General features: G+C 59.1%; 172 protein-coding genes, 43 pseudogenes and 1 other annotated feature (1 of these 216 running past the window's edge). Of the genes and pseudogenes, 126 read left to right on the top strand and 89 right to left on the bottom strand.

The genetic code is table 11. The annotated features are described in order from the left end of the window. Nucleotides 1-559, top strand: partial view of an ABC transporter ATP-binding protein gene (locus tag IVB24_RS09405; protein WP_247772727.1) — the 3' portion only. The gene continues 536 nt to the left of window position 1, outside the view; the window shows 559 of its 1,095 coding nt (coding positions 537-1,095); the start codon falls outside the window, past its left edge; it ends in the stop codon at nucleotides 557-559. Nucleotides 560-695: 136 nt separating this feature from the next. Here the strand turns inward: IVB24_RS09405 and IVB24_RS09410 are convergent, their stop codons facing one another. Beyond that, entirely contained in the window at nucleotides 696-881 is a 186-nt protein-coding gene (locus tag IVB24_RS09410; protein ID WP_247772728.1) for a hypothetical protein, read from the bottom strand. Here IVB24_RS09410 and IVB24_RS09415 point away from each other — a divergent pair. From IVB24_RS09415 to IVB24_RS09425, 3 genes and pseudogenes are all read left to right on the top strand, one after another. Further along, nucleotides 871-1,716, top strand: coding sequence for an extracellular solute-binding protein (locus tag IVB24_RS09415; protein WP_247774064.1), 846 nt, complete (start codon nucleotides 871-873; stop codon nucleotides 1,714-1,716). The two genes, IVB24_RS09410 and IVB24_RS09415, sit on opposite strands and share 11 nt — an antisense overlap. Before the next feature lie 78 nt (nucleotides 1,717-1,794). Further along, a complete protein-coding gene (locus IVB24_RS09420; RefSeq protein WP_247772729.1) occupies nucleotides 1,795-2,448 on the top strand; it encodes an amidohydrolase in 654 nt (217 codons plus the stop codon). A 1,032-nt stretch (nucleotides 2,449-3,480) separates the two neighbouring features. Continuing rightward, nucleotides 3,481-4,213, top strand: a pseudogene (locus IVB24_RS09425) (ATP-binding protein). Nucleotides 4,214-4,806: 593 nt separating this feature from the next. Here IVB24_RS09425 and IVB24_RS09430 read toward each other — a convergent pair. Both IVB24_RS09430 and IVB24_RS09435 read right to left on the bottom strand, forming a co-directional pair. Then, entirely contained in the window at nucleotides 4,807-5,595 is a 789-nt protein-coding gene (locus IVB24_RS09430; RefSeq protein ID WP_247772730.1) for an SDR family oxidoreductase, read from the bottom strand. Between the two features lie 291 nt (nucleotides 5,596-5,886). Continuing rightward, entirely contained in the window at nucleotides 5,887-6,192 is a 306-nt protein-coding gene (locus IVB24_RS09435) for a hypothetical protein (protein WP_247772731.1), read from the bottom strand. 304 nt (nucleotides 6,193-6,496) lie between these two features. Between IVB24_RS09435 and IVB24_RS09440 the strand changes: the two genes are divergently transcribed. After that, complete coding sequence (locus IVB24_RS09440) at nucleotides 6,497-7,714, top strand: IS110 family transposase (protein ID WP_247289241.1); 1,218 nt, start codon at nucleotides 6,497-6,499, stop codon at nucleotides 7,712-7,714. Here the strand turns inward: IVB24_RS09440 and IVB24_RS09445 are convergent. Beyond that, nucleotides 7,693-8,016 carry a hypothetical protein gene (locus IVB24_RS09445; RefSeq protein WP_247337951.1) on the bottom strand — a complete coding sequence of 108 codons (324 nt, stop codon included), beginning with the start codon at nucleotides 8,014-8,016 and terminating at the stop codon, nucleotides 7,693-7,695. The two genes, IVB24_RS09440 and IVB24_RS09445, sit on opposite strands and share 22 nt — an antisense overlap. 14 nt (nucleotides 8,017-8,030) lie before the next feature. After that, nucleotides 8,031-9,086, bottom strand: a pseudogene (locus tag IVB24_RS09450) (IS256 family transposase); the annotation flags it as partial. Between the two features lie 292 nt (nucleotides 9,087-9,378). On the opposite strand from IVB24_RS09450, the gene IVB24_RS09455 reads away from it, so the two are divergent. The 14 genes and pseudogenes from IVB24_RS09455 (at nucleotide 9,379) to IVB24_RS09520 (ending at nucleotide 26,632) form a co-directional block, all read left to right on the top strand. Beyond that, the gene (locus IVB24_RS09455; protein WP_247772732.1) at nucleotides 9,379-10,791 is read left to right on the top strand and encodes an IS4 family transposase; all 1,413 of its coding nucleotides are present in this window, start codon (nucleotides 9,379-9,381) and stop codon (nucleotides 10,789-10,791) included. Between the two features lie 303 nt (nucleotides 10,792-11,094). Next, nucleotides 11,095-11,663: pseudogene (locus IVB24_RS09460) on the top strand (IS701 family transposase); the annotation flags it as partial. A 676-nt stretch (nucleotides 11,664-12,339) separates the two neighbouring features. Further along, nucleotides 12,340-13,248 carry a 3-keto-5-aminohexanoate cleavage protein gene (locus IVB24_RS09465; protein ID WP_247772733.1) on the top strand — a complete coding sequence of 303 codons (909 nt, stop codon included), beginning with the start codon at nucleotides 12,340-12,342 and terminating at the stop codon, nucleotides 13,246-13,248. Continuing rightward, on the top strand, nucleotides 13,241-14,716 hold the full coding sequence (locus IVB24_RS09470; RefSeq protein WP_247772734.1) for a 3-hydroxyacyl-CoA dehydrogenase NAD-binding domain-containing protein: 1,476 nt from the start codon (nucleotides 13,241-13,243) through the stop codon (nucleotides 14,714-14,716). Before IVB24_RS09465 ends, IVB24_RS09470 begins: the two co-directional genes overlap by 8 nt. Nucleotides 14,717-15,496: 780 nt before the next feature. Beyond that, the gene (locus IVB24_RS09475) at nucleotides 15,497-16,546 is read left to right on the top strand and encodes an ABC transporter substrate-binding protein (RefSeq protein WP_346771360.1); all 1,050 of its coding nucleotides are present in this window, start codon (nucleotides 15,497-15,499) and stop codon (nucleotides 16,544-16,546) included. A 135-nt stretch (nucleotides 16,547-16,681) separates the two neighbouring features. Beyond that, on the top strand, nucleotides 16,682-17,560 hold the full coding sequence (gene tesB / locus IVB24_RS09480) for an acyl-CoA thioesterase II (protein WP_247772735.1): 879 nt from the start codon (nucleotides 16,682-16,684) through the stop codon (nucleotides 17,558-17,560). Between the two features lie 1,199 nt (nucleotides 17,561-18,759). After that, nucleotides 18,760-19,257 (top strand): annotated as a pseudogene (locus tag IVB24_RS09485) (hypothetical protein). Nucleotides 19,258-19,341: 84 nt separating this feature from the next. Continuing rightward, complete coding sequence (locus tag IVB24_RS09490) at nucleotides 19,342-20,037, top strand: CoA transferase (RefSeq protein WP_247772736.1); 696 nt, start codon at nucleotides 19,342-19,344, stop codon at nucleotides 20,035-20,037. Between the two features lie 345 nt (nucleotides 20,038-20,382). After that, nucleotides 20,383-20,648: pseudogene (locus IVB24_RS09495) on the top strand (methylmalonate-semialdehyde dehydrogenase (CoA acylating)); the annotation flags it as partial. Between the two features lie 727 nt (nucleotides 20,649-21,375). Next, nucleotides 21,376-22,410: a 3-hydroxyacyl-CoA dehydrogenase NAD-binding domain-containing protein gene (locus tag IVB24_RS09500; RefSeq protein WP_247772737.1), complete on the top strand. Its 1,035-nt coding sequence runs from the start codon at nucleotides 21,376-21,378 to the stop codon at nucleotides 22,408-22,410. 378 nt (nucleotides 22,411-22,788) lie between these two features. Continuing rightward, a complete protein-coding gene (locus tag IVB24_RS09505; protein ID WP_247772738.1) occupies nucleotides 22,789-23,943 on the top strand; it encodes a thiolase domain-containing protein in 1,155 nt (384 codons plus the stop codon). A 4-nt stretch (nucleotides 23,944-23,947) separates the two neighbouring features. Continuing rightward, nucleotides 23,948-24,328, top strand: a complete 381-nt coding sequence (locus IVB24_RS09510; protein WP_247772739.1) for a Zn-ribbon domain-containing OB-fold protein — start codon at nucleotides 23,948-23,950, stop codon at nucleotides 24,326-24,328. A 519-nt stretch (nucleotides 24,329-24,847) separates the two neighbouring features. After that, a pseudogene (locus IVB24_RS09515) lies at nucleotides 24,848-25,703 on the top strand (MaoC/PaaZ C-terminal domain-containing protein). A 77-nt stretch (nucleotides 25,704-25,780) separates the two neighbouring features. Next, nucleotides 25,781-26,632 (top strand): SDR family NAD(P)-dependent oxidoreductase, encoded by an 852-nt coding sequence (locus IVB24_RS09520; protein ID WP_247772740.1) that lies wholly within the window; start codon nucleotides 25,781-25,783, stop codon nucleotides 26,630-26,632. A 163-nt stretch (nucleotides 26,633-26,795) separates the two neighbouring features. Here the strand turns inward: IVB24_RS09520 and IVB24_RS09525 are convergent, their stop codons facing one another. Then, complete coding sequence (locus tag IVB24_RS09525; protein WP_247772741.1) at nucleotides 26,796-27,053, bottom strand: MarR family winged helix-turn-helix transcriptional regulator; 258 nt, start codon at nucleotides 27,051-27,053, stop codon at nucleotides 26,796-26,798. A gap of 43 nt (nucleotides 27,054-27,096) precedes the next feature. Here IVB24_RS09525 and IVB24_RS09530 point away from each other — a divergent pair, with 43 nt between their 5' ends. The 4 genes and pseudogenes from IVB24_RS09530 (at nucleotide 27,097) to IVB24_RS09545 (ending at nucleotide 31,453) form a co-directional block, all read left to right on the top strand. Continuing rightward, the gene (locus IVB24_RS09530) at nucleotides 27,097-28,218 is read left to right on the top strand and encodes an IS630 family transposase (RefSeq protein ID WP_247772742.1); all 1,122 of its coding nucleotides are present in this window, start codon (nucleotides 27,097-27,099) and stop codon (nucleotides 28,216-28,218) included. Between the two features lie 255 nt (nucleotides 28,219-28,473). Next, on the top strand, nucleotides 28,474-29,817 hold the full coding sequence (locus IVB24_RS09535) for an IS1182 family transposase (protein ID WP_247772743.1): 1,344 nt from the start codon (nucleotides 28,474-28,476) through the stop codon (nucleotides 29,815-29,817). 47 nt (nucleotides 29,818-29,864) lie between these two features. Continuing rightward, nucleotides 29,865-30,023: pseudogene (locus tag IVB24_RS09540) on the top strand (IS110 family transposase); the annotation flags it as partial. Nucleotides 30,024-30,401: 378 nt separating this feature from the next. Beyond that, nucleotides 30,402-31,453 (top strand): annotated as a pseudogene (locus IVB24_RS09545) (IS110 family transposase). Nucleotides 31,454-31,693: 240 nt separating this feature from the next. Here IVB24_RS09545 and IVB24_RS09550 read toward each other — a convergent pair. Continuing rightward, nucleotides 31,694-31,976, bottom strand: a pseudogene (locus tag IVB24_RS09550) (transposase); the annotation flags it as partial. A 508-nt stretch (nucleotides 31,977-32,484) separates the two neighbouring features. Here IVB24_RS09550 and IVB24_RS09555 point away from each other — a divergent pair. The 8 genes and pseudogenes from IVB24_RS09555 (at nucleotide 32,485) to IVB24_RS09590 (ending at nucleotide 41,278) form a co-directional block, all read left to right on the top strand. Further along, entirely contained in the window at nucleotides 32,485-33,969 is a 1,485-nt protein-coding gene (locus IVB24_RS09555) for an AMP-binding protein (RefSeq protein WP_247772744.1), read from the top strand. A gap of 88 nt (nucleotides 33,970-34,057) precedes the next feature. Beyond that, nucleotides 34,058-34,266 (top strand): annotated as a pseudogene (locus IVB24_RS09560) (enoyl-CoA hydratase/isomerase family protein); the annotation flags it as partial. A gap of 474 nt (nucleotides 34,267-34,740) precedes the next feature. Then, nucleotides 34,741-35,835 (top strand): ABC transporter ATP-binding protein, encoded by a 1,095-nt coding sequence (locus IVB24_RS09565; protein ID WP_247772745.1) that lies wholly within the window; start codon nucleotides 34,741-34,743, stop codon nucleotides 35,833-35,835. 91 nt (nucleotides 35,836-35,926) lie between these two features. Beyond that, a complete protein-coding gene (locus IVB24_RS09570; protein WP_247772746.1) occupies nucleotides 35,927-36,988 on the top strand; it encodes an ABC transporter substrate-binding protein in 1,062 nt (353 codons plus the stop codon). A gap of 73 nt (nucleotides 36,989-37,061) precedes the next feature. Further along, entirely contained in the window at nucleotides 37,062-38,312 is a 1,251-nt protein-coding gene (locus IVB24_RS09575) for an ABC transporter permease (RefSeq protein WP_247772747.1), read from the top strand. Nucleotides 38,313-38,317: 5 nt separating this feature from the next. Continuing rightward, a complete protein-coding gene (locus tag IVB24_RS09580) occupies nucleotides 38,318-39,148 on the top strand; it encodes an ABC transporter permease (protein ID WP_247772748.1) in 831 nt (276 codons plus the stop codon). Nucleotides 39,149-39,464: 316 nt separating this feature from the next. Then, on the top strand, nucleotides 39,465-39,770 hold the full coding sequence (locus IVB24_RS09585; RefSeq protein WP_247772749.1) for a CoA transferase: 306 nt from the start codon (nucleotides 39,465-39,467) through the stop codon (nucleotides 39,768-39,770). 44 nt (nucleotides 39,771-39,814) lie between these two features. Further along, on the top strand, nucleotides 39,815-41,278 hold the full coding sequence (locus IVB24_RS09590) for an amidohydrolase family protein (protein ID WP_247772750.1): 1,464 nt from the start codon (nucleotides 39,815-39,817) through the stop codon (nucleotides 41,276-41,278). A 401-nt stretch (nucleotides 41,279-41,679) separates the two neighbouring features. On the opposite strand, the gene IVB24_RS09595 is transcribed toward IVB24_RS09590, so the two are convergent. Then, nucleotides 41,680-42,423: a class II aldolase/adducin family protein gene (locus tag IVB24_RS09595; protein WP_247772751.1), complete on the bottom strand. Its 744-nt coding sequence runs from the start codon at nucleotides 42,421-42,423 to the stop codon at nucleotides 41,680-41,682. Nucleotides 42,424-43,381: 958 nt separating this feature from the next. On the opposite strand from IVB24_RS09595, the gene IVB24_RS09600 reads away from it, so the two are divergent. The 3 genes from IVB24_RS09600 to IVB24_RS09610 are packed head-to-tail and all read left to right on the top strand — an operon-like array spanning nucleotide 43,382 to nucleotide 45,441. Beyond that, nucleotides 43,382-44,089 carry a CoA transferase subunit A gene (locus tag IVB24_RS09600; protein ID WP_247499977.1) on the top strand — a complete coding sequence of 236 codons (708 nt, stop codon included), beginning with the start codon at nucleotides 43,382-43,384 and terminating at the stop codon, nucleotides 44,087-44,089. A gap of 15 nt (nucleotides 44,090-44,104) precedes the next feature. Then, entirely contained in the window at nucleotides 44,105-44,755 is a 651-nt protein-coding gene (locus IVB24_RS09605; protein ID WP_247772752.1) for a 3-oxoacid CoA-transferase subunit B, read from the top strand. Between the two features lie 23 nt (nucleotides 44,756-44,778). Further along, a complete protein-coding gene (locus tag IVB24_RS09610) occupies nucleotides 44,779-45,441 on the top strand; it encodes an N-acetyltransferase (RefSeq protein ID WP_247772753.1) in 663 nt (220 codons plus the stop codon). 40 nt (nucleotides 45,442-45,481) lie between these two features. Here IVB24_RS09610 and IVB24_RS09615 read toward each other — a convergent pair whose 3' ends face one another. Further along, nucleotides 45,482-45,910 carry a hypothetical protein gene (locus IVB24_RS09615; RefSeq protein WP_247772754.1) on the bottom strand — a complete coding sequence of 143 codons (429 nt, stop codon included), beginning with the start codon at nucleotides 45,908-45,910 and terminating at the stop codon, nucleotides 45,482-45,484. 134 nt (nucleotides 45,911-46,044) lie between these two features. On the opposite strand from IVB24_RS09615, the gene istB (IVB24_RS09620) reads away from it, so the two are divergent. Further along, a complete protein-coding gene (gene istB / locus IVB24_RS09620) occupies nucleotides 46,045-46,848 on the top strand; it encodes an IS21-like element helper ATPase IstB (protein WP_276578226.1) in 804 nt (267 codons plus the stop codon). 98 nt (nucleotides 46,849-46,946) lie between these two features. Here the strand turns inward: istB (IVB24_RS09620) and IVB24_RS09625 are convergent, their stop codons facing one another. From IVB24_RS09625 to IVB24_RS09645, 5 genes are all read right to left on the bottom strand, one after another. Then, nucleotides 46,947-47,090, bottom strand: a complete 144-nt coding sequence (locus IVB24_RS09625) for a hypothetical protein (RefSeq protein WP_247772755.1) — start codon at nucleotides 47,088-47,090, stop codon at nucleotides 46,947-46,949. A 1,021-nt stretch (nucleotides 47,091-48,111) separates the two neighbouring features. Then, nucleotides 48,112-48,726 carry a hypothetical protein gene (locus tag IVB24_RS09630; RefSeq protein WP_346771361.1) on the bottom strand — a complete coding sequence of 205 codons (615 nt, stop codon included), beginning with the start codon at nucleotides 48,724-48,726 and terminating at the stop codon, nucleotides 48,112-48,114. A 282-nt stretch (nucleotides 48,727-49,008) separates the two neighbouring features. Further along, nucleotides 49,009-49,767, bottom strand: coding sequence for a hypothetical protein (locus IVB24_RS09635; RefSeq protein WP_247772757.1), 759 nt, complete (start codon nucleotides 49,765-49,767; stop codon nucleotides 49,009-49,011). 1,107 nt (nucleotides 49,768-50,874) lie between these two features. Continuing rightward, the gene (locus IVB24_RS09640; RefSeq protein WP_247772758.1) at nucleotides 50,875-51,825 is read right to left on the bottom strand and encodes a serine hydrolase; all 951 of its coding nucleotides are present in this window, start codon (nucleotides 51,823-51,825) and stop codon (nucleotides 50,875-50,877) included. Nucleotides 51,826-52,763: 938 nt separating this feature from the next. Beyond that, complete coding sequence (locus IVB24_RS09645) at nucleotides 52,764-53,246, bottom strand: MarR family transcriptional regulator (protein ID WP_247772759.1); 483 nt, start codon at nucleotides 53,244-53,246, stop codon at nucleotides 52,764-52,766. A 498-nt stretch (nucleotides 53,247-53,744) separates the two neighbouring features. Here IVB24_RS09645 and IVB24_RS09650 point away from each other — a divergent pair, with 498 nt between their 5' ends. The 4 genes from IVB24_RS09650 to IVB24_RS09665 all read left to right on the top strand — a co-directional run bounded on the left by IVB24_RS09650 (nucleotide 53,745) and on the right by IVB24_RS09665 (nucleotide 59,218). After that, the gene (locus IVB24_RS09650; protein ID WP_247772760.1) at nucleotides 53,745-55,259 is read left to right on the top strand and encodes a porin; all 1,515 of its coding nucleotides are present in this window, start codon (nucleotides 53,745-53,747) and stop codon (nucleotides 55,257-55,259) included. Nucleotides 55,260-55,956: 697 nt separating this feature from the next. Further along, nucleotides 55,957-57,126 carry a Xaa-Pro peptidase family protein gene (locus IVB24_RS09655; RefSeq protein ID WP_247772761.1) on the top strand — a complete coding sequence of 390 codons (1,170 nt, stop codon included), beginning with the start codon at nucleotides 55,957-55,959 and terminating at the stop codon, nucleotides 57,124-57,126. Between the two features lie 464 nt (nucleotides 57,127-57,590). Beyond that, entirely contained in the window at nucleotides 57,591-58,445 is an 855-nt protein-coding gene (locus IVB24_RS09660) for a CmcJ/NvfI family oxidoreductase (protein WP_247772762.1), read from the top strand. Nucleotides 58,446-58,531: 86 nt separating this feature from the next. Further along, entirely contained in the window at nucleotides 58,532-59,218 is a 687-nt protein-coding gene (locus IVB24_RS09665) for an SDR family oxidoreductase (RefSeq protein ID WP_247772763.1), read from the top strand. A 792-nt stretch (nucleotides 59,219-60,010) separates the two neighbouring features. On the opposite strand, the gene IVB24_RS09670 is transcribed toward IVB24_RS09665, so the two are convergent. After that, nucleotides 60,011-60,769, bottom strand: a complete 759-nt coding sequence (locus IVB24_RS09670) for an SDR family oxidoreductase (RefSeq protein ID WP_247772764.1) — start codon at nucleotides 60,767-60,769, stop codon at nucleotides 60,011-60,013. A 256-nt stretch (nucleotides 60,770-61,025) separates the two neighbouring features. Here IVB24_RS09670 and IVB24_RS09675 point away from each other — a divergent pair, with 256 nt between their 5' ends. The 3 genes from IVB24_RS09675 (at nucleotide 61,026) to IVB24_RS09685 (ending at nucleotide 65,256) form a co-directional block, all read left to right on the top strand. Further along, nucleotides 61,026-62,690 (top strand): thiamine pyrophosphate-binding protein, encoded by a 1,665-nt coding sequence (locus tag IVB24_RS09675; RefSeq protein ID WP_247772765.1) that lies wholly within the window; start codon nucleotides 61,026-61,028, stop codon nucleotides 62,688-62,690. A gap of 431 nt (nucleotides 62,691-63,121) precedes the next feature. Continuing rightward, nucleotides 63,122-63,628 carry an FCD domain-containing protein gene (locus IVB24_RS09680; RefSeq protein WP_247772766.1) on the top strand — a complete coding sequence of 169 codons (507 nt, stop codon included), beginning with the start codon at nucleotides 63,122-63,124 and terminating at the stop codon, nucleotides 63,626-63,628. A gap of 602 nt (nucleotides 63,629-64,230) precedes the next feature. Next, nucleotides 64,231-65,256 carry an NADP-dependent oxidoreductase gene (locus tag IVB24_RS09685; RefSeq protein WP_247772767.1) on the top strand — a complete coding sequence of 342 codons (1,026 nt, stop codon included), beginning with the start codon at nucleotides 64,231-64,233 and terminating at the stop codon, nucleotides 65,254-65,256. A 452-nt stretch (nucleotides 65,257-65,708) separates the two neighbouring features. Here IVB24_RS09685 and IVB24_RS09695 read toward each other — a convergent pair whose 3' ends face one another. After that, complete coding sequence (locus IVB24_RS09695) at nucleotides 65,709-65,861, bottom strand: aldehyde dehydrogenase family protein (RefSeq protein WP_247772768.1); 153 nt, start codon at nucleotides 65,859-65,861, stop codon at nucleotides 65,709-65,711. A 337-nt stretch (nucleotides 65,862-66,198) separates the two neighbouring features. Between IVB24_RS09695 and IVB24_RS09700 the strand changes: the two are divergent. The 3 genes and pseudogenes from IVB24_RS09700 to IVB24_RS09710 form a co-directional block, all read left to right on the top strand. Next, a pseudogene (locus tag IVB24_RS09700) lies at nucleotides 66,199-66,402 on the top strand (transposase); the annotation flags it as partial. A 187-nt stretch (nucleotides 66,403-66,589) separates the two neighbouring features. Beyond that, nucleotides 66,590-66,943 carry an IS66 family insertion sequence element accessory protein TnpB gene (gene tnpB / locus IVB24_RS09705; RefSeq protein ID WP_247772769.1) on the top strand — a complete coding sequence of 118 codons (354 nt, stop codon included), beginning with the start codon at nucleotides 66,590-66,592 and terminating at the stop codon, nucleotides 66,941-66,943. Between the two features lie 51 nt (nucleotides 66,944-66,994). Further along, nucleotides 66,995-68,056 (top strand): annotated as a pseudogene (locus IVB24_RS09710) (IS66 family transposase); the annotation flags it as partial. Between the two features lie 56 nt (nucleotides 68,057-68,112). Here the strand turns inward: IVB24_RS09710 and IVB24_RS09715 are convergent. Next, nucleotides 68,113-69,713 (bottom strand): annotated as a pseudogene (locus IVB24_RS09715) (ISL3 family transposase). A gap of 92 nt (nucleotides 69,714-69,805) precedes the next feature. Between IVB24_RS09715 and IVB24_RS09720 the strand changes: the two are divergent. Continuing rightward, nucleotides 69,806-70,836 (top strand): annotated as a pseudogene (locus IVB24_RS09720) (IS110 family transposase). Between the two features lie 1,246 nt (nucleotides 70,837-72,082). On the opposite strand, the gene IVB24_RS09725 reads toward IVB24_RS09720, so the two are convergent. After that, nucleotides 72,083-72,952 carry a TauD/TfdA family dioxygenase gene (locus IVB24_RS09725; RefSeq protein WP_247772770.1) on the bottom strand — a complete coding sequence of 290 codons (870 nt, stop codon included), beginning with the start codon at nucleotides 72,950-72,952 and terminating at the stop codon, nucleotides 72,083-72,085. Nucleotides 72,953-73,375: 423 nt separating this feature from the next. Here IVB24_RS09725 and IVB24_RS09730 point away from each other — a divergent pair. Next, nucleotides 73,376-73,624 (top strand): annotated as a pseudogene (locus IVB24_RS09730) (aldehyde dehydrogenase family protein); the annotation flags it as partial. Between the two features lie 1,264 nt (nucleotides 73,625-74,888). Here the strand turns inward: IVB24_RS09730 and IVB24_RS09735 are convergent. The 6 genes and pseudogenes from IVB24_RS09735 to IVB24_RS09760 all read right to left on the bottom strand — a co-directional run. Then, nucleotides 74,889-75,095, bottom strand: a pseudogene (locus IVB24_RS09735) (adenosylmethionine--8-amino-7-oxononanoate aminotransferase BioA); the annotation flags it as partial. Nucleotides 75,096-75,360: 265 nt separating this feature from the next. Continuing rightward, nucleotides 75,361-76,104: an IS21-like element helper ATPase IstB gene (gene istB / locus IVB24_RS09740; RefSeq protein ID WP_247772771.1), complete on the bottom strand. Its 744-nt coding sequence runs from the start codon at nucleotides 76,102-76,104 to the stop codon at nucleotides 75,361-75,363. 13 nt (nucleotides 76,105-76,117) lie between these two features. Continuing rightward, a pseudogene (gene istA, locus IVB24_RS09745) lies at nucleotides 76,118-77,653 on the bottom strand (IS21 family transposase). A 190-nt stretch (nucleotides 77,654-77,843) separates the two neighbouring features. Continuing rightward, nucleotides 77,844-78,906: pseudogene (locus tag IVB24_RS09750) on the bottom strand (adenosylmethionine--8-amino-7-oxononanoate transaminase); the annotation flags it as partial. Further along, the gene (bioD, locus tag IVB24_RS09755) at nucleotides 78,903-79,442 is read right to left on the bottom strand and encodes a dethiobiotin synthase (protein WP_247772772.1); all 540 of its coding nucleotides are present in this window, start codon (nucleotides 79,440-79,442) and stop codon (nucleotides 78,903-78,905) included. The gene bioD and the pseudogene IVB24_RS09750, both read right to left, overlap by 4 nt. Beyond that, a pseudogene (locus tag IVB24_RS09760) lies at nucleotides 79,439-79,699 on the bottom strand (8-amino-7-oxononanoate synthase); the annotation flags it as partial. The gene bioD and the pseudogene IVB24_RS09760, both read right to left, overlap by 4 nt. 129 nt (nucleotides 79,700-79,828) lie before the next feature. Here IVB24_RS09760 and IVB24_RS09765 point away from each other — a divergent pair. Together IVB24_RS09765 and IVB24_RS09770 are read left to right on the top strand one after the other, a co-directional pair. Beyond that, nucleotides 79,829-80,059, top strand: a pseudogene (locus tag IVB24_RS09765) (chorismate-binding protein); the annotation flags it as partial. Continuing rightward, nucleotides 80,056-80,611 (top strand): annotated as a pseudogene (locus IVB24_RS09770) (aminodeoxychorismate/anthranilate synthase component II); the annotation flags it as partial. The pseudogenes IVB24_RS09765 and IVB24_RS09770, both read left to right, overlap by 4 nt. On the opposite strand, the gene IVB24_RS09775 reads toward IVB24_RS09770, so the two are convergent. From IVB24_RS09775 to IVB24_RS09790, 4 genes and pseudogenes are all read right to left on the bottom strand, one after another. Continuing rightward, nucleotides 80,514-81,416: an ABC transporter permease gene (locus IVB24_RS09775; RefSeq protein ID WP_346771362.1), complete on the bottom strand. Its 903-nt coding sequence runs from the start codon at nucleotides 81,414-81,416 to the stop codon at nucleotides 80,514-80,516. The pseudogene IVB24_RS09770 and the gene IVB24_RS09775 sit on opposite strands and share 98 nt — an antisense overlap. A gap of 121 nt (nucleotides 81,417-81,537) precedes the next feature. Then, nucleotides 81,538-82,428 carry an ABC transporter permease gene (locus IVB24_RS09780; RefSeq protein WP_247772773.1) on the bottom strand — a complete coding sequence of 297 codons (891 nt, stop codon included), beginning with the start codon at nucleotides 82,426-82,428 and terminating at the stop codon, nucleotides 81,538-81,540. Between the two features lie 16 nt (nucleotides 82,429-82,444). After that, a pseudogene (locus tag IVB24_RS09785) lies at nucleotides 82,445-83,481 on the bottom strand (ABC transporter ATP-binding protein). Between the two features lie 129 nt (nucleotides 83,482-83,610). Then, nucleotides 83,611-84,717 (bottom strand): ABC transporter substrate-binding protein, encoded by a 1,107-nt coding sequence (locus tag IVB24_RS09790; RefSeq protein ID WP_247772774.1) that lies wholly within the window; start codon nucleotides 84,715-84,717, stop codon nucleotides 83,611-83,613. 234 nt (nucleotides 84,718-84,951) lie between these two features. Here IVB24_RS09790 and IVB24_RS09795 point away from each other — a divergent pair. Together IVB24_RS09795 and IVB24_RS40185 are read left to right on the top strand one after the other, a co-directional pair. Beyond that, nucleotides 84,952-86,023: pseudogene (locus IVB24_RS09795) on the top strand (IS630 family transposase). 78 nt (nucleotides 86,024-86,101) lie between these two features. Next, a complete protein-coding gene (locus tag IVB24_RS40185; RefSeq protein ID WP_346771377.1) occupies nucleotides 86,102-86,182 on the top strand; it encodes a hypothetical protein in 81 nt (26 codons plus the stop codon). Here the strand turns inward: IVB24_RS40185 and IVB24_RS09800 are convergent. From IVB24_RS09800 to IVB24_RS09815, 4 genes are all read right to left on the bottom strand, one after another. Next, nucleotides 86,174-86,503, bottom strand: a complete 330-nt coding sequence (locus IVB24_RS09800; protein ID WP_247772775.1) for a plasmid pRiA4b ORF-3 family protein — start codon at nucleotides 86,501-86,503, stop codon at nucleotides 86,174-86,176. The genes IVB24_RS40185 and IVB24_RS09800 overlap by 9 nt on opposite strands. Before the next feature lie 324 nt (nucleotides 86,504-86,827). Then, nucleotides 86,828-87,805 (bottom strand): IS110 family transposase, encoded by a 978-nt coding sequence (locus IVB24_RS09805; protein WP_247772776.1) that lies wholly within the window; start codon nucleotides 87,803-87,805, stop codon nucleotides 86,828-86,830. After that, nucleotides 87,709-87,978, bottom strand: a complete 270-nt coding sequence (locus IVB24_RS09810) for an IS110 family transposase (RefSeq protein ID WP_247774290.1) — start codon at nucleotides 87,976-87,978, stop codon at nucleotides 87,709-87,711. The genes IVB24_RS09805 and IVB24_RS09810 overlap by 97 nt, the downstream gene beginning before the upstream one ends. Nucleotides 87,979-88,350: 372 nt before the next feature. Continuing rightward, on the bottom strand, nucleotides 88,351-89,382 hold the full coding sequence (locus tag IVB24_RS09815; protein WP_247772777.1) for an IS110 family transposase: 1,032 nt from the start codon (nucleotides 89,380-89,382) through the stop codon (nucleotides 88,351-88,353). Between the two features lie 139 nt (nucleotides 89,383-89,521). On the opposite strand from IVB24_RS09815, the gene IVB24_RS09820 reads away from it, so the two are divergent. The 6 genes and pseudogenes from IVB24_RS09820 (at nucleotide 89,522) to IVB24_RS09845 (ending at nucleotide 95,464) form a co-directional block, all read left to right on the top strand. Continuing rightward, complete coding sequence (locus IVB24_RS09820; protein WP_247772778.1) at nucleotides 89,522-89,773, top strand: hypothetical protein; 252 nt, start codon at nucleotides 89,522-89,524, stop codon at nucleotides 89,771-89,773. A gap of 240 nt (nucleotides 89,774-90,013) precedes the next feature. Continuing rightward, nucleotides 90,014-90,204 (top strand): annotated as a pseudogene (locus IVB24_RS09825) (IS630 family transposase); the annotation flags it as partial. A gap of 632 nt (nucleotides 90,205-90,836) precedes the next feature. Continuing rightward, nucleotides 90,837-92,489, top strand: coding sequence for a class I adenylate-forming enzyme family protein (locus IVB24_RS09830; RefSeq protein ID WP_247772779.1), 1,653 nt, complete (start codon nucleotides 90,837-90,839; stop codon nucleotides 92,487-92,489). Between the two features lie 819 nt (nucleotides 92,490-93,308). Continuing rightward, on the top strand, nucleotides 93,309-93,479 hold the full coding sequence (locus IVB24_RS09835; protein WP_247314190.1) for a hypothetical protein: 171 nt from the start codon (nucleotides 93,309-93,311) through the stop codon (nucleotides 93,477-93,479). After that, nucleotides 93,469-95,256: a recombinase family protein gene (locus IVB24_RS09840; protein WP_247772780.1), complete on the top strand. Its 1,788-nt coding sequence runs from the start codon at nucleotides 93,469-93,471 to the stop codon at nucleotides 95,254-95,256. The genes IVB24_RS09835 and IVB24_RS09840 overlap by 11 nt, the downstream gene beginning before the upstream one ends. Beyond that, nucleotides 95,213-95,464, top strand: coding sequence for a hypothetical protein (locus tag IVB24_RS09845; protein ID WP_247774291.1), 252 nt, complete (start codon nucleotides 95,213-95,215; stop codon nucleotides 95,462-95,464). The genes IVB24_RS09840 and IVB24_RS09845 overlap by 44 nt, the downstream gene beginning before the upstream one ends. Before the next feature lie 69 nt (nucleotides 95,465-95,533). On the opposite strand, the pseudogene IVB24_RS09850 reads toward IVB24_RS09845, so the two are convergent. Next, nucleotides 95,534-95,852 (bottom strand): annotated as a pseudogene (locus tag IVB24_RS09850) (IS3 family transposase); the annotation flags it as partial. Nucleotides 95,853-96,089: 237 nt separating this feature from the next. On the opposite strand from IVB24_RS09850, the pseudogene IVB24_RS09855 reads away from it, so the two are divergent. Further along, nucleotides 96,090-97,422, top strand: a pseudogene (locus tag IVB24_RS09855) (IS5 family transposase). A gap of 142 nt (nucleotides 97,423-97,564) precedes the next feature. Here the strand turns inward: IVB24_RS09855 and IVB24_RS09860 are convergent. Continuing rightward, nucleotides 97,565-98,605: a hypothetical protein gene (locus IVB24_RS09860; RefSeq protein ID WP_247772781.1), complete on the bottom strand. Its 1,041-nt coding sequence runs from the start codon at nucleotides 98,603-98,605 to the stop codon at nucleotides 97,565-97,567. A 365-nt stretch (nucleotides 98,606-98,970) separates the two neighbouring features. Here IVB24_RS09860 and IVB24_RS09865 point away from each other — a divergent pair. Then, a pseudogene (locus IVB24_RS09865) lies at nucleotides 98,971-100,020 on the top strand (IS256 family transposase); the annotation flags it as partial. Between the two features lie 14 nt (nucleotides 100,021-100,034). Continuing rightward, nucleotides 100,035-100,358 carry a hypothetical protein gene (locus tag IVB24_RS09870; protein WP_247337951.1) on the top strand — a complete coding sequence of 108 codons (324 nt, stop codon included), beginning with the start codon at nucleotides 100,035-100,037 and terminating at the stop codon, nucleotides 100,356-100,358. Here the strand turns inward: IVB24_RS09870 and IVB24_RS09875 are convergent. Next, the gene (locus IVB24_RS09875; RefSeq protein WP_247289241.1) at nucleotides 100,337-101,554 is read right to left on the bottom strand and encodes an IS110 family transposase; all 1,218 of its coding nucleotides are present in this window, start codon (nucleotides 101,552-101,554) and stop codon (nucleotides 100,337-100,339) included. The two genes, IVB24_RS09870 and IVB24_RS09875, sit on opposite strands and share 22 nt — an antisense overlap. Nucleotides 101,555-101,820: 266 nt before the next feature. Between IVB24_RS09875 and IVB24_RS09880 the strand changes: the two are divergent. Beyond that, nucleotides 101,821-102,060, top strand: a pseudogene (locus tag IVB24_RS09880) (IS256 family transposase); the annotation flags it as partial. 719 nt (nucleotides 102,061-102,779) lie between these two features. Here IVB24_RS09880 and ltrA (IVB24_RS09885) read toward each other — a convergent pair. Both ltrA (IVB24_RS09885) and IVB24_RS09890 read right to left on the bottom strand, forming a co-directional pair. Then, complete coding sequence (gene ltrA, locus IVB24_RS09885; protein ID WP_346771363.1) at nucleotides 102,780-104,189, bottom strand: group II intron reverse transcriptase/maturase; 1,410 nt, start codon at nucleotides 104,187-104,189, stop codon at nucleotides 102,780-102,782. Between the two features lie 458 nt (nucleotides 104,190-104,647). Further along, a pseudogene (locus IVB24_RS09890) lies at nucleotides 104,648-104,863 on the bottom strand (transposase); the annotation flags it as partial. A 266-nt stretch (nucleotides 104,864-105,129) separates the two neighbouring features. Between IVB24_RS09890 and IVB24_RS09895 the strand changes: the two are divergent. Next, the gene (locus IVB24_RS09895; protein WP_247289241.1) at nucleotides 105,130-106,347 is read left to right on the top strand and encodes an IS110 family transposase; all 1,218 of its coding nucleotides are present in this window, start codon (nucleotides 105,130-105,132) and stop codon (nucleotides 106,345-106,347) included. On the opposite strand, the gene IVB24_RS09900 is transcribed toward IVB24_RS09895, so the two are convergent. Both IVB24_RS09900 and IVB24_RS09905 read right to left on the bottom strand, forming a co-directional pair. Then, nucleotides 106,326-106,649 (bottom strand): hypothetical protein, encoded by a 324-nt coding sequence (locus IVB24_RS09900; protein ID WP_247337951.1) that lies wholly within the window; start codon nucleotides 106,647-106,649, stop codon nucleotides 106,326-106,328. The two genes, IVB24_RS09895 and IVB24_RS09900, sit on opposite strands and share 22 nt — an antisense overlap. A gap of 14 nt (nucleotides 106,650-106,663) precedes the next feature. Beyond that, nucleotides 106,664-107,663, bottom strand: a pseudogene (locus IVB24_RS09905) (IS256 family transposase); the annotation flags it as partial. Nucleotides 107,664-108,151: 488 nt separating this feature from the next. Here IVB24_RS09905 and istA (IVB24_RS09910) point away from each other — a divergent pair. From istA (IVB24_RS09910) to IVB24_RS09935, 6 genes and pseudogenes are all read left to right on the top strand, one after another. Continuing rightward, entirely contained in the window at nucleotides 108,152-109,636 is a 1,485-nt protein-coding gene (istA, locus tag IVB24_RS09910; protein WP_247409554.1) for an IS21 family transposase, read from the top strand. Further along, nucleotides 109,633-110,445: an IS21-like element ISBj11 family helper ATPase IstB gene (gene istB / locus IVB24_RS09915; RefSeq protein ID WP_247300139.1), complete on the top strand. Its 813-nt coding sequence runs from the start codon at nucleotides 109,633-109,635 to the stop codon at nucleotides 110,443-110,445. Before istA (IVB24_RS09910) ends, istB (IVB24_RS09915) begins: the two co-directional genes overlap by 4 nt. Nucleotides 110,446-110,863: 418 nt before the next feature. After that, nucleotides 110,864-112,273 (top strand): group II intron reverse transcriptase/maturase, encoded by a 1,410-nt coding sequence (gene ltrA, locus IVB24_RS09920; RefSeq protein ID WP_346771364.1) that lies wholly within the window; start codon nucleotides 110,864-110,866, stop codon nucleotides 112,271-112,273. A 242-nt stretch (nucleotides 112,274-112,515) separates the two neighbouring features. Further along, a pseudogene (locus tag IVB24_RS09925) lies at nucleotides 112,516-113,358 on the top strand (IS5 family transposase); the annotation flags it as partial. Nucleotides 113,359-113,483: 125 nt separating this feature from the next. Further along, nucleotides 113,484-114,595: pseudogene (locus IVB24_RS09930) on the top strand (IS3 family transposase); the annotation flags it as partial. 225 nt (nucleotides 114,596-114,820) lie between these two features. Continuing rightward, the gene (locus tag IVB24_RS09935) at nucleotides 114,821-114,988 is read left to right on the top strand and encodes a transposase (RefSeq protein WP_247772784.1); all 168 of its coding nucleotides are present in this window, start codon (nucleotides 114,821-114,823) and stop codon (nucleotides 114,986-114,988) included. A 283-nt stretch (nucleotides 114,989-115,271) separates the two neighbouring features. Here IVB24_RS09935 and IVB24_RS09940 read toward each other — a convergent pair whose 3' ends face one another. Next, the gene (locus IVB24_RS09940) at nucleotides 115,272-115,565 is read right to left on the bottom strand and encodes a hypothetical protein (RefSeq protein WP_247772785.1); all 294 of its coding nucleotides are present in this window, start codon (nucleotides 115,563-115,565) and stop codon (nucleotides 115,272-115,274) included. An 87-nt stretch (nucleotides 115,566-115,652) separates the two neighbouring features. Between IVB24_RS09940 and IVB24_RS09945 the strand changes: the two genes are divergently transcribed. Next, entirely contained in the window at nucleotides 115,653-116,540 is an 888-nt protein-coding gene (locus IVB24_RS09945; protein WP_247772786.1) for a 3-keto-5-aminohexanoate cleavage protein, read from the top strand. Between the two features lie 13 nt (nucleotides 116,541-116,553). Continuing rightward, nucleotides 116,554-117,579: a 3-hydroxyacyl-CoA dehydrogenase NAD-binding domain-containing protein gene (locus tag IVB24_RS09950; protein WP_247772787.1), complete on the top strand. Its 1,026-nt coding sequence runs from the start codon at nucleotides 116,554-116,556 to the stop codon at nucleotides 117,577-117,579. Between the two features lie 681 nt (nucleotides 117,580-118,260). Here the strand turns inward: IVB24_RS09950 and IVB24_RS09955 are convergent. The 5 genes and pseudogenes from IVB24_RS09955 to IVB24_RS09975 all read right to left on the bottom strand — a co-directional run bounded on the left by IVB24_RS09955 (nucleotide 118,261) and on the right by IVB24_RS09975 (nucleotide 122,476). Further along, a pseudogene (locus IVB24_RS09955) lies at nucleotides 118,261-119,474 on the bottom strand (IS5 family transposase). 600 nt (nucleotides 119,475-120,074) lie between these two features. Continuing rightward, a pseudogene (locus tag IVB24_RS09960) lies at nucleotides 120,075-120,897 on the bottom strand (IS91 family transposase); the annotation flags it as partial. Nucleotides 120,898-121,001: 104 nt separating this feature from the next. Then, nucleotides 121,002-121,160: an integrase gene (locus IVB24_RS09965; RefSeq protein WP_247772788.1), complete on the bottom strand. Its 159-nt coding sequence runs from the start codon at nucleotides 121,158-121,160 to the stop codon at nucleotides 121,002-121,004. A 131-nt stretch (nucleotides 121,161-121,291) separates the two neighbouring features. After that, a complete protein-coding gene (locus IVB24_RS09970) occupies nucleotides 121,292-121,597 on the bottom strand; it encodes a transposase zinc-binding domain-containing protein (protein ID WP_247772789.1) in 306 nt (101 codons plus the stop codon). Between the two features lie 20 nt (nucleotides 121,598-121,617). Beyond that, nucleotides 121,618-122,476 (bottom strand): annotated as a pseudogene (locus IVB24_RS09975) (site-specific integrase). A gap of 259 nt (nucleotides 122,477-122,735) precedes the next feature. Here IVB24_RS09975 and IVB24_RS09980 point away from each other — a divergent pair. Together IVB24_RS09980 and IVB24_RS09985 are read left to right on the top strand one after the other, a co-directional pair. Beyond that, nucleotides 122,736-122,970, top strand: a pseudogene (locus IVB24_RS09980) (ISNCY family transposase); the annotation flags it as partial. A gap of 692 nt (nucleotides 122,971-123,662) precedes the next feature. Next, on the top strand, nucleotides 123,663-125,318 hold the full coding sequence (locus IVB24_RS09985) for a class I adenylate-forming enzyme family protein (protein ID WP_247772790.1): 1,656 nt from the start codon (nucleotides 123,663-123,665) through the stop codon (nucleotides 125,316-125,318). 1,099 nt (nucleotides 125,319-126,417) lie between these two features. Here IVB24_RS09985 and IVB24_RS09990 read toward each other — a convergent pair. The 5 genes from IVB24_RS09990 to IVB24_RS10010 form a co-directional block, all read right to left on the bottom strand. Beyond that, nucleotides 126,418-127,527 (bottom strand): M14 family metallopeptidase, encoded by a 1,110-nt coding sequence (locus tag IVB24_RS09990; RefSeq protein WP_247772791.1) that lies wholly within the window; start codon nucleotides 127,525-127,527, stop codon nucleotides 126,418-126,420. Nucleotides 127,528-127,620: 93 nt separating this feature from the next. Further along, nucleotides 127,621-128,778 carry a Xaa-Pro peptidase family protein gene (locus IVB24_RS09995; RefSeq protein ID WP_247772792.1) on the bottom strand — a complete coding sequence of 386 codons (1,158 nt, stop codon included), beginning with the start codon at nucleotides 128,776-128,778 and terminating at the stop codon, nucleotides 127,621-127,623. A 123-nt stretch (nucleotides 128,779-128,901) separates the two neighbouring features. Beyond that, nucleotides 128,902-129,558, bottom strand: a complete 657-nt coding sequence (locus IVB24_RS10000) for a hypothetical protein (protein ID WP_346771365.1) — start codon at nucleotides 129,556-129,558, stop codon at nucleotides 128,902-128,904. A gap of 340 nt (nucleotides 129,559-129,898) precedes the next feature. Further along, on the bottom strand, nucleotides 129,899-130,246 hold the full coding sequence (locus tag IVB24_RS10005; protein WP_247772794.1) for a hypothetical protein: 348 nt from the start codon (nucleotides 130,244-130,246) through the stop codon (nucleotides 129,899-129,901). A gap of 241 nt (nucleotides 130,247-130,487) precedes the next feature. Continuing rightward, nucleotides 130,488-131,248 (bottom strand): IS5 family transposase gene (locus tag IVB24_RS10010; protein ID WP_247772795.1). Its coding sequence is split into 2 segments (ribosomal slippage): nucleotides 130,488-130,915 and nucleotides 130,915-131,248, totalling 762 coding nucleotides; the frame shifts between segments, so codons are not numbered across the junction. A gap of 1,356 nt (nucleotides 131,249-132,604) precedes the next feature. On the opposite strand from IVB24_RS10010, the gene IVB24_RS10015 reads away from it, so the two are divergent. The 10 genes from IVB24_RS10015 to IVB24_RS10060 all read left to right on the top strand — a co-directional run bounded on the left by IVB24_RS10015 (nucleotide 132,605) and on the right by IVB24_RS10060 (nucleotide 149,528). Then, nucleotides 132,605-135,157 carry a CoA transferase gene (locus IVB24_RS10015; protein ID WP_247772796.1) on the top strand — a complete coding sequence of 851 codons (2,553 nt, stop codon included), beginning with the start codon at nucleotides 132,605-132,607 and terminating at the stop codon, nucleotides 135,155-135,157. 516 nt (nucleotides 135,158-135,673) lie between these two features. Continuing rightward, entirely contained in the window at nucleotides 135,674-136,237 is a 564-nt protein-coding gene (locus IVB24_RS10020) for an aminotransferase class III-fold pyridoxal phosphate-dependent enzyme (protein ID WP_247772797.1), read from the top strand. Nucleotides 136,238-136,477: 240 nt separating this feature from the next. Further along, nucleotides 136,478-137,368 carry a crotonase/enoyl-CoA hydratase family protein gene (locus IVB24_RS10025; RefSeq protein WP_247772798.1) on the top strand — a complete coding sequence of 297 codons (891 nt, stop codon included), beginning with the start codon at nucleotides 136,478-136,480 and terminating at the stop codon, nucleotides 137,366-137,368. Between the two features lie 586 nt (nucleotides 137,369-137,954). Then, nucleotides 137,955-138,665: a hypothetical protein gene (locus IVB24_RS10030; RefSeq protein ID WP_247772799.1), complete on the top strand. Its 711-nt coding sequence runs from the start codon at nucleotides 137,955-137,957 to the stop codon at nucleotides 138,663-138,665. 1,083 nt (nucleotides 138,666-139,748) lie between these two features. Then, entirely contained in the window at nucleotides 139,749-141,095 is a 1,347-nt protein-coding gene (locus IVB24_RS10035) for an LLM class flavin-dependent oxidoreductase (RefSeq protein ID WP_247469697.1), read from the top strand. Between the two features lie 251 nt (nucleotides 141,096-141,346). Continuing rightward, nucleotides 141,347-141,652, top strand: a complete 306-nt coding sequence (locus tag IVB24_RS10040) for a transposase (RefSeq protein WP_247774067.1) — start codon at nucleotides 141,347-141,349, stop codon at nucleotides 141,650-141,652. 764 nt (nucleotides 141,653-142,416) lie between these two features. Beyond that, nucleotides 142,417-143,628, top strand: coding sequence for an aminotransferase class I/II-fold pyridoxal phosphate-dependent enzyme (locus IVB24_RS10045; protein WP_247772800.1), 1,212 nt, complete (start codon nucleotides 142,417-142,419; stop codon nucleotides 143,626-143,628). Between the two features lie 189 nt (nucleotides 143,629-143,817). After that, a complete protein-coding gene (locus tag IVB24_RS10050; protein ID WP_247772801.1) occupies nucleotides 143,818-144,606 on the top strand; it encodes an SDR family NAD(P)-dependent oxidoreductase in 789 nt (262 codons plus the stop codon). A 388-nt stretch (nucleotides 144,607-144,994) separates the two neighbouring features. Beyond that, a complete protein-coding gene (locus tag IVB24_RS10055) occupies nucleotides 144,995-147,415 on the top strand; it encodes a CoA transferase (RefSeq protein ID WP_247772802.1) in 2,421 nt (806 codons plus the stop codon). Nucleotides 147,416-148,151: 736 nt separating this feature from the next. Further along, nucleotides 148,152-149,528, top strand: coding sequence for an aspartate aminotransferase family protein (locus IVB24_RS10060; RefSeq protein WP_247772803.1), 1,377 nt, complete (start codon nucleotides 148,152-148,154; stop codon nucleotides 149,526-149,528). A gap of 551 nt (nucleotides 149,529-150,079) precedes the next feature. On the opposite strand, the gene IVB24_RS10065 is transcribed toward IVB24_RS10060, so the two are convergent. Both IVB24_RS10065 and IVB24_RS10070 read right to left on the bottom strand, forming a co-directional pair. Beyond that, a complete protein-coding gene (locus tag IVB24_RS10065; RefSeq protein WP_247410969.1) occupies nucleotides 150,080-150,337 on the bottom strand; it encodes a hypothetical protein in 258 nt (85 codons plus the stop codon). A 798-nt stretch (nucleotides 150,338-151,135) separates the two neighbouring features. Further along, nucleotides 151,136-151,417 (bottom strand): helix-turn-helix transcriptional regulator, encoded by a 282-nt coding sequence (locus IVB24_RS10070; RefSeq protein ID WP_247453963.1) that lies wholly within the window; start codon nucleotides 151,415-151,417, stop codon nucleotides 151,136-151,138. A gap of 358 nt (nucleotides 151,418-151,775) precedes the next feature. Here IVB24_RS10070 and IVB24_RS10075 point away from each other — a divergent pair, with 358 nt between their 5' ends. From IVB24_RS10075 to IVB24_RS10085, 3 genes are all read left to right on the top strand, one after another. Next, on the top strand, nucleotides 151,776-152,054 hold the full coding sequence (locus IVB24_RS10075; protein WP_247410966.1) for a DUF2285 domain-containing protein: 279 nt from the start codon (nucleotides 151,776-151,778) through the stop codon (nucleotides 152,052-152,054). 174 nt (nucleotides 152,055-152,228) lie between these two features. Further along, nucleotides 152,229-152,423, top strand: coding sequence for a DUF6499 domain-containing protein (locus IVB24_RS10080; RefSeq protein WP_247407479.1), 195 nt, complete (start codon nucleotides 152,229-152,231; stop codon nucleotides 152,421-152,423). Between the two features lie 46 nt (nucleotides 152,424-152,469). After that, nucleotides 152,470-153,015, top strand: coding sequence for a DUF2285 domain-containing protein (locus IVB24_RS10085; RefSeq protein WP_247772804.1), 546 nt, complete (start codon nucleotides 152,470-152,472; stop codon nucleotides 153,013-153,015). Nucleotides 153,016-153,243: 228 nt separating this feature from the next. Here the strand turns inward: IVB24_RS10085 and IVB24_RS10090 are convergent, their stop codons facing one another. From IVB24_RS10090 to IVB24_RS10105, 4 genes are all read right to left on the bottom strand, one after another. Next, nucleotides 153,244-154,152, bottom strand: coding sequence for a LysR family transcriptional regulator (locus IVB24_RS10090; RefSeq protein ID WP_247772805.1), 909 nt, complete (start codon nucleotides 154,150-154,152; stop codon nucleotides 153,244-153,246). Between the two features lie 332 nt (nucleotides 154,153-154,484). Beyond that, a complete protein-coding gene (locus IVB24_RS10095) occupies nucleotides 154,485-154,769 on the bottom strand; it encodes a hypothetical protein (protein ID WP_247772806.1) in 285 nt (94 codons plus the stop codon). A 63-nt stretch (nucleotides 154,770-154,832) separates the two neighbouring features. Next, nucleotides 154,833-155,375 carry an isocitrate lyase/phosphoenolpyruvate mutase family protein gene (locus IVB24_RS10100; protein ID WP_247772807.1) on the bottom strand — a complete coding sequence of 181 codons (543 nt, stop codon included), beginning with the start codon at nucleotides 155,373-155,375 and terminating at the stop codon, nucleotides 154,833-154,835. Then, entirely contained in the window at nucleotides 155,305-156,504 is a 1,200-nt protein-coding gene (locus IVB24_RS10105; RefSeq protein ID WP_247772808.1) for a pyridoxal phosphate-dependent aminotransferase, read from the bottom strand. The genes IVB24_RS10100 and IVB24_RS10105 overlap by 71 nt, the downstream gene beginning before the upstream one ends. Nucleotides 156,505-157,044: 540 nt before the next feature. Between IVB24_RS10105 and IVB24_RS10110 the strand changes: the two genes are divergently transcribed. Together IVB24_RS10110 and IVB24_RS10115 are read left to right on the top strand one after the other, a co-directional pair. Beyond that, nucleotides 157,045-157,293, top strand: coding sequence for a hypothetical protein (locus IVB24_RS10110; protein WP_247774292.1), 249 nt, complete (start codon nucleotides 157,045-157,047; stop codon nucleotides 157,291-157,293). After that, entirely contained in the window at nucleotides 157,199-157,702 is a 504-nt protein-coding gene (locus IVB24_RS10115; RefSeq protein WP_247772809.1) for an ABC transporter substrate-binding protein, read from the top strand. Before IVB24_RS10110 ends, IVB24_RS10115 begins: the two co-directional genes overlap by 95 nt. Before the next feature lie 488 nt (nucleotides 157,703-158,190). Here IVB24_RS10115 and IVB24_RS10120 read toward each other — a convergent pair. Both IVB24_RS10120 and IVB24_RS10125 read right to left on the bottom strand, forming a co-directional pair. Next, nucleotides 158,191-158,396: pseudogene (locus IVB24_RS10120) on the bottom strand (cold-shock protein). A 99-nt stretch (nucleotides 158,397-158,495) separates the two neighbouring features. Next, nucleotides 158,496-158,750 carry a hypothetical protein gene (locus IVB24_RS10125; RefSeq protein ID WP_247772810.1) on the bottom strand — a complete coding sequence of 85 codons (255 nt, stop codon included), beginning with the start codon at nucleotides 158,748-158,750 and terminating at the stop codon, nucleotides 158,496-158,498. A gap of 1,083 nt (nucleotides 158,751-159,833) precedes the next feature. Here IVB24_RS10125 and IVB24_RS10130 point away from each other — a divergent pair. Further along, the gene (locus IVB24_RS10130) at nucleotides 159,834-161,246 is read left to right on the top strand and encodes an MATE family efflux transporter (protein ID WP_247772811.1); all 1,413 of its coding nucleotides are present in this window, start codon (nucleotides 159,834-159,836) and stop codon (nucleotides 161,244-161,246) included. A gap of 1,034 nt (nucleotides 161,247-162,280) precedes the next feature. Then, nucleotides 162,281-162,523, top strand: a complete 243-nt coding sequence (locus IVB24_RS10135; protein ID WP_247772812.1) for an alkaline phosphatase family protein — start codon at nucleotides 162,281-162,283, stop codon at nucleotides 162,521-162,523. 433 nt (nucleotides 162,524-162,956) lie between these two features. Here IVB24_RS10135 and IVB24_RS10140 read toward each other — a convergent pair whose 3' ends face one another. Next, nucleotides 162,957-163,736: an alkaline phosphatase family protein gene (locus IVB24_RS10140; RefSeq protein WP_247772813.1), complete on the bottom strand. Its 780-nt coding sequence runs from the start codon at nucleotides 163,734-163,736 to the stop codon at nucleotides 162,957-162,959. 769 nt (nucleotides 163,737-164,505) lie between these two features. On the opposite strand from IVB24_RS10140, the gene IVB24_RS10145 reads away from it, so the two are divergent. From IVB24_RS10145 to IVB24_RS10155, 3 genes are read left to right on the top strand one after another with little or no spacing between them, the layout of a single operon-like run. Further along, nucleotides 164,506-164,706 carry a hypothetical protein gene (locus IVB24_RS10145; protein ID WP_247293751.1) on the top strand — a complete coding sequence of 67 codons (201 nt, stop codon included), beginning with the start codon at nucleotides 164,506-164,508 and terminating at the stop codon, nucleotides 164,704-164,706. Next, nucleotides 164,693-166,672: an ATP-binding protein gene (locus IVB24_RS10150; RefSeq protein ID WP_247772814.1), complete on the top strand. Its 1,980-nt coding sequence runs from the start codon at nucleotides 164,693-164,695 to the stop codon at nucleotides 166,670-166,672. Before IVB24_RS10145 ends, IVB24_RS10150 begins: the two co-directional genes overlap by 14 nt. 25 nt (nucleotides 166,673-166,697) lie before the next feature. Continuing rightward, nucleotides 166,698-167,159, top strand: a complete 462-nt coding sequence (locus tag IVB24_RS10155; RefSeq protein WP_247772815.1) for a hypothetical protein — start codon at nucleotides 166,698-166,700, stop codon at nucleotides 167,157-167,159. Nucleotides 167,160-167,813: 654 nt separating this feature from the next. Here IVB24_RS10155 and IVB24_RS10160 read toward each other — a convergent pair. Next, entirely contained in the window at nucleotides 167,814-169,055 is a 1,242-nt protein-coding gene (locus IVB24_RS10160; protein ID WP_247772816.1) for a cytochrome P450, read from the bottom strand. A gap of 829 nt (nucleotides 169,056-169,884) precedes the next feature. Between IVB24_RS10160 and IVB24_RS10165 the strand changes: the two genes are divergently transcribed. Continuing rightward, on the top strand, nucleotides 169,885-170,526 hold the full coding sequence (locus tag IVB24_RS10165) for a hypothetical protein (RefSeq protein ID WP_247772817.1): 642 nt from the start codon (nucleotides 169,885-169,887) through the stop codon (nucleotides 170,524-170,526). Nucleotides 170,527-170,737: 211 nt separating this feature from the next. On the opposite strand, the gene IVB24_RS10170 is transcribed toward IVB24_RS10165, so the two are convergent. After that, entirely contained in the window at nucleotides 170,738-171,031 is a 294-nt protein-coding gene (locus IVB24_RS10170) for a hypothetical protein (protein WP_247772818.1), read from the bottom strand. A gap of 613 nt (nucleotides 171,032-171,644) precedes the next feature. Continuing rightward, nucleotides 171,645-171,863 (bottom strand): hypothetical protein, encoded by a 219-nt coding sequence (locus tag IVB24_RS10175; protein ID WP_247772819.1) that lies wholly within the window; start codon nucleotides 171,861-171,863, stop codon nucleotides 171,645-171,647. 383 nt (nucleotides 171,864-172,246) lie between these two features. Between IVB24_RS10175 and IVB24_RS10180 the strand changes: the two genes are divergently transcribed. Then, nucleotides 172,247-173,239, top strand: a complete 993-nt coding sequence (locus IVB24_RS10180; RefSeq protein ID WP_247772820.1) for a hypothetical protein — start codon at nucleotides 172,247-172,249, stop codon at nucleotides 173,237-173,239. 156 nt (nucleotides 173,240-173,395) lie between these two features. Further along, nucleotides 173,396-173,884, top strand: coding sequence for a hypothetical protein (locus tag IVB24_RS10185; protein ID WP_157642934.1), 489 nt, complete (start codon nucleotides 173,396-173,398; stop codon nucleotides 173,882-173,884). A gap of 149 nt (nucleotides 173,885-174,033) precedes the next feature. Here IVB24_RS10185 and IVB24_RS10190 read toward each other — a convergent pair whose 3' ends face one another. Then, nucleotides 174,034-174,369 (bottom strand): hypothetical protein, encoded by a 336-nt coding sequence (locus tag IVB24_RS10190; RefSeq protein WP_247772821.1) that lies wholly within the window; start codon nucleotides 174,367-174,369, stop codon nucleotides 174,034-174,036. A gap of 22 nt (nucleotides 174,370-174,391) precedes the next feature. Between IVB24_RS10190 and IVB24_RS10195 the strand changes: the two genes are divergently transcribed. Both IVB24_RS10195 and IVB24_RS10200 read left to right on the top strand, forming a co-directional pair. After that, on the top strand, nucleotides 174,392-174,562 hold the full coding sequence (locus IVB24_RS10195; protein WP_247403243.1) for a hypothetical protein: 171 nt from the start codon (nucleotides 174,392-174,394) through the stop codon (nucleotides 174,560-174,562). A 401-nt stretch (nucleotides 174,563-174,963) separates the two neighbouring features. After that, nucleotides 174,964-175,391: pseudogene (locus IVB24_RS10200) on the top strand (transposase); the annotation flags it as partial. A 652-nt stretch (nucleotides 175,392-176,043) separates the two neighbouring features. On the opposite strand, the gene IVB24_RS10205 reads toward IVB24_RS10200, so the two are convergent. The 5 genes from IVB24_RS10205 to IVB24_RS10225 form a co-directional block, all read right to left on the bottom strand. Then, entirely contained in the window at nucleotides 176,044-177,153 is a 1,110-nt protein-coding gene (locus IVB24_RS10205; protein WP_247772822.1) for a histidinol-phosphate transaminase, read from the bottom strand. A gap of 233 nt (nucleotides 177,154-177,386) precedes the next feature. Next, nucleotides 177,387-177,992, bottom strand: coding sequence for a CDP-alcohol phosphatidyltransferase family protein (locus IVB24_RS10210; protein ID WP_247772823.1), 606 nt, complete (start codon nucleotides 177,990-177,992; stop codon nucleotides 177,387-177,389). A 7-nt stretch (nucleotides 177,993-177,999) separates the two neighbouring features. Then, nucleotides 178,000-178,800 carry a phosphocholine cytidylyltransferase family protein gene (locus tag IVB24_RS10215; protein ID WP_247772824.1) on the bottom strand — a complete coding sequence of 267 codons (801 nt, stop codon included), beginning with the start codon at nucleotides 178,798-178,800 and terminating at the stop codon, nucleotides 178,000-178,002. A gap of 365 nt (nucleotides 178,801-179,165) precedes the next feature. Further along, on the bottom strand, nucleotides 179,166-180,038 hold the full coding sequence (gene aepX, locus IVB24_RS10220; protein WP_247344930.1) for a phosphoenolpyruvate mutase: 873 nt from the start codon (nucleotides 180,036-180,038) through the stop codon (nucleotides 179,166-179,168). Between the two features lie 639 nt (nucleotides 180,039-180,677). Further along, the gene (locus IVB24_RS10225) at nucleotides 180,678-180,914 is read right to left on the bottom strand and encodes a hypothetical protein (RefSeq protein ID WP_247772825.1); all 237 of its coding nucleotides are present in this window, start codon (nucleotides 180,912-180,914) and stop codon (nucleotides 180,678-180,680) included. Between the two features lie 172 nt (nucleotides 180,915-181,086). On the opposite strand from IVB24_RS10225, the gene IVB24_RS10230 reads away from it, so the two are divergent. Continuing rightward, the gene (locus IVB24_RS10230; RefSeq protein ID WP_247772623.1) at nucleotides 181,087-182,541 is read left to right on the top strand and encodes an IS66 family transposase; all 1,455 of its coding nucleotides are present in this window, start codon (nucleotides 181,087-181,089) and stop codon (nucleotides 182,539-182,541) included. Between the two features lie 613 nt (nucleotides 182,542-183,154). Here IVB24_RS10230 and IVB24_RS10235 read toward each other — a convergent pair. Next, a pseudogene (locus IVB24_RS10235) lies at nucleotides 183,155-184,596 on the bottom strand (IS1182 family transposase). A 358-nt stretch (nucleotides 184,597-184,954) separates the two neighbouring features. Between IVB24_RS10235 and IVB24_RS10240 the strand changes: the two are divergent. From IVB24_RS10240 to IVB24_RS10250, 3 genes and pseudogenes are all read left to right on the top strand, one after another. Continuing rightward, nucleotides 184,955-185,821: a hypothetical protein gene (locus IVB24_RS10240; RefSeq protein ID WP_247772826.1), complete on the top strand. Its 867-nt coding sequence runs from the start codon at nucleotides 184,955-184,957 to the stop codon at nucleotides 185,819-185,821. Nucleotides 185,822-186,727: 906 nt separating this feature from the next. After that, entirely contained in the window at nucleotides 186,728-187,471 is a 744-nt protein-coding gene (locus IVB24_RS10245) for a LuxR family transcriptional regulator (RefSeq protein WP_247772827.1), read from the top strand. 21 nt (nucleotides 187,472-187,492) lie between these two features. Then, nucleotides 187,493-188,113 (top strand): annotated as a pseudogene (locus tag IVB24_RS10250) (nitrogen fixation protein FixA); the annotation flags it as partial. A gap of 386 nt (nucleotides 188,114-188,499) precedes the next feature. Here IVB24_RS10250 and IVB24_RS10255 read toward each other — a convergent pair. Together IVB24_RS10255 and IVB24_RS10260 are read right to left on the bottom strand one after the other, a co-directional pair. After that, the gene (locus IVB24_RS10255; protein WP_247772828.1) at nucleotides 188,500-189,183 is read right to left on the bottom strand and encodes an HAD hydrolase-like protein; all 684 of its coding nucleotides are present in this window, start codon (nucleotides 189,181-189,183) and stop codon (nucleotides 188,500-188,502) included. A 4-nt stretch (nucleotides 189,184-189,187) separates the two neighbouring features. Next, a complete protein-coding gene (locus IVB24_RS10260) occupies nucleotides 189,188-189,712 on the bottom strand; it encodes a hypothetical protein (protein WP_247523365.1) in 525 nt (174 codons plus the stop codon). A gap of 2,520 nt (nucleotides 189,713-192,232) precedes the next feature. Here IVB24_RS10260 and queF point away from each other — a divergent pair. From queF to IVB24_RS10280, 5 genes and pseudogenes are all read left to right on the top strand, one after another. After that, a pseudogene (queF, locus tag IVB24_RS10265) lies at nucleotides 192,233-192,675 on the top strand (preQ(1) synthase); the annotation flags it as partial. A 387-nt stretch (nucleotides 192,676-193,062) separates the two neighbouring features. Further along, the gene (locus tag IVB24_RS10270) at nucleotides 193,063-193,950 is read left to right on the top strand and encodes an arylamine N-acetyltransferase (RefSeq protein WP_247772829.1); all 888 of its coding nucleotides are present in this window, start codon (nucleotides 193,063-193,065) and stop codon (nucleotides 193,948-193,950) included. Between the two features lie 758 nt (nucleotides 193,951-194,708). Then, nucleotides 194,709-195,149 (top strand): ArdC-like ssDNA-binding domain-containing protein, encoded by a 441-nt coding sequence (locus IVB24_RS39970; RefSeq protein WP_253075698.1) that lies wholly within the window; start codon nucleotides 194,709-194,711, stop codon nucleotides 195,147-195,149. A 125-nt stretch (nucleotides 195,150-195,274) separates the two neighbouring features. Beyond that, nucleotides 195,275-195,457 (top strand): zincin-like metallopeptidase domain-containing protein, encoded by a 183-nt coding sequence (locus IVB24_RS39975; RefSeq protein ID WP_018455432.1) that lies wholly within the window; start codon nucleotides 195,275-195,277, stop codon nucleotides 195,455-195,457. A 184-nt stretch (nucleotides 195,458-195,641) separates the two neighbouring features. After that, nucleotides 195,642-196,220, top strand: coding sequence for a DUF2937 family protein (locus tag IVB24_RS10280; protein WP_247412422.1), 579 nt, complete (start codon nucleotides 195,642-195,644; stop codon nucleotides 196,218-196,220). 220 nt (nucleotides 196,221-196,440) lie between these two features. On the opposite strand, the gene IVB24_RS10285 is transcribed toward IVB24_RS10280, so the two are convergent. From IVB24_RS10285 to IVB24_RS10295, 3 genes are all read right to left on the bottom strand, one after another. Further along, nucleotides 196,441-197,112: a hypothetical protein gene (locus IVB24_RS10285; protein WP_247772830.1), complete on the bottom strand. Its 672-nt coding sequence runs from the start codon at nucleotides 197,110-197,112 to the stop codon at nucleotides 196,441-196,443. Nucleotides 197,113-197,301: 189 nt separating this feature from the next. Beyond that, on the bottom strand, nucleotides 197,302-197,946 hold the full coding sequence (locus tag IVB24_RS10290; RefSeq protein ID WP_247363814.1) for a serine protease: 645 nt from the start codon (nucleotides 197,944-197,946) through the stop codon (nucleotides 197,302-197,304). Nucleotides 197,947-198,401: 455 nt separating this feature from the next. Next, nucleotides 198,402-198,968, bottom strand: coding sequence for a hypothetical protein (locus IVB24_RS10295; RefSeq protein WP_157642939.1), 567 nt, complete (start codon nucleotides 198,966-198,968; stop codon nucleotides 198,402-198,404). A gap of 175 nt (nucleotides 198,969-199,143) precedes the next feature. Here IVB24_RS10295 and IVB24_RS10300 point away from each other — a divergent pair, with 175 nt between their 5' ends. The 4 genes from IVB24_RS10300 (at nucleotide 199,144) to IVB24_RS10315 (ending at nucleotide 203,363) form a co-directional block, all read left to right on the top strand. Continuing rightward, a complete protein-coding gene (locus IVB24_RS10300) occupies nucleotides 199,144-200,340 on the top strand; it encodes a Fic/DOC family N-terminal domain-containing protein (RefSeq protein ID WP_247772831.1) in 1,197 nt (398 codons plus the stop codon). 338 nt (nucleotides 200,341-200,678) lie between these two features. Further along, nucleotides 200,679-201,179 (top strand): DUF6035 family protein, encoded by a 501-nt coding sequence (locus IVB24_RS10305; RefSeq protein WP_247772832.1) that lies wholly within the window; start codon nucleotides 200,679-200,681, stop codon nucleotides 201,177-201,179. A gap of 29 nt (nucleotides 201,180-201,208) precedes the next feature. Further along, a complete protein-coding gene (locus IVB24_RS10310; protein ID WP_247772833.1) occupies nucleotides 201,209-201,754 on the top strand; it encodes a hypothetical protein in 546 nt (181 codons plus the stop codon). 127 nt (nucleotides 201,755-201,881) lie between these two features. Beyond that, nucleotides 201,882-203,363 carry an RES family NAD+ phosphorylase gene (locus IVB24_RS10315; RefSeq protein ID WP_247772834.1) on the top strand — a complete coding sequence of 494 codons (1,482 nt, stop codon included), beginning with the start codon at nucleotides 201,882-201,884 and terminating at the stop codon, nucleotides 203,361-203,363. A gap of 180 nt (nucleotides 203,364-203,543) precedes the next feature. On the opposite strand, the gene IVB24_RS10320 is transcribed toward IVB24_RS10315, so the two are convergent. Then, on the bottom strand, nucleotides 203,544-203,888 hold the full coding sequence (locus IVB24_RS10320) for a hypothetical protein (RefSeq protein WP_247772835.1): 345 nt from the start codon (nucleotides 203,886-203,888) through the stop codon (nucleotides 203,544-203,546). A 331-nt stretch (nucleotides 203,889-204,219) separates the two neighbouring features. On the opposite strand from IVB24_RS10320, the gene IVB24_RS10325 reads away from it, so the two are divergent. Continuing rightward, nucleotides 204,220-204,483: a hypothetical protein gene (locus IVB24_RS10325; protein WP_247772836.1), complete on the top strand. Its 264-nt coding sequence runs from the start codon at nucleotides 204,220-204,222 to the stop codon at nucleotides 204,481-204,483. Between the two features lie 502 nt (nucleotides 204,484-204,985). Here the strand turns inward: IVB24_RS10325 and IVB24_RS40035 are convergent. After that, nucleotides 204,986-205,111 (bottom strand): hypothetical protein, encoded by a 126-nt coding sequence (locus tag IVB24_RS40035; RefSeq protein WP_256471583.1) that lies wholly within the window; start codon nucleotides 205,109-205,111, stop codon nucleotides 204,986-204,988. Nucleotides 205,112-205,234: 123 nt separating this feature from the next. Here IVB24_RS40035 and IVB24_RS10330 point away from each other — a divergent pair, with 123 nt between their 5' ends. Together IVB24_RS10330 and IVB24_RS10335 are read left to right on the top strand one after the other, a co-directional pair. Continuing rightward, a complete protein-coding gene (locus tag IVB24_RS10330; protein ID WP_247772837.1) occupies nucleotides 205,235-205,885 on the top strand; it encodes a hypothetical protein in 651 nt (216 codons plus the stop codon). A gap of 89 nt (nucleotides 205,886-205,974) precedes the next feature. Next, nucleotides 205,975-206,487 carry a hypothetical protein gene (locus IVB24_RS10335; protein ID WP_247772838.1) on the top strand — a complete coding sequence of 171 codons (513 nt, stop codon included), beginning with the start codon at nucleotides 205,975-205,977 and terminating at the stop codon, nucleotides 206,485-206,487. 563 nt (nucleotides 206,488-207,050) lie between these two features. On the opposite strand, the gene IVB24_RS10340 is transcribed toward IVB24_RS10335, so the two are convergent. Further along, complete coding sequence (locus tag IVB24_RS10340; protein WP_247772839.1) at nucleotides 207,051-207,359, bottom strand: hypothetical protein; 309 nt, start codon at nucleotides 207,357-207,359, stop codon at nucleotides 207,051-207,053. A 75-nt stretch (nucleotides 207,360-207,434) separates the two neighbouring features. Here IVB24_RS10340 and IVB24_RS10345 point away from each other — a divergent pair, with 75 nt between their 5' ends. The 3 genes from IVB24_RS10345 to IVB24_RS10355 are packed head-to-tail and all read left to right on the top strand — an operon-like array spanning nucleotide 207,435 to nucleotide 208,901. Then, on the top strand, nucleotides 207,435-207,698 hold the full coding sequence (locus tag IVB24_RS10345) for a hypothetical protein (protein WP_247772840.1): 264 nt from the start codon (nucleotides 207,435-207,437) through the stop codon (nucleotides 207,696-207,698). A 40-nt stretch (nucleotides 207,699-207,738) separates the two neighbouring features. After that, complete coding sequence (locus IVB24_RS10350) at nucleotides 207,739-208,056, top strand: transposase (protein ID WP_247772841.1); 318 nt, start codon at nucleotides 207,739-207,741, stop codon at nucleotides 208,054-208,056. Further along, nucleotides 208,053-208,901: an IS3 family transposase gene (locus IVB24_RS10355; RefSeq protein ID WP_247772842.1), complete on the top strand. Its 849-nt coding sequence runs from the start codon at nucleotides 208,053-208,055 to the stop codon at nucleotides 208,899-208,901. The genes IVB24_RS10350 and IVB24_RS10355 overlap by 4 nt, the downstream gene beginning before the upstream one ends. Here IVB24_RS10355 and IVB24_RS10360 read toward each other — a convergent pair. The 3 genes from IVB24_RS10360 to IVB24_RS10370 all read right to left on the bottom strand — a co-directional run bounded on the left by IVB24_RS10360 (nucleotide 208,871) and on the right by IVB24_RS10370 (nucleotide 211,975). Next, nucleotides 208,871-210,940, bottom strand: a complete 2,070-nt coding sequence (locus tag IVB24_RS10360; RefSeq protein WP_247293541.1) for a recombinase family protein — start codon at nucleotides 210,938-210,940, stop codon at nucleotides 208,871-208,873. The genes IVB24_RS10355 and IVB24_RS10360 overlap by 31 nt on opposite strands. Next, nucleotides 210,930-211,100: a hypothetical protein gene (locus IVB24_RS10365; RefSeq protein WP_247293539.1), complete on the bottom strand. Its 171-nt coding sequence runs from the start codon at nucleotides 211,098-211,100 to the stop codon at nucleotides 210,930-210,932. Before IVB24_RS10365 ends, IVB24_RS10360 begins: the two co-directional genes overlap by 11 nt. Before the next feature lie 524 nt (nucleotides 211,101-211,624). After that, the gene (locus tag IVB24_RS10370; RefSeq protein WP_247772843.1) at nucleotides 211,625-211,975 is read right to left on the bottom strand and encodes a hypothetical protein; all 351 of its coding nucleotides are present in this window, start codon (nucleotides 211,973-211,975) and stop codon (nucleotides 211,625-211,627) included. A gap of 573 nt (nucleotides 211,976-212,548) precedes the next feature. On the opposite strand from IVB24_RS10370, the gene IVB24_RS10375 reads away from it, so the two are divergent. Both IVB24_RS10375 and IVB24_RS10380 read left to right on the top strand, forming a co-directional pair. After that, nucleotides 212,549-212,770 (top strand): hypothetical protein, encoded by a 222-nt coding sequence (locus IVB24_RS10375; RefSeq protein WP_247339994.1) that lies wholly within the window; start codon nucleotides 212,549-212,551, stop codon nucleotides 212,768-212,770. Between the two features lie 19 nt (nucleotides 212,771-212,789). Continuing rightward, the gene (locus IVB24_RS10380) at nucleotides 212,790-213,212 is read left to right on the top strand and encodes a hypothetical protein (RefSeq protein WP_247444393.1); all 423 of its coding nucleotides are present in this window, start codon (nucleotides 212,790-212,792) and stop codon (nucleotides 213,210-213,212) included. A gap of 1,377 nt (nucleotides 213,213-214,589) precedes the next feature. Here the strand turns inward: IVB24_RS10380 and IVB24_RS10385 are convergent. Both IVB24_RS10385 and IVB24_RS10390 read right to left on the bottom strand, forming a co-directional pair. Continuing rightward, nucleotides 214,590-214,811: a hypothetical protein gene (locus IVB24_RS10385; RefSeq protein ID WP_247339997.1), complete on the bottom strand. Its 222-nt coding sequence runs from the start codon at nucleotides 214,809-214,811 to the stop codon at nucleotides 214,590-214,592. A 3-nt stretch (nucleotides 214,812-214,814) separates the two neighbouring features. Beyond that, the gene (locus IVB24_RS10390) at nucleotides 214,815-215,036 is read right to left on the bottom strand and encodes a hypothetical protein (protein ID WP_247772844.1); all 222 of its coding nucleotides are present in this window, start codon (nucleotides 215,034-215,036) and stop codon (nucleotides 214,815-214,817) included. Between the two features lie 1,210 nt (nucleotides 215,037-216,246). Between IVB24_RS10390 and IVB24_RS10395 the strand changes: the two are divergent. Further along, a pseudogene (locus tag IVB24_RS10395) lies at nucleotides 216,247-216,465 on the top strand (DUF2285 domain-containing protein); the annotation flags it as partial. Between the two features lie 202 nt (nucleotides 216,466-216,667). Here IVB24_RS10395 and IVB24_RS10400 read toward each other — a convergent pair. Further along, a complete protein-coding gene (locus IVB24_RS10400; RefSeq protein WP_247772845.1) occupies nucleotides 216,668-217,144 on the bottom strand; it encodes a hypothetical protein in 477 nt (158 codons plus the stop codon). 50 nt (nucleotides 217,145-217,194) lie between these two features. Between IVB24_RS10400 and IVB24_RS40120 the strand changes: the two genes are divergently transcribed. The 4 genes from IVB24_RS40120 to IVB24_RS10420 all read left to right on the top strand — a co-directional run bounded on the left by IVB24_RS40120 (nucleotide 217,195) and on the right by IVB24_RS10420 (nucleotide 218,942). Beyond that, nucleotides 217,195-217,572, top strand: coding sequence for a hypothetical protein (locus IVB24_RS40120; protein WP_276578287.1), 378 nt, complete (start codon nucleotides 217,195-217,197; stop codon nucleotides 217,570-217,572). Nucleotides 217,573-217,580: 8 nt separating this feature from the next. Beyond that, nucleotides 217,581-217,859 carry a hypothetical protein gene (locus IVB24_RS10410; RefSeq protein WP_247444395.1) on the top strand — a complete coding sequence of 93 codons (279 nt, stop codon included), beginning with the start codon at nucleotides 217,581-217,583 and terminating at the stop codon, nucleotides 217,857-217,859. A 221-nt stretch (nucleotides 217,860-218,080) separates the two neighbouring features. Next, a complete protein-coding gene (locus tag IVB24_RS10415) occupies nucleotides 218,081-218,233 on the top strand; it encodes a rubredoxin (RefSeq protein WP_247340050.1) in 153 nt (50 codons plus the stop codon). A 64-nt stretch (nucleotides 218,234-218,297) separates the two neighbouring features. Beyond that, the gene (locus IVB24_RS10420) at nucleotides 218,298-218,942 is read left to right on the top strand and encodes an FMN-binding negative transcriptional regulator (protein ID WP_247444396.1); all 645 of its coding nucleotides are present in this window, start codon (nucleotides 218,298-218,300) and stop codon (nucleotides 218,940-218,942) included. A 4-nt stretch (nucleotides 218,943-218,946) separates the two neighbouring features. On the opposite strand, the gene IVB24_RS10425 is transcribed toward IVB24_RS10420, so the two are convergent. Continuing rightward, on the bottom strand, nucleotides 218,947-219,852 hold the full coding sequence (locus IVB24_RS10425) for a transglycosylase domain-containing protein (RefSeq protein WP_247772846.1): 906 nt from the start codon (nucleotides 219,850-219,852) through the stop codon (nucleotides 218,947-218,949). A 713-nt stretch (nucleotides 219,853-220,565) separates the two neighbouring features. On the opposite strand from IVB24_RS10425, the pseudogene IVB24_RS10430 reads away from it, so the two are divergent. From IVB24_RS10430 to IVB24_RS10440, 3 genes and pseudogenes are all read left to right on the top strand, one after another. Further along, a pseudogene (locus tag IVB24_RS10430) lies at nucleotides 220,566-220,998 on the top strand (transposase); the annotation flags it as partial. Continuing rightward, nucleotides 220,848-220,962 (top strand) — a sequence feature (AL1L pseudoknot). Its footprint overlaps the pseudogene before it by 115 nt. A gap of 453 nt (nucleotides 220,999-221,451) precedes the next feature. After that, a complete protein-coding gene (gene metC, locus IVB24_RS10435; protein WP_247772847.1) occupies nucleotides 221,452-222,678 on the top strand; it encodes a cystathionine beta-lyase in 1,227 nt (408 codons plus the stop codon). A gap of 765 nt (nucleotides 222,679-223,443) precedes the next feature. After that, complete coding sequence (locus IVB24_RS10440) at nucleotides 223,444-224,196, top strand: LuxR family transcriptional regulator (RefSeq protein ID WP_247772848.1); 753 nt, start codon at nucleotides 223,444-223,446, stop codon at nucleotides 224,194-224,196. 478 nt (nucleotides 224,197-224,674) lie between these two features. Here IVB24_RS10440 and IVB24_RS10445 read toward each other — a convergent pair whose 3' ends face one another. From IVB24_RS10445 to hisC, 5 genes are all read right to left on the bottom strand, one after another. Beyond that, nucleotides 224,675-225,412, bottom strand: a complete 738-nt coding sequence (locus IVB24_RS10445) for an outer membrane beta-barrel protein (protein WP_247772849.1) — start codon at nucleotides 225,410-225,412, stop codon at nucleotides 224,675-224,677. Between the two features lie 1,279 nt (nucleotides 225,413-226,691). Next, on the bottom strand, nucleotides 226,692-227,036 hold the full coding sequence (locus tag IVB24_RS10450; protein ID WP_247289248.1) for a hypothetical protein: 345 nt from the start codon (nucleotides 227,034-227,036) through the stop codon (nucleotides 226,692-226,694). A 554-nt stretch (nucleotides 227,037-227,590) separates the two neighbouring features. Further along, nucleotides 227,591-227,836, bottom strand: coding sequence for a hypothetical protein (locus IVB24_RS10455; protein ID WP_247340011.1), 246 nt, complete (start codon nucleotides 227,834-227,836; stop codon nucleotides 227,591-227,593). Nucleotides 227,837-228,196: 360 nt separating this feature from the next. Next, nucleotides 228,197-229,225, bottom strand: a complete 1,029-nt coding sequence (locus tag IVB24_RS10460; RefSeq protein WP_039799450.1) for an LLM class flavin-dependent oxidoreductase — start codon at nucleotides 229,223-229,225, stop codon at nucleotides 228,197-228,199. Nucleotides 229,226-229,434: 209 nt separating this feature from the next. Then, a complete protein-coding gene (hisC, locus tag IVB24_RS10465) occupies nucleotides 229,435-230,511 on the bottom strand; it encodes a histidinol-phosphate transaminase (protein ID WP_247340055.1) in 1,077 nt (358 codons plus the stop codon). Nucleotides 230,512-230,686 lie beyond the last annotated feature (175 nt).

A 230,686-nucleotide genomic window follows, 5' to 3' on the forward strand; every position in this document is an offset into this window, starting at 1 on the left:
GCTTGAGATCAAGCATATCCACGAAGATCTCGGTGTCACTGTGGTCTATGTGACCCATGACCAGCGCGAGGCGCTGACTATGTCGGACCGCATAGCGGTGTTCAATGACGGGATGATCCAGCAGCTCGCCGCGCCGGCCGAGTTGTACGAGCGGCCGCGGAACGCCTTCGTTGCCCAGTTTGTCGGGGAGAACAACCGGCTGCATGGCAAGGTCGTCGCGATAAATGGTGCAACCTGTAGGGTGGAGCTGCCAGGCGAGGGCGACGTAGAGGCGCTCGCCGTCAATGTCGAGGTGGTCGGTCGGCCGACCGTGTTGTCGCTGCGGCCAGAACGAGTGAAGCTCAATCCGATGCCGGGGTCATTGCCCAATGTCTTGAGCGCGCGGGTTGCGGAGGTGGTTTATCTGGGCGACCACGTGCGAGCCCGGGTCTCGGTCTGCGGCCACGATGATTTTGTGATCAAGCTGCCAAACTCGGAAGGCGTGGTGCAGGTCGAGCCCGGTGAGGCGATCACCGTTGGCTGGAAAATGGAGGATTGTCGGGCTCTCGACCCGTCCTGACGAGGGCGAAGGCGCCGCCAATAGGGCGGCCCGTGGGTTTGATAACGCTGCTCCTATCCTGGGGGCGGCATAGGACCAAGAGAGTAAAACGATGAGGACACCCGTAGCAATCGCCGGTGCCGCAGCTCTGGCAGGATTAATGGCGAGCGCGCTGGTTCAGGTAAAGCCTGCTTTCGCGGGCGATCAGCTGACGATCGTGTCTTGGGGCGGCGCTTATCAGGAGGCACTGCGCAAGGCCTTTTTTCAGCCCTTCACAAAAGTCGACCGGGATCACGATCACCGAAGACGAGTACAACGGCGAGATTGCCAAGATCCGCGCCATGGTCGAATCCAGAACCGTGAGCTGGGACGTAGTTGACGCTCCCGGGGCGATTGCTTGGAAATTGTGTACCGAGGGCCTCAGCGAGACGATCGACTGGAAAAAGCTGGGTCTCGATCGATCTAAGTACGGCGACGCTGGTAAATTCGACTGCGGCGTGCCGACTCAAACCAATTCCACTATCTTTGCCTATGACAAAGACAAGCTGCCAAATGGCCCGAAGACCATTGTTGATCTGTTCGACACGAAGAATTTTCCCGGTAAGCGTGGGCTGTTCAAGGGTTTCTCCCCTAACCTAGAATGGGCGTTGGTTGCGGACGGCGTGCCAGTCAAGGACGTCTACAAGGTACTCAACACGGAGGTCGGCGTCGATCGCGCCTTCAAAAAGCTCGACACGATCAAGAAAGATGTCATCTGGTGGACGGCCGGCGCCCAAGCACCACAGCTATTGGCTGACGGCCAAGTCGTCATGACCGCGGCCTATCACGGCCGCATTACCAATGCCGCCAAGGAGTCCGGCAAGCATTTCGAGATCGTATGGGATGCCGCGCAGGAGGGCGCGAGCTGGTTCACCATTCCCAAGGGCAGTCCGCATCTGGACGATGCCTACAAGCTCCTTGCCTTTACTGGCTCGCCCGAGCCGCAAGCTAACCTGACGCGCTACATCCCGTACGGTCCTCTCAACAAAGATGCAATGGCCCTTCTCGATCCGGCGGTGCTTCCCAACGTTCCAAATAAGCCCGACCGTTTCGCCATTGCTCTGCATCCGGACTACCCTTTCATGATTGAGAAGACCGACGAGCTGCGCCAGCGTTTTACCGCTTGGCTCGCGAAGTAAGAACAAGGAGGTCGAGGAGAACTTCCGTTCTCCTCGCATCTCAAACAGATGATCTGAGAGAGTGAAAGAGAGAAGTCGATGGCGACGATGGCGGTCCAAATCGCTGGCAGTCCGGACGTGATCCCGTTGCGGATCAGACTCCAGCGGGTCGAGCGCCGCCGCAAGCTGAAAGCTTTTATGCTTGTCCTGCCACTCCTCCTGTTCATCTTGATGGCGTTCGTCTGGCCGATCACCCGCGGCGCGGCTGTTTCTGCACCACGCCATGACCTAGGTTCCGAGGACCTCAAGTCGCTCCAGGATTGTCTTTTCCGTTACTGCGTGGGCAGAGCTACCGAGTGCGATCTGCCCGTTAAAATTGCACCGATTTTTGTGGGCGGTCATGGAATGATGCAACTCGCCCACAACGCAGGCCATCTCTGTCGCCTATTGCTGGATCTTCCTGATACCCGGTTCGTCCTGATGCACATCGGCTATTCTTACGAGCGGGACTTTGTCGGATCGAGCCAGTCTATGGACATGCTTGCGTTGCTCGCCGCGTATTGCGCTGGCACTCTCGGAGTTAGTTGCCGAAGGCTGGATCTCCCTCGGAGAAGCTCCCGGGCTGATCTAGCGCATTATGCGCGGCAACGCATTGCGCTTCTTCCCGAACGGGCGCATATCGAGATGGACAAGAATGCGGTACATTCCCCAGCGCCTCTTATGTCACGGAAATACTTTGCAGCATTTGCTTGAAATTCCAGATTGGTAGTTCAAAATCTGCAGGGCGTTTTCTCGCGTCACAGTTCAATATATCTTGGCATTGAAGCCTACGGGGATCGATGTCAAAGGAATTCCGTGAGATCTTGAGGGGCTGGCTCAGGACTAATGCGCCGCAGCTGATCGGGCGCGGCCCAAGCAGGGCACGATGCCATCGGCAGATGCAGCCCTGGGAGGCGGTCGCACTTTGTCTCGCCGCTCAATTATCTAAAGCGCACTTGTTCTCGCGAAAAAGCTCCGAGTGCGACTCCTCCAATCGGAGCGAGCGAAAGGCTCAGCGATCAGGGGTGTGCAGAGGCTCTTCGGGCGGGCTAGTGGCATTCTCTTTCTGCACCGGTTTCGGTCGGCCAAGTAGGACCGATGCCTGCAGATTTTCCGAATTCCGATCTCTGCAGGAATGCCGCCGACTTTGTTCCTGGTGACGAAGTAAGGCATGGCTCTAAGGTGCGACTGAACCAACGCCATTCGAAAACTGCACGCCCTGACACTTCCGACTAACATGACCGGTACCCGTCTGATTCCGACAAGTCCTTTGCCGAAACCGCAACAAGGCGAGGTCGTCGCCGAGCCCGGCATCAATCCTATGGATTGATGCCGGCGCAAAGGCAGCTATCCCCTATCCATCGGCGTGTCGGATTTATCCGGGTTAGGAGTTGCTGGTGAGATCGTTGTATCGGCCCGGTGCTACCGTGACTTTCCGGGACGGGCACGCTCGCGAACCCCGAGAACTATACGGGCGTGCTGCGCCTGCCTCGCTTCATCATTCGGCGGAATTCGAAGGCATTCGGAGATACCGATTTTCTCAACCAGCGAAGGAGGACCAGCCTGTGGTGAAAGGCTCGGTCGGGCTTTTCGAACTGCTCGAGTTGCTTGCATGACCGGCGCCAGCTCAATCACTCCAAGCGGTGCGATCAGAGGTTTGAGGGGAACTGCACAGGGCGATTACCTCGAGCTCAGATCGTCCACGCCAATATCCGCGGGCCACGCTACTACAACTACAGAACAAACGTGCTGACCCATCCGACACTCGATCAGGTCCACGCGCTTGGCCTGCATGGCATGGCCAAAGCCTTCGTTGATATCCGAGCCTCGGGCGAAGCCGATGGCGTCGGTCATGCCGAATGGCTGGCACTGCTGCTCGATCGCGAAACCTCTCTGCGTCGAGGCAAGCGCCTCTCCGCGCGCTTGCGCCACGCCAAGCTGCGCCAGCAGGCCTGCGTCGAGGATATCGATTATCGCACCCCGCGTGGCCTCGATCGCGCACTGTTCGCCCAGCTTGCCGAAGGTAGCTGGATCGACGCCCACGCCAATCTCCTGATCTGCGGCCCCGCAGGCGTCGGCAAGAGCTGGCTTGCATCCGCGCTCAGCAATAAGGCCTGTCGCGACAATCGCTCGGTGCTATATCAGCGCGTGCCCAGGCTGTTCTCCGAGCTTGGTCTAGCGCGCGGCGATAGCCGTCATCAACCCAGCGCGCGCTCGGCTGCGTCGATCTGCTCATCCTCGATGGATTGGGACCTCGAGCCGCTCGATGCCGCCGCCCGCCACGATCTCCTGGAGATCCTCGAAGAGCCAATTCCCCGTGGACCAGTGGCATGCCCTCATCGGTGACCCGACCTATGCCGATGCCGTACTCGATCGCCTCATCCACAACGCGGATCGGCTCGATCTCGCCGGCGAAAGCCTGCGCCGAACCAGGCGCAGCACGCCCGCAAGGCCCGAGCATGGGCCGCCGTGGACATGACGCTTCGCTTGGACAACCCCCCGGCGTTGACCACATGCCCAGAGCCGCAAGAGCAGATGAAGCTCTTCTTCGGATCATTCGGGGATTGACTAGGCCCCGGTGCAAGGAAAAGAGCGGCAGAACGTCCGCCTCCGGGGCGGGATCAGATCGGAATCCGGGGTGAGTTGAAATCGGAACGCGCGGGCGAAATCATCGGAATCCGCACGCATCAACGCCGTCATAAAGACGGGGCGTGCTCGCGCTCATGCCTCAATCAGGTGGTAGTGCCGCACGCGCATCGTGCCGCTGCGCGTGCTCTCGCGAGTGTTTCGAAAGCTGTTCCTGCAGAACCTGCGGGATGCATTCGACGCCGGCGAGCTGCGCTCCTTGGCGGCCTCGCGGCTCTTACCGAGCCCACGGTCTTCGCCGCCGGGCCCGACCAACGCAAGCAGATCGGATGGATCGTCTATACCAAGCCGCCGTTTGGGGCCCGAACAGGTGCTGGCCTATATCGGCCGCTACACCGGTCGCATCGCCGACCGGTCTCGCTCTCCGACGACAGGGTCGCTTCGCCTGGAAGGACGATCGCCGAGGGGATGGAGAATTTTACGTTCTTACCACATAACCAGATGCATGCCGGCGTCTATGCGTACACATTCGCCGGTCATGTTGCTTGCCGCCGGGCTTGCGAGGAAGCAAACAAGCTGTGCGATGTCCTCGGCAGTCGAGAGGACCTTGAGCGGTACCCGCGCGGCGACAGCATCGCGCACCCGCCGGGCGCCCGCCTCGCCAAGAACTTTGGTAAACCAACGCGTATCGACATAGCCGGGACAAACCGTATTGACGCGAATGGAAGGCGCCAGCGCCCGCGCCAGCGACAGCGTAATGGCATTCAACGCGCCCTTGCTCGCTGAGTACGCGACGGATGAGCCGTCACCGCTGATGCCAGCTGCCGAGGAGACGTTTACAACTGCAGCCGACTGGCCGCTCACGTTTGCACCGGCCTCAAGTAGCGAGCGCGCCGCACGGATCATCTGGTACGGCCCGATGGTATTGACCGCAAAGATGCGCTGAAAGTCCTCTGCGGAGAGCTCATCGAGATGGTGATGCGGCACATGCTTTGTGGTGCCCGCATTGTTGATGAGCACGTCGAGCCGCCCCCAGGGCTCGGCGGCCGCGACGATCTTCTTGCAGTCGTCATCGCGCGAGACGTCGCCCTGCACCAGCACTACCTCGGCAGCACCCACCCGTCGGCAGGCTTCACCGGTGGTCTCGGCTTCCTTCTGGCTGGTGGAATAATTGATCACGATGCGCGCTCCGCCTTTGGCCAGGAGTCGAGCGGCCGCCGCTCCAAGGCCCGACGCCGAACCCGTCACGATCGCACAGAATCCATCCTTAAACATCGTCTCCTCGTATTCAAGCCGCAGGTTTTTAGCCAGGGCGCAAAGAATCGGGACATTCGCAGCGGGTTGATGCGCTTGCCTAGTTATGCAACTTGTCAATGGCAATATGCTGCGTCAGCGCGGCTTAACAATTGATCGTACATCATGAACAAAAGATGCACGGCTACCTATTCTGGTGGGGTCGAAGGTGGCGGAGCATCGTGAAGGGTAGCTGGGTCGACGGTGGGGACACGCTGTTCAGCCCTCCGAACTAGGGAGAGCGTCTGCGAGCTCAATGACCCATGGTCCTTTCTAGCCGATTGGTAGCGAAAGGTCCTTCACTTTGGAAGGAGGAGTGGTTTCAAGGTAGGGCAGACTATCCGCGACAGCAGAGTGCAGTCGATTGCCAAACATCTGCTGTGGGCCGGACCATACACCTGCTCTAATTTCTGCATTGTGATTAATGAACGGGGTGACGCGATGCTGATTGGCTATAGGTTCGCGTTCGCAGGGAATGTTCATGCCGGCGCGGAGTACAATGAGCGCCAGTGAGTGCAGCCTATCCCCGCGCACATTCATGACGATCATATCTGCGGAATACCGTTCCTCCAACGACATTTCGGCTCGCATAGCCTGGTCTCTCGATTACATTCGTAACCGGTATGAGAGTTTCTCGGTGCCGATGTTCCGCTGCGATATTCAAGATCGTAGCGTATGGTGCGACCATCGGGACAGAGGCACCGGGAGCACGATGTGCGGGCAGGCCGATGCATTCGATGAGCCGCGAGCTCGAGTTAGTAGCTGGCCGCCTCTGCGACTCGCCCGGTTGCGCTGAGAGCGCGAATGCGTAGTTGTCGTGTCGCCCGCAGCTCCCGTCATGTGGTCTGATTGGCAGGAGGTGCGAATGCGACGGGTGATTGGCATCGACGTCCACCGAACTTTCGGGGAAGTGGTGATTTGGGAGGATGGCAGGCTCCGACATGCGGGCCGCATTGATATGACGCGGACTGCGTTGGAGGGATTTGGCAAGACCCTGCTGGCCAGTGATGAGGTGGTGGTCGAGGCGACCGGCAACAGCATGGCGGTATCGCGGGTTCTGGCACCGTTCGTGGCACGGGTGATTATCGCCAATCCGCTGCAGGTGAAGGCGATCGCCCAGGCTCACGTCAAGACCGACAAGATCGATGCCGGCACGCTCGCCAGTCTGCAGGCGGCTGGGTACCTGCCGCAGATCTGGACGCCTGACGCGGAGACGGAACGCAAGCGTCGGCTGGTGGCGCGGCGCTACCAGGTCGTGCGCCATCGCACGCGGCTCAAGAACGAGGTGCATTCGATCCTGCACGCGCACCTGATCCCGAAGTGCCCGCATGCCGATCTTTTCAACGGCCGCGGCCGGGCGTGGTTGGCCGCCCAACCGTTGCCGGACGATGAGCGCGCGGCGATCGATCGGCACGTCCGCGAGCTTGACCGGCTGGCGGAAGATCTGGCCCTGCTCGACCGCGAGATCGCGCAGGACGCCATCGACGATTCCGCGGTCAACAGATTGATGACGATCACCGGCGTCAACTTGGCGGTCGCTGCCGGCATCATGGCGGCGATCGGCGACATCAGCCGGTTCAACAGCCCGCAGAAGCTGGTGAGCTATTTTGGGCTGAACCCGCGGGTGCGGCAGTCCGGACTGGGCGCCGCCCATCACGGCCGCATCAGCAAGATCGGCCGCAGTCACGCGCGCGCCATGCTGGTCGAGGCGGCCTGGGCAGCGGCCAAGGCGCCCGGTCCGCTGCATGCGTTTTTCGTGCGCATCCGCGCCCGGCGCGGCCATCAGATCGCCGCGGTGGCCGTGGCCCGGAAGCTCACCGTGCTTTGCTGGCATTTGTTGACGAAGGGCGAGGATTACCTGTGGGCGCGCCCGGCACTGGTCGCCATCAAGACCCGCGCGATGCAGCTTCAAGCCGGACATCCGCAACAGAAAGGCAGCCGGCGTGGGCCAGCGTATGCCTACAACATCAAGGCATTGCGCGACCGCGAGATGTTGATTGCCGCACAGGCGGAGCAAAGCTACGAGCGCCTGGTGACGCAATGGAAACCACGGCGGCCAAAAACCGGCGCGCGGGCGCCTCAGCTCGGCAAGACAAAATAGGGCAGCCTGGTGGCGCTTGCAGCCGATGCGCCACGCTTCGCCACGAGGTCGCCCGCGCCCACCCAGGATAATCCCGCCTGACGGCAAGTGCCAGCCAGGAATGCAGTCCCGTTCCACGCCAGCATGCCGCCGTGCTCGGGCCGGTCAAGGCCAAGCCTTGCGGTGGCCGCAAACGCGGCCAGCCTTGACCGCCCCTGCGCGCGGCGGCTGCGAGATCGATGGCCGGGACGGAAGAATGGCCCGCGGCGCAGCCGAACAAAAGAATGGACGTACGCGATTTCTGCAATCGTCATCTCGGTCATGAAAAAAATCGCTTGTCCATCTCATCCGTCGTCCGCAAGTGTTTCCAGTGCTCGGCCGGGAAGCCGTAGAACGCCAGTAGCGTGTCTCGATCCTTGCTTAGGCAATCGGCGGCCTTCTCGTACTTCAGCGCGTAGCTCTCGATGAAGGTGTCGAACGCCAGCTCGGCGGCGAGCTTCGTTTCAGCCATCCAGATCTCCTGCAACGCGCGTTTGGCCTTCGGCTGCTGGCTCTTCGGCAACTTGGCGAGCACGTTGGCAGTCTTGTGCACCCAGCAGCGCTGCTCGCGCGTTTTCGGCCAGACCTCGCCGGCGGCTTTCCAGAAGCCGAGTGCGCCATCGGCGATGACGAGCCGCGGCGGCACGGCGAGCCCGCGCCGCTTCAGATCAAGCAGCAGATCGCGCCAGTCGTGCGCGCTCTCGCGGGAACCATCGGTGAAGCCGACCAGTTCCTTGCGGCCTTCCGGCGTCGCGCCGATCAGCACCAGGATGCACTGCTTTTCGTCCTCGAGCCGCGCCTCCAGATGGATGCCATCGGCCCAGATGTAGACGTAGCGCTTGGCCGACAGATCGCGCTTCTGCCACGCGGTGTGCTCGTCGAGCCAGCCAGCCTTCAGGCGACCGATCGCGGATGCCGACAACCCGGCCGCATCCTTGCCGAGCAGCGCAGCCAGCGCCTCCGAGAAGTCGCCCGTCGAGATCCCCTTCAGGTAAAGGATCGGCAGCAGCGTCTCGATCGACTTCGAACGCCGCATGTAGGGCGGCAGGATCGCCGGCGAGAACCGGATGCGGTCGGGATCGGAGGCGTCCGCCTCGCGATCGCGCACACGCGGCTGGCGGATCGCGACCGGACCGATACCGGTCATCACCTCCCGCTCCGGCAGGTGACCGTGGCGGACGACGCGCCGGTGGCCGTCCAGGGTCTTCAAATCGGCATGCTGGCCTAGAAAGTCTGCAACCTCGGCCTCGACCGCCTGGGCCAGCAGGGCACGCGCTCCATTGCGCAAGACTTCTGTGAGTTGATCGGCGACGGTTCCTGGCTGAATCAGATGGATGACGTTATCGTTGGACACGGCATATCGCTCCTTCGGTGGAGAAGTGGAGGCGTCAAGCACCCCCACGATATGCCGCCTTTCCGATTCCCGCCGTCACCAACTTTCGGCGATAGCTCCGCCGCGTTTGCTCATTTGCTTGCGAATTAATGAGCAAACCATCTCACGCTCAAGCACGATCCGGGAAGGCGGCCTACACCGGCTTTCAATTATCCACATTTAGTCGAACGGGCTGAGGAAGCGCACAAACCATTGCAACGCAGGAATCGACCGTGAATCTTTGTCTGGCACCGATTCGCAGGGGGCGGTGCCGATGGACGAAGAAGCTGACGCATGGTTTGATCGCGAGCTCGCTGGCTGCAGCCTTGCCGACGAGCGCCTGAACAAGCGGCTCCGCAAACTGGTAGCGCAAATCGGGAGCGCCATGGGCGAAAGTATTCCGTTGGTGTGCCAGGACGGGGCCAACACCAAGGCTGCGTATCGTTTCTTCTCCAACGACCGGGTCAGTGAGGCGGACATTCTGGCCGGCCACTTTCAATCGAAGCGCGAGCGTACGATTGCCACCGACGGTCCTGTGCTAGTGCTCCATGATACGACCGAGTTCAGCTATGAAAGAGAGAACCCAGACGCGATCGGGATCACCAAGAGCATAAACAGCGGCCGGGACAAGGCGGGTCGCCTGAGATCGCACACGGTTTGCGGCCTCCTGATGCACTCGAGCCTGGCGGTGACAAGCGATGGGCTGCCGCTTGGACTGACGGCCGTTAAATTTTGGACCCGGAAGAAACTCAAGGGGACCGCCGCACTTAAGAAGCAGATCAATCCGACCCGCGTTCCGATCGAGAATAAGGAGAGCATTCGGTGGCTGGACAGTGTCCGGCAATCCACGGAGTTTCTGGGCGATCCGGGACGATACGTTCATGTCGGTGATCGCGAGAGCGACATCTATGAGCTCTTCTGCGCGGCTCGAGAAGCTGGAACGCATTTCGTGAATAGGACTTGCGTTGACCGTTTGGCTGGGCATGGAAATCACACGATCGCCGACGAAATGGACGAGGTCGCCGTCAAAGGACTGCATTGCATCGACGTCAGAGACAGCAACGGCGATCCCGATAAAGCCGTCCTGGAGATCAGATATCGCAAGATTCGCGTCTTGCCGCCGATCGGAAAGCCAAAGCGCTATCCCGCGCTGACCTTGACGGTGATTCATGCCGAAGAGCGCGTGACGCCGAAGATCAGAAAGAAAATCGAGTGGAAGCTGATCACAGATCTGCCTGTTAGCCCCCGCACCGACGCCATTGAGAAGCTCGAATGGTATGCTTTGAGATGGAAGATCGAGGTGTTCCACAAGATCCTGAAATCAGGCTGCAAAGCTGAGGAGTCGAAGCTTAGGACCGCCCAGCGTCTGACCAATCTGATCTCGCTCTTTTGCATCCTGAGTTGGCGGATCTTCTGGGTGACGATGCTCAACCGTTCCGCTCCAGACGCGTCGCCAACCCTCGCGTTGACCGCGACCGAAATCGGCGTGCTCGATCACCTTGTCAACGACAAACCCAAAGCGAGACAGAAGACGCTTTCGCACTACCTGATCAAGATCGCCCGGCTCGGCGGTTATCTCGCCCGCGCCAGCGATCCGCCTCCCGGCAATACGGTCATGTGGCGCGGGCTGTCGCGCCTCACCGACATCGCGTTAGGCGCCTTGGTCGGAGGAGAATTTTGTGGGTAATTGAAAGCTTCACCGGAGGCTTACCTTGCGTCCGCAACTGTAGTCGCCGCGCCGAGCGCAACCGATTGCTTACGGGACCTTCGATCGCGACCTGCTCGACGCCAAATTGCGGAGCCGCCGCGGCATCCAGAGGTCAATCGGCTCGCCGGCACCTCCATCTGACTTATGGAATCGACGGGCCGGCCGACAGCCGCCCTTTCAGGAGGTCCGAGGCAGCAGCATAACAACCGTACGCCTTGCCGCCAAAAGCTGCTCTAGCATTACAGTTGCTTTGTTTGCGGGCTTCTGAATCCATGGGCAACCATGGTTCGAATGTCGTGGGCGCGGGCCGCGTCGGTTGAGGAGACGCTTGCGTTGTGGGCGGCGTCGCTTCGAGAGATCAAGCAACGGATACGTCCGTTGTTCACGCAAGAGCGTGTTGCGACGAATGCAGGTCTATTCCTGGAAGGTCTGCTCGGAGATGAGCAGCGCAAGACCGGTTGGATGCGCGCGGAGGCGGCTGGCGATCCCGGCCCATGGCGGCAGCAGGCGATTCTGGTTCGTGGAGATTGGGACGCTGATGCCCTGCGCGATATCGTGCACGACTATGTCATCGAGCATTTGGCGAATGACGATGCGGTGCTGGTGATCGACGCACCGGTTTTCTCAAACAGGGCAAAGCATCATGCGGAGTGGCGCGGCAATACACTGGTTCGGCAGGGAAGATCACGAACTGCCAGATCGGTGTCTTCGCTGCCTACCTTTCGCGTCATGGCCATGCGTTCATCGATCGCGCGTTGTATCTTCCGAAGGAATGGGCCGACGATCCAGATCGTCTGGAAGCCACTTATGTGCCTGCCGACGTCGGCTTTGCGACCAAACCAAAGCTTGCGACGAAACCTCGCCCCCCGGCAAAAGCCAAAACATAACCACCCCACCACTGATCCGTTGGTCAATTCAGGAAATCCGCCGCATTGCTATCAGACTTGCGCGAAAGCGGATTCAACCCGCACACATCATCGCGGACCAGGGAAACGTTGGTAGCGGCGCTGGCTTGTCAGCGATATTTGGTGGATGCGAACCCAACGTTGTCGACTGTACCGAATGCACTGATGATCCGATCGCGCTAGCTTGACGCTTCACCTCAAACGTTCGCGACCATCATGTTGTAGTCCGGTATAATACAGTCGTAGCGCAGTTGGGCGGCATCCAGCGCCGAAATTTCTTAACATTGTCCTCCTCGTGGGAACTGGTTCGGCGATTGAGCAGCCGACTTTCTGTCCTCCCAAAGGGGGCGCCTGAGCCGACGTGACGAGCGCCGCCAGTCTTGCGCTCGTCTCCAGCAGCACCGGCCATGATCGATCCCAGAGTGTTAGAAGACCTCTCTTTGGTCAAAGCTGCAAATAGAAAACCTCACGACACGGCGAGCATGCGCAGCATTACTGCGCTACTGCGCACGATATTGCCCAAACACGGAGCTTGTGGACCGGTACTAATTGCAAGACCTAAACCTATCGCTGATCTGGTCCGCCTGGGGCAGGTCAAGCTTTCAGCCAGAGGAGACGCGGCATGATTTCCGAGGTGTTCATCACCTGTGCGGTGACGGGGGGAGGAGGCGCTCCCAAGCAGAAGAACGTGCCTGTAACCCCGGAGCAAATCGCTGATTCGGCCGTCGAGGCAGCGCGCGCGGGCGCGGCGGCGGTTCACCTTCATGTGCGTGATCTTAAAACCCAGGCCGGCGTCCTGGACCTTGGCCTGTACAGGGACACTGTGCGGCGCATTCGGGAGTCGGACGCTAATCCGGTGATCAATCTCACCACGGGAGAGGGTTGCTATATCGTGCTGGGCTGCTCGAACTCTCCACTGCCCCTTTCGAAGGAAACGGACATGCTCGGGGCGCTCGAGCGGCTTGCGCACATCGAAGAGCTCCGCCCTGAGATCTGCACGCTGGATTGTGGGTCAATGAGCGCCAAGGGAACGAGTGAGGGCGCCATGATCAATACCATCGGGACCCTGCGAGTGATGGCTGCGCGACTGAAAGAGCTTGGGGTGAAACCTGAGCTGGAGGTATTTGATACCGGTCATTTGCGCATGGTCCACGACCTGGTCAAAGAGGGGCTGATTGAAGAGTCGCCGTTGATCCAACTCTGTATGGGCGTCGGCTATGGTGCGCCGGCGGATTTGGCGACGCTAATGGCGTTTGTGCACCAACTTCCATCGCGCGCCGTCTATTCGGCATTCTCGGTCGGTCCGATGCAGCTTCCATATGCCGCATTGGCGCCCATGATAGGCGCAAACGTGCGGGTTGGATTAGAGGACAATCTCTATCTCTCCCGTGGGCGCCTGGCAACGAACGCCGAGCTTGTGCAACGAGCAATCGAGATCCTCGATCGGATCGGAGTGCGCGTAATGAATTCAAAGGAGATGCGCGAGAAGCTCAAGCTCAAAGTTCATGCCCGAGAGGTCCATAATGCTTGAAGAATCAAAGTCGGCCGAGAGGCTTCCCCGGGAGGTCGGGCTTCTTGGGGGGGGAGTCATCGGCGGCGGGTGGGCGGCGCGCTTTCTGCTCAACGGAGTCGATGTGCGGTTGTACGACCCGGCGCCCAATGCAATCGAGCATGTGCATAAGGTGTTGGACAACGCGCGGCGAGCGTATCGACGGTTGACCCTCGTCCCGCTCCCGCCGGAAGGGTCGCTGACTGTCACCGAGTCGGTGGCGGACGCCGTGCGTGGCGTGGATCTGGTGCAGGAGTCTGCGCCGGAGCGGCTGGAACTTAAGCAGCAACTGCTTGCGGCCGCTGGCCGGGCAGCAGCGCCCAAGACCCTTATTTGCTCCTCGACGTCAGGCTTCCGGCCGTCTTTGCTGCAGGCAGAAATGGACCATCCCGAGTATCTACTCGTCGCGCACCCGTTCCAACCCGTGTACCTGCTGCCCTTGGTCGAGCTGTGCGGGGGCGAGCGCACGATGCCCGAGGCTCTGGAGCGTGCGGCGCCGATCTACCGGTCGATCGGGATGCATCCGCTCGTGGTCCGCAAGGAGGTGGACGGATTCATCGCGAACCGGCTGCAGGACGCGATCTCGCGCGAGGCGCTCTGGCTGGTGCACGACGATCTCGCGAGCCTGCAAGAGATCGATGACGCGGTGCGCTACTCTTGGGCGCTGCGTCGGGCATCTATGGGGTCATACCGAATGGCTGGCGGTGGGGCGGGCATACGCCAAAGCATCGCGCAGTGGGCCTTCAAGTGGCCTTGGTCGCGGCTCACCGACAAGCCCGACATGAATGACGCCTTCCTGGACAGGGTGGCGGAGCAGGCCGACGCGCTCGTGAAGGCCGACCCACTCGATGTTTCCGTCGAGGAAAAACGCGATGACCTGCTGGTAGGCCTGCTGCAGGCGCTGCGCTCCCAGGGCTACGGACCGGGTGAGACGCTGGCGCGCTGGGAGCAGGGGCTCCGCGCTCGCACGCCCCTACCAGCTCAGGACTCCGGGCCGTTGCGAACGTTGCGAGTGATCCCGTCCAGTTGGATAGACGGCAACGGACACGCCGCTGAAAGCACTTATCTTCAGCTCTGCAGCGACGCCACTACGACGGTGGGTCGCTATATTCGGGCGAATGGCGAAAACCTGGAGGGGACGGGAACTTACTACACGGTCGAGACGCACCTGTCCCATCTAGGTGAGCTTCGCGCCGGCGACCGCGTCGAGGTGTTTACACAAGTTCTCGGTGCCGACGAGAAGCGGTTGCACCTCTTCCACGTAATTAAGCGTGAGGGTAGCGAAAAGCGGGCTGCTACTGGTGAGCAGATGCTGATTCACGTCGACGCTGAAAGCAGGCGTAGCGCGCCGGTAACCGGGAAAATGCGCGAGCGGCTGCTAGCGCTAGCGCAGCTGCATGCAAAGCTACCACGACCGGACCGCGTGGGCAAAGGCATCGGAATGCAATGACAGGCGGCTTCGCGATGTGCTGATTCTGTTTTCTGTGGTCAAACGGCAGGCTCCCTCATTAGACTTCAGAAGGGCTGAGCGGCCTCCTGCCGTAGAACTTGATTGTTCGGGTATCGCAGCGGTGCCAGCTCTCGCGGAAGCGTGGCCATAGCGTAGCGTGACACCCTGGGAGGCAATTTTTCGCCCGCTTGGACGAGGTTCTCTATCCCGATCTGGTGCTGGTGTGTCGCCGTAATCGGCCCACCGGCAGTTTTGTACTGAAGTGAAACAGTTCAACAACTCGTTGTCCGAGCCATTGGAGCTATCGATGAAGACATCTTTCTTTGAATGACAGTCGGGGACTCATGGGGCACGAGCGCCGTCTTCAGCTTGAGCGAGCATACGAGTGCTACGTTCCTGCCCCTTCTTGACCGAAACACGAAACTTCAGGCTCTGCCCGTTTAGCGCAGGATTTCTGCTGTCGAACCGCAAGATCACTGAAATTCCGCTTGCGCAGACGGTAGAATTCTTCCGACACATCCGCCGAGCAAGTACGAGAAAGGAAGGAATGCGCCAGTTGAGCAGTTGTGGGCGTCTCTTACAGGCCGGCCGCTCCCCTCTCCAGCATTCCCTTAGCGGAATAAGGCGGTGGTGATTTCGCCAGGTGGGAGAGGATTGCGACGCTCCATGTCGCGACGGTTCAAGAACTTCCGCCTCATGGTGGTGGTCGGATTCGGCAACGCCATCTCCATCCTGGGGATCGCGCAACGGGCAGGAAGGTAGACGATGAGGAACAGATGGATGATGGCCAGCGGCTTGGCTGTATTCGGCTTGGCGGCCGGCATGCTTGCCCCAACGGACGTGGCAATTGCCGGCGATCAGTTGACCGTCATCTCTGCCGGTGGGGCTTATCAGGAAGCTCAGCGCAAGTCCATTTTTGAGCCGTACGTCAAGGCGACAGGGTCCAAAGTCACCGAAGGCGAGTGGAGCTTCGAGTTGGCGAAGATTCGAGCCATGGTCGAAACGAACACCGTGAACTGGGACGTAGTCGAATCTTACGGATCGCAGGTCCTCAAGATGTGCGACGACGGCCTCATTGAGAAGATCGATTGGAAGAAGCTGGGCCTCGACCGAACGAAGTTTATGGGTTCCGAAGGGCAGGATTGCGGGGTGCCGAGCCAAATCAATTCCACAATCTTGGCCTATGACAAGGACAAGCTGCCGAATGGCCCGAAGACGATCGTCGACCTGTTCGACACGAAGAAATTCCCCGGCAAGCGCGGATTGTGGAAGAGCCCCACAGGCAATCTCGAATGGGCGTTGATTGCGGACGGCGTGCCTCTCAAAGAGGTTGGACAGATCCTCGCCACGCCTGAAGGCGTCGACCGTGCCTTCAAGAAGCTCGACACCATCAAGAAAGACGTCATTTGGTGGACGGCCGGCGCCCAGGCTCCGCAACTGCTGGCGGACGGCCAAGTCGTCATGACCGCGGCCTTCAACGGGCGCATCTATGATGCCGTTAAGAACGGCGGCAAGCACTTCGAAACCGTGTGGGACGGCGAGGTGGCGGGATGGGCTTACTGGGTCATTCCCAAGGGAAGTCCACGGCGGGACGAAGCCTATAGGTTCCTCGCGTTCGCGGCTTCGCCTCAGCCTCAAGCGAACTTGACACGTTACATCCCGTACGGACCCTCCAACATCGATGCGCTGCAGCTTGTCGATCCTGCGATCCTGCCCCAGCTCGCCAATGCGCCCAATCATCTGGAGCGTGCTCTGCAGCCCACTCTCTCCTTTTGGGCTGAGCACGGCGATGAGCTGAAGCAACGCTTCAATGCCTGGCTTGCCAAGTAACAGCAGGACCGGTGAGGAGTGTTTTCTTCTCCTCGCCGGTCGCCTTGCGCCGCGGCCGATCGACGGTTGCATTTGCAACCCGCTCTCAAGCTCTAGACCTCTCCTGAACGCGACAAACAAGAGCGCAGACTCCACATGATCCTAGAACGTGACGCCTCCGTATCCTTGAAGGATGTCCTGGACATCGTCGAACCTCAGCGCATCGAGTCGGACCGATTTTCCGGACGCGGCCTGGACCTTAATTGGGGCTACGTGTTCGGTGGACATTTCGTAGCTCAAGCACTCGCGGCTGCGCAGCAGACTGTTCCGGAGGAGCTCGGCGCGCACTCTTTGCATGGTTATTTCCTCAAATCAGGCGACGAGCGCACGCCTGTCACTTACGAAGTAGAGCGGATACGCGATGGCAAGAGCTTCGCGACGCGGCGCGTGGACGCGATCCAAGATGGCGGCACCGTCTTCACACTGACGGCCTCGTTCCAGCGTGAAGAGGCCGGGCCCGAGCATCAAGATCTCATGCCGAAGACGGCTGGCCCCGATGGTCTCCTGTCGCAGGCCCAGATTGCACGCAAGTACATGGACAGGATACCGGACGCGGCCCAGGAGGAAATGTCTCTGGAGCGCGTAATCGACATTCGACCCTTGGATCATGTTGATATGCTCGAGCCCGACGCTAGAGCGCCTCTCCGTTGCGTCTGGTATCGCACCTTAGGTAGGATGCCGGATCGTTCTGCCCTGCACCGCGCGATGCTCGCCTATGTGTCGGATTTGAATCTCTTGTCGACGGTCCTGCGGCCGCACGCGCTGACCTGGGTCACGCCCGGGATACAGTCGACCAGCTTAGACCACGCGATCTGGTTTCACCGCCCGTTCCGGATAGACGAGTGGGTCCTGTTCGTGATGGATAGTCCGTCAGCGAGCGGTGCCCGCGGCTTTACGCGGGGCCGGTTCTTCACCAGAGACGGCAGTCTCGTTGCCTCGGTGGCCCAAGAGGGGCTGGTCCGCGTACGGACCTAGTCGCGCATGGGTTTGTCCGCCGTGTGCTTTCTGAACACACCGATCTATGAGAAACAGACCCTAGATGTGATCAGAGCGGCAATGCCGCACAGGAATGTGCGCCCCAAAGGCGCGTTATCGCCGACTACTGCCAGGCTGATGCTGTTCAAGCTGGTCAGCGTGCATCCAAGGCCTCGCACAAATCACTGCCGAAGATCATCGCAGGTGTCAGTTCCCGAGACGCCACCGAAGTCATCCAAGTGCCACCAAACAACGCCGCCTGATCGCCTCGTCACCCAAAATCCCGCACAGCTCGGGCACGCTCCGCATCAGGCACATCGCGGCTCTCCGTCGCTGCCCAGGCTTTGCTGCCAACGTCATCGCGGCTCACAAGCAGTTTTCGCTCGTACCGGGCACGCCGCCAATGATCATTGCATTACACCCAACACGAGCGCCAGCTGGGACGCCCGCCGACTGACCCTACGATCCGTCGAAGACGCGCGCACCATCTCAGGTGCCGCCGCAGCCGGCTGCCCTCTGATTTCCGGAATCCGACTCTTGCGCTGTTTGCGCGCGGCCTGGAGTCAGTTGGTTACCACTCTGACAATGTCCAATATGGTCGACTACTAGCGTGCGCGCGCTCATCATCCCTCTGGTGATAATGAACCTCCCTCGAACCAGATGGTGGGTGCGGCCAAAGCCCATCGATCATACGCGTTACGCTACCACAAACCGACGACTCAGCGGAAAGCGAGCGAGGCGCTCCGCACTCTGCATTGATTTGCTCGGCTTATGTTTTGTGCATCCGGAGACGGCCTTTGTTCGCCGCTGCGGAACTAGAACGAGCATCCCCTTTTTTTCCTGCAGCGTAGCCTCGTTTTATGCCGTCGTTAGATGCGTCCAAGATCTATAATCTGAATTGCGCAGCGAGCTGCAACCCGATGCTAGCGGTGAGGGGCGATGCTTCCCGTACGCAATCTACGCAATCATGAATGTCGCGCAAGTGGGTCTGCCGTTCACCTGTCATTACCGGGGTGCCGGCAGTTGTTCTAGCGCATAGCGCGACCGGCACCTCGCCTGAGCTTAATCGCCGCCAACACATGGCGGGGCCGCATTTACGCGCGCAGCTTCTACGATCGCGGCGGAAGGACGGTTGAAGGCGACTTGGTGCAAATCATCTGGGCGAGGATGTTCGCGCCGGGCGTGTTGAGGATTCAGGGATGCATCTGAGGTTTTCAAAAGTTGAGCGGAGCGGAGCGATCACCATCGGTACGGTGTCGCGGCCCGAAGCCAAGCGGTTCATTACGAAGTTAGCCTCGAGCTGGAGCAGGTATACGACGGCTTTGCCGCAGAGCCTGACCCGTGGGTTGCGGTCGTCACGGGTGCGAGTGACAGGTGGTTCTGCGCCGGAAAGGACTTGAAGTGGCAGGCCGCGGGCGGCAAATGGGGGAACGTCAGGTCGGGCTTCGGTGGCTTGAGCACGCCCTTCGATTGCAACCTTGCGGCTGGCGAGTGACGTGCGAGAGTTCTCCGGTGACTATCCGTGCCTCAAGGCAAGCACTGCAGCGTGGCCTCGGCGTGCGGATCGACCAGGCGATCGCAGAGCAGTGCGACTACCCGGCGGTGAAGGGGTGAAGGCGCTTAGCGACTCGCAGGATTTTATCAAGCCGCCAAAGGCCTTGGCGGAAAAGCGTGCGCCCGGGTGGATGGGGCGATAAGGGGGAATCGTGTCGTCACTTCCGCTTTCGGCCGTCCGGGTCCTGGACCTCCCGCAAGTGCTCGCAGGACCGGTGTGCGCGCAAATGCTCGGAGACCTCGGCGCCGACGTGATTAAAATCGAGCGCTCTGTCACGAGCGACGAGACGCGTAGTTACGGTCCGCCGTCACTGGAGGACACGGAAGGGAAACCGACGGACAACACCTCTTTCTTTCTGTGCGCCAACCGCAACAAGAGGGTCAGTCACCGTCAACCTTGCCGCTCCCGAAGGGCAGGAGATCGTTCGTGCTCTCGCAAAGAGCGATGTGCTGATAGAAATTACAAGGTCGGCGACTTGAGGCGCTACGGTCTTGATTACGACTCCATCCGTAAGGTCAGCCCGGACATCATTTATTGCTCCATCACCGGCTACGGTCAGAGCGGACCTTATGCCGCGCGGGCGAGTTACGACGCTGTCGTTCAGGCGGGGACTGGGATCATGAGCCTCAGCGGCCACGCCGGCGATCCGTCCCACATGTTGCCAGGCGTTGGCTTTCATACCGGCCTCTCCCTGAGGTTCTGGCAGGTTTCGACACCCGCCTCGATGCGCCGCCTATCTCAGGCCGTCATCACCCAGCTTCCCGCATTGCCCTGCGAAGAGACCTGCCGCCGGACCGTCGAGGCACGGAACGGCTGCGCCGCGGTACTGCTGATCTCCGAAGACCTCGACGAACAGCTTGGCCTAGCCGACAGGGGCGCATTGTCCACGAGCTTTCGGCCGAGGACGCAGACAAGCGCGTGATCGGCAGATACATGGCGGGAATGCCGCCGCCACGGCGTCCGCCACATCGCTCGCGTTGGCGGCCGCGACAGATCCCGTTTGCTCACCCGCTGCTTGGTTGAAGACAGGCAACCTGCGGTTCGTACTGCCCGGCACCCGCCTGCCACTCATGAATTGATTTATCTGCTGGATTCACGAGCAGTCTCCTTGTAGGTTTCGATACGCGCGTTCAGTCACGCCGTTTTCTAGCCGGGCAGCACAGGGTTGGGTCGACACGGGGCCTCTGCGGCGTGCGCGTGTCCTCAATCGCTTTCTGCGGATCATTGAAGATTGCGCAGGACAGCTCCCCGACGTGATCGTCTCGGAGCGCGGCTGATCAATGAGCACGAATTCGGCAACGGGAGATCGAACTTCACACCTGACGGCGATGCCCGCCCGTGAATACGCTCACCAGATCAAGGTTCCTGTCCCGCATTTCACTCCTTTGGAGGGTGAAAGCATCGCTTTCCGGCGACCACCACATGCACGGAGCGGAAGGTGTTCGCTTCAATACACGAATGAAGACGGTCATCAGCCGCTGGCCAACCGGAATTCTGGCTGCGGCCGAGTTCGTCATGCGCACCATGTCATGACGGCCCCGGATAGTGCGCGTGTCTGTTCTCCCAAACTGCGAGGGCTCTCGGCTCTCGTCCTTTTTAGGCATTTCCAATGGCCGCAGTCTCAACGCAAGGTTCTGCCGCTGGTTTCCAACTCAGATCGGTGCAAGATCTGCAGGCTGGAGTTTGGCTTCAAGATTCGCGGCCTGCTTGCCGTAAGCAAGCCTGAAGTGCTGAGAGTCCCCACGAGACAAGCACCCGGCGTGGGAACCGACTTCGAATGCGCCCCTAACAAGTAGTCGCAGAATCGATACGCGATGGCCCGTGTTGGACCGCGATCGTTGTCACGACGGCATACGTTCTTCGGGTACACACCGGATCTTCGCCTCTGCGCAGTGCACGGGGTAGGCGGGGTAGTCCGCGCCCGCGATGGAGAGATGCGACCGTTCACCCTCCTGAGCGTCGTGCACGTAGTTGCTAGAGTAGCGGTGACGCTAAGGCTTGCAAAATTTGTCGCATCTGCTCGCCTGGCGCAGGATTCGCGCGAGCGAAAATACCAAAACGGTGAAATTCATCAAAACAAGGGGGTTATGTTTTTAATAACCGTCAGACTTCTCAGAGCGTCAGAAGCCTTCCGATGACGCGTCTGTGCCGCTCTCGCCAACATCCCGAGCAGGTTTAACACAGAAAATAACGGCGTTATCGCCATGCATATAAAGTTGAACCAACACCCGAGAGATCTAACTCCCTTTCCGAAAGGCCGATGTCCATGTTTGAAACTTCAGGGTCTGCATGCGCCACGCTGCCGCAAACGATCGGCCTGCTCGGAGGAGGGGTAATCGGTGGCGGCTGGGCCGCGCGCTTCATCCTTAACGGAGTCGACGTCCGGCTGTATGATCCGGCGCCGAATGCGGTGGAGCATGTGCAGGAATGTCTTCAGAAAGCGCGGCGCGCATTTCGGATGCTGACGCAGGTTCCGTTGCCGGCCGAAGGCTCGCTCACCGTCGTGGGCTCGATTGCCGAAGCTGTCCACGACGTGGAGTTCGTGCAGGAGAACGCGCCCGAGCGTCTGGAGCTCAAGCAGCAACTGCTAGCGAATGCCTGCCGGGCCGCTGCACCCGAGACCATGATCTGCTCTTCGACTTCGATGCTGCAGCCGTCGCTGCTGCAGGTGCAAATGCCGCGGCCTGAGCGCCTGCTTGTCGCTCATCCGTTCCATCCAGTGTACCTGGTGCCTTTGGTTGAACTCTGCGCCGGCGAGCGCACGGCCCCCGAGATGCTGTCTCGCGCAGCTGAGATGTTCCGGGCACTAGGCATGCATCCGCTCGTCGTGCGCAAAGAGGTCCGCGGTTTTATTGCGAACAGGCTCCAGACGGCAGCTTGGCGCGAGGCACTATGGTTGGTGCATGACGGTCTGGCCACCGTGCAGGAGATCGATGACGCGGTTCGCTACTCATTCGGACTGCGCCGGGCAGTGTTGGGGCCGATCCGGACAGACTTCGTCGGCAGCGGCCAGCTAAGCGTCCGCGCGTTCCTAGAGAAATGGGGACCACCCAGCAAGGAGCCTTCCAGGATAGGATCCATGCCGGAGTACAATGATGCGTTCCTGGACATGCTCACGGAGCAGGCAGACGCGCAAGCGTCGGCCGAGAACATGACCGTCTCTGAATATCAGACGAAGCTCGACGACGGCCTAGTGGGGGTGCTGCAGGGCTTGCGCTCACAGGAGTGGGGCGCGGGGGAGACGCTCGCCCGCTGGGAAAATTCGCTCCGTGACCGCGATCGGCAATGTCGCTGAAACGGTGGTAGCAGTCCTGAGCTCACGACGAGCGCCTCGGCGGCCACTATCCGCCGCCGTTCATGGTGCTGAGAACCCTTTGCCGTTCTTGACGATGTGCTCACGTGTGCCCCGACTGGTATCGCAAAGTCGACGACACCGGACATGGATGTCGTTGGACCCTCTGAGCAACGCGGTTCAACATCCACCGCAAGCGAACACGCATACGCATCAAACGGAGGTGAGCGATCATGACCACGCCTCGGTAGCCCAGGAGCGGCTAAGCCGCGTGCCGACCTAACGCGCGACTCGTGCCCAGGAGGGGCTCGTGACTCCACCACACGCCATATCGGACGTAATCCGCCAATAATTGGCCAGTAGCTAACGGATATCGAATTGATGGTTCACGACAAAACTGCCTACATAGTTGGTGCGTATGAGCATCCGACGCGAAAAGCGCCGGACAAGTCAGTCGTGCAGCTTCATGCGGAATGCGCGGCTGGTGCACTCGCCGACGCTGGACTAACTAAAGACGATGTCGACGGGTACTTTTGCGCAGGGGAGGAGCCGGGGCTCGGCCCGCTCACCATGATCGACTGCTTGAACCTCCGTGTTCGGCATTGTGACTTCACCGACATTGGTGGTTCCGCACCTCTGCAGCACATCTCTCACGCGGCCCAAGCTATCGCGGCTGGGAAATGTACGGTCGCTCTGGTCTCATTAGCAGGAAGGCCTCGCAGCGGATGGGTCGATCGGCAACCCGATGTTACTCAGCCGGATTTGATGTGGGAGATGCCGATCCGGAAAAAAATCATGGATATCTACGCCATGTGCGCGCGCCGCCACATGCACGAGTACGGGACGACGAGTGAGCAATTGGCCTGGATCAAAGTCGCCGCTTCGCACCATGCCCAGCACAACCCTTTTGCCATGCTCCCTAAAGTCGTTACCGTCCAAGATGTGCTGGCATCCCCAATTGTCTCGGAGCCCCTGCATCGGCTTGATTGTTGCGTTACGTCAGACGGTGGCGGCGCCATTTTAGTGACGCGACCGGAGATCGCGAAGAGCCTCAAGCGTCCTCGGGTGAAGGTGATCGGCGCGGGCGAAGGCTTTCAGGGACAGTCAGCCGGCGAGGTCGATCTCACCGGTTCGGCGGCTAGGCAGTCCGGCATGGTGGCCTTCGCCGAAGCTGGTGTCACGGCGAGCGATATCAGTTACGCCTCAATCTACGATAGTTTCACGATCACCGTTCTTATCGCGTTGGAAGATCTCGGATTCTGCCAAAAAGGACAAGGAGGTCGTTTTGTTGCCGATGGCAATCTGATCTCAGGTGTGGGCCGCTTACCTTTCAACACCGATGGCGGGGGTTTGTGCAACAACCACCCGGCCACCAGGGGCGGAATCACAAAGGTGATCGAGGCAGTCCGCCAGCTCCGAGGAGAAGCCAATCCAGCCGTACAGGTGAGGGATTGCTCGTTGGCACTTGCCCATGGCACCGGATGGTTGATGGGCACGCGCCATAGCAGCGCAACCCTTATTATGGAGCGGGAGTAATCTAATGAGTGCCGCGGACTTCATCAATAATAGTCCAGAGACCAAGCCGTTCTGGGACGCTGCTGCCATTGGCCGCTTCGTGCTGCCCCGCTGCCGCGAGTGTCGTAGAACTCATTGGTATCCGCGGGGCTTCTGCCCCCATTGCATGTCGACGACCCTCGATTGGCAGGAGTCGCCCGGCAATGGAGAAATTCACTCCTTCTCGGTGAACCGGATGGGGACGGAGCCTTACGTGCTCGCCTATGTAGCCCTTGAGGAGGGGCCGATCATGTTGACCAACGTGATCGATGCTGACCCCGCCACCTTGTCGATTGGCACCAGGGTCAAGCTGGTGTTCAGGCCTGCCATAGGGCAAGCTCCCGTACCTCTTTTTACAATCGCTTAGCATTCAGCTCGGTGGATGTTCTTTGTTCGTGGAGGTGAATTCCGTCCAAATTCCTAGCCTGACCTGCTCGAGCTTTCTGTGATGTGGCTCAAAAGAGTGGTCCCTTGGAGCGGGCGTGCCTGCTGGCCACCGCCCCCAAGAGGCCTCGTTTTAATTTTCCGCTGAACTAGCGGCGTACAATTGTGCGTGGCGACTTGCTACGACCAAACAAACCTTGTGAATAACTGTTCTTACACGAACGACTAACAGTAATCTCGAGGAAACTGTCGATGCCGTCAGTCCGCGGGCGACTTGGCTCTTGAATATTGTCCCTCACCGGTGGAAGAGCCCAAGCCCCAGAATGTCATTATACACGCCGCATGGGGCGCTCATTCGGACGAAATACATCGAGTGTAAGCCGCGCACCGCAGGAATTGGTCGTCGACGCGTGTCGTATCGCATTTTTTGCAACAACATTCTCATTAGAATAGCGGGAGGCGAAAAGCACGCAACGCAAGCACGCAACGAAGGCACGCGACTATGGCGATCAACTACGAGCAGCTGATGGCTCTGCAGACTCTCGGTCAAAAGTTCAGCTACAATGATCGCGATGTGATGCTTTACGCCTATGGCATCGGCATGGGTGGAGACCCCTTAGACGAAAAGGAGCTTGCGTTCGTCAACGAAGCAAGCGCCACGCTACGGCCTCTGAAGGTAGTGCCGACGTTTGTTTCCGTCGCGGCCTACGGTGCTGAAGCCGGTAAGATGAACCTCAACCAAGATATGTTGGTCGACGGAGAGCGTGATATCACCTTTCACAAGGGGGTCGCGTGCGCATATCACGGCCGACTGCTCTATGCTTGGAGTATACGACAAGGGTAAGAACAAAGGTGCCGTCGTCCGCCAGCAATCGGTGTTAAAGAACGTCAAAGGTGAACCGCTGGCCACCCTTGTTACAACCTACTTCGCGCGCGGAGATGGCGGATTCGGCGGACCCTCGGGCGACGGGACCGAGCCGCATCAGATGCCGAAACGCGAGCCTGATAAAATCACTGACATTGCCACACGCCAGGATCAAGCGCTGATTTACCGCCTCTGCGGTGACCGCAATCCATTGCATTCAGACCCGGAATTCGCGAAACGCGCCGGATTTGCGAGGCCCATACTGCATGGCATGTGCACGTACGGAATCACCTGCCGCGCCATTCTCCAAACCTGTGCCGACTACGATCCTAGCGCTTTCAGACGGCATGCGGCGCGTTTTTCATCGCCGGTCTATCCTGGCGACATCGTGACGATGGAGATGTGGAAGGATGGTCACACCATCTCGTTCGAAGCGAAGGTGAAGGCACGCGACGTCACGGTGATTAAGAACGGCCTGACAGAGCTGGTGTGACATTGAATCTGCAATCTCGACCAATCCACACCGCTCGCCGTATGTGGCGGATGCGCAGACGAAAATAGGAGGAACGTATGGGATTACTCGATGGAAAAGTGGCGGTGATTACTGGCGCGGGCGGCGGCCTGGGGGAAGCCTACGCGAAGTTGTTCGCGCGTGAGGGCGCAGCCGTCGTGGTGAACGACCTAGGCGGAGCACGCGATGGTTCCGGGACGGACAAATCGATGGCCGAAAAAGTGGTCAGGTCAATCAAGAACGAAGGGGGGAAGGCGATCGCCAATGGCAGTGACATTTCGACCACCGATGGTGGAGAATCACTGTTACGGGACGCGATCAGGTCCTTCGGTCGTGTTGACATCCTGGTCAACAATGCAGGAATTCTGCGCGACAAGACATTTACGAAATCCAATGTGGAGGACTGGGACAAGGTGATCCAAGTTCATCTTAGGGGTACTTACTGCGCCACGCTCCCGGTATTCCGCTGGATGCGGGACAACGGGGGGGGCGTGATCGTGAATACTTCGTCGGTCTCAGGCCTGAAAGGCAATTTCGGCCAGTCCAATTATGGCGCTGCCAAGGCTGGGGTCTGGGGCTTGTCCAACGTGCTCGCGATCGAAGGTCGCAAGTACAATATCCGCATATGGACGCTCTGTCCGAGCGCGCGGACGCGCATGACGATAGGCGCGGGATTTGATGACGATCTTTTGCCGTCGGACGAGATCGCATCGGCCGTACTATACATGGTCAGCGATTTGTCTGGCACTCAAACGGGGAAGGTGCTGGGCGTGACCGCTCTCCGTGGGGTGCACGAGATGCGCATGATCGAAGCAAAGGGTTGGAAACCCACTCACGCCGGCTGGACCGCGCATGATATCCTAGAGCACGCTCGCGAGATCTTTCTCTCTGATGAGGACAACAGGACGTGACGCCTACCCTCGAGCGGGTTGAGTCAGGGGCTCCGTCCCGGCATTTATGTAGGGTCTCGTTCAGCCGCCGCCCGCTTGGCCGCTGGACCGATGCCCTGCCGCTCGCCTCGAAATCATCTGCTAGTGTCTCTGCACAGTGATTTTGACAGGTTGGGTCCGGCGGTCAGATTAGCTCCGGCAGGAGTTTGGGATCAACGATGACCTCGATGCTGCGAGGCGTTCTTGGCTGCCTCGTGATGAGGCCGGCTCGTTCCAGCGTCGTCACCATCTGGTGAACCGAAGGCGGGCTGACGCGGAAATATTCCTGCATGTCGGTTTCGGCCGGGGGTCTGCGGTGCAGGCGCGTATAGAGGTGGATAAAGGCCAGATACTGCCCCTGCGTGGGCGTGAAGGGTTTTGCCGAGGGACTCACGTCGGCCATCCGATTCAGTTGTTGGTGCGTGCCTCGAACACGGAGGCACGCCATGAATGTACGCTATCGGGTCGATCTCAGCCAAATCGAACGCACGGAACTCAAGGCGCTGCTCAGCAGCGGCAAGCATGCGTCGCGCAAGCTCAAGCGAGCGCAGATCTTGCTGGCCGCCGATGCCGGTGCCGGCGACGAGGAGATCGCAAGGAGCGTCGGCGTAGGCGGCTCGACCGTGTACCGGATCAAGCGCCGCTTCGTGGAAGGCAATCTGGAACGGGCGCTGAGCGACGAGCTGCGTCCCGGAGCGGAGCGCAAGCTCTCGGGCAAGGAGGAAGCGCTGCTGGTGGCAACCGCCTGCGCCAGCCCTCCGGAAGGCCGCGCCCGCTGGACGCTCGAACTGCTGGCGGGCGCGATGGTCAAGCTCACCGAGCACAAGAGCCTATCGCACGAGACGGTTCGGCGGCGCCTGGCCGAAAATGGCCTCAAGCCCTGGCGCAAGGACATGTGGTGCATTCCGCAGGTCGATGGTGAGTACGTCGCCCGCATGGAGGATGTCCTCGACCTCTACGCCGAGACACCCGACCCCAAGCGGCCGGTGGTGTGCGTCGACGAAAGCCCGGTGCAGCTCATTGGCGAGGCGCGTCAGCCCATCCCGGCCAGGTCGGGTCAGTTCGAACGTTACGATTACGAGTATCGTCGCAATGGTACGGTCAATCTCTTCGTGCTCCTCGACGTGCATCGTCCCTGGCGCAAGGTCAAAGTCACCGAGCGGCGCGCGGCAGAAGACTATGCCCGGTGTATGCGCGACCTCGTCGACATCCATTATCCCGACGCCGAGATCATCCGAGTCGTTCAGGATAATTTATCGACCCACTCCGCCGGTGCCCTGTACCAGGCGTTCCCACCCGTCGAAGCCCGACGGATCTTGCGACGGCTCGAGTTCCACTACACCCCCAAGCACGCAAGCTGGCTCAACATGGTCGAGATCGAGATCGGCGTCCTGCGCGGCCAGTGCCTGGATCGCAGGATCGACGATTCCAAGCGACTGCGCCGCGAGATCGCCGTCTGGGAACGGAAGCGAAATGCCGCCCGCTCCCGCATCAAATGGATGTTCACAACAGACAAGGCCCGCGCCAAAATGGGCCGCGCCTATCCCGCCGCTTCCAAAGAGTCATAATCACTGTGCAGAGCCACTAGTGCCGTTCAGCTTATCTTCGACCCCGGAGAGGAGCACTCCCGTCGTGCCTACCCATGAGAAGTCCGCTCAGGCTGACCTTGCCCCCAAGTTTTATCCATTCCTGAGTTCGCCCCGGTCGTTGGATTTGCCCATTTGGGCGGTGGTAGCGACGGGAGCTGGCGCGGAGCCCTCAGCATAGCGCAGCGAGGCTGGGCAAGAATCTAGCCGTTTGCGCAGAGCAGTGTACGATTCGGTATGACGAATCGTACCTTCAAGACCGGGGTGAGTCGGCATCAGGCGAGCTTTCTTCCGCCGCGTGTGGAAGATTATGTGGGTGGCGACAACCCTGTTCGCGCGATCGAGGCATTTGTCGCGGCGCTGGATCTTGGGCGGCTTGGCTTCGGCCATGCCGGGTCGGGCGGCGGGGCAGGACAACCCCCTTACGATCCCGCCGATCTGCTGAAGCTCTATCTTTATGGCTACACCAACCGGATCCGCTCCTCGCGGGCGCTCGAGCGCGAGGCCGGGCGCAACCTCGAACTGATCTGGCTGATGAAGCAATTGGTGCCGGGCTATCGCACCATTGCCAATTTCCGTCGCGACAATTGGAAGGCGCTCAAGGCGACGAACCGGGAGTTTGTGCTGCTGATGCGCGAACTCGACCTTTTGGGCGGAGAGGTCGTGGCGATCGACGGAGCGTTTTTTGATGGCAACGCGAGCAAGGGGAGCGTCAAGACGCAGCGCAAACTTGCCAAGCGGCTGGCGGAGATCGAACGGGAGATTGAAGCCTATGGCGCCACGCTGGATGCCAACGACAGCGCGGAGGCAGAACGTCCGCCGGCGGGACCGGAGGGTAACGGAGGCGACGGCGGCGGGGACGTCGCGCAAAAGGTCGCCGGCTTGATGGCCAAACGCACGACCCTGAAGGCCGATCTGGCGCAACTGGAAGAGAACGGCCAGACGCAGTTGTCGCGAACCGACAAGGACGCCCGCCTGTTGTCGAAGAACGGTCAGGTGGTGGCGGGGTACAACGTCCAGATCGCCGTCGACGACAAGCACAAGCTGATCGCGGCGAGCGAGGTCGTCAACGATGGCAACGACGCCGGCCAGCTTTACGATGTGGCCAAGGCCGCAAGGGACGAGCTTGGCGTCGAGACCCTGATAGCCCTGGCCGACTGCGGCTACTACAACGGCCAGACCCTCAAGGACTGCGAGGAGAACGGGATCGTGGCCTACGTTCCGCAAGCCAGGCGGACCGCGCGGCTCGAAGCCCAGGATCGCATCAGCCACGAAGCGTTCGCCTACGAGGCCGAAGCCAATGTCTATCGCTGTCCCGCCGGCAGCCTGCTGCGCCCGACGCAGGGGCGCAAGACCAACGGCAACCGGATCGAGATACGCTATGTCAGCCGCAAATCCGATTGCGACGCCTGCGCGCTACGCGCGCGCTGTGTCTCCGTCAAGACGCCGACGCGCACCGTCCAGCGCTGGGAGCATGAAGCAGTGCTGGAACGGCATCGCGCGCGGATGCAGGACGCCGACGGCCGGATGCGTCGCCGGGCCGAACTTGCCGAACACCCCTTCGGTATCCGCCGCGCGTGAGCCGAGACAAGCAGCCAAAGGTGGAGGCGGCACCGAGACGCGCGCGCGAGATTGCGTGGAAAGCGCAAACCAGATTGTGCGGACGCTTCCGCTCACTCGAGCGGAAGGGCAAGCGGCGAACCGTAATCGTCACGGCGATTGCCCGAGAGCTATCCGCCTTCATTTGGGCAATCAATCGCGAGCTCATGCCACCTCGACAGGCGTAGCGTCGTTGCGGGCTGTGGACCGCTCGAGTCGTGAGGTGCGCTCGACCGGCCCACAGCCCCCTTTGTTGCAATCAGGATCAGGGGTAGTCGCAGACATCAATCGTGCAGAGGTGAAGGTGGGACCACGGCAGGGGAAATCCTGAAACCCATTATGTGGCCGATCATCCGATCGACGCCCGACGCTAGACCAGGGACAGCCCCAAACGAAAAAACGGAAATGCGGTATCCAACCCGCGCATCAGAGCCTGTTCACCGACGTCTTTGGGTTCCGCCTTCTCCTCTGCACGATGGAAACCGTGCGTTGTGTGCTTGACTGGGGACGGATGACCCGCCCCGTCCTCTCAGTCAGACTGAGTTGGCTTTTGAAAGGAGGAAGCAATGAGGACACGGAACAAGCCCAGGCCGGCAACGGTGTTTGGGATCGACATTGGCAAGAACGTTTTCCACGTCGTTGGGCTCGACGCCACTGGAATGCCGATCCAGAAGGCGACCTTTCGGCGCGATACGCTCTTGCAGTTCTTCGAACGTGCAGGGCCGGCTTTGGTGGGGATGGAAGCCTGCTCCGGCTCGCAATGGTTGGCCCGCAAGATCGCCGCCATGGGGCACACCGTTCGCATCATCCCAGCTCAATTCGTGAAGCCATATGTGAAGTCCAACAAAAATGACATCATCGATGCCGCGGCGATCGCCGAGGCCGTGACGAGACCAACGATGCGCTTCGTCGAGCTAAGGTCGCCTGAGCACATTGACCTGCAAGCGCTGCATCGTGTTCGCGATCGGATGATGTCGCAACGGACGTGCCTCATCAATCAGATGCGCGCTTTTTGCCTGGAATATGGGATCGCTATTCACCAGGGCGCCGGCAAGTTCAAGGCTGATCTGCCGAGGGTTTTGGCCGATCAGTCGAATGATCGAACCTCGGCGATGCGTCGCATTCTTGCATCTACATTTGACGAGCTGCGGCAGCTGGAGCTGCGGATTGCCGAGGTCAACCGCGAGATTGAGGCAATTGCCTCTCAAAGCGATACCGCCGTCGATTGATGACCATCCCGGGCATTGGGCCGCTGGCCGCGACGGCGCTTTTGGCAGCAGCTGGATCTGCCCGCCAGTTCAAAAAGGCCCGCGATATGGCAGCTTGGCTAGGTCTTGTCCCGAGAGAATATTCTACGGGAGGCAGAACGAAGCTGCTGGGGATAAGCAAGCGCGGCAATCGATATCTGCGCCGGATGATCATCCATGGCGCCCGTTCCTGCGTGACTCATCTTGATCGCTCGCGATACCGCCTTGGCGCGTGGCTTGATGGACTTCAGGCACGCATGCACACTAACAAGGTCACCGTCGCCTTGGCGGCCAAGATTGCGCGGATCGCATGGGTGGTGATGACCAAGCCCGGCGCAAGCTATGAACGGCGGGATCCGGCCTTTAGCTGATCCCGTTTGTTCCAGACTGCGAGGTTCGTGAAGGTGACGACGAAACAGTCGATCGGCGCGCCGTAAACCCTGTGCAAAAAAGCGGGCTTCGAGCCCGAACCATTTATCTGGGAACGGCACGCGCGGATCTCATCATGGCCTGGCCGCAACAGCGGCCCACTTGCAAGAGGCCGGATACATTTGTGCAGACTGCATCGTCCTCATTAAACGACCTTGCACGGGCGGGGCGGGTCATACATTCTTTCCCAAGAGGTCCTTCAACGCCGCATTGTCCAGCATGGCGTCGGCCAGGAGCCGCTTCAGCTTCGTGTTCTCGTCCTCCAGCGTTCTCAGCCGCTTGGCCTCGGAGATGTCAATCCCGCCGAACCTGGCCTTCCATTTGTAGATGCTGGCGTCGGTGACGCCGTGCTTGCGGCACAAAATCAGCCACCGAAACCCCGGCCTCATGTTCCTTCAAAATCCCGATGATCTGCTCTTCCGTAAACCGATTGCGCTTCGTGCTCTGGTCCTCGTCTTGGGCCAGAGCGAACTTCAAACTGGATTAAGCCCGTGGGGCAAGGTCACAGAAAGGGTTGCTGTGCCCGATGACGGAATGGAATTGGCTTCGTAACTTGATCAAGGCCAAGCGGCAGAACGAGAGATTCTAGGTGGCGTCGTCATGCAGGAAACGCTTCTCGGTAGGCGCGGCGACGAGGCGCACGCTAGGCAGACGGCTGCCTGATCCTTCGATCCGCCTTCCTGCAGTCAGCGCGCTTAAGGCGTGCACCTCTGGCGCAGGCTTTCAGCGGGGAGCCGCAGCATATTGCGGAAAATCGGCGGCGCGGATGGATATATTGCGGCCGTGTTGAGCTGGCCTTTGCTCAGTTCCGTTTGAGACTACTCGGGTCACGGAAACTGCGGGCAGACCAGCGCGCGCTTCAGGCGTCTGAGGTCTAACTGGCATCACTTGAAGTATTGGGCGCGAGCGGGAAAGGTCCCCGAAGTTGTCGTGTGTGTCGACTGGATGGCGAAACGGGAATTTGTAAGGTTAGATGACTGAAGAGATGATCCCTTTGGGCGAGAAGCTCGCCCGTCTGGCCCGGGCGACACCGGATGCTCCGGCAATCAGTTGCGGCGAGACTACGCTTAGCTGGCAACAGCTGGACGTAAGAACTAACCGTATCGCCCGCGCATTGAGCACGGTCGGCGTCCAACTTGGAGACCTGGTCACGATCGGGCTTCCAAACGGTGTCGACTTCATCGAGGCCTGCTGGGGCGTCTGGAAGCTGGGGGCGACACCGCAACCCGTCTCCTTTCGGCTGCCAAAGGTCGAGCTGCAATCCATTCTTGAGCTTGCAAATCCCTCGATGGTGCTTGGTCGATCTAGTCTCGAAAGCGATCGGAAGCGCATGACGGTCGATGACCTGCTTGCGCTTTGCGGCGACGACCGGCCGTTGGAGCCATGCGTGGCGCCCGTCAAGATGGCCGCGACCTCTGGCGGCTCGACCGGCCGTCCCAAGTTGGTGCTGTCCGGATCCCCCGGACTGACCTCAAGTGAGACGGTCTTTAGCGAGTTCTGGCGCTTCGGCAGGGGCGATACGGTGCTAATCCCTGCGGCGCTATATCACTCAGGCCCTCTAGTTGCCGCCCTGGGTGCGCTATCTTGCGGCGCGCATGTCGTGCTGCTACCGCGGTTCGACGCTGAGGCGGTGCTGGCAGAGATCCACCGGCGTCGAGCGACTTGGCTCTACTTGGTGCCGACGATGATGATGCGGATCTGGCGGCTGCCGCAGGAGGTGCGCACCCAATACGACATCTCCTCCGTAAAGACGCTTTGGCACTTCGCGGCGCCGTGCCCACCTTGGCTCAAAGAGGCGTACATAAACTGGTTTGGGCCCGAGGTGATTCTCGAACTCTATGGTGGATCGGAGAGCCAAGCCATGACCCGCATCACGGGCACGGAATGGCTCGATCACCGCGGCTCCGTCGGCCGTGTCTGCGATGGCGAGATGCAGGCCTTCGACGATGACGGAAAGATGCTGTCGGCCGGCGAGCTAGGCGAAATTTATATGCGCCAGGCCAAAGGGACGCCCCCTACCTATCACTACCGCGGCGCTACAGCGCGCACCCTGCAGGGGGGGTGGGAGACCCTCGGCGACATCGGATACTTCGATGAAGATGGCTATCTCTACCTCGCCGATCGGCGCACCGACATGATCTTGGTTGGCGGCGCAAATGTATATCCGGCCGAGGTCGAGGCGGCCATCGACGAGCACCCGCTGGTGATGTCCAGCTCCGTGGTCGGCCTGCCGCACGAGGATATGGGCTCATCTATCCATGCCATCGTCCAAGCTCGCCCCGGTCTGACGCCTGAAGCTTTGCTAGCGCATCTGGCCGAGAAACTGGTGACCTATAAACTTCCCCTCACGGTCGAGTTTGTCGCCGAGCCGCTTCGCGACGAGGCAGGCAAAGTGCGACGGACCCAGTTACGTGACGAGCGTATCGGGCGAATGAAGCTGACCGGGCGCCAAAGATAGTTTGGCTGTTATCTTCCGATGACTGCATTGCTGGCCTGCCGGAGTTTACGGAAACACCTAACACAGGCAACCAACAGGAGACTAGCTGTTGACGAACTTCGTAAAGATCGAGAAAGGGCTCGGCTCGGAGGGCCGCATTGCAGTGGTAAGGTTTGACCGGGGCGATCGCATGAACGCACTTTCTGCCGACGCAATTCGAGAGCTGACCAGAGCGGCCGAGAGCTTTGACGACTCCCAGAAACCTCGGTTGTGATCTTGACCGGTGGAAAGGCCTTCACCGCCGGGGCCGATCTGAAAGGGGTGCGCGCGGTTCGCCGGCAGCGATGGACGCATCCTCAATACGCGTCGACAGCGGACGACCACGGCTAACTCGTGCCTGGTGGCGCTCATTCGAGCTCCAACGCGCGCGGAGCCCACCGGACAGACGTATATCGAGTACCACGCGCCTGTAGAAGAACGCGAATCCTCGCGCTTCGCGGGTCAGCGCAGGATTTCTGCTACTTTAGATCTGATATCAATTAAATTCCGCTTTCGTCGACCGATAATATTTTGGTGAAACAATAAGATCTTCTTTCGACCCACGGTCGCGGAGTTGAGTGCGAGTAAGGAAGGAATGCGCCATTGATCAATCGCAGACGTCTCATGCAGGCCCGCCCCTCCAATCTCCAAGGTGCACTCAGCAACCTCCACTCTGTCGTGAATGAACATCGAGATCTGGTAGTCACCGACGGCACATTACAGAACCAGCCGCGGCGACCGGGGAGAGGAACGATGCCGGACGCCAACAATGCCTTCGTGAAGTTCTCCAACATACAGAAGACCTATGACGGCGAAGCCCTCGTGGTCAAAAATCTTAACTTGGAGATCGCTCATGGTGAATTCTTGACCATGCTGGGGCCCTCGGGCTCGGGTAAGACGACGACCCTCATGATGCTTGCCGGCTTCGAGGTGCCCACCCAAGGCTCGATACTTGTTGAAGGGCGCACGATCGACAAGACGCCGCCGCATAAGCGTGATATCGGAATGGTGTTCCAGAACTACGCTCTTTTTCCGCACATGACCGTGGAGGAGAACCTCGCCTTCCCGCTTAAGGTGCGAAAGCTAGGCAGGGCTGCCGTTGAGACCAAAATCAAACGGGCGCTCGAGATGGTCCGGCTTGGCGCGCATAGCAAGCGCAGGCCAGGCCAGCTCTCGGGCGGACAGCAGCAGCGCGTCGCGCTTGCCCGCGCTCTGGTTTTCGATCCCAAGCTCGTGCTGATGGATGAGCCGCTCGGCGCGCTGGACAAGCAGCTGCGCGAGCAGATGCAGCTTGAGATCAAGCATATCCAGGAGGATCTCGGCGTCACCCTAGTTTATGTGACGCATGACCAGAGCGAGGCGCTGACCATGTCGGACCGCATAGCGGTGTTCAACGACGGGGTCATCCAGCAGCTAGCCGCGCCCGCCGAGCTGTACGAGCGGCCGCAGAACGCCTTCGTCGCCCAATTTATAGGCGAGAACAACCGGCTAGAGGGTAAGGTCGTCGCGATGAATGGTGCCACCTGCATGGTCGAGATTCCAGGCGCGGGCAATGTGCAGGCGCTGGCCGTCACAGTCGAGGCCGTCGGTCGTTCGACCGTGCTGTCGTTGCGGCCAGAGCGAGTGAAGCTGAACCCCGCACCGGGCTCTCTGCCCAATATCTTCAGCGCGCGGGTTGCGGAGGTGATCTATCTGGGCGATCACGTGCGTGCCCGGATCTCGATCGGGGCCGAGGATAACTTTGTGATCAAGCTGTCGAACTCGGGAGGCGTCGTGCAGCTCGAGCCCGGTGCGGCTATCAACATCGGATGGGAGACAGAGGATTGTCGGGCGCTCGAAGCGTCATGACGATGATCCGAGCTTCGCCCGCGAGCCGATGGTCAGGGTTACTGCAAAGCCGCTCCCCATCCTGGGGACCACCTAACGGGGGAAACGGACGATGAGCAAGACAATGATGATCAGCGGCGCCTTGGCCATGATGAGCTGGGCGGGCGTGTCGATGCTGGTAAAGCCCGCTTTCGCGGGTGATCAACTGACGATCGTTTCCTGGGGCGGTGCCTATCAGATGGCCGAGCGCAAGGCGTTTTTCGAGCCCTTCACAAAAGCAACCGGGATCAAGATTACCGAAGGCGAGTACAACGGCGAGGTTGCCAAGCTCCGCGCCATGGTCGAATCCAAGACGGTGAGCTGGGACGTGCTCGATGCCCCTGGAACGATCGCTCATAGAATGTGCTCCGAGGGCCTCCTCGAGACAGTGGATTGGAACAAGGTGACGCTCGACCAGACCAAGTTCGGCGACGCCGCCAAATATGAATGTGGGGTACCGTTTCAAACGAATTCCACAATCCTTGCCTATGACAAAGACAAACTGCCGAATGGCCCACAGACCATTGCCGATCTGTTCGACACGAAGAAATTCCCGGGGAAGCGCGGGCTGGTCAAGACTTTCAGCCCTAACCTTGAATGGGCGTTAATCGCCGACGGTGTGTCCATCAAGGAGGTCTACAAGGTCCTCAACACGCCCGACGGCGTCGACCGCGCCTTCAAGAAGCTCGAGACAATCAAAAAGGACATCGTCTGGTGGACGGCCGGCGCCCAGGCACCGCAGCTACTGGCCGATGGCCAGGTTGTCATGACCGCAGCCTATCACGGCCGCATTACCAGCGCCGCCAAGGAGTCGGGTAGGCATTTCGAAATCATGTGGGACGCCGCGCAGGCGGGCACCGTTTATTTTACCATTCCCAAAGGCAGTCCACGTATCGATGACGCCTACAGGTTCCTCGCCTTCGCGGGCTCGCCCCAATCGCAAGCTGACCTGACGCGTTACATTCCCTACGGTCCGCTCAACAAGGATGCGATGGCGCTTGTTGATCCGGCGGTGTTGCCTTACTTGCCCAACACGCCCGAGCGTAGAGCCGTTGCTCTCTATCCCGATGTTTCCTTCATTGTTGAGAAGAATGATGAGCTAAGCCAGCGCTTTAACGCTTGGCTCACGAGGTAAGAACGGCGAAAGGCGAGGAGGGCTCCTTCTCTCGCCTTTCGAACGAACGGTTGAGAGAGCTGGAGAGAGGTCGATGGCGACAATGGCGGTCAAACTCGCCGACAATTCCGAGGCCATTCCGCTGCGCACCAAGCTGCAGCGGGTCGAGCGTCGGCGCAAGTTGAGGGCTATTACCCTCGTCCTACCGCTTCTGTTACTGATGTCGGTATCCTTCGTCTTGCCGATAAGCCGCATGATGTTCAATGCGATTCATGATGATACGTTGTTGACCCTCATGCCGCGAACCATGGCGGCGCTGAGCGCTTGGGACGGCAAAGACCTGCCCGACGAGAACGCCTATGCCGCTCTCGCAGACGACCTCAAGCAGGTGTCGACACAAAAGACGACTAGCTTGATAGGCAAGCGGGTGAACTATGAGCTGCCCGGCACCGGTAGCCAAATGATATCGAGCGCCCGAAAGGCGAGCATGCTTTCGAACGGGCCCTACAAAGTGGCCCTGATTGACATCAGCCCGCTCTGGGCCCAGCACGACGTCTGGACTTTGTTGAAGCGCGGCCGCTCGGCCTACACAGCCTATTACTTACTGCGTTCGGTCGGTTTCCAATATGGCCCCGAAAGCCAGATCGTCGCCTCACCGCCGGAGAGCTCGGTGTTTCGGGACGTCTTCCTGCGCACCTTTGGGATTAGCATAGGCGTGACCATCGCTACCCTGCTGCTTGGCTTCCCGGTGGCCTACCTCCTGGCAACCTTGCCGTCCAAGATCAGCAATCTGCTGATCATCATGGTCTTACTGCCGCTCTGGACATCGGCGCTGGTGCGATCCGCCGCTTGGGTGGTGCTCCTGCAGGATCACGGTGTCATCAACGAGACTTTGATGGCTCTGCATATCATCTCGCAGCCCGCGGAGCTGATCTACAATCGGGTAGGCACGCTAGTGGCTATGACTCATATCCAACTGCCTTTCACGCTGTTGCCGATTTATAGCGTGATGAAGACGATTTCGCCTAACCATGTCCGCGCTGCCCGCTCGCTCGGCGCCCGCCCGTTCTACGCTTTCTGGAAGGTCTACTTTCCCCAAACGCTGCCGGGAGTCGCCTCCGGTTGCCTGCTGACGTTCATTCTGTGCCTGGGCTACTACTTGACGCCTGCGCTTGTCGGAGGGCCGGGTGACCAAATGGTCAGCTCCTTTGTCGCCTACTACACGAACGAGGACCTCAACTGGGGCATGGCCTCAGCCTTAGCCGCGATCCTGCTCACCGCGACTATGGTTTTCTACTATGTCTACAACAAGGTGGTCGGCGCCGACCGCCTCAAGATGGGATGAGAAAGATGGCTGCTTTCGCCTATGCCTCTCCGATAGAGAAGGGCTGGCACTACCTGCTTCAGCTGATCTGTGGTGCGGTGCTGCTGTTTTTGATTGTTCCGATCCTTGTGGTCATCCCGCTTTCACTCAATCCTGTCCCTTTCTTTAGCTATCCACTGACCGGCCTGTCGCTGCGTTGGTATGAGGACTTCTTCCTCACGGATCGTTGGCAGGGAGCGCTGCACACATCCACCTTAGTCGCCACGGCGGTTATGCTGCTGTCGACGTTACTAGGAACGTTAGCCGCGCTGGGGCTCAGTCGTCCAAGTTTCCCCTGGCGTGCGGCCGTGATTAGCCTACTGATCTCGCCCATGGTTATCCCGACGATAATAACCGCGGTGGCCCTATATTTCTTCTATGCCAAGATCGGGCTGCTCAATAGCTACCCCGGGCTAATCCTTGCCCACACCACGCTGGCCACGCCTTATGTCGTCATTGCCGTATCCGCGACCCTAATGGGCTTCGACCATTCGCTCACCCGAGCAGCCGCCGGCCTCGGCGCGCCGCCGACCACCGTGTTCTTCAAAGTCATCCTGCCACTTATTCTGCCCGGGGTGGCCTCCGGTGCGCTCTTCGCCTTTCTCACCTCCTTCGACGAGGTGGTGGTCGCGCTTTTCGTTGCCGGTGCCGAGCAGCGCACCTTACCTATGGTGATGTTTTCCGGAATCCGGGAGGAGATTAGTCCCACCATTATCGCTGCCGCGACCGTGCTAATCCTGTTCTCTGTTGCCGTGCTAGCTGCTGTCGAGTTGCTGCGCCAGCGATCGCAGCGCCTACGCGGGATCCGCAACACCTGAAGGCTCCTTTCGCATGTTGAAGCTCTTACTAGCTCGGAATGCGTCTTTCTGTTTCTAGCGATCGAGAGAAACCAGCGGATGCGACGAGCAGAGGCTTTCGAAGATACCCATGCGCATTGATCAAGGAAAGCCCGCGCGTGTCCGGTGTGATCAACAGGTGGCTGCCTTGCGACCACTGAACATACGGTTCAACGGCTATTTGGCCTGCACATCTGATGTCTTCGGAGGAGTTCGCAAGTGGTAGCCATGCATCGCTCGACTGTTCGGCATCAAGGTCGCCGATTTCGGGCAGTACAATGCCGGTCCGGCTGTGGCGATGAGGCTCGCAGATCTGGGCGTCACGATCCTGCATATCGAGCCGCCATCCGGCCCTCTCCGGGACAGCCCGGCCAATGCGACGCCCAATCGAAACAAACTGATCGTGCAGATCGACTTGAAGACAAAGGAGAGCTTGTCGCAAACGCAGGCCCTTGTTGCTCAAGCGGACATCGTGATCGGGAACTTCCGTCCGGGGGTGCTCAGCCGCCTCGGATCGACGTCACGGCGTTCGCAAGGTCCGCCCGGAGCTCATCACGAAAACGATCAGCTCGGTCGCGAGTGGCGCGCCTTGGAGGCGGCATAGCGGCGCCCTCAGGCGTGTGCAACGACATACGGTTTGACCGCGTTATGAAGGGATTGCCTATTTCTCGCCGCTGCCTCTGGCACGCAAGACTGCAGACGGCGACCAGGCGTCTTGTTTTTCTTGGCGCTTCGGAGCAGCGATCTGCCACTTTCACCAGCGACAAAGGGGTATTAGCGATGAAATGTCAAATCACAGAATTGGTCGAGCAGACGCCGTTCATAGACACCCACGAGCATTTTATCGAGGAAAGTCAGCGCCTCTCTGGTGTGCTTGATGAGGGGCTCTCTTGCGACGACTGGACCTATTGGGTCAGAGAGTATGTTGCGCGTGACTTGGCGGTTGTGGGAATGCCGAAAGGAGAGCTGCGAAGCTTCCTCGGGCCAGATCTTTCGAGCGAGGCAAAGTACCGGCTGGTCGCGCCTTACTGGGACCGGATCCGTCACACCGGCTATGCCCAGGCGGTTCGCTATACACTTCGCGGCATCTATGACGAGGACGACCTGACTGCCGAGAGTGTGCCACGCATCGCCGAAAAATACCGCGAGACCATCCAGCCGGGCTTTTATGCTGCCATTTTGAGACGTGCGAACATCGAGAACTGCCAGGTCAATTCGCTGCAGCGCATCTTCATGGAAACTGAGCAGCCAGAGCTCCTTGCGCAGGATCTTAGAATCCTCGAGTTTTCCCGATGCAGCGCTGCAGATATCGCTCGCGTGCATGCCGAAACGGGCAAGGAACCGACAAGGCTTGACGATTGGCTCGACATCATCGACTTCTATTTCGATACCTACGGTCCGAGAGCGGTAGCGGTTAAATGTCAGATTGCATATTCGCGTTCTCTTAATTTTGCGTCCGTCGCCAAGGCACACGCGGCGCGGCTGTTTCTGCACCACATTGGTGAGATGCGCCACGACCCAGGTCCGGATGATCTCAAGTCGCTGCAGGATTTTCTCTTCCGCTACTGTGTGGCCAGAGCTACCGAGCGCGGTCTGCCGGTTAAATTGCACACTGGCATTGTGGGCGGTCATGGAATGCTGCAACTCGCCCGCACTCGCAACAACGCCGCCGATCTTTGTCGCCTATTGCTTGATTTTCCCGACACCCGTTTCGTCCTCATGCATATCGGCTATCCTTACGAGCAGGAGTATATCGCGCTTGCCAAACACTATCCGAATGCCTGGATCGACATGTGCTGGGCATGGATTATCAACCCGGCGGCGAGCGTTCGCTTTCTCAAGGAGTTTCTGCTGGCAGCCGGGTCCAGCAAGATCTTCACCTTCGGTGGCGATTATGTCGCGGTCGAGCCAGTCTATGGGCACGCCTGCATTGCTCGTGGTGGTATTGCACAAGCACTGTCAGAGCTAGTTGCTGAAGGCTGGATCGCGTTCGAAGACACTCCCGTGCTAATCGAGCGCATCATGCGCGGCAACGCACTCTGCTTCTTCTCAAAGGAACCAAAGGATCGTGTTCCGTTGACCGACCGATCCGTCGCGATCCCGAGTGAGTGAAGCGGGATCCGAGGAAGGGTTTTGCTTACCAATGCTCCTTATCCTTCGCGCAAACGAGGTGATCTATCTAGTCCGGCAGCCGTTTGGAACAATGATGTGATCAAACAAGCCAAAATCGGAAGAGATATGATTCAGATTATGTTTGGTGCGGCTATTTTCGATGTCCTCCTACACGATGGACAGACTCTTCGGCACCTTGGCAGCAGCCACTGGCGGGCTGCCCGTCCGACGGTATTAGCGATCACTGATTGCGGGCCGAGCAGGCGATTGGCTCTTTTGGCGGAGACACCACTCCCATAACCTGCGGCCACAATCACCAGCCGGCGCTGCCCTCAGTCGATCGTGCGGTCGCTCTCATCATGCTAACTGACGGTCCGCTGCCCCCTGCTTGCCGCGCCGAATCAGGTTGCGTATTCGGGGCTGAGGCGGTCGAGACGGCGCTTGAGAGCCGCCCAAGGGCGCGGGTTCCTATTGTAACCCTCTTGTTGAAATTGCTCCGCCGTGTGGGAAGCGATCTTGTCAGAGGGCAAAGTGATCTTCTGGCCACCTTGCATAGACGCGATCTGGATCCGGCACGATTGCTCTAAAAGGTACATGTTGAGAAAGGCTTCAGAGACCGTACCGCCAACCGTAAGCAAGCCATGGTGCTTGAGGATCATTACGTCTTTGTCCCCGAGATCGCGCACGAGACGATCGCGCTCGGCGAGGTCGAGCGCAACGCCTTCATAGTCGTGGTAGGCAATGCCGCGGTAGAAGCACATCGACTTTTGGTTTAAGGGCAGCAGGCCCTGTTCTTGAGCAGCAACGGCCATACCCGCCAAAGTGTGCGTATGAATTACACACTGGGCGTCGTGGCGGGCCATGTGGACGGCGGAATGAATTGTGAAGCCCGCGTTGTTTATCTTGGCCTCGTCCTCCCTCTGAATGGCATGCCCCTCTGGATCAACGACAACAAGACTAGAGGCCGTGATCTCGTCGAACGTCATCCCATAGGGATTGAGCAGAAAACGATGCGTCCTGCCGGGCAGGCGCGCTGACAGGTGCGTGGAGATCAAGTCGTCCATGCCGAAATGCGCAATCAGGCGATAGGCTGCTGCCAAATCGCAGCGGATCTCCCATTCCTGGGAAGTGGCGTTGCACATCATCCCGTCTCCTCAATCTGCCAAGGAATATCGAACCAGCATAGCGACGGCTGGAGCTACCTATCCACTGATGAATACGAGTTGGACGTAGATATTCCGCTCCTGATCGAAGAATTCGCAGGTTTCGTGCGCCTTTTGCATTTCTATTACCTCTGCTTGCTGGAAGCTCCTGCAAGACTGCTTGGCTCAGACCGTCGACACTGCGGGGCTTTCGCGCACCCTCGCTCCATATGCCCGGGATTGCGGCCCACGGTCGTCGTAAAGACATCTATGAGGTCTTGAGGAGTGGGCTAATAAGGCAAGATGTGTCGCGGTTGGCTGCATTTCTGAGACTATCCGCCGCCGGGAAGCAGTCGGTCCTTGCTCCGCACCGACTCAGAGCCAGACCTAAGGCTGTCATGGCCGAGCTCGGCGCCCCTTTCCATCATATGATCGCTATCGAAATCAGGGGACGACCTGCCGAAGATGCAAGCAGCCGAGGCACTGTTCGGCCTTGCTCAGGGCAGCATCAATCGCTCCAATTGTTAGCTGCAAAGGGGCGACTATCCACCGTGGCCCGACTATGTGAGACGGGCCGCTTTGTCGCCTACCCGTCCAGCCTCACGCCCGTGAGCCGCATGTTTCCTACAGCCGCTTTGTTAACCGGAAGGCCGCACACATGCCGTGCTTGTCGAAGAACCCGAACTCTCGCGAGTCGATGCAGGATTTCGGCTTTGCCACGCGCCATATCAACGCAATTCAGCGCTCCCCCCCGATACTATTCCAATGACAGACGGGCCTTCTGCAGGCTTAAGCCTGCAGAGAGGAGCGCGCGCGTGGAGAGGAAATGCACCTTGGTCAACCGCGGGCGTCTTACGCACGCTCATTCCGTCAGTGTCAACCGTACGCCTGGTGGGGTATTCGGCAAGCAGTTCGCAGGACAGGCGCTTAGGCCGCCGGGAGAGAGTCGAGGGTTTTTTGCATGAACAAGGTCTATCCCGACGCCAAGTCGGCTCTCGAGGGCGTTCTGAAAGACAACATGATGATCATGTCGGGCGGCTTCGGCCTCTGCGGCATCGCCGAGGCGTTGTCGGATGCGATCCGCGACTCCGGCGTCAAGGGCCTGACGGTGGTCTCCAACAACGCCGGCGTTGACGGCATTGGCCTCAGCCGCCTGCTCGAAACCCGCCAGATCAAGAAGATGATCTCGTCCTATGTCGGGGAGAACAAGCTGTTCGCCCAGCAATTCCTCGCCGGCGAGCTGGAACTCGAATTCAATCCGCAGGGCACGCTGGCCGAGCGCATCCGCGCGGGCGGCGCCGGCATTCCGGCCTTCTACACCAAGACCGGCGTCGGCACGCTGATCGCCGAAGGCAAGGAAGTGAAAGAATTCGACGGACAGAAATACCTGATGGAGCGCGGCCTGTTCGCCGACCTCGCCATCGTCCACGCCTGGAAGGGCGACACCGCAGGTAACCTCATCTATCGCAAGACCGCGCGCAACTTTAACCCAATGATGGCGACCGCCGCCAAGGTCACGGTGGCCGAGGTCGAGCATCTGGTTCCGGCCGGCGAACTCAATCCCGACCACATCCACACGCCCGGTCTTTTCGTCAAGCGCATCGTCGAGGTCGGAACGGCCAAGAAGCGCATCGAATTCCGCAACACCCGCCCGCGCACGGCAGCTTGAGATCAGGAGACTAAGATGGCCTGGACCCGTGAACAGATGGCTGCGCGCGCCGCGAAGGAACTGCGTGACGGCTATTACGTCAATCTCGGCATCGGCATCCCGACGCTGGTCTCGAACTACATCCCGGGCGGCATGGACGTCAGCCTTCAGAGCGAGAACGGCATGCTCGGCATGGGCCCGTTCCCGTACGAGGGCGAAGAGGACGCCGATCTCATCAACGCCGGCAAGCAGACCGTGAGCGAACTGCCGTCGACCTCGTATTTCTCGAGCGCGGATTCCTTCGGCATGATCCGTGGCGGCCACATGGATCTGTCGATCCTCGGTGCGATGCAGGTGGCCCAGAACGGCGATCTCGCCAACTGGATGATCCCCGGCAAGATGGTCAAGGGCATGGGCGGCGCGATGGATCTCGTCGCCGGCGTCAAGCGCGTGGTCGTTGTGATGGAGCATTCGGCCAAGGACGGTCCAAAGCTCCTGAAGCGATGCAATTTGCCGCTGACCGGCGAGCGCGTGGTCGATATGGTCGTGACTGACTTGGCCGTCTTCACCATCGACAAACATGGCAGCGGCGGCATGGCGCTGATCGAGCTCGCCGACGGCGTCTCGCTCGATGAGGTCAAGTCCAAGACCGAGGCCGAATTCCGCGTCGCGCTGAAGAACACCTGAGCTCTTCGCAAAAGGGGGCGCACATGACGATACGGTCTGCGCGTCCCGAAGACGCCGATTTCATCGCACAAACCATCGTGTCATCGCAGCGCGGCTACCGGCCGCGCGGCTGGTTCGACGTTGCGCTCGGTCGGCCTGAAGCACATTGCCGCGGTTTCATCGCAGCGACAGCGACCGCGCAGACGGTGTTGATGTGGCACCATTCAAACTTCCTGATGGATGAATACGAGGGCCAGCCGGCCGCCGCGCTCTGTGCCGTGCCCGCAGCCGGCACCGGCCATGCCGCGTGGGCTGCCATCGAGGAGGTCGGCGCCGCGGCCGGGCTGTCCGCGTCAGAGTTGGAGGCGACCCGCCGACGCGGTGCCTATGTCAGGAATTGCTGGGTTCAGGGCGACGACGGCGACCGGATGATCGAGCACGTTCCCACCGATCCGGCCTATCGCGATCGCGGCCTGGTGCAGGCGTTGATCGAATCCACGCTGGCAAAGGGAAGGGCGGCCGGCTTCCGCCGCGCCACGATCTCGTTCCTGATCGGCAATGAGCCGGCCGAGCGCGCCTATGCAACGGCGCATTTGTCTTCGCTGACGAGAAGCGTCGGATCTTTGAAGTATCCTTCCGGTGAAGCTTCCAAGTCCCAAACATTCTCCTCCGACTATGGAGCCGAGCGCGATTTCGGTGAGGCGTGACAGTCCGCGCCACATGACGGTATTGCCGGGCGGCGGATCGCTAGCCCGGGCGAGATAGCCGCCGAGCCGGGCGATTTTGATCAGATAGTGCGAGAGCGCATTCTATCTTACGCTTAGTTTGTCGTTGACGAGGCGATCGAGCAGCCCGATTCCAGTCGCGGTCGACGCGAGGGTTGGCGGCGTGTCTGGGGCGGAACGGTTGAGCATCGTTATCCAGAAGACCCCGCCAATTCAGGATGCAAAACAGCGAGATCACATTGGTCAGACGTTGGCTGGTTCTGAGCTTCGACTCCTCCGCTTTGCAGCCCGATTTGAGGATCTTCTGGAACACCTCGATCTTCCATCTCAAAGCATACCACTCCAGCTTCTCAATGGCGTCGGCGCGGGAACCAACAGGCAGATCCTTGATCAGCTTCCAATCGATCTTCTTTCTGCTTTTCGGCCTCCCGCGCTCTTCCGCATGGATCACCGTCAGGATCAGAGCGGGATAGCGCTTCCGCTTTCCGATCAGCGGCAGAATGGGCGGCGGCGATCAAGGTGAGACCTTAGCGACAATCAGGATGAGACTGCGCCGATGCGCCCGGCATCCGCGTGATCGGCGTGTTGGACGAGCTGCGCCGACGGCATCCCGACCTTAACCCCAACATCCGACGCACGCTGGAGCGACGCATCAATGCCTGGCGCGCGCTCAACGGCCCCGAACAGGACGTGATCTTCCGCCAAGAGCACGAGCCCGGCCGTTTGGGTCTGTCCGACTTTACCGATACAAGCGCGCTCGGCATTGCCGGCAAGACGCTCGCCACGTTCGACTTCGAGAGCGTGCCGATGCTATCAAAGGCGCAGGCGATGGCGCTCGCCGCCGGCGACGTCTGGTTGAAGACGGGCGCCAATCTGCTGCTGTTCGGTCCACCCGGCGGAGGCAAGACCCATCTCGGCACCGCGATCGGCCTGGCTCTCGTCGAGAACGGCTGGCGCGTTCTCTTCGCGCGCACTACTGATCTGGTGCAGCGGCTGCAGGTGGCTCGGCGCGAACTGGCGTTGGAGTCCGCGATCGCCAAACTCGATCGATACGACCTCCTGATCCTCGACGACATCACGTATGTGAGCAAGGACCAGGCGGAAACCAGCGTTTTGTTCGAGCTGATCGCCGCCCGCTATGAGCGACGCTCGCTGCTGATCACGGCCAATCAGCCGTTCGGCGAGTGGGGGCGTATCTTCCCCGATCAGGCAATGACGCTGGCGGCCATCGATCGCCTCGTCCACCACGCAACGATCCTCGAGATGAATGTCGAGAGCTACCGTCGAAGAGTTGCTCTCGATCGAAGGCGCGGTCCAGGACGGTCACCCGTGCACGCCACTCCAAACGAGCTCGACAAAGCGGTGATTGACGCTGCCAGCGCCTCTTGATTGTCGCGCAGCGTCAATCAACGCTTGCCAAGCCGGCGGCCAGCGTCAATTATCTCCTGACTCGGCCGCTTTGTCTCATCTTGATTGACGCGCCGCTCTCATCCTGATTGTCGCGCCATAGGCAGAACGCGAATCTTGCGATACCTGATCTTAAGAGCGGCCTGGACGGGATCGCCGTTGCCGTCTCTGAGTTCGATGCGATGGAGCCCCTTGACGGTGACCTCGTCCATTTCGTCGGCCATCGTGTGATCCCCGTCTCCAGCCAAGCGGTTGACGCAGGTCCTGATCAGGAAATGAGTTCCGATCTCCTGTGCTCCGCAGAAGGCGCTCGTAGAAGTCACTCTCGCGATCACCAATATGGATGCATCGTCCGGGATGACCCAACAGTTGCGTAGACTGCTTCAGATTTTCCAACCACCAGACCTTTCCTTTTCGTCGATGGGAGTCCGGATCGGATTGATCTTCTTCTAAAGCGCTGCCGTCTCGTTGAATTTCTTCCGGGTCCAGAACTAACGGCTGCCAACCCCAGCGGCACCCCCTCGATTGTAACTGCGAGGCTCGAATGCATCAGGATGCCGCAAACGGTGTGCGATCTGAGGCGGCCCGCTTTATCCCGTCCAATGTTATGCTCTTGGTGATGCCGATCGCTTCTGACTTCTCGCGTTGATAGCTGAACTCGGTTGCATCGTGCAGCACAAGAACCAAACGTTCAGTGGCCGCGACTCGATCACGGATCGATTGACAATGGCCGGCTAGAATGTCCGCTTCGCTGACCTGGTCATTGGAAACGAAGCGGTAGGCAGCCCAATCCTAGCAGACGAGCGGGATGCTTTGCCCCATGGCGCTTCCAGTCTGCGTGAGCAGTTTGCGGAATGTGCCGCCGAGCCACGTATCCCTAAACTCGCATCCACTACTCTCCTGCCTTGGAATTGGCAGGCTAAAGCGTCGCTCACGCCGCTTGAGCGCGATCAGCCTTCCCAAAAAAACCGGCCCAGGTGGGGGCCGTCACCGGATGTGCACGCTTTGTCGGGCCGCTAAGGGGACGTTTACACGGCGGGCGATATTGAAATTCGCGATCAATTGCAGATATTTCGTCAGGCAGCAGTGCCAAATGAATGGCAACTTCCGTCATCCAGTGCCTGCTCCCGTCTGAGCGCTCGCGGCGGCAGAATAACGATATTGCGTTACCTGGGTAGCCGGCCTTTTTCGCAAACGTCGTCTCGGTCGCGAAGCATTGGACAGTGCCGGCAGGCGAAAACGATGTCAGCTGGTCGATGCCATTGCCAGTCGGCAGATGTCCGTGATGCTGTAAACGGGAAGCTTCACAATGCGGCGGATCGCTGGAGCGACAATCGGAAAGGCCGCGCATTCAAACAGGATGGTTGCGATCTCCGGATATTTTGAGCGGAGACGCTCGATGCACTTGGCAACATCTGCTTCGATTGCGGCAACATCCAGGGGCGGCGCCGGACGTTTCAGCTCGTCATGCCAGAACTTACCCCCTTCGATGCCGCCGATTACGATCCTCGCTCGCTCAGACAGATCATCAATTCCAAGAAGATCCTCGCTGCAATAAGTCGAGTCATAGGTCAGGACAGCGATCTTTGCGCGCGTTGGCAATTGACGGAGCAATGTGGGCAAGAGCAACAGGCTTGACATGACAACCGGCACGTCCACCGAAGCCGCCACTGCTGGTTGATGCCGGACCGAGAAGCCGCAGGTCGAGCTTATCGCGACCGCGCCTCGTTCGACTAGTCGTCGAGCCGCCGCTATGAATGCGGGCTCCAGCGCCGGATCGCCGCGAACGACGTTCTCGACCCACGCACCCGCGACGGTTTCCGAGATGGTTGAAAAGTCAAACGTCGCCGGATTCAGCATCGAGCCGGGAGCGGGAGCAGGCGGAGTTGCGCCAACTGGCAACCCGCGTTCAAGGTGCAAGATCCCGAGAGAGCGTGGTGCGAAGTGCGAGGTCATATCTTCAGCCTAACGGTATCTAGAGCAGAATTCTCCCTCGAGATGGGCTCATGTAGCCAAAATTCTGCGATTTCCTGAGACAAGCGGGTGTTCGAGCGTGATGGCTTACAGGCCGCTCAAATCCAGATCTCTAATGGTGGATCATTTGATCGTCCTTGCGATGTCTTCAGAAGAGGCCAGTGCCACCTACAAAGCCGAAGTGTGCGCCAGCTTCTGTTCTAGCCAGGCAAAAATGTCCTCGTCGCAGGCGGCAAAGTTCTCGAAGTCAGTGCCCGGAGTCGGCTCGAACCGCGGCATCAACAGCTTGAGATCGATCCGCGCCGCTGTGCAGTCGGACTCTAGCTTGATGCTTTCCCGAACGCTGACGATGCTGCGTCCACCTGCAACTACCAGAATCGGGCACTTCAAGCGTCGCGCCAATCGCGAGCGATGTGCTGTAGTTAAGGGATCATCCAGCAGGTGAGAGGTTCCCGTCATCCAGGAGATCGATGCCTGGGTACGAGCCCAGTTCCATAAGCCGCCGTCGCAAACCGCTGCAGCAATGCGGCGATCAGCTAGCGCGAAATCGGTTGCTAATGCGGCGGATAGCCCTTCACCGTAGATCCCAATTCGAGACGCATCGACCTCGTGGCGGGCAGACAAACAGTCCAACAAAGAAGACAGATCTTCTGATCGTCCATGCCGAGTCGTCGAAACGTCGTCAAAAGCGACGACGAGTGCCGTCATGCCTCGGCTTGCGATCAGAGGCAGAAGTCGTCCAAGCAGCATCGCTCCCGTTTCGTCTTCCCTGCTTATGCAAATTACTGCTGGCGCGCGTAGGTCGGTCCGGCCGGACGACACGTAGTAGGCGGGCAGTTTGCGTTCATCCCAAGACTCGATTTCGACGCGGCGCACCCTGTCGTCGAGAGATCCGAAATGCCTGATGCCAGCTTCCAGTTTGGCCAAAACATCTCCCGCTTGTGGATCCTCTTCGTCGACCAGCCGCCTGGCAACTTCAAAGGCAGTTAGTGCGCAAAGCCAAGATTCCGCCGCCGCATCGAAGGCGCCCCGTTCAACCTTCAGGTCTCCGAATCGACAGTGAGCATCTCCAATGTTCGTCCATCTCGCGACGAAGTGCCGCCGGCTGGTCGCCTCGCAACGTCCAGAGAAACTAGCTAGGAATAGCGCGGCACTTCGCCTTGTGGACCCAAGGTTGTCCGTCACTTCAGGCCAAGCAGCGCACAGCATTGGTATCATCCCTTGTGCGGATTTGCTCAAGATCGCCCTACAACCTTGAGAAATAGCGAGCCCCGAAGCCGGCCAGTCATGTCGACTGCAGCCTTCAGGTTCCGCTAATGTCGGTTCTAAATTCTAAGGATCATCAAAGCTGACGCTCCCCGATCTATGGGTGCGCGCCGCCGAAATTATGCTTTATTTTCTAAAATGCGCAGTTTTTCTGATTGCGCACGGGCATCGACCTCAAAAGGCGGGCCCAACTTGCGCATTGAGCGATCTGAAGTAGAGCATTCCTGCTGGTCGTACTAAGCGGCGTGGCCTGTTTCGTGCCTCGCCGTCAATGAGTCAACCTTCCACTTCAGGACGTGGCTACGCCGCGGCGCATCTTCGCTGCGCGAAGTACTACGTCTCCACATGTGCTCCAAATGTGATCGCCACCAGTGGCCGGCCCAACGGGCCATACGGGCGCGTGGTAACGGAGAACTCGAGAGCGGTAAGCCATGCTCGACGTTGCCGATCCGGCCACACGCGATGGCATCCGCGATCGCACATGCTGCAGTAGCTATTTGCGCAGGGCTGCGCGTCTCCCAAGCTGACGGGCCTCAAGGTCGATGACATTATCTGCCTTCGATGAGCATCCGCGTACTCGGCAAGAGACGCTGGGAGCGGACACTGCCGTTGTGGAAGCCGGCGGTCGCTGCACTGCGTTCGGGTTGGCCGCGGATAGGTCGCGATTCCCGCGGTGTTGGTTGGAGCCGCAGCCTTTCCAGGTTCATCTGGTTGCTAGAGGATGTGCTCGGCCGGCGGTCGGGAGAACGACCGAAATACCGGCTCACGCTACCGTTGTTGCGCGACTGCCTCCGCGCGCAGTGCTTCGACGAAACCACCTCGCTTCCTTCTGTTATCCTCAATTTCTGCCTCCGGCCAGACGGAATTGATCGCGACAACCACTCTGTCCTGGGGATAGACGAAAATCGCCTGACCGGCATGGCCCAGTGCCGCATAGCCGTTCTTGAGACCCCACCAGGAGTAACCATAGCCCGCGAGCCCACTCTCAGCCTCCTCAGATTCCGGCTCAAAGGTCACGCCGACGTTCGTCGCATCGGCGGCCCAGCCAGGTGGTAGCACCTGAAGATCACCTGCCATGCCGCAGTCGAGCATGAATTGGCCAATACGTGCATAGTCCCGAAGTGACATGCAGAGACCAAGCCCTCCATATTCATGGCCGGCTGAATTGACCCTCCAGAAGGCGTCATTCTCCATTCCGTACGGTTGCCAGAGCTTCTCCGACAAATATTCTGACAGTGACCTGTCGATCGCGTTGGAAAGCAGGACCCCGGCCAAATTGGTTTCGCCGGTCTTGTAGACGAATTTAGCGCCTACCTGATCAGCCCTAGACACGCCGCGCATGTAGGCGACGGTCGGATCGAGCCCATCCGCGATGCCCCCGGACAACTCGAGTTTGGCGTCCGAGTGTGGATCGTTCCAGTCCTCATTCCACTTCACCCCGGAGGTCATCATCAGGAGATGGCGGATCGTCACGCCGTCATAGGCGCTGCCTTTCAGCTCATGAACGTAGTCGGTCACCAGTGAATCCAGGCTCTTGATGTACCCATCCTGGATCGCTGCACCAACAAGAATGGAGGTGACGGACTTCGTAACCGACTGTGAATCCCACTTATCGTTTGCGGTCCGGCAGAGCCCATAACGCTCGAGAACTACACGGCCATCTTTCAGCACAAGAACGCCGGAGACGCGCTGCGCCTGCATATAGCTATCCACATCCATGGCCTGTCCCATGCAGGTCCAATGGGGTGATATCTGATGGATGGAGAAGGGAAGTTGCCGGACAATCTCCCCACGACTAACAATACGCCCTGGAAACAACCTCGGAATCGCCCGATACCCAACGATCTGTTCGTCTGGCGTCCACTTGCTTTTCCTGCGACCACTCGGGAGCCATGCGATCCGACGGCATGTCTTGGCGCCAGGCGACTGTGCTTCCGCAGCGCTTCGTAAAATCAGCGCAGGCTTCTGGTCGCTGCCAGCAGCAGAGCACATTGATGGTTTGGGGTCCGACATTCGCTGCTCCATTATCTTTTCGGCTCATTGCCGAGCAAGGGCAACGACCATTCGTACGCTTCAGAGGCCGAAGTTTTCTTTGTTTTCCAGCGAAGCAACGAAGAATTTATGCTTGAAAAGTGCCAAGAATGTAAACCCAAGGCCGAGTGGTGGCTGGTGAGAGCTGCTAGCATGTTTAGCTACAGACCAGCGGCAGAGGCCAGACGATCGCTTTTAAAATCGTGTGCAGCCACAAAGGAATAAAAATTCGCCGAACAGTTCGCGCCTATATTCGAGCTGTTCGCACCTTTCGGCGTTCAATCAGCGGTGAACGTATCCGAAGTCTGAAAGCATCAGCTGGTGCCATGTCCCGCAGCGGCTCGGTGACAGTGACAGCTCTCTTGGCGAACCGGTGCGGCGGGACGCACGGCTTAATTGGTGAAAATGGGTCCGGCAAGTCAACGACAGGGCGCGTATCCTCCGCCTTTAGAACCCCAGCAGCGGCCCATCGTGTTTGATAGGCGGGATACCACTCACTTGCAGGGGCAACAGGCTGTGCCGGATCCGCCGCGCATGCAGAGAATTTTCCAGGATCCACAGGCGTGTCTCGATGGTCAGCGACTAAGGACGTCAAAATGCGGTCCCGGCATCGATAGAAAACGCCACTACAACAGCCCCAGACTTAGCTTTTGATGCGCAAGCCGGCTGTTCTTGGCAATCGATATCAGTCGCTTATTGAGATAGTCTAACGACTCCTCGTCCAGACCAGCAAGCATCGTGGAATGAAGTGCCTGCCTCTTGTCTGACAGCTTTGCCATTTCCATTCGAGCCTTTTGGGTCAGCGATATCTGCAGGAATCTCGCATCATCCGGGGAGATTACTCGGGCGAGGAATTCCGTCTGTTCGAGCTTCTTCGTTTGATTTGTTACGAAGGCGGGATGGATCCGCAGCTTGTTTGCGACTGCAATTCCAGAGACGCCGCGACCATCGTCAAGTTCGTCAATGGCCATGAGGATTAGCCATTGCGGTTCGGTGATCCCTAGCAGCTCCGCCCAGCTCTTGTGTATTTCCTCGAGTTGAGAGTGGATCTCGACGATGTTCCAGATCAGGTCTCTAGCGGATCGATCGAATTGTTCTTTTTCGGACATGGTTGCTTTCGCACTTGCTCATTGCCGCCAGGCCTCGCCGACGACTCAGGGAGCGGGTAGGCGATCCTAACCATCGCAAATCGCCTGAAATAGCGTGCATAGAACATGGGCCCCCGCACAACTTTGCAATTGACTAGAACAATTAATCGCATATATTATTCGCGCGATCGTTTCAGGCTCCGCCCATGCCGGTCGCCGCTTCAATACCTCCGACTGGAGCCCTCGAGATGCCCCCTCGGGGGTTTCGCGTTGTGGCGCCGGTGCTTTCGGTGCATTTACGCTAGCCGTAAAAGGGGATGTTGCTGAAGCGCAACATCAGACTTCTAATCGGCGGCACCAGAAATTAATTAATTGCACCAATTGATGATCGAAAGTACACACCAACTTGGCAGCGAGGGGGTCCTCGAAGTCGTTCCGTCAAGCACCAGCCTTAGGGCCAAGGTGGCCGAGCGGATCTTTGAAGGACGGAAACGCGGTTTCCAACTTGGAGGGTCATCGATGAAAGTGATGAAGGGTATTATCCTTGGGTCAGCAGCAATGTTCGTGGGGGCTGGAGCGCAAGCTGCCGATCTCCCCGTCAAGGCCAAAGCCATCGAGTACGTAAAGATCTGCTCGCTGTATGGCGCCGGCTTCTACTACATCCCGGGTACCGACACTTGCATCAAGCTGGGGGGGTATCTGCGTGCCGATGCCGTCTTGGGCAGCAGCTCGGATTTTGACGCACCCAGCAGTGGCGCGCCGGGCGCGCAGAATCGCTTGAGCAATTACTACGAGACCTTGGCCCGCCAAGATTTGAAGATCGATACGCGCACCGCAACTGAATACGGCGTCGTCCGGACGTTCTATGAGGGCGTGTTCACTTGGAGAACCGGCACCTATTCCGGTGCTGGCACGACGGGCGTGAATGGGGCGACCAGCTACACCACGTCAACTGCTGCCCAGGTCGCTGGCGGTTCGCTCGGTGTTTACTACGCCTTCATCCAATTCGCTGGGTTCACCTTAGGTAAGGCGGAGTCACAATTCAGAACACCATGGGCGCAGTACCCCGCGAACAATTTCGAGCTGCCGGGTAGCGGCTGGGATCCGGTGAACCAGGTCACCTATACCGCTGACTTCGGTCAAGGGATTACGGCTTCGTTCTCGGCCCAAGATCAGGTCCAAAATTACACGACAAACGTCTGGAACGTGAGCGGGGCGACCGCTGCGGGGCTGGCAACAGGTGCGTACGGCGCTAACGACATCGGTGGCTCGCGAGCCCCAGACCTGGTCGCGATGCTTCGTGTGGATCAGGCTTGGGGACTCTTCCAAGCGTCGGTGGCTGCACATGATAATCATGCTGCTTACTACGGTGCCGATGAAACGACGGGCCATCCGGGCGACAAATGGGGATGGGCAGGTCAGCTGGCTGTGTCAATCAAGAATTTGCCGACCGGCGCGGGTGACTCGATCAACTTGACAGGCGTGTATGCAAACGGTGCGAGCCGTTACGTCTTCCAGGACTACATGTCGACCACTTTCGCCATGTACGGCGGCTCCGGCGCGGCAGGTGCTTACCAGAGCTTGGGCATTGCAGGTGTCGCTGACACCGTGTTCGTCACCGGTAAGGGCCAGGAGCTGACCACGAGCTATGGCTTCAACGGTGGCTACACTCATAACTGGGACCCGTACTGGAACACGTCCATCTTCGGCGCGTGGGCTGCAGTCAGGTACAACGGCACAGCCAAGGGCTATGTCTGCGGAGCCTTCGTCGCAAATCTAGCGCTCTCGAGCGGTGCTGGCGGGTGCAACCCCGACTTCAACTACGCAGTGGTTGGTACGAAGACTGCCTGGACTCCCGTCAAAAATCTGACCTTCACGGGCGAACTAGCGTACCTGATGCTCGACCAGAAGTACGCGGGCGGAAGCACGGTGACCATGCCATTGCAGTCCGGTATCGCAAAGCCGGCTGCTGTCTATGAGCTGAAGGATCAGAACAGCCTTGTGCTGCTGCTCCGCGCTCAGCGCAATTTCTAAGTCGTTAATATAGGGAAAGGAGCAAAGAACAGGCTCTAAACTAACCTCCAAGAAGGCCTCTGGCATGCCCGCCGGAGGCCTTTCACGTTGAAAGACGCCGCCCGCGTTGCTCAATTGATCAATTCGAGAAGTCGTCCACGCCCGGCGCTAGACATGCTCCGGGACGCGAATTGCATGCAACAAGCATATCCATTTTGGGTGCGCGAACGGAGAGTAACTTATGTCATCTTTCGAACTCTAGCGAGAGATGTGCCAATGGAGCGACCGACGCCATACCTGCTAGAGCGTGTGCGTCGGATGGGCAAAGCGGCGCAAAGCCCTACACGAACAGAATACAGATACCTGTGTTTCTGCTCGGATGAGAACACGCACTAAGGACAGATGCACGCCGACTCCAGAAGGCGTTGCCGAAACGAGCTTCCCGCGTGAGGACCGCGCCTACGTGAAACACAAACGCAGGATTTCGGCGGATAATTCTCTTATTGAGAGGAATTCATCTTTGCCAGGTTCTCTATAGTGCTGCGATTAAGATCTTTTAGGTCTAAGAGGGCACGTACGGGGCCGTCACCTCGCGTTCGAGCGGAAGCGAGAACTCTACTTTCCAGATGAAGGTCGCACTGCATCGTTAAAGGCTTGCGGAATGTGCGCGCTCTCCTGAAATGACTTCAGATAGCTAAGAAACCAAGGAGCTAAGACAATGTCCATCAGCAAAGGACCGCAGGTGTTTCCGCGCACGGAGTACTTGCGAAGGCTTACCGCAGTAAAAGCAGAAATGGTCAAGCGCGAGGTCGAAGTCCTTGTCGTCACCTTCGATCGAAGCATCAATTACCTGACCGGCTACACCGCGCGGTCCGCCTATGTCCCGCAAGCCCTTGTGATCTCGGTGCACGAAGAGGAGCCGACGCTTATCCTGCGTCTTATGGATGTGCCAGCGGGCATTCATCTGACGTTTCTGGAGCGGAACAAGATTGTTGGATATCCCGAATCGCTCGTGGGCAACCCCGATAAGGATGGGTACGACGCCGTCATCGATTTTCTCAAGGAAGCGAACCTTGCGAGCCGCGGGGTCGGACTCGAAATGGGGCAGCTTCCAGCGCGCGCGGCGGAAACCTTCAAGAGGAGACTGCCGGATGCTAGATTTGTGGATTGTACGCACGTAGTCACATGGATTCGGGTCATTAAGTCCGATCTTGAAATAGCTCTGATGAAAGAGGCCGCCGCGATTGCCGACGCGGGTATGATGCGGGCGGCCGACGTCATACGTCCAGGAGTGCATGAAGCTGACGCCGTTGCCGAGATCCTTTCGACGTTAGCGCGTGGTGCAAACGGCAACCGCGGAACGGGGATTGCGAACATCTTCATGTGCTCCTCACCGCGCACCGGAACAAGCCACATTATCTGGAGTGACGACATCTTCCGCCAGGGTTCACAAATCAATCTGGAACTCGGTGGCGTGCGCCACACCTATACGGCGGCGGTTATGCGCACGTTCTCCATTGGCAAGCCTTCCGACCGTCTGCGCCGCCTACATGAGGCTGAGGTCGCCGGCTTGGAGGCTGCGCTCGATAAGGTCCGAGCAGGAGCAACCTGCAGCGACGTCGCCGAAGCATTCAATCGCACGATTGGGAAGTCGGGCTTTCAGAAAGAATCCCGCTGTGGCTATGGCATCGGTATCGATTGGAACGAGGCGATCACGAGCCTTAAGGAAGGGGACATGACGGTTCTGAAACCCAACATGACCTTCCACCTGATGCTCGGTAACTGGATCGATGAGGATTTTGGTTATGTCCTTAGCGAGACGTTCCGGGTCACGGAATCCGGCGCTGACGTGTTGACACAGGTGCCACGCCAAATTTTCGAGATTTAGCTCGACTGCGGGTTCTCCCGATCAGGAGCCTGCCGCGCGGAAAGTCGCTTCTGCCTGGGAAGGTTGCCGCGATGTTGCCAACATGCTCGCTGGATGCTTGCATTTTATAGCTTCCAGTTGGCGGCCGCCGCTCTGCCCCGCTGCAGAGTACCCGTGAGTCCCCGTTGATGATTCCTTCTGGCCCGGCCTCATTCTTTGGGGCAGGGGACCTCGCTCGGTGCGGTTTCGCCATTTCGTCATTCCGTCACTCACCTCATCGGGGTGGTCGCGCCTGTATTGCGATGAGGTCGCGCGCTGGGAGGCTGATCACATCAAGCTTGATACCGCTGAGGGCGGGCCGCACCGCGCTCCCTTCGTTCGTGCAGAATTTCGGCATATTCGGTCCGATTTCCGCAGCTTTTCGGCCAAAACCGCCGTTAAGATTCTTGCCAATGAAGCGGAGAGAAACAGTGATGGGAGCGGAGATGACAGGTTCTTCGACGGCGCACATCGACCGTGATCAGTTAACATCGGTGCAAGGTCAGATCGCCTTTGCCCGACGCTCGCCAAGCGAGAAGGCTCCAACAATTGTCGTGCGGGGGTCAGACGGGCCCTTGGTGAGCTATGACGTCACCATACGCGACGCGCGTCCGATCGTGGACGACCTCTCTCTCGACAGGGAAGGGTTTACTCTTGTTCAGCACAAGATTTCCTGTGCGAGCGAACGTGATCCGGAGATCATGCGCGACAGGTATCTCGAAGAAGTGGTCCCGTTCATCAAGGACTATTTCAAAGCGTCCTGGGTTGTACCCAAGCGAGACGCCGTGATCATTCGCTCTATTGGAGGCAGCTCTGTTACGCCAGCAGAGAAGGGGTCCGGCCTAGTCAGACCGTATGTGGCCAGCTTTGCTCACATCGACTATGCGCCGATCGCCGGCCCGGTGATGGCCGCGCGGGAAGACCAACTGCAGGGCATTCCGATCCGGGCCTATTCTCGGTTGATGATCATCCAAGCGTGGCATGCTCTCTCGGAGCCTCCACAGGATTTTCCCCTGGCGTTCTGCGATGGCATTTCAGTCGTGGATACAGACCTGGTCGATACCGTTTACGAGAACTATGACGTCAAGCATAAGACCTGGCTTGTTCATTACAGTCCAGTTCACCGCTGGTATTACTTCCCTGAGATGACCTCGAATGAGTTCGCGCTCTTTAAGGGATTCGATTCCGAAGACGATCACAATCCTCGGTCCGCTCATGCGGCGTTCGACAATCGTCGCGCTCACCCTGATGCGAAACCTCGCAGGAGCGTAGAGGCTCGCTTCTTCGTTTACTACGACTGAAGAAGGCCGTTTCCTGTAGTCGAAATCATGCCGCAAGTTCATGAGGGACTTGTGGGCAGTCCAAGCAGAGGGGAGACATTCCTTCAATGAGCACAATTCTGATCACCGGCGCGAATCGAGGCATCGGCCTCGCGCTTACGCGGCAATACGCGGCCGAGGGCGCTGATGTCTTTGCGTGCTGCCGCAACCCAGCAAAGGCGGACGACCTCAAAGAACTGGCAGCTTCATCCAGTGATCGAGTGCGGATCACCGCGCTCGATGTCGCCGACGAGTCCTCGATCGCCTCGCTTAAACGCACCCTCGGCGAACAGCCAATCGACATTCTCATCAACAATGCCGGAATCAGTGGCCTATCGGCCGATCGGATCGAGGCCGAAGGCTTTATGACCACGATGCGTGTCAACGCCCTGGCACCTATGCTGATCGCGCAGACCCTCTACGATAACTTGAGAGGCAGCACCCAAAAGAAGCTGGTGGCCATCACCAGCATTATGGGCTCGACCAGCAGCGCCGGCGGCGGCAAGTATGCTTATCGGGCCTCGAAGGCCGCACTTAACAATGGCATGCGAGGCTTGTCGCGCGCCTGGGCCCGCGATGGGATCCTGGTGGCCTTACTGAATCCTGGCTATGTGCAAACGGAAATGGTCAAGGGTCAGGTTGCTTTCATATCGGCTGAAGAGTGTGCGCGCGGCCTCATCTCTCGGATCACGGAGCTCACGCCAGCGAACACTGGTGTTTTTCAGGATTACCGCGGTGTAAGGATTCGCTGGTGACCTGTCATTTCAGGCCAGATCATCGACGCGCAACCCAGCTGCCCCGTTACGATGTGTGCATGCTGGCCTAAGTCTGGGCGGTCGGAATCGCCAGCCCGCGCACGCTCTCAGAACGAGATCGTTCGCACGCGTTCTCGTCCGGCACCACAGGACATTGCGATAACCGGTCTCCAGCAGACTCCGGGTCGTCGGCTGACCGGGCGGAGGCTCTGTTGTGCAACTTGAGGCTCGACCCTGAGCCGCCGATAACTGGATACGGCCACGCTGCGCTGCGACTATGATCTGGAGACCCACTTAGAACGCAGATGTGGTCAACACACGGACACTGACAGCGCCAGTTGCAACCCTGGCCAGGGACGAGCCTGCGACAATCTCACTTCCAGCGGAGTGGGTTCCATCCCAGTCAACCGGCGACACCGAGATGTGGAAAGGCTTTCGCCCGCGGGGACTTCAATTTTAGAGATGGTGCGACGACTGCCCGAGGGGGCAGTTTCGGCGGGACGCGACAGTAATTTGCTGAAGATGATTTGGCGCCGGGCGGCATGTTCACAAAGCGCCTGCACCAGGGCGGCGGCCCCTCGGTCTGCGCGCCGTCATTGACGCGGCCCTGGCTGAGCAGGTCCTCGGCGCTTCAGCAGCCGAGCATGGCTAGCTCGTGCAGACGCCTTAGATGAGATCTCCTTTAGAAGGCGGAACGAGACAAAGTCGCGGTTCGCGCGGCTTTGTCGTTATCTCGTGCGGATTATGTGCGTAGCGCCAAGATCCAGGTAACAGGGTCGAGTTGAGGCTTAACTAAAGCGTCAGACCACCATCTATGATGATAATCTGTCCTGTGATCATGGGCGCTGCAAAGCCGAGATAGACGATCGTTTCGGCAATATCCTCGGGAACGCATCTGCGCCGCAGAGGAGTTCGCTCGATCGAGCTTTGCCTTTGCGCCTCCGTCCACTCGATCTGCCAGGTGCTATCAACCGCCCCCGGCGCTACCGCGTTAATCCGGATCTCTGGTGCGAGACCTTGAGCAAGATGGCGCGTGATCGCAATGATACCGGCCTTGCTTGCCGCGTAGGCCAAACTAGATCCTCTCGACGTCAATGCTGACACTGAGGCCAAGCTTACGACCGCGCCTTTCGATTGTCTCAACGACGGTGCAGCGGCGCGCGTGCATCGGAAAAGCCCGATGAGGTTCGTCTCCAACACCGCCGACCACAGCTCGTCAGTGATAAGGTCGAGCTCGGACGAGGAAATGGATTGCCGTGCTCCGGGCGTGCCGGCATTGTTGACGAGAAGGTCGAGGCCACCCATCTTATCAACGGCAGCATTTACGAGCTCTGCCTCTTTTCCATCACCTACGGCGCCAGCGACTCCGAACACGTCGTAACCGTCCGCGCGGAGCTTGCTAACCTCTTCGGGCCCCCTTGGATCCTCGGGAAGATGATTCAGCGCAACCGTGCAGCCTGCTTGAGCCAGCCGCTTCAAAGTCGCCAAACCGATGCCTGACGCTGCACCGGTGACGAGCGCTCTTTTTCCCGACAGTTCGTAGCGGATCATGGTCTCTCCTTGTGCTTTCTCTCACACGAGCCCGTTGGGCGCGCCGCGAGGCTGGCCCGGGATGAACTCGCGTTGACGAGACTTTTTATATCATATAAAAATATCGCGCAACGCGAGATACCTATCGCGACCCATCGTGGACAGATGGGTGCGGCTCGTGAGCCTTTTTTCACGCCTAATTCGACAAACCGACAGGGTAGAAATGGACACTTTAAAGTTGCCTTCGGCTAATCCCGCGCTCGTTCCAGCCCGTCGCATGACCGGCGGGCGCTTCATTGCCGAAACCATCAAGGCCAAGGGTATCTCACACGTCTTCTTCATGGATGCCGTTCTGCGGCGGGCGCTCACGGAGATGGAAGACCTCGGCATCAAGCGGATCCTCGGGCACTCCGAAAAGGGAATCGCGTATATGGCTGACGGCTATGCACGCGCATTGCGTCGCCCGGCCGTCTGCATGGCGCAATCCGTCGGCGCAGCCAACCTAGCCGCGGCTCTCCAGGAGTCCTGGTTTGCCTACTCGCCCGTTGTCGCGTTGACCGGTCGCCACGCAGCCACCTACCAGTACCGAAACGCGTATCAAGAACTTCCACACGAGCCGCTTTACGCCTCCGTCACGAAGTTCAGGGGTCGAGTGGATGAGGTGGCGCAATTGCCCCATCTGCTGCGTCAAGCATTCAGAGAGGCGACAACCGGCGTATCCCGCCCCGTCCATCTCGACATCACCGGTTATACCGGCGACATGGTTGGCGCCGCCGAATTCACAGCTGCCATCTTCCCCGAAGAAACTTTCGCACAAGTGCCGGCTTTCCGTCCCTCTCCTGATGCGGCATCGGTCAGCCGTGCTGCGGCGGCGATCGCGGCTTCGGAGCGACCTGTAATTCTCGCGGGCGCCGGCTTGATGATGTCCGGAGCCGAAGGAGCCCTGAAGGCGTTCGTCGAACATCACGGAATTCCAGTCGTGATGTCCCTCGACGCGAAACACGCTCTTGCGGAGTTTCATCCGCAAAATGGAGGAGTGGCCGGCACCTACTCGCGGAGCTGCGCAAACAAGATCCTGCACGACGCGGATCTTGTGGTCTTCGTCGGCAGCGATACGGGCGACATGATCACGAACCACTGGAAGCTGCCGAGGCCCGAGACGCAGATTGTACAGATCGACATCGATCCGGCGGAGCTTGGTCGCAACTTCCCCGAAGCGATTGGTGTTCACGGCGACCCGAAAGCGGCTCTCGATCGCCTTCACTCGGAACTGCTGTCCCGTTCGCGCGCAGATTGGCAGCGGAAAGTCACCGATTACGTCGCCGAATGGCGGGCGGAAGCAGACATTGCGCGATCGTCCGAGGCGACGCCGATCAGGCCAGAGCGTCTGTGCCGAGAGATCTCGGACTGGCTTCCGAAAAATGCAATGCTGGTGGCCGATACCGGATACGCATCGCACTGGAGCGGGACGCTCGTCTATCTCACCGACCCGGCTCAGGGATACCTGCGAGCCGCCGGCTCCTTGGGGTGGGCGTTTCCTGCTTCGCTCGGCGTCCAGTGCGCTATGCCACATCGCCCCGTTGTCTGCTTAACAGGCGATGGCGGCTTTATGTATCATCTGCCTGAGCTAGAAACGGCCAGGCGGTATGGCCTCAACGTGATCACGATCGTGAACAACAACCATTGCCTCGGACAGGGCAGAAGAAACATCGACACCGCCTATGAGGGAAGGAAAGGCAACAAAGAGGAGATCTTTGCCTATCGAGACACAGATTTTGCGCAGATCGCGCGCGATTTCGACTGCTTCGGTGTGCGTGTTGACAAGCCCGGTGATTTACCCAAAGCATTTGACGCTGCGCGGCGATCCGGTAAGCCCGCAGTTATTGACGTGGTGACAGAGTTTGAGGCCCTGGCTCCGTTGCCCTGGACCGCGCCATCCTGAGGCTCGGCCGGCCCGGCACCGATCAGACATGTTAAGGGGGCCCCTGCGGCCCCTTTACGCTTTTGTAGCTCAGCGCCGCCGTGGTACACGGTCGTGCCCACAGCAGCAGCCCCCGAGTGGTCGCGCGGCGCCGAGACAGGAACGAATAGAACATGAGAAAGGCAGGAGCTCGAGACGCAGAGTCCTCTGCTTCCCCGTCCACCTTCCTCATGCCAGGCGAAAGAGATCGGCTGCACGTGGGGCGTGACAACTTACACGCGAGAGCATATTTCATGATTCGGAAGGCTCTGATGGGCGGTCGTTTCAGACCCGGTCAGCGGCTTCTTCTAAAACCATTGGCCGAGGAACTTGGAGTTAGTGTCACGCCTGTGAGGGAGGCGCTTCTCCGGTTGGCTTCCGAGCGGGGCCTTGTTCCACATCAGTCTCGCACCATGATGGTTCCGGTCTTGAGTGTGGCCCGGTTCAGGGAGATTCGCGACATTCGAATCGAGCTGGAGGGACGTGCCGCGGAAGCTGCGGCGAACAACATCTCATCGCACGATGTCGTCGCGTTGGGGAAGATGCAGGAGCAACTGATGCTCGCTAGACGGCAGCGCGATGTGCAGACCGTGCTCTCAATCAACGAAGAATTTCATTTCAGGATCTACAGATCATCAGATTTGCCTGTGGTTTGTGGTCTCATCGAAAGCCTGTGGGTTCAGATGGGTCCGCTTCTCACGTTAAACGATTTCAGCGAATCCGCAACCGCGAAGGACCATCCTCACCGATCGATATTGGCGAGCCTAGCGGAAAGAGATGGCGCAGGCGCGCGCCGTGCTCTCGCTAACGACATACTCTGGGCCAGCAGATACCTCGAGAAGGCTGTCGTCAGGCTGAATCAGCCCGCTGAAAACAAGTCGAAAAAGCGAAGTTCGACCTCAACCCTCGGGGCAAGCTGACGGCCAGTTGCGCGTGTCATCGGGGCGCTCATGATGTGCAGCAACAATTCGCACGTGCAGTTCAGTCTATTCCTTTGCGCCTTTTGCCTCACGCGCGGTAACCGAGCATCTCGCTGTAGCATTGCGCACCGAGTACCTGCTGATCGTTGCGCGAACCAGTTAACGGATGCGGGGCAGGCCACACGTGCACGTCAAATCCCGGAAAAACATCACAGCTTGCAAGACCTCGCGGGCCGCGCTCGATACCCTCAAGGCGAAGGGATTTGCGCCGGATTAACGCGCGATGGCATCGAATATCGCCTAAACTAATATCAACTCTCGTTATTATGAGTCAGGTGTTTTGTTGGGAATCCTTAATTGCCAACTTCGCTCGATCTGATCCGAGGACCAGTTTAGTCAAGCGTTGGGTTGTGAACCAACTCCTACGCGAGACGGAGAAGCCGGTTGCCCCGGCTGGTTAAATTCGACGGAGCTGGTTCAATGAAGGATGTGAAGCTCAACAAACCAGCGCCGTGTCCGACAAGCAGTGAGGAATTATGAGGAATCAATACTGGACCTTGTCAGAGCAGCCTCTGGCGGGCTGGCCACAGGAGAACACGTTCGTGCTGAAGCAGGGCGCGGTCCCTGTGCCCGCTTCGGGGCAGGCGCTGACCCGGACCATCTACGTGTCTCTCGATCCTTATCAAGTCTACTATCAGCGGGAGCGCACTGGTCCGGCCGGCGCGCCCTGCCATGCACGCACCGTCTCTCAGGTCATCGAGAGCCGCATGAACGGATTTGCCGCCGGCGACTTCGTCTTCAACACCAATGGCTGGTCCGAATATGCGCTCATGGGCGAGGGTGTCTGGCGGCCGGAGTACATGGTCCCGCGTAAGCTCGATCCGTCCCTGGGACGCATCTCGCACTCGGTCGGCGTGCTTGGCATGCTTGGGCTGACCGCTTACGCCGGCATGAACCTGATGGCCTCGCCTGAGCCAAGCGAGACCGTGGTGGTTTCGGCAGCTTCGGGCGGGGTCGGCCAGATCGCCGGGCAGCTCGCCAAGCAACGGGGCGCGCGGGTCATCGGGATCGCTGGCCGTGAGGCCAAAGGCAAGTTCGTGACCGAGGAATTGGGCTTCCACGTCTGCGTCTCCCACCTTTCGCCCACTCTGTCAGCCGATCTTGCCACCGTTTGCCAAGACGGCATTGACGTCTACTTCGAGAATGTCGGGGGCAAGGTGTTCGAGGCGGTACTTCCGCTGTTCAATCAGGACGCGCGAATGACCATCTGCGGCCTCATCGCACACTACGGCGATGAGGACGGAGGCACTGACAGGCGCGCAGCGCTGATGAAATCGGGCGAACCAATCTTCAAGGCGCGGGACGTCAGGGTCAGAAACCTCTCGGTCAGCGAATTCGCCGCACAGCACGATGAGATGTTGGCTTATGTCGCGCCCCTGGTGAATGCGGGTAAGATCAAGTACCGCGAGGATATCCGCCAGGGATTGGAGGCCATCCCAGCCGCTTTCGCCGAAATGCTGCGCGGCGATAGTTTCGGCAAGATGTTGGTGCAGGTGAGCCCCGACGCCACGCTTGGGGCGCGTGCGCCCCAAAAGACCTCCCAAGGCCCATTCCGGACACGACTCTGATTCGGCCAAGTCTTGCCGCCCTCGAGTGCTGTTGCGGCACGCTGTACTCCGGGCGCGCTCACAGGCGCGCGGAGGACATCCTTCGCCGCCCGAAAAAGCCACCCATCGTCGTCAGGACGAATTCGGCGCCGGCCCGAATACCCGTAAGCCCCGTCGTGATTGTCTTCAAGTTTGTAGAAGCGAATGCCTTTCCGCACCATGCATATGGTGGTCGCCGAGCAAACATGCTTTCCGGCCTTTCCCGCCGCCGAACGAATGACATGCTATGGGTACCGAAATCTGGCACATGGACGCCTATCATGCCGCCCTGAATTTGATGTGCGGATCGTCGGACATGAAGATCTATCGAAGACACGAATTTGCAACGGCACAGCGCTATTTACCGTCGACGGCGATGCGGCCCGGGAACGTGAGGCGCTCGAAAAGTGTGTCCCCGATGAAACAGCAATTTGTCAACCTTGACACCTGAAGTCGCGCGGATCGACCGCCAGCTCGGCCCACTGGGCCGCGCCCGCGTCGATATAGTCGCGAACCTCCTGGAGATGCTGTTTGGTGACCAAGGGACCCATCTCGGCTTCGGAATCGGTGCCGGGACCAATGTTCAACGCGCGCACCTCTGGAGCCAAGATTTCGATCAGCGTTCGGCAGTTGTCTCGGCGATCGGCCTGCTACTGAAATCGTCGAGCGGCGTTCGTCGGCCGAATCATAGGCGGCGTGCATGAGGGGCACCCACCGCCTGATCCATGTCGGCGTCCAGCATTTCTGGCCGCCGCCGAGCGCCTGGCAACGCTTGCCGTCGCGGTCTCGTAGATCTAGCGCGGAATTGGGTAGAGCGTAAGCGTAGCGCTGCGGCCCTTTAGATTGTCTGTGCGCGATCTTGGGAGCACCGTTAGAAGAGTCATCTTCTGCAAGGGTGCTCACAACGACGACCATTCGGACGACATAAGACGACCATTGACACAGCGTATCGAAGTGTACGCCGGCGCAGGCCGTAAGCAGTGGCCGGATGATCTGAAGGCCCGGATTGTCGCGGAAAGCCTTGAGCCGGGCGCGGTTGTAACAGATATCGCACGCCGGCATGGCTGCCGGCCACAGCAGGTGCATGACTGGCGGCGCCGGGCGCGTTTAGGTCAACTGGTGCTGCCAGCTGCGGCGGGTGCACTGTCGTTTGTGCCGTTGGTGTCGGAATCGTCGCCATCGGCGGCTGCCGCGCCCTCCGGATCCCCGGAAGCAGCCGATGTGACGGTTGAGCTCCAGGGCGAGTTGAGGTGCGAGGGACGCCTGGACTTGCCGTGCTGAGTGATGTGTTTGTTGCGTTGCGCCGGACACGTTCATGCTGACGCCTCCCGCTGGCCTCATGATTTACGTTGCGATCCGACCTGTAGACTTCAGGAAGTGCGCGGATGGTCTGGCGCTGTTGGCGAAGGAGACGCTGGGCCACGATCCGATGAAGGGCGTGGCGGTGGTCTTCCGTGCGAAGCGCGCTGACCGTGTGAAGATGGTGGTCTGGGATGGCAGCGGCCTTGTGCTGTACTGGAAGCGGCTCGATGGCAGCGGCTTCAAATGGCCGCCGGTTGTTGACGGCGTCATGCAAATGAACGCGGCGCAGCTGTCGGCGCTTCTGGCCGGCATGGATTGGACACGCATGCATGCGCCTCGAATCCCGCAGCCGAAAGCACTTGCGTAGGAAATAAAATCTTCGCTGCATCTGGGCGCGAAGCATGGCAGACTCGGGCCCATGAGTGATTTGCCTGATGAACTGCCGAGCGATCCAGCCGAGTTGCGTGCCTTTGCCGCGGCTCTGCTGGAGCGCTGCGCCAGACTCGAGCGGTTGCTCAAGCTTGCAAAAGACGCGCAGTTCGGTCGATCCTCGGAAAAGCTTGACGCTGATCAGCTCCAGCTTGTTCTGGAGGATATCGATCAGGCTGTCGCGGCTCTCGAAGCAGCCGAGGACCGCGCCAATCCCAAAACACGCGAGAAGAGAGCTGCCGAGCGCAGGGCCAATCGTGGCAAGCTGCCGGAGCATTTGCCGCGCATCGTCGAAACGCTGATGCCGGCTGCAACCTGCTGCCCGTCCTGCAAAGGCGATCTCGTTGAGATTGGCCGCGATGAGAGCCAGAGGCTGGACGTCGTACCGGCGCAGTATCGCGTCATCGTTACCCGCCGGCCCAAACTGGCTTGCCGCGCCTGCCCGGGCGTCGTTCTCCAGCACGCTGCTCCCGAGCGACTGATCAGGGGTGGATTGCCGACCGAGCGGCTCGTCGCGCATGTGATCGACGCCAAGTATCATTGGCATTTGCCGCTTTACCGCCAGGCGCAGATGCTGGCGACCCACGGAATTGCTATCGATCGTTCCACGCTCGCCTTCTGGGTCGGCTATGCTGCCCAGGAGCTGAAGCCCTTGTGGGGTCGTCTGCGCGAGGTTTTGCTCGCCTCCGCGAAGCTTTGTGTCGATGAGACCCCGGCGCCAGTGCTGGATCCGGGGCGCGGCAGGACCAAAACCGGCTACTTCTGGGCGCTCTCGCGCGATGACCGGCCTTGGGCCGGGCCTGATCCGCCTGGGATGGTCTATGCCTATGCGCCGGGCCGTGGGGCCATCCATGGCTTGAGGCTGCTCGAAGGCTATCGCGGCATCATCCACTGCGACGGCTATCAGGTTTACAAGACCATGACCCGAGAGACGCGTGCGGACGCGCTGTCCGGCACGCTCGCCTTCTGCTGGTCGCATCTACGGCGCCAGTTTGTGAAGATCGAGCGCGAGGCTTCGCCGGCGCCGGCTCCGGTTGCACGCGAGGCCCTCGTGTCATTCGGCCTGCAATATTGGCTCTGACGCATATTCGATGGTCGTGATTGTTTTTATGGCGCGCCAATCAGCCTTGCCTGAAGCAGATAGAGCTTAGCGCGCCCGTACATCTGCCGTTTGACCAGCTTGAGCTTAGTGATCTGCGCTTCCACTTGGCCATTGGACCATGGTTGCGTAATAGCGGCGTGCACCGCGCCCTTATCGTTGGCGATTCCATTCGCGAACGAGGCAATGAGGCTCCGCTTGGATTCTTCAATCCAAGGTTCGAGCTCGATCTCGGCCTTCCTTCGGATCATCGCGTGGAAGCGGCCAACGAGACCTTGGGCATCGGCCAGCATAGGAACGTTTTGTTCGATGACCGCAAGCGTGACGGTCTCCGCCCTGGTTAGGTGGTCGCGCTTCGTCGTCATCAGCTGCGCTATCGTCCTGGCGGCGGGGACCTTCTGCAATTGTTGATGGCTGATAGTCTCGGCACGCCGCCGTCGCGTCGTCCATTCCGCCACCACGCGCAGCGATCCCTTGAAGCCTTGTCCCTTCAAGCGGCGCCAGAGCTCGGCACCGTTGCGACAGCCGCCTGACCACTGCGTGTCCAGGAACGGCAGATGCCCGTCCAGGGTGCTTTGACGGGTGCGGAACATATCCGTACCGCCGCCGCGGCTAATTTGGCGAACCAGATTGCGACTATGTCCTGTGCGGCGGACGATCTCCTTGAGCGACACACCGTCGCTGGCCAGAGCCGTAATTACGGCATGGCTGTCCTGGCGCCGCAGATAGCCCTGATAGCGCAGCTTTTCCGCACAGGTCAGCAATTCCGGGGCGATCGTCGTCGCTCCGATTGCGGTTCGGATTCTGTTCATGGAGCGGCGCACCGCATCAAGGAAGGCCGCGCTCCCATTTTCCATCAGATGCCAGCGGTCGGCGACTTGGATGGCGTTCGGCAGCGCCTTGGCTGCTGCCTCGCCGTATCCACCACCGCGATCTCGCGACACAATGTTGATCGCTGGGTGCTTCGATAGCCACGCCCGAACGGTCGCAGTTTGCCGGTCGGGCAGCAGGGTAACGATCCGCCGGCGCTCCAAATCGCACACGATCGTCCCGTATCGATGGTTTCTCCGGAACGCCCAGTCATCGATGCCCACAACAAGCAATGGATCTGTCGGCATCGCCGCCGCCGGCGGACCACCCCTAGCAAGGTATCGTTGCTAACGGGCAGCATGAGCCGCTTGGCGAAGCTTGCCGCCGGCCGGCCGCCCAGCGCCACCCCCAAGTGATGGACGATGTATTCCAGCCGTGCCGTCCGGCGCCGTCGAAGCGGAACGATGTCTTCTCCAAACCGCTCTGAAAAGATCCGCCGGCGGCAATGCGGCACCTCACATGTGAAGCGCCGCGTGAGCAATCGGAGGCGCACCTTTCTGCCCGCTGATGGCAAATCGGCCACGTGCCGGATGTAACGGTTATGGATTCGGCGCGATGCTGTCGTGCACAAAGGGCACTGGGCCTCCGTAGCCTCTGACCGAACAGCCAGAATAACCGAATCCTCTGAATCACTTACGCCATCAAACACCAAACCACTCGGTACGAGCGATGAAATTCGAAAGCCTGTCGCATGGCGCCGATCCTGCGTTGAAGAACCACAGTCGCCGGCGAACTTCATCAGAAATGATGGTGTGGAACGGCCCTTCGAACCGGCATCAAAAGTGCCTAACGTGGTCGCGTAGAGAGGCGCCACAAAGGAAGGACCGTTCCATGGAGAAGATTATCACGGTGGGTTTGGATTTGGCCAAGTCGATCTTTCAAGTTCACGGCATCGCCGAAAACGGGAAAGTCTTGGTTCGTCGCACATTGCGGCGATCGCAGGTTCTGCCCTTCTTTCGGAGCCTTCCAGCTTGCGTGGTAGGTATGGAGGCCTGTGCGAGTGCCCATCACTGGGCACGCGAGATCGCGGCGCTGGGCCACGCTGTCCGCATGATGCCGCCACCCTACGTGAAGCCTTACGTCAAACGAAACAAGACCGACCTGGCGGATGCTGAACCCATTTGTGAGGCGGTCACCCGCCCGACAATGCGGTTCGTACCGGTGAAGACTGCCGAACAACAAGCGGCCAGCATGATTTTGCGACGCGAGAGCTGCTGATGAGGCAGCGCAGCCAGACTGCAAATGCCCTACGTGCTCATATGGCCGAATTGGGCATTATCGCCGGCACAGGCATGGCAAGCATCGCAAAACTCCTGGTGCTTCTCCGGGACGAAAAAGACAATAGGATCCCCGGCGCCGCCCGCTTTGCCCTGATCCTATTCGCTGAACAGATTGAGCTGCTTACAACCCGCATAGAGAAGCTCGACAGAGAGATTTTGGTTGCCGTCAGAAAGGACCCCGATGCAAGGCGTCTGATGAGCATTCCGGGCGTCGGTCCTCTCCTCGCCGCTACCGTTCGGACATCGGTTTTGGACGCTCGCAATTTTGCGACTGCACGAGATTTTGCGGCTTGGACGGGGCTCACACCGAGGGCACAGTCGAGCGGCGGAAAAGAAAGGCTCGGCGCGATATCAAAGCGTGGAAATCGGCAACTACGGACGCTCTTGATCGTTGGTGCGACCTCTATCATCAAGCTTGCTAAACGAGGCTTGAAAGTCCCACTCTGGATTCGGACCATGCTGCAAAGACGGCCGGTCAAGGTCGTATCGGTCGCACTCGCCAATAAGATTGCGCGCACGATCTGGGCCTTGCTGGTCAGAGGCGGCATCTATCAGGCGGCGGCCGCAATGCTGAAATCCTAATCTCAAGAGCTCTCCGGCGGAAGACGAAAGCTGCCGAGGAGGCAAGGTGCAAATCTGGATGAACCCCGAATGACGACATTCCCGGTAGCAATCAGACCGCCTGACTCACTGCGCTTCGAGCGCGAGAAATTGATTGGGCGATTGCTTCCGCGGATATGATCGTGGCCAGCGGCCAGGCGCCGCGTTCACAGGCCGAACATATGACCGCACCGTCATCCCTTGTTCAACCAGAGAAAGATCTTGCAGCCCGGGCCGTTCCACATATGAGTCAGAGCCCTTATTCCATGCCGAAACACATACGGCATCCGAATGTCTCCCCACTTCTCGAATACTTCCGGCAAAATGAGTATGGGCTACCCGATGTGTCCCCTCGTACGGCGTGGGTTCATTGGTGCGCCTTCACCGCTCGAGCCGTCGTGAAAATCCGATTGGACATGCGAGAGGCTACCTCCGGAAACTCAGCCAACTCAAGAGGCGGCGAAGGGCTCGATCAGGGTCCCTAAACCAACACGAATGCGAGCAGGCTCGAGCAAAGCAACGCGATGCCCGCAGCTGTCAGCTCCAGCAGGCACCTGAGACAAGATCACAATCGTACAGTGAAGTGCCCTCGAATGCCTGAAAGCGGCCGGCGCGAGCGTCAGTGAAGTGATCTGGAGATCATTACTCAAACTTGACGCATTGTTTCTGCTATCGTGAAGGAGCCTTTGCATTTTTTCCCCTCGGCTGCGGCCCAGTTCGCCGACTTGCGCCGTAAAGCCGGTATCGAGTGGCACCTGACGGGTGATTTCGCAGCCCTACTCATATCGATTTCAGCCGATGTGAGTCGCTTCACACGTCCATTGGGCTATTTAGGTACCTTTAGAAATGCGCGGTCTTCTGATCCTGCTGATGGTCTTTGCCATCATGTTGGCGGCGCGCGGCAAGCGCCAGAATGGTTTCGAGCCGCTCCCGACCGCCTCAATGCCCGCAGTGAACGTTCCGGAGCCAACGCGCTCGGCCCTCTCTGCCTAGAGAACATCTGGGGCGATCGGAATGAGAGCGCGCGAACGATGCCGGTTCGGCTGCTGCGGGGAACACCCCCGCGTGAAGCAAACACAGCATGCTCACACGTGCTCGTGGCTTGGGCCTCGAGCGGGCGGGAACAAGACCTGACTCCTTTTGAATACGCAGCGAGTGGTCTTAACACGAGAGTACGGCTTGCTCGCGGCATCCGAGAGCTAAGTCTGCGGTCCTAGGCAGGCCACGCTCATGCAGCCCTCGCTGCCTGAGGCTTTGGTGCGTTACCGCGCTGTCCGCTGCGGCGACACTTCGCGCGAGGCGACAGCTCGCGACTGCAGTTGTCGAGAGGTACTCCCCTCTGCTCGTCATCGATGGGATAGTGCTGGGCTGCGCGATTGTCCCATATCGCTAGGTCTCCGACTCTCCAGCTCCATCGAACCGCATTTTCCGGTGCAATGATATAGGACTGCAGCATATCAAAGAGCTTTCGGCCGGTATCTCTTTGCAATCCGACGAAGTGGCCTCCGAAGTTGGCGAGGGCAAGGACGCGCTCACCGGTCCCGGGATGGAGTCTAACCACCGGATGGTCCGAAACCGTCGTGTTTGCCCCGACGGCTTTCGAGTCCCCGGTTTCCGGAGAATCATCGTTATGAACAGCCCACAGCTCATCAGCGAGCTTACGCAGTGGTAGCGGAAGGTCGAGATATGCAGCTTGCATATTCGACCAGGCCGTCTCGCGACGGCCGGGCGCGATCGCCAGGGATCGCAGAACGGAGAGTCCTGGATCGACATGGGAGGTGATATTCGTAAACCAATGGTCATCTGAACCAATTTCGGTGATCGGCGACGGTGCGGGAGGCCGGCCGAGCGGAGACTGCTGGCCTAGCCTGGCGAGTACAGTCACCAGGCGCTCGTGCTGGACTTCATCAAGGTGCGTCTGATCACGGAAGAAGAGAACCTTATGGTCACGCACCAGTTGACGGATCGCGCAGAGAACGTCCTGCGGCGACTCGGCAGAAAGTCTGACGTTCACAATCTCGGCACCCAGCCGAGACGCGCACTTAACGATGTTTGCCCGTGAAATAAAGCTGTCAGCAATTCCAGCATTTCGCGTCATTCTATCCTCGCTGCTTTGATCCGGTGAACAGCACCTCCCACGCGCCGATCGCGTGAGTGAGATCGCTGACTTGGCGCGATCCTGCCCAGTCGAATACTGAGTGTTCTCTGCGAGCGATGCCGCCGCACTCGACTGCAGTACGATGACCTCGCTCTGACCTTGAAAAAGGTAAGACTGGTCTTCGCTCAGTCAATGAAACGAACTCGTCTTTGTTTCTGATAAGGTGCAATGTTTCGTTTGCGCACATCGCCGTTGCTGCAATATCTGTTTGGGACGCGGCGAACTGTGCATCTGTAGGCCTAATCCCAAAGCCCCAACCAGTAGGCGTTCATCTCTTCTGAACGGCAGCCCGCTGCCTTCGGAGACGATCTCCGCTTCAAAAAGACGATCGAGATCCTTTCAGCTCTGCGAATTCCCGCCATGGACGTCATCGCGATGTGCAACGCCTCACCGTTCGGCCTTGCCTCGTACTTCTATTCCCGCGACCTCGGCCGCGTCTGGCGCGTCGCCGAAGCACTTGAATCAGGCATGGTCGGCGTCAACACGGGCCTCATCACCACGGAAGTCGCGCCCTTCGGCGGCGTCAAGGAAAGCGGCCTCGGTCGCGAAGGTTCGCATCACGGCTTGGAAGAGTATGTCGAGATCAAATACGTGATAATGGCGGGGCTCTGAGCCCTGTGATCTAATGGCGGCGAGTCCGTGTCTCGCGATCGCCATATTTGGGTTTTGGCCGTAGTGTTGTCCTCTCGGCCGGCTGTAGTTCGAAAACGTTAGCTGCTGTCCGGGTGAACGGGTCGTATTGCCGGCCATGCCACGTACCAGCGTGCGTGGCGCTTTCCGGGAAGCTGCGTCTCCTCAGATTGCTGACACAAACATCATTTCTAACACTCAACACGTGAAAATGGGTTGAGGTTGTCAGGTCGGCCGTTGAGGACGTTGTGAGTTGCCGCGATTCGACCTACGGTTCAGGCGTACGTTCAAGTGGTCTCTCGATCCGCGCAGGCAGCGCCATCAGGCAAAACGGCAGCCAAGCCAGGAAGACAGGATAGAAGAAGAGGCCAGCAAGCACGCCTTCGGCTGCGGTCGTGGACGGGCGGTCGCGTGTTACGCTATCCGCAACGGGCCTATTCGGCCTAAAAGCATTGAAATCGATGATGGTCGCTGACATCTGTAGAACCTGGTGTTTCCGTGCCAATCTCTCGATAGCGGGACGGCATTAAGGCCGACTCGATCTGCTTGCGGCCACGTGATACCTTCCCGCGCGGCGCACGATTCAGCATCATCGTCTTTTGGACAGTCTCGCCAACGGCGTACCTCAACCAACATTTATGCGATCACTCTCCATCCGTGATCCTGCAGGCGAACGACGCACCACTATGACGCAGCTCGGGGCCAACGTACCATTCGAGCTCAGCTAGCTGCCGCGCCTAGAGGCGATCGACGCATTTTCTGGAGCAAAGAGCCTTTCGCCAATTGTAGTAGCGGACCAGCCCAAACTGTCCCCCGCAAATAGCGCAGCACCGAGCTGAGCCTTGGCGGGAATTATCGAAGCCATTGCGCATTCTCGCCTCCTGTAGACGTTATGCCTTCGGCACTTTCAACCTGTTAAATCGCCCCCGCTCTGCTCGCCGCGCGTGTTACTCGGGTGACGCAGAGCATCTAAGCGCACTGGGCCCGCATCACCTCTTGCCAGTGTGGCTCGAAGGCCATCGACAAGCTCCACCAGTCCGGGCAGGTTTTACCCTTAGTTAAGTCGCGATTGGTGCAATAAACGGCGCGGCCGCGAATAGATCCTGCGACGTTCATCCGATCTTCGATGGATTCATACCGATTGACGCGATGCGCGTATGTAAAGGCGCAGTTTCACCTCGCCGAGCAGAAGCCTCTGATTTTGGATGAGGATTCGCGTTCTTGGGGCTCAAATTGCAGCATTCCATCAGGCCAGCAAGTCGGCGGCTTCCCTGATGCCGGCGTAGATTTGGTCAAGATCTCCCGCTGTCGTACAATAAGGCGGCATCACATAAATCGTATTTGCAAGGGGGCGCAGCAGCAGATTGCGGTCGCTAAACAAGCGCTGAAGACTGGGACCAATGCTCGCGAGATAACCGCTATCAGCGGATTTCAGCTCGAGCGCTGTGACGGTCTGCGCATTCCAGGGATGGTGATCAGGCGTTCCAGACGATGGTGATCACGGATTCCAGATGATGGCGATCACTGGAGACGAACACGACTGACGAGTTTATTTGTGCTAGAAGCGGCCTCCTCGTCAAGGCTGGCGGAGTGGTTCGAAGATCGTTCTGGCGGTCCATGGGAGGGCCCCGTGCGCGGCGCGGAGTGCCCCCACGAGCGACGCAGCGGCGCGCGCGGGAGGGGCCTGTGGTCCGGCGGGACGATCGTGCGCGAGGTGCTCAGGGCTTTTTCTTTTCGCCGGCTTGACGCCGCAGACTGTCGCCCTTGAGCTCGATGCGATGAGCATTGTGAATGATGCGATCCAATATCGCATCGCCGAGGGTGGGGTCGGCAATGACATCATGCCATTGCGACACGGGCACCTGACTAGTGATCAACAACGATCCCTTGTCGTAACGATCATCGACGATCTGGAGCAGATCACGGCGCTGGTCGGCGGTGAGCGGTTCGGGTCCCCAGTCATCAAGGATGAGCAGGTTGACGCGCTCAAGGGCTGCGATCAGGCGCGCCAGACGGCCTTCGCCACGCGCCTGCGCGAGATCTGCGAACAGGCGGGGTGCCCGCTTGTAGAGGACGGAAAAGCCGTCGCGGCAGGCCTTGTTGCCGAGCGCACAGGCAAGCCAGGACTTGCCTGTGCCGGTTGGGCCGACGATGACCAGGTGATTGGCATCGCGGATCCACTGGCAGGTTCCGAGGTTCTGGAAGAGCGAGCGGTCGAGACCACGGGCGGTACGATAGTCGACGTTCTCGATGGTGGCGGCTTGACGGAGCTTGGCGCTGGTCAAGCGACGCGTGATGCGACGATTGTCGCGGGCGGTGACCTCGCGATCGACGAGGAGACCGAGCCAATCGGCGTTCGGCATCCCGGCTGCCTCGGGATTGTTCTGCAGTTCAGTGAGGCCATCGGCCATGGCGGCGAGGCCGAGGGCGCGCAAGCGATCGACGGTGGGGTGAACGAGCATGCTGATCTCCTGATCAATTGTAGTAACTGCGGCCGCGGATGTTGGCGTGGAAGAGAATGGGCGTTTCGTCGGTGGGCGGAGCGGTCCTGTCGGTGCCGTTCTTGAGGATGACGGCGACCGATTTGTACGAACGGGCGTTGAGTAGAAGGGCGCGGGCGCAGGCGGCATCGACGCGCTCCTGGCCATAGCGCTTGACTAGCCCGAGAATGCCGATGGCGGAGCGGAAGCCCTGTTCCGGGTGCGGTCGCGACCGCAGGATGACGTCGACCAGGGTGTCGACGTCGGGGCCTACCTTGGCGGCTTCGGAACGAATACGCTCATGGGTCCAGTCGCGATAACGACGATGCGAGCTCGGCATATGCTCGGCAATCGTCGTCGGGCGATGCTGCAAGGTGCTGCGTAGATGCGACGCCACCCGCTTGCCGCGCAGGAAATCTCGACGGTCTTTTGGGTGACGCGGGTCTCGACCTCTTGACGCACGAGGTTGTGAGGGACGCTGTAATAATGCTTGGCGATCTCGATGTGATAATCGAGGTTGACCCGGCAGCGCTTCCACTCGGCATACTGGTACGGTTCATCCGGCAAGGGAGTGAGCGCCGGACGATCGAGCTCTTCGAACAGGTCGCGCCGACTTCGTCCCCAACTCCGGAGAGGTCGGTCGTTCAGCTCGACCAGGAGCGCGTGGATCGCCTCGTTGAGGGCGGCGAGGGAGAAGAATCGGCGGTTGCGCAGACGCGCGAGAATCCATCGTCCGACGATTTGGACCCCGACTTCGACCTTGGCTTTGTCGCGTGGACGATACGGTCGCGCCGGGACGATGGCGGTGCGGTAATGGCGGGCGAGATCTGCATACGTCCGGTTGACCATCGGTTCGTGAAAGCAAGCCCGGGTGATGCCGGCCTTGAGATTGTCGCTCACCGTCTGCCGCGCCACGCCGCCGAAATAGGCAAAGGCCCGAGCGTGCGAGGCGATCCAGTCCGGCAAGCTCTGGCTGAAGCTGGCTTCGGCATAGGTGTAGTTCGAGGCGCCGAGCACGGCGACGAAGATCTGCGCGCTCCGCACCTCGCCGCTGAGCCCGTCAACCACCTCCATGGTATGGCCGGAATAGTCGACGAACAGCTTCTCGCCGGCGACATGGACCTGGCGCAGGGTCGGCTTGAGGCGGCCGGTCCACTCCTTGTAGCGTTCGCAGAACCACGCATAGCTGAAGCTGTCGGAGTTTGCGTCGCAATACTCCTCCCACAACAGCATCAGCGTGACGTTCGGGCGCCGCAGCTCGCGATGCACGAGCGCCCAGTCTGGATGCGGACGCTCGTCGCTGGGCCGATCAGAAGGCGGCGGAAACAGGCGGTTCGAGCTGGACGTCGTCGTCCAGCTCCGGCGGCAGCGGCCAGGTCAGACCGGCGCGGCGGGCTCGGTTGAGGTACTTGCTGACCGTGCCCTGGGCCAAGCCGAGGCTGCGGGCAACGGCGCGTTGCGACACGCCGACGCTGTAGTGTAGGCGTAGAACTTCATGGATGTGGCGCATGGACAGTCTCTCGGTCGGCATCTCGATCCTCTGCGGTTAGGCAAAAGACCAAGCTACCCGGGTTGCAGACTGTCAGCGGCGCGCGCCTCCTGCCCCGATCGCGATCGCTGGAAATAGCGATCACGATCCGCTGGAAACCGTGATCACGATGCTCTGGAATGGGTGATCACGATGGCCTGGAATCCGTGATCACGATCGGCTGGAACACGCAGACGGTCCCCGTCTGACGGACATTGTCAAATCGAGAGTCGGTACGAAGTGGCGCGATAGCGCGCTCCTGCAAGTTTGCAATCGACCTTACGCGTTCGCGCAGCTCTCCGTCCTTCCAGAGCTCAAGATTGGCCCTTGCAGCTGCGCATGTGATGGGATTGGCCGTATACGAACTCGAATGAAAAAATGTGCGCGCACGATCTCTCGATAGTGCGCTTTGAATATATCGGCCCGGCACAACGTCACCGCGAGTGGCAAAGCCCCGCCAGTCAGGCCTTTTGAATAGCAGGCAATATCAGGCGTAATGTTTGCCTGCTCGCAGGCGAATAGAGTGCCGGTGCGGCCCCACCCCGTCATCACCTCGTCGGCAACGAACAGGACGTCCAAGGACTCGCAGATTCGCTTCATCTCCTTGAGTACCCAGGCCGGGTACATCAGCATTCCGCCCGCTCCCAATATCAGCGGCTCAACTATGAAGCAGGCTGGGCGCTTGGTCCGACATACAGACGCGAGCACGTCGAGCGTCGTCTGCTCACGCCCCACTGCAGGAAATGGGATTACGCTCACATCGAACAGCAGGGGCTCGTACGCCGTGCTGAACACGCCACGGGCGCCGACCGACATCGCTCCTATGGCGTCGCCGTCTAGGAGTGTTGCATCACCGCAACATTCGTGCGACGTCTGCCGATATTGAGCCGATAGCCGAGCGCCATCTTCACCGCAACTTCCACGCTCGTGGAGCCGCTATCGGAGAAGAACACATAATCCAGTCCACTAGGTGTGAATTGTAGAATCTGCGCGGCGACATCCTCGGCCGGATCATGCGTATAGCCAGCGAAGATGACCTGATTGAGCTTGCCGGCCTGCTCCTGGATCGCGCGCACGATATGCGGATGGCAATGACCGTGAGTCACAATCCACCAGGACGAGATTGCATCGATGATACGGCGACCATCATCGGTATAGACATAGGCGCCCTCACCGCCAACAATTCTTGTCATCTCACCCTGAAGTGCGTGTTGGGTGAACGGATGCCAAATTGGCGAGCGCCTCCGTTGCATCATAAGGTCAGGAAATCATCGCGGAGAAAGGATTCCTTGAAAGCGAGCTCGAGGCTCTCGGACGTCAGGGGAGAAAGCTTCTGGCGCCTTCGAAGCGCCTCGAGCGAGAGCAGTGAATGATTGATCGTGCCTGACCGAGTGCTTGCGCACAGAACGACGGGAACCTGCCATTGCTCAAAAGCATCATCAATGTAAAGTCTGCCGTAGTTCAGCGGGACCATCACGCCACCGGCGCCCTCAATCACGAGCGGCCGCTCGTTCTTCTCCGGTAGCTTGAGCAAATCGACATCGATCCGAATGCCTTCCATCTCCGCCGAATGATGAGGGGAGGCGGGCGTTTGAAGTCGATAGAGCTCCGGAAGGATCCGATCCGCGTCCAGACAGCCCAGTCGCTCGACGAGCTGGGCGTCGGTCTCACCTTCCAGGCCGGCCTGAACGGGCTTCCAATAGTTCACCCCAAGAAGATTGGCGAGCCCGGCTGAGAAGACCGTCTTCCCGATGCTGGTATCCGTGCCTACCACAACGATCTGCCGGCTCATCGCGCTTCACCTGTTGTCTCCTCGAACAAAGCATCGAGCATTGCACGCACGTCATCCTCCGCTACGTTGTTTGTCAGTGATATTCGCAGGCGAGCGGTGCCCTCCGGCACGGCAGCGGGCCGAATTCCTCGGATATCGAAACCGCGCGATTGAAGTCTCGATGCCAGCCGCATCGTGCACGCGTTGTCGCCAACGAGGTGGGGTATAATTTGTGACGACGAGCGACTTCGCCACCCCCGCAGACGCATTTCCCTGTGACGACCAAGTCGCTGCGCTGCGGCAGCGTGAATCCCGATGATCTGTTCTTCCGTAAACCGCTTGCGCTTCATGCTCTGGTCCTCGGCTTGGGCCAGAACGAACTTCAAACTGGATTATGCCCGAGGGGCAAGGTCACACGAGAAGTCTATTGCGGCTCGATTGGCTTCATTGGCTTCAGCGGGCACATGGACACGAACATTGCAATCCGCACCGTCACGCTCAGCGATGATCTGGCGGTATTTCACGCAGGCAGCGGCATAACGGCGATGTCAGACCCCGGGGCCGAATACGACGAGACGATCGCCAAGGCGCAACGCATCTTCCATGCATTTGAGGATGACAGTCATGGTGCATCGTGATCCTTATTATCGATAACTACGACTCTTTCGTTTTCAATATTGCCCGCTACTTCCACAAGCTTGGCGAATCAACCGAGGTAATCCGAAGCGACGCCATCGGCATCAGCGATCTTGCTGACCTCAAGCCAAGCGCCGTTGTCATATCGGCGGCCCATGCACTCCAACGGAGGCCGGAATATCGACTGCCGTCGTCCGGGAGCTCTCAGGTTTCGTTCCAATTCTCGGGATTTGCCTCGGACATCAGTGTATCGCGAGTGTTTTCGGCGCAAGTGTGGGACGTGCACGCCGTCCAATGCACGGCCGATCCTCATCCATCGCGCATGGCGGTCGAGGATTGTTCGATGGAGTCCCCTCTCCACTTCGCGTCGGCCGCTACCATTCCCTCATTGTCAAACTCGAGACGGTTCGTGCGCGCCTGATCTTGCGGTGACGGCGCGCTCCGAAGAGGACGAGATCATGGCTCTCGCCCATCGAGAGCAACCGACCTACGGCGTGCAGTTTCATCCCGAATCAATACTGACCCAAGACGGCCATCTATTACTGGCGAACTTCTTTGCGGCTTGGATCCAGGCCAAAACCATCGAGAATGCGTCCCAGCTGCTCCGCTCACGCTTCCGGCTCGGGAACCGCGCCATGAGCGCTCGGCTTTGGCCGCCAACCCGTGACGTAGATGGCGATTAGCCAAAGTACGGGCAACAATATGAGCAGCGATGCCACCGCGGCGATCGTCGGATCGATTTGGTTTCGCATGTTCTCCCACATCTTCAAAGAACCCACTTACCAGGGACGTCTTCACCACCTCGTCGAATGAATGGATGAAGGCGAACAAGGCACCCCCGATCACGCCCGGCCGTATAAGCGGCAACGTTATCCGCCTGAAGGTTTGCAGCGGCCCAGCCCGCATGCTTTGCCCTGCTTGCTCCAGCCGTCGGTCGAAATTTGCCAGCGTCGCCGAGACGATCACCACGACATAGGCGCACGCGCCGATGCTGTGGGTCAGAATGATACCGGTTTGCGTGCCGATCAGCCCCAAATTGAGCAGTCCGAGATAGGCTGCAATGCCAACAACGATGCTTGGAAATGTAATTGGTGCCAGGATCACCGTAGTAAGGAAGCTCCGCAACCGCGAAGAGCTACGGTTGAGGCCATAAGCCGCAAGCGTCCCGACAACCGTCGAGAGGACAGCGACCACAATCGCGATTTGGGTGCTGGTCCAGGCCGCCTCGGTCCAGGATGGATCGCCGAAGAAGGACCGGTACCATTTCAGCGAAATGCGCGAGGGTGGGAATTCCAGGAATGTGCCGTCGCTGAAGGACATAATAACGACCACGACGCTAGGAAACAGCAGGTAGGACATGACCAGTCCAACAAACACACGCCCACGATTGCCCACCAAGGGCTCTCGCCGCGCGCCTGGTAGAGCCTGGCCGTCCAGCGCTTCGCACGATAAGGACACGCCAACTCTTCGAGATAGAATGTCAGGGAGCCGAATGATGGAAGTCTGCGGCTCCAGGCCACTCGACCGAACAACCGGGTTGCGGAGACTCGCGTCGCAGAAAGATCGAGGCCAACAATTGAGAGCACGACCGCGGCGATGCCCAGGAGAATGAAAGCCGAGGTCGCAGTGGATGCCATGTTGAAGGAGCTTGCGACCTGCGCGGCAATGAAATTCGACAGCATGGCGTCACGTAACCCCCCAGGGCCGCTGGTGTGATGTAGAAGCCGAGGCAGAGGACGAAGACGAGCAATGAACCGCTGCGAACACCCGGTAGGCTCATTGGAAAGAAGACACGCCAGAAGGCGGCAAGGGGGGTGGCTCCCATACTGCGAGCGGCTACCATCAGCGACTTGTCTATGCCAATCATCACGCTGACCAGCGGCAAAACCATTACGGGCAGCATGATATGCACTATCCCAACATAGACGGCCATGCGACTGTAGATGAGCTGCAATGGGCTGGAGATCAGGTGCAAATCAAGCAGCAGGTTGTTGATGAGGCCGCGGTCCCCGAGGATCACAATCCACGCATAAGTGCGCACCAACAGACTGGTCAGATACGGAATGACGACGAATATGAGGAGCACGGTGTGCAGGCCCTTCGAGACGGCAGTGATCAGATAAGCCGTGGGATAACCGATGATGATGCAGATGGTGGTGGCCACCATGCTCACTTCAATCGTCTGGAAGAGCACGCGGACATTCGCCGGCTGACGAAGAAATGCCTGGTAATTGACCAGCGAGAAGTCAGGCGCGTTGAGGCTGGTCAAGAAGAGTAGAAAGATGGGTATGCCGAACACAACAAGCAAGATTGCGAAGGCTGGCACCGTCAGGCCGATAGGCATTCGGCCTTGACGTTTAAGCCGTTCCATGGGCTGCTCCCCCCCGTTATTTTGCGACGAAACGCACGTCGGATCGCAACCAGTGGAGCTGGACTTCATCCCCGGGCCTGAAGACATCCTGGCCCGCTGCAACATGCTCGCGGACGACGAGCGCGCTACTGCCGACACGTACCCGGTATTTGCGTAAAGCTCCCGCATAGACCATGTCGGCCACCGTGCCGGTCACGAACTGGCGCAGCGCGGCATCAGCGCAATTCAATTATGCAACAGCGGTGAGACGGACACGTTCAGGCCGGATCATAGGGATCGTGCCCGCTGGCCGTGCTCCAGCGGTTTCAATCTTGAAACAAGCGTCTTCAAGGCAATTGGATTCGCCGAGAAAATTGGCGACAAAGCGGGTCGCCGGACAATCGTAGAGCGCCTCGGGCGTATCAGTCTGCTCGATTTGGCCATCGCGCATAACGACGATGCGATCCGACATCGTGAGCGCCTCCTCCTGATCGTGGGTGACGCAGACGGTGGTAATTCCAAATTCCTTGTGTAGGTTCTTGATTTCGCCCTGCATTTGCTCGCGCAGATTGCGATCGAGCGCACCGAGCGGCTCGTCAAGCAGCAGGATCGGCGGGTCGGCAATGACCGCGCGGGCAAGTGCCACGCGTTGCTGCTGACCGCCACTCAACTGCGACGGCATGCGGTCACCAAAATCGCTGAGGTGGACGCGTTCAAGGATACGGTCAACTCTCGCTCTCCGCTCGGCTGCCTTGATACCGCGCATCTCGAGCGGAAACTCGAGATTCCGGCGAACCGTGAGATGCGGAAACAGGGCGTAGCTCTGGAACACAATGCCCTGATCGCGACGGTAAGAGGGGCTGCCACGACCGATTTCCCGCAGATCGTGATATTTCCCTTGGTGGGCGCTTCGAAGCCGGCGAGAAGCATCAGAGTTGTCGTCTTGCCCGAACCGCTGGGGCCTAGAATGGTCAGGAATTCGCCACGATAAACGATCAGAGACACATCCCTCAGCGCGGCGATGGGACCATAGGTCTTTGTGATACTGCTGAATTCGATCTGCGCCGGGATCAATTGTTGCTCCGCTGATATGGACCGGGATATTGGAGTGTGCGCGAACTCGGAAACTCAACTATCCGATAGATAGATCCTTGAGGTACATGGCTGGAGCACTCTGATCGTTCGCATCATGGGCGGCATGTATCAGAGCAGAACCCATTCGTTCCAGCGTTGACGCAGGCGCTCGGCGTTTGAGAGGCCGCCCGCACCAATCTCGCTGTACCAGCTCGTCTTAAGAGGAACGCTGGTTGCCAAATAATCGGGATAGCTGGAGAGTTTGCGGGCCACATTCTCCGGAATCGTTTTGAACGCGTTTCGGTTGGTCGGGCCGTAGGACATCCGCTGGGCAAAGGCCGCCTGTCGGTCCGCGCGAGTGGCGAATTCGATGAACTTCTGCGCGTTTGCCGCATTAGGGCTCCCCTTCGGGATCGTCCAGTAGTCCCATATCAGTTTGGAATTCTTTCGATTGATCTCAAGTGGCGCCCCCTGGTCCATCAACAGCGTGACGCGACCATCAAAGGCATTGACGAGGTCAGCGGTCTTGTCGTGCATGATCTGCTGGATCTCGGATCCAACCGTCCACCATTTGCGGACGTGCGGCTTTATCTTGTCCAGGCTGGCAAAGACGCGGTCGATGTCCATCGGGTAGAGCGCGTCAGCAGGAACACCGTCGGCCAACAGGGCTTCCTCCCAGGGTCCCTCAGAGCCGCGTTGGCCTGACTGGAGCACGCGGACACCAGGGAACGCCTTGACGTCCCAGAACTCCGCCCAGGAAGCTGGCCGCGGCCGATCTGCCGGAAATTTTTGGGTATTGTAGACCATCACATTCGCGTAGATGAGCGCTCCAACGCCGAATGGGTCATTAGCAAAGTCTACGATCCCTTCGAGTTCTTCTTTCTTGTAGATGGAATAGTCGATCTCTTCGAGATAGCCTTTCCCACTCGCGACACGCGTTGAATTTGCGCTGAGGTCCATGACATCGACGGTAACGTTTTTTGTGGTGACCATCAGCTCAACTTGCGTCAGTGTGGAATCATCGGTGATCGAGGTCACCTTGATTCCTGTTTCGGCCTGGAATGGCTTCACATAGGCCTCGATGTTGGCCTTGCCCCAATCACCCCCGCCGACAGCGACCCGCAGTTCGTCGGTGGGCCGTGCAAAGGCGCGACCAAGGGTGGAATTCAGTGCACCAAGTGCGAGAGCCGACGAACTCGCCTGCATGAGCCGTCTGCGGTTTACCAAAGGGGCCATTCCCTGCGCTCCGCCTCGAGATTGAATCCGTCTGGAATTCTGCATTTTTGGTTTTCGAAGTACAGTAGCGGCCCGCAGAGATGAATTTCTTCGAAGTCTGGCTTTTTAGCGCAGCAATTGTGCGCGTTGCGGCGTAAGTTTAGTTGTTTCGTGCGCTATGCGCTAGTGGACGTTGTCTAACAAAAGAGTCCCTTTTGGGATTCCCTTTAGGTGGCGCGCGTGCGAGTCTTGCGCATGCGCACCGGGATTTCAATCAAGATCACACGACCAGATCGCCGTAGGCTCGAAGCGATCACCAAGGACCGTAACGCGTCGCAGAAGCACGTTTGGCGAGCGGACATTGTGCTTCTGAGCGCCGACCGCGTCGGCACCAACGAGATCATGCGCCGGACCGGCACATCCAAGACCTGCGTTTGGCGCTGGCAGCAACGCTTCATGGAACAAGGCGTCGATGGTCTCCTGCGAGACAAGACGCGCCCCTCGCGTATCCCTGGGCTCGGCCCGGAGGTGGCCGAGCGTGTGGTCGCGCTCACATTAGCCGACCCGCCGACCGAGACGACCCATTGGACAGCCGACCTGATGGCGCGGGCGAGCGGCATCAGTGCCACCGCGGTCCGTCGCATCTGGAAGGCGCACGGGCTCCAGCCTCATCGGTGTCGACAATTCAAGCTCTCGAACGATCCGAACTTCATCGCCAAACTGCGTGACGTCGTCGGGCTCTATGTCGACCCGCCAGCCCACGCGATCGTGCTGTCGGTTGACGAGAAGAGCCAGATTCAGGCCCTCGATCGCACCCAGCCGGGCCTGCCGCTGAAGAAGGGGCGGCTCGGAACCATGACACACGATTACAAACGGCACGGCACCACGACGCTGTTTGCCGCACTCAACGTCCTCGACGGCACGGTCATCGGCCGCAACATGCAGCGCCATCGTCACCAGGAACTCATTCGATTTCTAAACGCCATCGAGGCGGAGGTTCCGGCCGGTAAGATCATCCACGTCATTCTCGACAACTATGCCGCCCACAAGCATCCAAACGTTCGCGCCTGGCTCGATCGCCACCCGCGTTTCGTCTTCCACTTCACACCAACCTCATGCTCCTGGCTCAACGCCGTCGAAGGCTTTTTCGCCAAGCTCAGCCGGCGTCGATTGAAGCGCGGTGTCTTCCACTCCGTCGTCGATCTCCAGGCCGCCATCAACCGCTTCCTGGCTCGCAGACCCAAAGCCCTTCACATGGACGGCCAATCCAGACAAAATCATCGCAGCCGTCAAAAGAGGGCACCAAGTGTTAGATTCGATCCACTAGGTGGCAGACTGCTCTGCTTCTGTTATCCCCGCGAAAAGGCTCAACCAAGCCTGCCTGCCCTGCGGCGTCTTCAACCTCGTGCACGGCGACAAAGGAAGCAGTCGAGACGCGCTTCACACACATGCTGATGTTGCGGCCGTGAGTTTCGCTCTACCGTAAGCGTCGCTCTGAGGCCCATTTGATTGGTGCTTGACGTCTATTTTGTACGCGTGGTGCGCCGGCGCCGCTTCCATATTTCCGACAATGCGTTGACGGCGGCCTCGAGCGCCTTCCGGTCGATAACGTTGGGATCGAACTGTTCGGGCCCCAGAGGCGCTTATTTTCATGTTCTGGATGAGTGGGGTCGCCGATGGCGTCGAGGTATTCGGCATAGCCCGGCGCACCGCCGACGTCCTCTGGAGGACAACGACCGGCGGCCTCGAGCAAGAGGGGAAGTCCCTCTATCGTCGTGTTGTCGAACCATTTTTCGAGTTTGATCACATGGTCCCAGCTGTCGCCGAAGTCGTAGAGATAATGGATCGTCTTGGCCCCTGTCTCTTGAACGATATCGGAGTGTCAATCGGCCCTTTAATTGCGGTTTGTTGTCAAGCTCTTCCTCTCTCCAGTGACACGCCGGTAGCGATTGCTCCGTCGGAGCTGGTCAGGTTGCGGAGACGGAGCGATCGCGGATGGCGAGACGATTGCCTAGCGGGCTTGGCAATCGACGTCGTTGGCGGCTTCGTCGGGTTGGGTTGATGTCGTAGCTGGGGTCATGGTCCTTTCCGAGGTCGCGAGCGCCTCATGATGATGTCCGGATTGGGCGCCTCAACGTTTGCAGCGGAGTGCGGGCGAACCGCCACCAGCCGATTGACCGAGGTCACCACGACCACCGTCCCAGCGGGACATCGCCAGTCCGGCGGACCGGACCAGGAACTTGCGAGCAAATATTAGATGGGCTTCGGCTGGCCCCAGTCGAACGATGTGCCATCGACCCAGATGCAGTGGAGAATCACGGCGATCTTTCGGGGCGATGGCGACCTTTGCCTTCTTCATGCCGATCCGCTTGGCGAGCTTCATGCCCCAGGCCTTTAGGGAAGACCACTTTTTGGTTCGATAAAGAAGGACAGTGGCGGCCTCGAACAAGTAAGTTCGGAGAAGCCGGTCGCCCCATCGAGATATCTTTCCGTTGGTGTCGGTTTCGCCGGATTGGCTGCGCCTCGGCGTAAGGCCTAGGTAGGCGCCGACCGTCGAAGCCGATCGGAAGCGCGAGGGGTCATCGATCGTGTGGCGGAACGTTAGGGCCGTCACGACACCGACCCCCGGGACCGTCATCAGGCGACGCGTCGTGTCGTCCAGCTTTGCCAACCGGCGGACCTCGTTGTCGAACTTACCTTGTTGTTGACAAACGTTCTCATGGATCGAGAGCAGCGGCGATATCACGCTGAGAAGCAAATGATCGACGCCCAAGAGTTCGCTGACCTGGTTGCGGAATTGTTGGCCGATCGCGCGAGGGAACAGCAATCCACATTCCTTGATCAAGCTGCGAACCTGGTTCTCGATGTCTCGGCGCATGGACACTAGCCGAGATCTGGCGACAAGGATCGCTCGGATCTTCTGGCTTTCCTCACTTTTGACTTTTACCTCTCGATACCATCCAACCCGCACCAGTTCGGCAAGCCCTCGCGCATCATTCTGATCGCTCTTGTTCATTCGGACCGACAAAGCTGCGTGCGCATGCCGAGCGTCGATGCAGACCACCGGAAGCTCAACCCTGCGGAGTTCATGCCATAGCCAACTCGCCATCGCACCGGTCTCGAAGCCGATACGCTCGGCTTGAGGCGCATGTTGCGAAGCAGGTCAGTCAAGGCACCAGGATTAGACTTGGCTTTTCCTTCGAAGATTACTTGACCAGTCTCGTTGACAACGCACACGGCGGTTTCTCTCTGCGAGACGTCCAGCCCGACGTACTGCTTCATGGGAGCTCCTTCGAATCATTTGATTGCGAGGGCTCAACGATAACGGAGGTTGTCTGCCACGAGCGCCGACCGCAATTACGTCATCGTGTTCAAATTTGGCTCTGACTCATATGTGGAACGGCCCGGGCTGCAAGATCTTTCTCTGGTTGAACAAGGGATGACGGTGCGGTCATATGTTCGGCCTGTGAAGCGGCGCCTGGCCGCTGGCCACGATGATATCCGCGGAAGCAATCGCCCAATCAATTTCTCGCGCTCGAAGCGCAGTGAGTCAGGCGGTCTGATTGCTACCGGGAATGACGTCATTCGGGGTTCATCCAGATTTGCACCTTGCCTCCTCGGCAGCTTTCTTCTTCCGCCGGAGAGCTCTTAAGATTAGGTTTTCAGCATTGCGGCCGGCGCCTGATAGATGCCGCCTCTGACCAGCAAGGCCCAGATCGTGCGCGCAATCTTATTGGCGAGCGCGACCGATACGACTTTGACCGGCCGTCTTTGCAGCATGGTCCGAATCCAGAGTGGGACTTTCAAGCCTCGTTTAGCAAGCTTAATGATAGAGGTCGCACCAACGATCAAGAGCGTCCGTAGTTGCCGATTTCCACGCTTTGATATCGCGCCGAGCCTTTCTTTTCCGCCGCTCGACTGTGCCCTCGGTGTGAGCCCCGTCCAAGCCGCAAAATCTCGTGCAGTCGCAAAATTGCGAGCGTCCAAAACCGATGTCCGAACGGTAGCGGCGATGAGAGGACCGACACCCGGAATGCTCATCAGACGCCTTGCATCGGGGTCCTTTCTGACGGCAACCAAAATCTCTCTGTCGAGCTTCTCTATGCGGGTTGTAAGCAGCTCAATCTGTTCAGCGAATAGGATCAGGGCAAAGCGGGCGGCGCCGGGGATCCTATTGTCTTTTTCGTCCCGGAGAAGCACCAGGAGTTTTGCGATGCTTGCCATGCCTGTGCCGGCGATAATGCCCAATTCGGCCATATGAGCACGTAGGGCATTTGCAGTCTGGCTGCGCTGCCTCATCAGCAGCTCTCGCGTTCGCAAAATCATGCTGGCCGCTTGTTGTTCGGCTGTCTTCACCGGTACGAACCGCATTGTCGGGCGGGTGACCGCCTCACAAATGGCTTCAGCATCCGCCACGTCGGTCTTGTTTCGTTTGACGTAAGGCTTCACGTAAGCTGGCGGCATCATGCGGACAGCGTGGCCCAGCGCCGCGATCTCGCGTGCCCAGTGATGGGCACTCGCACAGGCCTCCATACCTACCAAGCAAGCTGGAAGGCTCCGAAAGAAGGGCAGAACCTGCGATCGCCGCAATGTGCGACGAACCAAGACTTTCCCGTTTTCGGCGATGCCGTGAACTTGAAAGATCGACTTGGCCAAATCCAAACCCACCGTGATAATCTTCTCCATGGAACGGTCCTTCCTTTGTGGCGCCTTCTCTGCGCGACCACGTTAGGCACTTTTGATGCCGGTTCGAAGGGCCGTTCCACACCATCATTTCTGATGAAGTTCGCCGGCGACTGTGGTTCTTCAACGGAGAATCGGCGCCATGCGGACAGGCTTTCGAATTTCATCGCTCTTACCGAGTGGTTTGGTGTTTGATGGCGTAAGTGATTCAGAGGATTCGGTTATTCTGGCTGTTCGGTCAGAGGCTAAGGGCGCGGTGCACGCCACTATTACGCAACCATGGTCCAATGGCCAAGTGGAAGCGCAGATCACTAAGCTCAAGCTGGTCAAACGGCAGATGTACGGGCGCGCTAAGCTCTATCTGCTTCAGGCAAGGCTGATTGGCGCGCCATAAAAACAATCACGACCATCGAATATGCGTCAGAGCCCCCTTTGAAGGCCGATCGGGGGTCCCAGTCCAACGCCGATTGACAGGCCAATCGCGCCGTTGATGTTGAGTCAGCAGAAGCGGACGTGCTCGGAGAGGCAAGTTCGGCGTCATTGTGTTGCTCGGTCCCTACCTGAGCGGTGCCGCGCGATTCCAGGGTGCGCGGAGCGTTTGCCAAGCATGTTCGCGGCTGCCTCGCGCAGGTCCGCTGAATCCGCGAGAAAGCAGATCCAGTGAGATGTTCACACTCTCAGGTAGCTTGAGGGCGAGATCGGTACCTTCATCGACGTGCACAACAAAAAGCCGAGATCCTTCAAATGGATCAAAACCGCAGACAAATTCTGGCTCCTGTCAAACGCTTCTGCCACAAAGCCCAGGAGGTCTTACTTGGCGAACTTCAGGTTCGCGAGACTAGATGCGAGACGCTGCGCGGCTTTCTGGCGCACTCTTGTTACTTCTGCAATCGCCACTGACGGCCTTGCTGCTCATGACTGCCGGGCAAAAGACGTGCGCTTTAGAAGCATGTTCTGCTGCCTTTTAATGTTGGTACGGACAAGTGTAATCCCACCAAAGCAGATAGTGCCTGCATCCCCCAACAATGATGTACAACTTGCTGCGTGACTTAGCCCATCAAGGTGGACAGGTGTCGAAAATGGCAATTGTGATTAATCGGTTTCACGTCCCGCGCATTCTTCAGTTGCACAGCGAAAACTCTGCCTAACTGAAAGCTGCTAAGCTGTCATCAGGAAGTCTCGATCAGACGGGCACATAGAGCCACAAAGTTGCGAACCGCATGGTCCAACCGTCGATCGTTCACAAAGGTATGTGAGTGGGTAACTGCGCGCTGCCAGACTAGCGTCCGCGAGACGATGCCGCGCCTGATCAACTGTCGTAACCCGTCTCGCGAATGCGGCGGGTCAGTTCTAGGAAACTGGGGGCGCCGGACGCTCGCTCTACTGGTCGGCAAGCTCAACGGAAGGGTTTGCGCCCGTTGAGAGCCTTGTTTAACTCTGCCCAAAGGCTGCCAATTATGAAGTCCACAAAGTTGACACAACACGAGCTGCAAGAGCGCGTTGCAAAAGCATCGCGCAAAATCGAGGCCTTAGAGGCAGCATATGAGACAATCACGATCGGGCAGCTGGTTTCGATGCGGACCAGAACGCACGGCTCAACGGTTGCTATCAACGTCTTTGAGCGCGGCGAGCGCGCTACCTACTCTGAGATGGACGGATTGTCGAACAAATATGCGCTTGCACTGCGTGCGTTCGGCGTACGCAAGCGCGATCGCATTGGGGTGATGATGCCGAATCGCATCGCATTTCCGATTTTGTGGTTCGCGATCGCCAAGCTGGGTGCAGTAATGGTCCCGATTAACATGCGATACACGCCGAGGGAGATTGAATACGTTCTCAGCGATACACAGGCCAAGTTCGCTGTCGTCGACGAATCCGCATGGCTAGCGTTTTCGGCGATGGAGCCTTGGCCGCAAGACCTCGCCAGCGAGCGGGCAATTCTTGTTGGACAGCCTGCCTACGGAACAGCCACTACACTCGACGAATTACTCAAGTGCGTCGATGGCTCTTCGGTAGATGAAGATATCGGCCCAGACGACTTGTTGAACATTCAATATACCTCGGGGACAACGGGCTTTCCAAAAGGTTGCGCGTTGACGCACGACTACTGGGGCGTGATGTCGTACCAAGGAGCGTGCTGGGACGTACAACCGTACCGGACTTATCTATCTGCGCAGCCGTTCTTCTATCTTGATCCACAATGGCATCTCCTGAGGTCGTATCGGCACGGCGGCACGCTCTACTTGGCTTCGCAACTCAGCTCGACGCGCTTCATCGGTTGGCTCAAGCAGCACCGTATCGAGTGGTGCCAGTTTTCTGAGCTCGTAGCGCGCCAGGCCGAGGCCGCCAACGAGGACGGGTCGACATGCCTGAAGCGGATCATGAAAGGGGGATGGAGTCCTGTTACGGTACGCCAATTCTGGAAACGGTTTCGAGTGCCCACCCAGGACGCTTACGGCATGACGGAAATCGGCTTCGCCACATTGATGACGAACGAACTCGACGAACTGGCCGACTCCGGTTCGGCAGGCATGCGCGCGCCGTTTCGAGCTTTGCGACTACTGAACGAGGACGGCAGCCCCACGCCAATAGGCGACGTCGGCGAGCTGTGGGTGAAGGGGCGCGGAGTCTTCAAGGGCTATTGGAATAGGCCGGAAGCGAATGCTGCCTCGTTCGAAGGCGAATGGTTCAGGACTGGTGATCTAATGCATCGGGATGAATTCGGCTTTTATTGGCTGGTAGGACGCACGAAGGACATGATCCGACGCTCAAGTGAGAACATCGCTGCGAGCGAGGTGGAGGCCGTCATCCGTGAGATTCCCGAGGTTGCGGATGTGGCCGCCGTGCCGGTTCGCGATGGCAAGCGCGGCGAGGAGGTCAAAATTTACGTGGAGCTAATGGAAGGCGTTACGCCAGGCGGTCTGCCCGTGCAGGCGATTGTTCAGCATGCTCGTGCGAACCTTGCCGCGTTCAAGGTCCCGCGATACATCAGTTTCATTCCGGCCCTTCCAAGAACGACCTCCAGCAATAAAGTGCTCAAGCGTGAGCTGATGGCCATAAGTGATCCGCTTGCCGGTGCTTATGATACTGAGGAGAAGCGCTGGCGGTGACGTCAACATTTAACGCGCGCTAGTGTAACAGGCCGTTGAAGAACTCAGCCGCGCTTTAAAGGAAGGCCACTGTATATTTGGAAATGGCCACCCGGCTTGCCAGCAGCCCGATCATACCCTCATTGGGACCGCAGAGAGGGTGCTCTCGTCGTACCTTCCCATGAGAATCCGCGCGTGCCGAGCTGCCTCGTCACTTCATTTGGGCAGCAATGGCCTGCCACCGAGTTTTCATCCAGCGGTAATCTCGGGGGCTTGCAGCGAGGCCGAACTTTGGACCACGCAGAACTAGAGTGTTGCGCTTCGGTCACCGTTGGCGGGCTGGTTGCGCCGACGTGGTTTGCAGCAAAATTGGGGGTCGATTGTCGATCGCCCCATGCGGCCGTTCGTCGTTATAAAACGACGTTTGAGAACGCCCACAGGACTGTTTTCGCGAGGTTCTCTAGCGACATCATCCCTGGTTTGGTCGCTAAGTTTACGTTCATAGGGCCGTCGACAAGGCCGGTGATATCGTCTTTCGCTGCACGCTCGACGGGTCGCAAGCAGATCGTTGGCTTGAAGTACCGGCATGGATGTTCGACCGGACGGTATGTCCTGGGGCGGAGCTTTTAGCAGCTCGGCCATTTGTCAGCATAACCGCACTTGCAGCGCTTTCTGCGCTTCTCGATCTGGCGTTGAAGGATCGAACGCCATCAGCTGCCCTGTTTTCTAGCGCATCCAGAGCCTCTCACGACCAGAATCGGGGAGAGACCCATGTCACGGCAGACGGCAATGCCAGGGAGCGGATACCGACACAATCGACAACCGCGGCCGCAGCAGCAGATGGATCTGTTCGGGAGCGGCCTGTCGAACGGCGCCATCGGCGCGCCAGCATGGCCGGAGCTACCGGCGGAAGCCCGGGCGGCCCTCACGAGCCTGATGACGCAGTTGATCCTCGACCATGCTGCGATGACAGCGACGCCGCCCGCGAAGGAGGTCGATCATGATCTCTGACAAACTCAGGCCTCATCATCTGGAGCGCAAGGCGATTTTTTACGTGCGCCAATCCTCGGCACATCAGGTGTTGCACAATCGCGAGAGCAGCGCATTGCAATACGCCATGCGGGACCGGCTGACGGCACTCGGGTGGTCAGAGATCGAAGTGATCGATGATGATCTCGGTCGTTCAGCCGCCGGCGGCGTGCAACGCGCTGGCTTCGAGCGGATGGTGGCGGAGGTTTGCCTCGGCAAGGTTGGTGCGGTTTGCGCCCGCGAGGTCTCGCGCTTCGCCCGCAACAGCCGGGATTGGCAGCAACTCATCGAGATGTGCCGCGTGGTCGACACCGTTCTGGTCGATCAGGAGACCATCTATGCGCCAAGGCACGGCAACGATCGCCTGCTGCTCGGGCTCAAGGGCAGCCTCAACGAGTACGAGCTGGATCTGTTGCGCCAGCGCTCGCTCTCGGCCCGCCACGAGAAGGCCCGCCGGGGCGAGTTGGTTGTGGCGGCGCCCGTCGGCTTCGTGAAGGCTGGCGACCATTATGAGAAAGATCCGGATCGGCGTGTCCAGGAAGCGATTAAACTGGTGTTCGACAACGTCGAGGAACTGGGCAGTGCGCGACAGGCGCTCTGCTGGCTCCACGAGTACAATCTCGATCTGCCGGTGAAGCAGACCAACGGCGACACGGCCTGGCGGCGACCGAGTTACTCCGCCATCCACCGGATCATTGAGAACCCGGTCTACGGCGGCGCTTATGCCTATGGTAAGACGGCTGTGGCGGCGGGATACAGCGCCGAGGGCGTGAGCGTGAGGATCCGCCGCAAGACGCGGAACGAATGGCTGGCGCTGAAGCCAAATACCCACGACGGGTATGTGAGCTGGGAGAGGTTCGAGGCGATCCGCACAATGGTCAGCAGCAACATTCCCACCGGTCGGCATCACGGCGCGCCCAAGCACGGAGACGCGCTGCTGGCCGGTCTGATCCGGTGCAAGCGCTGCGGCCGTAAGCTCACACTCCGGTACTCCGGCCTGAAGCACCATATCCCACGCTACAGCTGCAGCCGCGCCTGGATGGACAATGGCGGTCCTCACTGCATCGCCTTCGGCGGATTGCGCGTCGATGATGCAATCGAGGAAGCACTGCTCGGCGTCGTCGGCGCAGGCGCTATCGCCGCTGCAAGCGCTGCCGCCGAAGGAGCCAGTGAACGGCGGGATCAGGTGCGCTATGCGCGCAGTCGCGATCTGGAAGCGGGGCGCTATGCCGCCCACCGGACCTTCCGGCAATACGATGCCGCTGATCCCGCGAACCGGCTGGTGGCGAGTGAGCGTGAAGCGCGCTGGAACAGAGCGCTCGCTCACGCGGCGGAGGTCGAAGGCAAGACCGCTATGCATGATGCGGCGACACCCGCACCTATTGCTGATCCAGCTTCGCTCGGCGCACTGGCCTCGAACCTCAAAACGGTCTGGGATGCGCCGACGACGGATGCTCGTCTCAAAAAGCGCATTGTGCGCACCCTCATCCATGAGGTCGTGGCCGATATAGACGATGCGGCGTCCGAGATCGTTCTCATCGTCCACTGGGTGGGTGGCGCCTCACGGACAGCGCAACAGCACCTCTGCCGATGTTATCCAAGCCGTGCGTCAACTGGTGCTGATCGCCAGCGACGATCTGATTGCCGGCCTCCTCAACCGAAACGGCCTCAAGACCGGCAACGGCAATCGCTGGACCCGCGAGCGCGTCACATCAATGCGCTCGAACTACCACATCGCGGTGTTCAAGCCCGCCGATGACGGGATCGAACCCTGGCTTAACCTCAGCAACGCCGCAAAGCTCCTGAAGATCGCGCCCAAGACGCTCCGGCTGGCCGCTGAAGCCGGCGAAATCGAAGCCTTCCATCCGTTATCGGACGGCGCGTGTTCTGATGCGCGGTTGTACTATCTGCGCCAAGTCTCCGCGTTTGCCTCGGGTCCGCAAGGGATAGGAACCAGTGGGCGATGAGGCATTCGGCCCGGAAGCGGCCTGAAGGCCTCGATGAACGCGTTGCGAGGGCAGCCTAGCCGGAGCGACGGACTTGTAGTGGTAGTCGAGCGGTCGAATTCGAGAGCGCCATAGGCCCTGCGGATCAAGACCTGCCATTTGTTGCGGACCTCGTCGACCAGCTTGCGCTTCCGACAGACTTCATAGCTTTCGGCGGAATACGTCCTGCATCATCTCCCTGTCGAGCGACAAATCGGCGACCCCTTCAGCTTGCCGTTCTCCTCCTCGAGTTCCCTTCAGTCGCCGCAACTCGGTCGGCATACTGCTTCCTCCAGGTAGGTCGCGTGGCTGATCCCGGCTTTACGGCAGATCTCGCCACCACAACTCTGTCGCTGCCCTGCTTCAGGATGAACGCCGTCTGGGCGTCGGAAACTTCGAGCCCTTCATCGTCCGTCGCTCCTCCAAGCCGAGTGTATTTAGTCGTCCGTGAACAACGTTCTAAGCGATTGAGCAGGAGTCTTTTTTTCGGATTCGAGGCGGTTTGAGATTGCAGGGAATGGGAGGTTGAGGCCGCCAAACCCTGCAATTTCGCTTTTGGATTCCCTTTCCCTGCGGCCCATGATTCTGTGGTGCATCGGAGGGAACGATGCGGCCGAAGAAGCACAAGACGACGGGATCGAACGATCTATTCCGGGCGCGGCTGGACCAGATCATCAATCTGAAGCACGAGCTGGTTCTGCTTGCCGGCAAGATCGATTGGGACTGGATCGACGGCGAGATCGCGCCGCTCTACAGCGAGAGCGGCCGGCCGGGGATCGAGACCCGGTTCATGATCGGGCTGTTGTTGCTCAAGCACACTTACGGGCTGTCCGATGAGGGCGTGTGCGAGCGCTGGGTCCACGACCCGCATTTCCAGTTCTTCACCGGCGAAGAGTTTTTCCGGCACGCTTTCCCGCACGAACGCTCGGACCTGAGCCATTGGCGCAAGCGGCTCGGCGACAAGCTGGAGCTGCTGCTGGCGGAGAGCCTGCGGGTGGCGCACGAAGCCGGCGCCTTACGCAGCCAGGACCTCAAGCGCCTCACGGTCGACACCACGCTGCAGCCGAAGGCCATCACCTTCCCGACCGACGCCAAGCTGCTTCATGCGGCCATCAAGGGCCTCAACCGCCTGGCGAGAAGGCACAGCGTCAGGCTCCGGCAATCCTATTCTCGCGTGGCCAAGGCCGCTGCGATGATGGCGGGCCGCTACGCCCATGCCAAACAGTTCGGGCGGCATCAGCGGCAGTTGCGCATCCTGCGCAGCCGGCTCGGCCGCATCATCCGCCGCAAGATCGAGGGCCAGCCGGCCCTCGAGGAGGCATTCGCCCTCCCGCTTGGCCGGGCCGTGCAAATCCGCTCGCAGCGGCAGCGCCAGCGCGGCTGGAAGCTCTATTCCTTTCATGCCCCGGAGGTGGAGTGCATCGGCAAAGGCAAGGCCTCAGCCCCTTACGAGTTCGGCGTGAAGGCCTCCATCGTCACCAACAATCGCCGAGCTCCCGACGGCCTGTTCGTACTGCATGCCAGCTCGCTGCCCGAAAATCCCTACGACGGTCACACCTTGCGGAACGTCATCGACCGCACCGAGACGCTCACCGGATGTCCGATCGAGCGGGCCTATGTCGACAAGGGATACCGCGGCCACGATGCTCAAAATCCACGTCGCGTCTTCATCTCCGGCCAAGAGCGTCTTCGGCGTCATCAAGCGCGAGCTGCGCCGCCGCTCCGCCATCGAACCCATCATCGGCCACATGAAGACCGAAGGTCACCTCGGTCGCTGCTACCTCAAAGGCCGTGCCGGAGACGCCGCCAACGTCATCCTCTCAGCCGTCGGCCACAACTTCCGCCGCATCCTAGCCTGGCTCAGAGAACTCTTGTGCCTGTTCCTGGTCCGACTATGGCGCGTACTGGCCGGTCCAGCCCCGCTCAATTCGCCTTCTTAACGGACGACTATTTAGCACCGAAAATTTTAGCCAAAAATGGTCCAGTTTCTCGGCCTTTGATCAGCAATGCTGAGGGAACTCCAACCGGCGAAAGGCTGCTTAGAGGTCGCCGCGCGTTCGCGTAGCAGGTTGAAAGCTCAGCTTAGCGTGCGGCCGTAGCTCGGGGAGGCAAGCTCAAATTAGCCCTGGGTTCCGGCACAGGCTGCCCAGCAAAAAACCTTCGCGGGTTGTCCTCCAGGATCGATACAATATCCTCCTGTGCAACACCACGGGCACGCAGCATTGGAAGGAATTCCCTAAAGATATATGTGAAGGGATAGCTGTAGGGCGGTGACTTTGACCTTAGCTCTTCAACTATGGCGAGTTCCTCGGGGCGAAACTGGCGCAGCAACTTGCCCAACAAGCCGCAATAGCGGTCCTGGCTCATTATGATCTGAGCACGAAAACCGTCACGCACCAGCTTCGATATATTGTTGGCGCGAACCTCGTCTCTCTGTAGGCTGGCATATCCGATTTGGTCGAATCCGATGTAAGAGCCGGCAGCGACGATGCGTCGATGGTAGGCCGGATCGGGGTTGTCGCAGCAATGACCTATCAGACACCGATGAGCCGCAACATTGCTAGCCGCGAACAATGTTTGCTGTTCAGGCCCGGCACTTCCGCCTGTGGTGTGCGTAATGATTGGCGCCCCTGTCGCCGTGTGCGCAATGCACGCAGCGGCGAGGAATTTTTTTTCATGTTCAGTGATCACGTCCGCGCCACTTGATACCTTGAGTGCACCGGCCTTCACCCCGGTGCCGCCAATTCCATGGGTGATCTCACGAACGTACAGCTCGGCGATTTCATCGACAGTACGGGCGCGCCAGTAAACCGGCAGCCCTCCTCCCTCATAGTAAAATCCGGTGGTGCACACAATGTATACGCCGGATTTTTCGGACACCTCCTTCATCATAGCGACATCGCGACCGAGTTCAATTGGGCATGGATCCACGAAGCTGCGCACGCCGTGCTCCGTGCGCAGTTCCACGAGCCGTCGGACCGCCTCGTTTATGAATTCTACACGATCGAACTTCGCGAGCGGATCGAAGGTGGCCCCGGGGTAAGCGACGAAAAGATGCTCATGCATCAAGGTGCGACCCAAGGCTTCGGTCGGGATAGCACCCGTCACTGTTTGCACCGCCATGTGTTGCTTCTCCTCGTCTTGGAACTAAGGATCCGGAGTTCTGGTTGTCCACCCCGTGGCCGATTTCCGGCGTGTTTCCCTAACAGGCGCGTACAGTCATACGGTAAAAACGCACAATAATCTAGTTCTGCGCAGTAGAAGAGGACACGACTCATCTCGTCGAAGAGATGCGCCAAGCGGTTCTAGCTAGACACTCTGATGACGAGATCGAAGAGACCTTGACGGGCAAACGCCGAATCCGAACATCACTTGCCCGCGCGCGGCCAGGAGCTATCGCCCAAAGTTGGTGACGGCGGGAATCGGAAAGGCGGCATATCGTGGGGGTGCTTGACGCCTCCACTTCTCCACCGAAGGAGCGATATGCCGTGTCCAACGATAACGTCATCCATCTGATTCAGCCAGGAACCGTCGCCGATCAACTCACAGAAGTCTTGCGCAATGGAGCGCGTGCCCTGCTGGCCCAGGCGGTCGAGGCCGAGGTTGCAGACTTTCTAGGCCAGCATGCCGATTTGAAGACCCGGGACGGCCACCAGCGCGTCGTCCGCCACGGTCACCTGCCGGAGCGCGAGGTGATGACCGGCATCGGTCCGGTCGCCGTCCGCCAGCCGCGTGTACGCGAAGCGGACGCCGCCGATCCTGGCCGCATCCGGTTCTCGCCGTCGATCCTGCCGCCCTACATGCGCCGGTCGAAGTCGATCGAGACGCTGCTGCCGATCCTTTACCTGAAGGGTATCTCGACCGGCGACTTCTCTGAGGCGCTGGCTGCGCTACTCGGCAAGGATGCTGCCGGGTTGTCGGCATCCGCCATCGGTCGCCTGAAGAATGGCTGGCTCGACGAGCACGCCGCGTGGCAGAGGCGCGATCTGTCGGCGAAGCGCTACGTCTACATCTGGGCCGATGGCATCCATCTTCAAGCGCGCCTCGAAGACGAAAAGCAGTGCATCCTGGTGCTGATCGGCGCGACCCCGGAAGGCCGCAAGGAACTGGTCGGCTTCACCGATGGCGCCCGCGAGAGCGCGCAGGACTGGCGCGATCTGCTGCTCGATCTGAAGCGGCGTGGGCTCGACGTGGCGCCGCAGCTTACCATCGCCGATGGCGCACTCGGGTTCTGGAAGGCGGCCGGCGAGGTCTGGCCGAAAACGCGCGAGCAGCGCTGCTGGGTGCACAAGACCGCCAACGTGCTCGCCAAGTTGCCGAAGAGCCAGCAGCCGAAGGCCAAACGCGCGTTGCAGGAGATCTGGATGGCTGAAACGAAGCTCGCCGCCGAGCTGGCGTTCGACACCTTCATCGAGAGCTACGCGCTGAAGTACGAGAAGGCCGCCGATTGCCTAAGCAAGGATCGAGACACGCTACTGGCGTTCTACGGCTTCCCGGCCGAGCACTGGAAACACTTGCGGACGACGGATGAGATGGACAAGCGATTTTTTTCATGACCGAGATGACGATTGCAGAAATCGCGTACGTCCATTCTTTTGTTCGGCTGCGCCGCGGGCCATTCTTCCGTCCCGGCCATCGATCTCGCAGCCGCCGCGCGCAGGGGCGGTCAAGGCTGGCCGCGTTTGCGGCCACCGCAAGGCTTGGCCTTGACCGGCCCGAGCACGGCGGCATGCTGGCGTGGAACGGGACTGCATTCCTGGCTGGCACTTGCCGTCAGGCGGGATTATCCTGGGTGGGCGCGGGCGACCTCGTGGCGAAGCGTGGCGCATCGGCTGCAAGCGCCACCAGGCTGCCCTATTTTGTCTTGCCGAGCTGAGGCGCCCGCGCGCCGGTTTTTGGCCGCCGTGGTTTCCATTGCGTCACCAGGCGCTCGTAGCTTTGCTCCGCCTGTGCGGCAATCAACATCTCGCGGTCGCGCAATGCCTTGATGTTGTAGGCATACGCTGGCCCACGCCGGCTGCCTTTCTGTTGCGGATGTCCGGCTTGAAGCTGCATCGCGCGGGTCTTGATGGCGACCAGTGCCGGGCGCGCCCACAGGTAATCCTCGCCCTTCGTCAACAAATGCCAGCAAAGCACGGTGAGCTTCCGGGCCACGGCCACCGCGGCGATCTGATGGCCGCGCCGGGCGCGGATGCGCACGAAAAACGCATGCAGCGGACCGGGCGCCTTGGCCGCTGCCCAGGCCGCCTCGACCAGCATGGCGCGCGCGTGACTGCGGCCGATCTTGCTGATGCGGCCGTGATGGGCGGCGCCCAGTCCGGACTGCCGCACCCGCGGGTTCAGCCCAAAATAGCTCACCAGCTTCTGCGGGCTGTTGAACCGGCTGATGTCGCCGATCGCCGCCATGATGCCGGCAGCGACCGCCAAGTTGACGCCGGTGATCGTCATCAATCTGTTGACCGCGGAATCGTCGATGGCGTCCTGCGCGATCTCGCGGTCGAGCAGGGCCAGATCTTCCGCCAGCCGGTCAAGCTCGCGGACGTGCCGATCGATCGCCGCGCGCTCATCGTCCGGCAACGGTTGGGCGGCCAACCACGCCCGGCCGCGGCCGTTGAAAAGATCGGCATGCGGGCACTTCGGGATCAGGTGCGCGTGCAGGATCGAATGCACCTCGTTCTTGAGCCGCGTGCGATGGCGCACGACCTGGTAGCGCCGCGCCACCAGCCGACGCTTGCGTTCCGTCTCCGCGTCAGGCGTCCAGATCTGCGGCAGGTACCCAGCCGCCTGCAGACTGGCGAGCGTGCCGGCATCGATCTTGTCGGTCTTGACGTGAGCCTGGGCGATCGCCTTCACCTGCAGCGGATTGGCGATAATCACCCGTGCCACGAACGGTGCCAGAACCCGCGATACCGCCATGCTGTTGCCGGTCGCCTCGACCACCACCTCATCACTGGCCAGCAGGGTCTTGCCAAATCCCTCCAACGCAGTCCGCGTCATATCAATGCGGCCCGCATGTCGGAGCCTGCCATCCTCCCAAATCACCACTTCCCCGAAAGTTCGGTGGACGTCGATGCCAATCACCCGTCGCATTCGCACCTCCTGCCAATCAGACCACATGACGGGAGCTGCGGGCGACACGACAACTACGCATTCGCGCTCTCAGCGCAACCGGGCGAGTCGCAGAGGCGGCCAGCTACTAACTCGAGCTCGCGGCTCATCGAATGCATCGGCCTGCCCGCACATCGTGCTCCCGGTGCCTCTGTCCCGATGGTCGCACCATACGCCACGACGCAGAACACCGCAGCGGAACGTTGGCACCGAGAAATCTCATACCGGTTACCAACCCCAACGAAAGCACCTTCGCCACCGTTCGCCACCGCACCATCCGATCGAAGGGCCGCCTGTCCAACAAGACGCCAGTCGCGATGGTCTTCAAACTGCTCGAGGCCGCGCAGAGAAGCTGGCGTCGTCTCGATGGCCACAACCAGTTGCCAAAACTCGTTGTCGGTGTGACATTCAATGATGGGATCGAGGTCATCGCCAAGCCGACCGACCGTCAGCCCATAACCGCCGCCTGACCGGCTCCGGCCGTCACCAAAATTTGGCGATAGCTCCGCGGCCAGCTGTGCCACGACTGTACGACAAGCGCGCTCACCGTCGCGCGGATATCTAAAACCTGTGTTCCGCGACCTGCTCACAAACTTGCGCGTCGATGAAGCTTCGGGGCGTGTCTGTCAGCCGGCCGATGATTATCGTGCAGCTTGGCTTTAATCGAGCGCTCAGCCTTTTGTTGCGTAAGTGCAGGCGCAATTCGCAATATCACGGCAACACTTCTTTGTAGGCGTGGCGCCACGCGTCACCAATGTAGCAGGACGTGAACGTGTGGGTAACGTAGCGAGGGCGTGCATGATTGATCTCCTGAATCGGTTCGATTGCAGCCTGGCTACAGCGATGCGATTTGGTAGGTCAGTCTGCCGAATTCGAGTGCCCGCAGGCGGGGGGCGTAACAAAACCTCCACTCACCGCAAACCTCTAGCTTTACGCGCATCACGCCCTTGTTCAGCGAGAGGGTGACGGAGGGTCATGAATTACGTGTCGTAAGCCGGTATCCAAAAATGCAGTATGAGCGCACAACTCTCGAACGTTCCAGGCGATCCGGCTCGAACGCGAGGTCGGCGTTCGTGAAGCCGATGGCCCACGGGGATCGTGGTCGAGTAGCTCAGCCATTTGGCTTTCGCCCTCACAGATCCGGGCGGGCGGCTTTCCCGCACCCGGCTCTTCCCGAGGGTAGCCCGCGTCATATCCGCGCCTGCGCCCAAGTGCGAGTGATGCGTGGAACGGGCCGACGGAAGCGTGCCGTCAGGGTCTCGAACTCCGACCAGCCCATGCGCCGACTTTTCTGACTGCGCCGTCTCAGACAGCGTAGCCAAGTCCGACGCACTTCGCGATAGAAGCCGTTGAGCGCTGGATAATTGTGCGGCCTGCCGTAGTAGCCGTAGTGTCCACGCAGCACTGCGGCGAACCACTCGTGCTGGGTGGTCAGTGACTCGTGCATGAGCCGCCAGGCTTCCTGGCGCAACGCCGTCAGCTTGCGCGTCAGGCGCTTCCCTTCCGTCTTGTGCTTCACGATAAACCGGCCGTCCCGGGTCCGCCCGCAGTAGTGGGTGAAGCCGAGGAAGGCGAAGGTCTCGGGTCGCCGCTCGCCGCGCCGCTGACGCGAGAGGGCCGCAAATCGACCGAACTCGATCAGCCGCGTCTTGCCCTCATGGAGCATCAGGCCAAAGCTGGCCAGCCGCGCCTTGAGGGCCAAGAGCATCTCCTGCGCCTCCGCCTTGTTCTCGAAGCCCATGACGAAGTCGTCCGCATAGCGCACGGCCACAACGCGACCGCGTGCGCGGCGACGGCGCCATTGATGGATCCAGAGGTCGAGGATGTAGTGCAGAAAGATGTTGGCGAGGAGCGGGCTGATGCCCGCCCCCTGCGGGGTACCCCTGTCCGTTTCTTGCTTCTCGCCGCTCTCAAGAACGCCGGCCCGCAGCCACAGCTCTATGAGCCGCAAGATGCGAGGATCGGCGATCCTGTGCGCCACCATCCGCAGCAGCCACTCGTGGTCGACCGAGTCGAAGAAGTTGCGTATGTCGGCATCGAGCACCCAGTTGACGCGCTGGCTCATGATCGCCGTGTGCAAGGCGTCAAGCGCCATATGAGGATTCCGCCCCGGCCGAAAGCCGTAGGAGAACCCGAGGAAGTCGACCTCGTAGACGGAGCTCAGCACCTCGGCTACCGCGCTTTGGACAATCTTGTCCTCTAGCGCCGGCACACCGAGAGGCCGCTTACCGCCATCGGCTTTGGGGATGTAGACTCGTCGCACCGGCTGTGGCCGGTAGCGACCCGTGTGGACGCGTCCGCAGAGCTCGCGGAGGTTATCCGTGAGCCTCTGTTCGTACTTCGTCACCGTTACCCCATCGACCCCCGCGCTGGCCTGCCGCTTCTGTCGTCGAAACGCCCGAAGAAGAGCGTCCTCGTCGATGTGGTGCAGCAAGGCTGTGAACCGGGTTTGGGCAGCCTGCTTGGCTGCCGCGTTCACCCGTTCGAGGTTCGGCGGCAAGGCAACCCGGCTCTGTGTCCGGACCCTGGCCTTCTCGCGCGGGCTCCCCTCGGGCTGGCCCCTTCCCTCCATGCGTCTCGTTTCCTTCGACGACTTCACAGGTACTATGGACCAGTCCGACTCCCGACCTCAGCTCGGACCGCGGCTCTGGCAGTGCCTTGCCGCTGCCCCCCATTGGAGACCAATCCAACGGACCCGGTCGGGCCTCTCATGTTCCGATGATTACCTTCCATGCGTGATCCGGCCATCGACCCCGACGGAGCGGCATCGTCTCGCATAACGACGATGCTCATGCTGCCTTCGTGACTAGGGAACACACTCGGCCTCCGCGAACATCCACCTTTCGAGGCTCATTCCCGCACCCCGCATGGCTCCTGTCTACACTTCGAACCCCGCGTTGCCGCGACGCCCGCAAGACTCGGTCCCGGCCTGCCTGCTTCGGCTTTGGCCGGATGGGACTTGCACCCACAAGCATTCATCAGCTTGGCATGACGTACTCCCGTGGCGTGGTGTAGCTGGCGGCGGGTCACCACGTTCGCCGGCGAGAGCCGGGCTGGTCAGCTGGCGATCGCCGTGAGGCTGACGCTCGTATCATCGCTCAACGGCGCGATTGTTTCCAGTGTCATGTAACGGGCGCGCTGGACGGCCCATTCATCATTCTGTTCGAGCAGGATCGCGCCGATGAGGCGAACGATGGCGTCCTCATTGGGGAAGATGCCGACCACCTCGGTGCGCCGCTTGATCTCACCGTTGAGACGCTCGATCGGGTTGGTAACCGGTATGAGATTTCTCGGTGCCAACGTTCCGCTGCGGTGTTCTGCGTCGTGGCGTATGGTGCGACCATCGGGACAGAGGCACCGGGAGCACGATGTGCGGGCAGGCCGATGCATTCGATGAGCCGCGAGCTCGAGTTAGTAGCTGGCCGCCTCTGCGACTCGCCCGGTTGCGCTGAGAGCGCGAATGCGTAGTTGTCGTGTCGCCCGCAGCTCCCGTCATGTGGTCTGATTGGCAGGAGGTGCGAATGCGACGGGTGATTGGCATCGACGTCCACCGAACTTTCGGGGAAGTGGTGATTTGGGAGGATGGCAGGCTCCGACATGCGGGCCGCATTGATATGACGCGGACTGCGTTGGAGGGATTTGGCAAGACCCTGCTGGCCAGTGATGAGGTGGTGGTCGAGGCGACCGGCAACAGCATGGCGGTATCGCGGGTTCTGGCACCGTTCGTGGCACGGGTGATTATCGCCAATCCGCTGCAGGTGAAGGCGATCGCCCAGGCTCACGTCAAGACCGACAAGATCGATGCCGGCACGCTCGCCAGTCTGCAGGCGGCTGGGTACCTGCCGCAGATCTGGACGCCTGACGCGGAGACGGAACGCAAGCGTCGGCTGGTGGCGCGGCGCTACCAGGTCGTGCGCCATCGCACGCGGCTCAAGAACGAGGTGCATTCGATCCTGCACGCGCACCTGATCCCGAAGTGCCCGCATGCCGATCTTTTCAACGGCCGCGGCCGGGCGTGGTTGGCCGCCCAACCGTTGCCGGACGATGAGCGCGCGGCGATCGATCGGCACGTCCGCGAGCTTGACCGGCTGGCGGAAGATCTGGCCCTGCTCGACCGCGAGATCGCGCAGGACGCCATCGACGATTCCGCGGTCAACAGATTGATGACGATCACCGGCGTCAACTTGGCGGTCGCTGCCGGCATCATGGCGGCGATCGGCGACATCAGCCGGTTCAACAGCCCGCAGAAGCTGGTGAGCTATTTTGGGCTGAACCCGCGGGTGCGGCAGTCCGGACTGGGCGCCGCCCATCACGGCCGCATCAGCAAGATCGGCCGCAGTCACGCGCGCGCCATGCTGGTCGAGGCGGCCTGGGCAGCGGCCAAGGCGCCCGGTCCGCTGCATGCGTTTTTCGTGCGCATCCGCGCCCGGCGCGGCCATCAGATCGCCGCGGTGGCCGTGGCCCGGAAGCTCACCGTGCTTTGCTGGCATTTGTTGACGAAGGGCGAGGATTACCTGTGGGCGCGCCCGGCACTGGTCGCCATCAAGACCCGCGCGATGCAGCTTCAAGCCGGACATCCGCAACAGAAAGGCAGCCGGCGTGGGCCAGCGTATGCCTACAACATCAAGGCATTGCGCGACCGCGAGATGTTGATTGCCGCACAGGCGGAGCAAAGCTACGAGCGCCTGGTGACGCAATGGAAACCACGGCGGCCAAAAACCGGCGCGCGGGCGCCTCAGCTCGGCAAGACAAAATAGGGCAGCCTGGTGGCGCTTGCAGCCGATGCGCCACGCTTCGCCACGAGGTCGCCCGCGCCCACCCAGGATAATCCCGCCTGACGGCAAGTGCCAGCCAGGAATGCAGTCCCGTTCCACGCCAGCATGCCGCCGTGCTCGGGCCGGTCAAGGCCAAGCCTTGCGGTGGCCGCAAACGCGGCCAGCCTTGACCGCCCCTGCGCGCGGCGGCTGCGAGATCGATGGCCGGGACGGAAGAATGGCCCGCGGCGCAGCCGAACAAAAGAATGGACGTACGCGATTTCTGCAATCGTCATCTCGGTCATGAAAAAAATCGCTTGTCCATCTCATCCGTCGAGTGCAGCTTGGTCCGATGCTGTGGCGGAAAGGTCATGTAGGCCAGCACATCGGTCTCGGCCTCGTCGAGGAAGCCGGCAAGTTTGGGCAGCTTGGGGCGGAGCTGGTCGGCGACCTTGCGCCACTGGGTTCGCGCGGCCTCGACGTCGTCTTGGGCAAAGGCGGTGGCGATGAAGGCGGAGACGACCCGCCGTCCGCTCTTGCCGGCATGCGCCAGCGCGTTGCGCATGAAGTGGACGCGTGCAACGCTGCCAGCTGGCATTGAGCACCTTGGCCACGGTGGCCTTGATGCCTTCGTGGGCGTCGGACACCACCAGCTTGACGCCGCGCAGGCCGCGGCGGGCGAGCTTGCGCAGGAACGCCGTCCAGAACGTCTCGGCCTCGGAAGGGCCGATGTCCATGCCCAGGACCTCGCGTCGACCGTCGCTATTGACGCCGACCGCGACGATCACCGCGACTGAGACGATGCGGCCATTCTGGCGCACCTTCACGTAGGTGGCGTCGATCCACAGATACGGCCAGTCGCCCTCGATCGGACGGGCGAGGAAGGCCTTCACCTTGTCATCGATCTCGCCGCACAGCCGGCTGACCTGGCTCTTGGAGATGCCCGTCATGCCCATGGCCTGGACGAGGTCGTCCACCGAGCGGGTCGAGACGCCCTGCACATAGGCTTCCTGAACCACGGCGGCGAGCGCCTTCTCGGCCATGCGGCGCGGCTCCAGGAAGCCCGGGAAGTAGGAGCCCTTGCGCAGCTTGGGAATGCGCAGCTCAACCGCGCCGGCGCGGGTCTCCCAGATCCGGTCGCGGTAGCCGTTGCGCTGGGCCAGGCGTTCGGGGCTCTTCTCGCCGTAGGCCGCCCCGGTCTGGCCTCCCACTTCCAGCTCCATCAGACGCTGGGCGGCAAAGCCGATCATCTCGCGCAGCAGATCGGCGTCGGGGGTCTTCTCTACGAGCGTGCGCAGGTTCATCATGTCTTCGGTCATCGGTGGTTCCTCGGTTGCGTTGGCGTGTCGCAACCCGATCCTACCGGAGAACTGCCGGTGACCACCGCAAAGCCGCCCGCCCGCTACGGCGCTATTTGAAGGCGCGCATCCGGGCGGCTTTGCTCTACCGAGCTACACCACCACCGGGGAGTACGTCATGCCAAGCTGATGAATGCTTGTGGGTGCAAGTCCCATCCGGCCAAAGCCGAAGCAGGCAGGCCGGGACCGAGTCTTGCGGGCGTCGCGGCAACGCGGGGTTCGAAGTGCGGCGCGGCAATCAGGATGGAAGTGCAGCGTCAATCAGGATGAGAGAGCTTCGCCGGGCTCGTGACGCAGGGAGGGCGTAGCCCGACCGGAGTTACGAGCCCGGCGACGGCGCGATCCGAGCGGACCGCGCCGTCTGGTGATCGCGGCTGGCCGGTGATGGATGGTTCTTCTCGCCAAAGAGGAATCACCCGTTGCCAGGCTGCCATGTCACCGATCACCAGATGAGGCTCTACATGAAGTTCCGTCAAACCAATTCGCCGCCAGAGGCGGCCGCGAAGGCGTCGTTCAGTTCGTCGACCGCTTATCGGCTCGAGAAGGATCTGCGCCTTCCGTCGCAAAAGAAGACACCGCGGCAAAGGCGGCGGCCGGATCCCTTGGCCAACGTCTTCGGCCTGGAGGTCGTGCCGATGCTGAAGGCGGCTCCCGGCGTGCGGCCCGTGGCCATCTTCGAGGAGATGCTCCGACGCCATCCTGAGCTGGGGGCTGGAATCCGCCGCACGCTCGAGCGCCGGATCCGCGCCTGGCGGGCGATCCACGGCGAGGAGCAGGAGGTCATCTTCCGCCAGACCCACGAAGTGGGCCAGGTCGGCCTGTCCGACTTCACCGATATGGGCGAGCTTGGGGTCGCCATCGCTGGCGTGCCGCTCGATCATCGCCTGTATCACTTCCGGTTGGCCTATTGCGGGTTTGAACACGCCCATGTCGTGCTCGGTGGCGAGAGCTTCGTCGCATTGGCCGAAGGGCTGCAGAATGCCCTGTGGTCGCTCGGTGGGGCACCGCGGGAGCATCGGACCGACAGCCTGTCGGCCGCCTTCTGCAATCTCGATCGCAATGCGAGGGACGATCTGACCAGGCGGTACGAGGACCTCTGCGCCCACTACGGCATGCGGCCTTCCCGCAACAATCGCGGCATCGCCCACGAGAACGGGGCGATCGAAAGCTCGCATGGCCATCTCAAGCGCACGATCGCCGATGCGCTGCTGTTGCGCGGCACTGCCGACTTCGATGATCTCGCCGCCTATCGCGGCTTCATCGACGAGATCGTCAGCCGCCGTAATGCCCGCAACTCCAAGCGGATCGACCACGAGCGCGCCACCCTGCAGGCGTTGCCAGATCGCCGCACCTCGGACTACGAGGAGGTGATTGTCCGCGTGACGTCAAGCGGCGGCTTCACCTTGCGCAAGGTGTTCTACACCGTGCCGTCGCGTTTGATCGGGCACCAACTGCGGGTGCGCCTTTACGACGATCGTCTCGACGTGTTCGTCGGCGGCACCCATCTCGTCACCCTGCCGCGTGGGCGGCCGCATTCCAACGGCAAGCACGACCAGGTCGTCGATTATCGGCACGTGATCCATTCCTTGCGGCGCAAGCCAATGGCGCTGCTCAATCTCGTCTACCGTGATCGGCTGTTCCCGCGCGATGCCTATCGCCGAACCTTCGATTGCTTGCGCGAACGGCTGCCGGACAGGAAAGCCTGCCGGATCATGGTCGATCTGCTCGCACTGGCCCATGAGCGCGGCTGCGAGGCCGAACTCGCCGATCAGCTCGCGACCGAGCTTGATGCCGGCCGACTGCCCGACCTCAACCGGCTGCGCGCTTACTTCTCTCCCGATCCGGCCTGCGTGCCGCACGTCGTGGTGCAGCTCGCACCGCTCGCCACCTATGAGTGCCTCATCGGTGCCGGCGAGATCGGAGGTGCCGCATGAGCACGGCCAACACCATTGACACCGCGCGCCTCAATCTATTGCTCAACGAGTTGCGGCTGCCAGCCATCAAGGTGCTGTGGCCGCAATTTGCCGAGCAGTCCGACAAGGAAGGCTGGCCGGCGGCCCGCTTCCTCGCCACCATTGCCGAGCACGAGATCGCCGAACGCGGCCGCCGCCGCGTCGAGCGCCATCTCGTCGAGGCGCGGCTGCCCGCTGGAAAGACCTTCGACAACTTCGACTTCGAGGCTGTGCCGATGATCTCCAAGGCACAGGTGACCGCGCTCGCCGCCGGCGATGGTTGGCTCGGCAAGGGCGCCAATCTGCTGCTGTTCGGCCCGCCCGGCGGCGGCAAGAGTCACTTGGCGGCAGCCATCGGCCTGGCCCTTATCGAGAACGGATGGCGCGTCCTCTTCACCCGCACCACCGATCTCGTCCAGAAGCTCCAGGTGGCGCGGCGCGAGCTCAATCTCGAGGCCGCCATTAACCGCCTCGACCGCTTCGACCTCCTGATCTGCGATGATCTTGCCTACGTCACCAAGGACCAGGCCGAGACCAGCGTGCTGTTCGAGCTCATCAGCGCTCGCTACGAGCGGCGTTCCATGCTGATCACCGCCAATCAGCCCTTTGGAGAGTGGAACAGGGTCTTCCCGGATCCTGCTATGACGCTCGCCGCCATCGATCGCCTCGTTCACCACGCCACCATCGTCGAGATGAACGTCGAAAGCTATCGCAGGCGCACCGCGCTCGAGCGGAAGCGTGGTCCAGGGCGACCATCCTCGCACGCGACACCAAAAACACTCGCTGATTGACGCTCCGCGACAATCAGAGCGAACAAAACTCTTGCGCGCGACAATCATCGCGGCAATCATCACCTCGCCGCGACACCGACTCGCCATCCTGATTGTCGCGCGCTTCCCATCCAGATTGTCGCGCTATATCGAAGTGTAGACAGGAGCCATGCGGGGTGCGGGAATGAGCCTCGAAAGGTGGATGTTCGCGGAGGCCGAGTGTGTTCCCTAAACACGAAGGCAGCATGAGCATCGTCGTTATGCGAGACGATGCCGCTCCGTCGGGGTCGATGGCCGGATCACGCATGGAAGGTAATCATCGGAACATGAGAGGCCCGACCGGGTCCGTTGGATTGGTCTCCAATGGGGGGCAGCGGCAAGGCACTGCCAGAGCCGCGGTCCGAGCTGAGGTCGGGAGTCGGACTGGTCCATAGTACCTGTGAAGTCGTCGAAGGAAACGAGACGCATGGAGGGAAGGGGCCAGCCCGAGGGGAGCCCGCGCGAGAAGGCCAGGGTCCGGACACAGAGCCGGGTTGCCTTGCCGCCGAACCTCGAACGGATGAACGCGGCAGCCAAGCAGGCTGCCCAAACCCGGTTCACAGCCTTGCTGCACCACATCGACGAGGACGCTCTTCTTCGGGCGTTTCGACGACAGAAGCGGCAGGCCAGCGCGGGGGTCGATGGGGTAACGGTGACGAAGTACGAACAGAGGCTCACGGATAACCTCCGCGAGCTCTGCGGACGCGTCCACACGGGTCGCTACCGGCCACAGCCGGTGCGACGAGTCTACATCCCCAAAGCCGATGGCGGTAAGCGGCCTCTCGGTGTGCCGGCGCTAGAGGACAAGATTGTCCAAAGCGCGGTAGCCGAGGTGCTGAGCTCCGTCTACGAGGTCGACTTCCTCGGGTTCTCCTACGGCTTTCGGCCGGGGCGGAATCCTCATATGGCGCTTGACGCCTTGCACACGGCGATCATGAGCCAGCGCGTCAACTGGGTGCTCGATGCCGACATACGCAACTTCTTCGACTCGGTCGACCACGAGTGGCTGCTGCGGATGGTGGCGCACAGGATCGCCGATCCTCGCATCTTGCGGCTCATAGAGCTGTGGCTGCGGGCCGGCGTTCTTGAGAGCGGCGAGAAGCAAGAAACGGACAGGGGTACCCCGCAGGGGGCGGGCATCAGCCCGCTCCTCGCCAACATCTTTCTGCACTACATCCTCGACCTCTGGATCCATCAATGGCGCCGTCGCCGCGCACGCGGTCGCGTTGTGGCCGTGCGCTATGCGGACGACTTCGTCATGGGCTTCGAGAACAAGGCGGAGGCGCAGGAGATGCTCTTGGCCCTCAAGGCGCGGCTGGCCAGCTTTGGCCTGATGCTCCATGAGGGCAAGACGCGGCTGATCGAGTTCGGTCGATTTGCGGCCCTCTCGCGTCAGCGGCGCGGCGAGCGGCGACCCGAGACCTTCGCCTTCCTCGGCTTCACCCACTACTGCGGGCGGACCCGGGACGGCCGGTTTATCGTGAAGCACAAGACGGAAGGGAAGCGCCTGACGCGCAAGCTGACGGCGTTGCGCCAGGAGGCCTGGCGGCTCATGCACGAGTCACTGGCCACCCAGCACGAGTGGTTCGCCGCAGTGCTGCGTGGACACTACGGCTACTACGGCAGGCCGCACAATTATCCAGCGCTTAACGGCTTCTACCGCGAAGTGCGTCGGATCTGGCTGTACTGTCTGAGACGGCGCAGTCAGAAAAGTCGCCGCATGGGCTGGTCGGAGTTCGAGGCCCTGACGGCACGCTTCCGTCTGCCCGTTCCACGCATCACTCGCACTTGGGCGCAGGCGCGGATATGACGCGGGTTACCCTCGGGAAGAGCCGGGTGCGGGAAAGCCGCCTGCCCGGATCTGTGAGGGCGAAAGCCAAATGGCTGAGCTACTCGACCACGATCCCCACGGGCTTGCAAGACGGCTTTTTTATTCTTTTCTGAATGACTGAACTAGCTCGTCAGGATAGGTTGGCAGTCTGCTGAAGAACCCCCTCGCCACGGAGCGGGCTTGATGATTCACTTTATCATCTCGAATCGGCGGAGGCGGTCATGCGCGGCAGGTTTACGGATCAGGGCGGCCTGTTTTCGTACATCGCGCCGGATAAGCGCGTGCCAGCGAACCATCCGCTGCGGAAGGTTCGGGAACTTGTCCGGGATGTTTTGAGTGATTTGAACCGCAGCCTTGGGAGGCTCTACGCCAGCGAGGGACGTCCGTCGATCCCTCCAGAGCAATTGCTGAGCGCCTTGCTGCTGCAGGTGTTCTACGGCATCCGTTCGGAACGCCAGTTGATGGAGCAGCTGGACTACAATCGTTTGTATCGCTGGTTCGTGGGACTGTCGCCGGACGATCAGGTCTGGGACCCGACCACCTTCACCAAGAACCGGGAGCGGCTGCAGAACAGCGATGTGTTCACGAAGTTCATGACCAGGCTTCTGAACCATTCTCAGGTCAATCGCTATTGTCGGACGAGCATTTTTCGGCGGACGGAACGCTGATCGAAGCCTGGGCTTCGCAGAAGAGGTTTCGCTCCAAGGACGGGCCGCGGCGACGATGATGACGGCGCCAACTTCCACGGCCGGAAGCGCAAGAACGACACCCATGCGAGTACCAGCGATCCGGACAGCAGGCTTTATCGCAAGGCGGCCAGACGTGAGGCCAAGCTTTGCTACATGGGTCACGCCACCATGGAGAACCGGCATGGGCTGGCGGTGGCTGGCAGGGTCACGCATGCCAATGGCACCGCCGAACGCCGGGCTTCGGAGGTCATGCTGAAGGCGAGACGCAAAGCCGCAGCCCGCCGCATCACGGCCGGTGAGGACAAGGCGTACGATACCGCCGACCATGTCGCCAATCTTCGCGCCATCGGCGTGACGCCGCATGTGACACAGAACCAAGCCGTCACTAAACCGGCAAGAACCGCAACAGCGCCATCGACGAACTGAAGTGGACCCCGGAAATAGGACCAAACGTTAAGGTGTGAAGCGTCCTGCTCTGTTTGAACCGACGGAGCACGGATATGACGAAATCACGCAAGAAGTTCGATGCCGCATTCAAGGCCAAGATTGCCCTGGAGGCCCTGCGCGAGGTCGCGACGGTGCCTGAACTGGCGAAGCGGCACGGCGTTCACCCGAACCAGATCTACGGCTGGAAGAAGCAAGTCCTCGACAATTTGGCGAGCCTGTTCGTGCGTGGCGCGACGGCTTTGGGAGATGGCGAGGAGGAGCATGAGCGTGAGACGGCGAAGCTATATACCAAGATTGGCCAGTTGACGGTTGAAAGGGATTTCTTGGCCAAGAGGCCCGGGCGATGACCGTCCCCGAGCGCAGGGCGATGGTCGAGCGCCCTGGCGAGAATTTGTCGGTTCGGCGGCAATGTGAGCTGCTGAATCTGGCGCGTTCGGGCGTCTATCGCTCCGAGCCGGTGACCAGCTCCGACGATCTGGCCATGATGCGACGGATCGACGAATTGCATCTGAAGTGGCCGTTCTAGGGCTCGCGACGAATGGTGTTCGAACTCAACCAGGCAGGCTACGGCATCAACCGCAAGCGCATGCAAAGGCTGATGCGCGTGATGGGAATCGAGGCGCTGGTCCCGCGTCCCGGCACCAGCAAGGCAGCGCCCGGCCACAAGATCTATCCATATCTTTTGCGCGGCGTCAGCATCACCGAGCCCAATCACGTCTGGGCCAGCGACATCACCTACATTCCGATGGCGCAGGGATTCCTGTATCTGGTGGCGATCATCGACTGGGCTACCCGGGCGGTATTGGCGTGGCGTCTGTCGAACACGATGGATACGGGCTTTTGCATCGCCGCGCTCGACGAAGCGCTGGCGCGGCACGGCCGGCCTAAAATATTCAACACGGATCAGGGCGCGCAGTTCACCAGCTCAGCCTTCACCGGCAGGCTTGAGGCTGTAGGCGTTGCGATTTCGATGGACGGACGCGGTCGTTTCATGGACAATATTTTCATCGAACGGCTGTGGCGCTCGATCAAGTACGAGGAAGCGCATCTGAAAGCCTATTCCGACGGACGCGAAGCGCGAGATGGCATCGGATCATGGATGAGCCTTTACAATCATCGCCGCCCGCACCAGGCAATGAATAACCAGTTTCCGATGGCGGCATGGCGTGCCGGCATCGACAGGATCGAGACCGCGAGGACTGTGGATATGCCGCTTCGCTTGGACAACGCAAACGCGTTGCCCACATACCCACAGCAGACGCAACAGCAGCAGAAGAAAGCTCCTTGATTTGAACGACAAGGCAGGCCGGATCACACCTTAACTTTGGCGATCCATGGTCCCCGCTCCGGGGTCCACTTCAAACGAACCACGCGGCATCGGGGATATGGCATGTCGCAATCGCGCCAGGCGATGGTCGAATGCATCTTCGGGTGGAGCAAGCAGCATGGCACCATGCGCAAGACCAAACATCGTGGCGTCGCCCGGGTCGCCGCCGACTTCCTGCTCAATCTGATCGCCTATAACCTGATCCGCATTCCCAAACTGCTTGCCGCTTAGTCACCCCGCGCCGGGGGTAACCCGGCGCCCGGCCGGACACGGCATCCAACCTCCAGCGCTCCGCCCCGTCAGCGACTGAACAAGAAAACTCTCAACTTCATAGTTTTTCAGCAGACTGTTAGAGATATCCGTAGCGAGCTCGTGAGTACCTGCGCTTAAAGATCTCGGCAGCATTCGATCGCCGTTGCTGCGGCGCGATGCCCCTGTCGCACGACCGTCCGGCGCTGAAATGGAACGATGTCCAGATGCTGAGCGCGTGGGCCGTCTCGCGTACATACCACTATCAAGGCCGTTCAAGCTCGGCATGATAGGCAGCCCGCATCAACGGTTTCGTCGTGTAGGCCGCGTCCAATTCACTACGGGATGATTGAAACGCGACAAGCGGCAACGCACGTTCCGGCGTAAGGAGCTTGTTACGCGTTGTTTCTTCTATCAAATTGAAGTGTGCGAACGAGAGTCCGTGAGTGGCACGTCGGTTGCTGATGACGAAGGACTGTTGCAGCCAAAGACGGGCAGCGGCACTGCTGCTGGGAGTTTCCGATGAGATCCGCTCGTTGTTCTGGTCACGCAGTGCCATCGTTCACGCCGATTTAAGATCATGAGATGAAATTTATCGCAGATGCGGCAGGCATGGATAAAGTTTAGGTGAAAGGAGAAGGTTATTATGATCTCAGAGGTGTTCATCACCTGTGCGGTGACTGGCGGAGGCCTTGCGCCTAAGCAAAAGAACGTTCCAGTCACCCCGCAGGAAATCGCCGATTCCGCAATTGAGGCAGCACGGGCCGGCGCGGCGGCAGTTCATCTGCACGTGCGTGATCTCAAGAACCGGCAGGGCGTGCTGGACCTTGGTCTTTATCAGGAACTGGTGAAACGCATTCGCAACTCCGATGTGAAACCGGTGATAAACCTCACCACGGGTGAGGGTTGCTATCTTGTGCTCGGCAGCCCCAACGCTCCTCTCCCCCTTACGCCGGAGACGGACATGCTGGGCGCGCTCGAGCGGCTCGTCCACGTCGAAGATCTGCGCCCTGAGATCTGTACGTTGGATTGCGGATCCTTAATTAGCAAGGCGGGCGAGCTCGTCATGGTCAATACCATCGGAACGTTGAGGATGATGGCCGCGCGACTCCAGGAGCTTGGCGTGAAACCAGAGCTCGAGGCGTTTGATATTGGCCACCTGATGATGGTGAGAGACCTGTTCCAGGAGGGTTTGATTGACCGTCCGCCTCTCATCCAGTTGTGCATGGGTGTAGGCTATGGTGTACCGCCGGACTTGATGACATTGCTGGCAATGGCACACCAGCTGCCCCCAGGCGCCGTGTATTCGGCCATTGCGGTCGGGGCGATGCAGCTTCCGTTTGCGGCCTTGGCGCCGCTGATCGGGGCGAACGTGCGAGTGGGGCTGGAGGACAACCTGTATCTCTCCCGCGGGCGCTTGGCGACGAACGCAGAGCTGGTGCAGCGGGCAACTGAAATCCTCGATCGGATGGGAGTGCGCGTGCTGAGCTCGAACGAGATGCGCGAAAAGCTCAAACTGAAAGTTCATGCCTGAGAGGTCAAAGGTTATGGTCGAGAAATCGAAGCTCACGGGTAAGTGGCCGCGCGCGGTGGGGGTGATCGGAGGCGGTGTTATAGGCGGCGGTTGGGCAGCTCGCTTCATTCTCAACGGCGTCGACGTGCAGCTTTATGGCCCGTCGTCGCGTGCGGTCGAGCGAGTTAAGGGGATGCTGGAGGACGCGCGGCGGGCGTTTCGGCAGCTTACGATGGTCCCGCTGCCCCCAGAAGGGGCGCTGACGGTCGTCGAATCGGTGGCGGACGCGGTGCGTGGTGTGGACCTGGTGCAGGAGTCTGTGCCGGAATGCCTGGAGCTCAAGCAGCAGCTGTTGGCGTCCGCCAGCAGCGCGGCAGCGCCTGGAACCCTGATCTGTTCCTCGACGTCGGGGTTTCGGCCGTCGTTGCTGCAGGCGGAGATGGACAATCCCGAGTGCGTCCTGGTCGCGCACCCGCTCCAGCCTGTTTACCTGTTGCCGCTGGTGGAACTGTGCGCCGGTGAGCGCACCGCACCCGAAGCATTGGAGCGGGCAGCGGTGATCTACCGGGCGATCGGGATGCACCCGCTCGTTGTGCGCAAAGAAGTGGATGGGTTTATCGCGAACCGGCTGCAAGAGGCGATCTCGCGCGAGGCGCTTTGGTTGGCCCACGAGGATGTGGCGACGTTGGAGGAGATCGATGATGCGGTGCGGTACTCCTGGGGGCTCCGCCGAGCGGCCATTGGCTCCTATCGTACGACCGATGGCGGAGCTGGCATGCGCCAGAGCGTCGAGCAATGGGCATTCAAGTGGCCTTGGTCGAGGCTTATCGAGAAGCCCGAATTGGACGCAGTTTTCCTGGACAAAGTGGCCGCGCAGGCAGACGCTCTCGCTAAGGCCGACCCGCTGCCGGTGTCCGTCGGACACAAGCGAGACGACTTGCTTGTGGCCTTGCTGCAAGGGCTACGCTCACAAAGCTACGGACCGGGCGAGACGCTCGCGCGCTGGGAGGAGGGGCTCCGCGCCCGCTCATCTGCCGAGGGTGGCAGAAAGAATGTGTAAGTAGCCGCATTGCGTCACCAGAAACAGTTCTGAATGTTGAGTTGTTGCCTCGCATAAAGTGCTCCTTGATGGCAAGGGAGCGCGGGGGCAACGATGAAGCGATTGATTATGGCGGCGCAACGAATTGACGTCTGCTTTGGCGAGGCGCCATAGGATATCGAGCCGCGTCGAAAAAGGCCGTATTCTCGATGAGTTCGTCGCGATTACTGGCCTCTGCATCGGATGCATGCGACACGGCTGCTGCGCTGCGACTCCGACCGTCAGACGGCGGTGCGTGGCAATCGTGCGCGGATCGACCAAGACCCGAGAGAAATGTTCTGATACTGCTTTGGGACGCCGCAGACCGGGCGTGCGGCAAGCGTCTGAAGCCCCTGCTGCCGAGCTTGATTGAACTGGTGGAGCGCCGCGACCCTATCGACCTGACGCGCGAGGCTTGGGGCGCATTGTTCTTTATGAGTGCAGCGACGATCGACCGCGGGCTTCGAAGCCTTCGTGAACAAAGCGGCGGGTTAGCAAGTGCTCTGCGACGCAGCATCCCTGTTCGTACCGGATTGAGGAAATTCTACGCCCAGCTTCGTCGAGGCCGATCTTGTTGCTCACAGCGGTCCTTCGACGCGGGGTAGCTTCGTCCAGGCGCTCGTTCTCAAGGAGATCGCTAGTCGTCCGTGAAGAACTCTGGTTTCAGGCTGGAACAGCCTGAACCGCGGCATTGAGAGCGGAGAGGATTTGGCGCAGCAGAAGGCTGAGCCAACGGATGAGGCGGCGGAAGTTGTAGCCGGCGGCGTCGAGGACGGCGTTGGTGGCGTCTCCCTGCCGGAACCCGAGATAGTTGCGGCCCATGCGGTGCTCGGCCTTGAGATGGCCGATGACGGGTTCGACGGCGGCCCTGCGGCGCAGTTCGCGCTGATGTTGGGCGTCACCCCCTCGCTTCTGGCCGGAGATGAAGACCCTGAACTTGTGATCGGGCGGCGCATTGTGGCCGCGGTATCCCTTGTCGGCCAGGATGCGTTCGATGGTGCTGCCGACCAGCGCCTCCATGTCCGGGGATCACGGTGGCCAGGGTGTGACCGTCATAGGGGTTGCCGGGCAGCGCCTTCACATGGGTGACGAACTGGCCGCCCTTGGCGCGGCTGATCGTGGTTGCAACGGAGACTTTGACGCCGAATTCGTAAGGCCGATGGGCCTTGCCGTTGCCGATGCATTCGACCTCCGGCGCGTGCAGGGAATAGACCTTCGGCCCGCGTTGACGCTGTTGCTGCTCGCGGACGCGCCGTGCCAGCGGCAGCAGCTTTGCGAACGCGGCTTCGAGCCCGCTGTCACCGTCGATCTTGCGGCCGATGTCACGGATCACGCGGCCGAGATAGGTGCGCAACTTCCTCAGTAACCGATTGGCGCGCTTGAACTGCTTGGCGTGGGCATAGCGCTGATGCTGGACCAGGGCGAGCTTGCCCACGCGCGCATAGGACTGGCGCAAATCCACCGCCTGGCGCTGCGCCAACCCTACCAGCTTCTCGCGCGCCCGGTTCAAAAGCTTCGCATCCGCCCATGCGGTGGCGCCAGCGCGTCAGCGACGAGCGATCGAACACCAGCCGGTGCTGGAAGAACTCCTCGCCGCAGAAGTGTTGGTAATAGGGGTTCTCGACCCAACGCTCGCACAGCACCTCGTTGGATAGGTCGTAGGTGTGCTTGAGGATCGCCAGCCCCGCCATCAAGCGCGTCGGCAGCGGCGGCCGCCCGGGATCATCGGTGTAGACCTCGCCGAACCGCTCCTCCAGGAAGCTCCAATCCACCGTCCGCCCCAGCGCCACCAGCGGATGCTTCATGTCGATGATCTGATCGAGCCGGGACTGGAAAAGATCCTGCTCCCCCGTCTCGTTCCGCTCCCGTGGTCGCATCACGTCCCCTCGCCAAAGCAGTCAAAGGCGAGTGAATCACAAATCAAGTTTGCAAGGAATCTGGAGGGTTCTGTGAGGTCGCGCAGACGCGAACGTACGGCAGACGCTGTGACGCGACCTCATTGAAGCCGGATTGAACGAAGGCGCGGAAGGGTGGGCACGGTGGTGAGGCTATGGGGATTGTTCCCGATCGCAAGTAGCTATCGGCAGACTGTGTATCTAAAGCGGAGACGTGCTGGTTGCGCATCGGCGGCAATTTGAGACCGGGAGCGTTTTGCAAGCGGTCGCGATCGAGGGGCCGCTGCATTGAATGGTTGTTGTCGCGCGGTGTGGCCGCACGACTTCGACAGCGTCGGCGATGATCGAGACGCTGGGAATGATGATCGTCGTGCAGGGCACGAACTGGCTCACGATGTGTCGCATCGGAACGGTGGGGTTCGAGGGTTGGAACGACTGAAGCTGTGTCGAAAGCGCGCGATGATGCGCATGACGCCACCACAATCAGGACAGGCGGGAACCTTGGCCGACGTCAGAGCGTCCGAATCCACAGGCGACGGCTCGCCATCGTTTGGCGCTGTCCGCTCATGATCGAGAAGTTTTGCGACAAAGGGCGAGTTTGGCAGCGCGATGGCCGTTGGCCATGAAGCCGAAGTGGCGGATGCGATGGAAGCCATCGGGCAGCGTGTGAAGAAGGAAGCAGGCGGATGAACTCGTCGGGCTTGAGCTTCATGATCTTTGTCGCGCTGTTCTGGCGGTAGTCCTTCCATGAGAAGGCGACTTGATCTTCGTCCAGGGCGACGAGCCGGCTGTTGGCGATGGCGACGCGATGGGTGTAGCGGCCGAGATAGGCCAACACCTGTGCGGGCCCGCCGAAGGGCCGCTTGGCGTAAACAACCCAGTTGATGCGTCGCATGGCGTCGAGGTGGGCCGCAAAGGCAGCCGGCTCGGCCAGAGCTCCGAGATCGCCGAAGAAACGCAAGGCACCGGAGTTGAAGGCTGCCGACAGACGTTTGAGAAAAACTGTGCGAAATAGTCTGGACAACGGTTTGACGGCCAGGAAGAAGTTCGGTCGGCAAGCGATCCAGCGCGCGCCATCGGGCGAGAGGCCGCCACCCGGAACGACGCAATGGACGTGGGGATGATGCATCAGCGCCTGTCCCCAGGTGTGGAGGACGGCGACGCCGCCGATCGCACCGCCGAGCCGGCGTGGATTGGCGGCGAGCGTCGTCATCGCCTCGGCGGCAGCCTTGAACAGGATGGCATAGACGACGGCCTTGTTCTGGAAAGCGATCGCGGAGATCGGTGCGGGAAGTGTAAAGACAACGTGGAAATAGGGAACCGGAAGCAGGTCGGCTTGACGCGCGGCGAGCCACGCGGCTCGGGCTGTCCCCTGACACTTCGGACAGTGCCGATTACGGCAGGTAATGGGCGTCACCCATTACCTGCCTTATGGGCAAAGCCGGTAATGGGGAGCTGGCGGCATTTGATCGCGCTCCTGCACCAATCACCGCCAAACCCCACTCTCCATTACGAGGTACGCCTGAGGAGTTCGATCAGCTGGTCGGTGGGCCGGAAGACGCCGCGCCGCAGGTGGGGCGGCACGATCGCCTCCATCGCATCGAGCTTCTCGGTCGGATCGCCGCGCGTGCCGCCGCTCGCAAATAGCGTACCGCTGTCTCGGGCCATAGCCTTGCTGCTCCAGTGCCGCTGCAAACCCGTCAAGGTAAGGCCCGCTCGACCCGCTGCGCAAATGCCCCAGCATCTTCGCCGCCGAAAAGTACGTCTCCCACATGTTCGTCCCCGTATGTGACCGGCCATCAGTGTTGGAGAGCTCGAGCGCGGCAATACACAGGAAAATACGGTGATCGCGATTGCCAGCTCCCCATTACCGGCTTTGCCCATAAGGCAGAATTATAGGCGGCGCGTGTCGTGCCGCAGTCGTCGCAAGCCTCCATGTGGCCGCCGAGCGCCTCGGTCCGGCACGCAACGATCCCGCTCATCGCGCGCCGCTCGACCCGCCCCAGATGACCGGCATGTACCCGACGATAGGTGTCGCCATGCCGGCGCAGAATATCGGCAATCTCGATGGCGGGCCTGATGGAGCGGCTGTCGGGGCGGATCATCACCCGCATCCCGCCGCGGATCATCGAGGTGGCGTCACCTCCAGCGACAGGCGATCGAGCGGGCTCTGCGTCGCCCGGATCGTATCGGTGGCGACCTGCGTGTAGCGCGCTGTCGACGACAAATTGTTGTGCCCGGGCAAGACCTGGATGATCCGGATATCGGTTCCGTTCTCGAGAAGATGCGTCGCGAAGCTGTGGCGCAGCGTGTGGAGCGTGACGCGCTTGGTCAGGCCCGCAGCCTTCACCGCCGACCAACAGGCGGCGTGCAACACGGTCTGATCGATCGGATGATCTTCGTCACGACCAGGGAACAGATAAAGCCGCGGCCGGGCGAGCCGCCAGTAGGTGCGCAGGATGCCCAGCAGCTGGGGCGACAGCATCACATTGCGATCCTTCGCCCTTGCCGTGGCGCACCTGGATGACGCCGCGGGCGCTGTCGATGTCTTCGATCCGCAGTCCCGCGACTTCGGAGGCCCTGAGTGCGGCCGCATAGGCCGTGGTGAGCGCGGCGCGGCTCTTCAGGCTGGACACGGCCTCAAGAAACTGAACCACTTCGTCGGCGCTGAGCACGACTGGCAGCTTGCGCGGTTCTCGCGCATAGGGAATGCGCTCCGGGATGAGCGCCTCGCCGAGCGTGACGCCGTAGAAAAACCGTAGCGCACAGACGATCTGGTTCAGCGCCGGCCATGAGATGCCGGTCGAGACCAGATGCACCTGGAAGGCGCGGACGTCTTCCAGTTCCAAACGTTCAGGCGATCGGCCAAAATAGCGGCTGAACTTCGAAACCGCGCTGATGTAGGATCGTTGCGTCGCCGGCGATAGATTGCGGACGGTCATGTCTTCGATCATGCAGCGGCGAACAGGGCTCAAATGGGCCATCTCGATACTCCTGTCTGAGGGGGTGGGCTCCAACACCCACATCCTCTCAGCCAGAAGGCGATCTACGCCACCTTGCCCCTTACGCCGCGGCAGCGGCTTCGTTCAATCCCGATCCAAAAGCCCGGTTTCCAGCAAAACCAGTTACGGCAAAATGCGGTTTCTGGATTCCAAATCAACAGCTTGGGATTTCTTCACGGACGACTCGCTTCCGGTGAACTGAATGCACGCGACTGGTGGGCGAACAGAGGTTGTTGAGCAGAGCACGGCTCTGACCGAACTTTAGCTACCGTTTGCGCCCCTGGGGCTAGACACCGACAACGACTCTGTGTTCTTGAATGATAACTGAAAGGATCGTGAACAAGCTGACATCGTCTTCGCGCTGTCGAGCCTATCGGAAGAACGATTAAGGTCTTTCGGGCAGAAGAACGGCGCTGTAGTCCGCCGAATGGTCGGCTACCGTCGATTCAAGGGCTCTTAGCGGCCGGCTGCTGGCTTAGCTTTACCGTTTCGGCCTGTTGTTCGTGAAGTTTTTCCAGCCATCGTCCGCGCGACCGGGGCGGCGGCCACGAACCCTACTAATCGCCAAGGGCCAGACCCGTTTCGACGGCTTCGACGACAAAGTTCTGAGTCTTTGCGCGCGGCATGACGGTGCGCCAGATTCGGGGCTTTATCTGAAATTTATGAGGAACTTCGGGATCGGCAAACCCGGCCGCTGCCGTCCTTGATGAGACGTAGGTGGCGGCTCACTAGAGTAGGTAGTGCCTCGACCCTTGTTAGGGATGTACAACTCCTCATGTAGCGTATGATGCGGCTCATCAGCATAGGATAGACTGTAACCATGGTAAACGCAGTGTACCCGTTCTGCGTCGCACGCTTCCTTCAAGTGCATCACAAGCGCCTTTACCAAAAAATAACTGACTGGCCTTTTGCCAGGATTTCGCCTGCGCCGCATTGTTCGACGCTCTCCAAGTTCGAACACGATGCGAGAGGTCGCTGCGCGTTGCCCCGTTCGAAGCCCCGCGATGGCGGGAGGCCTGTTCTAAGGCTATCACATGCATGCGGGACTGGCAGGCCAAGGGAAGTCCGCGATCCTTGGCGGTCGCTGTGCGCCGTCAGTGAGCTGTCAGCAGGCGGGTTGCGAGCGCTGGCCAGTCTGTATTTCGTTACCTGAGTCCCATCGTTTCCCATGACTACCCAGGCAAAACTCGCTCAAGCTCAGCTTAAATACCGCGTCGCAAAAGCGTTGCGCAAAGTCGACGCGCTAGAGGCCGCATATGAGACGATTCCGGTCGGACAGTTGGTTTCCATGCGCGCGAAAACTCATGGTTCAACGACCGCCATTGACGTCTTCGAGCGGGGCGAGCGCGCGACCTACTCTGAGATGGATGGATTGTCCAACAGATATGCGCATGCGCTACATTCATTCGGTGTACGCAAACGCGATCACGTTGGGGTGATGCTGCCCAATCGTATTGCGTTCCCGATATTGTGGTTCGCGATAGCCAAACTCGGTGCGGTGATGGTTCCGATCAACATGCACTATACGCCGAGAGAAATCGAATACGTTCTCAGCGATACACAAGCCAGATTCGCCATCGTCGACGAGTCTGCAATGTCAAGGTTCTCGGCGATGGAGCCGTGGCCGGAAGACTTCGCTGGTGAGCGAATGATTGTGGTTGGACAGCCTTTGGATGGCGTAGCCACTACGCTCGATGAATTGCTCAAGAACACGGCAGAGCACCCAATGGAGGAAAATATCCGATCCGAAGACTTGCTGAACATTCAATTCACCTCGGGGACCACGGGCTTTCCGAAGGGCTGCATGTTGACGCACGAATACTGGAGCGTGCGATCATACCAGGGGGCGTATGGGGATGGTCAGCCATACCGAACGTATCTGGCAGCGCAACCTTTCTTCTATGCGGATTCGCAAGACTATCTTCTGAAGTCATATCGCCAGGGCGGCACGCTGTTCATGGCTCCCTCAATGAGCTCTACGCGCTTTATCGGTTGGGTTAAGCAGCATCACATCGAATGGTGCTCGATGCCCGAGCTGATAGCGCGCCACGCCGAGGCCGTGGATGAAGACGGGACGACAAGCCTGAAGCATTGCCTGACTTGGGGCTGCAGTCCCGATACAGTACGCAGGCTTCGGAGGCGCTTTCGAATTCGCACCCAGGATGCTTATGGGATGACGGAAATCGGGTTCGGCGCACAAATGCCGAACTACCTTGACGAGATGGCCGACTCGGGGTCCGTCGGGATTAAGGCCCCTTTTCGGAACCTGCTACTGATAAACGATGATGGTACACCCACCCCGGTCGGCGAAATCGGCGAGCTTTGGGTCAGTGGTCGTGGGATCCTCAAGGGTTATTGGAATAGGCCAGAAGCGAATGCCGCCTTGTTCGAAGGCGAATGGTTCAAGACGGGAGATCTGCTGCGGCGCGACGAGCTAGGCTTTCATTGGCTGGTAGGACGTACGAAAGATATGATCCGACGCTCAGGTGAGAACATTGCTGCACGCGAGGTGGAGGCCGTTCTTCGTGAGATTCCTGAGATTGCGGATGTGGCCGCTGTGCCCGTTCGCGACGTTAAGCGCGGCGAAGAGGTCAAGATCTGCGTGGAGCTGAAAAAGGGTCTGACGCGAAGCGATCTGCCCGTCGAGCGCATTCTCGAGCATGCCCGTACCAGTCTCGCCGCTTTCAAACTGCCGCGGTACATCGCCTTTACTCCTGTCCTTCCAAGAGCCACATCTAGCAATAAAGTGCTCAAGCGTGAGCTAATGGCCGTCAGCGATCCGCTTGCTGGCACCTACGACACTAAAGAGAAACGTTGGCGCTGAAGGGGCTTTCAATCCGGGTTCTCGCACGTTCGTTGTTACCGGTTCGGTGTTGAAGCGACGCAAGCTCACAATGAGTTCCGCGGCATCAAACGACGCAATATTAGCAATCCGGAGTACGCTGAGATCAGTGTCCGCCGCCGATCTTCCGGTGGTCAGCCCCGGCTACGGACTCTTCCGCATTTGGTACCGCGGAGCGGCGTTGATCGACGAACGTAGCGGTTGCCTGAAGGGGCTCGACTGCCGCACCACCGAGCGGCGCGCGGGCCGGGTCTCTCGCCGGGAATGCCAGTGACCCACGGAGGACGATCTCAGAGACGGCACTGTAGATTTCTGCCACGACCTCGTGGATCAGGGTGCGCACAATGCGGTTCGTGGGCGCACATCTGTCGTCAACGGATCCCAGAATGGTGAGGGAGCCGAGAACGCCGAGCGAAGCTGGATCGGCAATAGGCGCGGACGTCCGCTGCATCAAGCATGGCGATCTTGCCCTCGACCTCCGCCGCGTGCACGAGTAACCTGTTCCAGCTCGCTTTTGGCGCGATCAGCCGATTCGCGAGTCAGTGGCATCGTGCTGTCAGAAGGTGCGGCCGGCATAGAACCGCGCATCTAGGTCACGACTGAGACACTCACGCAAGTGATCCCGTCGTTCCCCGGCTTCCTTAACGGCATGGTGCCGCGGCGCTAGGGCCCAGATTAGTGACAAGGAGTGCCCGGTTGTAGTAGCAGGGCGGGGGCCGAAGGCAATAGACGCTAGCTCATGATCTGATGTGCGGGCGGCCGACGGGTCCAATGCGGCAGCGGACAACAGCTCGCCGTGAAGGGCGTATCCGAGAGTCCGCCGCTCGGGGCTTCCATCAGGTCACTTCCTCGATCCTGAAACAGCGAGATCGGCAAATACCGGGCTTGGCGACGAAGAGGTTGGAGTCTCAAACGATTATGGGAATGCAGCTGGGGCAGAATCTTGCCAGTCCATCATCGACCCTGGCTAACCTTGGATCACCAGCCTTACCTCGCACTCTGTACCAACTCATTGCCTGCAGTGCTTAGCTCTCCCTTTGCTGAGGCGCGCTGAGCGCCATTGGTTTGAGAAATGGAGCTCTCATACTCGCAAACCTTCGAGCATCTGTCGCTGAACCTGACGACTGCGATATAGCACCATTTCCTTCCAATCGGCTCTCTCCGGATAGAAGCACTGTCGCACGCGTTGGCGTATTTTATACCCAAGATACGTTTCGATATCGGCTTGACGATATTTGTAGAGCCAATGGTCGGCGCGTAGTGCAGATCTGACTGCCTCCGTGGGGTAGGTTCCGAACTCGAGGCAAACGTAGACGTGCCGATCACCGAGGAGGCGCTGCCAGTAGTCATCCTGCGTGCCTTTGAGCGCAACAGCCGACGAGGTGCCAAGATCCGGCGATGTGACTGAAGGTCCGAAGATATCACGTGCATGCTGACACCCTGAGATACCTGATGCGTGCTCGCATTGCAGCTCACCATAACCGTAAGGCCCGAGGCCCGTGTGATAGTCGATGATCAAGATACGCAGACGAGACTTCAAAAAGTAATCCGATACGATCCGTTCGAGCGTTTGCCGTGCTACGGTAGGGGCAAAACCGCCAAAACAAATGCCGGTGGGATGTCGGTATTGCCCGCTGGTCCGAGCCTTTCGCAAAGCAATCTCGCCGTGTGTTCTGCGGAAGTCCTCTATTGTTGCCTCGGCAGTTGCAAGAACTGAACCGTCGAGCTCACATGGCACAAGACAATCAGCAAGCAGGTCGTAAGCGGCATTATGAGGTAGCGGGCCCGTGAAATCGACGAAATTGCGATTGAGGTCACAGCCTTCTTGCGTGACGCGCCGGTCCCAAGCAAACCCATAAGGATTGAGAGCATGGATCAGCAACATCGCTTCATCAGATTTGAGCCTGTCGTAACCACGTTCAGCCAGCCAGTCGAGCTGCGCCGCGGACCCGCAATATCCTTCGACGCCATGTGTAGCCGATACCAAAATTCCGACCTTTGGGGCGCGTCGATCGCCAAACCACGCAACATCCGTTGAGAGTTCTCTTCGACGAGGCCCACGGGCTGGCGACGGATAGATTGCGGTTTCACCGACTGCGGCCTTCCTAACGTAGTCACGGAACTTTTGACGTGCTTCGAAGTAATTCGATGCGAAGTGCTTATTCGCTGCGTCGACAATGGCATCGTTCATTCGGAGTCCAGTCAACGCTGAAGAAGTGAAGGAGTCCATGGAGCTTCTTCATGGTAACTGCGCCGACTTGGGCGGACTTTCACGACGGTTATCTCAGCGGTTTACGAGCAGGTCGCGCGTCATGCTGCTCAGCGATTTCGCGCCGTTGTCAGCCACGCGCACTGTCTCGCTAAAGACATACCCGTCGTCCTTCTCCCAGATGCCAATGATCAAGTGGAAAGTCATATTGGCTTGAAGTAAAGTCTCATCGTCATCCTGTAGGCTCGCGCCGCCGTCAGGCCAATCATTCCCGAGGGAGTAGCCGATTCGAGAGTCTTTACGTACGCCCCGAGAGCTAAAATTGCGCCGGAACGCTCGGTCGACATCTCCGCATGTTACTCCAGGCCGCATCGTTTCGAAGGCAGCCAAAAAGCCGTCAAGCGCGGCCTGGTGCAGGTGCCGTGACCGAGCGGACGGCTCACCTAAGAAGACGGTCCGGGACAATGCGCAGCAATAGCGGTGGCGAAAGGCTCCTAGTTCAAAATTGGTCTGGCAATTCGTCGCATAGCTCGCGTCGGTCCACTTGAGATGCGGAGCAGTCGCCGGGCGTCCGGTCGGCATGGTCGGATAGATGCGAGAAGCATGACCCGGGAATTCCGGTGTGCCCGTACACAAGGCATGCATAATGGCTGCAGCTACGTCGCATTCTCGCGCGCCGGGAGCGACGGCTAATCGGGCGACTCTCATGGCCCTATCGACGATCTTTCCAGCCTGCTTCATGTAGGCGATCTCAGCAGAAGATTTCAGCAGCTTCAGCTTCGAAATGACGCCATCGGCATCGATGCTCTTTGAAAGGTCCAGTGTTGTGGCCAGGGCGGCCTGGGCCTTCACCCCGAAATTTTTTGCCGTCAATTCGACCCCGATGTGCCTTGATTTGGTGCGTTCGCGGATCATATCTCCAATCGGCTGCCACGGTGTCCGCTGGTTCGAACCGATGTAGCACTCGGGATAACTGAGTAGGCGTGACCGCGGCAGGTAGGATGTGACCGTTGCGCATGCAACGTCCATCTCGCGCAAGATCAGCCACGGATCTTCCTCGTCTTGTCTCACAAGCGCGGCTTGCGGGACATAATCTGAGTATCCATCGTAGCCAGTGAGATAATTCATGTTCGACTCGTTAAAGACGAGCATTGCGTCCACGCCGTGCTTCGCCATTCGCTGGCGCAGCCGAGCCGTACGTTCGCGATATTCCTGTTGATCAAATGCGGGCATCACGGGTTCTCTTGAGCTCATTGCATGACGGCAATGCTCGGCATGGAAGCGACACAGCAACGAAAAGTTGCTCTAGCCGACCTTTCGTTGCGAAGAATCCGCCTAAGTCTATTGCCGCCGTTATCATACGATAGACGCCATCGTCAGTCTGCAAAGGTCTGTGATGTCGTAGACGGGCAACTTCGTGATACGACGGATCGCCGGCGACACCAGAGGGAACGCCGCACATTCGAACAGGATGATCGCGATCTCTGGATGCGCGATGCAAAGTCGCTCGATGCAGGCAGCGACATCCTTCTCGATCGCCTCAACGTCGATCGGTGGTGGCGGACGCTTCAGCTCGTCATGCCAGAACTTGCCGCCTTCGATGCCGCCAATCACGATCCTCGCCCGCCCGGCTGGATCAGCAACCCCGAGCAGGTCTTCGGCTACATGTGTCGAGTCGTAGGTCAAGAGTGCGATCTTGGCTGATCCCGGCAGCTGCCGAAGCAACGCGGGCAACAGGAGCAGGCTTGACATCACCACGGGTACATTCGTCGACTTGGCCACCGCCGGCTGATGCCGGATAGAGAAGCCGCAGGTGGAGCTTATCGCGACGGCACCTCGCTCGACGAGCCGCCGGGCGGCAGCGATGAATGATGGCTCAAGAGCTGGATCGCCGCGCACGACATTCTCTACCCACGCTCCCGCGACTGTTTCGAAGATAGTCGGGAACTCGAAGGTGGCCGAATTTAGCATCGATCCGGGCGCGGACTTCGGCGGCGCGGCGCCGGACGGCACCCCACGTTCGAGGTGCAGGACTCCGAGAGAGCGTGATAGTTGCGGGGCCATTGACGAAGCATTCCGGACTAGAACCGAATTCCCTAGCTTGGGGTGGAGCAGTCTTTGACGCAGGGTAGATCGTGGGTGTGGCAACCAGTATCAAGCATAGTGGTAGCGGCAGGTGAGCCTCTCTGGTGCGCAGGTGGCAGCGAGTTGGTCAATCCCGATCGTAGCCGGCCCTGCTTCATTCCTTCAGCTAGCGCGCCGTGCAAAAAGCACATTCTCCGGTCGCAATTGCAAGCCAAGCGTCTGATTACCCACGACAGGGGCGTCATGCGGTTCAACAGGATCGCTTAGCTCATGTTGCATCGCACTCGGACGAGATGGTATGGCGGAAATCATGGCTGGCACCCTCTTTGTCTTTCCGACCACGCTTTTGCAACCCGCATGCCACGCCAAAATCGCTGAAGCAGGCGATCTTCGGTAAATGCAATTCGTCGCAAGCGCGACAGCGTCGTGAAACCAACGCGTCGGCCATGGTGCCCTTGGCGCCTCGGATCAGCCCGACTCCCCGCGCAAATGAATGGTCAGGACAGATAGAATGGGTGACCGGCATCATCTCCGGCTTATCAAGGAGAGCACCTTGCGGTATTTGGTGGGTTGCGAGGCGCAGCCCGGCGAGCCTGGATCCGCGCAGCAGCCACACCGGACCTGGTTAGACACTTCACACGCTACAGAGTGTGGCTTCTGCGCAGGAATTTCAGGTTTCTGCGGGTTGGAATGACGGCATGTCAAACGGAGAGTCACAGGCCGCATGAATGAATTCGGCCAAGGTCCCGTCGGACTCGTTTGTTTGGAAGCCTCGCAGAATTCCTGGTTTGTGTCCACTTCCTCGAGCCAGAGAAGCATGGTCCGCCTGAGGTGAGGCGACTAGGTCGTGTGGACAGTTACCTTAACCAGAGCAGGGTTGCGGCGATAGTTACGATGGCGAAGTAATTTCGTGCGGTCTTTTCGTAACGGGTCGCGACACGCCTGAACCGCTTGAGTTTCGAGAAGCAGCATTCGATCAGGTGACGCTCGGCATAGAGTGGTTTGTTGAGCGGATATTTGATTGCCCGCGAGGGGTTGTTCGGAATGACGGCTTGAGCGCCCTTTGCGGCGATGGAAGATCGCAGCGCATCGGAATCGTAGGCTGCATCGCCCATTACGACCTCGGCTGGAAGCCCCTCGATGAGCGGCTGGGCCTGAGGCGCATCACCGGCTTGCCCCACTGTTAGGAAGAAACGGACCGGGCAACCCAAGCCGCGGACAGCCATATGGATTTTTGTCGTCAGGCCGCCGCGCGAACGTCCGATGGCCTGATTTTGAGCCCCCCTTTTGCGCCGCTGGCGTGCTGGTGGGCGCGGACGATGGTGGAGTCAACGATCAAGTACTCAAAGTCCGGATCATCTGCGAGCGCTTCGAACATGCGCAGCCAAACCCCCTTTGCGCTCCACCGGCTGAAGCGCCGAAACGCGCTATTCCACTCGCCGAACGCTTCGGGCAGATCACGCCACGGCGAACCGGTCCGCACGATCCATAAAACGCCCTCGACGAACATGCGGTTGTCGCGGCCCGTCGAGCCACGCTGGTCCGGCCGACCGATGATCAAGCCGGAGATACGATTCCATTGCGCATCGCTCAGAACGAGCCGTTCCATGACACCCAAGGCTTCCTCCTAAAAGAAAGCCTTGAATCACATTCAATCCGATTTGAGAATCCCAAGAGTCCACACGACCTAGCCGCTGCAGCGAGCAAGCGATCCAATGTCGCTCGGCATTCCTGGAACGCGAGCGGCTGGTATGGTCGGGTCAGGCATATCGTCGCCCAGGCATTCCTTAACCTGTACCAGGCAGCAATCCTGCTGAATCCAGCTTGCGGCTACTCCAATGCAGACAAAAGGTTACTCCCGTTCAAAGGTGTATCGCTCCCGTGCGACTGCGCGATTCAGACATAATGGCTGCATAAAAGCCCGCGTCCTAGGCGACCTCTATCGCCGCCTCGATCGCATCAGCCCGGGCCTGCGCGATCTGAGGCAGGCGGTGGGAACGTGAGAGAGAGTACCCCGGCCGAGACACACGGGACGGCGGTTGAGGCGCAATGCTCAATATCTCAATGGCCTTTTTTAGCTTGGTAGCCATTCTACCTCAGCTGTAGCATCGAAGCAGAGTACTGCCCGGGATCTCCCGCGGTAAGCCCGGAGCTCTTCCGTTCTGGCCGGAGAGCATGCCGCTGGGAAGTGGCAGATAATCATCATGACTTCGGAAGCTCAGATCATCGCCTTCTTTCTCGGCCAGATCGTGGCGCCAGCAGAGCGACATCGATCGGCTGTGTGCTGCCGACTATCTTATTTGGTAGCTGCCCAAGCGAAGCGGCTAATGGTCTATTTCGCGTTAATCACGGTCGCAGCAGGACCGGCGCCAGCTAAGCCGCGCTGTCGTACCGACTCATCCTAGTGGTTGGAGCGTATGGGTTTGGCAGATGAGACATTGGAATGCGACGGTGGATCGCCCTCCCGTCCCGTGCATACCCAACCGAATGCATCGGATTGCTGAACTCGATCTCGATAACACTCGTCCCGATGTGGCGAGATCATCACGACAGGGCGATATGCTTGACTGAACCCGGGAAAGCCCAACCAATGTACGGATCGCGAAGTGTAGCACAGCCTGTCAAGCCAGGACTGCTCATCATACAGCAGACTCCCGTCGCCAAACATTGCGGCAGCCGACCCAAAGCGCGCCAGTTCTGTCACTGTTCGGCGTAGTGCCTATAGCCGGACACACAGCCTAAATGATCGCGTTTCCTCTACGTCTTCTTGTGACGGCCGCTAGCCGACTGCCGAATTCCGATGGCATAGGGCGGGAGGCACGCGGCTTTGCTTCCATCGGGAGAAAGAGCCATCGCTTAAGTTAAAGGAGAAAAGCGAAGTTGCGGACATCCATCAGAACGACGCGCTCGTATTTGGTTTGTTGTTTCCAACGCAATGTCAACGTTGCCTCGGCGAGGATTTGGATCCGAAGCTATGGGCTCTATCCCGCTGTCGCCGCCTCGCATCGCCGCACAAACTTCGTTGATCGGTACTGCAGCAGAGCCGCGCTTAGGTGCGACAAGCTTGCGTCAGTTGATGGGTGACTTCCTGAGCATCGGTGTGAAGAAGGAGCTGTCGATGGGAGTGTTATCGCATCTACGGGTTGTCGAGATCGGTAGCTCGGCCGCGACAAGCTATTGCGCGCGAATGTTTGCGGATTTCGGTGCCGATGTTCAAAAGGTCGAGTCGAAAGCCGGCGATCCACTTCGCCGCAGCCCGCCGCTCACGCCAGGTGACCACAGCGCATGGTTTGCGTTCCTGAACTTCAACAAATCAAGCATCATCATCGATGCTAGCGTCCCGAACGCGGCCACGCGGCTGACGGAACTGATCGAGCATTGCGACATTCTGGTTGATGGGCGCGATGTTGATCCGGCGGGTTGCCCGCCCATCGATATCGCCTCGATCCGTCAGCGACACCCCCGGTTGATCTATCTCGAAGCGAGCTGGTTCGGCCGGGAGGGCCCCTATGCAGGATTCGCTGCCACCGACTCTACAGTGCGCGCTCTCGCCGGTCTCATCAAGCTAGTTGGACCGGCCGAAGGCCCGCCCTTGCACGCCCCGGATTTCCAAACGGGTATCCTCGCTGGCTTGTGGGGCTTCATCGCCACGGCATCGTCGGTTGTTGGACGACTGCACGGTGAAGCAGGGCGTTCGTGGTCGCTCAACATTTTCGAATCCAGCCTCGCTCTGTCCGAGTATCTCATGTTCGAGGCATTTGCGCGGGGCGACGTGATGCGCCGGATCGGTATTAACCGTTTCTGGCCGAACTTTCCGGTCGGCATCTACCCAACGAAAAAAGGTTGGCTCGGCCTTTCGACCGTCACGCCGGGGCAATGGCGCGCATTCTGCGACATGCTCGACCTGGCCGAATTGCGTGATGATCCGGCTCTGGCCTTCAACGAAGGTCGCCTGAAACACATGGATCAGATCGAACGACAGTTTGTGCCGAGACTGAAGGCGCTGACAGCGCAGCAGTGGTTTGCGGAGGGCCTCAAGCGCAAAATCCCGATGGTGCCGGTGCCCGAAATATCCGATCTGGTCCAAGACGAGGAAAAAAAGGCGCGCGGCGCAATAGTGCCGATTGTGATTGGTAGAGAGGAGGGCCTGACGGTTGGTTCGATGCAGCGGCTGACGTTGACGCCACCACGCCGGGGTGGGAGCGTTCCGGCTCCCGGCGAGCAGCAACATTCAGCCCACATCCGTACTCACGGCTCGCTGACTGGGCCTGGATCGTCCGGCTGCATCGATGCGGGCCGGCAGCCGTTGCATGGGACTCGCGTGATCGACTTCGCCATGGGGTGGGCAGGCCCATTGTGTACCCGGACACTGGCCGATCTCGGGGCGGACGTCATCAAGATCGAAGCCATTCAGTATCCGGACTGGTGGCGCGGAGTTGACCGGCGCAGCGGCTATGTGGACGGGCAAATCTATGAAATGGCGCAATGCTTCTGCATCATGAACCGCAACAAGCGCGGTATCACACTTGACCTGAAGCGGCCGCAAGGCCTCGCTCTTGCCAAGCGGCTGTTGGCGGAAGCCGATATTGTGGTCGGTAATTACTCGGCTGATGTGCTGCCAAGGCTCGGGCTTGGTTACGACGTACTCAAACTAGTCAATCCACGCCTCGTCATGATGTCGATGTCAGCTTTTGGCGCGAGCAGTGTCCATCGCGATTGCCGGGCTTATGGCTCGACTCTCGAGCAGGGCTCAGGTCTGCCGAGCGTGGTCGGAAGCGCCGATAAGCCGCCTGTGATGAGCCACATCGCGTTCGGGGATCCCGTGGGCGGATTGAACGGCTGCGCTGCAGTTCTTCTCGCCCTGATTCACGCTCGCAACACCGGGCAGGGACAATTCATAGATCTCGCGCAAATCGAGTGCATGATCCCCTTCGCGGCGCCCTGGATCACCGTTCACTCGATTGATGGGGCGCCACTCACAAAGTATGGTGCTCGACATCCGCAGTTCGTGCCGCATGGCTGCTTCCGGTGTGCGGGTGAGGACAACTGGATCATGATAGCGGCTACCGATGCGGCCATGTGGCAGAGGCTTGCCATCCTTATTGGTAGGCCGGACTGGGCCTCGAACGCATTGCTTGAATCTGCGGAAGCTCGCCGCGACATTGAGGATCTCATAGAGGCAGGCATCGAAGCTTGGACGCACACTCGTGATGCGGATCACGCCATGTCCGAGCTGCAGGGTGCAAGGGTTGCGGCAGGCGTGGCCCGCCTGCCGATTGACCTGCTCAAGGATCGACATCTCGCCTCGCGCGCATTTCTGCAGGAGGTCGAACGCGCTTTCATTGGCTCGCACCCGCAGCCATCCATGCCAATTCGCGAAGGCGCAGCGCCGTATGCGATCCGCTCGGCGGCCCCGACACTGGGACAACATAACAGAGACGTCCTAAGAGAACTTCTCGGGCTGTCCGACGCCGAGATCGCGCAACTGGCAAGCGAGAACATCATCGGTACCGCGATGGTCTCCTGAGGTAGCTCGCGAAGACCTAGAAGGTGGCGTCAGACTGCTAGATCATGCTACGGCTCGATTGCACTCAGACTTGGCAGATCGGCCGCTCAGCAGCGCGGCCTTTGGCCTTGGTCATCCATATCTCACGGCAAAGCAGTGGCGCGGCCTTTTTAAATATCTCAGCAAACTGTGGAACTACATGGCATTGCGATCGCCTTTCAGTGGCGACTGCGTGATAGCTTACCCAGCTTCGCATCCCATTGCTAACCCAGAACGGAAGCCGCTTTGCGAGACATGAATGAGTACCGAACTTGAGGACATCATTGGCCCTCCGCCTGAATGGCAGGGATATGCGTCGCTCTTTGAGTCACAACCCATAAATCCTAGTAGGTCCGTCGTTGCCGGTTATCTGGTAAGTGAGTGGGCCTTCTGGGAGAGCACGCGGGGAAGGCCGCGCCGAGACGCGCGGCACGTCCCGCTCGCTAAGTCCACAGCTTGCGCAATCTGATACGTCTGAGGTTGGTGGAGGAGACGATCGTGGATGAACTCATTGGCGAGCCCCGTAAGATGCAAGCCTTCGAAGTCCTCAAGTCAACCGTCCGATCGTACTCACGTTCGATTCCGGCTATTTTCAGTCGAGCGCGCGGCCCCGTTATGCTGACGGAGTATAGTCGACAGCCAACTGACTTTCCGTCTGATGCTGGAGCATTGAATTACGGCCATAACAATCATCAGATCGAAGCTGACATTACTGAGTATTTTGCGTCGGATGCCATGGTCCACGGGCTTGACATGGCCACTCCGGCAAAGCTCGGCTTCATGGAGACGTTTTCCTCTCTCATACTTCGAGAGCGGTATCTGCGCTACCGATTCCAGTTCTCAGGGCCGACAGCTGCTAATGCTATTGAGTCAGCTCTGAAGCTTTCACGCAAAGTCACCCGGCGTCAGAGCCATATTTCATTCACGCATGGATATGATGGCATGAGCTTAGGAGCGGTTGCCGCGAGCGGCAATCGGCTCTTTCGCACGTCCACAAGCCATTGCATCAGAGTATGGAAACAGTTTTGCCGTTCGAGGGCGAGGCATGGCGGTGGGCTTTGATTGCCGAAGCACTGAGGCTGGAGCAACCACGGCGCGCAAGGCCTTTGAGAGAGGACTGATCATCGAACGATGCGGGCCAATCGATCAGGTTATAAAGTTCTTGCCAGCACTCACGATTAATCATGACACCTTAAATCAGGCTCCTTGAAATATTTGAGGAAGCCTTGGCCGTAGCGCTGAAGCAGACTGGGATCGAGTGAGCGAACCGCCCAACTAATTCAAGTATCTGAAAGGAACACCATGGCGTACCAGACCATCAAATATGACATTGCGGAGCAAATCCTTACGATAACCCTAAATCGGCCGGATAAGCTCAACGCCTGTACCGCAACCATGGAGCGCGAGATCGTCGACGCTTTTGATCGAGCGGATAAGAACAATGATGTCTGCGCCATTATCGTGACTGGCGAAGGACGAGCCTTCTGTGCCGGCGCCGATCTATCTTCGGGCGGCGACACATTTGACCGCGACACGCGGCGTGGACCGGTTAAACGACTGCCCGATGGCGCAGTGGATTACAGCGATCCGAAGGTCAGCGACGGCGGTGGAAAGATCGCGATGCGGATCTTCAAGTGTCTGAAGCCCGTCATCGCCGCCGTGAATGGGCCGGCGGTCGGCATGGGCGCGACCATGCAGCTCGCGATGGACATCCGCATCGCTTCTGAAGCCGCGCGCTTTGGGTTCGTGTTCTCGCAGCGTGGCCTCGTTCCGGAGGGAGCTTCGAGCTGGTTCCTGCCGCGCGTCGTCGGCATCGCACAGGCGCTGGAGTGGTCTCTCAGCGGGCGGGTATTTCCGGCACAGGAAGCGCTTGCCGGTCGGCTAGTTAGCAAAGTTGTGCCGCCAGAACAACTGCTTCCCACCGCGCGTGAGCTCGCTCGCGAAATCGTCGACAAGACCTCATCCGTATCTGTTGCGCTAATCCGGCAGTTGATGTGGCGCATGCTAGGTGCAGATGACCCGATGGAAGCCCACAAGATCGAAAGCCGCGGTATGTATACGCGCGGGCGTTCCGCCGATGCCAAGGAAGGTGTGATGGCATTCTTGGAGAAGCGGCCCGCAGTTTTCAGAGACAAGGTGTCGGCCGACATGCCGGATTTTTTTCCATGGTGGACGGAACGAGAGTACAAATGATGGCTCCTTGCCCTACCAGCCTAGCCGATCCGCGCCGCTCGATGAGGCAATTTTCCGGGCCGTGCCGATCCGCTGATATCAGCTCGTCGACGAGTCGGTGAGTCTAGCGAGCGGCCGGGATTTTCATCGGCAGCGATGGCATTCTTGGTAACTCAGCTCAACCAGTCTCGCCGCGCCCCTGCAAGAATGCAGATTGAAAGATAAGCAGGATGGCTGGATAAAGTATCCGACCGTGCGGGAAGGCACGGGTTGAGCCGAAGCCTTCTTCTGTTTTGGGAGTTGCTCTCGAGCAATTTGTGCGACTTGACCATGTCGCTCCGTCGGCCTTAGCTCGCCATCGAGGGACTGCAGCTTCTCGCGTCGGCTTGGTCAATGTGCTTTGCCGCAGGCCGCAGCTCTTATTGATCCGGTGCCGCTCGAGAACGGTTTGCCGCCGCAAGACTAATCATGCGAATGGCCTCATCAATTGCCACGCATCTCTCATCAGGATAGGTAGTACCGTTGGTTCATTGGTTGTGCTGTACACGCGAGCTGGATGAGTTGTCGAGGCTACACGCATTCATCAGATTAGAAACGAGGTGCAGCAATGAAATCCGTAGTTAATCCGTTGCAAGTCTCGCGATTCCTTCGGGTATATGACGATGCCGCCGCCCAAAAAGGCATCAAGCTTTCGATAGGATTTGATTTCAATGAGTACGTCTCGATCACACGGGCCCTTCCAACAAAGAAACCGACATATCCAAACTTTCGGCCAGATCGTTCGCCGATCAAATCGGGTGAGGGATATTGGATGGTGGGCGTCGACAAGGACAAGCAGATTGCGCTCGTACAAGCTGCTCGACTTTATGACCTTTCGCACAGTAACTTTGCAGAGCATCTTGAATCTCTGAGGGCGTTCTACGCCGAACCAGCCGTACATGCACATCCTCAGGACCGTTGTACTTGCGCTGCGCCAACCGCAAAGAAGATTACTGGGAAAGTAGCTTACCATGGAGATTTTTGGCTGCGCAGCGACTTTAGGCGACAAGGCATACCCACGATCATGGCTGCAATACTGCGCGGCGCTTCATTTGCCATGTGGTCTCCCGACTTCGTATGTGGACTTGCAGAGCGCTGGCTGCTCGAGAAGGGCGTTCTTGCGCAATACGGACATGCCCACTATGAACACGGTGGTTCGATACTACATCTGGTAGAGGAGAACATCATTGATCACGATCTGCTTGTTTGGCTAACCGGCGAGGAGTTGAGAAGCCTCGTTGCCGTTCACGATAGCAGCAAGTCGGCTTTAGCCTCCTGAAGTCTCGCTCACGGTGATCCTCATCAAATCTCCTAAGGGCGCGAGCAGGACCGAGTCTTCCGCCAGCCGGTCAAGCTTACGAAAGGGTGGACCGATCGACGCTCGCACATCATCCGGCAGTTGGTGAGCGGCCCGAACGATGAAAAGACCAGGTCTGCGGCATAGGTGCGTGACACGGCCATGCTGTTGGCGCTCGCTTCCACCACCACCTCATGCACGTCGAAAGACGGGTTTCAAAATCCGTCTGATCGAGCGGGACCCAGCTTCCCATGGAAAGCGTCATCGTTCGATCACCGCGCCATCCGGCTCAAACAGCATATGGCCCGCCAGGGTGCTTCCTACATAACCTTGGAACCACCACCCAGCCGAGCAATGATCCATCCGCAGCTTTCCGACGATTGCCGACTGACCAGTTTCGCTCCAGCCGGTGAATGCGGTGATCTGCCGACAACTACACCGCGACCGAGGGGAGTGATCGTGATCGTGCATTTTGCACGATCCGGACTCGAGCGCACCGATGCACCGTGCTCTTGTCCATTTGAGCGCGCGAACCACTTCGCAGATGATTATCGCAGAAGCCACGGTGAATACTCTAAAGCGCTAAGCACGCGTCAGCTCGGTCGACTCCGACCAGCTATTCCGAAATCAGCATTTCTTTAGTTTGTGCGACCAGAGCTCTAGTCAACTTCGAGCCGTGCTACAGGACCCCCGCCGAACGTGCAGTGCCATCAACTACCATTGCTAGTAATTGATCTACATAGCGCAAGCATGTCACTTATCGGTCGATACACGTCGGCGCCGGTTTAAGTGACTTGCGGCGACAGCAAGCGAGTGTCTCGGGAAAACCGTTAGGCTGCCGAAAATCGGTGGCCACGATGAAGCACGAATGTTTCTCAGGCGGCGCGCGTTAGGATCCTCTGGATCTCACAAAAACTGGCAAGCGCGGCAACCATTTGCGGCTCAATCGACGAGACCGTCAAGCATTACGAAAAGCGAACGAGTAAGGCATCTGTTCTGTTCAAAGACGAGGACTACCGACCGAACATGGTGCGCTAGTTAGTCCAATTCAACGGGAGACACGACATGCAGCGCAATGGTGAACTGACGCTCGGATTATACCTGATTCAGGCGGGATATAACGAAGGTGCATGGCGAGATCCGAGCGTGCCTGCCAATGGTGGAGTTGATGTCAACCACTATGCTCACCTAGCAGCACTTGCCGAAGCTGCGGCATTTCACTTCGTGTTTATCCCCGACAGCCCTAGCGTTGTAGAACAAGATAACGCTAATATTGCGCGTGTGAGCCGAAACGACACGTTCGAGCCAATCACACTACTGTCGGCACTTTCATCGAGAACGCGGGACATCGGCCTCGTAGCGACAGCGACAACGACTTACCACCAGCCATATCACCTTGCACGGATGCTCGCCTCACTTGATCACCTCTCCCTTGGACGGGCGGCCTGGAACATTGTCACCTCGGGAAATAAGTACGAGGCCCCAAATTTCGGCGAAGAAGAGCTTCCAGATCACGACACGCGCTATACCCGAGCGAAAGAATTTGTAGAAGTTGTCAAGGGGCTTTGGGATACGTGGGAAGACGACGCGTTTGTTCGCGACAAGGAAACAGGTATTTTTGTCGACACGACGAAGCTGCATCTGCTCAATCACCGAGGAGACTACCTTTCAGTCAGAGGCCCGCTGAACATCGCACGGCCGCCTCAAGGACATCCCGTGTTGGTTCAGGCGGGCGCATCGGAGTCCGGAATACGGTTCGCTGCAGCTCTGGCCGAGGTAGTGTTTACCGCCGAACCGTGTTTGGAAAGCGGTAAACGATACTACGCAACTCTCAAAGAGAAGGCACGCGCACTTGGGCGGACGGACGATCAGGTTCTAATTATGCCTGGCATTGTTCCGATTGTTGGCAGGACCAAGGAAGAAGCCGCCGCCAAGCTGCAAAGGCTACAATCGTATACTCACATTGACGTTCAAATTGGGACCGCCGATCGTTGGCTGGGATTTGTCACTGATATCCGTTCGATGGACCTCGACTCATTAGTACCTGAATCATTACCGCGGACGAACTTTATCCAGAGTCGTCAGAAGACGCTCCTCGATCTGGCCGTACGCCAGAAATTCACCTGGAGACAACTGATCCGCTTCGTATCGGACAGCCGGGGCCATCTCATGATTGTTGGAACGCCGGACGAAATCGCCAACGCCATGGTCGATAGATTTGACCAGCGTGCTGCTGACGGATTCAACGTGCTACCAGCAACTGTTCCAGGCGAGCTCAAGGATTTTGTTGAACTCGTCATCCCGGAATTGCGCAAGCGAGGTAAATTCAGGTCCACGTACTCTGGACAAACATTAAGAGAGAATCTCGGACTCAAGCGGCCACTTAATCGGTTCGCGCAAAGCAGTCGATGACCGCAACTGAATTTCACTGAGGTCGGGCTAGGATAGTCAGAGTTGGCCCGTATCTCCAGGAGTGATGGATCTTTGAACGTTCAGCAAGGAGAGATTGAGATGGGGCTGGCTAATCGGGGGACGTAGCGTCGCGGTTTTCGATACGAACGTGAGCGGAGCATGTTGGAACCGTTTGGCGGATCTATGCTGTCGTGATCGCAAGAGCGTCGCGTGGTGGCGGCCGTCGAGGCGACTGGTCGCATCAGCAGGTGTTGGTCAGGTACCGTGAGTTGGTGCTGGGGCACCGAATGTCACGAGAAATCGAAGCGTTGATCATTGATGATACGGGCTTTCGTACGAAGGGGCGGCATCCGGTCAGGGTTGCACGGCAATATTTCGGTCAGATCGACGAGCAAGACAATTGTCAGGTTGCCTTGAGCGGCTTTCCTTGCAAATCATCCGCGTTCTTGCCGGTTGCCTATCACTTGGATCTAATGGGGGAGCGTGTGCAGGATCGTGCACATCGCCGGCAAAGCCAGACCCGACCAACGAAAGTTGCAAGACTAAGGGGCAGTTGAGCTTGATCATTTGCGCTGGAACTGCGTGGTGAGCTTGCCGCATAGTCTGGTTCTGATGGAGGATGGCCGCGGCACTGCCACCGCTCTGTATGGAAGTACGACCGAACCGAGCCCGACTATCTGCCAGCACATTGCCACCTGGGCATGGCGCGTCCGGCCGTACCGCGGCCGCAGAACCCAATGCGGGGGAGACGGACGACCTCCAAAACTGCTACGGCTTCCCAGCAAGCACCGACCGATCTCCGTCAAAAAAAGGCGTGCTATCGGGTCTGCCAGACAACTCGGCGCAAGACCAAGCAGCGTGGCCCTTAAGCCCAATTCAAATCGGGCGAGTGTTTGCCCATGGCTACCCGGGTCGGCGAACAAGAAGCACCAACATTCAGGCCGCGATCTTGGAGAGCTGCAGCTGTGGCCGCTGTTTATTCGGTGTGCGCGGTTTCGTTTCCGATCTTGTCCATGAAAGGAGCGTGGTTCTCGTGTTCGGGCTCCGTCTCAGCGTTTTGTTCGACTCTGTCAAATTTAAGCTATCCGAGTTGGTAGCTGCCCAACCGATCCCGCCGATATAAAGTCTCTATCCAACTAAGGAAGCGATCGAGCTGCGCGTAGAAAATTCGGTGTGAGCGGTCGTGGAAGCGCCTACCGTGCTACTCAGCCGATCCGTCGGATCTGCATGCTTGGCAAATAGGACGGAGAATCAAATGCCACAGCGTAGCCCTCTCTCTGAGGATGGTCGGCCGGCCGGACATTTTCGGAACACGGCATACATGATCGATAAGAGCCGTTCGTATTTCGATGCAGCTCATGAGGCTGGTCTCATGGCTGTCCATGGACGTTCGATGACTGGACGTGCCTTTGCTTTGGGCTCGGGGTCGCTTGATGGCCGGCCGGAAAAAATTGACTTCGTGCGATGTTCCTACCTTGGCTTGGACAATCATCCCGTGATCGTCGCTGGCGCGATCGACGCGATAGAGGCGCATCGGTCCTTGCACTGGTCATGCGCACGAACGCGGCTCAATTTCGATCTCTTGGCAGAGCTTGAAGCAATCCTCTCGGAGATGTTCTGCGCACGCGTGATCGCCTTCTCCACCGTCATGCTCGCTAATCTAGGTATGATGCCCCTCCTTGCTTCGGGCCAACTGACAGGCGGAAGAAAGCCGCTTGTCGTGTTCGACCGCCTTGCGCACATATCCTTGGCCTATCACAAGCCGGTGGTCGCTGATGAAACGCGATTGGAAACGATCGCGCATAACGACATTGAAGCTCTCGAACGCTTGTGCCGCGAACATCCGGTTGTCGCTTACGTATGCGATGGCATTTACTCTATGGGAGGGAACGCGCCTATCAAGGAACTGCGCGAACTTCAGGAACGGTACGGGCTCTTTCTCTATGTCGACGATGCTCACGGAATATCGATCTTCGGACGCCAAGGCGAAGGATTTGCTCGCTCTCAGTTTCCGCAAGTGCTGGGTGACCGGACGATCATAGTGGCCTCGCTCGCTAAGGGCTTCGGCGCATCGGGCGGCATGGTGATGCTCGGAACGGCTGATCACGAAGCTTTGTTCCGGCGCTACTCTATCCCCTATGCGTTTTCGGTGCCCCCCAATCTGGCGGCGGTTGGCGCGGCACTTGGCTCGTGCAGGATTCATCGCTCGGCAGAACTCGGCGAGCGTCAGAGGCGGTTAGCGCAACGTATCAAGGTCTTTGACGACCATGTTGCAACCGCTCAGCAAGGAAATTCATTTCCCATCAGAATGATTGCAATAGGATCGGAAACCAAGGCGATTGCAATAGCCAAAGAGCTTCTCGATGCCGGCTTCTACACTTCGGTGACGTTCTTCCCGACGGTCGCCCAAGGAAAGGCAGGGATTCGGGTGTGCATTACGGCCGATCATGAAGACAACGATATAGAGCGATTGTGCGACTGCATTTTGGAAGCAGTGGCCGAAACGACCGGAAAGCCATACCCTCTGAGGTGATGTAATGAGTCAGCCGACGAATTCATGGAGCTGCCCGGTACGGCTGCTATCCCCCTATGCCGGAAAGAATAATGAAAGTTCGTCAAGTCTCGATCCATTGTTCGACGCCGAAGGTGCCTCCAGACCGCTTACGCCAATGTTCTCGGCGGGGCGCCACTCGCTCGTTACGCTGTTTGGGACGGTCTGATTATGCCGAAGCCAGGAAAACTCAGGGGTCAAAGCGACCGGCGCGTTGCGCTTGTGACCGGAGGAGCGCGCGGGATCGGACTCGAGATCGTGCGCCGGTTGTTGGCCGATGGCTATCGCGTAGCATTTGTAGCGACAAAAGCGGAGCATGTCGAGCGCGCGCTTGACCTTCTCGGCCGCCCGGAAGATAGGCTCTATGCTGAGAGGATTGATGTAACTCGACACAATGATGTCCAGGGATTTGTTGACCACATCCGGGAACGTTGGGGCGAAATAGCGATTTTGGTGAACAATGCCGGCATCTCCCCTAAGCGCGTGGACCAAAATACACCTTGGCTTTCGCAGACGTCCTTAGATGAATGGGGGCGGGTCGTCGATGTCAATCTCAACGGACCGTTTATTCTTATGCGGCTATTGGCGCCAGCAATGATCGCGAACGGCTATGGACGCATTATCAATGTCGGGTCACTCGCGGGGCGCGCCATGCCGATGATCGCAGGCCCACATTATGCTGCATCGAAGGCGGGGCTGGTCGGCTTAACCCGCGCTGCTGCGCGGGATCTCGCTCCACATGGTATCACAGTCAACTGTATCGCTCCTGGGCGTATTCTCAGCGATCTGACTGGACCACCCGAGACCGAGGTCAACCGCTCCGCTCTGAGCAGGATTCCGGTCGGCCGTTTTGGAACTGCTGAAGAGGTGGCGCACGTCGTAACCTTTCTGGCCTCGCCGATGGCGGGCTTTATCACCGGCGCAACCATCGATATCACAGGCGGCGAGTTCGCCGCGTAAGCCGATGCATATCGCATTTTGATCGCCGCCACTAAAATGCTGGTTTCGCTCAGGCTGACCGTGTCTTCAACTGTCTCGCGGCGCAATCGGCATACAGTCGCGCGGGAGCATGAAGAGGATGGATGGACTGGAGCGGATATGCCAGTCGGCGACGGGGGTCCCCTCGTGTCGGCTTTTGATGCCTCTTTTTCGCGGATGTTCAATATCAACAACGATATCGGGTCCGGATGATGCCAGGAGTGAATAAGGGCTTGTTTGCACGGGCTTGCAGTACGGCCCCTTCCGCCAATGGCGTGGTAGGAGGTGCCGCGCTCGCCGCGTCTGCAGGCTTGCGTTGCGAGCGAGTAACAATGCGGAGTATCGGATGGCGGGGAAAATAAGACCCTCGATGGAAGTGTTTTCGCATCTGCGGGTCGTCGAGATCGGTAGCTCCGCCGCGACCAGCTATTGCGCGCGATTGTTTGCCGACTTCGGCGCCGACGTTCAGAAGGTCGAACCGCCAGGAGGAGATCCACTCCGCGGTAGCGCGCCACTCACGGCTTCTGGCCAAAGCGCGTGGTTTGCATTCCTGAACTTCAACAAGTCAAGTCTGGTCATTGATGCCGCCGACCCGGACGCGATCCCGCAGCTGACGGCACTGATCGAAGGTTGCAACATTCTGATCGATGGGCGCGATATTGATCCCGCAGATTGCCCTTCCATTGATATTGCCGCCATTCGGCAGAGATGTCCCAGGTTGACTTACCTCGAAGCAAGCTGGTTTGGCGGAGGTGGACCCTATGCAGGATTCGCCGCAACCGATGCGACCGTCCGCGCGCTCGCCGGCCTCATCAAGTTGGCTGGAGCTGTCGAGGGCCCACCGTTGCACGCACCGGATTACCAGACTGGTATTCTGGCTGGTCTGTGGGGCTTCATCGCCGCGGCTTCTTCGACGATTCCGGAAGAAAAAGCCGGTGGGAGAAGACGGTCGTGGTCTCTCAGTATTTTTGAATCGAGCCTCGCTCTGAGCGAGTATCAGATGTTCGAGGCCTATGAGCGCGGCGACGTGATGCGCCGGATTGGCATCAACCGATTCTGGCCAAATTTTCCGATCGGCATTTACGAGACCAAAAAGGGTTGGCTCGGCGTCACGACGATCACTCCGGCACAATGGCGCGGTTTCTGCGACATGCTTGATCTGGCCGAACTGCGTGACGATCCGGCTCTCGTTCTCGGCGCCGATCGTCTGCAACACATGAAACGGATCGAGAGACACTTCATTCCGCGGCTGAAAACGCGCACAGCGCACGAGTGGCTTGCGGAAGGATTGAAACGCAAGATCCCGATCGTTCCGGCACCCGATATGTCCGATCTGCTGCAGGATGCGGAGAAGAGGGAGCGCGGTGCAATCGTGCCTGTCCTGCTTGGCCAAGAATGGGGCCAGACGCCGGGCTCGATGCAAAGGCTGACACTGACGCCGCCGCGTCGGGGCGGCAAGGTTCCGGCTGCAGGCGAGCAGCAGAGTTTCGCGGATACAGGAAGACGCCTCACCGGTACTGCGTCGGTATCGTCAGGCTGCAACGATGCAGGCGGGGCGCCACTGCAGGGAATTCGGGTTCTTGACTTCTCGATGGGCTGGGCGGGCCCGCTGTGTACGCGCACGCTGGCTGATCTCGGTGCGGACGTCATCAAGATTGAAGCCATCCAGTATCCGGACTGGTGGCGCGGCGTTGACCGGCGTGCTGCTTACATCGAGGAGCAAATGTATGAAAAGACGGCACGCTTCTGCATGGCGAACCGCAATAAGCGCGGCATTACTCTTGACCTGACGCGGCAGCAGGGCCGCACTCTTGCCAAGCGGCTTGCAGGGGAAGCCGATATTGTCGTCGACAATTATTCGGCCGATGTGCTGCCAAAGCTCGGGCTTGGCTACGACGTGCTCAGAGCGCTCAACCCTCGCCTTGTCATGATGTCGATGTCAGCCTTTGGCACGAACAGCGTCCTTCGCACTTGCCGCGCCTACGGCTCGACCCTCGAGCAAGGCTCTGGGTTGCCGAGCGTGGTGGGCAAGACCAACGGGCCACCTGCGATGAGCCACGTAGCATTTGGAGATGCCGTTGGTGGGTTGAACGGCTGCGCTGCAGTTCTGGTTGCGCTTATTCACGCCCGCACCACAGGGCTGGGGCAGTTCATTGATCTTGCGCAGATCGAATGCATGATACCCTTCGCAGCGCCATGGATCATTGTCCATTCGATCGACGGCTCCTTGCCGATAAGATACGGCAATCGACATCCGCAGTTTGTGCCGCATGGCTGCTTTCGCTGTGCAGGTGAGGACAATTGGATCGTGGTAGCCGCCACCGACCAGGACATGTGGCAGAGACTTGCCAGACTTATTGGGCGGCCAGACTGGGCCATGGACGCATCGCTGAGATCTGCGGAAGATCGCCGCGATATCGAGGAGTTGATCGAGAGAGAGATCGAAGGCTGGACGATCGCCCGCGAGGCCGACCAGGCGATGTCCGAGTTGCAGGCCGCAAGGATTGCGGCCGGCGTGGCCCGCCTTCCAATTGATCTGCTCAGCGATCGGCATCTTAGGTCGCGCGGGTATCTGCAAGAAATTGAGCGCGCTTTCATCGGTCGGCATCCACAGCCGTCCATGCCGATTCGGGAAGGTGAAGGGCCCTATGCAATCCGCTCAGCGGCACCGACGCTTGGACAACACAACACAGAGGTTCTATCAGGTCTTCTTGGGCTTTCCGACACCGAGATCGCGGACTTGGCCAAGGAGGGTATCATCGGTTCAGTGATGCTTTCAGAAGGGGGCTAACAAAAACAAAGACGGTATCGCAAGGTTGAAACATCAACACTAGATCGGACCAACGAACTCTCAGGCTTGGAAGCCAGAGAGTCATCGTGGCGCTCTTGTTCAGAGCTATGCAGCGCGATACCCCAGAAGTACTCCACCACACGTGAAAGGTAGCTCTGCGCCAAATGCTGCGACCGAAGAGAACAATTTGTCGCAAGCCAGAATTCGACGACCGGTGGGGCACAAAACGAGTAGGCGGCTCTTTGTCTGGTGCAGCTTCAAGCCGATGCGTAGCGAGACGGCTCTCATCTCACCAGAGTAGGTAGTATCTCCATTGATTGCTAATGTGTACGGTAAGTCAGCTATTCGCCGGAAAGGCTTTGATGAGCTAGTCTGAGGCCATCAGCAGAGCCTGTGACAGACGCAGCCGCCAAGTGATAACCCGCGATCCAAAGCGGCTATTACAGTGACGCCCGAGGCGCGCCTGCCAGCAGTTGTTACCATCGGGCTTCCAGATTGTGACGTACCCAGCTCATCTTGAAAGTGAGAGCACACGCCGAATGCCAGCGGTTTGGGAGGCGGGCAGCTATTCTAGTCTAAGTTATCTCGGTCGCCGCGATGCTCATATTGGCCTCATATTACACAAGAGCGACGCTCCGGACCAGTTCCCCAATTACAGGTGTCGAAAGTCGGCACTTCAACAGGTTTCGGTCCGGCAACTCAGCAAAAGAGTTCAAAGGAAATCGAGGAGGTTGTGGTGAACCAGGAGATTGCAGGTTCGAGTACGGTGGCCGGATTATCGCGCGCTAGCCGGCGGTCCAACGAAAGCTTTGCCCGCGGGCAAAAGGTTTTCCCAGACGGCACTTCGCGAGTGACGATTGAGCGGGATCCAACTCCGCTCTATATCGATCGTGGGATGGGCAGCTATTTGTTCGATGTGGACGGCCGCCGGTTTCTCGACCTTAATTGCAACTTCACGACCTTGATCCATGGACACGCCTTCGGCCCCGTCGTCGAAGCACTAACCCATCAACTCCAGCGCGGTAGCTGCTTCGCCAATCCGACGGAGAGCGAGATCGAACTCGCCGAACTACTTTGCGGCCGCATTCCGCGGATTGATCGCGTTCGCTTCGTCAATACGGGAACTGAGGCCGTGCTGTTTGCGATCAAAGCTGCGCGAGCCTTCACCGGACGTTCGAAGATTGCCAAGTTCGAGGGCGCCTATCATGGTGCCTATGATTGGGTCGAGGTCAGTCAAGCGGCGGCACCGCACAATTGGGGTGATGCAATCGAGCCCAAGTCCACGGCCTTCTATCGCGGGATGCCTGCGAGCGTGCTCGATGAAGTCGTTGTGCTCCGCTTCAATGATGTTGAAGGCGCGCGCCGCTTGATATCGTCAAATGCGCACGATCTGGCCGCTGTCATTCTGGATCCCATGCCGAGCCGCTGCGGCCTCATTGCGCCGAAGCCTGAATTCTTCGCTGCCGTGCAGGAAGCGACCCTCAAAAACGGCATTCTTGTCATCGCTGATGAGGTCCTCAATCTCAGGCAGAGTTTCCAGGGTGCTTCCGCACGCTACGGCCTTGCTCCGGACGTCATCACGATGGGCAAGATCATCGGCGGCGGGTTGCCGATTGGAGCAATCGGCGGTCGCGAGGACGTAATGAAGGTATTTGATGCCTCAGCGGGTCGACCGCTGCTTCCGCAAGGCGGTACGTTTTCCGCCAATCCTCTATCCATGACCGCGGGGCTGACCGCCATGCGGCATCTAGATCATCCCGCTTTTGCACGTCTGGAGATGCTTGGGGACATTGTTCGTGACGGGATTGGCCGCGCCATCTCTAACCTGGCTGCGCCGCTGTATGTTACGGGAGCCGCTTCGCTATTTCGCATTCATCCGCAGGCAGAAGCGCCGAATGACTATCGCGAGAGTTATCCCACGCCTGCCGGAGCAACTCTAATGAAGGACCTCACACGCTTCTTTGCGGAGAATGGCATCATCCTGCCGTATGGTGCTGCCGCATCGATTTCGACGCCGATGGCGCGCACCGATGCTGAGTTCATCGTGGATGTGTTCGCAGGCTTTCTCGAAAGCCATCAAGACCTGTTGGGTGAGATAACAGTACGCAAATGAGCGCTGTCTCGGCAATGCTTTTTGGTTTCCTGCCGTTAAGATGATCTCCGGCCAAAGATTGCCGTCCGACCGTGATCGAGGGCGCCGAAGCGAGGGCCGGCGATATCCAGGTGGGATACAGCGGTGATGAGCTGGTCTATCGCCTGGTGGTGGCTCGTCCGCACTCCGCTGCACGGGCGGAGCGCCCGACTAGGGCCTCGCCCTGAGGCGCTCGGCCACTCCAAATACAGTCCGATCCAATGCCTGATGAAGCGATACACCTAGCCGGTTTTTGACCCTGACCAGCTCCGAGGGTACGAGCGCTACCGTCGTGACTTTGTTGAGTTGCAATCAAGGGGCTGATTTCGACAGCTCGGAGTTGAGGGTCGAAGGCATCCCAACCAGTTCAGAATTCCATCCGGGATATGGCCTGCGTGCCCACGGGGACAGTGTTCGACGAAGATGCGATTGGGTTCCCGTCCTCTTGACGCAAGACCGACGATCCCGCTCGTAGTCGTACTACCGGAAGCGACATGCTCATAAGGGCGTAGCGGTCTGTTCACGAGAAGCGACTAGCCTTGCTCAATTGCGCCGATTTTCGCCTCATGCTGATTGCGGCAAAAGATGTCGATCTCGCGAGATACCTCGAGGATAGTGTCTGGATGTTGGCCATTCTCAGAGAGCGCGTATTTGAGCGCATGCGCGCGGCTCGCGAACAGACCTCCGAAAATACCATTCTGCTCACGGACGACCCAGTTTCCAAAACGATTCTTGCCAACAAAGACCGTCGACCCGGCGGAGCTTCCGGAAGGATATTCGACAAGCTTCATGACCATAAGTCCAAGAGTCTGGCCCCGTCATTACCGCCCCAGGATTGCAGTAATCACGAACGATCGTGGCAGATCGCCGTCACCAATTGCGGCGCTTCCGTCGCGAACCGATCGTCGATCTCGATGGAAGTCTACAGCAAACACCGAGCAAGTCCCGCTACCAACTCTAGGGAAGGCAGATCCACTTTCGCTTGTGCTGAAAACGAGCAAACGTGCACTGCCGCCGTCAGGGACGCGTTGATGCTCTCTCCAACAGATCCGACAGAATGAGCGGGCCGCTATCAAGGACGCTCGCAGTGCATGTGGCAGGAGCTTGAAAAAAATGCATAGGAATCTCTCGGCTGCATATTTTTCGTCGAAGGAATCAAAACCGCTAGGAGGTTGCGGCTTGAGTGGAGCGGTCAGGTGTTTCGCGGACTACTTCGTTCGCGCCGCTAGCCGCACAGTTTCGGAGCCAAGAAAATCTTCGGCGGGACCTCCTTTTGGGTCCACGACTCGTCCAAGCTGCCGATGAATCTGCGCTCAGCCGAGGCTCTTTTGCCTCTGCGTCCTTGAGCGCTTTTTGCATGCCCGTAGGGATCGATGCAGTTAGCCTAGCGCGCTTGCGATTTCGAGCAGGAACAGCGCAATGGAGTAGGCTGAACAGGATTTGAATCGCTGATAGTGTTGTATGTCGCAAGCTGCTAAGGAACAATTTTGCGTGAATCGTCTCTGCTTCTGGCAACTTACGCGACGTTCATTCAAGCAGAACTGTAGCCAAGACTCCTCGTGTCATAGGTAGCTCTCAGGGATAACGTGCTACTTCGTCCTGCGACGTGAACGCGCGGGCTTGCGACCTTTACGTAACGTCTTTGGTGGCGCCGCGCCTTTCGGCGGTTGAAGAAAGAACTCAGCCAGATGAACATCCAGTGTTTCCGCGATACGTTCGAGAATATCGATTGTCGGGTTCTGCGATTGCTGCTCAATACCGCCCATATAGGAGCGGTCAATCCGGGCATCGTACGCTAACCGCTCTTGCGAAATACCGCGGTCTACGCGGATTCGGCGCACATTCCAGGCAACAAGCGCACGAGCTTTCATGCGCCAAAGCAGCCATTCCGACGGCCATCAAACCACTGGCTATAACCGTACTATTGCGGTAAGTTTTCCAAAAACGCAGATGAGCAGAGCGCCCCGCCTGAGCTGAATGAAAGAGCTGCCAGATCTCGCGCCGAATGAGCCGGGCTGACGAGTTATGACGAGCAGTGTCCGACGTCGACCTGCTAATTCGAGCTGCGGGCGCGGCAGCCGAGCGTAGTTCTGCTGATCGCACTCTGAGAGTAACGGACCGCGAGCATGGAATGTTTCAGGCCGCGACAATCGGTTCTCTACGAAGAGGCTCTGAATACCGCTACCCTCGCTTAATCGATGCTTCTCAATCTGGTAGGACTTTCAGGCAGTGCCGTCCGATCCCAAGATCGCAGATTCCGCGCCCAACGCGCCCCAGCTTACGCCCTATGACGAGCAACATGCCGTCACCTATATGCGTCTCCTGGATGCCGAGGCCGATAACGCTGATTGGCGGGAAGTCGCGCGCATTGTGCTTGGTATTGATCCCACCCTGGATCCGGATCGCGCCCGCCGTACTTTTGAAAGTCATATGGCTCGCGCCAAATGGGCGGCGCGTCACGGCTTTCGGCGTCTCCTGCAGCGCGGTTGGCCGAACGGCGAGGAATGAATGCCTTCGAAACGGACGTCACTTCTGTTGATGTCCGATTCGCAAAATGTGATCGTCCCATCGTGTAACTGCATTTAACAGCGAATATCTGTGTTTGCGCAACCATAAATGGTCACATTTGTCAGGCTGCAATTCCTTGCATGTGCGTTAAGAACATACGGGGAAAGTGGTACGATGCCGGGTGCTGACTGGAAATCAGAGGAAGCCTATCCTGACGCCAAGAAAGCAGAAGCTGTGGACATAGCTTGGGAATGGCTGCGCCGCAATTGCGAGTACCAAAGAGACTATATGGCCCTGGCCGCCAGCGAACGATCCAGCGCGACGACGGATCACTTCCGACAGCGATGGGGGCTGTCTTTTCGCAGCTGATCCGCAAAAGACGTTCGACCAACAAGCCATTTTCTGGGCGCCTGAAGTGCTGTCGACCGTGCTGTCCGTGCGCGCGGCTGTCCGCTCAGTGGGGTCCAAACGGTACGACCTGGATTTCAGCAAACTAGCGGGTAGCGAGCTTCGTTGCGCGCTGGATGGATGGCATGCCATCGTGGCGCTCGGAGGAGCGAAGCATCGCCTTTTCCTAGCAGAACTGCCACCCGGGCGCTCATCGCTTGCTGTCGACCTGCCGCTCGATCGCAATTTCGAGGTTCGTGTGCGGGCAGCTCATCGACTTTGGCTGGCGATCGAACGGCGGCCCCTCGGACGACCCCCTCTGACGCTGCCAATCTTGACCCGTCATCGGCTTATCCTCGCCTTGCGTGCAGTCGATGGGTCCTTGGAAGGAAACAACTATCGCGAAATCGCGCAAGGCCTATTCGGCAAGCATCGTATTCCCGATCGCGGCTGGAAAACAGACCATCTCCGCAGCCGGACCATTCGCCTGGTCCGGGCGGGGCTGCGTCTCATGCGAGGCGGCTATCGCGCATTGCTCCGTCGCAACCGCAAAGACAGGGGCGAGGCGTCCTGAGCTTTTGGTTGATGGTGCGGCCCTGATATCTCACAAGACGATTGTCGTCGGCCGGTTTGAAGGCGGAAGGTTCTAGCGAGGCGCGGTTAGCGTTTTGGACTGCGGGTTGGCCGCGGTACTCGCCTAAGAATGAGCCTCGCCGTCGATCGGGAAGGTCTGCACGTGCAAATGGACGTGGTAGCATTATTCAAAGCATCGATCGAACTTCTGCTCGGACCGAATACGCGGTTAGGCGGCTTCCGGAATTGCGGCCCTTTTGCAGAGCCGAGCGACCCATCGGCAAAAGGCACGAGCGATCTCGGGATTATCACTTCGGTCCACAGCATACGCCCGATACTGCATGCCGCTTGAAGTGCGCGATCCTGGTATCACATCGAGCGCCCCTGTACGCACGAGATCGCTGACAATAATTTCAGGCGCCACCAGCAGGCATTTTCCGGTTATGACGGCCGGCAAAGCAAGGTAATTATGATCGTATCGCGCCCCCGACTTGATGTCCTTTGCGGAAAGGTTCATGGCCCTAAGCCATGTTGGCAGTATGTCGGGCCGCGATGTGATGTTCAGAATTGGCATTGAACGGACAGCTGAGAGCGTTTTTCCCATGACATGATTTGGCGAACCTACGCATACGAGCGTCTCATTGTAGATCGCCCAATCGTCGGCCGGTTCAGCGATACAAAGATCGCGAGTGAGCAAGATGTCGAAATTGTCCGAGGATCTCGGCGGAGACAATGAACTGATCACGTCGACGACTACGCCGCCCATCTCGGCAGAGAACGCCTGGAGATTCGGAATCAGAAAGGAGTATGCGAAGGTGGAAAGAGACGTGTGGACCACGAGTCGATTAGCGTCCGTTCGGATCCTACGCCGCATCCTTTTCGCGGTGAAACACACTGTGTCAAGCGGTTCGGCAACCGCGTTCGCGAAGAGCCTTCCGAATTCAGTCAATTCGTTCCGCCGGCCTCGCCGTTGCACAAGATCGGTGCCAAAGTAGTCTTGTAACACAGCCAAATAACGGCTGACCGAGCTCTGTGTCGTTCCCAATGTGCTCGCTGCACGCGTTACGCTTCCCTCGCGCGCAATGGTCACAAACACCCGTATAGCATTGAGAGGCACTTCATTGTGTTCGGCAGCCATTTTCTGCTCCGGTAGATCCTGGAATGTCCGCTGATTGTCACGGCGGGCCATTGCCGGAAATGAATGCTCCATCACATTAGTTGATGTGTGTAGCCGGATTGCCGCTTATGAACGATTTCTCACGCGCAAAATCCGCCTTCTTGCTACGGTTCGTGCGGTCTGGCCCGCAACTACCGATTCCCGTCGACGCTTTTTTAAGAGGTGATCTCGAGGTGCCGCCAAGCGGGCTAACGCTGATGGAGCAGTGGACATCGAGGGTCGTCTAGACGACAGGACCACATCTTAAGAGCGTTTAGAGTGCGCCGGAGCAGAGCGCGCTCCTGAGTTCCTTCTCAAATCTCGACAGCAGTATCAGCGCAGCGTGCAGCGAAGGAAGCGAGCTTCAGCCGCCTTAACCTCGTGCATATTCTGGATTCTGATGGTCTCATCCACCAGAATACCTTGTAGACGTTCTGGACGCCGCCGTCAGCGATGATCCGTCGGGAGGTCTCCTGCATGGCGTTCGCAGCAGCACGGATGCCGTAATTGCCAAAGATCATCATGCTGATATTGCCCAACGTTCTGACCCGCTTCGACTCGATGTCAGGGTAGGCGTTCGGCACGATCACCAGCGGCACCGCTCCGGTCCAGGCGCGCGAAATCGATCTCGGAAGGATTCGCCCTTTTCGAATGGATCAGGATCATGTCCGCGCCAGCGTCCACGTAAGCGTGCGCCCGACGCAGGCCTCCGCTTCGCCGAGGCTGGCATTAAAGGCTTCGGTGCGGGCGATGACGAGGAAATCAGGGTCCGATCTGGCCGTGATGGCGGCCTCGAAGATCATAACGGCGTTGGCGCCGGCCCGCTCATATTCCGTGATAGTGTGAATGACACTAATCGCATTGCCATAGCCCGTATCAATGTCCGCGACGATCGGCAGCCTCGTGCGTCCGGCGATCGCCCGCAGCATGTCCATATGCTGTGTCATTGAGATGAGGCTCATGTCCTGCAGCCCATAAGGCGCAGACAGCTCAAAGCCGGACGCCCACAGTCCGTCAAGTCCGGCTTCTTCCGGGAGAATCGCCGAAAATGGGCTGTGGGCGGCCCATGATGTGGACCAGGCCAGTCTCGGCCATGCGGGCGCGCAGGCTTTTGGCAGGACATCAGAATAGCTTTCAGGACAGGGTCGCGCAGGCGGCGATGATTCGGTCGCAGGCGCGGTTGAGGTCCTCGAGCGAGGAAGCATAGGAAATCCGGATATAGGGCGAGGCCATGAAGCCGCTGCCGGGCACGACAGCCACGGCGAAAGCGTCGAGCAAATACGTCGCAAAGTCACTGTCTGTTTCGATCAGCTTGGCGTCCGGCGTGCGCTTGCCGATAACCCCCTTGCAAGAGGGGAAAACATAAAAGGCACCGTCCGGCACACGGCAAGCAAGCCCCTTGGCCTGGTTCAGCTTGGCGACGACAAGGTCGCGGCGCTTCAGAAACGCGCGCACGAACTCTTTGATATGGTCCCGCCTCCCTGACAGCGCCTCGAGCGCGGCATGTTGAGAAATCGAGCTGGTGTGCGAAGAAGTCTGGCCCTGGATGAGGTTCATGGCCTTGATTAGCGCCAGAGGTCCGGCACCATACCCGACGCGCCAACCGGTCATCGCGTCAGCTTTGGACACGCCGTTGACTGTTAGTGTGCGCTCGTAGAGATCCGGCGCGACTGCGGCCATTGTTGCGAAGTCGGCGTCGTAGGTGAGCTTTTCATAGATGTCGTCGGATAGCACATGCACATGGGTACGCTCGTGCAACACCGCAGCGAGCGCGAGCAAATCACCTCGGCTGTAGACTGCGCCGGTCGGATTGCATGGCGAATTCAACATCAACCATTTGGTGCGCGGCGTGATCGTCTTCTCCAGCGCCCGGGGGAGGAGCTTAAAGCCGTCGAGTTCGCTGCAGGCGACGAGCACCGGCTTGCCGCCGGCCAGCACCACCATGTCGGGATAGGAGACCCAGCATGGCGTTGGGATCACAACCTCGTCGCCCGGATCGAGGCTAGCGAATAGGGCGTTGAACACGACCTGCTTGGCGCCGCAGCCCACCGTGATCTGGTCAATACCGTAATCGAGGCCATGATCGCGACGGAGGCTCTCGCCGATCGCTGCCCGCAGTGGCTTGATTCCGGCGACCGCCGTGTATCTCGTATTCCCGTCGCGGATGGCTCGGATGCCAGCTTCACAGATAGCGGACGGCGTGTCGAAATCCGGCTCACCCTGGCTAAGCGTAATCACGTCGGCGCCCTGATCGCGCAGCTCGGCGGCGCGAGCCGTCATGACCTTGGTTTGAGAGGGACGGACGAGTTTGAGCCGTTCTGAAACGAGAGACAAGACGCAATATCCTTCGATTTCGAATGAGCGGTTTCGTGGCGTCTATCCGAACGCGAACGACCAAACTAACCGGTGGATCGCGGCATTGGATAAAATCATCGAAGATTACAATAATCGTATCGCTTCTTCGTGCGGCGCTGTTGGGCCGTTCGCAGTACGTTGCGTCTTCGCTCTCCCTCTTCATCAGCCTGCGTTAGAAGCGCCAACTATCGCATCTTCGCAAGCTTACATCGAATTATTCGATTTAATGTCGTCCTGCCGTAGCAGTTCAGGTTTTAAGGTCGCACACAATCGCGAATATGCCTGATGACACAAGCGCCCAATTTCGGTGGTCCGCCAATGTCAGTGCCGATCTAAGAATTCGCGGGCGTGGCATCCGTAGGAATGGAAGTGGAACCGGAGGGGGTGATGACCCATATCGAACTGACGTGACGGCAAGCCATCGCAGGCGCGGTTGCCGCAAGCGTGTTGGCCAGCACATGCGCCGGTGCCGTGGAGGGTGAGCCTAAGACATTGACGCGTCGCCGCCTCAAGGTCGCCATGTCCGGATTTCCGCCATCGTTAGACCCGGTCATCGCGACCGATACTGCCATTCACCGGACCATGCCGCAGCTTTTCGAAACGCTGATCACCTTCGACCATGCCCATGATATGGCGCTACGGCCCGGCTTGGCCGAGCGTTGGGAGCGGATCAATGCGCAGTCACTGCGGCTGTTCCTGCGCAAGGGAGTGGCTTTCCCACGGAACGTCTTTGACCGCCGAAGATGTCGCCTTCAGTCTTGGTCCTGACCACCTGCTCGGGCCTGGACGCCGCGGAATGTCCCAGGCGCTTCACTCGCTTGATCGGCTCGAGAAAGTCGAAATCGTTGATCCTTTTATCGTCATTGTGCATGCCAAGGGCGGCGACGCGCTCCTCGAGCAGCGTTCGGCTGCTTGGGGATCGGAGATCGTCAGTCAGCGCGCCTTCGTGGCGGCGGGCTCGTGGGAGCGGTGGACCACAGCCCCTGTTGGAAGCGGTCCTTACAAGCTCGTCGACCACAAGCTCGATATTCGTGTCTCGCTGGCTGCCCACGATTCGTATTGGGGCGGTCGCTCCCCCGTTCGATGGCATCGAATAGCGCATCATTCCCAAGCTTTCCGCGCGCGTGAACGGCCTGCTCGCCAGCGAGCGGACCCGGAAAAGAGACGTTCTATCTGACACCTGACGCGATCCTGGTTAGTGCCGGCAAGACTGTTGCCGGGTTCGGCTACGAAGACGTTGAATTCATGTTTCGAAGCGCACGCTTTGTCGAGGAAGAGACGCCGCCCGCCGACGCGACTGTCGTAGACGAGACTTGGCGCTACGTGAATCGTAAGGGCGGCCCGGACCGGCGCTTCAACGACAACCGGGAGCTACCGATCGGCCTATATGGCAAAATCGATCTTCGCGCGTCCAACGGAGTGAACCAGCGGATCCAGTGTTCGCCCTTGAAGCAGGCCGAGAGATTTGTCGCATCCCTCACTGCAATCTCTGCTTGAGAATGCGATCCCGATAAGCGCCGCGCACGGCGCTCCGATGCGCGCCGCTGATCGTACGTCGGACAGGAAACGCCTCAGGCCGGGAGAGTGCTGAGTCGATGCTTCTCGCGCAAGCCAGAAGCTAATTCAGAAACGCCAAAGCTTTGCAGATTCCTCAGGGCAAGCCGATCAGCCGATGCGCAGATTTTCGGCGCTCATCTTGCCCGAACGACCAGCCATCAGCTCGTAGCTGACCCGAACGCCTTCCGCGAGATTGGTGTAGCCGGCCTTCTCGACCGCGCTGATGTGAACGAAGATGCCAGCTCCCCCGTCTTCTGGCTGGTGAAGCCGTATCTCTTGGCCGCGTTGAACCACTTCACAGTCCCCAATGCCATTGCATTATTTCCAAACTGAAGTTCCGCGATCTAATTCGAAGAACTGCCTGACCATAAGGACGTCCGGGCGACCCCTCGCGTTGAGCGCCCGTCACGCGTCTACAACCGTTTACGCCAGGACGGTTTCTGCGGGCGATAGGTCGTGGCGGCGCAGCCGGCAGGCCGTCGCTCATCGCCAGCTGGCTCATCGGCCTGTGCCTCGGGCTGGCCTTGCGCCACACCTCGATCGAGCTTCTCAAGAACCTCGAGGACCTTCCGTCCCTCCTCAGTGATGGTCCAGTATCCCACCTCGCGGTCGATGAGCTTTTGTCCGAAGATATCGAGGTTCGGCTCGCGGCTCGCGATGCGCTTCATGCGCGCTGCCCACTCGGGTCCGCTGGTGTAAAAGATGGCCAAGTGCTGTTTGACGACTTCAAGAGCGGCTCGGCCGCCCGGCTGGCCGGCAAGTATCTTCAGTATGGATAGCTGAAAGCTCACATGCGCACGCAAAGATTCAAGGAACTCCCGACGATACCGGCACTAGCCTCGGCCGGGTAGCGTACATCAGCGCTTTCAAACGAAAACCTTGCCGGATAAGGCTAACGAGGCAGCACAGTACCGCATTCATATGCAGCCTTTCCTGGACAATCCCGCGCAAGGCCCAGGAAGGGGAAGTCACGATCGACGTCTATGGCTTCCTAACTTGTGCCACCAATGTCGAGAGCACGTCATTTTCCAAGGTGCCAAGACTGGGATCGAGGCCACGCAGCTCATCAATGTGATTGCATATCGATGTCTGTGATCCAGTCGAGCAAACGAGTCAATCCCGCTAGGTCCTCCTAACGGATGAAATCACGCTCGCCATGTGGCGCATCGCCGCCCTCTCGCCGCTGAGCAGGCGATGCCGGTTGTCTTGTTTGCGACGTGCTGTCGATCTCCCGACAAGTCCGCTTGGAGAAGAGCGAGCATCTATTCAATCCGTCGCAGTTGGCAGGGCTTTGAAGAGTGAAATGGGCTTTGAAGAGCGAGATCCCATCGATTGCTCAGGAGTGCAGGGATGGCTTGTGGGATGATAAGTCTTCAGTTCGTGGCATGGATCGGGTCCGACTTCGGCCCTCCAATCTTTGGCATCAACGCAGTGGCCTGCGCATGAATCGCCTCTATGATCGACCTGGCTCCATCCCGATGCGCGCCGTTTCCATTGCACGATTGCGGTGATTGGCCAATTCTGGCGCGGCATTTGCAACCTCTCCTTGGCGCTTATTGCATGCGAAAATCGGCGCCGCGCTGGTCGAAGCCCAGCGGCCAAGCCGTGGTCCGTTTTTGCGTCTAAACGTGCGGTCGCACGAGGCTTGCCCGCGAGCAGCATCGCAGGCTGACCGCGAATTCACGTCAGAACGTAATACTCCGTGAAAGAAGCGGTATTTCGTTCGCCGAGGCAAACGGCGGCCTGATGATATGGACAAGATAGCCAAGACAAAGCCGGCATTAATCTCGCGACCAGAAGGGACGAGACGGGCGGCTATCCGTCGCTTCTCTATCGAGCTGGGCGAAACCGCGAAGCTCGCGTTGCCAATGGTGCTGACGCAGGTTGCGCAGGTTGTGATGATGACGACTGATCTTGCCTTCATCGGGCGTATCAGCGCTGAGGCGCTCGCCGCGGCAGCGCTGGCAGGCCGGCTCTATCTCATTAGCGTCACATTCGGCGTGGGACTACTAAGTGCCATCGCGCCTTTGGCGGCGCGGGCGTTTGGGGAAAATAATCTAGGCGCGGTACAGCGATCGCTGCGCATGGGCCTATGGCTGGCCCTGATCCTGTCATTCCCGATCATTGCTGTGGCGCTGCGAGCAGAGCAAATACTGCTTGCCTTGGGCCAGACCCCAGATGTGGCGCAGCTCGCCCAGCAATACCTCTTCGGATTAGCCCTCGGCACGGCTCCGGCACTGGCGTTTTTGGCTATCCGCAATTTCATGGGTGGGGTCAATCGGCCACAGCCAGTCTTCTGGATTACGCTATCCGCCATCCCCCTCAATGCGTTGTTGGTCTATATTCTGGCCTATGGGAAGCTTGGGCTGCCCCGGTTGGAGCTGTTCGGGGCAGGTCTTGCGACCACGCTGGTCAACTGCGGCATGTTTTTGGCGGGCTTGTGGTTCGCTGCACTGCGCCGGCCGTTCCGTGAGTACCATGTGCTTGCGGATCTCTGGCGTTTCGATTGGCGCGCAATGCGGCAGCTCATCGCATTTGGGACGCCGATCTCCATCGCTTCATTGATCGAGTCGGGACTATTTGTAGCCACGTCGCTCGTTGCGGGCTCGATCAGCAACAGCGCACTGGCCGCTCACCAGATTGTTGTTCAGGTTTCCTCGACCCTGTTTATGATTTATCTCGGCATTGGGACGGCTGCTGCCATGCGCGTTGGCCATGCCGCCGGCCGCGACGACCGTGCAGGCGTCAAGCGGGCGAATCTGGCGGCGATGTTGCTCGGTATGGTCATAGCTACAACGCTAACGCTTACGTTGATCACCGTGCGTTTTGAGGTCGTGGAGCTGTTTCTGGGCAGAACGGCTCGCGATTCGGAGGCAACGATCAGCCTCGCTGCAACGCTCCTCATCGTCGGCGCAACCCTCTTTATCACTGACGCCGCCCAGTGCATTACGGCAGGCGGCCTGCGCGGGCTGAAGGACACGCGGGTGCCGCTGCTGTTTGCGACTATTGCTTGGTGGCCGATCGGCTTTTCCCTCAGCTATTGGCTCAGTCTGAAGATCGGTTTGGGGGCCGTCGGTATATGGATTGGCTTGTCGACCGGATTCACAATCTATGCGGCGATCCTCGTGCTGCGGTTCCGCCACTTAGCAAGTCGCCCTCTCTGATGCGCGCGCATCACTGATGCCAGCGGCGACGATATGCCGGGGTGCTTGCCCGTGCGGTTGTGACCGGGGCGAACGCCCGGACTGAAAATTGAAGGTTTCGCGTCACGGCGCGACTGCAGGGATAACATAATAAGACATGGTAACTCGACTAGCATCATATTTTCGATCATTTCATTTCAAAAAACGATAGCCAAAGTGGTTAGCTCGTTCGAGTGCGAGTAGGAATCCTCAAGGCTTCCCTGGCGATTTGCAGGCTTTCCAACTTGTCACTGCTGCCAGAATGGCTCAACGGGTCCCTCCCTTCGAGAGCAACGCCGGCAAATCGAGCAGCCCAGCGGCGCGCACCCGGCGTCGATATGATCGCGCTTAGTCAGGGCATATCAATTTTCGAGACGCCCACCGTTGTCTGCGAGCGCCACAGCTGTGAAAGCCAAGCACACGAGATGCATCGCATTCGCAGGAATCAAGCCGCCAGGCGAAACGATCCGCCGGCAGCATCAGTCACGCTTCCTCGCTCAATCGCGACGTCGACCAGATCAGGATCGGCTAGGGCGCCGAGCAGGTTCTCCTGGACGCGGCATTTGCTACCCTTGCTTGCGAGGCCATGCTATCGACGGCTTGCTGGACATCCTACCTGACGTCCTCGCCGGATTTGGGCAATCCTCGGGGCCTGTGATGAATTCCGTGGCTTCACGCTGTGCCCGCAGAGGTGCATCAGGCGATCATGATCAGACCAAACCACTGACCCCGCAGCCTCCGTTCAAGACAAGCCGGGCCGATCTACAGCTGAGGAGAGCTGCTGGCGCTCGCACGCCGCTAATCCGGCTCGGGAGCGGCCGTTGCGCTGGCCGGACTTTGGTCAGCATGGCTGAGAGCACCATACCTGCATTGCGCTCGCGCTAGCGATCAGCCTCGGCTCCAAGTCGATGGCGCTGGGCTGCGCCAACCAGGTCCTGGTCGCTCCCGGTCCGCTACGTTCCAGCTAGACGAAAGCTTTACACGTTTGACCGACCGAACCGGATCGGGTTCTCATCGTGCTGTTCGATGGGCTTCGACCCGATCTCGTCAAACCATCATTGACGCCGAATCTGGTCGGGCTGCAGCGCCGCGGTGCGGTGCTGGCCAGGCAGCGCACCGTCTCGCCCAGCGAAACAGGAATAGCGCTCACGAGCCTCGTCACTGGCGCGACGCCGGATCGCCACGGCATCATTGAGATCAATATCTCGACAGGCAGTCGCCCATACCGCGCTCTGTCGACACGAGCGACGCGCGCCTGATCGAGCACCTTGATGCCGCGAGCGAGGGCCATCTAGTCGGTGTGCCATCACTTGGTGAGATCCTCGCGGCGAACGGCAGGACCTTCTCAGTCCTCGCTTCCAACCCGGCGGGGGCAAGGCGCCTGCTGAACCATAAAGCTCGAAAGCTCGGACAAGTGACGCTCTCCGGCCACTTCCCTTGCATCGCGACCTCCGCCGAGATGCTCAGACAAGTGGAGACCCTGCTGGCGCCGACGCCTGCGGCGCCGCCCGCCGGCAACCCAGATCTTGCCTCTCAAGCCTTCCTGACTTCAGCGTTCCTCGACGTAATCTGGTCTCAAATTCGGCCCGACGTGCAATCCTCTACTTCCGCTGCTGGTCTCGTATATCTTTTCAATCGTACGAGGTACGTCCTGTCCATCATCGATAAAGACCTCTGCGAGGGCACGACCGGTCATCGTTGCCCGTCGCGAAAGGCCCAGAAGATCGAGCACTGTCGGCGCAATGTCGCAAATGTCTGAGGGAACTTGCGAGACCAAGTCGTTTTTCGATCAGCGGTCCCGCCAAAATGCCGACCGATGACATCTCGTTGGCATGCCACCCGCCGTGCACTCCGAAGCCGACCGCCCCATCCGCACTCCAGGTGCGGCCCACAAGGCCAAATGGATCGAGACCATCCGACCGGAACGAGAACAGAATGTCCGCCGATCGGGCATGGTCGGCGAACACCAAATGGCGGGCAAAGCTGCCCGCCGCAATGCCATAGGCCGCGCCACCGGCGGTAAACACCGGACCACACCAGGGCCGCTCGATCATCGATCCTACTGTGCGGCGGATAACGGCGTCCGATGGGTCCGCGAGGTAAATTGCTCCGACTTGGCCAGGTATGACGATGGCATCGATCCCGGCCGCCGGTGCCGGGCCGCAGCCCGGCAGCCTCGAGCGTCTCAAATAGATCGGCCCGCGCATGCACCGTCACATGTCCATGATCGGAGGCGGCGATCAGGTGCACGCCAAGGGAGACGCCCTCAGCCTCCCACCCATCGAGCACGCGGCGCAACTGCCGATCGACAAAGCTGATCGCTGCCATCGTCTTTGGCGCGCCAGTCCCACAATCGTGCGAGGAAATATCGGGCTCCCCGGTGCATACCGGCAGCACCTTCGTCGTGTGCAGGTCGGTGAGGCAGTCTATGTTGATTTTGCTGGCGTCGTGGGGCGTCCCAACAACTAACATAACTCAAGCTTGATCTGCGTCCCGCAAGGGCCGGTCTGCTGTCATCGATGGTGAAATTCGTCGCAAAATCCGATGGAGCGCCAAATTTAAGCGCTGGCTCGAGAGTCATTGCACTAATTCAAACCCTCATGTTTGCTACCACATACGAACAAACACACCCATCTCCGTCGGGAACCGATTTATGTCGAAAGTTTCACCATTTCATTCAACGAACCCTGGTGCGCGAAGCGTCTATCACGACAACGACAAGTGTACCGAGGGCAATAACATCGAACGGCAGAATCTCGCCTCCGGCACCGGAGGGCGGCCGCGCTGCGAACATTGCGGCCGCCTAGCCTAGTTCGCAGCTGCCGTGGCGGGTAAAACGAGCCCCGCCACGGGCCTGGGGCAGGAAAATATGTCAAGCTTGAGAGGGCAGCGTTCTTTGCTTCGTTCGCGTCGGCTTGGCCTCCGCGGTGTGCTCGCTGACTCAGTTCAAGTCAAACTCAAGCCGAGGTCACTGCAGATTTTTCCGATGGTCGATCGATCGGCTTGATTGATTTTCAGGCAGCGCTTTCAAGTCGGCTTCATTGTGCCAGATGGGTGGCTCAGTTCTAATCTCATTCATTTGGCGAAGCGTTCTGGGCGGCTTTGCAGGGCTAGTAACGTAAGCGATTAGTGGCGCATTGTGCACAACCACTAGGACCACGTCCGGAATCGCTGTTTGTCGAGACGTCTCGCTTGACGCTGCCGCACAGAAGCAGGTGGCCAGCCCAGGAATAGCAACCATATGGCCGCTGACGATCTTCCCTTTTCATCTACGGTCTCATCCGTTGTCGATGCCTTCTTGAAAAAGCTCGAGGACCAGAAAACCCTTTCGCGGGCGTCTTTGTCGGCGCTGCGAAAGGCACTGGCGGATCATCAATTGGACGCCGAGAGCCTACGGGCGGCCATTTTCAATGCTGCTGAGCCGAGCAATGATCCAGATTGAAGAAATCGAAATTGTCGAGTTCCGTGGAATTCGTCATCTCAAGCGCTCGTTGGGCCGAAGGAGTTTTGGCATTGCGGGGCCGAACGGTACTGGCAAGAGCGGCATCGTGGATGCGATCGAATTTGCCCTCACCGGAAACATCACTCGTCTCGGCGGTGTGGGCACGGCGGAGCTGAGTGTCAAGGCGCACGCTCCACATGTCGACGCGAGCAAAAAGCCCGAAACCGCGCTCGTTCGCCTGCAGGTCTATGCGCCCGCTCTCAAAAAGAGCTTCATAATCGAGCGGAGCGTCAAGAATCCAGGCGCCGCGGTACTCAAGCCGAGCAGTGCTGAAACCAGGGCGCTTCTGGCGCAGCTCGAAACCCATCCTGAGTTTGCCCTGTCTCGTCGAGAAATCATCAAATATATTCTCGTTCCTGCAGGCAAACGATCACAATACGTCCAAGAGCTGCTGCGCCTTGATCAGCTCGAAAAGCTGCGGGTCTCACTCCAACGCGTCGCCAACGATGCAAAACGCGACCACGGAAAGGCCGAGGTGGAGGATCGGCGGACCAAGTCCGATTTCTTTCACCATCTCGGCATTGCCACTCCAAACAAAACTGATCTGCTTGCTTGTGTAAATGCTCGTCGAGCTGTGCTGAAGCTCGATCCTGTGGCGGACCTCGCGCCGGAAAATGCCTTGAAGGTAGGCATCAATCCAGATGCCGAGCACGAGGCGTCGCAGCCATTCTCCAAGCTTGGCGCCAAGAATGACCTTGCGATCTTCCTGAAGAGGCTGGCTGTCTCGCAGGAAATAACCATAACTGGCGCAAAGTCGGATGCAGTCGCCGCTCTCGCCCAGCTCACGGACGATCCGGCTCTGTTAAGGGTTGTCAAGCAGCGCGCTTTGGTTGAGCGGGGTCTTGAGCTGGTCGAAGGCGACGCTTGTCCACTGTGCGACGGTCCCTGGGAGATGGCCCTCCTGGCAACACATCTTCAAGAGAAGATCGCAAAGGCAGATGCAGCCTCGACGGCATTGAAGCAACTGGCCCTGGCGATCGCCCCCCTCGCGGCTCACCTGCGGGCGATGGCGCTTGACGGGGGCAAAGTGGCCGAATGGTGCGAAAAGGCCAATCCTCCTATAGATGCCGCGTCGCTGCGGTCCCACGCAAAGGCCCTCGACGGTGACCGCGACACACTAGACAAGGTCGTCCGGGACCCGGCAGCGATCGCCGAGGCGCTGCAAGCCCTTGGTCGACTGGGGGCAACGCCCGCGGTCGAGTTGCTTCAGCCCGCCGATCGTCTGGCGGCCTATATCGAAACGCTCTCCGACCCTTCAAAGGAGGAAGAAGCCAAGGAATTCTTGATCGTCGCCCAAGAGAAATACGATCAATGCCGCGGGACGCAGCAGACCCTCAATATCGCGGCCCAGCAGGCCGAAACAGCTTCTGCGGTGTTTAGCCACTACGGTATGGTCAGCACCGCAATGTTGGAAGGCATCTACGACAAGGTGCAGAAGGACTTCACCGAATACTACAGTTTCATCAACCGCGACGATGAGGCCAAGTTCGAGGGCAAGCTCTCTGCATCATTGGGCAAACTGGCCTTCGATGTCGACTTTTACGGACGAGGCAGATTTCCTCCGGGAGCCTACCACAGCGAGGGCCATCAGGATGGCATGGGGCTTTGCCTCTATCTTGCACTGGTGAAGCACACGCTCGGCGACGGATTTACGCTTGCCGTCCTCGACGATGTGCTGATGTCGGTCGACGCCGGCCATCGTCGTGAGGTTTGCGCGCTCCTGAAGCAGAAATTTCCAAACACGCAGTTTGTCCTGACCACTCACGACGGCGTGTGGCTCAAGTTCATGCAGAGCGAAAAGCTGGTTCAGAGCACTCTTAGCTTTGGCGGCTGGACGGTCGACAGTGGCCCACAGGTCTGGAACGAGTCACGTCTGGACGCAGATCCAGAAACACCTCGCCAATAACAACGTATTTCTGGCGGCAGGGACTTTGCGACGCTATCTGGAGTTCACCTCGACGATCCTTGCGGATAATCTGCGCGCTCGCATCGAATATCATGGAAACGGACAATACGACCTGGGCGATCTCTGGCCCGGGGTGTTAGCCGCATGGAAGGCCCGTCTCAAAGAGGCGCGCGACTCCGCCTCCTCGTGGGGGAAAAATATTCAGGATGCCGAAGCGCTCCAGATAGAATCCAAAAAGCGGGTGGCGGCGACAAAGTCCGAAGAGTGGATGATCAACAAGGCGGTTCACTACAACGCCTGGGCGGACCTGCAATCGAAGGAATTCGCTGCGGTCGTGAGTTCGTTTCAACAATTGCTTCAACTGATGCAGTGCCCCAACACCGATTGCGGCGAATTCCTCTGCGTTTCGCCCATCAAGGGTGACAAGGAAGTGCTCCGCTGCAGTTGCAGCGCTGTCAGTCTCAACCTCATGCCGAAGAAGAACTGATGCTCCTTGCCCGGACCAGACCGTCGCTGACGCGTGTATGTGAACCTGTGGCCACGCACCCTCGAGGCCGGACCATGCGGTGAAGTTGGTCCGCTCGTCGCCCCGCGCCGGCTCTGGATCAACCGGCAGCGCCGATGACGGATCGCGATGATCGCGCATTTATTGTGGCCTGACACCGCTATGATGATGGGCGCTGCACCTGGGGTTGGTGCCGACGATAATGGCCGCAGGGGTTCAGGATCAGGCCGCACGCCGGTCGGCGGCCGGCTTCTGCGCGGGCAGAAGGCCACTGCATCGCGAACAGTGCATTCGCCGGACCGGCTGTCTTCGAAGCGATAAGCCGGCACCGGAGGACCGCTGCGACCAAAGGTTCCGGCTTGCGGGTCTCTTTGCCGCTTACCTATCACCTTATACGCCCGTGCTCCGGTCTGAACCTGATTGTGACAGAGTTCCCGGACATGGACTTGATGCCTTTGAGAGATGCGTCACGCGAAGCGTAGTGGCGGACCAAGTTGGTCAAGCGGTGCGGGCTCCAGCCGGGATGGCGATCTTCAGCGGCGCGCGCCAGTCCGCGTGCAATGGCGTAACTGGTCATCAGAGAGCCCGACGACGGTCCTGCCGTGTAGCTCACGCGTCATTTCAGGGCGTCACAGCCTAGACTATGATTCGGACCGGGAGTGCGGAATAACCGTGCACGAAGTTCGATGCAACACGCTCCGGATCGCCAACGACCTCGACCTCCATGCGTTTATTCAGTATCTCCTCCCAGAGGATTTTAAGCTGCAGCAGCGCGAGATGTCGACCAAGGCAACGATGGATGCCGTATCCGAACGAGAGATGTTGGCGCACGTTCTTGCGATCGATCGTAAATTTGTTGGCGTCCTCGATGACCTCATCGTCCCGGTTGCCAGAGATGTACCACATCACGACCTTGTCGCCTCGCCTGATTTGTTTGCCTCCCATGATGATGTCCGCGGTGGCGTTGCGGCGCATATGTGCGATGGGCGTTTGGTATCGAATAATCTCGGACACAGCGCTCGACACCAAGGCGGGATTATCTCGTAGCTTTCGTAGCTCGGAGGGGTGCTGGTTCATGAACAGCAGGCCACCGGTGATCGAATTGCGCGTGGTGTCGTTGCCCCCCACGATCAGTAGAATGAGATTGCCAAGAAACTCACGTGGCTCCATATGCCGAGTCCCGGACGAGTGCGCCATCATCGAAATGAGATCAAGTCGTGGCTCGGCATTTATCCGCTCCCGCCAAAGCCGAGTAAAATATGTCAAGCACTCGGACAGGATTGCGCTTCGCTTGCCCCAGCTGTCGATCGCCTGCCCAACCGTCGGCGCTGCAACGGCTACGTCCGACCAGTACGTCAGGAGCCGGCGATCCTCGAACGGAAAGTCGAAAAGTGTGGCCAGCATCTGCGTCGTCAACTCGATCGAGACCATATCGACCCAGTTGAAGGCTTCATTGCGCGGCAGGCCATCAAGGATTGTTCTAGCGCGACTGCGGATTAATCCCTCGAGTTTTTCCAAATTGTCCGGTGCGAGTATCGGACTTACGGTGTTGCGCTGCGCGGCATGTTTGGGAGGACCTGCCTTGATAAAACTCGGTGTCCAATGTTCCTCGGGCACGTCGAGGATCGTGACACCTTGCTCTGACGAGAATATTTTATGATTTGTATCGACGGCCACGATATCGCGGTATCTCGTTATCGACCAATATGGTCCGTATGGGCTGTCTTGGCAGTGGTGAACGGGATCTTCCCTTCGCAGCCGCTCGAAGCAGGGCCATAAGCTATCATCTTGAAATCGTCTAGGTTCGCTTACATCTAGATCGCTCAACGGGATGCCGCGCACATCTTCGCCTCCGCGCACGTTAAAGAGCGTTTTCATGACCGTGTCCTTTGGGACTTTTCTCTTTGGAGACCCCGATCTCGGCAGGTCGTAACCGCATGGAGTGCGTGCCGAGTGCTTCAGCTGGGAGGAGCTTCTCGCCGAAGCGGCAAAGAATATTCAAAAAACTCAGCGGCGCCCCCTACCAGTTCCGGCAGGAGCGAGATAGCCGCCACTTCGTCTATGCGAGCGGAACGCCGCCAGATGAGTCGGCCACGTCTCTTTGCGGAAGACTCGCGGCGGCCCGCTTGAATGTGGCTGCTGCGAAATAGGGGCTGACTTCGGCATGCTCAATCTCAAGAACGCGATCGGGCAGGGGACCGACGCGGTGGTCGCGGTCGCGCGTTCGATCAAACAGAAGATGGAGCTGTTTGGAGGGCGCTTGGGCAATGTTCCAGCGGCATGTCAAAGACCAAAGCAACAATTCCTTCGGCGCCTTGCGCGCCGTCAAATAACCAACTGATCCGATCCAAGCACGGCCTTGGCCGCCGCGGCTTCACCATTTACTATCCTCGCCGCTGGTGCTGCTAGGAACGCGCTCCCACTTTACTTCCTTGATAAAGGGCATCGTCTAGCTCGCTCGTGTGGTCAGGCGTGTGCTCCCGATCTGTGCCAGGAGCTCGTCAATAGTTAGGCACGGCGCCTCTGGCGCGACGCTCTGCGCTTCTCCAGCAGTACAGGGATCGGAACGTGCGGAAGTGAAAAGACGCCCCCGCCCGCCAGCCCGCCCTACACCCGGGAGGTGATGCATGCGCTGTTGCTGGAACACGTGACTGGGCAAGCGTGCTCGCACATCGTGGCGGTCGGCCGCTTGAAACGGATTCCTGGGTTGAAGCATACCGGAAAAGACAACTACGCCTGGTTGTTCAAGGGCGAGACGATTTTCTGCCTGGCGTCGGGCCCGAGCCTCACGGCGGAGATCTGCCAGCGTGTGCGCGGCCGGCGGTCGATCGCCATCAACTCGTCGGCCGTGCTGGCGCCCTGGGCGAGCGTGCTGTTCTTCACGGATTCCGGCTGGTACGAGCCGCGGCGCCAGCTGGTGGCGAACTGGGATGGCCTGGTGATCTCGATGTCGCAAGCGGCGAAGCGCGAGATGCCGGACAAGGTCAAGCGCGTACAAGGCGAGGGCGACCCCCAGGCGCTGCCGGGCTTCAGCCGCGGCCCGCACGTGATCCACCAAGGGAGGTCGTCTGGCCACACCGCGGTGAGCCTGGCGATCGCGCTCGGCGCGACGCGGGTAGTGCTGCTCGGCTATGACATGCGCATCGTCGCGGACCGGGAGCCCTGCCACGACGAGAAGGGCTCGGCCGGCGATTCCGAGATCTATCAGCGCGAATTCGTTCCGGGCTTTGCAGGCTGGGACGAGGCCGCACGCGCCGTCGGCGTCGAAGTCATCAACGCGACTGAAGGCAGCGCGCTGAAGCAGTTTCGGTTTGCGTCGCTCAACGACATCCTGAGATCGGCCGCTTAAGAAGATGGCGCAGCAAAATTTAAACATCGGGCTCTCCCGCGAGCAGATCCGGGCGGCAGTGCAGGCCGACTTCGTGGAGCTCTATGCCGCTTTGAATTCCGCGTACGGTACCAACCTGGTGCCGCGGCTTCTGAACAGCGGGCTTCTGACAGCCAGGTGCTGGACTTTACGCGGGCCAATTTTGCGGACCCGGCATTGCCGCTCGGAAACTTTAATTTCGGACGGGGACAACAGGTTGGAGGCCGTAAACTTTGGCGAGTACGTTGATCAAGGAATAAGCCACGTTCTCCGCATCAGCATCGAATAGAACGCGAACGGGGCAGTGCGGAGGCGTCTCGGTTGTCGGCCAGATGCGAGTAAGTCCCAGGGCTGAACCGTACTCCTCGATCTCCGGCATGGACATATCGAGTTCTGGGGCAAAGTAGTAGCTGTGAAAAAGCAGATTGCCGATCACACCGGTCGTGATTTGATGGTCGGGCCTTGCGTTGAGTGGTGAATGCTTCACGTCGTAGAGGGTTCCTGCAACGTGCGTGATGCGACCCTCTCCATCGGTTGGGGTTTATCTTCGCAATCCAGATTTCCCAGACGTCGATGGGATCTCTGGTTCTTCGGAAGGTATCACGCTGCTTGGAAGGGATCGCCGCTGTACGGGGGTCGCGGAATTCGTAGACCATTGTGAACATGGTGATCCATGCCGCCAGAGACCTTGAAGCCCAGCGATCTAGAGTGGGCCAAGTAGCCTGCAGAAAAGGAACGATGTGCGGCTTTGCTCTTCTCTGCAACCTGCTCATCCAGCCGCTGTTGCAACGTTCGCACACAAGGGATCGTGTCGGTTAGCATGTCGCCATTCCAAATCCGTTCGGCGTGCAAAGTCCCACTGAATGAAGCCGTGTGCATTCGCTTCGAAAAGGCTCGTGAGACGTAGGTTTGTATCCATTCGGCCCAAATGTGTTCGTGAGATAACGGCCCCCTCCGCAGAAAACGCATGTCTTGGGTGTTTCGCCTATCGACATCGGCCTAAGTATCATCTGGGGGCCCCTCCGAAGTGGCCACTAAAACACACGGGTCACTTCTCATCCAATCAGGGAGCCGCGCTGCGCGTATTCTCAAACAGCCGTTCACCCCTTTAGCCGCTTAAGCAACGCAACGCGCTCGTCGTTTAATTCGCGAAGATATTGAGCATTGGAAAGCTGCGTCTCCTGCCACTCGATGCGATCTTCCGCGGTCCAAAGGTAACACTCGCGATCGAAGCGTGCTTTTTCGGCATTACCGTATTCTGTGTAAAGTTTGATATCACGTTCCACCTGGTCCAGTTGTTCCTGGATAGTTCTTGGCATCAGCCGTTCCCTTGGCCTTGCCTCCAGCCGGCGTTAGTTTTCGGCGCAATCTATGTGGCTAGCAACATGCGGTTCGCTCTCCTCGGTAGTTAGACGCATAGTTTGTTCGTAAAGGTTATTCCGTAAGATTGTCTTCATCTGCGCGACTGTCGATGCGACTTGGTTCGCGCAATGGCAGTCCTTCCACTCCCTCAGGGAGAGTTGGCCAAAATACAACCATACTCGGAGTACAGAACAGAGAGCGGCGACACAGAGCGCCGGCCGACTGCTACGGCCCGACTGCGGCGGGGGTTTCTCCTCCTTTACCCCGCCGCGCCCGAAATCAGATCTGCTGCAAAACGGCGGGCGTCCTCTTCTTTCCTCGCGCAATCAAGGAACAAGACTTGACAGTTCAAATCGGCGTCAATGGCCACTCCATGTTCGCCTCCGGGGCGTACCGCCAGATCAATGACGAGGACGTCTTCAAGACGCTCGCCGCACATAAACTCAAACGATACCGCCTGACCATTCCTCTGGCGGCTGACACTGATCCATGGGTAGCGACGCGCTTCACCTCGATCGTGGGCCTTGCCGCCAACTATGGCGTCACGCTTGAACCTGTTCTGGCGCTTCCGCTAATGTGGGGCGACAAGACCGATGCCGGCAAGTATCCTGCCGGCGAAGCTGCTGCGATCTACTCCCAGGGCTACAATCGGACCCTGGCGCTTGTTCGCCAGTTCGCATCTTCAGTCGGCGACTGGGAACTTGGTAATGAGATCAATCTGACCGTCCGTGATGCCAACGGCTCTCCGTTGTTCGGCAAGGGGTGGGCCTCTGCCGAGTTCGCTGCATATCCGTCGATGGCCGACTTCGCCAATCTCTTGCGGGGAATGTCGGACGCGATCGAGCAGGTACGCCGCGACACCGGCAGAAACCTTCGGCGCATCGTCGGCACCACATCGACGATGTTCGGCTACATCGACTTCATGAAGGCGAATGGCGTCAAGGTCGATGTGCTCGGCTATCACTATTACGAGCATGCCGGCGTGGACCCGACGAACTACTGGGGCGGAGTTCGTCCCAATTTCAACCTGTTCACAAAGCTGTCGAGCTACGGCGTTCCAGTCGCCATCAATGAGATGAACGGCGCCGAGATCTACGACTCAACGTTCGTCAACACCTCGACGTCTGCGTCGATGTCGGCCTGCAACTCAAACCTGGATGCGATGCTGGCGAAGTTCTCTCAGTATTCGTTCATCGAGTGGATCGATCTCTACGAGCTGATCGACGAGCCGGACAAGACTGGTCCCGATGGTCGGTTCGGGCTGATGTTCAATCTGTCGACCTCGAAGCCGCTCATGTCGACGGTTGACAAGTATACGGGTGGACCCCAATAACAGCGGCGCTATTCCGGTGCAGATTTTCGGCTAGACTCCCTTCAGGGGTGAGCACATAGGGACTATCAACCTGTGGCATTTCTGCTAATGTTGTGGTCTAAAGCATTAATTGCAGTTCATTTGTTGGGAAACTCGCTCCTACGCCGGGAGGGTCCAGTGCCTGATGAACACGACTCCACTTTGCGCGATGCGCATTGGAAAATGTACTCAGAGAATTCGATCCAAGCGCGTCATCACGAGACGCAACGAGCGGCGGTAGCATCTACATTCATAGGCATTTCGGGCGCAGTCATCGCCTTCATGACTTCGGACAAGACGCTGAGTCCTTTGGACCTGCCGCCTGCACTGCTACTCGTTCTGCTCGGCATGTTCGGAGCAGTGTTTTCCGCGAAGCAATACGAGCGGATACAGCTACACACGCGGCGCGCACGGGGCTATCGTGATGCCTATGATGCGCTGCTTCCAGGGTCACCTCTGAGAAGCATCAGACGGATCGCGGATGATGACAACACGCGAGAATTTCCGAAACTGAGTGTTCTACGTCTGAATCAGTTTTGGATTGCGATGAACCTTGCGATCTCTGGACTTGGCGTTTGTCTCGTGATTGTGGCTCTATTCTTCCCGATTCGGGTCATAGCCCCGTAATGGTTCGTAGGTCGCCTTCTCGACGGTTGCCTTCACTCCCTTCAAGTCACTGAACCTCCAGAGGGGCGCAAAATTCCATGACCGCCATCCTCATCACGTCGTTGGTCGAGCGAAGTCATCTCAGCACCGGGAGAAGTCTTATTCTGCAATCACAATCTTCGAGCCGTTGCGGGTCGCCCGAGACCCGCCATGTCGAAGGCTTCGATTCGACCGGAACGAAGAAGAGAAGTGTATTCCGACAACATTGAATAGAGATTGAACCCGCCAATCGCAAAAGCACAGAAGGCAATGAACCACGCGCCGGAATCATGCGGCCAAGTCACAATTGCCCATATTCCTAGCCTGACCAACCCAGCATTGATCGCCAGGCGGACAATATTGGTGTGATTAAGGACATAAGCAACAACGGCAAAAAGGAATACTCCCCCAGCGATGAGGGCCACCAAAACGAAAAATGAAAAAAGGCCTTCGATTGGTGCGGGCATTTAACTTCCCCGCGCGGCTACCATGATGGATGAACACCGGTGCAAGGCGGAATTTCAGCACCTGCAGAACGAACTCAATCTCGCGACCGGCGCCGGGCCGACCGACATAGTAGCGCTTCAACACGCGGCCCGCCGGATGAGCGGCATCGCAGCCCGCCTCGAGGCTTTGGGTGGTGACGATTACTCACAGTGATACCTCGTCGTCTCCCGCAATCGTTTCTGTCACCCAGCTTGTCGTCGTAGCAAGCCATCTGGTGGTGCCTTGCGTGGCGCGCGGCGGTGCATCATGCTGTAACGCCGCGCTGATCTGGCTAAAATCAAACGCAATACACCTGGCGCCTTGCTGACGTATCTGGTCGAGCCCTACGAACCGGCGCTCGATGGCATGCCGCTGCTCAAGGCTGCGGCGGGCCACTGGACCGGCCGGTCTCGAAGATGGTCGTCACTGCCTCATCTGCAGTTCATACTTGTGACCAGTCGGGACATCGGCGATGTTGCTCAGCACGCCTGACATCGCCAAGCCGACCAAGTTGGTACCGCCGGAACATGCCGGGCGTGCTGGGAAGCGTGATCTGCCCGTTGAGAGAGCCGTCCATGGGCGAAGTTAGCACGATTGGTCTGGATTTGGCGAAGTCGCTGTTCCAGGTGCATCGGATCGATGTCACGCGGGCGGTCCTGATGAAGCGGGTAAGTCGGGCAAAGGTGCTGGAGTATTTTTGCCAGCAGCCACGTTGTTTGGTTGGGATCGAAGCATGACCGTCAGCGCATCATTGGGGCCGCGAACTTCAGGCGCTTGGACATACGGTCAGACTGACACCTCCGAGCTATGTGAAGGCCTACCTCAACCCCAGTAAGAACGATGCGAATGATGCGGCTGCAATCTGTGAGGCTGTGACGCGGCCGTCGATGCGTTTTGTCCCGGTCAAGAGACGACGGAGCAGCAGCCGTTTTGAGGCTGCACCGGACCCGACAATCGCTGGTGCGCCAGCCTACCAATGTTGAGCAATGCACTGCGCGGGCACCTGGCCGAACGCGTCGGCCAAGGGGCGCAACGGGACAGCGGAGTTACTAAGGAATATCGATTGTCGGGGGCGACAAGGAACGGAAGCTGTCGCTCGCGGCATGAGGCAGGCCGACTAGGAGACGGCAACACCAATAGATGAGCGCATGACGACTTAATGCAGATACCTCGTTCCGAGAATCGAGAGAACCCGTTTTCAGACGGTCAACGCCCGCTGGGCGAGGTAGAACATCGCGAAGGTGGAAATGATGAGGCTTGTCCGGAAGAACGACGCTCGCACTTGGACAGCAGAGTCAGTGTGCGTGGCTTGAGGATGGGCAAGTGACCCGATGAGGCAAGTTTCGCGCCTTATTACTCGAGCGTGGCGGACTTCCGTCCGCCAGCGCGGACGCGCTCTTGTGTCACATACCAGATTAGGTCAGCATGAAGAGTGCTGTACATAGCCGATCCGCGCTGGAAGATTGTGGTTGCCGACCGCGCGAAGAGAACCGCGATGTGGTTGCCGCGGCGCCTTGATCTGCTTTGATTCCGCTCGACGGACCAGATAGAAGAAAAGCGTAATGCAGTTTTCTGTGATTGCAGCTCTGGCCCCAACTAAAGTTTCTTTCCTTCTGGATCAGCCATGAGAAGGCTTAGTACCGGCGCCGGTTGCGCTAATCAGAGATGTCTTTCAGTGCTTCCACCAAAAGCCTATTGTCGTCTTCAGTGCGGCTTGCGATGCGCAAGAATCGTTTGCCATTCTGAAGAGTCTTGCCGCCATTGTGCCTGATCAATATCCGTCTATCTTTTAAAAGTGTTGAGGCGATCACGTCCCCATCCGGCCAATGGGGCGGGAGCTCGCAGAACACGAAATTTGCGTCGGGCTTCAGAACTCTCATTCCGTCGATGCTGCGCAGGTCTGCGTATAGTTTGTCCCTGTCGCTGCCCACCCTCATCCAACTCTGCTTTGCAGCGTGCGCCAGGTGAGGAAGCTTGCTTAGAAAAAACTCAGCAAACGTATTAACATTCCACGTGGGGAGGGCGGCTCTGATTTCGTCCATCGTCTGTACATTTGCTGATGCCGCATACCCGATCCGTAACCCGCATGTCCCGTAAATCTTTCCAAGACTTTTGAGAACGATCACATTGGGAAATTCCAGCAAGTGATTTTCCAGGCTTGCACTTCGCCCGAGCGCACTAAACTCGATAAATGACTCATCGATCAGTAGGAGTTGCTGTTGAGCTCGAAGCGCGGAAGCCAGATATAGTAGATCCGCATAGGAAACCATCCGCGAGGTGGGATTATTCGGCGATATCACGACTGCGCCGTCGACACCATTTGCACGCGCAAATGCTGCGTAGCGGTGCACATCGAGTTCAAAATCTGGCGGTGACAGGAAAAAGCGTGACAACCGCCCGGGCAAGGCTGTGGTTTCATAGGGATTGAAGGTTGGGACCGGGACAGCAATCCGCATACCCAGTCGGCCAAGGAGGATGGGAATCAGTTCAGCCACGCCATTGCAAATGACAAGATTATTAGCCGGCGTCTTCACCGCATCCGCAAGAAGCTGGACCAGCTGCGCATTAGGAGAGGGATAGCAAGTAATAAGCCGCGGTAGAGCGTTCTTAAGTTCGTCAAGGAACGCCTGCGGCGGAAAATATGGATTTACCAGAAGGACGAAGTCCTTGATGTCATATTTCCAATAGCCGCCGGGGAATCGGTTGACCAGGTCAGAAACCTCGTCCGGCCTAAGGGTTACGGCGATTTGTGCTGCGGTGTTCATGAGTGCGACTAGCTCAACATTTCAGGGCAAACGAAAATCGTAGGATGGTCGCGATCTCCCGACAAGCTCCCGGCGAACAAGCATCGAGCAGTGCCGATCCGTGCGGAGATGTTCTCGGCAACAAGTCTGGTGCACGCCGCGGTTGACGAGACTACACGTCATCATGTGAGCTGCATGGAGTGAAGCCTGCAAGCCCAAGAAGGCCAGTCGCTGGATCATACTTCCATCCGCAATCAAAAGGAGCGACTGGCTAAAACCACCGATGACGCGACGGCGAAGATGCTTATTGCCGTATACATTGTTGCGCTGAGTGGTGGCACGCGAAGAGGCGCGACATGCGCTATAGCGAGCAGCAAGAAGGCAATGTTCACGACGTCCGGAAATGCTTCAGCAGGAATAAGAGGCTTAAAAAGAAATAGAAGCGCCAGGAGCGGCACGTCGTATGATAAGGGGATGCCCAAGAACCGTCCATCACGCGACCTGCCAAAGTTCGCAAAGTAGCTAAGCCTTATTGCTCCCGTCACCAGTAGAGCGGTTGCGGTCGCAAACGCGACTTGTGAAGCTTGGCTGACTTGCACCACAACTGCCGCAGGCACAACGGCTCCATAGACGATATCTGCAAACCCGTCGAGGCTCGCTCCCATTTTTGCGACATCTGGATCCCGACCTTTCGTGCGACCTGCCACAAACCCGTCCACGTGGTCCGATAGAACAGCCCAAAGCGCCGCTGCCACAGATAGCTCCAGGCGGTCAGAGAGAGCTAAAAACAGGCTGGCGGAGGAAAAGAGAAGACCTGTGATCGTTATCGCGTTCGCTGGATCCCAAAGGTATTTCAGCATTGAACTCTCACCTCGTTTGCAAATCACGTCTCGCCGCGTAGGCATTCGTTCGGTCCTTGAAAATGCGCTCGGCAATCTCCAAATCGTCAGCATTATCAATTTCGTACCAGCTGAGGCCGTCGCATCGCGCCGCGGCGAGCTGTAGGCCTCGCCTCTCTATCAGATAACCCAAAAGTTCTTCAGTGTAGGTCTGCCTAGCTCCAGCGGCGATGATATCGTCCAGTGTCGGAACGATCGTTGCCTTGAGTGTCGGCGCCGAAAGCCGTAGGAGATTCATCGTCTTGAAAAGCTTTGGGCCATCCGCAACAAGATCTGCCGCGGTTTGCTTCAGTCGAAAACCTGAGATGAAGCCGTTCTGCGACAACAGGACGGCCGACCCTTCCATTGAATCATCGAAGGGAACGACTGCAGCTACGTCGGTCCCCCGGCAGATCATCAAGTGTCGCAGCGCATCCTCTTCGAAAAAGACGTCGCCCTCGAGAAGAAAGCAGTCTCCGGAGATAAGAGCGTCGCGCGCCAGCCACAAAGAATAGGCACTTCCGGTGCGGTCGAAGACGGTCGACTCGACATATTTGATTTTGAGCTCGCCAAAGTTGCTACCGCAGGCATATTGAATGGCGTCTTTGCGGTAACCCACCACGATCGTCACCTCTTCCACGCCGACAGCTTCCAGATTGTGCAGAGCGTTGTGAAGAATCGAAGTGCCGTTGACCTCGACCAGCGACTTCGGCCGCAGATCTGTCAGAGGACGCAGGCGAGAGCCGCAGCCAGCGGCCAGAATGATGGCGTTCTTGGGAGCATCGGTCACAGTTTAGTTCCTTTTTCGTCGCGCCTCTAAGGTGAAACACCGACGGACTTCTTCGGGCGCCAGCTTAGGCGTGCTGAAGCGAGATCAGGTCTGCCGGAGCCATCTGAAAATGGAGCCCAAGCGTTAAGACAGACAAATGGTTCTCGTCGGTCCTTTCACCAGAGAGAAGGGAGGCGCTGGATCCGGTGCCTCGAGCTGCCGAGATGGCAAACTGCGCATTTCGGTTGAGTGAGGCGGGCTACGCTATCTCAGGACATCTCAGTGCAATGATTAGGCATTTGAGATTGCAGTCGAACTTGGCCAGCTAGGAGGAAGTCCAGGACAGTAGGTGGACAACGAAAATGCGCCCCTGTGTCGACGAAACCCTATTTGCGCAGTTCAGCGTCGGGACGCAAATATCGCGTTTCCGCACGGGCGAGTTCGTCGTACTTGAACAGTTCGAAGACTTCCTCGAGAGTAGCGATGTGCGGCTCAATGCTCGCGGTGCTTTCCTCAGCGATGATGCGACCGCAGACTTGACGCATTGCCGCTATTGCCGCTCGCATAGACTGGTTGGCCCAGATCACCGTAGAGATGCTGGCGTTTCGGTATACAGAAATCGGTGTTCGATAGTATTTCGTCGGAACGATCACGACCGGCAGTCTGTTCTGCCAAGCGCGCGCGAACGAAAGGACTTCGTCCGCGGTGCTCCTTCGCGAATGAATGAGGATCGCGTCGGCTCCCGCGTCGGCGTAGGCGTGAGCGCGCGAAAGTGCTTCGTCCATCTCATGCCCAGCGATCAACGCCTCGATCCTTGCCACCAAGATCAAGTCGTCCGCGACTGTATCCTTCACTGCCCGGAGGCGGCCAGAGAATTCGTCGATATCGGCGAGGGGGTGCCGATGCCCAACAAACGAGTTCATCTTAGGAAAGCAACTGTCCTCGAGCGCCACGCCGGCTGCTCCACGCTGACGGAGCCTGCGTGTCACGAGGCGCGCATTGTTGAAATTCCCGAAGCCGCCATCTCCGTCAACGAGCACAGGCAGTCCGCTCGAGTCCACGATCCGCTCGACTACATCTACGAGTTGGCTCCACGACGCTTCGTTGGCATCGCGGTAGCCCAGGGAGCAGGCAATTGACAGGCCGGACGCCCAGAGGCCTTTGAACCCCGCGCGCTCAGCGATTGCGGCGGAGAGACCATCATGCGCTTCCATGAGGAACGATAGCTCTCTGCGGCAGCAGATTTCGGCCCGCAGCATTTCAGCAGGTGAGGAACCAGCGGATTGATCAGGGCCGTTGGCGCGAACAGATGCTAATCGGTCTTGCATGCCAATTCCTTGTGATGACGGGCCTAACGTGTAGACCGGCCGTTTCATCAATCGATAGGTGACATGCTTCCGTCATCTAGATCAATTGCGAGGGTTGGTAGTTGACCGCGCCCGCAAACCTGCTCCGTGTCGGAGTGCTCAAGAATCATCTTCCGCGTGGTCAATCGCTATGTCGGCAACTTGCAGCCCATGCCGAGCGTCTTCCCCAGCTATCCCGCGCCTGTGATCCGTAATCAACCGAAGCCTAGGACTGAGACGCGCGCTTAACTTTCACGCACGTTTCGTTTGAATGTAGGGCGCCGCGGTCTTGCCTGTCCTGCCACGTGCGAGGCTCGGCTTGTGGCGGCTTCAAACACACCGCAATACGTCCGTCGAGTTGCCATAGCTCGATGTCGTTGGCATCAACTAGCTGCTGAGCACGTTCCCGTGCTTTTTGCTCGTCGGCACACTGCAAATTGGCCATGCTTATAACGTGGCGGTCGTGATCCAAAAGGTAAGCTCGGTAGTGCGCCATCCCCTCCCCAAGAAATTGACCGGGCCCAGACCCTCGCTGGCTTGATCATCGGACCATCACCTCAATCCTTCAATGAGCGTTCTCCGGCCGAGCGCATCGTTCGCCGTCAGAAGCGAACCGCCAAGCATTGCCAAGTAGTTTGGCAACTCGCAATCGGGAAGCGCGTTCATATTGCGCACAAACGAGGCGACCGAGTTCCTAACATCAGCTCGGTCGAGATAATCGAAAGCCCGCTGCTTGCACCGCTCGACATATTTGTCGCGCGTCATCTCAATTAATAGGAAATGTTCCATTTCGTCTCCCCAACCGATGACTGCTTCCAATAGTGAAGTTGGAGCCGAGCGGATTTGGCCCGTCTGTCCGAGGGGCGACAAGCGGCTGCGCTTTTGTTCGCAAATGGTAACTGTCCAGGTGGCCGTTTGTATTCTCTTGACTGACCACATGTGTTTGTGAGTCAAGGTATGGGTGACGCCGCCAAATTCCTCATTGTCTGTGGACGCCCTGCTGGCCCTGATTGGGGAGTTGCAGGAGCGCAACCTGATGTTGGAGCAGCAGAACGCATTGCTGACGGTGCGTGTGGCCGATCTGGAGCGTCGGCTTGGTCTGGACAGCTCCAATAGCAGCAAGCCGCCTTCGAGCGATGGACCGGGCCAGGCTTCTCGCCGGACACAGAGCCTGCGTGAGCGAGGGTTGAAGAAGCCCGGCGGCCAGCCCGGCCATGCAGGCAAACACTTGAAGCGGTCCGAACGGGTCGATCATACGATCATGCATCGCCCTGTCAGATGCGGGCGCTGCCGAATGGCGCTGGAGGGTGAACTGCTGGAACTTGTCGGCAGCCGTCAGGTGTTCGATCTGCCGGCGCCGGCGCCGCTGCTCGTCACGGAGCATCAGCTTTATCGTTGCAAATGCAGCGGCTGTGGCGCGGTCACGACAGGATCGTTTCCACCCGAGGTAAGGGCGCCGGCGCAATATGGCGTCCGGTTGGCCGCTGTGGTGACCTATCTGTCGGCGGGACAGTTTCTGCCTGAAGATCGGCTCGGGCAAATCCTCTCCGATCTGTTTGGCGTGACCATCTCGGCCGGCACGATCGGACAAATGATCGCCCGGGCTGCCAGCCGGACGCAGGATTTCGCTGCGGCAGTCTGCGAGCAAATCCGCCGGGCACCGGTCAAGCATTTGGATGAGACCGGGTTTTGGGTGGGCGCCACGCCGCAATGGCTGCATGTCGCGGGCACCGCCGGGATCAATGGGCTGGTGCATTATCGCGTCTCACCCAGGCGCGGCGAGGTGCTGACGCAAGCGGCGCATATCGTTGTGCACGACCATTGGACATCCTATTTTCAGATGTCCGGTGTCACGCATGCGCTGTGCAATGCGCATCACCTGCGCGAGTTGACGGCGCTGGTGGACATCGATGGCGAGGCCTGGGCCCGGCGCATGCGCGGGTTGCTCCGCTGCCTGTGCCACGAGGTCAATCTGGCGTCAGAGCATCCAACCGACCAGACAGGCGCGCTGCGTCCCAACAGAATCCGCGCCGCCGAGCGACTTTATGACCGCATTATCCGCGCCGGTATCGCCTGGCACGAGGCGCTACCCGCGCTGCCTCGCGACATCAAGCGCGGGCGGATCAGACGGCGCACGGGCCATAATCTCCTGTTGCGCCTCAAGTTACATAAAGAGGCGGTGCTGCTGTTTCTGCACAACTCGGCGGTGCCGTTTACCAACAACGAGGCCGAGCGCGATGCTCGGATGATGAAATTGCGGCAGAAGATCTCTGCCGGCTTCCGCACCTCACAAGGCGCAGACAATTTCGCCACGCTTCGCACCCTGATCGGTACCGCTCGAAAGCGCGGATGGAACATGCTCGAAACATTGTCCCGATGCCCCACACAACTCATCCACAAACTCAGCGTCGCCTAACCGAGCAAACGGACCTGGGCAGTTACCGCAAATGTGGGAATTAGGACAGAGACACACATCGCGACCGCACTGTCGGCGCCGGGCGGAATCCAACCCAGATACCGGGTCCGACGGCGCAGGTTTTCTGACGCGCGAGAGCTGTCAATCGCTGCGCCTCCTGCTTTGACCATTCGCGTGGCCTTTGACATAGCCGGGGCTCGATCGCCATGTCACCTCAGTAAGGAAGAAGGCACGCGAGCTCGGATTGCTACTCCAGAAGCAGGCCGACCCCTCGCAACTCCCTGCGAAGTGAAATCATTCAATGTGGAGCATCGCGCGCCACCGCCACCTGCGCGTAGAATGGCGTAGGCCGCTTCAAATGGAGTTCGAGAATCTCCTTGGCAGCCGCGGGGCGCCATGCCGCGAACGATGTCGTCAGGGCTGAACGCCTGGATCGGGTCTTGGTCGTGTAAAAACACTGTTGCATGACGCGGACCAGCGCGGTTGAGCTCAGGCTACCGCAATCCGATCAATTTGGGCAAATTTTACGGCCACTCGACCAGAACTCATCCTGACGCAATGTCGGGCTCTTTCACGCGCCCGATGACTCGCAAGGCGCGCGCCAGCGCCCGTATCACGCCCTTACCGCCGCCAGCAGCGGTTTCATCGCGACGATGTTCAGCACGCGTGTCAGATTGTAGCCGAGCACGCACAGCGCCATCTCGGTCGCTACTTTCGGCAGCGTCACGCACAAGAAGTGCGTCGCGCCCATGCGCATCTTCAGTGTGCCGAACGGATGCTCGACGGTCTCGCGGCGTGTGCGCATGGCGTTTAGATTCTTGTCGAGCCGCGCCTGAGCGCGTTCGAGAACGTCCTCGTGCACCCACCGCTTGATACGACGTTGCGGGCTCGGCGTGCACTTCGATTTGAGTGGACAGGTTTTGCAGGCGTTCGTCCAATAGTTGCGCAGCTTCTGGCCGTCTTCCTCGCTGGTATAATAATATTTGAGTTGCTTACCGGCCGGGCAGCGATAAACATCCTCATCTGGCAGATAAGCAAAGTCCTGTTTGCCGAAGCGCCCAGAAGCCTTCGCACCCGATGTCATCGGCTTAGGCAACGTCACCGTGATGCCAGATTGCTCGCACGCCAGGATTTCGTCGCCCTTGAAAGTAGCCGCGATCGGCGACAACATCGAGCGTGTCGGCCTCAAGAATGGCTTTGGCCTGCTGTGCTATGTTTGCAAGTTGTGACCGGTCTGAGCCACTTGTTGTCACCTCGTGCGCGACGATCAGATGGTTTTCTGTATCGACCGCCGTCTGCACGTTGTAGCCGACGATGCCGGAACCACGGCCGCTCGTGGCCATCGAACGGCTGTCAGGATCCGTGAACGATATCTGCTGATCGGGCGACGCCAGAACCTGTTTTTCAATGGCTGCGAGTTTCGCCATTTCAACGGCCAGATTTTCGAGCCCCTTCTTTGATCCGCGTCTTTTTTAATTCCAGCGTTTCCGACGACTCCTGCCGGTCGGCGATATCGAGCTGAGCGAGATAGCGCGCAACACTCTCTTCCAATTGCGTGCGCCGCCGCTCGACTTTGCCGCGCGTGAAGTTCTTATCGCGATTATTGACTGCTTTGAATTTGCTGCCGTCGATGGCGACGCTGGCTGCCGCGAGCAACCCCATCTTGCGGCACACCTCGACGAAGCGCGCGCAGACTTTTCTGATGCCGAGACCATTGTCCTTGCGGAAATCGGCAATCGTTTTGTGATCGGGCGCAAGCCGGGCGAGCAGCCACATCACTTCGACGTTGCGGCCAGCTTCACGCTCGAGCCGGCGGCTCGAATCCACACGGTTGAGATAACCATAAATGTAGAGCTTCAAGAGCGCGGCCGGATGATACGACGGCCTACCTGTGCCGGCAGGCTCAACGCCACCGAACCCAAGTTCAGCCAGATCGAGGGCCGCAACGAAGGCGTCGATCACGCGAACCGGATTGTCATCTAAAACCCAGTCATCCAGGCATTCCGGCAACAAAGTCGATTGCCCGCGATCAGCCCCTTGAACGAAGCGACTCATGCCCAGCCCCCGCCGATTCAGTGCGGGAATCATAGCAGACAAGGCGTTTTCACACAGCCAGGGTCAAAAGGGGCGGTCAAAGGCGTTGGGAGGTCAAGTCCGGTTTACCCGTCATAGCTGATGGGCCCAGCTTGGCTCATGCTCCTTCACATCCGAGCGAAGCTCCTGCGGCCGGCCACCAAATCGGCCAGAATTCCTTCAGTCGGCTCTCTGCTTTGACGCACGCCGGGAGGCCGCCGCGACCCCCAGTTCGCCTGCCGCGCAAGCAAAGGGAGCGGTTTGCAAAGAAAGCGATGGGATGCCGCAGCCTACACTACACGCGAACTATAAAACGTTGACCGTCCCCCATGAGCTTCTGTTGATGATCGCGAGTGTCAAACCGTTTGATGAGTTGCGTCTCGAAATTGCCCACCAAAACGAGGGGGCGACAGCATACTTGGTGTGGAGCAAGTGTGCTTTGCGAGCGCCGTCTGCCAGGCTGCTCGCAGAGAAGGACAGTCGGATGATTGCGCCGATTCGACGGAACTGGAATCCAAAAGACATTTTCGATGAGTTGACGCCGGCGATGTTCACGGCCGGACCATCGACTGTGCGCGCACGTCGGGACAAGTTGTGGCCAGAGTTGTATACTGAATACGATGCGAGGCACTTAAAACAAGAAGTGTTCAACCGGAATCTGATCGCCACCAACGAAGCTGAGGCGTTTATTAGTGCCTGGGCCACGGACGAAGAGCGTCACACCGATAGTTTCATCCGGATCATGGAGCTTGTCGCTGGTGAATCCGAAAAAGATCTTCGAGACAGATTGGAGGCTCGATCGCATAGTTTTTCTGCAATCAATGAATACTTGAAGGACGAATTCTCTCTGATCGTTATGATCGCATTTGATGAGATGTGTACTTGCCGCGCCTATGCTGCGGATAGAGAGTTCTATGCCGGACTTGGCAGCAGCTTCCTTCGTTGCCTGAGAGAGGTGGTTGCCGACGAGGCAGTTCACTCGATGAACGCTGTTAATGTTCTCCGTGCCCGTTACTGCGAGCGAATTCCAGAAATCGGCGAGATTCTCGACAGCCTAATCCGCAGCGTGGGCGATGATCCGGACTATACAGGCACCTTCGTACTGGATTACTTCGGCGAGAATTACACGAAGCAGATGTTTGTCAACTGCCGCGCCGCTGTCCTGAGAAACGTCGGTAAGCCGCTAACAGCCGCAGTGACAGATTGAAGCGTCGGCGCGCAACTAGACAGACGAGCGCTCATCTCCCGTCAGTGCCTCAGAAGTGCATGTGTTGGTCGGCCAGAGCGGATTCGGCTCACAAAGGATTCAGACAGCCTGCATGCGCTGTCCTTGAACGTTTTCGCTCGTTCCCAGTTTTCAGTTTATTGGCAAGCGACACGCAATAATGAGCGATCAGCGGTGCCTTGCACAAGGGGCACCGGTCTCACGTCAAGAGAAAAAGCCAATCAGGCAATCGTCACGAACAATTAAGCCAAATGGCGCTGTCGGCTTTCCTCCTGTTGTCGCGAATTCTTCAACGCCCGCGCTCGAGGCAGCTATCCCAATTCTCTCAAGTCATTGTCGTTAAACCCGATTTTTTGGAGCGGTGCAACTGGTACGACCCTTGCTGTTCTCATCCCTAGGTTCTCTCCCTTCCGGAGATGCGTATGCAAAGTGCCCTCTGCACCAAGCAGAATTTCCGACTGCCGGCATATCGGGGTATCCCCCCGACGAACATCGTCTTGCACCACGAGGGCCGGTCGCGCTCAACCCTTAAGAATTGTTCGCGTCGGAGGCGTGCGACTAAGCCACCCAGACGTCGCGCATTGTTCATGCAAGAAGCCAAACTTGCGCGGCGAGTCTGTTGGACTGCTCATCGACCCGGCTCTCGTCGGTGCCGGCGCGGTGAAGATCAGTTGGGGGCTGACGATGCAGATCCGTAGATCGTGCACGACCTTGGCCCACTTCTTTTCATGCTCGCCAGCAAGCCGAACATCCGCGGTGACACAGGGCTCGTTGAGCTCGGGACCACGGAGCGGCTCGGCGACGGATTGGAACTTGCCTCCGCTTAAAACAAGCTCAATCGAGCGGCGCAATATCGACCTCTTGGGTCAGCCCGCTGAGGCGCCCAAAATGGATCTTTTCAGCTTCACCGAATGCGCGACGCGAACGCAATCCCTCCGATCGCTTTTCGAGCTTCTTGTGAGCTGTGCCAGCGACGAAGGCTTCAGCGAAGTCTCTTACGGAGCGCTCAATTTCGCGGAGCCACTTCGCCTACCGGAGTATCCGCCGCCCGCCGTGGCCGTTAAGTGGCCGCCCGAGTGGTGTGAACGATATTTTAAGCGAAAGTACCACAAAATCGATCCGGTGGTCCGGCGGACACCGACGCTTTCGCGGCCGTTTCTGTGGGATCAACTCGCCGAGCAATATCAACTACAGCCCGACGAAAGGCGCGTACTTGATGAGGCCAGAGAGGCCGGTCTCAAGCACGGCATGAGTGTACCATTGTTTGGGCCATTAGGTCGATTATCGGTCGTATCGTTTGCATCTCGGTTCGACGATGCCGATCCTCAACATTCCAAAGGCCATCTGAACGCACTAGCCTGGCACTTTCACACCGCTTGTGTGGAGATCAAACGTCCGGCGGAAGATAACTGCAATATGAGAGTTGCGCTATCACAGCGGGAATTAGATTGTCTAGGGTGGGTGGCAGAGGGCAAATCGTCATGGGAAATCGGGAGGATATTACAAATTAGCGAGAATACGGTGAACTTTCATCTTAAGAACGCGATGCGAAAGCTGGGCGCGACCAGCCGGATCCAAGCCGTCATTGTGGCGATCCGCCTCAATCTTATTTTTGATGTCCATGCTGCGTGAGCATCTTGATGGACGACGATTGTACCCAAGGCGCTGACATTCGGCGCCGATCGAGCCGTTCTGCTCACTGACCGGCGCTTCGCTGGTTCTGATACTCTGGTGATAACTTACGCATTGGCAGCCGCCATCCGAAAAGTTCGTAAGGAGCATGGACCGCCGACTTCATCTTTACCGGTAAGCAAACCATCGACGGTGACACCGCCCAGGTGGGACCCGGGATTGCGAAGCGGCTTGGGATGCTACGGCTGACCTACGTCGGCAAGATCAGAGCACTAGACCTAACCGTGCGCACAATCCAAACGGAACGACGTGCCGAAGGCGGTGTCCAGGTTCTGCTTACCAGCCCGTATCTCATTACGATTCTCGAGGCCACCACCAGATTCGCCGCGGCGCCATGGCCGGATGCGCTACGAGCCGCCCGCGCGCCAATCGTGAAATGGAACGCACAGGACGCGGGTCTCGAGGACCTTTCCAAATGTGGTCTGGCCGACCGTGATCAAGTGAGTCTTCGCTCCCTCGGCGCGCGCTGACAAAGCGATGCTGGTGGAGGCTTCCGAGCAGCCGCCGCAAGCTTTGATCTACGCGATCTTCAAGCACCAGCCAAAGCTTGAAGCGGAAGTTGCCGCACCGGTCCGCGAGTAATCTGGGCAGCTTTGTGGGCGCTTTCAGGCATGCGCGTCGCTGCACAATTCCGAGGCTCTAACCGCTCCTGGATAAGAACTCGACGGCAGGGCCGCGGCAAGCGCGCTCCCGACAAGAGGAAATTTCTCGGCGCGGGTCTTACGTCTTCAAGTCCGCGGCCCGTCTGGAAGGACCTCGACGCAAGGAATGGGTATTGAGTCGGACTGCGTCAGGTGCAGATTGACAAACTCGAACGGCGAAGTCCCCTATCGGCCAATACTAATTAGGCGCGCACCTTCGTTTGGGCCTCGTCCGTCCAGAGCCGATGCTTCGGCCATCAGTGTGAAGGCTTCGCTGGAGAACAGGAAGACATGGACGGTAGAGGTTTTCAGTCATGCTCTGCGTCGTTATGAGTTCTGAAAAACGCCACGCTCCTGCAGAACGGGCAGCAGCTTATGATGGTCCTCGATGAGATAATCCGGCTGCGCCGCTCGCAGACGCGTCTCGGAAACAAATCCGCCCGTAATGGCTACGCTGATCAGGCCAAGTTCGCGTGCAATATCCGTTTCGACCGGCATGTCCCCGATGATGAACGTTGAGCTGGGGTTCAGATTGTATGCTCGCATATACAGACGAAGCCGCTCTCCTTTGCTTGTGCCTTTATATTGAGTAGCGCGGCTTTCAAAAGCCAGAACCTCCGCGACACAATCGTCGATTCCATGTCTTCGTAATTGGGTAATAAGGGGATCGACTATATGGTTACTGACAATAATGCTGGGAACCTCTTGTTGACGTGCCGTTTCCAAAATGCAACGCGCGCCTTCGCGCAGTTCGGCTTTGCTCGCCAGCGGTTCGTAAGTGTCGTGAAAAATAGCGCTGTCATGGCTATCGACCTTTTCGATTTCACTCTCCGACATTCCTAGATTGCGGTAAAAAACCGAAAGTGGAACATCGAAATGATCCCGAAAAGTGTGCATGTCGATGGCAGCTCGGCCGAAGCGGTCCAAAATGGTGTTCGTCGTTTGTAGCAAGGCGTCGGCGTCGTCGAGGAGAGTGCCGTTCCAATCGAATACAAGAGCAGGTTTCATCATGGCCTCATGCTGCAGACGTTTTCGTTGAGGTGAGATCGGCGATCAATCTATTCGAAGTCTCGTCTGCGCGTTTTTGCCCGCCAACGGGGCGGCATCTCGAACGTAAACGCAGAAAGACCGATTCCCTCATGTCCCCGCGGCAGCAAAGAAAGCAGACTTCAAAGGGCACATCAGCGTTGACCAGAGCCCCGTTCAAACAAACCGTCAAACGACGGCGGGAGGTTTTATGATTGTCAAAGGGCTGGAAGTCGGCGTCACTCTTCTCCCTGTGAGAGGGAGTGCGAACGTGTGCTATAGCTACATGCGGCCTGGAATGCGCGTCCTGCTCAGTGAAATCAACATCTGCTAGTTTGCCTGCTGGCCGGCATGACTTTGTATGTTGAAACCGTTCTTCATGCATAGATGCGGCAACGCCGAACCCCCTCTGTGCACGGTTTTCAAGCTTCGGCACCATGTGCTTGAGCTGATCGGAAACCGGCCTTTGTGAGCGGCTTGAAGGCAACAGAAATGCGCCTGCAGCACCGGACATGCTATGTCTCCTTGACCGACGATTATGGATGTCGCCCGTTGCATGTTGTTGTTTTCCCCCCTGTACGGTTGCAGACATCCGATGTCTGGAACCGACACCGAGCGGAGGTAATCCGTCGACTGGCGCGAAGCACATGGTTTTGCGCCTCAGCAAGCAAGGCTCGTACCAAGTCCTCTTTCGCGGGCAGGAGGCTTCGCCGAGCTTGGCAAGCGAACTGTGTGATTCGAAACAGCCGCCCTGATCCGGCTGCTTGACTTCCGACAGCGCGGCCGCCAAAAGTCAGCTTTGGTGGGCACGGTGCCTGATGGGGCTATCCCGCGGTGCACCGCCTAGCAGCCGCAGCAAAGAGCGTTACGCGACTGTTGCCGCGGCGGGAATGTCTTGGTCCAATCCTCAAGCGGCCAGTCCGAACCCTACGCTGAAGAACGAAAACGTTCAGTGAACTGGACCCCCACCTGAGGGACCATCGGGCCCTGTTTGCTGATTGAATTCGTGCACGCTCCGATCTCCTTGATGTCACGGAGCGAACAGCGCTGTCCGCCGTTGTTGCAGGTTTCAATGGGTAGACGCTCCGTGACGGCATCGATACGCAAAGTGAAGGCTATTGAAGCGTCACATAAATGAGGGCGTTTGTGAACGAAGCTCGTGCGATTCGGCTAGGCTTCACTGAATGTACTTTCAGGCACATGGCGCAGACGCAAGCGAGGTCGGCAAGGGGACCGGCTCATGTTTTCACGCCGCTATGTCTGTTTTCAGCCGGGTCGTCTTGAAGACGTTAATGTCCGGTCCCCGACATCAGGGCGTAAAATGTTTCCGCGCGCTCGCAAAGCGCACGGTGTTGTTCTCTTGCAGCAAGACGAGGAAGGCGGTTTTCGGCACGTTGATTGCAGCGACGGTGAAGGATGCATTTCAAAAACAGCGATCTCTCGCCGTCACCAGTCAAGAGTTCAGATGAAAGCTATCTATTCCATCAAACAACTCCGTCATTCTTCGAACGTTGGAGGCGCTACGCAGCACAATGGATGGCATCGCTCGACTGGCCATACTGCCGACACGGTGGAAGTCTCGAACTCATCCAGGATATCAAGGCCATGCGGCAGGTAATCGCAGATCGGGAGGCGACAAGCGGCCGTTCCGACGCCAGGGGCATCATGTGGACTGCCGAAATGCAGAAGCGCCCGCACATCAACTTGTTCGCGCGAGAGCGAGGCAAAGCGCCCGGCTAGGATGTTTGATGAGCTCAACGCAAGCAACTCGTAAACGCCTGCTCGACGCAGGCGTGTCCTTTGGAATAAACGCCAATGTCGCAGAATACTTGCGGCCCGGTGAGGGTGAGATAGTACAAGCAGAAGTCGAGCGCACTTGCAGTCTTGCTTGAGGCTTGGTTATCGACACTAGCCGCGACCACAACACGACTGGGACTGCAAAACGGATAGCCAAGATGTACGTGCGCCAGGTGTTCGTCGAGCGCTTTGAACCTAGCCCTGCGGCTACGGAACTTGCCAAACGCGGGCTGCCTGCAAGAGACCTACGCGCTTGGCTCCATCACCGTGAGATCGGCGTGCTCGCACCACTTTGTTCCGGTCATTGGCATTTTCATTGAGGGTTTTCGATGCGCCTCCCGGACCTTTCCACACCGCAACCGACGCTCGTGATCGGCGAGCCGGGTTGCCCCGATCTCGCCGGCCTCACCGCCGGCGCCCGCCGCGCGCTTCTCTCGGCCTCGTTCGGCTCATTGCGGCCCGGCGGCTCGGGATGGTTCGGCCCCGACAAGCTCCACCGCATGTGGGTCGGCGTGCTGCCTGGTGTCGGTGATCGGTATCAGCAAAGGTGTGCGTGTGGCCAACTTGATCATGGCGCTCCCGCAATCCAAGAGGAAGCGTATTATGTTGGCAGACGAGCTCGAGGCCACATTAATCCGAAGGGGTTGGCCGTCATGGTTACGGCGCGGCACCAGTGCGTGTGGCGAGGCGTTCGCGAGACGGAAACCACTATGGTGACCAGCATCATGCGCCGTGTTTCCGCGACAGCAAAATACTGCGTAGCGAATTTCTGGCGCTCATCAAGGACTAAACCGTGACCTATGTATCACTCAAGACATACGGCCGTGAAATCGGCCTATCTGCTGCGTTTTGCCAGCGGCGCCCGCCGTCGCACCGTCGCCTGTTGGGCCAAGATGTCGCCCGTCGACAAGCCTGCCGACGTCGACAAACTACTAACCCTCAACATCGGTGGGGCGACCAAGCCAGCAATATGGATGCAATCGTTGAGCCAAGGCAGCGGAGCTGAGCACTCAGGAGGTGACTGCACGCGACTGAGCGCGTCATCATTCAAACACGAAGTTTCTCGGCGTGCGGTAACGGGGTTGGAAGGTTCTGCGGCTTCACCCTTGCGACGATCGCGGTGGCTTCTCCGATGTCGTCGTCCACTCGAGAGCAGCGGCAGTGGATCAGGAGGACTTCATCGGCGATGCCCGGCTCGACGGCTGCACTTCCGGCGGCATGCATCAAGGAGTTGCCCGTGCCTACCACCCGGAACTTTACACAGGTCGGCGCCCACGTCGAGACGCCAGGAAGCCCAGATAAGGCGGTCCTCGAAAACGCGCCGCTCAGGCGCGGCGACGGACCGCCCGCCATCGTGCGCTGCACCTGCCCGGAATTCACCTCGGTCTGCCCGTCACCGGTCAGCCGAGTTTCATCGTAATCGACTACGCGCCCGACGAGGCACTGGTGGGCTCCAAATCACTGAAGCTGTTCAGGACTTCGTTCCGCAAACACGGCGCTTTGCATGATGAATGCACAGCGCTAGTCGGCCGACGCATTGCCGGGGCCATCAAACCACTGTGGCTGCGCGTCGGCGGCTACTGGCATCCGCGTGGCGGCATCCCGATCGACGTGTTCTGGCAGACCGGCGCGCCACCGGAGGGCGCCTGGTTGCGCGATACAGGCGTGGCGCCTTATCGCTTGCGTCGGCTGAGCAACCAAAAGAGCGACAGCCGCTCGTTAGTAGCGCAAGAGCTGCAGGTTCGTAACTACGATTCATCAAGGGTGATGTCATGTTGAACGCGGCAGAAACTGCTGGTGTAGCTGAGAGCGATTCCTCAGCTGGTAGCTGTCGCCGTTCTCTACTTAGTGATGGCGGATCGCGGGCGGCAGTGGATCTCGAAACGCGGAGCATTCGCGGCGAGGCGAGACGAAATGATTCGCAAGGCTGGAAGATCGCCGTTGCAAATCGCCGCGGACCGGGAGTCCTATGGGCTCCTCCGGCCGTGCACAAATGGCCCGTTGGCTCGATACTGGCACTGAGGCTGTCGCCGGAAGTGCTGGGGCTGTTTCATTTCTATAGGAGAGATGGCCACCTTCTACGCGTCGCCTGCGAAGTCATCGCGCTTCCGGCGGCTTAATCAAACGAATCCAGACATCAGAGGACGTGCCATGGCATTTAAAATTGCGACCTATCTCGATCGGATCGGCCTTGCTCAAGTCCCGACAACGGTTGATGGCCTTCTTGCGCTCCAGCAGGCTCAAATGCGAGCGATCCCCTATGAGAACATTGATGTTCTGCTGGGCGATATCCCCGATCTGACTGAGAATTCGATCTGGGCCAAACTTATCGATGCCCGGCGAGGCGGCTATTGCTTCGAATTGAACAAGTTGTTTGGCTTGGCGCTCGAAGAACTCGATTTCACGGTCCGGCCAATTCTTTGCAGGGTGCGCATGGGGGCTTCGGAAGGTGGCCCACGCACACATCATGCATTGATCGTGACCATAGAGGGTTGCGACTGGCTTGCCGATGCCGGCTTTCCCGGTCCGGCACCGATTGCACCGCTACGAATCGATGCGAAGGAGCAGCAAATAGTTGGCGGGGACGTGTTTCGTCTGCGGGCCGACCCGGCCAGTGGAGAGCTCGTGCTTGAACGCAAGAACGAAGATGAATGGTTCGCTCTTTTCGGCATTGACCGAGCCGTCGCCCTGCCACCCGATTTCGAGGGCGCCAACTTCATCTGCGCACGCTGGGACCGTATGCCCTTTCCATCCGTCCTCATGATGAGTGTGCTGACATCGGAGGGACGTGCAACCTTGCTTAACAAGAAGCTCAGATTGACTCGCAGCCAATTTAGGGAAACACAAACACTGGAAACGAAGATCGAACTGCAGCAGGTCTTGGCCAATGTCTTCGGGCTCCGACTGACTAAGTGCACCGTTGATTCGTTATGGGAAAAGCTTGGGTCACGTTGACTTGTATAGCAAAGAAAGTGATCAAGCATTCCCAGCGCGACGATGGCCTGTGCGGTCTCTTCCAAATCCCAGGGCGGGATCGTCGACTCTGTTATTGACGATGTCGTAGTGCTTCAGGGGACGATCGAGTTGCTCTGGAATGATCCCATCGATCCGTGGCTTCAAGGGTGCCGAGCGCCTGGCGCCTTTATGTCACAGCTGGCCGGAGGGGGCGGGCTGCGGCGATCCCTCTCGTCGGAGAGGTGGTCGAATATCCTCGGCATGGTCGAGGAAGGCGGTGGCGGCCAAGCTTCGTTTCCATGGCCTGACCCGCAAGCCCCTGGCCGGAATCTAAGAATACCACCAACTAACTGCAAATTCACAATTTTATAATTTACCAAACCGAGAATACTATTAGCTATACCAAGCCGATGTTTCACAATTTTGGTTCGAATCCGCTTCAGGTTGAACGTACGAGATCAGGAGCTATGCTCGTCAATTCCCTGTGAGTCTTGTGGGCTTACAGCAATAAGTGCTGTGACTAGCCGTGGATTCGAAGCGTATGGCACTTCGTCAGGCACCGCCGCCTTCGCTCGGCATCGAGACCGCCAATCACGGCGGGCTCGCAAGAGCGAAAGGCGATGCAATGTCCCCTCAATCAACCAGCGTCTCCACCCGGAAGGATGCTAATCAGAGATCACGTCCCAGCTTGTGGCCGCAATCGAAGCGAATCCCGACAGACCATAATTACCCTGGCGCAATCATCCGGCGCTCTCTTCATGCCGGTCAATGTGCTGACCAAGAACGGCTATACCGGCATCAATATCGTGAGTCTCTGGGTCGCCGCCCAATTAAAGGGGTTCAGCTCGCCCGTGTGGGCCACTTACAAACAATGGTCGGAGCTTGGCGCTCAGGTTCGCGCAGGCGTGAAATCGAGCCCTGTGATCTTCAACAAGGAATTCGACGCCGAGCCCGATCCCGACGTTGCGGATGACGACGGCAAACCGCGTGTCGCCCGCGCATCGCGGGTGTTCAACGCGGCGCAGGTCGAGGGTTACGCCCTGAACCCAGTGCCGGAGCCTCTCGGTCCGGTCGCCCGCATCGCAGGCGCCGATGCGTTCGTGAGAGGGACGGGCGCGCGCATCGAGCACGGGGGCGACCGGGCCTTTTACCGGCCCTCCACCGATCGTATCCAGATGCCTCCGGAGGAAATGTTCTGAGGCACCGAAACGCTGTCCCGCAAGCGAAGGCTATTACGCACGCTTGTCCACGAGCTGACCCGGCGCGAAACACAGGCTCGATCGCACGTTCGGCAAACGCTTCGGCGGCCTACGCCGCCGAGGAATTGGTCGCTGAAATCGGCGCGGCGTTCCTGTGCGCGGAGCTTCAGATCACGCAGGAATGTGCGTGCCGATCACGCTCGTATCTCGCGCAGTGGCTGAAGCTGATGAAGGTCGGATTCCCGCGCGGTTTTCGCTGCCGCCGCCACGAGGAAAACATCGGCGCCTGCTCCTTCACCACTGGCTGAACTAGGCTGCGCGCCCCTCGTATTCACGGCGAAAGGCGTCGACACTAGTGAACAGTATTAGGATTTGCGCGGTGACGTTTTTTGGTTCGATGGCAGGCATGTCGGTACCCCGCGTGGTGTGTGATGCGTCGGCAGGCTAGGCCACCGGCAGTGAACGTTGGTCGCAAGCAGATGACGCAACCCTTTGCTGTTTGCGCAGATTCCTGAGCTCCTGCAACAGTATAGGCAGCGGCTCGGTGGCGCAGCCGACGAGCTGACAGTCATTGTGCGCAACTTCGACGAGGACTCTCGCCGCTCGGGTTATGACCGATCGGGCGCACTCGGTGTGATGGCGAAGAACCCAGAACGACTGGTGTGCGACCAGGCGCAGCGAATGACGGAATATGTTCGAAGGCTGGACCGGCTGAACGAGCAGCAATCGGCTTTGGCGAATGGCGTCACGCCTGCGGCCATCCTGGCGGTAGCGGTTGACTACGACAAGCCGATCATGGCGCAAGCCTGGAGCGCCTATGCATCCGCGCTTCCGACGACCCTCACGGGCATTGTATTTGCGATCATCGGCTGGTGCTTGCCTTATGCTGCATTCTTGGTCCTCGGCGGCTGTTGCCGGCTCACGAGGCAGAGTCGCTGCGTGATCCGACGAAACCGAGATTCATCGGCAGGAGGACAGCAAACCAAGCCGTCAAACTCCGCGCGGCGTTTCTATACCTCAACTCTTGTTCGCGGTCTTCACCGCGAGCGGCTGCTGGATGAAGCGCCATAGCGGCAACGCATCACTTTTGTGGTCGGATGATACCAGTGGCGCGAACCAGTTGGGCCGATGTTCAAGTTCAATTTGCACTGAATCCGGTTCTCCATTGGCCCGTTGCGAATAGTGGCGGGAAAACATCCGGCTCAGCGTGCCGATTATTTCAAATCTCTCAGTGTCCTCGTTGAGCCGTTCCTCGGGCAGCCAAGAAAACTCGATCGCCGACAATCTTCCGTCAGTGACAATGGCTGGTCTCCTGCTCGGCCCATTCCCCGAGATTCATGAATATCCACGCGATCTCCTGCTCGTCCGCACGCGTGAGGACACGATCCTCACTGAGCATCGTGACCTCTCGAACCGTAAAAGGCGCCATTCCGTCGGGGCCGATGGCGTTGGGCGTGTCGGCGGTTAGCCGAAGTGTGAGCGGCGGCGTTGTGCCGATTGTCATATCGCCGAGCCTGCCCAGCTCATTGAAGCAGACGGCATGTTTCATGTCGAGCTTGAGGTAGCCATTTTCATCCAGCAGATCGTGCGGGGATACGAGCGTCCAGATGCCCCATCTGGCCCAATAGACGGCCACCTTGAGCGCGGCCCGTGTTGCCCGCGCGTAGCTGTCGAGCGAGGACAGATAAGACGGTGTCCTGATCTGACGTTCTTGCCGGACCGGATCTGCCTCGTAGACGTTCTTGACTTCGACCAGCCATTGCTCGTCGTCTTCCAGTACGATTCTGAAATCGGGCGCCCGATATCTGCCGACAGGATAGACGCGCCCGGTATCTTCGACCTTCATCAGCTTGTAATGACCAAGCGCCACCACCATGGCTTCGAACATTGCCGCGGTTCGTTGGCCCGCGATCAGAATGTCATCGGTCAATGCCTTGTCAAGCTGCGCGCCGATCGCCGCCAAAAATTCCTGGGCTGTCTGGGGCGCCGTGACCGAAATCTTTCGCTAGCGGCTGAAGCGGGCATAGAGATTGAGAAGATCAAATGGTTTGCTCATTTTGGCGTCGCTGCCTTGAATTTACGCGTGGGAAAGGTCGGGCCTACGACTTGGTGAAATCGGCAACCTGGTCGGCTTCCAAGTTAGCTGACCCGCCTAATCGGCCGAACTCATAAAATCATCTGAGCCAGCCCGCAGGGAGCCCAAGCGAACCGAATAGTCCGACGCCAGCGTCGCGCAGATTTCCTCTGCCCGTGCGCGGTCGTTGGTCATTGCCGCAACATGCCAAGGAGCGTTGCGCACCACCGCCCAACCGCGCACCCATCCCGGGCTCGATGGGTCGACGTGAGGGAGGTTGCGTTGAAGACCTGGGATCGGCGCAAACCGGAAGGCGTAGGATTGCGCACCGTCGCTTCCCGGCTCGTCGCTTGAGCTGACGAGGCCGATCACCTCTCCGTCCTGGTTGAACACGGGTCCTCCGCTCATACCGCCTGGCCAATGGCTGTCGACCGCAAATGTCGGCCAAGGCCGATGTTCGCGGCCACTCGGCAGCACTGCCGTTACGCGGCCAATAGACCCATACATGCGCTCGGTCAGAACATCCGTGTCGATCTCGCGGTCCCGTATCGAACGCAGTTCGGGAAATCCCACCGCCATGACTTCATCGCCGATCTCGGGCCATTTTCCGGTCAGCCGCAGGGGCAGAAAATCGCGTACTTCGTGCAGGCGCGTGTTGTCGCTTTGAACGACAGCGTCATGCAGCCGAGTGACATGCGGCTCGAGGCACGGTTGAGCAGCCAATCAAGGGCATATCTTCTGGCGGGGTGCGAAAGGCGGTCGCTGACGCAATCACGACCATCCCGGTCGACCCCAATCGGGGCGCGCCGCCCCGGGTTGAGCAGACCTACAACCGTCGACCGCGGGCGCGAAGGCCCGAGCCATGCTTCAAGCACGTGCTGCGCGGTCAGATATCCTCCGAAGGCGTCGATCCGGAACGCCGTGCCGAGACCAGAGACGCGGTCTGTGTGGTTGTCGATTGCCAGTAAGGAGATAATCGGATGGCGAACCCCCGTCGGGCCTTGTATCTGAAACTGGCGGGGATCGTCTCCGGGTGCGGGGGTGACTGGAAAGGGCATCGTCCAGTCTAACACGGCAAGGCTAATCGCCCTAAGGCGCATTCAATGTAAAGGCTTATCCGAGTCACAAGGAAACCGGCGCCGCTGTTTTGAAACGGCGCCGGTTTCTTTGTCAAAGGTCTAGTGAGCGGCGGCACCTTGCTTGATCGCAGAGGCGAAGTCTTCGACAACACGAACAAATAGATCGGGATCACGCAGTGCGTTCTTGAGCTCCTCAGTCCAATCCGGATTCGACTCGGTCCACTTGATCAGCGCGGTCGCCTTGACGCCGCGATGCTTGATCAGGAAGTTGGAGATCTTTGCCGGCACCGCGCCCGCGACAAACGCGGCTCTAGCCGGTGCGGCGCGCGCCAGAAGAATGAAAGCCCGCGAGAAGCTCGCGAGATCATCCTCTTCCGCGAGTTTGGTGAGGAGGTCCAGTACAGGACCGGAAGGGGTCGTGTAGGCTGCCGAGCCCTGGGATGCGATCGCCTCGGCAATGCGGTGCAGTGTTTCTGGGGGCATGCTCTTAATTCCTTCGTCAAGGCCGGCGAGCGCTTTTGCTTTTGCCCTGCGATCGGCGGCGAGGTTTCTGATGTCGTTTGCGTCTTGTTCGGTGGGCACCCACACACGGACTTCCTGCCAGCCTTCAGCCAGGCGAACGTCGCGCTGGCGTCTTACTCGCCTGACTACCGTAGGATCGGCCACGAAATGTCTCCGTACTGTCGTTACCCGATATATACCGTAACGACAGTACGGGCAAGAGGTTCCTTGATGGAACCTAAGAACGTTATATAGGGCCCACCACCAGTCGCTTTATTGAAGTATATATAAACAACCTTTATTATGGCGTCGGACTTGGCTCTTCTGCGAAAGGTTTCTCTTGAACCGCGATAATCTCACTCACGCCGTTCGGGAACGATTGCAGCGGCTTCCGGCGCCCTATGCGGCGCATTACGGCGTGGTTCCGCTGCCCCCGCCTGAGGACGGGGTTGCCGCGGGGTCGGTCCTTGCCCGGCTCAGGGCGGCGGATGCAGCCTTGGTGCGCATCGAGACGCTCGCGGCCGAACTAAAGGACCCGTATCTGATCAGCCGCATCTTGCCACGGCGGGAAGCTGTCAGCAGCTCGGCGATCGAAGGCACCAACAGCACGCTTGACGAATTGCTGTCCGGTGAAGAAAGCGAAGATTCCCAGCAGGTCGAGGCGGTAGTTCAGGTGCGTGACTACGCGCTCGCGCTCGATGACTTCCTGCCGCGGGCCAGACAAGAGAAACTGGAAATCTTCACAAGCGGTTTGGTGCAGGATCTGCATCACGCCGTCATGCGCGGCGACGCAGAATACAAGGACAAGCCCGGCGATCTTCGCCAGGTTGTGGTCTGGATCGGCGGCAGGGGCGATATTGCTTACTCGACCTACAATCCGACGCCGCCGTCTGACATTGCCGCGTGTCTTGAGGACACGATGAAGTACATGCGCTGCGAGGGCATGCAGGCGATGTACCAGAGCTTCATTGTGCGAATGGCGGTTGCGCATGCACATTTTGAGGCAGTCCACCCGTTTCGTGATGGCAATGGCCGCGTCGGCCGTCTCCTCCTGCCGTTGATGATGGCGGCGGAAGGCATGATGCCGATTTACCTGTCACCGTACATTGAAGCCCACAAGGCGGCTTATTATGAATCGCTCAAAGCGGCTCAGCAGCGCCTCGATTGGCATGAAGCGGTCGGATTCATGGCAGACGCAATTGTCGGCACCACGGATGAGCTGCTGAAGACGCGCGACGCTTTGTCTGCACTTGGCGATCTATGGCGAAAGCGGCGCAAATTTCGCCAGGGCTCAGCGAGCCTGCGAGCACTCGATGTTCTGCCGCACTATCCGGTGCTGACCGTCAAGCGTCTGGCCTCGCTTCTCAGCATTACGGTGCCTGCAGCCTCGCAAGCGGTAGAGCAACTGGTCGAGAATAAAATCTTGAACGAGCGTACCGGCTATGCGCGCAACCGCGTCTTCGCCGCGCCCGACGCGCTGTCGATCATTAACCGACCCTTCGGCGAAGAACCCATTCTTCCCGGTGCGGACACCTGACGGCCGGTATGCCGGGCTGACAATCGGTGAGGCCGCGAATTGCGTCTTCGCGCCGCCGCCGGTCATGCCGTCGGCGGGACTTCCAGACACAGGCGATTTTCCATAGCACGCGATCCCGCAAATGCTCAATGATCACGCCGGACGAAGGGAGATTCGGTAGATGGTCGAGGCGTTTCTCCGAAGGACACTCAAAAGAGTGGTTGACCTTGCATCGATGCACAGCATCACGAGTGATGCGCTCATAGCGATGAGCAAGGATGATTATAAGGTTCTCCGTCGCGCGGCGACGCGCGCGCGGCTCAACAGGAAAGCGCGTTTCGTCTGCGCGAAATGCGGACATGCCGTCTATGCTCCGCGCGAAGGCCGGACCGGCCAGCCTTACTGGAAACACCACCCCGGGTGCCCCACAGCTTTGTCCCTGGTGGACGGGGACGCCGGCCAGCGTCGATATCGTTAGCGCGCAGCAATTTGACGGAGCGCAGGAAAGCCCGCTGCATGCTAAAATCAAACATATCGTCGGTGAGTTGTTGACCAACGATCCGCGCACGACCGCAGGAGGCGTCGTCGTCGATGAGTATCTCATCCTAGAGAATGGACGGCGGCGGCCGGACGTACGCGCGATCTATGATCGCATGCCACTCGTCGTGGAGGTTCAACTTGCAACCACGCAAATCCCCATCATCGTGCAACGCGAAGATTTCTATGAGAGCGCGTCCATTCGCCTGATTTGGCTCACCTGGAATCTTGAGCCACCCACGAGCGGCCGATTACTCAGTTCGTTTGAGGACATTTGTACTCCCACGACAAGAACCTGTTCTCAATTGACGATGAAACGATAGCCCTCTCCAGACAGCGGCGAGAAGTAATCTTGCGCGCGTTCTGGCTGGATGTAGACGCATGGCGCTCGAAATTGGTCACGATTTCCGACCTCAATTGGATCGAGGGAGGGCGCGCAAACGCGGTCCCGTCGAGGCCGCCTTGGCATCATGACTTTCTGTCGCGCTGGCGCGGCGCGCTCGCCGAAAGAGGTACGAAATGGAAAGAGCGTGAGATCCTGTTTGGCGAACTCGTCGCCAAAGTGGCGATTCCGGGGAGCGACGTCAACGAGCTGCACGCGCCCGATGTGGATGCATTGATCAACTGCTTACTTTCCCTGGTCGACGGTCGGCCAGTCGGATCGCGGCAGCAGAATCTTGTCGAGGTGCTGAATTCCTTCCTCAATGTCGAGCGACGACAGCGCTATATGCGCCTCATTCGGACCTTCGCCCGACTGACCAACAGGGACGCTCTCTTTGAAATCGAGAGTGTTCGCAACAAGATCGTCAAAGCTCGCACAGTGGTGCAAGACGATCGCCAAAGCGTGTCGGGAAAGATCGCGCTGGCCTTGTTCCCGGAGATATTCTCTTCAGCTTGACGCAATGCCAGCAGCGTATCTCAGCGCTTGACGTATTCTGTAGCGCAATCAAGTGAGTCGAGGATTACGGACGGGGCCAGATTGCCTGTGGGGGCAGCGGCTTGGTAGGAGACGATGGAGCAACAAGGTGGAAAATATCGTGCATTCCGTAGATAGTGACGACCTCGAAGCGAAGCGCATATGCTACGCCTGCATTGGCGAGCAGTATCTAAGCGATGAAGTTCGCGCAAAGGGCAAACGCGCCAAGTGCAGCTATTGCGACAAGGCGCGTCGTACCTTCAGCCTTGACAAGATGGCCGCACGTGTGGCGACCGCGTTCGAGCAGCACTACTATCGAACGTCAGATCAACCAAACGACTACGAATATATGCTCCAGCGCGACAAGGAGCTGAGCTACGAATGGAATCGACATGGCGATGATGTCGTGTATGCCATTCAAAACGCCGCCGAAATCCCTGAAGACGCGGCCCAGGACGTCCAGTCAATCCTGGAGGAGGAACATAGCGATTTCGACAGCGCGGCCATGGGTGAAGAGACGGAGTTCGCGCGCGACAGTTACTATCAAGAGAAAAAGGTCAGCGATGATGCTTGGCGCGAGGAATGGTATCGGTTCGAGAATTCACTCAAGACCGAGGCGCGTTTCTTCAGTCGCACCGCAGCTACGCATCTGGCGGCCATCTTCGACGGGGTGGATGCTTTGCGGACGCGGCAGGGGCAGCCTCTGGTCGTAGATGCGGGGCCCGGAACGCCCTTCCATACACTCTCTCGTGCCCGGGTCTTCCAGTCCGAGGACAAACTCGAGGTGGCGATGTGTCGGCCCGACCTCCAGCTCGGGTCGCCGCCAGCGCTGGTGGCTGCGGCAGGTCGCATGAATGCGCGGGGCATTTCTGTGTTCTACGGCGCCAACGATCCCAAGGCCGCCATCGCCGAGGTGCGGCCTCCGGTTGGAAGCAAGGTTGCCGTGGCGCAATTCGAGATTATCCGAAAACTCCGGCTGCTCGATCTGACGGCGCTCAAGAATGTCCAGATGCGCGGAAGCATCTTTGACGTCGATTTTGCGCGCCGGCTGGAACGAGCGCAATTTCTGAAATCTCTGAGCAACCGTATCACCCAACCGGTCATGCCCGACGATGAGCCTTTCGAGTATCTGGCAACGCAAGCCATCGCCGATTTTCTCGCAACGGAATCCTCGGTGCCCATTGATGGCATTATCTTCCCGTCGGTTCAGGTCGCGGGAGACGTGCTCAACGTCGTCCTATTCCACAAGGCTGCGCGCGTCGAGGCGATGGAAATTCCGAGCGGGACCGAGATCAGAGCCAGGACGGGGCAAAGTACCGCGGAGGGGTGGGAAGTCGATTACTCGGTATTCGAGGAGGTGCCGCCGCGGCCAAAGGTTGATGAAGAAAAGGAAAAATCGCCAGGATGGCCCGACTTCGATGCCATGCCGGCGTTGGCGGGAGAACGGGTCGATTCCGATCTGCGGGAGCCAAGCCTTCGCGTCATGCCGGACAGCGTCAGCGTACACCATGTGGAGGGCGTCGTCTTCAAGACAGACGAGTATCAGGTGCGTCGTTCCCGCTGGGAGAAGGACGATCGATCGCCGTTCTAAATTTACACCCGGTCACGAGAAGGTGTGTGATGGCGGCGGCGACTAATGGCGCTGACGCATGAGGCGCTTTCGCCGGCCACAAGCAGTGGCACGAAAATTCCTACGACGACCGCGAACGTATCGATGAGAACAGCGGCCCGAATTGGGATGCGCCAGCGCTTGCCTGCAAGGGAATAGCTTTCATTCTTCCTTTGGCGACCACGGATCAGGCAGGCTGACAATGTCGGCGAACCGCTTTCCGTCCCGAAACATCCACTTGTCGTCGTCCGCCTCAAATCGGTTGATCTCTCGTAGCTCGTCCGGAAGAGGGTGGTCCGCCCAAGGATGAACTGCGAGTACCGGCTGCCATTTCTCCTCTCTCAGCTCCCACAATCCTGTCTCAGGTAACAATAGAACTGCGCTCACATGCGTGTTCCGCGGACCGTTAGGCCCATGCCAAAATCCATTCTTTGCGCGAGTGATATGAGCCGAGCCACCGTTGAACTGCACGATCTCCTCGCCAAAGACGGCGTCTCCGTAACGCATCCGAGTAATCAGCTCGGCGCAGTCATCCGCCGGCATTCGACGCCGCGGTGAACGAAAGCACCGTCACTTGCATTCGCCTTCGTCTCTCTACGCTCGAAATCAACCGGTAAAGCGCCCGGAATGACCGCCGCAAATCACATCGCTGCGCGATTTCGCACCCGCCCATTCGATGTAGTCGTTTCATCAATAATCCGTCGGACCGGAATAAACCTCGCATCAACGACATAACTTCGGTGCTTTAGTATTGGATTTTGGGCACGTTGACGAACGCTCTGAGTGTGGCGAATGATTGCGGTGATGGACGAAACTGAAGCCTAGGAGAACTCTCCCAATGCGCCGCGAATTGCCGCCCCAGTTGTCGACCTCCCATCGTTCTCGCCCCGGCGACATGACGCTCCCGGACGTCGTCAAACTTTACAACCTGTCCATGAACGTGCCCGTCGACCGCTTTTGCGAAGTCGCTGGAATTGGGACAACCAGATTTTATGAGCTAGTGAAGGACGGCGTGATCCGCGTTCGAAAGAACGGACGCCACACGACTGCTCCTGTGGAAGATTTGTTCCAGCTTCTGCGCGGCGATCAAGCCGCCGCCTAACCTTCCACTTCGGCGCGCGCGGTTCCGTCCCGCGTCAGCGCCGGCGCCGACCCGGCGGACGTACCCGGGCGGCGCTAGCGGCGGCGCGCCTGCGGTCTCTGAACCTTTCCCCAGCGCGCCGCTCTTCATCCAGCAGATCGGGAGTTGACCGATGAAGCGCCGACGCAAGGCAGTTCCTTCAGCGCACATTTACGCGTTCCCGTCGGCCCGCCACCGTCGGATCGTCGCTTTCATAGCCGCCGAAATGCGCAAGCGACCGTCGGCTGACGACGCTGAGAAATATTGATCGAGCACCTTGACATGGAGTGGGGCCGGCTCGCTGGGCTGGGCATCACCGATGCCGAAATCGAACAGCATTGCCACGCTTTCGCGAAGGCCGCTTGGCAGATCGTCTTCGCAGATCGTCGGACTTGGGGGGCAGCATGACTGAACGGGCCGTGTCGCGCGCCGTGCGCAACGCCCGGCGCGAAGTGGCGCCGGCTCAGGAAGGCGATCCCCGGCTTCATGTCCGCATCGCCGAGCCGAAGGCGAAGGTCTTAATTTTGCCCGGCCGCTTCCGGACGCCGCTTACATCAAGCGCCACGTCGAATTCGTTCTGACGCGACCTGCCGAGCAAGGCGAGCAGCATGTTCGGCGAAATCTAAACGCGATCCGTCGGACACTGGATGAAATAGGCGTTGATCATTTCACCATCGACGCATCGAAGCAAAGGTCCGCGCCGAACTGTGGCGGCAGGTTCTGACGCCGGCCGGTGACCAATGAGCACCGCTGCCGCACGCCGGCTTACCGGGCCGCGGTGGCGCGCCTAGAGCAGGCCCGGGCGCCGGCCGCTGAACAGTGGCCCGAACCGCCGCCTTCGGTCGTGTTCACGTCCGCGGCCGACCGGCGGGCCTTCCAAGGTTGCTTTGAACAAGCCGAAGGGTTCGAAGGGCAGCCGCTCTATCGCACGATCGTCGATGCCAACGGGACGGTCCACCCCGACGCGGCCTGGCTCAACCTGCTCAAGCCCGATCGTCTCCGCATCGCACTCGCCGTGGTCCGGGGGGATACCGAATGTTGGGGAGGCAAGCGGGCTAGGCAACGACTGGAAGGGGACCTGACAGCGCGAATTGTTGCAGCGGAACGATACGGAGCCCAGTGCGCCAGAGCTATCGAAGTCTCCGGTGTCGAAGCCGCGAAGGACGCAGCACACATAGAAGCAAAGATAATCCATTATTTGCTGTATAGAATTCGCCAGCACGCGCCGCTTACCGTCTCAGGAATGTTGATCTTGGTGCGCGGCATGATGCTGTTCGAGAAAGTGCAGAAGAGCAACTATTGCGGCGGCGAACAGGGGCGAGGTCTGCTTCTGGGCCGCGAGTTAGCAAGTGCGGTCCTTCGCGTCGCCGGAATTGCGGCATAACATCGTCGAATGGGGCGGCGGCTTCCGCCGCCGTCCTCCGGGCCATCTTTACGAAAAAGGTCAACCATGGGCGAGCGAAGGCGAAGCGAATGATGATGGCATACCATGAAGCGGCCCACGCAGTGCTGGCTCGCCGTCAAGGCCTAGCATGCGCGGAAAAACGTATGTCAGGATCGGTCGGAGCCTTAACCGCCTCGGCGTCTTATGAGAGTGGAGAAGCAGTAGAAGCGAAGATTGCGGGGTACGAGATCGATGGCGCTGTAGCATTAGCAGGACCAGTCGCGAACGTTCGTTTCTCAGGGCGTCCCAGCTCGTTTTCTGACGGCGCCGAAAGCGACTTGCAGATTGCACAAGCGGCGGCCGGTTCTATTGCTCTACTGAAATCTGGCCAGTCGTTGCCCGGCGCTGGGAACGAGGAGCTTGAACTTCCCCGGGACGTCCTTCGGCAGGCGAACGACATACTGGCCGTCATCTTGCAGAATTGTGAAGCGTTGGTCGACGAGCACTGGGCCGAGATTGATCGTGTAGCGAAAGTCCTAATGCACCGCGATCTGATTACGGCCAGTGAACTTGACCAGCTTATAGCCGAAACACTCAGCTGAATTGCATGTACCAAGCTGACCGCTCTGAACGCATCAAGGCTTTGGTGAAGGTCGCTCTAGCGATCCTTCCGGAACGCTGCCGGTTTCATTATCCAAGCGCTCGACGGCCGGGCCCGCGTTTACGACTTCCGATACAACCATATGGCGCTGTCCTTGCGTTGGCAGATCGACAATCCAGCGCACACCAGAAAACTCGAAATTAGGTTCCACGGCGAGCGGGTGTTGTTTGCGGAGTGGACCGACGATGGCTTTACCAAACGGTCATATAGGTCGGGTGCTTGGGAAGCGCGGCTACGTCGGTGCGAACGGATACCCGCGCTGGCCGGGCGGGTCAAAGCAGCGACATGAAGCCCGACCGACCATACTGGCCGGCGGCGCTGCGGCTGGGTCAAGCCGCGAGCTATTGCGGGCTGCCGGTCCATATGTTGAAGGCCGTCTGTCCGATCAAGCCGATCGAGTTCACGCAATCAAGCCGCGGCAATCGGTATCTGCGAGCTCGGGCCCAAAACCATGCCTGACCGAGGTCGCGTTCACTTCGATCTATGTAATCGTCAGGCGACGTTCTATCCCGAAGTGGCGTCTGATATCGATGTCGTGGTTCGCTTGCTGTACTTGGTGGAGGTCATCAGCGCGAAGCCGACGACGGCCAAGATCGCGACCGCGGCAACCACGACGATCAGTTTCAGGAAGAACGTCCCGGCTATGTCGATCGCCGGGGAGAACTGTTTAGCGGCGGTCGGGGAAATCCAGCCGATGACGATGCGGATCGCTAGAAGGACGATCGCGCCGGCGAGAGCCAGGATCAAAATGATTGCCAATAGCAGCCCCCCTGCAACACTCCGGAGGCGGCCGGGTTTTCCACCGACGGACATTACACTCGTGATTGGCGCGAGGAATTCTCCCGCGGTGGTTTTCCCCGTTTAATGCGGCCTAGCGGGCGCGCCGCGGTGGCGCTTTTCCGCGTCCCTGATCTGGCGCGCCTCGTGGAATTCTTGGCGGGAGATACCGACGTCGGCCGCTGTCGGCTTGCTAGCGTTCCGGGTGGTAACTCCAGGCAGATTATCTCCAAGACGCGCAACTTCACCCCGCGCTTGCGCTGCGTCGTATTCGTCGGCAAGCCGACGCTTTGCCTGCGCCTCGATATTAAGCGCATCGCCTTGCGCGCGGTAGGCGGCGCAGATCAGTTCGTCGTGGGCCTGAGCCTCCCCTAAATTGGTGGACACCTGTAGCTTAGACGGCGAGAGGTGTCAGATGACGAAACGGCAGCGACGTTCCTATTCGGACGAGTACAAGCGGCAGGCAGTTGATCTGGTTTTGTCGAGCGGCCGCTCGGCGAAGTCGGTATCGAAGGAGCTCGGGCTTGACGGTTCCGTGCTGAGCCGATGGGTGGCGGAGCGGGGCGCGGTGAGAGCCGGCGGCAGCGCCGAGGCTCCCACATCGCAAGCGGCACTGCCGTCGGCGGACCAGGCTGACGTGATTGCGCGTTTGCAGCGGGAAAACGAACAGCTGCGCATGGAGCGCGACATTTTAAAAAAGTCGATCGCGATCTTTGCTGGACCCCGGACATGAGATTCCGCTTCATCGAAGATCACCGCGCAGACTATCCGGTTAAGATCATGTGCCGTGTGTTCGACGTCTCGCCCGCGGGCTACTATGCTTGGCGATCGCGGCCCGAAAGCCCCCGGGCTGCGGCCAATCGAGAGCTGCTGGAGGGCATCAAGCGGGTTCATCGCGACAGTCATGGCCGCTATGGCAGCCCGCGCATTCATGTCGAACTCAAGGCCCAGGGCCACCACGCAAGCTGTGGCCGAATCGAGCGGCAGATGCGCGACCATGGCGTTCGAGCCATCTCGGCCGGGCCGCGACGCTGCCGCACCACTGATAGCGGGCATGGCTTCCCGATCGCGCCCAACTTGCTCGGCCGGAACTTCTCGGCCGCCATGCGCAATCAGGTCTGGCTCGCCGACATCACCTATATTTGGACCGGCCAGGGATGGTTGTACCTAGCGGCCATCATGGATCTGTATAGCCGCCGTATCGTGGGGTGGGCGATGGATGACCATCTGCGCGCCGAATTGCCGCTCGCTGCGCTGCGAATGGCGATCAAGGGACAAAGGCCCGGCGCCGGCCTGATCCATCATTCCGATCGCGGCATTCAATATGCTTCAACCGAGTACCGCCAAGCGATACAAGCCGCCGGCTTTCGCCCTTCGATGAGCCGGAGAGCTGACTGCTACGACAATGCCCCGATGGAAAGCTTCTTCCACACGCTCAAGACCGAACTGATCCATCACCGCCAATATGCGACCCGCGATGAAGCACAGCGCGACATCTTCGCTTACGTCGAGGGCTTCTACAACCGCGCATCGGAACACCCATCTGTCTATGTTGTTGAAGAGAAAAGACTTTGCTGATTGGGATTCGATCCCGTGGGGTATCTTGGGTTCTGTCGCGCTCGTTCGGCGATAGATCGAGCAGCAGTTGTTATCAGCGAGCTGCGGGCGAAGATCCAAGGACCATCCGACAGAGGATGGATGGCTTCGATTTCACCGGCTTCAGCGGCCAGCCGGAGCGTCTTGGGCGCGATCTTCAGGAGCTTGGCGGCGTTGCTGAGGTTTAGCCAGTGCTCGATGCCGTCCTCGGCGGGCTTGAACACCGGGATGCGATAGTTCGAGCGCAGCGAGGTAACACGCTCGCGCGTCCAGCGATTGCCGTTACCGGTCTCGAGGCCGTTGCGGTTGAGGAGGCCGGCGATCAGATCGTCGCTGGCGATCAGCACCAGTCGGCGCACAGCCTCGATGATGTTGGCGGAGGTGCTGTTACGCTGCCCGCGCCGGCGCTTGGGCAGGCGTATCTCGCTGTGAACGCCGCCGACCCAGTGGACGATGAGGACGATCTCGGAGGCCGCATCGTCGATATCGGCCACGACCTCATGGATGAGGGTGCGCACAACGCGCTTCTTGAGGCGAGCATCCGTCGTCGGCGCATCCCAGACCGCTTTGAGGTTCGAGGCTAGAACGCCGAGCGAAGCTGGATCGGCAATGGGGGCGGGCGTCGCCGCCTCATGCATTGCGATCTTGCCCTCGACCTCCGCCGCGTGAGCGAGCGCCCTGTTCCAGCGCGCTTCAAGCTCGCCCGCCACCAGCCGGTTCGCGGGGTCAGCGGCATCGTACTGCCGGAAGGCCCGGTCGGCGGCATAGCGCGCCGCTTCGAGGTCGCGACTGAGAGCATCGCGCACCTGATCCCGCCGTTCCCTGGCTTCCTTGGCGGCCGCGGTTGCAGCGGCGATAGCGCCCGGACCGACGACGCCAAGCAGCGCTTCCTCGACTGCATCATCGACGCGCAGTCCGCCGAAGCCGATGCAGTGAGGGCCACCATTGTCCATCCAGGCGCGGCTGCAGCTGTAGCGCGGGATATGGTGCTTCATGCCGGAGTATCGGAGTGTGAGCTTGCGGCCGCAGCGCTTGCACCGGATCAGGCCGGCCAGCAGCCCGTCACCATGCTTGGGCGCGCCGTGATGCCGGCCGGTGGGAATGTTGCTGCTGACCATAGTGCGGATCGCCTCGAACCTCTCCCAGCTCACATACCCTTCGTGGGTGTTGGGCTTCAGCGCCAGCCATTCGTTCCGCGCCTTGCGGCGGATCTTCACGCTCACGCCTGCGGCGCTGTATCCCGCCGCCACAGCCGTCTTACCATAGGCATAGGCGCCGCCGTAGACCGGGTTCTCAATGATCCGGTGGATGGCGGAGTAGCTTGGTCGCCGCCAGGCCGTGTCGCCGCTGGTCTGCTTCACCGGCAGATCGAGATTGTACTCGTGGAGCCAGCAGAGCGCCTGTCGCGCGCTGCCCAGTTCCTCGACCTTGTCGAACACCAGCTTGATCGCTTCCTGGACACGCCCATCCGGATCTTTCTCATAATGGTCGCCGGCCTTCACGAAGCCGACGGGCGCCGCCACAACCAACTCGCCCCGGCGCGCCTTCTCGTAGCGGGCCGAGAGCGAGCGCTGGCGCAACAGATCCAGCTCGTACTCGTTGAGGCTGCCCTTGAGCCCGAGCAGCAGGCGGTCGTTACCGTGCCTCGGTGCATAGATCGTCTCCTGATCGACCAGGACGGTATCGACCACACGACACATCTCGATGAGTTGCTGCCAATCCCGGCTGTTGCGAGCGAAGCGCGAGACCTCGCGGGCGCAAACCGCGCCAACCTTACCGAGGCAAACCTCCGCTACCATCCGCTCGAAACCGGCGCGTTGTACCCCGCCGGCGGCTGAACGACCGAGATCATCATCGATCACTTCAATCTCTGACCACCCGAGCGCCGTCAGCCGGTCCCGCATGGCATACTGCAACGCACTGCTCTCGCGATTGTGCAACACCTGATGCGCTGAGGATTGACGCACGTAAAGAAGCGCCTTGCGCTCGAGATGATGAGGCCTGACCTTGTCAGAAATCATGACCGACCTCCTTCGCGCGCGGCGTCGCCGTCGTCGCAGCATGGTCGAGGATCAACTGCGTCATCAGACTCATAAGGGCCGCCTGCGCTTCCGCCGGCAGCTCCGACCATGCCGGCGCGCCGATGGCGCCGTTCGACAGGCCGCTCCCGAACAGATCCATCTGCTCCTGCGGCCGCGGTCGTTGATTGTGTCGGTATCCGCTCCCTGGCATTGCCGTCTGGCTTGACATGAGTCGCTCCCCGATTCTGGCCGTGAGAGCCTCTGGATGCGCCAGAAAGCGGGGCAGCTGATGGCGTTCGATCCTTCAACGCTACATCGAGAAGCGCAGAAAGCGCCGCAAGTGCATCGATCCTAACAAGCGGCTGAGCTGTCAGAAACCCGGCATCATGGCATGCCGTCCGGTCGAACATCCATGCGGGAACTTCCAGCCAACGGTCTGCTTGCGATCCGTCCAGGGTGCAGCGAAAAACGACATCGTCGGCCTTGTCGATGGCCCCATGAACGCAAACTCGGCGCCCAAACCAAGGATGATGCCGATAAAGAACCTCGCGAAGAACGGTCCTGTGGGCGTTCTCAAACGTCGTTGTACAACCAATACCGCAGACACTCGGCTATCGGCTATATCAGCCCGGTTGAGATGGAGCTAAAATCGGCTTGAACCCTGTCCACTTTTTTGGGGGAAGATCAGGCCTTCTTCGCCTTCGCAAGCCGCGCTTGAAGCTTCGCTGCAGTATAGGCAACGACAGCACGGCCGCGGGCGTCGAGTTCATCGACCGAGAATGCCTCAACCTGCGCAGCTGACATGGTCGGCGCCTTCCGTTGCTTGCAGTGGCGGCCGGTTCGTTTTTCAACTGGTAACTGCTTTCCAGTTGATCGACGGGCTATCGCTACGGTTGGGTGACTGACGCCGATTTCCGCCGCGATAGCGCGGTCAAACTTCTCCGGGTTAGCAGCGATTGCTTCGGCCGTGCGCTGCGCGGCAGGGAGGTACGGCGCGCGGCGCAAGAACCCCGTTGAGCCGCCCTCACAGGCCATGATCGCCGCCCGCAAAGTTTGATGGAGCGACGGCGCTCAAAGAATGAGAGATGGCTGTTGGCTGCACTGCAACGCGTGATGGCGCGCTCGACTAGGATGCAAAAGGACAGGTCCGCGCTCCTATCGCTTGCCAAGGGGGCCTGATATTTTGTCGCGTGCCGAACTTTTTGATCCATATTTTTCGAAGACGCTGCAAATTCGATCGTGCCCCGGTGGGAAGTTTTATTCATGCAAAGCGATTTAAGCTGCGCCGAGCGTAACGCGGCGAGTACCGCTGAGGTCGAAGAGTTCGCAGCCGAGCCCCTCGCGACCGGCAGACCCGTAGCTGCAAACGATAACATTGAGGACGGGCCGTGGCTGCTCGTTCCATTTCCTGACGATTGGTGCGCGACGTGTTGAAACATAGTCCAAGAACCTAGCCCCTTGGCGCGGGTAGCGTCGCGACGATAGAATGTTCGTAGACGACCGCTGACTAACAAGAAGGCACAATGAAATTTGCCGAGACCAGGAACACTATTGATCGCAGCGAGGTTTGTTCTTCATCAGAGGCTAGGCGTTGCGGAGTTCTCCTCCATGGCTACCCAGATCGTAATGGACAGCACAGGCGACAGCAGACATTTTTTTGAGGAAGACGACCCCAAGGGGCTCGCCGAGGCCGAGCGGCGCTTCAAGATGTTTACCGGCCGGGGATTTACCGCTGCCACTCGGACCCCGGCCGGCGATCTCAAGCTGATACGGACATTTGATCCAACAGCGAAGGAAACGCTGTTCTATCCGCACTTAGTCGGCGGTTAGAACCGTCGTAGCACCGAAGATGTTTTTGTTCGGACGCAACGTCGCGCAGGGCGCGCGTTTGCGCGCCCTGCGCGCGCTCTATCGGAGCTTCAACGAGCAAAATGGCCCGGAAGCGCGTGCACGCCGTCTTTTGCGGGAATGGTTATCTCCAGAACAGCGCGCGCAATTTGATGTCAATGGCTTTTTTGAAGTCACTGGTTCTCTTACCGGCCGTCGATACCGAATTCATCAGTGCACCATGAGCAATGTTTTGGAGCTGGATGAAAAATTGGAGCCTAAGGTGGGATGGTGCTTTCTCCCCGAACGGGCGTTGGCAGTTGGCGATGTGATGCTCGCCCAGAAGATCGCACTCGAAACCGACGAAGCCGCGGTTCTCGCGATCGCCAAGTTGTTTTCTCCGAGACAGCCGTTTGTACCCCGAGCGGTGCGGCGCGCTCCCTAGATCTGATCATGGGCGGGGCCGCCGCTTGTGGCGGCGACCCCTAGCCGCGAAGCCGCCGGTACGCGAGACGAGGACGACTTCGCGACTGCATCCAGCATCGGCGCCGCCGGCGGCAGGCGCAAGGACGTCTGTGCGTTAGTGTTACTTGGGCTGCTTGACGGCGCCTGATGGCTTCGCAGATGGGGACCGCGAGGCGATCGCTTCAACCTTTTGTAGCGTTCGTGCGAACTCAGACCGCAGATGTTGGACGTGCGCGACGTCCCTCGGCTCTGACAGAAACGCGATCTTCACGAGGAAGCGGTTCAACAGCGACGCTATTCCAAGATTTTCGGAATGTTGCGAACGCAGTACGGTGAGTTGCCGACGCATCTCGACGAGATCAAGCGGTTCGTGGTCCGGCTGCTTTTCCAAACGAAACCGCCTGCAATCAAACGAAGCGCCGCGTCGAATATGGTGGTGCGACGACTTCGCCTTGGGTGGAGCCAGACGGGCAATGTCCGGCGCTCAGAAGGTAACGCTTCGCAGCGATGCTGCAATCGAGTTGCAGAATTAAGCTTGATGCAGCGAGATCAGGTTAATTCTGGAACAGCCGTGCTGCCGATCTATAGCTCCCGTCCCGTCGCCGGGTGGCTGCGGTTCTTCGCCTTGATCCAGTGCTTCTGCCGGCCGCCACGGTGAGGCCGATCGCGATGCTTGAATACCAGCCCCTCAAGACCCATGCGATAAGCGGCGCGGAATAGCTCAGGGCTGATCTCGCCGCGATCGGGAATGCAGCGTCTCAATCACAAGAGCCGTATTTCGTAAGCCGAGCTGGCCTTACTCCCAGCCGCGCCGGCCTATTGGTCCTTCTGCCGAATGCTCGCGGTGGAGGCGGGCCATCTCGCGATTGGGCCGCCTGATGAAGTCGCGCTCGACGCAAAAGCCGGCCGTGATTGAAGCGGTCAGTGCAAGGCCGCAGGCGAGGTAGCTATTCATGAAATCCCACAAAATGTTGCTGCCCGCGACTACAAGAAAAGTGAGTGCCATAACAGTATCGCGAAATGCCCGAACCATGTTGCCCCAACTGATTGGCGAGGCTTCACTTAGCATTGCAACCATGACGATCAGCGGCGTCGATGGGGTATCCGGCGCCGTCTTTCTCCACGGAGTGCGCGCTCACTGAACCAACCGGCCAGCAGGACCGCAAAGGCGGCAATCTCGCCGGCGGCCGCCCATCGGATCAGCGAAGCCCGGTCGTCTGCTGGCATCGCCGCGAGTGCATCAAGTTCGCCGCCCTTGTCCAGCGATGTACCGGCGAGGCGGTCTAGATCCGGGCCTAGCGCCTTGGCGAGGTCGGCGCAAGCGGCAGCCTGATAGGCATCGCCGACGGCGAACCGCCTACTGTTGTGGATCGCCGATGTCGAACGCGCCTAAACGGTAATCTTCGCCCACCGATTGCTCAGTCGTTGGCCCCACAATCAAAGTGAACGTCGCGTCGGGATAGCGCGTCCACACTTCGATGTCGTCTGACGTAACGGTTAGATAGCCGAAGAAGCATTTGTAACGGCCGGGCTCTGTCATGCGGCCGATCTTCTCCCAATTGATCTTGTTAACGCGCACGCCCTAGCTCCACTCGTTTACGGGGAGCGAGCCGGGCGGCGGCTTGAGTTCTTCTAGGCCGGCTTCGATAGTTGTTATTTCGTCTTGGACGGCCTGAACAGCGTTCGCGGGATCGATGCCGCAGACAGCGTGTAGTTCGCCCAGCATCTTGCGCCGATGCGCGAGCAGGTCCGTCAAGGCTCGTCGGTCCCGCACCTTCACGTAGCCGCCGACGATCATTTCCATGGCTGTTGACACTGCGTTGCCTCCACTGCGCCTTTGAGTTATCGCGGCCGGCTAAGCTCCAACAGACCGGCTTCGGTCATACGATATTCGACGCCTTTGCCCGTTGAGCGTCGCTCCATCCATCCGTTTCGTAAAAGAGCGAGCGTCGTTCCGGGGCTGTCGGGAAGCTTTAACGAAGACACCCAATCGCGGTCACGAAGACGATCGAGAAATTGCCGGTGATAGTGCTTAAAAAGCGACCTGCGCTTTTCTTGCCGACGGATGTCTCGCAGTATCGTTTCAGGCGGGAGTTCGGTTTCCATGCGGTTTGTTGCCATCGCATGGTTTACGATCACTTAACGATCGGGAACAGCCGGCAATCTTTTCTAAATGGTTCATGGTTGTTGTTTTGCGGCATGGGAGGACGCATCTGCTTGGTTCGTGCCCACTGTTAGGCGAAGCTATGCTCGCCTGGTCCATCAGGTTGAATTGCATCCGCTTGTAGCCGATAGCATCAAGTCGACCGATGACCAGCCCGACTGCCAGAAGGGCACTCTTTGACCTTGCTCAAGGCGGTTTGAGACAAGGGCGCTTAGAACCCAACACGCAGCCGAACGGCGCCGCCATGACGTTGCTGAGGTTGTGGGCCCGGGTTCCTAGGAATACCGGGCCCGCCTTGTTTTATCGGCTCAGGTGGCGGCCGCGATCCGCCGAGAGATGCTCCACATTGGCATTGAACTTCCGTTACGGCGCGCAGGCGCCGCGGTCCCAGCTGGGCGCGTGTTTGGCGTCGGCGCCGGCCCATCCCAAGCCTGCATGTTGGGCTGGCCGGATCAATAACCGGTGTGCAACATGACCGGGCTGTCGAGTGCCGGCAGTCCTATGGCCCCGCGCTGCGGTAGGTGCGGACCCCGAACGCGGGGGCGATTTGGCTATCCTGTCCAACTTCCCTAGCGGCTTGGAAGCGGCCGCGGGCTGCATCGAATGTCTCAGCGGCGCTGCCTCGGTACTCGCCCGGCGCGCTTCACAAGAACGCCGGATGACCAGCCCTACCGCGGGCCGAATTGGGTACGCCGGCGCGCATACCGATCACGTCAACCCGGATCGCGCGGGAAATAAATCAGCCACATTTCGCAGCGGCCTTAGTCCCGTGCCGGCGCCACCCGGGCGACACAAAGACCGAGAATGGTCCCGGCGCTGCAACCAACGATCGCAAGGAAGCACATGTTTCTATGATGAACAGCACCGCATCACCTATCTCCGCATGCTTGATGCCGATGCGGAAGGCGCTGACTGGCGCGAGGTATCGCGGATCATCTTGCGCATTGACCCGGAACGTGAGCCAGCGCGCGCTCGGCGCGCGTTCGAAAGCCATCTTGAGCGCGCGAAATGGGGCGCTGACAGTGGGTACCGTCGGTTGCTGCGGCAAGGATGGCCTTCGGCTCGCTGAAAGGGCTAGGTCACGACAATGGCCGGCGGGCATCGCTGCCGCCGGCCATCGCTTTGCGCTACCTGTGGCTGGGGGGCTGATCGGCAGCGCTGATGGTAAGCCTGCCGAACCCCGATTAACAACCCGTTAACCAATTCGGGCAGGCTCTGGCTATTTCGCGGGCAACAACGCGGCGGTGTGCTGGGACCTGCGTTGAACCAGTTCAGTGCTTTCGCAGCGGTATTGCCACTTCCACGACCACGCCTCCGCCGTCTCTGGTGAACGTCTGACACCCGACTGCTGCGTTACGATTGCCATCAGGCCTTCGTCCTCGTCGAAATCGAGAGTGTAGTCGTGCGTGGAAGGGGTTGCGCCATTCGGTCCGGTAACGCGTAAATTGATCCAACACTTTCTTTCGAAGTAGATCAGCCTCACCGAGGAACTCCTCGATTTTGTGGGGCGCGATACGCGACGGGTCCTTGCCGGCGAGCACTCGGTAAGCTTCCTTAACACTACCCTCAAAAGCTTGATTGCAGCGAAAGACAGCATCGGTGAATAGTGTTTGGTCTGGCTCGGATTGTCCTCGCTTGTAGTGCTTGATGGCGGCATCAATATGCGCCATCACCGCCTTTAGGTCGATTTTATAGGGGCCTGCAGGCAGATCTTTGATTGTCTGATCGAGAATTTTCTGAAGGTCCATCGAGGCACTTCTTCTTACCAAGCGATGGCATCTTCGTTGCAATTCTGGTCGTGCTGGCGTGTCGGCTAAGGCTCGGGGAGGAAGGTTTCCGTGCTTGGGGCTGGCGTATCCCGTTCTTGCTGTCTGCACTTCTCGTCGTGTTTTCGATCTATCTTCGTCTCAAGCTGAGCGAGTCGCCGGTTTTCGAGCAGATGCGCCAGCCCGGCAAGGTCTCGCGCGCGCCGGTTCGCGAAAGTTTCGGCACGAGACAAGGATTGGGTTATGCGCTGTATGCTCTCTTCGGCGCGACGGCGGGTCTGGGATGCGTGTGGTACACCGGGCAATTCTACGCGCTGTATTTCCTGCAGAGCGTTGTCAAGGTGGATTTCCTGACGGCGAATGTCTGCGTCGCCATTGCCCTAGCGATCGGTACGCCCCTGGCGTCGTGAGCGGGGTCTTGTCAGACCGCATCGGACGTCGTCCGCTGATCGTCACCGGACTTCTGCTCGCCGCCGCGCTCTACATTCCCATCTACATGGGCGTTGCAAGCGCCACGGCTGCGCACAACTACGTGGCCGTCACCGCGCTAATCCTGGCGCAACTCGTCTTGGTAGTGCTGGTGTATGGGCGAATGCCGCGTTTCTCGTCGAGCTCTTTCCGGCGCGGCTGCGATATACCTCGCTGTCGCTTCCGTATCCCATCGGCACTGGCATACTCGGCGGCTTCGTTCCGCTGATCAGCCTCTCGCTCATCAGCTACACCGGCAACATCTACCCCGGCCTGATCTATCCCATCGCTATCGCACCAGCAAAAATGCAGTTACAAGTTGGATAGGCCAGACTCGCCCTAAATCGACCTCATGAACCCTGCCCGACGAATATGGAAGCTGTCATGAGCAACGAAAGTGCTCACGTGAACACCGAGATCGCGTCCGACGCGCCTCTCTACAAGACCTCGATGTGTGCGTTGTGCGGGCTCATTTACAACGAGCGAGACGGATGGCCTGAAGAGGGCATTCCGCCCGGCGCCCGCTGGGAGGACGTGCCCGCAGATTGGATCTGCCCCGACTGTCGTGCTGGCAAAAGTGAATTCGAGATGACCGAGGTCTGAACCAAACCGTTGATGCTGCGCGACCCCATGGTGCACGGCGTCCCACAATACCAAAGGAGTTATCATGTACGTCCCTCAGCACTTCGTTGAGGCTCGCGCCGAGGTACTTCACCATCTCATTGAAAAGAATCCGCTCGGCATCCTCTTTACCAACGGGAAGAGTGGGCTTGACGCGAATCATATTCCCTTCGGGCTGCATGCGCACAAAGGTCAGCAGGGCGTGCTTCATTCGCATGTCGCTCGTGCGAACCCTTTTTGTCAGGATCTCGCCACGGGCGATGAGGTTCTGATCGTTTTCCGCGCCGCGGATGCCTACATCGCGCCAAACTGGTATCCGAGCAAGGTCGGCTCCAAGAAGCAGGTCTCGTCCTGGAACTACATGGTTACGCTTGTGTACGGACGTGTCACGATCCGCGATGATGAGCGTTATGTCCGCGGCATGGTCGCGCGCCTGACGCGCATTCATGAGGCGAAACAGGCCGATCCTTGGAAGATGACCGACAGCCCCAAGGACTACATCGACGCGATGCTCAAGATGATCGTCGGCGTCGAGATCGAGGTCACACGCCTCATAGGCAAGTCGAAGCTCAGCCAGAACAAAGAGGTCCGAGATATTGTCGGCGCCGGCTATGCCCTAAAGGCACAGGGGAACAATGTGATGGGCGAGGCAATGCTGGCCGCAGCCGTCAACACGGAGCTGGCTTCATAGCCAGTCAATCAGCTGTGCTATCCTCCACTCGTTGGCAGCAGTGGCAATCATCTTCCGCGAGATCACGCTCACCTCGATCGCTTCGATTCGGCGATGCGTCCTGATCCATGAAGGTCAGGCGTGCCGGGTGTTGCTTTGCCGCGAACAGCTGATCATTGGTGATGAGCCCGGTCTCGAGGAGGGTGTCCAGAACCAGGTTTGCACGCTCACGCGCATTCGGAAGAGCAACATGCGAAGGTAGATCTAGTGGCGCATTTATCAGGCCGGCAAGCAAGGCTGCTTCGCCAAGTTCGATATCCTGAACCTGCTTCTGGAAATAACTCTGCGCAGCTTTACTGACGCCGAAGATGCCGCCTCCGATCTGCACACGGTTTAGGTAGATCTTCAGGATTTCATCCTTGCTGAGCCGCCATTCGAGCCAAATTGCGACAAGCGCCTCCTGTATCCTGACCTCCAAATTTGGTTGATCTGAGGGGAATAGAATTCTCGCAACCTGCTGGGTAATGGACGAGCGCACGGCCTTTGTGCCCGGGGCGGCATGCAATGAGAGCGCGATCGCGGTAAGGTCAATGCCGAAATGGCTATAGAAGCGGCGATCCCCGCTTGCCAACGTCGCCTTGACTAGGACGTCCGGAAGCTCCTTCACCGAAATCGAGCTGTAGGTCGCGCAAGCGCTGGTCAGACCCGTGCGACATTCCGGCAGACAGGGTGTGGGATCGTCGCCCTGGCTCCAATCCTGATCACCTGTTTTCTGAAAAACGGGGTTTGCCACGATCATTAACACTATGAGGCTGATGAGCCCGAATGTTAAGGCCTCCGAAAGCGGATCGATGATCGTACAGCGCAAGGATCGGCGAACAAGCCTTGCACCGCGCATAATCGACGAGCCACGCGTGGCTCCAGCCATCATACGATCTGGGATTGGGGTTCTTCTTCGCGGTATCATCTGACTCACTTGCGTTTCAAATTGTTTTGAACTTAGCGCGTCGAAACGCGTGCTGCCTGCGGCACGCCGCTCCGTTCGGACGTCCCCGCCAGACAAAGCATCTGTCGTAGTTCTGCAGCCGCGACACGCCGCAGCACAACGTAAGAACTCGCGCATCAGCTGCACCTTGCCGAGGGCGCCGGCAGCGAATTCTGCAGGTGAGAGGTGAGCCCGTGTGAATTGTTTAGCCCTCGCGGGCTATTGTCGAGCGCTTCTGGTCCGCAAGATCTGGTTCTGGTTGCCAGCAGGCGGGTTGCTCGAGCGAGTTGCGCGACGGCGGATGACTGCTGCAACTCTCTGCGGAGTGGGCCGTAGCCATATGCAGCCGCGCGCGCTCTCGTCGGATGCGAAAGCGCCGAGTACGGACGCCGTAGCCAGCCCCACCGGCGGCGACAATCGAAAGGACAATAAGAGCTGCCACCATCATCTCAAGCACGCCTCGCAGATCCTCAATGTCCCGCGCCTGCACCTTGAGGCCGGAATGTGTCTCGGGTTCGGAGAATCGAACCGGTAGTTAGTACAACTTGACGCTAGGTACGATTCAAGTGGTGTTAAGGTCCAGCTCTAGATTCAGTCAGGTATCGGTTTGAACCGCCCCGGGTTTGTCGGAGGCTCCCAACTCCTGAGAGGATGGAGCCATGACGAGCAAGACGACGGACAAGTTGTCACCCGAGGTCCGGACCCGAGCGGTTCGGATGGTTCTGGATCTCTCCGGCGAGCATCCTTCGCGCCGGGCGGCGGTGAGATCGGTTGCGGCAAAGATCGGCGGCACACCGCAAACGCTTCGTGACTGGGTCAAGAAGGCCGAGATCGAGAGCGGGCAGCGGACCGGCGTTCCGACTGAGATGGCCGAGAAGCTGAAGGCCCTGACGGGAGAACCGCGAGCTCCGGCAGGCCAACGAGATCCTACGCAACGCAAGCGCCTATTTTGCGATGGCGGAGCTCGACCGCCGGTGCAAGCCATGATCGCCTCTTGATGATCATCGTGGGCGCATGGAGGCGAGCCGATCTGCAAGGTCCTGCCGATGCGCCCCCTCAACCTACCACGCCGATGCGGCCAAGCGGCGCGATCCGGCCAAGGAAAAAACAACGCCAACGCGCGAGTTCATAACAAGTGCAATTGTCAACCCACATCAAGATCGTCCCGATTTAACCGATTTGGCGAGGAGCCCACATGCAGCGTCTTTTGTCCGACAAGAAATTCGCCTGGTGCCGAGTCATTCGATCAGCCTGGTTAATCCGCCTGCAGCCCGCACCCCGCGCGTCTGGCCCAACCTTTGCTGTAGTGATGGACCCACTGTAGATCTGCATGAAGCTGACCACCGACTTTCAGGAGCGCGGTCCGGCACGGTCTCACTGTGCGGTTGACCGCGCTTTCGATGCGGGAGGAGAGCTGCTCTAACGTTGGGATATGATGACGAAGAGGGCGTCGACGCAGAGTTCTCGAGTGGGCGCGCCGGAGATGAGTTGCACGTTGTGGGCATTCGCTGCGCATTAAGCGGCGCGATCCCAGATAGGAGAGGTATGGATCGGATCCCTTCGGATAAAGGCTTGCCAGAGCCCAACACGCAATTGTCTCATCTCGGTCGCGCGCCGGCTGAACACGCCGGGATGGTCAATGTTCCTGTCTATCGGGGTTCCACGATCGTTTCGGAAACCCTCGAAGAGTGGGATAGGCGCAAGCAGAATCCAGTGACGAACTACGGACGATTCGGCTCACCGCTGTCTCGCGCTCTCGAGGCTGCCATTTGTGAACTGGAAGGCGGGTATCGTTCGATCTTGTTCCCTTCGGGGCTCTCTGCGTGCTCCCACGCGCTTCTCGGGATCCTGAAGGCCGGGGATCATGTTTTGATCTGCGATAACGTCTATGAACCGGTCAGGATATTCGCGAACAAGGTTCTAACTAGATTTAAGGTCAAAGTGGAGTACTTCCATCCCACACAACCTTCGGATTTACTCGCGAAGATTGGAACAAAAACGCGAGCTGTGTACCTGGAGTCCCCGGGGTCACTGACGTTTGAGGTACAGGATCTTCCCGCGCTGTGCGCGATCGCGCACCATTCGGGTGCGCTCGTGCTCATGGACAACACTTGGGCCACGCCGCTCTATTTCAAACCCTTTCTCCATGGCGTCGACATTTCGATCCATGCCGCGACAAAGTATATCGTTGGTCATTCCGACGCCCTTCTGGGCATTGCTACCGCTAACAAGGAAGCGTGGCCGCTCCTGCAGCCAAGCGCTCATCATTTCGGGGAGATTGCTGGGCCAGATGACATCTATTTAGCTCTTCGTGGACTGCGCACACTTGCCGTTCGCATGAGGCAGCATTGCGAAAATGGCATCAAGCTGGCTCAAAGCCTGGAAGACCACCCGGCAGTGGGCCAGGTTCTACACCCTGCGCTCCCAAACGATCCCGGCCACAATATTTGGAAGCGGGATTTCTTGGGTGCAAGTGGCCTGTTCGGCGTCGTTCTGAAGGCTATGCCCAAGGCCCAGCTTTCGGTTTTCTTCCAGAAACTGCGCCTTTTTGGAATCGGATTGTCGTGGGGTGGGTACGAAAGCCTTGTGCTGCCTGTCGATGATCCTCCACGAACGGAAGCTAAGGTTTCATTTGATGGACCGTTGATTCGTATTCACGCCGGCATCGAGAGGCCGAGTGATCTCATTGCGGACATGCATCAGGCGCTGCAAGCCGCCTGCGAACACTCCGTGAGCGACGCTGCTTACCAGGATGAGAGCAGAGACGGGTGATTTCAAGGGCAGTATTGATGGTGTGAGGAGGCCGATAAGAGCGACGCTTGGGGGCGCTATCGCAACCATGCGTACGGCTTCTGTCTGTCAATGTGCGTGAGCACAACGCCCATGTGTGCGGTCGGTTGGATCTCATTTAAGCCGCAGGCCATTGCCGTATTCGGATGATTCGCTTACCCAAACGTGTCCGGGTGCTTTTGAACACGAGCGCTTGGCAATAGGCGACCGCGCAACCGGGAATCTCCGGCTTTCCGTTCGGTACGGCGCGACCGCAAACGGGTATCGCAGCGGATGCATGCCATTTCTGCGTCTAATTGCCTCTGTGCCCTATGACGCGGGCGCCGGGTCTACACTAGCTCGGCTGGCCCCCGGAGCAGAGGCGCGGAGGCTGATCCAAGGCGTAAACGATCGTTCGCGTACTTGCCGATGCGACATACATTCTTCAGCTAGCACCAACAAGGTTGTGTCTCTTGCGACGAATGTCCGAATTGTAGCAGTGAACGTGGCGCCCAGTTCTCCAGCACTCCTGGTTTGCGGCAGTGCTCCTGCCGCCTCAGCTGGGACGACATTTTCTGGACGCTTCAGGTCCGCCTCCTCCGGAAGAGGCGCATGCACATCGAGCAGCTACCCAATCTCAGCCAACTCGATTGCAGCTCATGACGAGAAGTATGACTGTCGCGTTCGGTCGAGCACTTCGAAGCAAGAGGAGGCTGAAGTGGGCAGGGCGCTGCCCAAATCGATCCACTCAAAAGACGCAGCACCGGATTGCCTAAGTCGGTGGCGGGAGGCACCAAATGGACCTATTTTGCTTCATCGAATGCGCAAAACAGTCGATCTCCCGAGGTGTTGTTCGATCTGCTTGTGAGCTGCTCAAGCGAACAGGGCTTCAGTCAAGTCGCTTACGGGGCGCTGACGGACGCGGAGCCGACCCGCCGGCCAGAGTATCTGCCAGCCGCCGTGACAGTGAACTTTCCTTCCGCGTGGCGCGAGCGCTATGCTGAACGCCGATACAATGCCATCGATCCTGTGGTTCGGCGTACGACGATGCAGTCGGCGCCGTTTCTATGGGATCAACTCGCTCACAAATATCAATTGCAACCCGGCGAAATGCGTGTGTTGAACGAGGCCAAAGAGGCGGGTCTGAAGCACGGCGTAATCGTACCACTGTTCGGACCATTTGGACAGCTATCAGTCGTATCCTTTGCATCCAGCTTCGACGATGTCGACCCTGAGTATCGCCTCAGTCGTCTCAACGCATTGGCTTGGCAGTCCCATCATACATTTGCAGAAATCGCGCCCTCATCGGAGGGCAAATGCCATATGAAAGTGGCCCTATCCGAACGAGAAAAGGATTGCCTCCGCTGGGTGGAAGAGGGGAAATCATCCTGCGAAATCGGAGTCATCCTGAGAGTCAGCGAGAATACGGTGAACTTTCACCTGAAGAACGCGATGCGAAAGCTAGAGACGAACAGCCGTACCCATTGCCTTGCCAAGGCGATTCGCCCCGGTCTAATCTGACGTTTCGGCGCCGCTGCCCCGTACCGACCTATGTCGAAGTCACGAGCGAGCGATCTGACCAGCGTGGCAACACGACAGCGAGGACACGTTCAGCCCAAGGTGCAGAAGATGCTGTCGCCGCGAATAGCTGACAAGCCTGTCGTCTCGTCGTCTTCGGGGGCATAGATGCGTATCCCGCCGAGGGTTGGTCGAGTTTTCGAGGCGGGAGAGGTTCGCACGATCGCCTAAATCCGACGTGGACTGGCCATGACGGTAGACTATTCGGCGTATCGATGACGCGCGTGCGATCACAGTGATCTTCGCAAGCGTGCTTGGTTGTGGATGCCGCCACCCATCAATATGGGAGCGGTTTTCGGGCCTGGGTTGCGGCAACCTAGTCGCCTGGGATAACGGTATCGCTTGATGCAGCAAGCCTGCACTTGCAAAAACAAGCCCCGGCCATGGGCCGGGGCTTTCGATTCCTCGTTCGTACTGCTGATCAATATTTCAGAAGAAACGGGCCGCCGAACTTATAATTGAGCCGGGCAGTCAGAAGATCGAAATCCTGGCGGACGCGATCGGTTCCGCCTGCGGGCGCGGCGAAGTGCACCGCTCCGGGCTGCATGAATAGGTGGTCGTACTCGAGGCTGACCGACCAGCTCGGCGCGAAACCGTACTCAATCCCAGCTCCCAGCGCACCACCCCAAAGAATGTGGTCGCTCTTCCCAAGCTGCGCGCCCGTGAGGGTCGAGCTAATCTGATAGGTATTGCTCGTCACTGCGGCACCACCTTTGGCGTAAAATAATACGTTGTCTACGGCATAACCGATCTGCCCTGTTACCAGGCCGAACGCATCAATCTTGGTCTGGTTGATATCCGCAAACGCGACGCTGTCATTCGAGCCAGTCAAACCAGCCCAGTTCCCCTGGCCTTCAACACCAAGCACGATCCGGCCCGTCTGCCTTCGATACCCGATCTGGCCACCCACAGTACCGCCGGTCGCATCATGGCAGCCCTCAGGTGTGCCGCCATTGAAGTCCCAGCAATTCGCGCTTGAGCCAAAGCCGCCGTTCAAGCCGACGTAGTAGCCGCTCCAGTCATAGATCATAGCCTCAACAAGCTGCGGAGCTTTGCTATAAAGAGGCTGGACGGGCTGCGCAGCCAGATCCGCGCCGAATGCGGGCGCAATCGCGCCGAGCGCCACAATGCTTGCAGTCGCGAGCAACAAGTTCTTCATTTCTACTCTCATGTCTTGAGTGCCCCGAGCCTCGCGCGTCTTAACAACATCCGCACGGATAGCTGTAGCTGCACCGCAACATTTCGTCGGAAAGGAATGCTTGAACCGAACCCTGCGTCAGGTTGCGGCGTTGCGGATCACGCTTCGCAATGCTCTTTCGCGTGCGAACCAGATCGCGTGGCGTCGGCGAAAAGCGTGCTGCTGATCTCAGCGGATGAAGCACACCGCAACCCACACGAGGCCCAGCCACACCGCAACCGAAAAGAGCAAAGCGCCTTGCAACGCCCTTGCTCTCATCCTGTGACGCCACCGAAGGAGCTGCGATGAGCAACCGGTAAAGCGCCGACCCCGTACAACAGATATCACGTCATCGTAATCTGCGAACCGGAAGTGAGAGCGATGCTTTCGAATATACGCCAGCCGCTCAGTGGGTGACAGGCACTGCGCCCACACCTCCGATGCCTCATGATCAAAACACGCGCTATTCTCCAGGACCTCGGCGAGGCGCTCGTCAGGTTTCATGATGCATCCGCTGTAGTGACTATCGCGGATCGAGTTCTAGGAGGGGAGGCTAACCTTGGAAACCTCTCGGTTTAGGTAGGCGATGCGGCGCTGATCCTGCGCGAGATGAAATTCGAAGTCGTGCGGTGGCTCTGGATCAGCCTTCTGGCCCAGTGCAGATGGACACGGGCATTGAACCGGCGTAGATGCCGCAGGAGAGTGAAAGGTGCTCCTTGTCGATGGTGTGCACCAGCGCTTGTTAGAATTCGGTCCGGCAATGGCTTCCGCGCATGCTAAGATCACACAAACGTACGTTGCAAGGTCCAGGGCCGGTCGCGAATACACGGCTGCCGATCCGATCATCCCTGAACGGCCGGCTCGCCGTCGTCACCGTCAGTGTCTCGGGTCAAATCGGCCACCAGTCGCACCTTGCACCGCGCTGTTGGGACGGACTGCACGCGCGTGCCCTCCACGCCGCCGCCCGATTTTGTGCTCGACGAACTGACGGCGCCCGGCGTTCGCCCTCTTGTGGCAGATCGGCAATTTCCTTGCTTGAGCAAGGCCTGCCGCATTAGGAACCACGGCGTGCGGGAACTCGGAGCGGCGGCGGAGCAGAACTGCCGGAAGCCCTGGCTTGCGAGAGACCTCAGGCAGGCGGCAAGCGCACGCCGGTCCCTCGTTGAAGCAGGGCACGATGACATCCACGCTGGGCAAAGCACCGATCTTGACCGGGTCGTACGGCGGCAGTGAGGCGCCGATCGCTGGAGCGGGTCCTGCATCAACGCGTCTTGGGATGAGCGCTGCAGATACCAACTTCGTTAAAAGGATCCTCAGCGCGGCGCGGTTCACTGGTCATGAACATCTTCATTGCAAAGTCGAGCGACCGGTATGCTCGATCGCGGGCCGCCTGCGGCAAATCAGGAGTTGCGTCAATCGCGGCGCGCGCGTCGCTCATAATCTTATCTTTTGCGGAAAGAAGCTTTGCATCTAGGATTACATGAAGCGTCTCTCGAACTTCAGGTGAGATCGCGCTATCGCCATCGATCAATTCTCGAAATTTCCAGAATATACGCTCGACTGCTACCGTCGACCCGAGGACTGACATTAGCCTTGGTGACATCATTGGCCATCTCCTTCTCCAGCCTGAATCTCGAACTATCCCAGCGAAATTAGACCTGTCCGCGTCTCGCACCGGCGCGCGAGGCGACCCTGAACAGGCGAATGACTGGGATACATGTCGGCTGCTACACCCCAGCCCGCGTGAGACGGACGTTCAAGATATGCTCAGCGGAACTCGCAAGGTGCGATTTGCGAGCAAGGCACTTCTCTTTCCTGCGCTCCAAGCCGTAACTCGGTAGCGTGCGGTGGCTCACGTGCAAACGGAGGGTATGCGCCGCTTCCCATTTGCCACAATACATGCAGCGGCATCGGAGTTGGACTTCTGCCACGCGCGCGTTTTGTGATTGCCTGGGTGCATCGACATCGAGCCTGCCGATCCCGCGACGGTGTGTTGGTCGTGCGCCACGTTGACCTCGATCATCTCTTGATTCTCCATTGGTCATCGGGTCGAGCGCAGAAAGGGCGGCAACTTAAACGCGCAGATCATTTTCACGTGCTGGATTCCGTATCTCGGATTGGTTCGTTTCGGCTACCATAACTGTCCTCGCCACTGCACGGCTATGCTGTGCAAACCGTGCATTTCACCCACCAGCGGCCACCGCGCTTCTCCGCGCGCAGCTTGCCGCGGCGGATCCGAGAGAGCACCCCTTCGGGGCTTATGTGGTTCATCGCTGCGTATCGCTGAACAGTGAGGTAGTCCTCATGCAGAGGCGGAGGGGTGCTAATTCCGTGCGCAGCCAGCAGAATGCGCAGCGAAGCCAACTCCGCCAGCACGATCTCGAGCTTACGCGCGATCTCGTCCATCTGGTCGAAGCGCTGCCGGGACCGCGTCACGACAGGCCCGCCCGTGCGATAAGCCACATCTTGGATTCGTGTGAAATGCGATCGACGAACTGGCGCGCCAAAGCGGGATGAGCGTGAGCCAACTCACCTGGCCAAGCAAACCACTGCGCGGGCAATATCAACACATGCAAAATGGGAGACGCGGCATTTATTGCCCTCGAGACTACACCTTGGTGATGTAGTCGAAAGGGTCTCATGCGCGTAAGAGCCACTTGAGCCATAAGAGCGGCCTGACAAATGCATCCGGCTGCGGTGCTCATGGACCTCGGTGTTGCCATTTATTGCATGGTCAAGGGCGAACTGCTTGGAATCGGCTCACCATCAGTGCTCCGCCGCCATGAGCTCGGAGTGAATCGCAGTTGCTGTGTTGAGGCAGGCATCCAGTGACAGAGATCCAAAGGCGAGCTGACAAAGGAGATAGTTGGCGCCTGCCTCTTCCACGTGATCGAGAAGAGTTTGGCGCACCGAAGCGCGGGATCCGACAACGCACAGTTCACTCTCAATTGCGGCATCCAAGGTTAGGGGCAGGTTGGATGGAGGCGGGATGTCATTGAGGTCGTACAAGAACTTAAAGCTTTTGAGCCAGGTTTCGTAGGCTGGCGCGGCGAGGGAGCGGGCGGCTGCCTCAGAGCTGGCAATTACGACCATGCGGAGTAATGCGAGAAATGGTGCTGAACCGTTGGTGTCATACTTCGCGTTTCCATGAGCGCGATAGCGATCTGTTACTTTGCGAACGGCAGAAGAGGGTCCCATGCACGCCAGATTAGCGCCATTCGCCGCCGCCCAATGCGCGGACTCTGGCCGATTTGTAGCAATCCATGTCGGGGGACAAGGACGCTGGTGAGGTGAAAGCGTCAAAGGAACGTCGCTCAGCGCAAAATGTTGCCCTTTGTACGAGAGCGGGCCGCCATTCATCGCGTTAACGAAGATTTGGGAAGCTTCCTCGTAACGGCTAGAGGCAACATCGGCTCCAACCCCAAAATAGCTCAGTTCGATCGGGAGGGAGCCGCGACCAAGGCCGACCTCGACTCTGCCGCTGCTCAGGTGATCCAACATGCAGATCTCCTCGAATGCCCGCAACGGGTGGTAGAGGTTGAGCAGCATGACCAACGGACCAACGCGAAGTCGCCGTGTGCGTTGTATGACGCTTGACAGAAACAAGTTCGGCGATGGACCGCGTCCATGGGGGGTGCAATGATGCTCTGCCAGATGATAGGCATAGAAACCGAGCCGGTCGTAGGCCTCCGCCAGCGCGAGGCGGTCCGCGTATTGCCTGGCGATATCGGGACCGTCCTCGTCAAGATGATCAAAAATGCCGCAGGTCAGGTTTGAGGGAAGAACGTTTCTCACTCAGTTATCTCCTATAGAGAGGACCGGAGTCCGCTAGGTTTTTGGGGTTCAAGAAGCGCTCGCTGGCGTGCATATGCCGCGAAGCCGTTCTCAGCAGCTCGCAATGCGCCGACCGGACAATGACTGACTGAGGCCGGTCGCGAAGCTGCATCATGTGTGGGTCCTGTTCGATGACGAACGGGGATCTGTGACCTGAGTGGAAGGGTTCACTAGCCACGGCATCCCACTTTCTTAAGAATGCTGCCGACAGCCGCAAGAAACGCATCCATCTGGCGCTTTGTACCGATGCTAACCCGAATGCACTCTTCCAGGCCGGGATCCGGAAAGAAGGCAACGAGGACGCTCTGGTCTTGCAACGCCGCCTGCCACCATCTGCCACCCTGGCCTACCGGCACACGGGCGAGGAGGAAGTTCGCGTGGGAAGGCGTTACGGAGAACCCAAATTCCGAGAGGGCGGCCGCTACGCGCTGACGCTCAAACCTGACGTGGCGATGGTTCTCCTCGTAGGCGTCGCGATGCGCAAGGACGCTCATGCCTACGGCATGAGCGACCACATTCATGTTAAAAACATTCTGGATGTTGCGAAGCCGCCCAATCAGCTCGGGATGGCCGAAACCGAAGCCGACGCGAATGCCAGCGGCGGAATGACTCTTGGAAAGCGTGCGCAGGACCAGAAGATTCGAATGGCGCTCAATGAGGCGTAGGCCGTCCTCAGGTGCGAAATCGACATAAGCTTCGTCCAATACGATCAATCGGTCAGACCGTGTAACGAGGCGCTCGATCTCAGCGACCGGAACGAAGGTTCCGGTCGGATTGTTCGGATTGGCCAGCAGAATGAACTTGGCATGTTTAGCCGGACCGAAAAGCAGCTCGTCCATCGGCAAGCAGTCGGGTTCAGACCAGGGAATTTCAATGAACCGGGCCCCTTGCAACATCGCAAGCTTGCGATTGAATGAGAAGCCGGGCGACATCATTGCGACGCCGTCGCCCGGGGCAAGAAAGGCTCTGTAAATGAGACTGAGGAGTTCAGACGATCCATTGCCGGCCATCACGCGATCAGTGGCAATCCCATAGGCCGCTGCGGCCGCTTGTCTCAAGCTGACATTGTCGTCTTCTGGATAGCGGTATTGCACCTCAAGAGCTGCAATCGCGCTTCGCATCACGATGGCTGGCAAGGGAAATGGGTTCTCATTCGTGTTCAGTTTCACGCAAGCATTGTCCGCGGTGGGCCGCCCGGACGGCAGAGCATCCAATTCGCGAGCCACCGGCGAGAGCGAGGAAAGCATAGTTTGCAGTTTTGCATCCAATTTGGTGTTCTTCCTTTTGTCGGCGAGGGCAGTTGATGGCCTTCATCGAGCCTACGTGATGCGCGCGCTGTGTTCGGAGCCGGGAAGCGCAAGGCGTGCTCAAATGTGAGGGGTGGGGTGCATAGGCGGGCTCAGATCTAAGCGCCGCACCGGA

The sequence above is a fragment of the Bradyrhizobium sp. 192 genome, from assembly GCF_023100965.1.
Classification (GTDB): Bacteria; Pseudomonadota; Alphaproteobacteria; order Rhizobiales; family Xanthobacteraceae; genus Bradyrhizobium; species Bradyrhizobium symbiodeficiens.

Bases quoted from the DNA above. Each gene is read 5' to 3' on its own strand.
- IVB24_RS10090 (WP_247772805.1), bottom strand. From the start codon at position 154,152: ATGGCTGCCGAACACAATGAAGTGCCTCTCAATGCTATACGGGTGTTT.
- metC (WP_247772847.1), top strand. From the start codon at position 221,452: ATGGATCGGATCCCTTCGGATAAAGGCTTGCCAGAGCCCAACACGCAA.
- IVB24_RS10115 (WP_247772809.1), top strand. From the start codon at position 157,199: ATGCGCAGTCACTGCGGCTGTTCCTGCGCAAGGGAGTGGCTTTCCCAC.
- IVB24_RS09585 (WP_247772749.1), top strand. From the start codon at position 39,465: ATGAGGCTCGCAGATCTGGGCGTCACGATCCTGCATATCGAGCCGCCA.
- bioD (WP_247772772.1), bottom strand. From the start codon at position 79,442: ATGAGCCGGCAGATCGTTGTGGTAGGCACGGATACCAGCATCGGGAAG.
- IVB24_RS10445 (WP_247772849.1), bottom strand. From the start codon at position 225,412: ATGAAGAACTTGTTGCTCGCGACTGCAAGCATTGTGGCGCTCGGCGCG.
- IVB24_RS09610 (WP_247772753.1), top strand. From the start codon at position 44,779: ATGACGATACGGTCTGCGCGTCCCGAAGACGCCGATTTCATCGCACAA.
- IVB24_RS09945 (WP_247772786.1), top strand. From the start codon at position 115,653: ATGATCTCAGAGGTGTTCATCACCTGTGCGGTGACTGGCGGAGGCCTT.
- IVB24_RS09505 (WP_247772738.1), top strand. From the start codon at position 22,789: ATGGTTCACGACAAAACTGCCTACATAGTTGGTGCGTATGAGCATCCG.
- IVB24_RS10030 (WP_247772799.1), top strand. From the start codon at position 137,955: ATGAAATCCGTAGTTAATCCGTTGCAAGTCTCGCGATTCCTTCGGGTA.
- IVB24_RS09660 (WP_247772762.1), top strand. From the start codon at position 57,591: ATGACAGGTTCTTCGACGGCGCACATCGACCGTGATCAGTTAACATCG.
- tesB (WP_247772735.1), top strand. From the start codon at position 16,682: ATGATCCTAGAACGTGACGCCTCCGTATCCTTGAAGGATGTCCTGGAC.
- IVB24_RS10450 (WP_247289248.1), bottom strand. From the start codon at position 227,036: ATGATGTCACCAAGGCTAATGTCAGTCCTCGGGTCGACGGTAGCAGTC.
- IVB24_RS10365 (WP_247293539.1), bottom strand. From the start codon at position 211,100: ATGGATCTGTTCGGGAGCGGCCTGTCGAACGGCGCCATCGGCGCGCCG.
- IVB24_RS09510 (WP_247772739.1), top strand. From the start codon at position 23,948: ATGAGTGCCGCGGACTTCATCAATAATAGTCCAGAGACCAAGCCGTTC.
- IVB24_RS09900 (WP_247337951.1), bottom strand. From the start codon at position 106,649: ATGACCGAGATGACGATTGCAGAAATCGCGTACGTCCATTCTTTTGTT.
- IVB24_RS09805 (WP_247772776.1), bottom strand. From the start codon at position 87,805: ATGGCGAGTTGGCTATGGCATGAACTCCGCAGGGTTGAGCTTCCGGTG.
- aepX (WP_247344930.1), bottom strand. From the start codon at position 180,038: ATGCTGCGGGCCGAAATCTGCTGCCGCAGAGAGCTATCGTTCCTCATG.
- IVB24_RS10205 (WP_247772822.1), bottom strand. From the start codon at position 177,153: ATGAACACCGCAGCACAAATCGCCGTAACCCTTAGGCCGGACGAGGTT.
- IVB24_RS09535 (WP_247772743.1), top strand. From the start codon at position 28,474: ATGACGAATCGTACCTTCAAGACCGGGGTGAGTCGGCATCAGGCGAGC.
- IVB24_RS09470 (WP_247772734.1), top strand. From the start codon at position 13,241: ATGCTTGAAGAATCAAAGTCGGCCGAGAGGCTTCCCCGGGAGGTCGGG.
- IVB24_RS10130 (WP_247772811.1), top strand. From the start codon at position 159,834: ATGGACAAGATAGCCAAGACAAAGCCGGCATTAATCTCGCGACCAGAA.
- IVB24_RS10455 (WP_247340011.1), bottom strand. From the start codon at position 227,836: ATGGACGAGATCGCGCGTAAGCTCGAGATCGTGCTGGCGGAGTTGGCT.
- IVB24_RS10110 (WP_247774292.1), top strand. From the start codon at position 157,045: ATGTCCGGATTTCCGCCATCGTTAGACCCGGTCATCGCGACCGATACT.
- IVB24_RS09455 (WP_247772732.1), top strand. From the start codon at position 9,379: ATGGACGAAGAAGCTGACGCATGGTTTGATCGCGAGCTCGCTGGCTGC.
- IVB24_RS10425 (WP_247772846.1), bottom strand. From the start codon at position 219,852: ATGATGGCTGGAGCCACGCGTGGCTCGTCGATTATGCGCGGTGCAAGG.
- IVB24_RS09845 (WP_247774291.1), top strand. From the start codon at position 95,213: ATGCGCTCGAACTACCACATCGCGGTGTTCAAGCCCGCCGATGACGGG.
- IVB24_RS09675 (WP_247772765.1), top strand. From the start codon at position 61,026: ATGACCGGCGGGCGCTTCATTGCCGAAACCATCAAGGCCAAGGGTATC.
- IVB24_RS10355 (WP_247772842.1), top strand. From the start codon at position 208,053: ATGAGATTCCGCTTCATCGAAGATCACCGCGCAGACTATCCGGTTAAG.
- IVB24_RS10375 (WP_247339994.1), top strand. From the start codon at position 212,549: ATGGCTACCCAGATCGTAATGGACAGCACAGGCGACAGCAGACATTTT.
- IVB24_RS40035 (WP_256471583.1), bottom strand. From the start codon at position 205,111: ATGCTGCTCGCCTTGCTCGGCAGGTCGCGTCAGAACGAATTCGACGTG.
- IVB24_RS10035 (WP_247469697.1), top strand. From the start codon at position 139,749: ATGCAGCGCAATGGTGAACTGACGCTCGGATTATACCTGATTCAGGCG.
- IVB24_RS09935 (WP_247772784.1), top strand. From the start codon at position 114,821: ATGTCGCAATCGCGCCAGGCGATGGTCGAATGCATCTTCGGGTGGAGC.
- IVB24_RS09840 (WP_247772780.1), top strand. From the start codon at position 93,469: ATGATCTCTGACAAACTCAGGCCTCATCATCTGGAGCGCAAGGCGATT.
- IVB24_RS09430 (WP_247772730.1), bottom strand. From the start codon at position 5,595: ATGTTTAAGGATGGATTCTGTGCGATCGTGACGGGTTCGGCGTCGGGC.
- IVB24_RS10400 (WP_247772845.1), bottom strand. From the start codon at position 217,144: ATGGACCTTCAGAAAATTCTCGATCAGACAATCAAAGATCTGCCTGCA.
- IVB24_RS09465 (WP_247772733.1), top strand. From the start codon at position 12,340: ATGATTTCCGAGGTGTTCATCACCTGTGCGGTGACGGGGGGAGGAGGC.
- IVB24_RS09600 (WP_247499977.1), top strand. From the start codon at position 43,382: ATGAACAAGGTCTATCCCGACGCCAAGTCGGCTCTCGAGGGCGTTCTG.
- IVB24_RS10145 (WP_247293751.1), top strand. From the start codon at position 164,506: ATGGCCGCTGACGATCTTCCCTTTTCATCTACGGTCTCATCCGTTGTC.
- IVB24_RS09520 (WP_247772740.1), top strand. From the start codon at position 25,781: ATGGGATTACTCGATGGAAAAGTGGCGGTGATTACTGGCGCGGGCGGC.
- IVB24_RS10350 (WP_247772841.1), top strand. From the start codon at position 207,739: ATGACGAAACGGCAGCGACGTTCCTATTCGGACGAGTACAAGCGGCAG.
- IVB24_RS10055 (WP_247772802.1), top strand. From the start codon at position 144,995: ATGGAAGTGTTTTCGCATCTGCGGGTCGTCGAGATCGGTAGCTCCGCC.
- IVB24_RS09950 (WP_247772787.1), top strand. From the start codon at position 116,554: ATGGTCGAGAAATCGAAGCTCACGGGTAAGTGGCCGCGCGCGGTGGGG.
- IVB24_RS09410 (WP_247772728.1), bottom strand. From the start codon at position 881: ATGGCGCGGATCTTGGCAATCTCGCCGTTGTACTCGTCTTCGGTGATC.
- IVB24_RS10245 (WP_247772827.1), top strand. From the start codon at position 186,728: ATGGATCTTTTCAGCTTCACCGAATGCGCGACGCGAACGCAATCCCTC.
- IVB24_RS10065 (WP_247410969.1), bottom strand. From the start codon at position 150,337: ATGAAGCTTGTCGAATATCCTTCCGGAAGCTCCGCCGGGTCGACGGTC.
- IVB24_RS09500 (WP_247772737.1), top strand. From the start codon at position 21,376: ATGTCCATGTTTGAAACTTCAGGGTCTGCATGCGCCACGCTGCCGCAA.
- IVB24_RS09590 (WP_247772750.1), top strand. From the start codon at position 39,815: ATGAAGGGATTGCCTATTTCTCGCCGCTGCCTCTGGCACGCAAGACTG.
- IVB24_RS10015 (WP_247772796.1), top strand. From the start codon at position 132,605: ATGGGCTCTATCCCGCTGTCGCCGCCTCGCATCGCCGCACAAACTTCG.
- IVB24_RS10325 (WP_247772836.1), top strand. From the start codon at position 204,220: ATGCGCCGCGAATTGCCGCCCCAGTTGTCGACCTCCCATCGTTCTCGC.
- IVB24_RS09725 (WP_247772770.1), bottom strand. From the start codon at position 72,952: ATGACGCGAAATGCTGGAATTGCTGACAGCTTTATTTCACGGGCAAAC.
- istB (WP_247772771.1), bottom strand. From the start codon at position 76,104: ATGCTCGTTCACCCCACCGTCGATCGCTTGCGCGCCCTCGGCCTCGCC.
- IVB24_RS09580 (WP_247772748.1), top strand. From the start codon at position 38,318: ATGGCTGCTTTCGCCTATGCCTCTCCGATAGAGAAGGGCTGGCACTAC.
- IVB24_RS09420 (WP_247772729.1), top strand. From the start codon at position 1,795: ATGGCGACGATGGCGGTCCAAATCGCTGGCAGTCCGGACGTGATCCCG.
- IVB24_RS10420 (WP_247444396.1), top strand. From the start codon at position 218,298: ATGTACGTCCCTCAGCACTTCGTTGAGGCTCGCGCCGAGGTACTTCAC.
- IVB24_RS09820 (WP_247772778.1), top strand. From the start codon at position 89,522: ATGCGGACAGGCTTTCGAATTTCATCGCTCTTACCGAGTGGTTTGGTG.
- IVB24_RS10370 (WP_247772843.1), bottom strand. From the start codon at position 211,975: ATGGCCTGTGAGGGCGGCTCAACGGGGTTCTTGCGCCGCGCGCCGTAC.
- IVB24_RS10270 (WP_247772829.1), top strand. From the start codon at position 193,063: ATGGCCACCTTCTACGCGTCGCCTGCGAAGTCATCGCGCTTCCGGCGG.
- IVB24_RS09670 (WP_247772764.1), bottom strand. From the start codon at position 60,769: ATGATCCGCTACGAACTGTCGGGAAAAAGAGCGCTCGTCACCGGTGCA.
- IVB24_RS10025 (WP_247772798.1), top strand. From the start codon at position 136,478: ATGGCGTACCAGACCATCAAATATGACATTGCGGAGCAAATCCTTACG.
- IVB24_RS09525 (WP_247772741.1), bottom strand. From the start codon at position 27,053: ATGGCCGACGTGAGTCCCTCGGCAAAACCCTTCACGCCCACGCAGGGG.
- IVB24_RS10160 (WP_247772816.1), bottom strand. From the start codon at position 169,055: ATGAAAACGCTCTTTAACGTGCGCGGAGGCGAAGATGTGCGCGGCATC.
- IVB24_RS10175 (WP_247772819.1), bottom strand. From the start codon at position 171,863: ATGCCAAGAACTATCCAGGAACAACTGGACCAGGTGGAACGTGATATC.
- IVB24_RS10100 (WP_247772807.1), bottom strand. From the start codon at position 155,375: ATGCTTCCTCGCTCGAGGACCTCAACCGCGCCTGCGACCGAATCATCG.
- IVB24_RS10150 (WP_247772814.1), top strand. From the start codon at position 164,693: ATGATCCAGATTGAAGAAATCGAAATTGTCGAGTTCCGTGGAATTCGT.
- IVB24_RS10070 (WP_247453963.1), bottom strand. From the start codon at position 151,417: ATGAAAGCTCGTGCGCTTGTTGCCTGGAATGTGCGCCGAATCCGCGTA.
- IVB24_RS09870 (WP_247337951.1), top strand. From the start codon at position 100,035: ATGACCGAGATGACGATTGCAGAAATCGCGTACGTCCATTCTTTTGTT.
- istA (WP_247409554.1), top strand. From the start codon at position 108,152: ATGAGGCTCTACATGAAGTTCCGTCAAACCAATTCGCCGCCAGAGGCG.
- IVB24_RS10195 (WP_247403243.1), top strand. From the start codon at position 174,392: ATGATGGATGAACACCGGTGCAAGGCGGAATTTCAGCACCTGCAGAAC.
- IVB24_RS10390 (WP_247772844.1), bottom strand. From the start codon at position 215,036: ATGGAAATGATCGTCGGCGGCTACGTGAAGGTGCGGGACCGACGAGCC.
- IVB24_RS09570 (WP_247772746.1), top strand. From the start codon at position 35,927: ATGAGCAAGACAATGATGATCAGCGGCGCCTTGGCCATGATGAGCTGG.
- IVB24_RS10190 (WP_247772821.1), bottom strand. From the start codon at position 174,369: ATGCCCGCACCAATCGAAGGCCTTTTTTCATTTTTCGTTTTGGTGGCC.
- IVB24_RS09985 (WP_247772790.1), top strand. From the start codon at position 123,663: ATGACTACCCAGGCAAAACTCGCTCAAGCTCAGCTTAAATACCGCGTC.
- IVB24_RS10320 (WP_247772835.1), bottom strand. From the start codon at position 203,888: ATGCGTTACGGAGACGCCGTCTTTGGCGAGGAGATCGTGCAGTTCAAC.
- IVB24_RS09810 (WP_247774290.1), bottom strand. From the start codon at position 87,978: ATGAAGCAGTACGTCGGGCTGGACGTCTCGCAGAGAGAAACCGCCGTG.
- IVB24_RS09650 (WP_247772760.1), top strand. From the start codon at position 53,745: ATGAAAGTGATGAAGGGTATTATCCTTGGGTCAGCAGCAATGTTCGTG.
- IVB24_RS10140 (WP_247772813.1), bottom strand. From the start codon at position 163,736: ATGTTAGTTGTTGGGACGCCCCACGACGCCAGCAAAATCAACATAGAC.
- IVB24_RS09595 (WP_247772751.1), bottom strand. From the start codon at position 42,423: ATGATGTGCAACGCCACTTCCCAGGAATGGGAGATCCGCTGCGATTTG.
- IVB24_RS10080 (WP_247407479.1), top strand. From the start codon at position 152,229: ATGCCGGGTGCTGACTGGAAATCAGAGGAAGCCTATCCTGACGCCAAG.
- IVB24_RS09990 (WP_247772791.1), bottom strand. From the start codon at position 127,527: ATGAACGATGCCATTGTCGACGCAGCGAATAAGCACTTCGCATCGAAT.
- IVB24_RS09780 (WP_247772773.1), bottom strand. From the start codon at position 82,428: ATGGAACGGCTTAAACGTCAAGGCCGAATGCCTATCGGCCTGACGGTG.
- IVB24_RS09490 (WP_247772736.1), top strand. From the start codon at position 19,342: ATGCTCGGAGACCTCGGCGCCGACGTGATTAAAATCGAGCGCTCTGTC.
- IVB24_RS10340 (WP_247772839.1), bottom strand. From the start codon at position 207,359: ATGTCCGTCGGTGGAAAACCCGGCCGCCTCCGGAGTGTTGCAGGGGGG.
- IVB24_RS10125 (WP_247772810.1), bottom strand. From the start codon at position 158,750: ATGAAGCGCATCGCGAGCCGCGAGCCGAACCTCGATATCTTCGGACAA.
- IVB24_RS10360 (WP_247293541.1), bottom strand. From the start codon at position 210,940: ATGATTTCTGACAAGGTCAGGCCTCATCATCTCGAGCGCAAGGCGCTT.
- IVB24_RS09970 (WP_247772789.1), bottom strand. From the start codon at position 121,597: ATGATCCGCCCCGACAGCCGCTCCATCAGGCCCGCCATCGAGATTGCC.
- IVB24_RS10335 (WP_247772838.1), top strand. From the start codon at position 205,975: ATGATGATGGCATACCATGAAGCGGCCCACGCAGTGCTGGCTCGCCGT.
- IVB24_RS10210 (WP_247772823.1), bottom strand. From the start codon at position 177,992: ATGCTGAAATACCTTTGGGATCCAGCGAACGCGATAACGATCACAGGT.
- IVB24_RS09625 (WP_247772755.1), bottom strand. From the start codon at position 47,090: ATGGCCGACGAAATGGACGAGGTCACCGTCAAGGGGCTCCATCGCATC.
- IVB24_RS09655 (WP_247772761.1), top strand. From the start codon at position 55,957: ATGTCCATCAGCAAAGGACCGCAGGTGTTTCCGCGCACGGAGTACTTG.
- IVB24_RS09565 (WP_247772745.1), top strand. From the start codon at position 34,741: ATGCCGGACGCCAACAATGCCTTCGTGAAGTTCTCCAACATACAGAAG.
- IVB24_RS09605 (WP_247772752.1), top strand. From the start codon at position 44,105: ATGGCCTGGACCCGTGAACAGATGGCTGCGCGCGCCGCGAAGGAACTG.
- IVB24_RS09665 (WP_247772763.1), top strand. From the start codon at position 58,532: ATGAGCACAATTCTGATCACCGGCGCGAATCGAGGCATCGGCCTCGCG.
- tnpB (WP_247772769.1), top strand. From the start codon at position 66,590: ATGCTGACGCCTCCCGCTGGCCTCATGATTTACGTTGCGATCCGACCT.
- IVB24_RS09940 (WP_247772785.1), bottom strand. From the start codon at position 115,565: ATGGCACTGCGTGACCAGAACAACGAGCGGATCTCATCGGAAACTCCC.
- IVB24_RS09860 (WP_247772781.1), bottom strand. From the start codon at position 98,605: ATGGCGGTGCAAACAGTGACGGGTGCTATCCCGACCGAAGCCTTGGGT.
- IVB24_RS10225 (WP_247772825.1), bottom strand. From the start codon at position 180,914: ATGGAACATTTCCTATTAATTGAGATGACGCGCGACAAATATGTCGAG.
- IVB24_RS10255 (WP_247772828.1), bottom strand. From the start codon at position 189,183: ATGATGAAACCTGCTCTTGTATTCGATTGGAACGGCACTCTCCTCGAC.
- IVB24_RS10045 (WP_247772800.1), top strand. From the start codon at position 142,417: ATGATCGATAAGAGCCGTTCGTATTTCGATGCAGCTCATGAGGCTGGT.
- istB (WP_247300139.1), top strand. From the start codon at position 109,633: ATGAGCACGGCCAACACCATTGACACCGCGCGCCTCAATCTATTGCTC.
- IVB24_RS09630 (WP_346771361.1), bottom strand. From the start codon at position 48,726: ATGCTGAATCCGGCGACGTTTGACTTTTCAACCATCTCGGAAACCGTC.
- IVB24_RS09680 (WP_247772766.1), top strand. From the start codon at position 63,122: ATGATGGTTCCGGTCTTGAGTGTGGCCCGGTTCAGGGAGATTCGCGAC.
- IVB24_RS10305 (WP_247772832.1), top strand. From the start codon at position 200,679: ATGCCGTCTATGCTCCGCGCGAAGGCCGGACCGGCCAGCCTTACTGGA.
- IVB24_RS09645 (WP_247772759.1), bottom strand. From the start codon at position 53,246: ATGTCCGAAAAAGAACAATTCGATCGATCCGCTAGAGACCTGATCTGG.
- IVB24_RS09435 (WP_247772731.1), bottom strand. From the start codon at position 6,192: ATGTCGTTGGAGGAACGGTATTCCGCAGATATGATCGTCATGAATGTG.
- IVB24_RS09815 (WP_247772777.1), bottom strand. From the start codon at position 89,382: ATGGAGAAGATTATCACGGTGGGTTTGGATTTGGCCAAGTCGATCTTT.
- IVB24_RS09475 (WP_346771360.1), top strand. From the start codon at position 15,497: ATGATGGCCAGCGGCTTGGCTGTATTCGGCTTGGCGGCCGGCATGCTT.
- IVB24_RS39970 (WP_253075698.1), top strand. From the start codon at position 194,709: ATGCCGGTCAATGTGCTGACCAAGAACGGCTATACCGGCATCAATATC.
- IVB24_RS09830 (WP_247772779.1), top strand. From the start codon at position 90,837: ATGAAGTCCACAAAGTTGACACAACACGAGCTGCAAGAGCGCGTTGCA.
- IVB24_RS09775 (WP_346771362.1), bottom strand. From the start codon at position 81,416: ATGTCCTACCTGCTGTTTCCTAGCGTCGTGGTCGTTATTATGTCCTTC.
- IVB24_RS09965 (WP_247772788.1), bottom strand. From the start codon at position 121,160: ATGGCCCGAGACAGCGGTACGCTATTTGCGAGCGGCGGCACGCGCGGC.
- IVB24_RS10380 (WP_247444393.1), top strand. From the start codon at position 212,790: ATGTTTTTGTTCGGACGCAACGTCGCGCAGGGCGCGCGTTTGCGCGCC.
- IVB24_RS10050 (WP_247772801.1), top strand. From the start codon at position 143,818: ATGCCGAAGCCAGGAAAACTCAGGGGTCAAAGCGACCGGCGCGTTGCG.
- hisC (WP_247340055.1), bottom strand. From the start codon at position 230,511: ATGCTTTCCTCGCTCTCGCCGGTGGCTCGCGAATTGGATGCTCTGCCG.
- IVB24_RS10415 (WP_247340050.1), top strand. From the start codon at position 218,081: ATGTGTGCGTTGTGCGGGCTCATTTACAACGAGCGAGACGGATGGCCT.
- IVB24_RS09555 (WP_247772744.1), top strand. From the start codon at position 32,485: ATGACTGAAGAGATGATCCCTTTGGGCGAGAAGCTCGCCCGTCTGGCC.
- IVB24_RS09835 (WP_247314190.1), top strand. From the start codon at position 93,309: ATGGATCTGTTCGGGAGCGGCCTGTCGAACGGCGCCATCGGCGCGCCA.
- IVB24_RS09995 (WP_247772792.1), bottom strand. From the start codon at position 128,778: ATGCCCGCATTTGATCAACAGGAATATCGCGAACGTACGGCTCGGCTG.
- IVB24_RS09530 (WP_247772742.1), top strand. From the start codon at position 27,097: ATGAATGTACGCTATCGGGTCGATCTCAGCCAAATCGAACGCACGGAA.
- IVB24_RS09790 (WP_247772774.1), bottom strand. From the start codon at position 84,717: ATGGCCCCTTTGGTAAACCGCAGACGGCTCATGCAGGCGAGTTCGTCG.
- IVB24_RS09640 (WP_247772758.1), bottom strand. From the start codon at position 51,825: ATGGATGTGGATAGCTATATGCAGGCGCAGCGCGTCTCCGGCGTTCTT.
- IVB24_RS10260 (WP_247523365.1), bottom strand. From the start codon at position 189,712: ATGTCCGGTGCTGCAGGCGCATTTCTGTTGCCTTCAAGCCGCTCACAA.
- IVB24_RS09445 (WP_247337951.1), bottom strand. From the start codon at position 8,016: ATGACCGAGATGACGATTGCAGAAATCGCGTACGTCCATTCTTTTGTT.
- IVB24_RS09575 (WP_247772747.1), top strand. From the start codon at position 37,062: ATGGCGACAATGGCGGTCAAACTCGCCGACAATTCCGAGGCCATTCCG.